The sequence below is a fragment of the Hydrogenivirga okinawensis genome (assembly GCF_055385515.1).
Genome location: NZ_AP042386.1, coordinates 818,266 through 1,035,682, shown reverse-complemented (window position 1 = coordinate 1,035,682; position 217,417 = coordinate 818,266). Strand labels below are relative to the sequence as shown.

The following is a 217,417-nucleotide window of genomic DNA, read 5'->3' as shown; positions in this document are numbered from 1 at the left end:
CGGGTAGTCGAGCCTCGGAGAAATCCTCACTATTACTGCTTGGACCTCTTCGCCTTCCTTAGCCTCGGGTAGTTCCTCTCTCGGAATGACACCCTCCACCTTGTAGCCTATGTCCACGTAAACGTACCTGTCGTCAACTTTAACGACCCTTCCCGTTACTATCTTTCCCTTTCGGAAACTCTCTTCTTCGGGGAGGGCTTCGCTCAGGAGTTTTTCAAATTCGTCCATCCGGTCCTCCACAGGAGAATACATTATATCAAAAATCCGCAGGTATCAATTTTCTGGATTATATTATTAGACTTAACAGGAGGCGCCATGGAGTTCTTCTTCTTCTTAGACGTTTACGCCGACAGACAGCTTATAGACTACTACATACTCTCCTTCAGGCTCGGTAATCTTAAGTCCGTAGAGCTAAAGGAGTGGTCGGGGAAGAGCTACATAGTGGGGATAAAGGACTGGGAGAAGTTCAGGAAAACAGCCTACGATATAGTCCTCTACGAGCTCGGAGACGAGATAGAGAGGTTCAAGGACATAGAGACAGCCTTCAGGGAGGGATACAAGATAGCTTACAGGGAGGCGGCGAGAAGGGGTGCGAAAAAGATCCTTCCGGCGATAGGGCACGGGAACCCGCCGGTGGAGATAGTTAAGAGGTTCTTCCCCGTTGAACCAGAATTCGAGAGATTCCCTGAGAATATAGACAACTTCCTTGAGGAAATAGTGAAGAACACACCGAGAGAGGTGAGTAAAAGAGGATCGGGCGATGATGAGATCCCTTTCTGACCTTTTAGAGGAGCTCACTCCAAAGAGGATAGTCCAGGAGCTCAACAAGTACGTGGTGGGGCAGGAGGAGGCTAAGAAGGCGGTCGCCATAGCCCTCAGGAACAGGTGGAGGAGGCAGAAGCTCCCCGAATACATAAGGGACGAGGTTGCTCCCAAGAACATCCTGATGATAGGACCTACCGGTGTCGGTAAGACGGAGATAGCCCGCAGGCTCGCCGGGCTTATAAAGGCGCCCTTCGTAAAGGTGGAGGCTACCAAATACACCGAGGTCGGCTACGTCGGCAGGGATGTGGAGTCCATGGTCAGGGAGCTTGCCGAGGTCTCCTATCAGATGGTAAAGAGGGAGAAGATGGAAGAGGTCAGGGAGAGGGCGAGGAAGTTAGCGGAAGAGAGGATCCTTGACTACCTCGTTCCCCAGCAGTTCACGAGCTTCGGAATAAGGGAGGCTCAGGATACGGGGAAGAGAGAGGAGATGAGGGAGAGACTCAGGAGGGGCGAGCTCGACGACAGAACCATAGAGATAGAGGTTCAGGAGAAGGCGGTTCCCATGGTGGGGATAGCGGGTCCACCCGGCTTCGAGGAGCTTGAGAACCAGCTCAGAGAGATGTTTTCAAACCTTATGCCCTCCAAGAAGAGGAGAAGGTTGAGGGTTAGAGAAGCTCTAAACATCTTAGAGCAGGAGGAAGCGGAGAAACTAATTGACATGGAGGAGGTAGCCCGTGAGGCTATCTTCAGGGCTGAGAACTTTGGGATAATTTTTGTAGACGAGATAGACAAGATAGCGGTCAAGACTCCCGGTGCAGGTCCGGGAGTGTCGAGGGAGGGAGTTCAGAGGGATCTCCTCCCCATCCTCGAGGGAACGACGGTAAACACCAAGTACGGTCCGGTAAAGACCGATCATATCCTTTTCATAGGTGCCGGAGCATTCCACATGGCCAAGCCCTCGGATTTAATACCGGAGCTTCAGGGAAGGTTCCCCATAAGAGTTGAGCTAAAGTCCCTTACCAAGGAGGACTTTGTCAGGATACTCACCGAGCCTGAGAACGCCCTTACAAAGCAGTACGTTGAGTTACTCAGGACGGAAGGTGTGGAGATAGAGTTCACCGAGGACGCTGTTGAGGAGATAGCGAGGATATCGGAGGAGATCAACAACAGGACGGAGAACATAGGGGCGAGAAGACTCCACACGGTTATGGAGAGGCTCCTGGAAGACATATCCTTCGACGCCCCGGAGCTGAGCGGTCAGAGGATAATAATAGACAGCAAGTTCGTAAGGGCTAAACTCGATGGTATAGTTCAGGACGAGGAGCTAAGCAGATACATCCTTTAGAAACTCCCTTATCCACCAGTGGACATCCCTCTCCCTAACTATGTCTCTGAGCGCCTTCATTCTCTCTCTCTTTTCCTTCTTTTTCATCTTCAAGGCCCTGTAAATAGCTTCCGCTATCTCGTCCTCGTCTATCGGGTTCACTATAAGGGCTCCCTCCCTAAGCTGAACGCTTGCCCCGGCGAACTCGCTCAATATAAGAGCCCCGTTTTCTCCCCTTTTACAAGCTACGTACTCCTTCGAGACTAAATTGAGACCGTCTATTAAGGGTGTGACGAGGGCGAAGTCTGCCATCAGATAGAAGGAGGCGAGCCTCTCATCGGGATAGTTCTTGTAGTAGTAATATATAGGAACCCAGCCCGGTTCTCCGAACCTCCCCTCTACTCTTCCCACGATCTCGTCAGTCTTCCTCTTTATATCCATGTACTCCTCGAGCTTTGTCCTCGTGGGAGCGGCGATCTGTATGAAAGAGACCTTACCTCTGAAGGAGGGATACTTCTCGAAGAACCTCTCTATGCCTCTGAACTTCTCCTCCAGTCCCTTGGTATAGTCAAGCCTGTCCACTCCAACGCCGACGTACTCCACACCCAACTTCCTCCTCAGGTTTTGGGCGTACCTGATTATCTTGGGTTCCGAGATGAGCCTCTCCCATCTCTCGAAGTCTATTCCAACGGGTGTAGCCCTCACCTCTATCTTTCTCCCGTTCCAGTAAACCACGTTCCCGTCGTAGAATGCTCCTAATATTTCCCTGACACACTCTAAGAAGTTGTTCACGTAGTGCTGTGTATGGAAACCTATTACATCAGCTCCGAGCATTCCCTCCAACAGCTCCCTCCTCTGGGGAAGAAATCTAAGAACGAAGTAGGGGGGGAAAGGTATATGCCAGAAGAAGTAGATCGGATCCTCAACACCCTGCTCTCTGAGGAGCTTAGGTACCAGGGCGAGGTGGTAATCGTTCACTAAAACCTTAGTTCCCTCTCTGAATACCTCTGCGACTGCCTTCGCGAACTTCCTGTTCACCCTCCTGTAGCCTACCCAGAAACGGTTGTCGAACCTTGTCCTGCTCAGGAACATGTGGCAGAGGGGCCAAAGAGTCTCATTGGAAAAACCGTAGTAATATTGAGACACGTCCTCCGAGGTGAGGGGAACCTGCTTCATCAAAAAGTTCTCTTTAATCTTCACCTCTAAGGGGGTTTTCTGATTCTTCCTCCCCCAGCATACCCATATCCCGCCCTTCTCCAGCAAGATAGGTTCCAAAGCGGAGACGAGTCCCCCGACCGTCTTCTCTAATTTCGCCCTCCCTCTGGAAGGTTCTACTCTGTAAGGCTCCCGGTTCGATACGACTATAAGATCCATGTAGCCTTAAATTATAACGGATGATAATACTCCTCGACTACGACGGGACGCTCACGCCCATAGTTTCCAAGCCTTGGGAGGCTAAGATAGATCCTGATAGGAAGAGCTTTATAGAGGCGCTATCCAAGGAACATACAGTAGCGATAGTTACTGGTAGGGACATGAAGAGCTTTATAGAGGTTTTCGGAGAGATACCTTCCTCCCTTTACGTCATAACCTCCCATGGGGCGAGGATATACAAAGGCAGTGAACTCGTTGCCGACTTCTTAGAGGCTAAGATGCCCGATCTTTCGGAGCTCAGGGAGAAGATAAAGGGTATGGAAGGCGTGTGTTTAGAGGAAAAGGAGGGCTGCTTTGCTCTCCACTACAGAGGATTTAAGGGAAAGGAGGAGGATATAAGGAAAGTGTTCAGGGAATTCATAGAGAGGTATCCGCCGGTGAAGGTAATAGAGGGGAAGAAGGTTTTGGAGGGCGTTTACGGGAGCTTCGATAAAGGAAAAGCTGTGGAGAACTTCCTCAGGCTCGTGGGCTGGGACGGAAGTGAACCTGTAGTGTATATCGGCGACGACACAACGGACTTCTACGCCTTCAGGAAGGTAAGGGAGCTTGGGGGTAAGGCTGTTTACGTCGGGGAGGGGACCCCCCCAGGTGTGGATCTAAACCTGAAAAACGTAGAAGAGGTCTACGAGTTCTTGAGAAGTCTGTCTATGACCAGAAGGTAGTCCTTGAGGTGCCTCACGATCAGGAAGCTGTGCCTTACCCTCTCGTGGGCGTTCCTGCCCATCTCCTCCCTGCGCTCTTCGTCGGCGAGGAGTTGTTTTATCCTGTAGGCGGTCCCCTCTATGCTGTTCACAAGGTAGCCTGTCACTCCGTTTATTATCTGCCTCCTTATTCCCCCTATGTTGCTGCCAACGACAGGTTTGTACTTCCACATAGCTTCTGAGACCACGAGACCGAAGCCTTCCCTTATGGACTTCTGAACCACGACCGTCGCCGACCTCTGGAGGGCGTTTATCTCCATGTGGCTGTTGGGAGGGAGGTTCAGGGCGAATATGTCCGGGTCGTCCCCCTTAGCTTCAAGCACCTCTCTGTAAACCTCCTCTCCCTCCGGATCGTCGCTGGCAAAGGATCCCGCAAGGACGAGCTGACAGTCGTACCTCCGCTTTACCAACCTGTAAGCCTCTATCACACCTATAGGATCCTTTAACCTGTCGAAACGGGAGACCTGAAGGACTATGGGTCTATTTGGATCTATCCCGAACTTTTCTAAGACGTACTTTATATAATCCTCCTCTAAGTCCCTGTTCTTGTCGTGGAGTGGATCTATCGAGGGAGGGATTACGTAAGCCGGTATCTTCACCCCCTCTCTCACGAACTCGGGAATGTGAAATATGCTCGCATCGTATCCATTCACGAATATCTCCAAGAACTTCCACGTCTCCTCGTCGGGCGTGGATATATCTATGTGACACCTCCATATCCACCTTTGCCCCTTTCTCCTTTTCACTATCAAACCGAGGGGCTGTGGATCGTGGATTATAACGACGTCATAAGGATCGGTGTCTATATGGGATACGTTCTCGTAGGTGTACTTCATGTAGGTTATGATGTCCTCGTGGGCCAGCTTTCCCGTGGATAGGTGAAGGAGGTTGTGGATCTTCTTCGTCACCTTGAAGAACTCCAAATCTCCCTTTATTACTTCCCATCTCGTTTCTATCCCGAGCTCGTTCATCAGGGGCACCATACGGTAGAGTATCTCCGCCACCCCACCCCCCAGCTTTGTAGAGTTCACATGTAGAACCTTAATACCCTCAAGATCCTTAGCTATCCTTTCAAGTTCTTTGATCGTTCCCTCGTCTATGTACTTCAGATACTCCTCTATCATTTCAGCTCTCCAGTATCTCCACTATTCTGTCCCTAACTTCGTAGAGGCTGTAAGCCATGAGGTCTATCCTGTCTATACGTTCAGCTTTCTCCTCCTCCCCCAATCCCTTCAGCCACTTGGAGAAGTCGTTTATAGGCTCCCCGTGCCTTAACTTTGAGGTAACGAGGTGATAAAAGAGTGAGTGGATACCCACCTTTTTTATGCCCTCCTTAAGTTCCTCGACGTTCCGAGCGGATATATCGAGATCCACCACCTTCCTCACAGCCCTTATAAAGTAGAAGGGCTTACATATCCTTTCAAAGCCCTCCATCTCCGTGTGTAGTATGTCGAGCATCTCCCTCCGTATATCGTCGAGACAGACGCACTCTATAAGATCCAAAGCCGAGAATTTCTCTGCTAAGACAGGAAAGCCGTTCTCTGCGAGCCAGTAAGCGAAGCTGTTTCCGTACTCCGTCGGTAGGAAGTGGTACTCGAAGAGGTTTCTGTAAAGATGATAGTAAATCGTGTCATCATCGACCTCCCTGAGAGCTCTCGTGAAAGAAGCTAAGGTGTTAGCCTTTATCCCAGTGTACTGTGCCGTCCACAGCTCGGACTTAAATCGAAACTCGGGCATATAATTAATGGTAAACTGAAAGGGAGGAGGACGCATGTTAAAGGAAGGTGATAAGGCTCCAGATTTTTGTTTGATGGGCATAGATGAGAAGGGTGAGGAGAGGGAGTTTTGCCTCAAAGACTTTAGGGGTGAAAAGCTGATCCTCTACTTCTATCCTAAGGACGACACTCCCGGGTGCACCGTGGAAGCCTGCGACTTCAGGGACAACCTCAACGTTCTCGTTCAGAAAGGCTACAGAGTGGTTGGAGTGAGCCCCGACAGCCTCAAGTCCCATAAGAAGTTCAGGGAGAAGTACAGCTTGAACTTTCCCCTCCTGAGCGATCCTGAGGAGAAGGTGGCTCAGGCCTACGGTGCCTACGGTGAAAAGAAGATGTACGGGAAGACAACCGTCGGTATGATAAGGTCCACCTTTCTCATAGATGAGGAGGGGAGGATAATAAAGGCATGGTACAACGTAAAGGCGAAGGGGCACGTGGAGAAGCTTCTGAAAGAGTTAGAGAGCTTAGAGGCAGGGCAAAAGAAGTAATAGATAGGCTGGAAAAGCTCTACCCGGACGCCCGCCTGGAGCTCGAGTACGAAAACGCCTTCCAACTTCTCATAGAGGCTATCCTCGCTGCCCAAGAGTCCGACAGGAAGGTGAATGAGATTAGGAAGGAGCTTTTTAAAAAGTACAGAAGTCCCGAGGATATAGTTAAGACCCCCTTAGAGGAGCTCGAGAGGGATATAAGCTCCATAAACTTTTATAGAAGGAAGGCCAAGCTTATAAAAAAGTGCTGTGAAGCTATAGTAAGAGACTTCGGAGGCGAGATACCAAAAAGTGTAGAGGAGCTTACTAAACTTCCCGGTGTGGGGAGGAAGACCGCCAACATGGTGATAGGTGGAGCCTTCGGTCTTCCTGCGATAATCGTAGATAGGCACGTCCTCAGGGTATCCCAGAGGATAGGTTTCACCCGGCAGAAGGATCCCGACAAGGTGGAGATGGAGCTTAGGGATATCGTTCCTGAGGAGAAGTGGACGAAGTTCTCCTTCCTCCTTTTGAACCACGGGAAGAATTTATGCAAGGCCAAGGATCCCAAATGCGAGGAGTGCCCCATATGCGACCTGTGCGATTCTTGTAAGGTAAAGCTCTGATCGGATAGTCCGATATAATCTTGGGGCAGAAGGGGAGATGATAAAGAAACATATATTTAAGGGACTTGACGTAAACGTTCTCAATCTGAAGAACGTTCTCGAGGAAGTAAGGAGGAAGGAACTCACGGGATTCCTGAGAATAACCTACTGGGCGAGAGATGACTTTCTTCTCTTTCTGAACGGAGAGCCTTTCAAGGTTGTCAGCCTCCACTCCGATGGGAGAAGAACCGCTCTCGATCCGGACAGCTTCAAAGTCGAGAACAGAGAGGGGACCGCTACGCTGGTAGAAACCACCTTAGACGATATAGTTGCCTTTCAGGAGTACAGGTATGATCCAGGGAAAGACGGTTCCCTCATATTCTTTCCCTATGGAGATCCCGTTCAGGAACCTGTGTCGGTCAGCTTCATAGACTTGAACAAGGAGTTCCTCCTCGCCCAGAGAAGCCACCTCGACGGCTACATGGCTATCTATACTGAGAATAGGATTCTTGGAATTGTTATTTTCCAGCAAGGTGTGTCGGTAGCGGTCTTTGGTGGTGATGCTTCCTACGGCTCTCAGGGTGTAGAGTTTATAAATTCGAACCTGATTCCAACGAAGAGCTACATGTCCATGTACACCTTGGAACAGGAGATACTGAGTTTCCTCTATTCCATGCATACGGACAACGTTCGCAAGTCTGAAACAACCTTCCTCAACTACAACGAGGCTAAGGCTCACGTGGAAAGGAATAGAAGGGACGCTTTGGTGCTCCTCGAAGGTGGGGGTATATACAGGTACGATCTTTTCTTTAGGGGGCAGAAACTCGGAACGGTCGTAAAAGAAAAGGGTTTCTTTGTTCAGGAAGAGGAAGAAAAAAATAAACTCTCCCTTAAAGTAGAGAACATGCCCGATACGCGGGTTGAGGTCTTCGATATATCCCTTATAGAGAAACCTCAGAAGATAGAGATCGTAATTGAAGGTGTATCTGAAGAAGAGGAGACGGTGGAGGGGGAGTTACCCCTCGATAAGATTGGTGAGGTGAAGTCCGCATTTATAAAGGAGCTCGGACCGGTTGGAAAACTGCTGTGGGAGAAAACGATAGATGAGTTTGGTTTCAAGGAGAGCGCCATGGGTATAAAACAGATGAAGGTACTTGTAAACAGGCTTGTTAAGGAGATACCAGAAGAGGAAGCGAAGAGAGCCTTTCTGGGTAAAGTAAGGGGGATCTTTCCCGATATAACTTGAAGGAGGTCTACTCATGCTGGGAAGGTACTTCAGGAACGCGTCCCTAATAGAGAAGTTCGTCGTTCCTAACATCGTAATCCTGATACTTCTAATAGGATCTGTGGGAGCGGTGAGTTACTTTCTGCTACAACAACAGCTAAGAAAGCAGGCTGAGGAGATACTCGAAAACGGTTACAAGATATTCTTGGAACAGATAAGGACGAGGGAGAGGGCTGGTCTCTCGGTCGCCTACCTCGTGAGCCTTGATCCCGATGTAAAGAGAGCCTTCGCTAAGAAGGATCGAAAACTTCTGTACAAGTATGTTAAGGTAAGGTCAGACCTCGAGATGCTTACAGACATATATGATCTCAGGCTCCACTTCTTGGCTCCGGTTGCCATCTCCTTTTTCAGAACTTGGAATCCTGAAAGATTCGGAATAGACGTTTCCAAGTTCAGGAGGATGATAGTCACGGTAGCCCAGAGGAGAGCTCCTCAGAAGGGGGTGGAGGTAGGACTTAAAAGAACGATAGTTTCGGGAGCTGTCCCTGTTATGGATGGAAACGAGTACCTCGGTGCAGTTGAGCTTATAACTCCCTTTAATCCTATCCTCGATGAGCTTAAGGAACTCACGGGTATGGACACGGTGGTTCTCATAGATAAGAGGGCTGCCGCTCACTCCGAATGGGCTGTTAAGGCGGAGAAGATAGGAAGGTACGTCCTTTACTACGAGACCAATCCGATACTTAGGAACATAATGCTCAAGGCTACCGAAAGACCTAACACCGTTTACATGGTGCAAAACTACGCTGTTGTAGCTAAACCCATAATAGATTTTTCTAAAAGGAATATAGGTCTTATCCTGATGGGATACGATCTTACTCCAGTTATAGATTCCTACAAACAGATAGGTGTATATATACTGATGTTTGTATTCATAGGAGTGATATTCAGCTTCTTCGTTTCTTACATGATATTCAAGAAGTATGTTGAGGAGCCGATAAACGCCTTGATAGAGCATACGGAAAGGATAAGTATGGGTGAGGTCGATCAGAAGATACCTATAACCTCCAAGGACGAGATAGGTAGGCTTGCCGAAGCTTTCGAGAGGATGAGGATAAGCATCAAGAAGGTTATGGATCTTCTGAAGTGAGAGTTGATGATGTATGTTTTTGGTTTATCATTTTTCCTTAGGAGGGAAAGATGGAACTGGATATTATCCAGTATGAGATAGATGACGAGCTTGAAAAACAGATAGTTAACACGCTTAAAAACTTTGTTGCAAAAACCGATGCTGATCTTGTCATACTTTCGGATGATGCGGGGAGGATAATTTCCTTCTATGGAAAGAATCTCGATGAAACTCAGGCGGAATTTCTTGCCAGCATAATAAGCGGGATATTCGGTGCAGCCTTTGAGATGGCAAAGATGGTCTCCGAAGAAGATCTTCTGGATACCATACAGTATGAGAGCAAAAAACAAAATGTTGTTGTGAAGGCCGTGGGTGAGAGATTCCTCGTAGGAATTCTCTGTCCTAAGTCCGTTGCCCTCGGAACCGTCAGGCTCTTCCTTAAGGAGCTTGCACAGGATTTAAATAGAATATTTTCCTCCGTGAAGCCGAAACCCTCAAAACTGCTGAAGCTCTCCCCCGAAGCGGTTGAGGAAAAACTTAATAAGATTCTGGGGGCAACATGAAGCTAAAGGTTGTCTACTTCGGGGCATCGCTTGCAGGTAAGAGCACCAACGTGAAAGTCCTTTATGAGAGGCTCCACCAAAAGGGGATAACCAAGGGCGATTACATATCTATGGAAACGGACGAGAATAGAACCCTCTTCGTCGAGATGTTCTTAAGCTCCATAAATATAGATGGTCAGAACATAGACATAAAAGTTCTTACCACTCCCGGTCAGTTCAGACTCCATCCCTTAAGGAAGGTGATAATGAAGGGTGTAGACGGTCTCGTCTTCGTAGTTGATAGCTCGAGAGAGAGGGAGAACATCAACTTCCTTGTTTTAAGGGAAACGGCAGCGGTTCTTAAAGAACAGGGCTTCGACCTTTACTCCCTTCCTGTAGTGGTTCAATACAACAAGAGGGATCTTCCCGACGCCCTTCCGGTCGAGGAGCTTGAGCCTGTCTGCAATCCGTGGGGAACTGAGTACATAGAGGCGGTTGCCACGGAGGGGAAGGGGGTTGTAGAAACCTTTCACTCGATACTGAAGAAGATCCTCCTTGAGAAGGCCCTCGCAAGAAGGTGAGCAAAGCTGATCATCTTGACACTATAATAAATGAGAATTATTTTCATTTAACCGGAGGATGGCGATGGATAAGAGAGTGTACATATTCGACACAACGCTGAGGGACGGAGAGCAGGCTCCAGGATTCTCTATGACCACCGAGGAGAAGCTCCAGATGGCGCACCAGCTTGCAAGGCTCGGTGTGGATATTATAGAGGCGGGTTTTGCTATCGCCTCCAAGGGAGACTTCGAGGCGGTAAACAGGATAGCAAAGGAGGTTGAGGGTCCTGTAATATGCTCCCTCGCGAGAGCTCTTGAGAAAGATATTGAGGTGGCGGCTAAGGCTTTAGAACCGGCGGAGAGGAAGAGAATACACACCTTCATAGCCACCTCCGAGATTCACATGAAGTACAAGCTTAAGATGGAACCCGATCAGGTTCTCGAAAGGGCGAAGAGGGCGGTAGCTTTTGCGAGAAACTTCACCGACGACGTGGAGTTCTCCTGCGAGGACGCTACGAGGAGTGAGAGGGAGTTCCTCTACAGGATAATAGAGGAGGCTATAAAGGCGGGCGCTACGGTCATAAACATACCCGATACGGTGGGTTATGCCATACCTGAAGAGTTCGGAGAGCTGATAAGCGATATAATCAACAACGTTCCCAACATAGACAAGGTAATCTTGAGTGTTCACTGTCACGACGACCTCGGTCTTGCGGTCGCCAACTCACTGACAGCTGTTAAGCATGGTGCGAGACAGGTAGAGTGTACCATAAACGGAATAGGTGAGAGGGCAGGAAACGCCGCCTTGGAAGAGATAGTTATGGCTCTGAAGGTCAGGAAGGACTACTTCGGAGATCTTTACACCAACATCAACACGAAGGAGCTCTACAAGAGCTCGAGATTGCTCTCAAGGATAACGGGTACCTTCGTTCCTCCCAACAAGGCTATCGTCGGTGATAACGCCTTTGCCCATGAGTCAGGGATACATCAGCACGGAGTTCTCAGCCACAGACTGACCTACGAGATCATGAATCCAGAGGACGTGGGTTTCCCCGCGAGCAGGAGGATAGTTTTAGGCAAACACTCAGGAAGGCATGCTTTGAAGCAGAAGCTCGAGGAGTATGGAGTTAGCTATACGAACGAGGACGTGGACAGGATATACGAGAAGCTGAAAGCTCTCGCGGATAAGAAGAAGGAGATATACGATGAGGATATAGAAGCTCTGATCTATCAAGAGTTTATGAAGGTAAGCGACGAGGAGCCGGTCAGGGTAGACCATTTCCAGGTTCAGAGCGGGGACAATCTGATGCCAACCGCCACGGTGAAGATCTATTTCAAAGGTGAGGAGAGGACCGCTACCGCAACAGGGAACGGACCGGTCGATGCAACCATAAAGGCTATCCAGAAAGCTCTTGACTTGAGCCCTAAGCTCCTCGATTACTCTATAAAGGCTCTAACACCCAACACCGATGCTCAGGCTGAGGCGAGGGTGGTTTTGGAGCTGGACGGAGTTAAGGCTTCCGGAAGGGGTGTGGACACCGACATAATAAAGGCGAGCGTGAACGCCTTCGTAGATGCCCTCAACAGGGCGATCATGAGAAAGGAGTACATACTCCAGAGGAGCGAGATAAGAGAAGAGGGGACAGTGTAGTTGTGGCGATTATTTCTGAGGCTTAGAGCTCTCCTCTGGATCTTCCGCTTCGTTCTCGTCCCTCTGCTTGCTTTTCTCCTCGCTCTTTTTGTCTTTCTGCTCATTGGCTGGAGTCTCTATATCTTGCTCGTAGTTAAAACGCTTCAGAACCTCGGGGAGAGCCCTTTGATCTTCGGGCTTATACTCCTGCTTGAGATTCTCATCGTCGGTGTTATACTTTACCTCTCTGTGATGTATATTAATAGGCTAAGGAAAAAACTGAGAGGTAAATCTGGAGGTAAGTTATGAAGAAAGCTTTTATCCTTCTTGCACTTGGTTCTGCCTTCCTTTACTCCTGTAAGGCTACCCAGGCGAGGATATGTCCGGACGAGGGGACTGTGAAAGGAAACCTATCCAAGCTCATAAACAGAGAGTTCGAAGTCGAGAGCGTCAAGCCTATGGAGGAGATGAAGAACCTCTGTGAGATCGTCGTAAAGGTCGGGCTGAGACCCGTTGTTCTGTATACCGATGGTGAGGGAAAGAACTACATAATCGGAAACGCCTTTAACGTGGAGACGAAGGAGAACCTCACCCAAAGGACCGTAAGCAAGTACATGACCGTTTCTAATGAGGTTCTTAAAAAGCTCGAAAGCCTCGTGAACATGACCTACGGAGAGGGTGATAAGTACGTTTACTACATAACCGATCCAGACTGCCCCTTCTGTAAGAGGTTCTCGCCTGTACTCAAAGACTGGGCTGAAAAGAATAAAGTCAAAGTTAAGGTCATCCTGTATCCCTTGCCCATACATCCTCAGGCTAAGCCCAAAGCTGTGGCCATGGTTTGCGACAAGAAGGGTTACGACGATATCCACAAGGATGTGAACACCAAGAATCAGTGTGAAGAAGGTAAAAAGGCTATAGAGGAGAATATCAGGTTCTTAGGTGAAATAGGAGTTAGCGGGACGCCGACGGTCATAGGTATGAACGGAAAATATATCGTCGGTATGCCCAGATCTCCTGAAGAGCTAAAAAGCCTCGTTCAGTGATCAATCCCTACCCTTCAAGAGGAGTTTTATAGGGGAGTGCTTCACGTTGAGGTACTCCCTGAGCTTCTTCATGAAGAATCTCTTGTAGCTTTCCCTCCAGCCTTCGGGATCGTTTGTGATTACAATGATCGTGGGGGGCTTTATCCCTTCCTGAAAGGCGTAGTAGACCTTTATCTCCTTGCCCTTGTGGTGGGGAGGCGGTTTCTCCCTGATTATCCTCTGGACAGCCCTGTTTACGAAAGAGGTCTTGTGCTGCCTCGTGTAGTCCTCGTAGACTAAAACAGCCTTATCCAATATATCCTCCACTCCCTTACCCCTCGTTGCTACGGTAAAGACCACCGGTGCGAAGTCGAGAAAGAAGAGGTCCTTCCTTATGAGCTCGAGAACCTCCCTCTCGCTGAGGGGATTAAGGTCCATCTTGTTCGCCACGATGATACAACCTTTGTACCTCCTCTCCACGAGACCTCCAAGTCTCTTGTCCTGTCTTGTCACCCCCTCCGAAGCGTCTATGACCAGGCAGACCACGTCCGAGTACTCTATCGCCTTCAGTGTCCTGCCTACGGAGAAGAACTCCACCCCGTACTCCACCTTCGAGGGTCTTCTAACCCCTGCCGTGTCTATAAGAACGAAACTTTTATCCTTCCAGGAGAAGGGGAGTTCTATAGCGTCCCTCGTGGTCCCCGCAACGGGAGATACGATGACCCTTTCCTCTCTCAGGAGAGCGTTTATTAAGGAGGACTTCCCAACGTTCGGTCTCCCGACGAAGGCTATCTTTATCCCCTCGTAACTGAGCTCCACCTTATCCTCTTTTAACCTCTTCACCACTTCATCAAGCAGGTCTCCCACACCCCTCCCGTGAACCGCCGATATAGGGAAGAGAAGTTCGTATCCGAGCCGGTAGAACTCTAAAGCCGCCTCCTCGTCCCTTTTCGTATCTGCCTTGTTCACAACGAGGATGACCTTGTCCCTGTACGGCTGGAGCAGCTTCCCTATCTCCTCATCCAGAGGTGTTATTCCATCCTTGGCACTCACCACAAAGAGTATTACGTCCGCCCTATCTACCTCCCTTTCTATGGTCTCTTTGACCTTCTGAAGTATTTCATCGTGGGTTTCGGGAACGAGACCTCCCGTGTCCACCACTATAAACTCTTTATCCTTCCACTCTGCCTTAGCCTCTATAGAATCCCTCGTTATGCCGGGGATATCCTCTACTATTGCCTTCCTCTTTCCAACCAATCTGTTGAAGAGTGAAGACTTCCCGACGTTGGGGCGACCTATTATGACAACCCTGTTGTTCATGGAGTATCTATGTTAGCACTTTACTCCGTCTCCCCGACCTTGTACATCTTTATAAGCTTTCTCTGCTCGTCGAGGATGAACCTATCTATTATCTTCTCCTCCTGTCTCGAGAGCTTCAAAAATCTCACTCCCATACACACCTGGGTTTGTAGCATCCTGACGTTTACAACCTGACCCACGAGGTTCTCGAAGTTATGTCCTCCTATGGAGAAGTTCATAAGTACGTAACTTCCCTCCTTGGGATGAATGAGCTCTTCAGTACAGATCCTCACACCTTTCGTGCTTATGTCCTCTATCCTACCGCTCATAAAGACCGCGTCCTTAGCGGCTTCCTCCGTTATGTCATCTATAAGGGCAAACTCTGCGGGTAAGTTCACCTTCCAACGGACGCTCTCCCTGAGCTGAACCCTGTGGATGTTGTCCGTGTGCTCGAGAACGAGGACGAGCCTGTCCCCTTCGGTGTACTTGTCTTTTACCGCGCTCTCGAAGCTGTATCTTCCCTCGTTCTCCCTTATGAAATGGAACTTAACCGTTTCTCCTACGCGTACCGGTCTGGGCAGGGCTTCCAAAACGACTATGTGAAGCTCGGTCTCCGTCTTGTCCCAAACAGCGGCATCTATGTAGACGCCGTCCACCACTAACTTTCCCGTCTGATAAAGGTCTATATCTCTTGTGCTCGTTATGGGTATGAACCAGGGTATAGTGTCGAACCTGAGCTTAGCCCTTATAGACGGAATCAGTCTAACCCCAGCAAGGTTTTCGTGAACTATCCTCGACACTATTCTTTCGAACAGTGGTTTGTTGTCGTATATCATCTGGGGATCGTAGGGGAACTTCCTCGCGTAGCTCCAGAGAAGTTCTATTTCCTCGTCGGTTAGACCGAGAGCTTTACCTCTCATAAAGAAAGCCCTCTCTACCTCCCTTATCCTGGATATCTTGCTCCAGAAGTAGGGTATCAGGATTACGAGAAGCGTCAACCCGAGAACTATAAAGAATAGGGCTATTTCCCTCCCCGAGGGTCCTCTGAACATATATCTTGAAGCTTCAATCAGAGTATCCCACGCAGATTGAATATCCATATATATTAATATCCCCCTCGCGGGGAAATTTTTTAGAATTTAGGACATATCAACCTTGAACATGGCTCATAACCATCTGCTTGAGAGCCTCTTTAGGCTGAACGCCTATCCTCGTATCCACAACCTCCCCGTTTTTGAACAGGATTACGGTGGGTATCGCCCTGATACCGTATTGCATGGCTATGTTAGGGTTCTCATCGGTGTTTAGCTTTCCCACCTTTATCTGTCCTTCGAACTCCTCCGCAAGCTCTTCAATTATAGGGGCTATTATCCTGCAAGGTCCACACCACGGCGCCCAGAAGTCTACGAGGACCGGCTTATCGGAATTTACGACCTCTTCGTTCCAGTTGTTTTCGGTAAGGGTTATTACCTTTCCCGCCATTCTCACTCCTCCTTAAAGAGCATTTCATAGAGCTTGAGTATCCTGTCATCCTTGATGTAGTAGCAGATTATGGAACCTTCCCTCTTCCAACCGACTATCCCCCTGCTCCTGAGTATGGAGAGATGCTGAGAGACGCTCGGCTGAGACATGTTCAGAAGCTCCCCCAGGTTCTTCACGCACTGCTTCCCCTCGATGAGGATCGATATTATCTTTAGCCTTACGGGGTGGGAAAGAGCTTTAAAAAACTCCGCCAACTCCTCCAGCTTCTCTTCATCGATAACAGTTGTGTTCATATCTCTCGCCCTCGAAGAAATTTTAACATAATAAGAATATAAGCAATCTTTAAATTTTTCTCAACACTCTGTAAGCTTCTTCAAGCTCTCTCTTATCTACCTTGTGGCGGGAGAACCTCTCCCTTCTATAAAGATCTATCACAAACTCTACCTCTCTGTAATATGGTCTGTCCTTTATCCTTTCGAGGATCTCTTCGGGAAGCAGATCACTCAACTTAACGTTTTCTCTCCTCTCAAGTTTTGATATTAGGAGTCTGTAGAGATTTTCTGGAGTTTTTCGTACTCTGGTCATGTAAACGTAAGCTGAAAGTACTCCTAACAAGAGAACTACCATCAGCTCAGAAAACCTCTTTAGTAGCGGAAGTGCCTCCGTCGGTTTCAGTCCCTGTGCCCTTTTATAGAGCTTCTTAAAGATGGAGCTCTGCTTTTCGGCGGAAAAGTCCACCACGTTCTCGTACCAGAAGGATATTAGGGCATCCCTTAGAAGATCTAACTTGGATATTCCTCCGAGAGCGGGCGATACGTAAGGAGGTGTTGTATCTATCCTAAGCCACCTGCCATCCACATAAGCTTCCACCCACACGTGAGCCATAGAGTTAGTGACTATATAGTAGTTCCCGTAATTGTTCTTTATTGCGCCCTTAAAACCACCCACCACCCTGCTCGGTACACCCATGAGCCTCAAAAGGAGTGCGGTCGCTGAAGCGAAGTATTCGCAGTTTCCCTTCCTTTTATCGAAAAGGAATACTTCCACGGGATCACCTTTTACTCTTTCAAGCTTTAGGGTGTATGAAAAGCCCTCTTTAAAGAAGTTAACCACGGCTGTTACCTTTTCCTCAGGCTTTCTTGCTAACTTAGATAATTCCTCGGCAAGGGATCTTACCTTCGGAGATAAATCGGACGGGACCTTGTAATGTAGAGAAAGAGGAAGATCGCGCGGAGGCTCTGAGGAGTATAGTGCTACGTACCTTACTGGTCTGTTCACGGGTTGAACCGTTTCGTAGTATCCACCCCTCAGTCTCTGTGGCCTCTCCTTTATACCCTCCAGCTTGAGGATCCTCAGGGGGTAGTCGAGTAGGGGTAGGAAGGTGTCGTAGGTGGGTTCCAGAACCACAGTGTAGCTTATACCTTCGTCCGAAGGTGGCTCTATCTCCTTGAGAGATAGGGTCTTGATCCACTGGTTTTTAAAGAAGGTATCAAAAACCGAGACCCTCCAGTAAGGATTTGGGGGAATGTCCCCGTAAACTCTCATAACGACCGAGTTGTCCTGCTGTATTTCCCCAACTCTGCCGAGCTCCACACGATCGGATATCCCACTGATAAGTCCCTTCTCTTTTTTCGCAAAGAGGTCGAATAAGGGTGCCTGCGTCCTTGGAAGCAGGAGGAAGAAAGGTACGCTTGCCACTGCAACGACGAGGGGAAACAGAAGGGAAAAGCGAATGTACTTACCCATAAACTCCCGATTCAGTGGTCTGTCCCCGATGTTAGCGTACACGTTGGTGAAGACGAAGGCTACGAGTCCGAGGAAGAGTTCGTAGAGGAAGAAGGCTAAGAAGCTGGGATCAAGCCTGAAGGTAGTGGTAATAGCCACTCCGAAGAGACTAAGGAGGAGCATCTGGTATATATCCCTTGGCTTCTTATCCTCCAGAGCCTTTATGACTATGAGAAGTAGGAGGATGTTGGCGAAGGGCTTTACGAGGTTCTCAAGGCTGAGCTCTAAAAGGAATAGTAGGGAGAGAAGGACTCCCGATAAGTTTAAGAACCACCTCGGAGGATGAACCTCGAACCGAAAGTCGTTCAAAAGGCCGAGGGCTAAGAAGAGACTCAAGGGTATCAGGAGAAAAGAGTCCGCTATACCGTAGAGGGATAGAAAACATCCGCCGCAAACGAGGTAGGTCAGTATCAGGGAGACCTTCTTAGCCGTGAGCATACTTCTTCCTTTAAGGATACATCAGCGTATATCCTGTATATCTCTATAGGCTTCAGTCCTCCCACCACATCGGAGATCTCCTCAACCTCTAAGATCCTGTCCCCAGAGACAAGCATTATTCTCTCATCGTAAGGCTTTTTGTAAACGGAGTCGAACCTGAGCTTATCCTCTGGAAAGAGACTTAAAAGTTCACTTTTTACATCTTCAAACTCCCTCCTGTCCTTAGTCGAGAACACCTCCTTGAAGTGCTTCCTTCCAAATATCCTTTCCACATCCTCCCTGAGATCGTCCCTCGAGAGGGCTAAGGCTATCACCGTGCTGTCGTTCGTCCGGAGGAACTTATCTAAATCGCTGAAGCTCTCCTCCGAAAGCAGTTTTCTCATCATCTCTATCAGGTGGATGTTCAGTATCCGAACGACTTTGTGAAAGTAAACCTGAAGATACATAAAGTACCTGCCTATGAGGAAGTTTTCCAAAGCTCTCAATCCGCTTACGTGGACAACGAGGTGTCTTCTTCCGTTCTCGTGGAAGACCTCCGCCGTTGCGAGGAGCCTCTCGTGATCGAAAAGTCCGTAGGAGACACCGCAGAAGAAGGCGTCCCTCCTGAGGTAGTCCATCCTGTCGGAGCCGAACTGCCCCGTAATTATCTGGGTGAGGAACTCCTCCTCTTTATCCTTGGGTTCTCCGAGGGTTATCCTGAGAAGGATATCTATGTCCTCGTGGGTGAAGCCGAAGATCTTCCTGAGCTTACCGTATATTTCGGTTTCTAAGATAATCCTCCTGGTTAGGTCCTCGTGGGTCCTTCTCTCTGGAAGTAGAACCTCGGTGGTGTGGGAAAAGGGGGGGTGTCCGAGATCGTGAAGGAGTCCCGCGAGCCTGAGTATCTGGTGAATTCTCTTATCCCTATCCCGAAAGAGCTTAGAGTAGAGCCTGTCCGTTAAGTGGAGGACACCGAGGGCGTGTTCAAACCTCGAGTGCTGGGCTGAGGGGAAAACTAAGTAAGCGAGACCGAGCTGTCTTATATGTCTGAGCCTCTGGAATATAAGGGAGTCTATGAGGGATAACTCCTTTACGTTAACTCTGACGAAGCCGTAAAGGGGGTCCGAGAACTCCTTATACATCTAATTGTGAGGGTTAGCTTGCTTCTCTAACTCTTTTATCTCCTTCATAGCCTGATCGAACTTGTAGAGCGAGGCGGCAACGTCCTTGAGGTGGGACGCCGCCCTCTTGTAGGCCTCCTTCAGGCGAGGGTCTGTTGTCCGCTCTGCCTTCTCCAGTAAGTTTCTGTGAAAGAGAAGTAAGCCGTTCCTGAGTTCATTAAAGTCCATCTTCTTCCTCCGATCTCCTTAATTTTCCTGGCGATCTTAGAGAAGAGTCTCCAGACCAATCCTCTCCCTTTTCCTTTTCCGAGGGTAAAGCTGATCTTAACTATGAAGTATCTTCTTCCCTTTTCCACCTCTTTTATTAGATTCTCCACATCCCTTTTCAGCTTGCTCATGTTTATGCCGTAGTATGTTCCCTTAAGCTTTTGGAACTTGGTGAGTGCTTTCTCCAACAGGTAGGTATCGAACTCCTTCCTTTCGTTTACCTTTATGTAGAACTCGGAGAGATCCATTAACGCAGAGAAGAATATATCTTCGTAGGGGAACCTGAGCCTTTGAAGGGAGGAGAAGTGGATGGTCTCGGCGTATAGTTCCTCGTTGAATATGAGTGAGGCTAAGTAAACAGCCTCAGCAGGGGTGTTCCTTTTGGAGTAGCTCGATACCTTGCTCAAAACGGTCCAGTACTTGAGGAACTTCGAATATACCTCGTAGAAAACCTCTCTGTACTCAGGCAGGAAGGATACCTTAATCCCGTCGGTAGAGCTAATCTTGAGGATATCCTTCCCCAGTAGAACGTCTCCCTTCGGAGTCAAGAACTGGAAGAGGTCGAGCTCTAACAGAACGTCCTGCCACCTGCCCCTGAAGGTGTGAAATGTTCTGTTGGCACATCCTATCAGCTTGCCGAGGTCTATCTCGAAGCTGTTTTCCTTTCTCACGAGCTGGCAGTAACAGATAGGGTAGAGGAGTATTTCCTTCTTAGTGGGATCGTCTATTATCTCTAAGAAGATGCTCTCCAGTCTCCCTATATCCTGCCATGTATCTTTGAGCATAGGAATAATTTAGAGTATGCCCCTTCCACTTGCAACAAAAGGGATTCTACGGGTATATATTTACATAGAAGGAGGTAAGAGAATGTACCCGATGGAGAAAGAGGTGAGTATCCAGGACGAGATGCTGAACAACTTGAAGGCTAAAGAGGCTACCGTAACGGTCTATCTGACAAGAGGGAACAGGATAACAGGAAGGATACTGGACCACGACAAGTACACGATCCTGTTGGACGTCGAGGGTCAGCCCAACCTGATCTATAAGCACGCTGTGAGCACAATAGTGGAGGGTAAATGAAGGCGGTCCTCGTAGGGGTCTGGAATAAAGATACATCGAGGGAAGAGGCGCGCGAATCCATAAGGGAGCTCAAAGGGCTGGTAGAAGCCTTAGAGGGTAGGAGTGTAGGTTACATACTCCAGAAGAGGGATAGGCCCGACCCCAGGTACTTCGTCGGTGAGGGAAAGGCGAAGGAAATAGGGGAGGTGAGCAGGGGTATTGGAGCCGACGTTATAGTTTTCGATGACTTTCTTACACCTTCACAGCTCAAGAACCTTGAAATGATCACTGGGAGAACGGTTCTCGATAGAACTGATCTCGTTATAGAGATATTCTCGAGGAGAGCAAAGAGCAAGGAGGCTAAGCTACAGGTTGAACTCGCGAGGCTCACCCACGAACTTCCCAGACTTTACGGAAAGGGAAAGGCTCTCTCGAGACTCGGGGGAGGTGTCGGAACGAGGGGACCCGGTGAACAGGAGGCGGAGCTACGCAGAAGGCTTATAAAGAAAAGGATACACCAGATTAAGAGGGAGCTCGAGGAGATAAGGAGGATGAGAAGACAGCAGAGGAAGAGGAGAGAGAGGGGTGAAACAGGAGAGAGGGTCGTAAAGGCTGCCCTCATAGGCTACACCAACGCTGGGAAATCTACGCTCCTCAAGGCTCTCACTGGAAGGGATACTCTGGTCGCAGACATGCTCTTTGCTACTCTTGACACGAAGACCTCCGCAAGGATGGTCTCTCCAGAACTAAAGATCCTCTTCTCCGATACGGTTGGGTTTATAAAGAAGTTGCCTCCCGAACTCATAGAGTCCTTCAAAGCTACGCTGGAGGAGGTAACTGAGGCGGACGTAATACTCCACGTAGTTGATATCTCCGATGATCGCTGGCTCGATTACATACACACCGTTAAGGAGATACTCAGGGAGCTGAAGGTCGAGGACAAGCCTGTGATCTACGTTTTGAATAAAGCGGATAGGATTGTGAACTCCGAAGATGAGATGAGGCATTTACCCCATGGAGCCTTCGTAGAGGGTATATCCGTGATGGTTTCAGCTCATAAAAGGTGGGGTTTGGAAAAGCTCTTGGAAAAGATAGCTATCGTGGGCGAGGAGATACTGGGCTCCGAGTTAGTAAAAGAGGTAGAGAGAGAGCATTAATACAGCTATAAACAGTATAGTCATCCCTGCTCCTGCTCTCAAATAATCTCCTACCCTGTACCCTCCGGGTCTCATTATTAGAGCGTTCACTTGGTGGGTAGGTATTATAAAGGTATTGGAGGCGGACACACCTACCACGAGGGCAGCGAGTCTCGGATCAGCTCCGGTATCGATGGCGAGATCGATAGACAGGGGAACGAGGAGAACAGTGGCACCCACGTTGGAGACCACGAGGGTGAAGAAGGAAGTAAGCAGCGCAACAAGAAGGTATAGGGTGAAGTGGGATATCTCTCCCACGCTCGAGACTATGGTGCTCGCTATGAACTCTGCAGTTCCCGTCTCTTGGAAGGCTATACCGAGGGGAAGCAGTCCGGCGAGTAAAAAGACGGTCATCCAGTCCACAGCCTGATAGGCTTCGTCCACGCTCATAACCTTAGTTAGAATCATTCCGAGGGCTCCTGTCAGGAGTGCTATGGAGAGCTTTACGTTGAGGAAAAGTATCATGAAGAGAGCAACTCCGAACCAGAAGAGGGCGAACTTTGCCTTTTCGGGTCTCAGGATCTCACCCTTTATCTCAGTCGAGAAGGCGAAGACGTTTCTATTCTTTAGCTCTAAAAGCTTGTTCCACGTTCCAAATAGGAGTAAAGTATCTCCCGGCATCAACTTCATCTCTGAGAAGCCAGCGTAGATCACTTCTCCACCCCTAACCAGGGCAACCGGGTTTACCTCGTACCTCCTCCTGAAGTAAACTTCGTTGAGGCTCTTACCAACGAGCTCCGACCTCGGTGTGATTATTCCTTCGACAAGTCCAGCGTTCACGTTGGATAGATCGTCGGCGAACTCCTCAAGCTCGGGTTTGAGTATTAGACCGAGCTCTTTGGCGAACCTCTCCACCGTATCGGGGCAGCCTATCACGGCGATGTCGTCAGAGGGTTCTATATACTCCTCCCTGTGGGGAGCAAAGTTCTTGTGCCTCGTCTTCCTGTGATATACGGCTACTATGGTAACCTGATACTTCCTCCGGGCGTCTATCTCCTCCACCTTCCTTCTTGTAAAGTTCACCGGAACGTGAAGCTCGTATAGACCACATATCTTGTCGTAAGTTTGGGCGAGGTCTGAAGGTAAAAACTTTCCCTCGTCCTCTGAAGCTTTTGTCTTGGGAAGTATAAATCTACCGAGGACTATGAAGTAGAGTATCCCCGCGGCGACGAGGGAGAGACCTATCGGTGTAACCGAGAAGAGACCGAAGGGAGAGAGGTCGTATAGAGCGAGGAGGTCGTTCAGTAATATTAGAGGGCTTGAACCTACCAACGTTATGGTCCCACCGAGGATGGCGCTGAAGCCCATGGGCATAAGTATCTGGGAGGTAGGTATCCTGAGCCTCTTCGAGATCCTCACGACCGCCGGGAGGAAGAGGGCTGCCGCTCCTATGTTCTGCATAAAGCTCGATATCAGGGCAACCGTTCCAGAGATAAGGGCTATTATCCTCGTTTTCGATTTGCCCGCCATCCTGATTATCTGGTTGGCGAGAACGTTCATAACACCAGTTTTATCGAGCCCGTAACCCATAATTATCACCGCTATTATCGACACGACGGCGTTACTGCTTAGACCCCCTATAGCCTTCTCCGGATCTACGAGTCCAAGCAGGGGTAGGAGAACCATCATGCTTATACCAACTACGTCCACCCTCACGAGTTCTGAAACGAAGAGATACATGGCGAGGACAAGAACCTCCAAGGTCAGGAACTTCCGCTTGTCTATGGAAAAGTTTTCCTGAATTACCCCTTCTTCTAAGAAGTATGTGACGGCAATCGTAAGTAATAGAAGGGCGAGGATGAGCTTCTTAATCATCCTATATAATCATACCTTATGAAAACCCTCCACCTCATCGATGCTTCCTCCTTCATATACAGGAGCTTCTTTGCCCTACCTCCACTGTCTACTAAGGATGGTTTCCCCACGGGAGCTATCTACGGGTTTCTGAGAGCCATTCTCTCCATAATGAAGTCCGAGAGACCCGAGTACCTAGTGGTGGTTTTCGATGCTCCGATGCCCTCTAAAAGGGAAAAGGTTTACAGGGAGTACAAGGCAGGCAGACCATCAATGCCCGATCCTCTCAAGGTCCAGATACCGGTGATAAAGGAGATCCTCAAGCTTATGGGGATCCCTACCCTTGAGGTACCCGGTTACGAGGCGGATGACCTCATAGCTGTTCTTGCAAAGAAGTTCTCCGATAGGGGTTTTAAAGTTAAGATCTACACGCCGGACAAGGACATGCTCCAGCTCGTGAGCGATAAAGTCCTCGTTATAAACCCTATGAACTGGGAGATCTTTGACACTAAGAAGGTGGAGGAGAAGTTCGGTGTACCGCCCGACAGAGTAGCGGACTACTTGGCTCTCGTGGGGGACAAGATAGATAACATCGAGGGAATTAAAGGCATAGGTCCCAAGACGGCGGTGAAGATAATAAAGGAGTTCGGAGGTATAAAGGGAATACTCGAGAGATGGGAGGAGTTTAAAAGAAGGTTCCCTAACGCAGAAAAGGAAAGCGTAGAACTCTCCTACTATCTGGTTAAGCCGATGCTCGATGCGGATGTGGATCTCGAAGAGGGGGACCTGAGAGTTGGAGTACCCGATATGGAAAAGCTCAAGAGGAGGCTGGAAGAGCTTGATATGAAGAGTATACTCAAAGACGTTGAGAAGGTGTGGAATAAAGGGGTTCAGAGAAGTCTCTTTTAACGGACTATGGTGTTTACTCTCCCCTGAACTTCATCGACCGCTTGAACGAGTCGCGCGTAAACTTCGTGCGCTCTTGAGGTTTCAATTAACCTGACCATTTCAACTATGGGATTCACGTTTGAAAGCTCTAAATATCCCTGTCTGACCTTAAAGGCGGTTGCTCTCTGAGGAGTGCCAGTAAAGAAGTCGAGACCAGCCTTCTCAGTATTCTGAAGGTTCCAGATACCCAACGTAGAACTCATCTCACCGTCCACGTACAGATTACCCTCTCCGTCCACGTAGATTTTATTTCCCTCTAACCTTATTTCCCTGTTCTGAACGTCTAAGACCCGGTATCCTTCCTCGGTCGTAAGATACCCTTCGCTGTCGAGCCTGAAACTACCCTTTCTCGTATAGAGTATTCCCTCGGGCGTTCTCACAGCGAAGAAACCTTCCCCTTCTATGGCAAGGTCAAGAGGGTTTCCCGTCTCTTTAAGGGGTCCCTGCGAGAGATCGGTAAAGGTTCCACTCACCATGGGATAGACGAAGTTCCTCGTCGGATTCTGGGGGGAGGTGTCTGGAACCTCTACCCCATCGTCGGTATACCACGTAGAGACAAGCAGAAGATCTCTTTTAAAAGAGGGCGTATCTGCGTTAGCAAGGTTGTTAGTCACCGTGGAGAGTTTCCTCTCCTGTAAGAGCATGCCGCCGGCAAGAATAAACAATGGCTGATAATCTAAAGCCATCCTTCCCTCCTTATATACTTATATCGACCCTATGTCCTATTTTCATTAGCTCTTCCATTTTGGCAACCGCATCGGTGAACTCCGCAACGTATCCACCAAAACCTTTGGCGAACTTCTCGGCTATTTCCCTATCAGCAAAGACAAAGGCGGAAGGTCGGCAGCAGGGGGAAACGGAACTTCCTACCACATAGACCGCTGTAAAGGCGCTGACTGGATTACAGCTTATGAAGTCCCTCGCGAGAGCCATCTCCACCTTTTCGGTATTCAGAGTTTTGTAAGCTATCAAACCGCAATGGGCACAGCAGGTGTGTACCTTCTTTCCACCTTTAAGTATATACGTGAAGGCGAACCTTAGATCCACCTCCTTACCGCAGACGGCACAGTGGCTCTCCTTGAGAGAATCCTCTTTCTTTAGCTCTATCATCCCGTGCCTACGGACTATCCTGCCCTCCTCCTCGAGTTCCTTGAGATCCCGGTATATCGTCATTAGCGATACGTTGAAATGTCTGGCAAGCTCCTTTGCCGTGGTGTAACCCTCCTCTATAAGCTTGAGGATCTCCTCTTTCCTCTCCATGTTAAAATAAACATACAACTCCGACGGCTCTCTGTAAACTATAAATCGGCATTATTTACCCATTAACAAAAAGTAATAGTCACCTTATAAAAATATGGTGATAATCTAATTAAGGTGTCCTTCAAACCTGAAAGGAGGTGTGTAGTATGGCAAGCGTGACAGCTGATAAGACCCTCGATACTTCGGGGCTAAACTGTCCTCTTCCGGTTCTTAAGACCAAAAAGGCTCTCGAGGAACTTCAGCCCGGTCAGGTTCTCGAGGTTATCTCTACTGATCCGGGTTCCAAAGCGGACATACCTGCCTTCTGTCAGAGGACAGGGCATGAGCTTGTAGAAACGGTAGAAGAAGGGGGTAAGTACATCTTCTACATTAAGAAAAAGGGATAAAGGAGGGTAGCCATGGCAAGTGAAAGACTCGCGATAATAGCATCAAAAGGAACGCTGGACTGGGCTTACCCTCCTCTCATACTCGCCTCTACGGCAGCCTCCCTTGGGATTGAGTCCGCTATATTCTTCACCTTTTACGGGCTCAATATAATCCACAAGGAGAAACAGAAACAGCTCAAGATAGCCCCTGTTGGAAATCCGGGGATGCCGATGGCCTTCCCACCTTCTGTCAAGAAGACTCCCGGTGTGGGTCAGCTCGCCGGTCTTATGGAGGCAATATTCCCTGGACCTCCCCAGCTGATGGGTGTTATCCCTGGAATGACCGACTTCATGACTGTGATGATGAAGAAAACCATGAAGGATCACGGTGTCGCCTCGATAGAAGAGCTGATAGAGCTTTGTAAGGAGGCTGACGTCAAGCTCATTCCATGCCAGATGACCATGGAACTCTTCGGTTACAAGTATGAGGACCTCATAGACGGGCTCGAGCCACCAGGGGGCGCTGCGACCTTTATAAACTACGTTCTTGAGGCGGACAAGCCAATGATACTGTTCGTTTAAAAACCTTTTAGGAGGAGGATTATGGCAGGACAGGAGTATGAAAAGCTTCTCTTCTACATTCTGACCGTTCCCTTCTTTGAGAGGGCGGAACCTACCACCGGAGAGCTCATAAACCCTCAGGCAGGTGCACCCTTCTTCTTGGCTACCGCTGCCACCACGATGGACTACGAGGTGGAGATGGTCATAACTTCTGAGGCTGGATTTCTCCTTATGAAGGACAACGCTAAGAAGGTAAAGGTAAGACCCGGTGTAGATCAGACGGTTTACGACTTTATCAAGATGGCTAAGGAAGCCGGTGTTAAGATCTACCTCTGTGTTCCCTCACTTGACCTCACCGACGTCTATAAGAAGGAAGACGTCAACGAGGAGCTCTGCGACGGAATAATAGGCGGTGCCGCCTTCTTGGACAAGTTAATGAGCGGAGAGTATGCTGTCATATCCCTGTAACTCAAAGGGAGGGAGCCTCCCCTCCCCCTACTTAAATATGATTATAAGCATATTTTTATATACCTATAACGAAATTTTTTTGTCCTCCCTGAAAAAAGATACTAAGTTAGTATCTGTGCATAATCTTTGAGGAGGTGCTTGAGATGGAAGGACACCCTTACGGATACAATATACCTATCTCCGAGAAGACCAAGGAGGTTCCCTGGGAAGAAAAGGTCAGGATATACGAGGAGGTCAAGTCGGACTTCAGGTTCAAGGAGTTCCTATTTGGATGTCTGAACTGCGGAGTGTGCACGGCATCCTGCCCTTCGAATAGATTTTTCGATTACTCTCCGAGGGAGATAGTCCAGAGGTTCTTAGAGGAGGACGTGGAAGTTATATACGACATGATGCACGAGTACATCTGGGCATGCTCCCAGTGCTTCACCTGCTGGATCAGGTGCCCCTTCGTCAACAATCCCGGAGGGCTCGTGATCATAATGAGGGAGGTTGCTGTCAGGAACGCCTTCGAGGCTACCAAGGATCTCCTCAAGCCCTACGGAAGGGTTCTCCTGAAGGTTATGACCACCGGAAACCAGCTCTCCGCAGACATGCTCCAGCCGGACTTCTTCCCCGACTGGGGACCCAAAATGCAGGACAACATGGAGAACCTCAGAGCGAAGAGGATGGCTATACCCTTTGATGTGGGTAAGTCCGTCAAAACTGCTTGGGAGGTATCTCTCGAAACTGCAGTAGAGATGTACACGATCTGGAGAGAGACGGGAATATTCGAGATGCTCGAGAAGCTCGATCCTAACCTTTACAACGTCATCATGGACATAGTCGAGGAGAACGAAGAAAGATGGGAAGAGCTCATGGAAGAGGAGGAGGAAGAGTAATATGTTCAAGAGTGGGGTTGGTGCCCCGAAGAAAATCATGAGGAGGTGTAGCTATGGGACATCACGGGAAGAGCCCATATCTGAGATATGCTGATCCTGAACCTTTTCCTATACTGAACAGGAACTCTCACTACGATCACCTCTTCGAGGAGATGTACGAGCTCGAAGAGAAGGGAGAGATCCTTGTTTACAGGATCACAGAGGAGAACAAGCCGGTCGAGGTTTATACAAGGACCGGAAGGATAAAGACCATACCCACCGCCAAGCTCTGGCACCACAAGTCCTGCGGTCAGTGCGGTAACATTCCCGGATACCCCGCATCGATCTTCTGGTTCATGAACAAGTTTGGTTATGACTATCTAAACGAGCCCCACCAGACCTCCTGTACCGCTTGGAACTACCACGGATCGGGAACATCAAACCCCGTAGCCCTTGCAGCGGTCTGGCTCAGGAACATGCATCAGGCCTGGAAGACGGGATATTACCCACTCATCCACTGCGGAACTTCCTTTGGATCCTACAAGGAGACGAGGGAGCAGCTCATATTCAACAAGGAACTCAGGGACGCCGTTAAGCCGATCCTGAAGAAGCTCGGAAGACTGACCGAGGACGGAAGGATAGTCATACCTCAGGAGATCGTTCACTACTCCGAGTGGGTTCATGCCAACAGGTACAAAATAGCTGAGCTCTATGAGAAGGAAGGTAAAGCTAAAGGTATAGACGTATCCAACGTCAGGGTCGCTATCCACAACGCCTGCCACACCTGGAAGATGATGGCGGATGACTACCCCTACGACCCTGAGGTCTACAACGGACAGAGACCTGCAGCTTCCACGGCGGTTGTCAAGGCTCTTGGGGCTCAGGTGGTTGACTACTCTACCTGGTACGACTGCTGTGGATTCGGTTTCAGGCACATCCTCACTGAGAGGGAGTTCACCAGATCTTTTGCAATACAGAGGAAGCTCAAGGTCATAGCCGAGGAGATCAAGGCGGATCTTATAGTTACCCACGACACCGGATGTACGACCACCTTCGAGAAGAACCAATGGATCGGTAAGGCTCATGGAATGTACCATCCTGTAGCGGTTATGTCCGACGTTATGTTCGCGGCGCTCGCCTGTGGAGCCCATCCCTTCAAGATCGTTCAGCTCTACTGGAACTGTTCCAACTACGAGCCTCTCCTTGAGAAGATGGGAATAACCAACTGGAAGGAGCTCAGGAAGGAGTGGGAAGATACCGTCAAGCACATAGCCGAGCTCGAGAAGCAGGGTAAGTACGATGAGCTCATGGAGTTCTTCAAGGAGTACGACCTCTACGAGCCTTACAGCAGAACCTCCGACGGGTTTAAGAGAAGGAGATCTGCTACTGCAGATATGCCCCTCTTCAAGTCCTAAGTTCGGTTGTTCGGGGGACGCCTGTCCCCCTTATTCAATAACTCTTCATTAAGGAGGTAGGAGATGGCAAAGAGTGTCCTGGTAATCGGTGGTGGTCCCGCAGGACTGGCGGCGGCGAGAACCCTCGGTAAGTTGGGAATCCCCACGATCCTGATCGAGAAAGAGCAGAAGCTCGGTGGAAGACCCATCTTGGAAGACTATCACACACTCATCCCCAGAAAGATGACACCTCAACAGGTCATAGGTCCTTTCGTCGAAGAGGTCCAGAACAACCCCAACGTTGAAGTCAAGCTCGGTGTCGAGCTCGAAGCCTGCGAGGGTGAGGCTCCCAACTTCAAGGTAAAGCTCTCCAACGGAGAGGAGCACGAGGTCGGAGCAATAGTCGTAGCTACCGGCTTCCAGCATTTCGACGCCAAAAGGAAGGGAGAGCTCGGATACGGAATATATCCCGACGTCATCACCAACCTCGAGCTCGAGCAGATGTTCTCCAGAGAGGGTAAGCTCTACAGACCATCCAACGGACAGCTCCCCAAGAGGGTCGCCTTTGTCTTCTGCGTTGGGTCGAGGGACAGACAGCTGGGAGTTACAAACGTTCACTGCTGTAGGTACGGATGTGCCCTCTCGGGACTTCAGGGCTCCGAGATCAGGGAGCACTACCCCGAGGTGGACGTCTTCTGCTACTACATGGACGTGAGAACCTACGGAACCTGGGAGTACCCCTTCTACTGGGCTCCTCAGGAGAAGTACGGCGTCAGGTACGTCAGGGGTAGGATAGCGGAGATAACCTACAACCCTCAGGACGGAAGGCTCAGGGTCAAGCACGAGGATACCATCGTTCAGAGACCTGCTGAGATACCCATGGATCTCGTCGTTCTCGTTCTCGGAATGGAGCCCTCTGAGGGAACCAAAAAGGTAGCTAAGATACTCGGGCTCGCCCAAGATCCCGATAGCCAGTTCCTCGTTCCGGCGGAGGACTCTGGTTCCAACATAGTCTCTAACAAGCCCGGTGTGTTCATAGCGGGTGCCTGTAAGGGACCGATAGACATAGAGTCCTCCCTTGCGGAAGGAGAGGCAGCCGGAGCTGAGGCAGCAACGTTCATAGGAGCGAAGGTGTCGGCTTGATATGGGTGAAGAAAAGAGGGAAGGCGGCTTCAAGGCTGTAACGTTAGACGACGCGCTTATCAGGGATTACCTGATCAAGATACTCGGTGAAGGTGAGGAGTTCGTTCAAGAGTTCTATCAGGAGCTCTTAGAGAAGTCCGCCCTGTTCCAGGAGACCCTCTCTAAAGAGAGGCTGCCTTCCCTCACCGAGGAGGAGTTGGAAAGGATCTTCGAGAGGATCTTCGCCGCAAGAAGGAAGAAGAGAAAGATCATAGAGGAGACCGGAATAGACAGGCTTAAGAAGGCTATAAGCGATCTTCTATACGGTGACGAGAAGGGAGGATTCTTCAAGAAGAAGGAAGAGAGGAGCTGGGAGGAAAAGGTTGAGGAGTTCGCAAAGCAGATCAGGGGCGTGGACAGGAAGTCCGCGAGGGATATAGCTGCAGAGCTCTTACACTTCACCTTTCCCGACAAGTATATTCTCTGGACGAGCTGGATATGGGATCCCGAGACAGAGACAGGCGCGATAGTCTTCCTCAAAGAGGAACCGCCTACCGGCGGTAGAGGAAGGAGGATGTACGGAGAGACCTACGAGCAGTTCAAACAGGTCTATGAGCAGATAGCGGAGAAACTCCAGGAGTTCGGAATAAAGGTAAAGGGATATCTCTTCGTGGACATCTTCCTCGCCATGATCTACGCAACCTACGTAGATTACATGACCCTTTCCACCATGCACAGCGCCAAGGGTTTCTTCCCACCTGCAGGTGTTATGGCGAAGAGGCTCTTGGGGGTAAATGCCCCCGTTGAATTCACTTAGGAGGTGTGAAGGATGGCTATCCACGAGAGGAGCCTTGTTGACCCGGAAAGGGTTCTAAGGAAGGAAAGGCTCGTAGTTGACGGAGTTGACGTTTCCGGAGATTGGAACCTTATCATACTTCCGAGGGTTATAAACGACTATGACTTAGACTTCCTCAACGAGGTTCTGGAGCAACCGGAGGGCAAGACTATACTCCAGTGCTACCAGTGCTCCTACTGCACCGCATCGTGCCCCGTTCACAACTACTGGGACGAGAGGTACAACCCCAGACACTTCATACACCTCGCGAGGCTCGGACTCATAGACGAGCTCCAGAAGCGTGCGGACGTGATGTGGAGGTGCGTCTCCTGCCACAAGTGCACCCACAGGTGTCCCAAGGGTGTTCTCGTTGAAGAGGTGCTTAAAGCCATACTCAGGGTAATGGCTAAGAGGGGTGTTATAGAGGAGTATCCATCCAAGAAGTTCGACAAGTTCTTCTTAGAGAGCGTTTACGAGTACGGAAGGATAGAGGACGGAGAGCTCCTATTTGGATGGATAGAGAAACAGGGCTATCAGGTGGTCAAGGATCCCATACTGAAGAAGCCCATACCCTTCATGGGCGGGGTTCCCGAGTGGCTCAAGCAGCTCGCAGTCAAGCCTATAAAGAGCATGAACATAGGCTTCCTCATCCTCAATGCCAAGCATATGCTCTTCCATCCGAGGACGAAGAACTGGAACAGGTTCAAGCAGGTTCTCAGGAAGGTGATGGAGGAAGAGGGAGTCTTTACCCACTAAGCTTAAGGAGGTGGAAAGATGGCGGTAGCTCAGGTTAGAAAACCGCCTATGGGCGGTATAGGAAAGAGGGTCGCTTACTACCCCGGATGCTCCCTCGAAGGAGCGGCGAGGGCTTATGACGTCTCCACGAAGATAGTTGCCAAGGAGCTCGGCTTGGAGCTCGACTATCTGGAGGACTACAACTGTTGCGGGGCTATGGAGACCAAGAACGTCACCTTCTGGGGAACGATGCTCCTCAACGCGAGGAACATGTCCCTCGCCAAAAGACAGGGCCATAACGTCATAGTCGCGCCCTGCAACGGATGTTCCTTCTCCCTCCAGAGGGCCGAGTACTTCCTTGAGACCGACAAGAACGTCTTCGAGAGGATAAACACCCTCCTCAAGGAAGGCGGTGTGGATCCCCTCACCGATGTACCGCACACCTACCATATATTAGAGTGGTTCTACCACGAGGCGGGTCCCGAAAAGGTCAAGGAGAGAACCAAGAAGCCCCTTAAGGGTCTTAAGGTGGCCAACTACTACGGATGCCTCTACACGAGACCCCACTTTTACTCAAGAACTTACTCCCACAGCGGAACTGAGGAGCAGGAAAGACCCAGGATGAGGGAGACCGCCGACGACGACGAGCACCCCTACTACATGGAGGCTCTCCTTGAAGCTGCAGGAGCGACCAACGTTGAGTTTGAACCGATGCACACCCAGTGCTGCGGAGGACCCCACTCCCTCTCCGACGAGCAGGTTTCCGAGAAGTTCGTAATGATGATACTCCAGACTGCAAAGAGGAACGGAGCCGACATAATAGCCACCGAGTGCCCCCTTTGTCACGCCTCCCTCGAGATGTACAGGCACAGGCTCATGATGAAAGGCGTTCCCGACGTTGACGTCCCTGCGGCCTACTTCACCCAGCTCTTAGGTCTCGCCTTCGGATACAGCGCCGGAGACGTCAAGCTCAAGGACAACCTCTCCGATCCTATCCCCGTTCTTAAGAGGCTCGGTCTCGTATAACGGGTGAAGCGATGGAAGAGGAGAAGAAGATAGTAATACTGATGACGAGCGGTCCGAGGACACCCTGGCGGTGTGCCTCGCCCTTTTACATAGCAGCCCTAATGGCGGCAAACGACGCTGACGTGGAGATATTCTTCAACATGGACGGAACGAACCTCATCAGGAAAGGGATAGCGGAGAAGATCTGCCCCGCCATAGACGGAAACTGCGCCCCCCAGAACGGACAGAAGCCCAAGAGTGTCTACGACTTTATGAGAGACGCCAAGCTCGCCGGCGTCAAGTTTTATTCCTGTAAGCAGGCTGTGGACTCCCTCGGTCTTACGGAGGATGAGCTTATTCCTGAGCTCGACGGAGTGGTCCCCGCAAGCGAGTTCGCCATAAGGGCTATGGAAGCGGACAAGCTGATAGTCTTCTGATATACAATAAATCCTAATTCCAATAAACGGGAGGTGTAAGATGGCAGAGGTAAACGGATGTCAGGTTCCCGAGGACCTGCTTTATCACGTTGACCCTGAGGCTAACGCCTTCACATGGGTTAAAGACAACGGAGACGGCACCTACACCGTAGGGCTGACCTCGATAGCCGCCGCCATGGCTGGAAGACTCGTCGCTTATACTCCGAAGAAGGTGGGGAAAACCGTTAAGAAGGGAAAGAGCGTTGCAACGATCGAGAGCGGAAAGTGGGTAGGACCGGTTCCCGCACCCTTCGAGGGAGAGATAGTTGAGGTGAACGAAGCTCTCAGAGGTAACCCCGCCCTTGTCAACGACGATCCTTACGGACAGGGGTGGATAGTGAAGCTCAAACCTACCAACCCCGATGACATCAACCAACTCCTCAAAGGATCTGAAGCCGTCGAGGCTCTGAAGAAGGTTGCCGAGGAGAAGGGGGTTAAGTGCGGATAATCCTCAGGGCGGGTTCCCCCCGCCTTCTTTAAAAGGGGAAAATCCATGGTAGAGATAGACTTCGAGATAGATGAAAAGCTAACCGAGAGGCTCAGGGAAGGTTTGGAGATAAAGCTCAAAAACCTCGGTAAGAAGGTCTTTTTTCACAGCCCCGGTTTTAAGCACTACGAGGTGGAGGACTTTTCTATTAGAACTCCCCCGAGGTTCGTGGACATATCCATAACGGGAAGGAACTGTGAGCTTATGTGCGACCACTGTGCCAGCAAGATCCTTTGGCACATGATACCCGCCACCACACCCGAAGAGCTCTGGAGGGTATGTGAGGACCTTAAAGCTCAGGGTGTCACAGGGATACTTGTATCCGGAGGATCTAACAAGGACGGGGTGGTGGAGCTTCAGCCCTTCTTTGAAATCATGAGGGCTGTGAAGAGGGACCTCGGTATGCTCGTAACCTGCCACGTGGGTCTCGTGGATGAGAAGTTTGCTCAAGGTTTGAAGGATGCCGAAGTTGATGCTGTTCTCTTGGACATAATAGGGGACGACGAGACCATAGCTCAGGTTTACAAACTTCCTCACAAGAGCGTGGAGGATTACGATCTCTCCCTTAAAAATTTGAAAGACGCCGGACTCAAGATAGTTCCCCATGTGATAATAGGTCTCCACTACGGAAAGATAAAGGGCGAGTACAGGGCCATAGAGATGATATCTAAGTATGAGCCGGATGCCCTCGTCCTCGTTGTAGTCATGCCCTACTACGGAAAGGCTAAGTTCCAACTTCTTCCTCCTCCTCCTGTTGAAGAGAGCGTCGACGTGGTTCTCTTCGCGAGGAAGAGCGTACCAAACTCCCCCCTTATGATAGGTTGTGCTCGCCCTGCAGGTTCGGAGAGGATCAGGTTTGACATATACTCTATCCTCGCCGGTGTGGATGGGATAGCCTTCCCCGCCGAGGGTGTGGTTACCTACTCCAAGTCCATAGGTCTCGATCCTGTTCTCTCACCCTCCTGTTGTTCTACCGTTTTCATGATGAGCTTTAACGGTTCGTAATATAATACTTCTATGGAACACCTGCTGAGAACCGATCCGGAAATATTTGAGGTAGTTGTAAAGGAGTACGAACGTCAGTTCTACCACCTTGAGATGATAGCCTCCGAAAACTTTACTTCCCTTGCTGTAATGGAGGCTACGGGAAGCGTTCTTACCAACAAGTACGCCGAAGGACTTCCTGGAAGGAGATACTACGGAGGCTGTGAGTTCGTCGATATAGCGGAAAACCTTGCCATAGAGAGGGTTAAAAAACTCTTCGGGGCGGAACACGCCAACGTCCAGCCCCACTCGGGTTCACAGGCAAACATGGCGGTTTACATGGCGGTCCTCCAGCCGGGCGATACTATTCTCGGTATGAACCTCGCCCACGGCGGACATCTTACCCACGGTGCAAAGGTGAACTTCTCCGGGAAGCTTTACAACGTGGTTCAATACGGACTCAACCCTGAAACCGAACTCATAGACTACGACCAGATGTACAAACTCGCCAAGGAGCACAGACCGAAGCTCATAGTCGGCGGCGCCTCCGCCTACCCGAGGATCTGTGACTGGGAGAAGATGAGGGAGATAGCTGACGAGGTGGGCGCCTACCTTATGGTGGACATGGCTCACTACGCTGGTCTTATCGCCGCCGGTGAGTATCCTAACCCCGTGACCGTTTCTCACTTCGTCACCTCCACCACCCACAAGACCCTGAGAGGTCCGAGGAGCGGTTTTATCCTGTGTAAGGAGGAGTTTGCCAAGATAATAGACAAGTCCGTTTTCCCCGGCATCCAGGGAGGACCCTTGATGCACGTTATAGCGGCCAAGGCGGTTGCCTTTAAAGAGGCTATGAGTGAAGACTTCAAGAGGTACGCGAGGCAAGTCATACTGAACGCGAAGGTTCTCGCTGAAGAGCTCCAGAGGGAAGGCTTCAAGATAGTCACGGGAGGAACGGACTCCCACATAGTACTCGTGGATCTCAGAAGCATGAACTTGACCGGCAAGGAGGTCGAGGACGCCTTGGGCAGAGCTAACATAACGGTGAACAAGAACGCGGTCCCCTTCGATCCTCTACCTCCTACCAAGACGAGCGGCATAAGGATAGGGACTCCAGCTCTGACCACGAGGGGGATGAAAGAGGAGGAGATGAGGAAGATAGCCCGTTTCATCGCTAAAGTTATCAAAAACATAAACGATGAAAAGGTTATAGAGCAGGTGAGGGAAGAGGTTAGGGAGCTCTGTGAACAGTACCCGCTCTATCCGGAGCTCAGGGAGAGGATGTATGAGCTTCGCAATAGCCAGACAGCCGGTCTTTGAGAAAAACGGGGAGGTGTACGGCTACGAAGTATACCTGAGAAGATCGGACGATCTTGAACACTATCCTAAGGACGTACCCTTTAACAAAGCCACATTTATAATTGCAGAGCTCGTTTCCGAACTGGGTGTGAGGAAGGTGTCCGATGGGAAGAAGATCTTTATAAACGTCACCTTAGATTCTCTGCTTAATAAGGTCCTTGACCTATTGCCCAAAGATTACGTGGTCTTCGAGCTTATACCATCTCAGATAGAAGTGGGAAGGACAGTATACTCGAGCATATTAAAGAGGTTGGACGAGCTCAAAGAAGAAGGAGCGATGATTTCCATTACCGAAGAGCTTTACTCAGGCAAGTATGTGGATTTACTTCAGAAGGCACACATGGTTGAGTTTACCGTAAAGAGAATAAACGAGGATAAGGCTTCCGCAGTGAGGAGAAATAACAAGAAACTCCTCATTAGCAGGATAGAGACCGAGAAGGATTACGAGAAAGCTCATGCTTTGGGAGATCTATTGGAGGGTAACTACTTAGGTAAGCCACAGCTGGTTAAGGAGTTTGAGATAGCTCCTTTCCTTAAAACTACCCTGATGAGAATGATAGCGGCTCTAAACACTGTGCAAAGCATAAGGGACTTTGCAAAGATAATAGCAAGCGACGTAGGCATGTCGGCTAAGCTTCTTAGGTTTGTAAACTCGGCATACTTTGCTAAGAGAAAGGAGATAAAAGATATAGTTCAGGCATGCGCCTACCTCGGTATGGAGAATCTCAAGAAGTTTACTCTACTGGTTGCTACCAACGACTACGTATCCGTAGAGAACCCTTACCTTTGGAAAAGATCCCTTATAAGAGCTATCCTTGCCGAAGAGATAGCGAGGAAAACAAAACCAGAGCTTACTAATGAGGCTTACCTTGCCGGTCTATTTTCGTTGATAGATAAGATCCTGGGTGTTGATAAGATCGAGTTTCTGAGAGATGTCAACATAGATCCGGCTATAGTGGACGCTTACACCGGAGCCAACGAGACGCTTAGCCAGATACTTCAGGACGCCTCTCTCCTCGAGGAGGCCTTGAATCAGGGTGATGACAAGTTGGACAAGGTAGTAGAAAAACTTGCCCCGTCGCTTAAAATGGAACCGTTCGAGTTAAAGAACAAGGTCCTCGAAGCCCAGATGAAGGCAGAGGAGATACTCAGGCTTTAGCCCCTGACTCCTTTTCGTAGGGCCATGTTATTATCCCGCCCTCCAAGTTGTAAGCTTCGTAGCCCATGTGTCTTAAAAAGTAGGTAGCGAAGGCGCTCCTCTCTCCGCTCCTGCAGTAAACGATGTACTTCTTATCCTTCGGAAGCTCTGTGTATTTGAACCTCAACTCGTCCAAAGGTATAAAGAGGGAGTTGGGAATTCTAAGCTGAAAGTGTTCGGGAGGAGTTCTTACGTCCAGAAGAACAACCTTGTCCCCTTCCTTTTCTAAGAGCTCCTTTGCCTCCTCAGGGGTTACCGCCGGCACATTGAACATTCTCTTCCTCCATAGATCTTCTCACCGCCTTGATCCTGTTGTTAGAGTCCACGTACACGAGCTTTGGACTGTAGGTCGCGAGCTCCTCTTCTTCGTACTCCGCGTAGGAGGCTATTATGATGAGATCTCCTTCGGAGCCGAGACGAGCCGCTGCACCGTTGAGTCTCACCGTTCCTGAGAACCTTGGGGCTGGGATGACGTAGGTTGAGAACCTCGCACCGTTGTTGATGTTGTATACTTCTATTTTCTCGAAGGGTAGCAGGTCCGCCGCTTCCATAAGCTCTTCGTCCAAAGATAGACTTCCCTCGTAGTGGAGTTCTGATCCCGTCACGGTAAGCCTGTGAATCTTGGACTTGAGCATTTGCCTCCTCAACTCTCCACCTCCTGCAAGACAAAATAATAATATAAGAAATCCCTTATGAATTTCTACTCCCAGAGTCTCCTTGCCATGAGCTGGTTCAGACCTTTGGGATACCTAACCTCCTCACCGAGGAGTTCCTTCATCTGAAGGGCGTTAAGGGCTCCCTTGCCCCTGTAGTGGTTGTTGAAGAACACGTAGGTCTCCTTTCCCTTCTGCATCCTAAGTATCTTTTCCTTCAAACTTCTCAGTTCCTCCTCGGAGTACAGGTAGTCGTATCTCTCGAAAGACTCTTCTCCCTTGTGCCACTTCTGAGCGTTCCTTCCGTGGAGTCTTACGTAGTTTATCTCTCCCACTGACTCCCAGGGTCCCAGGAAGAGCCCCTTAAGCTTCGGGGCATCGACGTTCACTAAGGAAAAGCCAAGGGATTCTACATATTCGTAAACCTCATGCCTTGCGAAACTCCGGTGCCTGAACTCGATTACCTTCTCCAAGCCGGCGAAGTCCTCGGAAAGTTTCTTCAAGTAGTCCATGCTCTCCGGGGAGTAGCGGAAGCTCTGTGGGAACTGGAAGAGGAAGGCGATGAAGCGTTCCTCAATAACAAGCTCGCAGGCTGAGAGGAACTTTCTTACGTCCTCACCCGTGTAGCTTCTCTCGTGGGTAAAGATTTTATTAGCCTTTATGGAGAACCTCAACCTCTTGGTCTTTTCAAGGAAACTTTCCATGGTATAGGGGTGGGGCATGGAGTAGAAGGTGTAGTTTATCTCCAAAATATCGAAGAACTTTTCGTAGTAGGTTATCCACTCGGACTGGGGAAGGTTGGAGGGGTAGAAGGTCCCCCTCCAGTCTCTATAGGAGAAACCGCTGCAACCTACGTAAACCCTCAAGGAACGAACTTGGACTTGAAGATGTCGAGAGCCTCCTTGATCTTGTTCTTCAATTCATCGTCGAGAGCTTTTTTCTCCCTTATCTCTTTCAAGAGATCGGGTCTCTCGCTGTCGAGGAAGGTGTAGAGCTCCTTCTCGAACTTCCTAACCGACTCGACGGGTATATCGTCCAAGTATCCGTTGGTTCCGGCAAAGATGGCGACTATCTGCTTCTCAACGGGAAGGGGGTTATACGGTTCCTGCTTTAGTAGCTCTACGAGCCTCATACCCCTGTTTATCGTCTGCTGGGTAGCCTTGTCGAGCTCCGAGGCGAACTGAACGAAGGCCTCCAGCTCTCTGAACTGAGCGAGGTCAAGCCTAAGGCTTCCTGCTACCTGCTTCATAGCCTTTATCTGGGCTGCTCCTCCGACCCTCGAAACGGAGAGACCTACGTTTATTGCGGGTCTCACACCCTTGTTGAAGAGATCGGGCTCAAGGTATATCTGACCGTCGGTTATGGATATAACGTTTGTAGGAATGTAAGCTGCAACGTCTCCCGCTTTTGTCTCGATTATGGGCAGTGCGGTCAGGGATCCCGCTCCAAGTTCATCGTTTAACTTTGCCGCTCTCTCCAAGAGCCTCGAGTGTAGATAAAAAACGTCTCCGGGGTAAGCTTCCCTTCCGGGAGGTCTCCTCATCAATAGAGAGAGCTGTCTGTAAGCCTCTGCGTGCTTCGAGAGGTCGTCGTAAACCACGAGGGCGTGCATCCCGTTGTCCCTGAAGTACTCCCCGATGGTACATCCCACGAAGGGTGCTAAATACTGGAGTGAGGCGGGATCGGTTGCGGAAGCGACTACCACGGTGGTGTACTCCATCGCTCCCTCTTTCTCTAAGAGCTCGATTATCCTCGCGGTGGTGGATCTCTTTTGACCTATGGCGACGTATATGCAGTAAACGTCCGTATCCCTCTGGTTGAGTATGGTATCTATACATATCGTGGTCTTACCAGTAGCCCTGTCGCCGATTATAAGCTCTCTCTGACCCCTTCCTATGGGAATCATGGAGTCTATGGCCTTTATACCCGTTTGGAGGGGTTCGTGAACAGGTTTCCTCGCCACAACGCCGGGGGCTATCTTCTCGACGGGGGACATGTACTCGTACTCTATCGGTCCTTTGCCGTCCAAGGGTTCCCCGAGGGGGTTTATAACCCTGCCTACGAGTCCCTTACCGACGGGAGCCGATAGGATCTGTCCCGTTCTCCTTACTATAGATCCCTCTCTTATCCCGGTTTCACTTCCAAGTATGATGATACCTACGTTGTCCTCTTCAAGGTTGAAGGCGAGACCCCTCTGTCCGCCTTCGAACTCCACAACCTCCATTGCCATAACGTTCTCTAATCCGTAAGCCCTCGCGACCCCGTCACCCACGTAGTAGACTACGCCCACCTCCTCCATCTTCGCTTCTGCTTCGAACTCCTTTACCTGCTGACGGAGGATTTCAAGGGCTTCCTCGTAGCTGAGCATTCCCATCTCGGAACCTCCTGCGATTTATCCTCAAGATTATATCACAAGAGCTTGAACTTCCTCAAAGCTTATACAAATTTTATATATTACGATTAATTGATAGCAGGAGGAACAAATGTCGAGGAAAGGTGCGGATATAGTGATAGAGGCTCTGAAGGAGGAGGGCGTTGAGGTAATCTTTGGGCTCCCCGGTGGAGCCATAATGGAGGTCTACGACGCCCTTTACAGGGACGGGACTATAAAGCACATACTTGCCCGCCACGAGCAGGGTGCCGGACACATGGCTGAGGGTTACGCAAAGGCTACCGGAAAGGTCGGTGTGGCGATGACCACCTCCGGACCGGGAGCCACCAACATAGTGACACCGATAGCCGACGCCTATATGGACTCCGTTCCGATAGTTGTGATAACAGGACAGGTACCCACCCACATGATAGGCAACGACGCCTTCCAGGAGGTGGATATAGTCGGTATAACAAGACCCATAACGAAGCACAACTTCCTCGTCAGGAACATAGAGGAACTTCCTCTGATCATCAGAGAAGCCTTCTACATAGCGAGGACGGGAAGACCGGGACCGGTTCTCGTAGATGTACCCAAGGACATAACCCAGCAGCTCTCCGATGTCAAGATCCCCTCCGTAGAAGAGGTAAAGAAGGCTCTCCCTGGCTACAAACCCCACGTGGAGGGTAATATCCAGCAGATTAAGAAGGCTGCAAAGCTGATAATGGAGGCTAAGAGGCCTGTCCTCTACGTCGGTGGTGGGGCGGTGAACTCCGAGGCTCAGGAGGAGCTTATAGAGCTTGCTGAGATGATGAAGATACCAGTTACAACCACAACCCAGGGTAAAGGAGCTTTCCCGGAAACTCATCCTTTGTCTCTGAGAATGCTCGGCATGCACGGAACCTATTACGCCAACATGGCTGTTTACAACGCCGATCTTCTGATAGCGGTTGGAGCGAGGTTCGACGACAGGGTTACCGGCAAGATAGACGAGTTTGCCCCCGATGCGAAGATAATCCACATAGACATAGATCCTGCCTCCATATCCAAGAACATAATCGTGGACGTTCCCATCGTTGGAGACGTAAAGATAGTTCTCAGGAAGCTGATAAACGAGCTCAAGAGAAAGGGAGGAAAGATCCTGTATCCCGAGGAGAGGGAGAGGTGGATAGAGCAGATAGAGAAGTGGAAGAAGCTCCATCCTCTCACCTATAAGAACTCAAAGAAGGTCATAAAGCCTCAGTACGTGATAGAGCAGATATACGAGGCGACGAAGGGCGATGCGATCATAGTTCCCGGCGTAGGTCAGCATCAGATGTGGGCTGCGATGTTTTACAGGTTCTCCTATCCGAGGCAGTTCCTTAACTCCGGTGGGCTGGGGACTATGGGCTTCGGTCTTCCAGCGGGTATAGGTGCCAAAATAGGACGCCCCGAGAAGGAGGTTTTCGTTATTGACGGAGACGGTTCCTTTGTGATGACCATGCAGGAGATCATTACGGCGGTTCAGTACAAAGTGCCGGTGAGGGTGGCGATAATAAACAACGCCTACTTAGGAATGGTGCGACAGTGGCAGGAGCTTTTCTACGACAAGAGGTACTCTGAGGTGGATCTGAGCCTTCAGCCGGACTTCGTGAAGCTCGCCAAGGCTATGGGAGCTGTTGGCTTCAGAGCTGAAAAGCCCAAAGAGGTTAGGGAAATCATAGAGGAATCTCTCAAGATAGAGGATAAACCTGTTATTCTGGACTTCGTTGTGGACAGAGAGGAGAACGTTCTCCCGATGGTTCCTCCTGGCAAGTCTTACAGGGACATGATCCTTGAGGACGGGAAGGGAACCGAGGCGGAGACTATGTATCTTGTTGGTTAAGGAGGCTTAGGTATGGCTGACACCGTAGGTGGGGCTGACATAACCGTTGCAAAAGCTCCCAAATTTAGGCAGACGAGGAAGGGGCAGGTAAGGAAGCACATAATAAACGTCAAGGTTAGAAACGAGATCGGTGTCCTCGCAAGAATAGCTACGCTCATAGCTGGGAAGGGCTACAACATAGAGAGCCTCTCTGTAGGTGAGACCCACGAACCGGGTATATCGAGGATGACCATAGAGGTTGTTGGGGACGACATAGTCATAGATCAGGTGGTAAAGCAACTCAGGAAGCTCATAGATACTCTGAAAGTCAGAGACATAACCGACGTTCCCCACGTTGAGAGGGAGCTGGTTCTCATAAAGGTTCACACACCTACCTCAAGGGCTCGGGACGAGGTTCTAAGGATTGTGGAGATCTTTAGGGGGAAGGTTGTTGACGTCTCGCAAGAGACCTACACTGTAGAGGTTACGGGAGACGAGGACAAGATCAACGCCATGCTTGAACTCTTAAAACCTTTCGGTATAAAAGAGATGGCAAGGACGGGGAAGGTAGCTATGAGGAGGGAGCTGTTTGTGGAAGAGAACTCTGACTGAAAAGGGGAATACAAGTAACGATAAGGATATAGAAGTAAAGATGAGGGCGAGCCTATGGTTGAAACTCCTAAGCTTTCCTCCCTTGCCGGAGAACTTCTGAAATTCTTCTTAGCCTCTGCCCTTCTCCTTGGACTTTTGATAGCTGGTGCCCTCACTTACTTTGGAGGAATCAGTCCCTATTATGCGGTCGCGGTAGGCTTCAGCATATCTGCCCTGTGGGTGCTTTTCAACATCCTGTGGACAAGAAACAAGATGGAGGAGCTCTTCGGCAGGCTTCTCTACGTTATAGAGATCCTTGAAGAGAGGCGCAAGGAAAAGGCTGTCGTTCCCATACCTCTACACGAGGAGGTTCTTACCATAGTGAACAGTATAAGGGAGCTCGTTCAGGGGTTCGAAGAGAGGTATGAAAAGGAGATAAAGGAGCTCGAAGAGGAACTCGAGTCCATATCCGAGAACGCAGCCAAGATCCACCAGGCTCTCGAACTTGCTCAGGGAGGATACGTGGGAGTGGAGTTCCCCACGGGCTTAGATCCAGTCGGTGCCCTTGGACAGTCGATACAGCACACCCTTGAGATATACACGGACAAACTTGTAAGAGTTAAAAAGAAATTGCATGAGTGCAGCGAGGAGATCGAAAGGATATCTTCACTCTTAAAAGAAAAAACCGATAAAATAGATCTGCAGAGGCTCGAGGAGGGGATAGAGAGAATTAAGAAGGTGCAGGAGGAGCTGACGGAAGAGCTTAAGTTTTTAAAGGACTACGAAGGAGGGACGTAAGCTATGGACAGGTATGAGAAGATACTCCAAGAACTGATCAAGAGCTCCGGTTTGGAGGGAGCGGTTCTGGTAAGTGCCGATGGGCTGCCCATATCTGCCGTCCTCAGGCCAGGGGTAGAGGAGGACAGGGTGGCGGCGATGAGTGCGGCTATACTCTCCTTGGGGGAAAAGGTTACAGAGGAGCTTCAGAAGGGTAACCTTGAGCAGATCACCATAAAAGGGGAGGAAGGCTATATAGTTCTTACCGGTATAGGTCAGGATGCGGTTTTGACCGTTCTTGCAAGCAATACCGCTAAGCTCGGACTTCTTCTGATGGAGATCAGAAAGGCACAAGAACAGCTTAAGGAGGTGATAGGTTAGTAAATGGCTCTGACGGGGGATCTTACCACTTTCAGCTTCGCTGACATTCTTCAGGTGTTAGCAAAGGACAAGAAGAGCGGTGTTCTCCTTGTAGAGTGGAAAGATATGATAGTAGCCTATTACGTTAAGGATGGAGAGATAGTCTTTGCCCGCCCGGTGGATAAGGTTTTCAGGGTGTATACCGACAGAAACTTCGATCAGCTCATAAATAAATTGAGAATAAAGAGGGAGGACATACCTAAGACCATAGAAAGGTTCTTTCTGCCCAGACTCGATCAGAAGGAGGGTATATTCTCCTTCACCCCTGGCTTCATAAAGTACGACAGCGACGTACCCGTCTACTATACCGTAGAAGAGCTCATAATGAGGGCTTCGAGGAGTTTAACCGAAGAGGAGGTTGAGAGAAAGATATCCGATGAACTGCTAATATTTGAGAAGGCTCCCGATGCGGATACCAAGCTGAGCAGAGTAAACCTTACCGAGGAGGAGAAGAAGGTCCTCTCTCTCGTAAACGGTAGTAGGACTGTTGCGGAGATCAGAAAGGAGTCGGGTCTCGACAGGCTCACGGTAGACAGAGCGCTCTACGGACTTTTAGCTGCGGGGATAATAAGGAGAAAGAGAAAGGAGAGAGTTCAAAAGCCCTCTATAACTCTCGATCTCCTTGCGAAGATAATAGAGAAGATAAAACAGCTGTAGGTGGGGGTATGAAGGAGCTTAAGAAGATCAAGATAGTGGTGGCGGGTCCCTTCGCCGCCGGAAAGACCCAGTTTATAAACACGGTTAGCGAGATAAAGACGGTTGCTACAGAGAGAAAGACCTCCACCGCCATAGAGAAGAACGTGAAAGACTACACCACCGTCGCCATGGACTTTGGAAAGATAAGGATAGACGACGAGCACGAGCTTTATCTTTTTGGTACGCCCGGTCAATCGAGGTTCGACTTCATGTGGGAGATTTTGGGAGAGGGTGCCCTTGGCATCATAGTTCTCGTAGATAGCACGGATCCCAAGACCTTCCACGAGGCGAGGAAGATAATAAACTTCTTCCAGTCGAGGTTTCCTGTCCCAATAGTAGTAGGTGCCAACAAGCAGGATCTACCTAACGCATGGCCCGCAGACGATGTTAAGTTTGCCCTTGATATATCGGACGAGGAAGGTATACCTGTGATACCTCTATCTGCAAAGAACAAGGAGGAGGTTAAAAAGACACTCCTCACACTGCTTGAGATCATAAGGGCGAGCTTAGAGGGTTGAGCTATAATACTTTCGATGTTCACCCCCGAAGAAAAGAAAACCCTCGCTGGAATAACCTTTGCCGTAGTGACCCGTATGTTGGGGCTCTTTCTTCTCCTACCCGTCCTCGCTCCTTACGTTAAAAACCTCGAGGGGAGCACGCCCATCCTCACAGGTATAGCGGTAGGTGTTTACGGTCTCACCCAGGCACTTTTACAGATACCCTTCGGCTACCTTTCGGATAAATACGGAAGGAAACCTGTTATAACCTTCGGTTTCTTAGCTTACGTTGTCGGGAGCGTATTGGGCGGACTCGCCTGGAATATATGGAGTATGATCCTCGCGAGGCTCGTTCAGGGGGCCGGAGCCATATCTTCAGCCGCCGTCTCCCTTGCGGCAGATCTTATAAGAGAGGAGGTCAGAACGAGAGCCTTCGCCCACATAGGAGCCTCCGTTGGAATGATCTTTGCCCTGAGTATAACCCTTGCACCTGTGATAGCGGGCAAGTTCGGAGTCCCGTTCATCTTTTACCTTACCGCTTTTCTCTCGACTGTGGCAATGCTTTACATCCTTCTCTTTATAGAAGAACCTCCGAAACATCATAAGGAGATAGAGCCCTCCCTTTCCCATATGGGTGATATATTGAGGGACAGAAACCAGCAGATGCTTGACCTCTCCGTCGGACTTCTGCACGCCTTACTCGTATCTATATTCACGGTGATACCGATAGAGCTGATATACAGGTATGGCATACCTAAGCCAGAACACTGGAAGATATACCTTCCCATAATTCTCATCTCCGTGGCCATAATGGTTCCTTCCACGATAGTAGCCGAGAAGAAGGGGAAGATTAGAGAGGTCTTTCTTATCGGTATAGCTCTGATAGGTCTTGGTTTTCTCACCCCCCTCCTGATAGGCAATTTTTACGGGGTCTTAGCCCTCCTTACCCTCTACTTTGTGGGTTTCCACCTCTTAGAGCCTATAATGCCCTCGCTCCTTACCAAGCTCTCTCACAGAGACACGAGAGGGCTCTCGGTAGGGATATACAACACCTCGCAGTTCGTGGGAGCCTTCATAGGGGGTGCTATGGGTGGTATATTCTTGAGAACGGGAACAACCTACATGCTCCTTACCGGTTTTGCTCTTACCTTGATCTGGTTTTTTCTGACCGCCAGCTGGATACTAAGGATAAATCTCAAGGGCTGAGGACAGCTTATTTCTGCAGGAAAGGCAGAAGAACCGCGTCTTTCGGTCCACGTCATAGATAGAGTTCGAAAAGCTCATAACACACATGGGATCGGAACAATGGGTTAGCCCAAAGGTGTGACCGAGCTCGTGGTTCACCTCCTTGAAGGTTCTCTCGAAGAGAATATTCTCGTTCGGATCCCTCAGTCTGTAGATACTCACTACGGCGTTCCTCCCTCCCAGCTGTGCCTCTCCAAAAACGAAGTTCAGACCTTCCTCGTATAGATCGAACTCCACGAGAGCTAAAAGTCTTACCATCTGCGGGAACTCTACGCTATCCAGATAGGAGATTATACTTCCGGCATGATATTGACTCCTTTCGGGATTAAAGCCTAACCTCGGAGGAAAGGGGACTGAGGAAACCCTGACTTCGAGCCCGAAGATCTCCTTTATATTAAATCCAGAGGCTAAAAGGAGCCTTCCCTCCACCCTTCCGAAGGAGGTTATGTAGACGTATCCCATGGGGATATTATATAGACAATGAGGCTCGATAGGTTCATCGCCAAAGCCCTCAACGTACCGAGATCGGCAGCGCGGCGCATCATAAGGGAAGGAAGGGTTGAGGTGGGAGGAAAGGTTGTAAGGGATATATCCTTTAAAGTTGAACATGGGGAGGTTAGGCTGGACGGTGAGGTGATTCTGCCCAAGGAAAAGGTTTACATTATACTCTATAAACCCAAGGGGTACCTTTCCACGACGGAGAGGAAAGCGGATTACCCCTCCTTTCTCGATCTCTTAGGGGAAGGATTCGGCTCCCGTAAGCTCTTCGCTGCAGGAAGACTCGATGTGGACACGGAGGGCCTTCTACTTATAACCGACGACGGTGAGCTTGCCCATAGACTAACCCATCCCAGGTGGAAGGTCGAAAAGGAGTACATGGTAGAGCTCGATAGGAGGTTCGGAGAGGATTTTGAAACGTTAAAAAGAGTTGTTGTAGATGGTAAGCCTGTCGATCTAATCTCGGTTAAGAGACTTTCGGACAGAGTCTTGAAGCTGATTATCAGGGAAGGTAGATACCGCATAATCAAGAGGCTCTTCGGTTCTCTTGGATACAGAGTTTTAAACCTGAAGCGTATAAGGATCGGGAGTCTCGTCCTTGAGAAGGAGCTTAAGCCTGGCGATTGGAGGGAGTTAAAGGAGGAAGAGGTGGTAAAGCTGAAGAGGGAGGTCAACCTCTCCTAAGGTAGTGGAGGACTATAAGGAGCACTGCTATCGTTATGGAGGCGTCCGCTACGTTGAAGGCAGGCCAGTAATAATTCCCTACGTGGAGGTGTATAAAGTCTCTAACCTTACCAAGAAATAGCCTGTCGTGCAGGTTTCCTAAGGCACCTCCAGCTATGAGTCCCATGGCTAAGGATACCTTGGCGTCTCCGTTCCTTTTAGAGTAAATGTAGGTAATCACAAAGGCTACGATGGGCGTAAGGACGAGCAGAGGTATCCTTATCCAGTCCGGATGGTCCGCGAATATACCGAAGGCCGCACCCCTGTTGTAAATTAGGAAGAGTTTAAGGAACGGAAGTACATCATAACTCCTGTCAGCGAGATACTCTTCCGCAAGCCTCTTCGTAAAGAGGTCGAGAAACAAAACGGTGATCAGAGTAACAACGTATATCAGAGTGCCAGTTCTAAGGATCTCTGCCACACCTCCTTAAGGGAATCCATATCCTCATCGAGAATTCTGTCTCCGTTAAAACTTATCCTCAAACACCTTTCTTGGACCACTCTACCTATGTAAAGCCAATCGAGTCCTCTCTCTTCAACCATATCCTTGACTCTGTCTGTCCTGTTACCGGATGTGCTGACTACAACCCTCGTGGGCATCTCCGAGAAAAGGAAGAAGTCGGGCCTCTCCTCAGAGTATATCTCCAGCTCCACCCCGAATTTTGAACCCACAGCACTCTCGAACACATTTATCAGAAGTCCTCCGGAGGATACGTCGTGAGCTGAGTCTATAAGACCCTCCCTAACCAGCTCCATCAGTAGATCTATGAGCTTCTTTTCTTTCTCTAAATCCACCTTGGGAACCCTACCTTTAACAAGCCTATGAACCACTTTGAGATACTCGCTTCCATCTACAACAGATTCCCTGTTTAAATCACCTATAAGGAGAAGATCACCGGTTGATGTATAGGTTATATCCACGTGTTTGTCCACGTCTTCCAACACTCCAACGCACACCACTACGGGTGTGGGATATATGTTTCTGATAACATCCTTCTCGATAGTCTCGTTATAGAGCGAAACGTTTCCACTTATAACGGGGACGTTAAGCCGTTCACAGGCTTCTGCCATTCCCTCCACAGCCTTTGTGAGTTGCCACATTATCTCCGGTCTCTCCGGATTTCCGAAATTGAGGCAGTCGGTTATAGCGAGTGGTTTCGCCCCTGTGCAGGCCACGTTCCTACACACTTCGGCCACTACGTACTTCCCTCCCTCGTATGGATCGAGGAAAACATACCTCCCGTTCCCCTCCGAAGAGATGGCAACTCCCTTCTCGGTTCTCAGCTCAGGTTTTACCACCCACTTTAACCTCAGCAGGGAAGCGTCCCCTCCGGGCTTTATCACCGTGTTCGTCCCAACCTGATAGTCGTACTGTGTGTAAACCCACTCCTTGGAAGCTATGTTGGGTGAGGAGAGGAGTTTCAGGAAAGCCTCCTTTATATCTACCAGGGGAAGAACATCCTGATCGAACTCCCTTACCTCTTTCAGATAGGCTGGCTCACGAACAGGTCTGTCGTAAGCCGGTGCTTCATCGACTATGAGGCTTACGGGGAGATCGGCTACAACTTCCCCTTCAGAGAAAGCCCTCAGCCTTCCGTCCTCTGTTGTCCTGCCTACCACAGCCCAGCTAAGGTGGTAAAACTCGGCTATCTTCGCAAGTTCCTCTATTTTCTCCTCATCGGTTACAAGGAGCATCCTCTCTTGACTCTCGGATAGGAGTATCTCGTAGGGAGTCATTCCCTCTTCCCTTAGGGGGACCTTTTCCAAGTAAAGCTCCACGCCCATCTTAGACTTGCTTGCAAGCTCCGAAGCCGAACCGGCCAAACCGGCGGCACCGAGATCCTGCATTCCTACTATTAGATCCCTCTCCACAGCTTCCAAAACGGCTTCCACCAGCTTTTTACCGAAGAAGGGGTCTCCCACCTGAACGTTGGGCCTCTTCTCCTCGGTGTCCTCCGCGAACTCCCCAGAAGCCATCACGGCTCCGTGTATTCCGTCCCTTCCTGTGGTGGAACCTATAAGAAAGAGGACCTGACCGACCTCCGTGGACCTTGCCCTGAACATCCTCCCCGCCGGCATCACTCCGAGACAGAAGGCGTTCACGAGAGGGTTTGTCCTGTAAGAGTCCTCAAAGAAGGTCTCCCCAGCGACGGTGGGAACACCTATGGAGTTTCCGTAGAAACTAATCCCCTTCACCACACCCTTCACGAGGAACTTCGTCCTCTGATCGGTGAGTTCCCCGAACCTGAGGGAGTCAGTTAAAGCTATAGGTCTTGCCCCCATGGAGAGGACGTCCCTGATTATCCCACCAACGCCCGTAGCCGCCCCGTTGAAAGGCTCTATAAAGGAGGGGTGATTGTGGCTCTCGATCTTGAAGGCGATCCAGACCTTATCGTCTATCTCTACAACCCCCGCGTTCTCACCGGGTCCCTGAACGACCCACTCCGCCCTCGTGGGGAACTTTCTTAAAACCTTTCTCGAAGACTTGTAGGAGCAGTGCTCGGACCAGAGCGCTCCGAGAATACCGAGCTCTACGTTGTTAGGTTCCCTTCCGAGGTAGGAGACTATCCTGTCGTACTCCTCCTCCGTTAGACCGTGAACCTCCCAGACCTTATCCATGGGAGGTCTATTTTATCATTGGGATATGTGATATACTATTGAACTCTACAGGAGGTCCAAAGGATGTACGCCATCATAAAGACAGGAGGAAAGCAGTACAGGGTCGAGCCAGGGATGAAGCTCCGCATAGAGAAGATAGAAGCTCAGGAGGGTTCAACGGTAGAGTTCGAGCCTATTGTAGTGAGGAAAGAGGACGGAAGCCTTGAGTTTTACAAAGGTAAGGTGGTCGCCGAGGTTTTAGCTCACGGAAGAGGTAAGAAGGTTACCGTCTTCAAGTACAGACCCAAGAAGAACTATAAGAGGTGGAAAGGGCATAGACAACCCTACACCGAGGTATTAATTAAAGAGATAAAGGAGGTTTGAGATGGCTTCCAAGGCGAGTGGTGGTTCTACGAGAAACGGAAGGGATAGCCATTCTAAGAGGCTTGGTGTAAAAAGGTACGGCGGTCAGTTTGTAAAGGCTGGAAACATAATAGTGAGGCAAAGGGGAACGAGGATATACCCCGGTAAGAACGTGGGTATGGGGTCGGATTTCACCCTTTTCGCCCTGACCGATGGATACGTCCGCTTCGAGAACAGGAGAAGGAAGAAGGTGGTTAGCGTCCTAACCCCGGAGGAGTGGGAATCCCTCAACGGGAACGGAAGGGCTAACTGACTCCATTAAGTATCTAAAAGCTCTGTTCAGGTTGAAGCTATAGCGAACATCTCCCACCACCATGTTATTCAGGAGGTATCCCTGTAAGATCCTCTACCTTGCCGGTAGGCTTCCTCGTGGTTCGTTATAAACCTTACTTTAAACCCCTCCGAGATTTCTGAAGGCTCTATCGCTCCCGGGATAGGACTCTCCCCTGCGTAGAGGACCCCGTCTATATCCAAGAGAAGTCCCTTCAAAGCTCTCTTTAATATTAAAAAAGCCCCGCAGAGGGGCAAAGGGCGTAACGGGTGCAGGGCTCAGAACGTAAAGCCTAACTCAACCGCCAAGGTGGTCTTGTTGTCCTCCGTTCCGTTCTTAAATACCTTGTTGTCCGTTGAGATGTAGGCGACCTCGGCTCTTACAAAGGAGTTCTCCGTGGGTTTGAAGGTGGGGGTTATGGTCACGGTGTAGCCGTTGTCGGCTCCGCCAAAATATATCCCGCTCGTTCCTTCGTCGAAGTACTCGAACCTGACAGGAATTGACAGAGCTCCGAAATTAGGTGTTGCGTATAGAGCCACGCCGTATGCGCTGTCGTCTTGACCGGGTGCCTTTGCCGAGTCATCGAGCCACTGGTAGTCAAAGTTCAATCCGAGCTCTACGTTGTTTATCGAATATTCGAGCACAACGTCCACCAAGTTCTTAAAGCCTGTATAGTCGTAGTAGCTCACCGCGTAATCTATACCAGCCAAGGACCCCAGAGATCCGAGGGCGAAGGCTTCCTTCTTCGGATTGAGAGCGTCGTTGTTGTATTCAGCGTAGACGCTCACGTTATCGTTTATATCAAAGGTAACCCTAACACCGGGATATATTACCGGCTGGGCGTACCAGATCGTACCAAGGATTATATTCTTGTTGGCGTAGGTGTTTATCACCTCTGCACCTACGTTGGTCGTCAGGTAACCTACATCTACCGAGAGGTTGCTTGTGGGTGATAGGGTGACGTATCCCCAGAGAATGCCGGCTTCATTCCTGACCACATCACCTGAGGTATAGGAGATAACGTCTTGTGTAGCTCCTCCATCCCAGATGTTGGCACCCAAAAAAGCACCTACGGCGAGGTCTAAGCTTACCTTATCGCTACCGCCAGTTATTCCTACAACCGCGTTAGTAAGTTTGAAGGCGTCCCTCGCATCTCTGTTTTCGGAGATGGGGTTGGTGCTGTAGAAGTAGCCACCGCTCACGCCTCCGTAAAGCTCGAAGGGTTGGGAAACCTTCAGCGTAAAGGTTTTCTCTTCTGCCAGAGAGCTTCCGGCGAGAGCCAGGACCGCCGTTAGCAGTAGCTTCCTTTTCATTTCTAACACCTCCTTTTAAGTTTTCAAAAAGAGAGAAACGGAGCGGAGGACTGAGCCTCCTTCCCCGCTCGTTTACAGGTTATATGCACTTTCTCCGTGCTGGGTCCCGTCGAGGCCCTCTATCTCTTCCTCGCCCCTAACTCTGAGACCAGTGAGAGCCTTAGCAATGAACATTATGATGGCGGTGAGCACGCCCGAGTAAGCGAGGGTCGCCACGACCCCCTCGATCTGTATAAGGACCTGCTTGGAGTTCCCGTAAAGCAGACCAGCTGCCTCGTTCACTGCTGGATCGGCAAAAATCCCTGTGAGGATTGCACCGACCATACCCGCAACACCGTGAATTCCAAAGACGTCGAGGGCATCGTCGTATCCGAGGGCAGCTTTAAGCTTAGCTACTGCAAAATAAGCTATGACTGCACCTATCGCGCCGACGAATATGGCTCCCACGGGATTAACGAAACCGGCCGCGGGCGTTATGGCTACAAGACCGGCGATTATTCCCGAGGATATTCCAACTACCGTGGGCTTACCAGCACTCGCCCACTCGACGAACATCCACGCCAACGCTGCTGCAGAAGTAGCGACGGTCGTGTTCACCATAGCGTAGACTGCTATCGTATCTGCCGCGAGAGCTGAACCCGCATTGAATCCGAACCAGCCGAACCACAGGATACCAGCACCGAGAGCCACAAAGGGAACGTTGTTGGGTATAAGCTGAGGCTCCTTCCTCTTTCCAAGTATCAAAGCACCAACGAGGCCGGCTATTCCCGCATTGATGTGAACCACGGTCCCCCCGGCGAAGTCTAAAGCTCCGTCGTTGCTCAGGAACCCACCGCCCCAGACCCAGTGGGCTATCGGAGCGTAAACGATTATGCTCCAGAGTATGCAGAAGATTATCCAAGCCGAGAACTTCATCCTTCCCACGAGGGATCCGCTCACGAGGGCGGTCGTTATCGTTGCGAAGGTGAGTTGGAACATCAGGTCTAAGAGAGCCGGATATCCTGTATCGGCGTTTATACCAGTTATCCCCTTACCGAAGAAGTACTGAAAAGGATTTCCTATGAACTGGGCTATGTCGTCCCCGTAGGCTATGGAGTAGCCGACCGCAAGCCAGGTTATCGTAACTATAGCGAAGGCTACGAAGGACATGGCGATCGTGTTGAGTATGCTCTTGCTCTTGTCCAGTCCTCCGTAGAAGAGGGCGAGCCCGGGAATGGTCATGAAAACTACGAGGGCAGAAGCCATGAGCATCCAGGCGGTGTTTCCTGTGTCAAGCTTCGGTTCTCCTGCAAAGGCGGGGATGGCTCCCAAAAGGATAGACAGACCCGTCCAAAGGGGTGCGCGCCTCATCTCTTTTCCCTCCTTTATTAAAATGACCCCGCCCAAAGGCGGGGTGTTTAAAGCTTAGATATCGAAGTAGAGCTCGAACTCCTTGGGGTGAGGAGTGAACCTGAGCTCGTCTATCTCCGCTCTCTTGGTCTCTATCCAGAGCTGGAGGAACTCCTCGGTGAAGACACCGCCCTTGAGGAGGAACTCGTAATCCTTCTCGAGCTCGTTCAGAGCTTCCTCAAGGGATCCGGGGAGCTGGGGTATTCCCTCAAGCTCTTCGGGAGGCAGGGAGTAGATGTCCTTATCGAAGGGCTCTCCGGGATCTATCTTGTTCTCTATCCCGTCTATAGCCGCCATGAGTATGGCGCTGAAGGCGAGGTAGGGGTTGGAGGTGGCATCGGGGAACCTGACCTCTATCCTTTTAGCCTTAGGAGACTGGGAGTACATGGGTATCCTTATGGCGGCGGATCTGTTCCTTGCAGAGTAGGCAAGCCTTACGGGAGCCTCAAAGCCGGGAACGAGCCTGTGGTAGGAGTTTATTGTCGGGTTGGTAAAGGCTACGATGGCTCTCGCGTGCTTGAGGATACCGCCTATGGCGTAGAGGGCGGTTTCGGAGAGTCCCGCGTATCCCGATCCCGCAAAGAGGGGTTCGTCTCCCTTCCAGATGGAGAAGTGGGTGTGCATTCCCGATCCGTTGTCGTTGGGGAGAACCTTAGCCATGAAGGTAGCGTACTTTCCGTGTTTGGCAGCGACGCTCCTTACGATGTACTTGTAAAGGAAGAGCTTGTCCGCCTGATTTACGAGGGAGTCGTACCTTATGTCTATTTCCGCCTGTCCGGCGGTGGCGACCTCGTGGTGGTGAAGCTCAACGGTTACACCCAGCTCCGAGAGTATAGAGACCATCTCGTTCCTGAGATCCATAGTCTTGTCCAAAGGGGGAACGGGGAAGTATCCCCTCTTGTGAGGTATCTTGTACCCAGTGGAGGTGAGCTCTCTGTTCCACCAGCCCTCCTCAGAGTCCACCCTCCAGAAGGCGTAGTTCGCGGCGGTTCCGAACTCCACGGAGTCAAGTATGAAGAACTCCGCCTCAGGTCCGAAGTAAGCTGTATCCCCTATTCCCGTCTGCTTAAGGTACTGCTCAGACTTCTGGGCTATGTATCTCGTGTCCCTTCCATATCTTTCTCCAGTGACGGGATCATAGATGTCACATATCATCACGAGGGTCTTGGGCTCTATGAAGGGGTCTATGAAGGCGGTGTTGGGATCGGGCTTTGCGAGCATGTCAGACTCGTTTATGCTCTGCCATCCTCTTATGGAGGAACCGTCGAATCCCCTTCCGTTTTCAAAGGTGTCTTCCGAAAGCTCGTAGGCGGGAATGGTTAGATGCTGCCACTGACCGAATGGATCGGAAAACCTCAGGTCCACATACTGGACCCCTTCCTGCTCGATCAGGCTTAAGACCTCCTGTGGTGAGTACTTAGGCATGCCTGCACCTCCTTTAATAGATTTTTAAACAGCTGCTTCTCCTCTTTCACCTGTTCTTATCCTAACGACGTCCTCAACAGGAATTATGAATATCTTTCCATCCCCCACTCTTCCCGTCTGAGCGGTCTTGACGATCGTGTCCACGACCTTCTCCACGTCCTCGTCCTTGACGATCACCTCGATCTTGACCTTAGGAAGGAAGTCTATGACGTACTCAGTTCCCCTGTAGATCTCCGTATGTCCCTTCTGCTGACCGAAACCTTTGACCTCGGTAACGGTCATACCCCCGATGCCCAGTTCTACGAGGGCATCTTTCACCTCGTCGAGTTTGAAAGGTTTGATGATCGCCTCCACCTTCTTCATCCTTCTTCCTCCTTTTGCAAGTTTTATTAGCAAGAACCGTGCCAAAACTGAAAAACGGTCCTCCATCTGAAATTTTAAGATTGTAAGGACTGACGTATAGGCTCAGGCTATGTTAAATTGTTTACAAAATTGTTAAATTGTTTACATCTTCCGCCTTTACTTTTTTGAGCTAACTTAGATATATGAATTGCAGTGGGGTAATAGTACTGTGTGAGGGGGCGGATCTCGACGCCCTTAGCGGAGCCCTTGCCCTTGAAAAGCTCTTCCCCGACGTCTGCCTTCTTACTCCCAAGTATCTCTCGAAGAGAGCAGGACTCGTTTTCAGGGATTTCAAGCACCTCTTTAGGATAACCGATAGTCTGCCCGATAGCTTCGATCTACTGCTGGTTGATACAAGATACTTCCCTGAAAACGTTCCGAAGGACAAGGTCAGAAAGATAATGGTGTTTGATCACCATCCCTCTGGAGACGTTAATGAGTTTGAGGGTAAGGTGGATAAGGTGGGAGCTGCCACAACCCTCGTTGTCGAGGAACTGATTAAAAAGAACGTGGAAATAACTCCCGAAGAGGCTACCGTCATAGCCCTCGGTATATACGAGGACACGGGGAATTTCTCCTATGAAGGGACCACAGAGAGAGATCTGAACGCTGCAGCTTGGCTCCTCTCCAAGGGAGCGGACCTTAGAACTATAAGGAAGTACATGCACGAGACCTTTACTAAGGAGCAGATAGAGATAGTCCGGAGGATACTCTCCTCCGTGGAGAAGATATATATGGACGGTCTCGAGGTGGCAATAGCTACAGCCGTTTTAGAGAAATACGAACCGGACGTGAACGCACTCCTTTACGAGGTTAAGGATCTGAAAGAGGCTGACGCCTTCTTTGTGATAATCGAGGCGGAGAACAAGACCTACGTCTTCGGACGCTCTCAGACTAAGGAGATAGATGTGGGTGAGATCCTATCCCACTTCAGTGGTGGAGGGCATCCCGAAGCCGGGGCTACGAAGTTGGAGAACGTTTCCGCGGCACGGGTTAAGAGCCTCCTCATAAACTTCCTCCGTGGATTTAAGCCCCCGAAGCTGAAGGTGAAGGACATAATGACCTCACCTCCCTTCCTCCTCTCGGAGCACCTCTCGGTTAAGGACGCCCTCGCGGAACTTTCTGAGAGAGGCTTTGCCAACGCTCCGGTCATCGACAAGGAGGGGAACCTCGTGGGCATAATCTCCAAGAAGGCGCTGCTCAAGCTCTCAAAGCTCTACCCAGAAGATCCTATCGGGGAGTTCGCCAGCAGGGACTTTACAACCTTGAATCCTGACTCTCCCGTCTGGGAGGCTGAGGAGATCCTTACCAAGTTTGGTCAGAAGTTGATCCCAGTGGTTGAGGACGGGACCGTTGTGGGTGTTGTAACGAGACTCGACATCCTACAGAGGATGAGGGAAGACTTAGGAGAGCTGAAGGCTTACCACAGGAAGGTGAAGGTGCCAGAAAACATCGAGGGTATAGCAAGGGAGATAGGGGAGGTGGCGAGGAGTATGAACTACAGAGCCTATATAGTTGGAGGTGTTGTCAGAGACATCCTCCTCGGTAAGGAGGTTTGGGATCTTGACTTCGTGGTGGAGGGTGATGCTATAGAGGTGGCTCGAAAGCTCGCCGAGAGCCACGGTATTGAAGTTCACCCCTTTCCCGAGTTCGGGACCGCTCACCTGAAGGTAGGAGCTGTCAAGATAGAGTTTGCGACGGCACGCAGGGAGACCTATCCCAGACCCGGAGCCTATCCCAAGGTAGAGAAGGCCTCCCTTAAGGAGGATTTGATAAGGAGAGACTTCACCATTAACGCTATGGCGATCTCCGTGAATCCCGAGGACTTCGGAACCCTGATAGACTACTTCGGGGGAGTAAGGGACCTCAAGGACAGGATAATCAGAGTTCTTCATCCAGTCAGCTTCATAGAGGATCCTGTAAGGATCCTTAGAGCTCTGAGGTTTGCCGGCAGGCTTGGGTTCAAGCTCTCCAAGAGCACCGAAAGGCTCCTTAAACAGGCAGTAAACTTAGGATTGCTTGAGGAGGCTCCGACAGGCAGGATAATGAACGAAATAAGGCTCGCCCTGAGAGAGGATCGCCTCCTCGACATCCTCGCCCTATACAGGAGGTACAGGATACTCGAGCACGTGATAAAAGGCTTTAGCTGGACTCAGGCTCTTGAGGACAAACTTCTCTCGCTAAAGAGAGTTGTGGACTGGCACTCCTTGGAGTTTCCCTCGGAGCGTGTGGACTACGGCTGGATCTTTCTTATGCTCGTACTCTCGACCGTCAAACCGGAGGTGAGCTCTAAGTTTCTGAAGGACGTTTCCGCTCCTGCCTGGGTCAGGGAGAACATGGGGAACCTCTACCGGCTGCTCGGCAGAGTTAAAAGGGAGCTCAGGAAGGCTGAAAGGAACTCCCAGATATACAGGGCACTGAAGGGGATTCATCTCTCTCTCCTCCTCCTCCTGATGACGGAGGAGGATATAAGGGAGAAGGTAAGAATCTACGTAGAGAAGCTCAGGTTCGTCAAGGTTCCCTCTGAGGTTATAGAGAAGCTGAGAGCCAAAGGGCTCGAGGGTAGGGATCTCGGAAGGGAGATAGAGAAAATAAAGGAGAGCATTATGGACTCTGAAATCTAATCGAAGACTACGGTCTTGTTGTCGTAAACGAGAACCTTCCTCTCGAGGTGCCACTTAACCGCTCTCGCCAAAACTATCCTCTCTATATCCTTCCCCTTCCTTATCAGGTCTTCCAAAGTGTCCCTGTGGCTCACCCTTATTATGTCCTGCTCTATTATGGGTCCTTCGTCTAAGATCTCGGTAACGTAGTGGCTCGTAGCCCCTATGATCTTCACACCCCTCTCGTAAGCTCTGTGGTAAGGCTTTGCACCAGGAAAGGCTGGGAGGAAGGAGTGGTGTATGTTTATTATCCTGTTCCTGTACCTGTCAACGAAGTCCTTCGAGAGGATCTGCATGTACCTCGCCAAGATTATCAGGTCTATCCCGTTCTCCTCAAGGAGCTTCAGCTCCACCTCTTCCGCTTCCCTCTTGTTCTTTCTGCTCTTAGGAACGTGGTAATAGGGGATCCCGAAGAAGTCCGCGATCGGTTTTAGATCGGGATGGTTGCTTATCACGAGCTTCACCTCTCCCCTCAGCTCTCCGCTTTTGAACCTTTGGAGGAGGTCGTAGAGACAGTGATCTTGCTTGGAGACGAATATGGCTACCCTCTGGACGTAGTCGCTGAAATGGAGAGAGAAGTTCATTGAGAACCTTTTGGCGATGGGCTTAAAGGCTTCCTCTATCTCATCCTTAGGTATTCGAAAATCTCCGATGTCCCACTCCACCCTCGCGAAGAAAACTCCCCTGTAAGGATCTATGTGCTGGTCGAAGTGAACGATGTTGCCGTTGTTATCTGCGATAAAGGAGGCTATTTCCCTTACTATCCCCTTCCGGTCGGGGCATGAGATCAGAAGTATGGCGGTTTCCATTACTCCTGTGCCTTCTCGAGCCTCTTGGCTTTAAGTTTCTGTTTTCTTAACCTCTCGTTCCTGAGCCTCTCCTTGAGGGTCTTGGGTCTCGGTCCCTTCTTGCCCCCATCTGTCCCCGCGTATACCGCCTGTCCCAAGAGCTCCTCGTGCTTCTTCTCCTCAAGCTCTTTCTCCTGCTCTATTTCCTCCTGAGACTTTATCTGAACCTGCAGGAGAGCGGAGACGGTGTGGGACTTTATGTTATGAAGGAGTTCCTCGAAGAGGTCGAAAGCCTCCCTCTTGTACTCTATAAGCGGATCTCTGGAGGCGTAGCCTCTCAGGTATATGCCTTCCCTGAGCCTGTCCAAGACGTGAAGGTGTTCCCTCCAGAGGGTATCGAGGATGTTCAGCAGTATCACCCTCTCGAGCTCTCTCATAGCCTCGGAGCTTCCTATCTCCTTCTCCTTCTCTTCGTAAATTTCTTTCAGCTTCTCGTGGAGGGCGTTTACGAGCTCCTCCTTGTCCCTTACCTGAGGTATCTCTATATCCCTTCCCGTCCACTCCCTGAGGAAGTTCCTGAGAGGTTCGAGCTCCCAGAGTTCGGGATCCTCTTCCGGAAGGAGTCTGTCTATTTCTTTCTCGAGGACGTCCCTCATGAACTCGTAGATCTCTTCTTTAAGGTTCTCCCCCTCTAAGATGTCCCTCCTCAGAGCGTAGATAACCTCTCTCTGGGTGTTCATCACGTTGTCGTATTCAAACAATCTCTTCCTTATCTGGAAGTTCTGTGCCTCCACCCTCTTCTGGGCGTTCTGTATAGCCTTGGTAACCATCCTGCTTTCAATAGGCTCTCCTTCGGGAATCTTGAGCATGTCCATGAGTTTGCTCACCCTCTCCCCACCGAAGAGCCTTAGGAGATCGTCCTCAAGGGAGAGAACGAACCTCGACTCTCCGGGATCCCCCTGCCTTCCGGATCTACCCCTCAGCTGGTTATCAATCCTCCTCGACTCGTGCCTTTCCGTTCCTATCACTAAGAGTCCGCCGAGCTTCCTTACCTCTTCCTTCTCCTTCTCTGTTATCCTGTAAGCCTCCTCAAAGGCTCTCTTCCACTCCTCCTCGCTCGCCTCCTCCGGGTTCTTACCCTGAGACATAAGTATCTCCTTCGCCATGTACTCGGGGTTCCCTCCGAGAAGTATGTCCGTTCCCCTTCCCGCCATGTTGGTCGCTATGGTTACCGCTCCCACTCTACCCGCCTGGGCGATGATGTAGGCTTCCTTCTCGTGGTGCTTGGCGTTCAGAACGTTGTGGGGTATTCCCCTCTTGAGAACCTCCTTGAGTCTCTTCTCAAACTCCTCCTCGCTCACGTTGTACTTCTTCTTAAGCTCCTCTATCCTCCCCTTCACTTCCTCCTTCTCAAGGATCCTCTTTATGAGCCTTTTGTTCTTCAGAAGTGAGGAGAGCTGTTCGTTGTCCTCTATCGAGACCGTTCCGACGAGGACGGGTCTCCCGAAGAGGTGGTTTATAAGAACCTCCTCTACAACCTTCTCCCACTTCTCCTTCTTGGTCTTGTAAACGAGGTCGGGCAGATCCCTCCTTATCATCGGTTTGTGGGTCGGAATCACCACAACGTCGAGTCCGTATATCTCCCTGAACTCGAGGGCTTCCGTCTCGGCGGTTCCCGTCATTCCCGCGAGCTTCCTGTAGAGCTTGAAGTAGTTCTGGAAGGTGATTGAAGCTAAGGTCTGGTTCTCCTCCTTTACCTTTACCCCCTCTTTAACCTCTATTGCCTGATGGAGTCCGTCGGACCACCTCCTTCCGGGAAGGACCCTTCCGGTGAACTCGTCAACTATAAGAACCTCTCCGTCCCTTACGATGTAGTGGACGTCCTTCTTGAAGAGGTGGTGGGCTCTGACCGATTGGACTATCGCGTGGAGGAGGTCTATGTGCTTGAGGTCGTAGAGGTTGTCTATGTTCAGCATCCTCTCTATCTTCGCTATCCCCTGCTCCGTGAGGTTTACCGTCCTGTTCTTCTCATCCACCTCGAAGTCCTTACCCTTCTCCAACTTCCTCACCACCCTGTCGGCGATCCTGTAGATTTCTATGTCCATCTGGGCGGGTCCGGAGATTATTAGGGGAGTCCTCGCCTCATCTATGAGTATCGAGTCCACCTCGTCCACTATGGCGTAGTTGTGTCCCTTTACCTGAACTATGTCCTCCTTAGAGAAGGCCATGTTGTCCCTCAGGTAATCGAAGCCGAACTCGTTGTTCGTTCCGTAGGTTATGTTAGCCTCGTAGGCTTCCCTCCTCTGGACTTCTTTAAGGATCGTGAAGAAAGCCCTCTTAGCTTCCACGTTCACCTTCTCGGAGGGAAGGATCTCCTCCAAGAAACCTTTGGGCCAGACCCTCAGATCCTTCTCTATAGCCTCTTTAAAAGCCTCCTCATCGGCCCACTCCACTTTGTAGGACATCCCGTCGGAGTTTATTACTCCAACCTCGAGACCGAGGAACTTGTATATGGGACCCATCCACTGGGCGTCCCTCCTCGCGAGGTAGTCGTTCACCGTAACCACATGGACGCCTTCGTCGGTCATCCCGTTCACCGCGGCGGAAAGCGTTGCAACGAGGGTCTTACCCTCTCCCGTCTTCATCTCCGCTATCTTTCCCTGATGTAGGACGAAACCGCCGATCAGCTGGACGTCGAAATGCCTGAGCCCCAAGGTTCTCTTAGCCGCCTCCCTCACAAGGGCAAACCCCTCTATGACCTCCTCCGTTATCTCACCGTCCCTTATCCCTTCCTTTATCTCTTCGTTCAGCCTTATCCTGTTATATAGATCCTGCGCCCTCTTCACGAGTTCGGAGTTGGGCAGTTCGTCAAGCTCCTTCTCAAGCTCGTTTACCTTCCTTACAAAGGGTCTTAACTTCTTAATCTCCCTCTCGTTCTTAGTGCCTAAGATCCTTTTTAAAAGCCACTCTAACATCTTTAACTCCCAAGTCTCTTAATTTAATTAGTTTAAAATAAATGTGCAAGGAAGGATCGTGAAGACAGAAGAGAGGGCTCGCCTGATAGAACTCCTCAGAAAGATGATCTACGATCTTACGGGTAACTTCTACCCCGACGAGAGGATGAAGATATTAGAGTATAAGTTGGAGAGGCTCTTGAAGAGTCTTAACCTAAACGGACTCTCTCCCGAGGAGGTCATCTCTTACTTTATGAACGATGGTGAGAGGAGGAAGATTCTGATAGACCTTATGACCGTTCCTGAAACGAGGTTCTTCAGGGAGAGGGAACAGCTTGAGACCCTCTTCGATAACGTGTTAAAAGGTAGGAAGAACCTCAACTTTGCGAGTGTAGGATGCTCAGCGGGACAGGAGCCTTACACCCTCGCAATGATGATGGTCAGGAGAGGAATAGTGGGTAGGGTCATCGGAATGGATATAAACGTGAAAATCTTGGAGAGGGCGAGGGAGGGAAGGTACAGGAAGGAAGAGCTCAGAGACATACCCGAAGAGTACAGGGATCTCGTTATCTTAGAGGGAGATTTTATAAGTATATCTCCGAAGGTTAAGAGGATGGTTGAGTTCGTGGAAGGGAACCTTATAGATCCCAAGAGCTTCGAACCCTTTAAGGGGAGTTTTGATGTTGTTCTCTGTAGGAACGTCCTAATATACTTCGACAGGAGGTCCAAGGAGGTAGCCCTCGAAAACCTGAAGAACTCCATGAGGAGAAGTGGTATCCTCGTTCTCTCTTCCACAGAGATACTCGGTAAAGAGTTCTACCACCTTTTCGAGCCTTTCAAGGAGGGAAGGTTCACCTTCTACAGGAGGAGGGAAGAATGAGGGTTCTCATCGTAGACGACTCACCCTTTATCAGACTGGCACTGAGGAAGATACTCTCCTCTGCGGCAGATATAGAGGTGATCGGGGAGGCTTCCAACGGAAAGGAAGCGGTGGCCCTCGTGGAGAAGCTTAGACCCGACGTCGTAACTCTCGACATAAACATGCCGATAATGGACGGGCTGACAGCCTTAGAGCACATAAGAAGAGTATGCCCTGAGTGCAAGGTCGTAATGATAAGCGCCCTTACGAAGGAGGGAGCTAAGGAGACTATAGAAGCTCTGAGCAGGGGGGCGGTGGACTTCATAACCAAACCTGCTAATTATGCCGAGCTGAACTCCTTCAGGGAGGAGATCATCTCGAAGATAAGGGCCGCTTTCCAGACCTCGAGGAAGCCCTCAGAGAGCTTTAGAAGACCTGTCTCCGAGGGAAGGATGGACTTCGATATACCGCCTGCGGTGGCTATAGGTGTATCAACTGGAGGACCCCAGACCTTGAGTGCTATACTCCCCAAACTTCCAGAGGACTTCCCCTCACCTATACTGATAGCGATCCACATGCCCGACACCTTCACCGCCGCCTTCGCTCGCCACCTCGACTCCCTCTGTCCTCTGCCTGTTAAGGAGGCACAGGAGGGGGAAGTCATTAAAGGTGGTGCGGTTTACATCTCCAGGGGTAGGATACACATGACCATAAAAGGAACACCTGAGAGGGCTTACGTTAGATACGTCCAGGACGGTAGGTTCATCTACAAACCCTCCGCGGACCTGTTACTCTCCTCCACCGCTGAAGTCTTTAAGAGGAACACCATCGGCGTTATCCTCACAGGCATGGGAGACGACGGATCTAAGGGGATAGTTGAAGTTAAAAAGGCGGGGGGTGTAACAGTGGCCGAGGATCCATCGACCGCCATCCTCTGGGCTATGCCTGAAAACGCCATAAAGACAGGATGCGTTGATTTCGTAGTCAGAAAGGAGGAACTGCCCAAGCTTCTGTTGAAACTCGTTAGTGGTGTGAGGACTCAGAGGTAACCTGCCTCTACACCTATGCAGGCGTTGTAAACGAACCTTATCTTATCTTTGTACTTCTCTATAACCTCAAAGTTCTCCGCTCCAGGTTGGAGCCAGACCACCTTGGCTCCTATCTCTATAGCCTCCTGAACTATGGGTTCAACGTGGGCGGGATTTCTGTAGACGTTTACGATGTCCACCGGCTCGGGGATATTCTTCAAAGAAGGAAGTACCTTTATCCCAAATATCTCCTGACCCGCATACCTCGGGTTTACAAGGTATAGTTTGTGTTTGCCCTTTTTAACCACCTTTTCAGTGGTGTAGTAAGATGGTCTCTCCGGCTTGGGAGATATACCGACAACTGCAACCACCTTCGCCTCTTTTAACGCCTCGAAAGCGTCGTCTCTGTGCTGAACCTCCATGACTCTAATTATAACTCACTCGCTAAGGAGCGCCTTGGGATAAGATCCAAGTATCTTGACCATCTGGGTTCTCTTCTTGAGCTCCTTGAGAACGTCCCTTATCCTCTCCTCATCTTTGTGTCCTTCCAAGTCTACGAAGAAGACGTAATCCCAGGCTCTCTTCCTCGAAGGTCTCGATTCAATCTTCGTAAGGTTCACTCCTTTCAGGTAGAAGGCTTCCAAGGCTCTGTAGAGAGCTCCCGGCTCGTCCCTGACGGCGAATATGAGGCTCGTCTTGTCCTTTCCCGTAGGTTTCATCTCCCTTCTTGAGATGACGAGGAAACGGGTAAAGTTGTCAGAACTCTCCTGTATGTTCTTCGCAACTATGTTCAGGTGGTAGGTGTAACTCGCCACCTCGCTCGCTATCGCCGCCGAGCCTTCTTCCTCGAGGGCTATCTCACAGGCCTTTGCGGTGCTCTCCGTCTCGATGAGCTGAGCGTCAGGGAGATACTTTTCGAGCCACTTCCTGCACTGACCGAGGGCTACCTTGTGGGAGTAAACCTTCCTTATCTCCGATACGTCCTCGGTGGTGGAGAGGAGATGAAGGTTTATAGGAATTACAACCTCTCCCGAGATCTTCAGGTCGCTCTCAAGGAACATATCGAGTGTATAATTCACAACTCCTTCTATCGTGTTCTCAACAGGAACCACGCCGTAGTCTGCCCTCTCGGACTCCACCTCTACGAAGACGTCCCTGATGGTGGCGCAGGGAACGTATTGGGCGGAGAAGCCAAAGAACTCCAGGGCCGCCTGATGGGTAAATGTCGCCTTCGGACCAAGGTAGGCTATTTTGAGAGGCTTCTCTAAAGAAAGGCAGGCGGAGATTATCTCTCTGTAGATGTGGACAAGGGCCTCGGAGGGAAACTCCTCCCCAAACTTCTCTCTATTTAGCTTAAGGATCTTTTCGAAGATAGCCCTTTCCCTTTCGGGGACATGGATCTCCATGTTCCTCTTCTTCTTTATCTCCCCTATCTCCCTTGCTATCCTCGCCCTCTCGTTCAGAAGGCGGAGTATCTCCTCGTCTATCCTGTCTATCTCTTCCCTGAGCTTCTTTAATTCCTCCACAAAGTTAATTTTATCAGGGCTGTCAGCCCTCCATCTCGTTCACGGTAGCTCCGTCGTAGAGCCCGTGCTCAACAGCGACCCTAACGAGGGCGAGCTCATCTTCGCTCAAACCTTTACCTTTCAAAACCTGTCTTATGAACTCCTGAACAACCTCCTCAACCGTCTCCTCAGTTATGTCCTCTATCTGTATCTCGTCCCTTTCGGCGACGAACTTTCCGAAGCTCACCGCAAGTTCCTGCAGGTCCGCCATACTCTACCTCCAAATTTGCTCTGTAAAGCATATGCTCGAAAAAACACGAGTTGATGACCTGTATCAAGGAAGTATCTTTTTACCGATGGATCACCAAAAGAAACTGAAACTCCTCTCCAAGCTCGCCAGCTTTGAGTGCGAGAGAGAACCCAACCTCGAAGGATGCATATACGACGCCTCAACCCCAAGAGGGAAGAAGCCCATCCTGAAGGTCATGCAATCAACCTACTGTGATAAGAACTGCGATTACTGCGTCTTCAGGAGAGATAGGGAAGCAACGCCGAGAATTTACATTTCACCGGAGGACCTCGCCAAGGGGTTTATAGAGCTGTACCAGAAGGGCAGGGTTCGTGGACTCTTTCTCTCTTCAGGGATATTCGTCCATCCGGAACTGACGATGGAGAAGATGATAGACACGGTGAGCATACTGAGGAAGAAATATGGCTACAGGGGATACGTACACCTCAAACTTATGCCGGGGGTGAGTCAGCAGACCCTCGAAGAGGCCGTCAAGCTCGCCGACAGGGTGTCCATAAACATAGAGGCTCCGAACGAGGATAGGCTAAAGAGCATAGCTAAGGGTAAGAGCCTCAGAAAGGATATAATCCCCAGGATAACCGAGGTGAGCAGGATACTGGAAAACTTTCCGAAGAAGGATCAGATAACCCAGGTAATGGTTGGGGTGACCGGCGAGAGTGATGAGGAGCTCCTGAGGAGTAGCGAGTACCTTTACAGGAAGCTGAGGCTGAAGCGAGTATACTACAGCGCCTTCTTTCCAGTTAGAGGAACGCCTCTCGAGGACAGACCGCCTGAGTCCAAGAGAAGGGAGTACAGACTCTACCAGGCCGATTTCCTGATAAGGGATTACGGCTTTAGCTGGAGAGAACTCCCCTTCGAGGGAGGGATGCTTCCCGATAGGGATCTCAAGGAGGTGTGGGCTGAGAAGAATATCCACCTCTTTCCCGTAGAGCTGAACACCGCCGACTACGGGCTCCTTATCAGGGTTCCCGGCATAGGGAAGAAGACGGCAAAGGAGATAATTAGAAGGAGAAAAGAGGGAACCCTCAGGTCCCCTGCCGACCTGAAGGGATTGAGAAATCTCAAGAAGATACTGAGGTACGTTACGCTCGGCGGCAGATACTACGGGAAGCTCACGTCATCGCCTTGAGCTTTTCCATAACTTCGTCGTAGTTGGGCTCCTCAGTTATTTCAGGAACGAGCTGTTTGTAGGCAACCTTGCCCTCGGCGTCCACTATGAAGACAGCCCTTGCCAGAATACCCTTCAAGGCTCCTTCGGCTATGAGGACGCCGTATTTTTCCATGTCCCTGTACCTGAAGTCGGAGGCTACGGTGACGTTCCCGATGTTGTAGCTCTCACAGAACCTCTTCTCCGCAAAGGGAAGATCCATCGATACAACTGTAACGTCCACCTTGTCTCCAAGCCCGGCTACCATCTCGTTGAACTTCTTCGTTTCGGTTTCACAGACGGGCGTGTCGAGGGAGGGAACAGTTATTATGAGCTGAACCTTTCCTTTAGCTCCCCCTATTCTCTTCTCCTGAAGATCTGTCGTTACGACGACCGCCTCAGGAGCTGGGTCTCCTACATTGATAGCAGGTCCTGCAAGGGTCACTGTATTTCCCTTAAGCGTTACCGTCTCTGCCATGATCCACCTCCTCCGTGGTTTTGCTCCAATTCTATCAGCTACGAGTATCGAAATTGATGTCTTCTGTCATAAAATTTAAGAGCCATGATAGAGCGCTACACGAGGAAGGAGATAGGAGAGGTCTGGTCGGAGAAAAACAAGTTCCAGAAGTGGCTCGATGTGGAGATAGCGGTTTGCAGAGCCTGGGCTAAGCTCGGCAAGATACCCTCCGAAGCCCTCAGGAAGATAGAGGAGAGGACGAGGATAGACGACGAAACCTTAGAGAAGATAAGGGAGTACGAGAGGGTTTACAAACACGACGTCCTCGCCTTCGTCTCCGCCGTATCCGAGCAGGTGGGCGAGGAGGGCAGGTTCATCCACTTAGGTCTCACCTCCTCCGATGTGATAGACACAGCCCTTGCCCTCCTCATGAGGGAAGCCTTAGAGATCCTTATAAAGGACGTGGATAAGTTTATGGAGGAGATAAAGAGGCTTGCCTTCGAACACAAAGACACCCTCATGATAGGGAGGACCCACGGAGTTCACGCCGAACCGACGACCTTTGGCTTAAAGATGGCGGTCTGGTACGACGAGATGAGGAGAAATAGGGAGAGGCTCCTTCAGGCTAAGGAGAGGGTATCCTACGGAAAGATTTCGGGTGCTGTGGGAACTTACTCCAACGTCCCCCCAGAGGTGGAAAGGATAGCCCTCGAGGAACTCGGTCTTAAGATAGAACCCGCCTCGACCCAGATAGTCCACAGGGACAGGCACGCGGAGTTCGTGAGCGCTATGGCTCTGACCGCCGCCTCCTTAGAGAAGTTCGCTACCGAGATAAGACACCTTCAGAGGACAGAGGTTTTGGAGGTTCAGGAGCCCTTCACTGAGGGTCAGAGGGGATCTTCTGCCATGCCCCACAAGAAGAATCCCATTCACTCAGAAAGGATCTGTGGTTTAGCGAGGGTGATAAGGGCTAATCTAAACGTTGCTTTAGAAAACGTGGTCCTGTGGCACGAAAGGGACATATCCCACTCCTCCGCGGAGAGGGTAATCCTTCCTGATTCATCCATAGCTTTGGACTACATTCTCAACCTCTTCCACGATATACTCAAAGGTCTCGTGGTAAACAAAGAGAGGATGCGTAAGAATATGGAACTGTCCAAAGGCCTCTACTTCTCGAGCAAGATTCTCGTAGCCCTTACTGAAAAGGGTCTGCTCAGGGACAGAGCCTACGACCTCGTTCAGAGATGCGCTATGGAGAGCTGGAACTCCGATAAGGATTTCAAAGAGGTTCTTCTCTCTGATCCAGAGGTGAGGAAGTATCTGAGTGAGGAGGATCTTGATAGGATCTTTAACCCCTGGGAGTTCGTGAAGTACAGGGACTACATCTTTGAGAAGGTGTTCGGTTAGGTTATGAGTTCCTCGAGCCTCTCCTTAAGAGCCTGATAGGTAGCCTCCTTTATAAGGCTCTTTACATCGATCTCCTCAAAGGCTTTTCCCAGTTCACTCCTTATAAGCTCACCTATAGTTTCCCTGAGTTCCCCGAGGCTTTCCTGAAGTGCCTTGGAGACCGCTTCCTTCACCCTTTCTTCGGAAAGGGCTTTAGCTACAGCCTCCTCTATAGCTTTGTCAATGTTGATCTCAGCGGGTGCAACGGCTGGAGCTTCCTCAAAATCCGGGATAGTAGCCGGTTCGCTCACCTCCTCCTGCTCCTGAACCTCTTTAGATATTTCCTCCGATTCCATGAACCTTTCTAACGCCTCAAGGGCTGGAACCTCTTCCTCTGTAGAGATATCCTGAGTAGGGTGTGACACTTCCTCCACTTCTATCTCGGGTATATCCTGAGGAAGCTCTTTCTCTATTTCGATCTCAGGAGGCGTTTCTTCGATCTCTATCTGTGGAGCCTCCTCCGTGGGCTCCTCAACGGTTGTCTCCTCTACCAACCCTGCTGTAGGGACCTCCTGAGTTTGTGCCGGCGCTGAGGTGATCTTCTCCTCCACCACCTCCTTTATCCGTGCCGTGTCAGTATCCCTCGAAAGGGCTATTTTATTTTCCAAAGGTATGTTGTCCACGTTTATCGGGAACAGATCGTCCACGAGTATTACGTATGGCTTGCTGGCGAGGACCGGATCGTTAGCCATGTCTATGAGACCCTTTTCAGCTATCACTCCTGAGATCGCGTCAAAAACTATCAGGTCCGCATCCTTTCCCTGTTCCATAGCCTGCCTTACCGTCTTTACGCTCACAACCTCGTACCTCTGTCCTAAGGCCGTTCTCAAGGAGTCTATAAGGGTTTGATCGAAGGACACTATAAGGATCTTACGGGTGCCGGTTGATGTGGAAGCTTCAACCTCAAAGGGCGTTTCGGCGGAAACTGGGGGAACCTCTTCCTCTACTTCCTGAACACTCTCGGCGGCGGGTGTCTCGGGCTCCCCGACCGTATCCATGCCCGCGGTCTCAAGATTGGTAGGTTCTATCTCGTACTCTGTTTCGGGGGGGGGTTCATAGCTTTCCTTCTCTGCCTCTTCCTCAGGGAACTCCGTCAGTTTTTTCACTATCTCGGAAGGTTCAGAGTCCCTTGGGACGAGCATCTTCTGAGAGACTATGATGTTATCCTCCTCCACAGGGAAGAGCTCATCGTAAAGTATGATGTACCTTGCGTTGCTGAACTTCTTGGTATACAGAGTGTTTATGTCCTCCTCCGATATCGCACCCGATATCGCATCGTAGATAACTCCTTCCACATCGGCAGGTATCATCTTTAGAGCTTCCTCGCTGTTCTTTGCAGTGTAAACCTCGTGACCTTCCAGCGCCTTCTTTAAATTCTCCGTCAGGGTTTTGTCAAAGGATACTATTAGCACCTTCATAATCCCACCTCACCTCTTTTTTAGAATACTATCAACGATCTTCTTCATCTCGTCAACGCTCTCTTCGGGGATCACTCTAAAGGTGGCTAAGGTTAGCCGAAACGCCTTGAGCCTGTTCAGCAGATCTTCGGTTACACTGCCCCTTTGGGATAGCTCGAACTCCCTTACGGTAAAGTAGAATATGCTAAGGTAAAGCAACAAACTCGCTACGAGGAGCCCTGTGTAGAGAGGAACCTGACCCACAAATCCAAGGTAATCAAGGAGATCTACCTTCCTTACGTAGAGGTACACTATGTCCTTTCCTTTCGGTACGCTCATGGAAAGGTACTTGCTCCTATCTATATCCGATAGCACGTTGGCGCTCATAAACTTCTTGTCCGGCTTCTTCATGTAAACTATCACCGAGTACTCCGGATAAGGTAGCTCGATTCTCTCTTTACCCCTCTCCACTTCCAGAAAGAACGTGCCCATGTTGGCAAGTATCTTCCTGTCCCTGTCCATCAGGTAGGCGTTAAAGGATACGTATAAAGACGCGAGTACGAATATAATAAGGAACAGCCAGAGGAAGAAAACGAAGGATCTTCTCATCTCAGCTTCCCCCTACCGTTATATCCCTCACCAGCAGGGAGGGAGACCCCACGTTACCGTAAAACTTTATATCGTCCCCCACCGCAACTATTTTATTCCAGAGATCAAGAACGTTGCCCGCCACCGTAACACCCCTTACAGGGTGAACCTTTTTTCCATCTTTGAAAAGGATACCAGATGCTCCGAGAGAGAACTCTCCCGAAACCGGATCGACCGTATGCAGACCCATCAGGTCGATCACGAGAAGAACCTCTTTCTCCATGTTTATAAGTTCCTCAAGCGTTTTATCCCCTTTCTCGATAAAGAGATTCGTTATCCCCGACGCGGGAAGGTTCTTGTAGCTTCCCCTTTCTGAGTTGCCAGTCGGTTCCTCCTGAGAGAGTTCCGCCGTATAAAGACTGTGGAGGAAGCCCCTAAAAACGCCCTCCTCTACGACAATGTTCCTTCTTCGGGGCACACCTTCAGCATCGTAGGGGACTGTCGAAAAACCCCCTCTCATTGATCCATCGTCGATTATTGTAAGAAGCTCATTCCCAACGCTCTCCCCGACCCTGTCCTTGAGGAGCGTCTTGTTCTTTACGTAGGAATCTCCTAAGAACATACTCGAAAAGGCTTCTAAGAGCATCGCGCTTGACTCTCTGAAGAAGATTACAGGCATAACCCTCGTGTTTAGAGGCTCCGGATTCAGGAGAGAGGTGCTCTTAAAGACCACGTCCCTGACTATATCCTCTACGTCAAGTTCCTTTAGCCTTCTCGTCCCCCTGAACTCCCAAGATATGGCGGAGTCACCCTTTTCCTGCGCGAGCGTCGCTATCATGGCGGTGTAATAGGTTCCAGAGTACCCGAAGTGAACTCCGTAAGAGTTTTTGCTTTCCACCTCAAATACACCTTGGGTGAAGCCGGCTTTCCTCACGCCCACTATTCTCTTGTCCATCTCCTTAGCCCTCTTTTCCAGCTCTATAGCTATGCCTATCTTATCTTCGAGGGGAACTTCTACACCCTCTTTATCGAAGACCGACTCCACCTCTGACTCCTTGAATTCCTTAATAAAGGTGTTTCCCCTATCGGGATTCTGGAGATCGCACATCTGGATAGCCTTTTCTACCGCATCCCGCAAACTTTCCTCATCGGGATGGGAGGTGTAGGAGAAGCCCATCTTACCTTCTCTTAAAACTCTTATCCCAACCCCCGATTCCTCTGAACTCGAAAGGTTTTCTACATCTCCCTCCGAGACCTCCACCTTAAGCTTCTTTATCCTCTGCCTAAATATCTCGTATTCGTAGCCGGGCTTTACGAACCTCTTTACGAGCCTCTCTATCTCTTCCATTCCCAAGATTTTACTATACCCTTTTCCTTCTGTCCCTTCCCTTTATGTAAATGACCTTGTTCATTTCAAATATTCTCGATACTGTGCTCTGACCGAGCCTCTCAGACATCAGAGCCTTAGGAAGCTCTATACCGTCCTTACCTATAATGCTCTTTATTTTTTTGTCTGTCTTTTCCTCTCCGTCTAAGGAGAAGTTGGTCGTTATCAGAGTACTCTTAAGATTGTTGTATCTGTAGGAGATTATGTAGGAGATCAGTTCCCTTTGCCACTCGGAAAGCCTCTCACTTCCAAGATCATCCAAGAGTATTAAGGGCAGGTTCAGTATCTTTCTTATCGCACCTGCCGTTCTTCCACCCTCCTCTATTAGAGCCTTCAGACGGTAGATCAGATCTTTCGTATCGAAGAAAATGCCCCTTATCCCCTTTTCTCTGTAAATCTTCTTGAGTATGCCCACGGCGAGGTGGGTCTTCCCCACACCTGGGGTTCCGACCAAGGTCAAGCCCCTACCCTCCGAAGGATCGAAGGAGGAGGCGTATATGGCGCACTCCTTGTAGGCGTCTGCCTCGGAAGGATTCTCATACTCGTAGTTATCGAGCTCGGCGTTCCAGAACCTCTTTGGGATCTTTAAAGCTCTGTTTACGTCTTCTCTTCTACATTCGCAAAGATCCACCCTACCTTCTTCCTTCGTTATAAAACCCGTTCCTCCACACTTCGGACATATATCGGCCATCAGGGATAATTTAGTTCGGAAAGGGCTCTCAGATAAGTCCTCAAATAGTCGTAGGCGGAGATGTAGGCAACTATTACCGAAGCCCAGAGGAGTACGGTTCCGTAAGGATAGTTGTAGAGTAAAAGTATTACGGTAAGGAACTCGAGGGACGTTTTCAGCTTACCCAACAGGGAGGCTTCTATTATAAGCCCCTGACCCACCGCAACGCTTCTCATGAAGGACACGCTCAGCTCTCTCAGAAGCAGGAGTATAACCGGCAGGGAGCTTATCCTGTTCACTTCGACAAGGGCTATCAGAGCCGAGAGGATGAAGATCTTGTCCGCCAGAGGATCGAGGATCTTGCCGAGGTTTGTCACCTCACCGTTCAGGCGAGCCACCTTCCCGTCTAACATATCGGACAGTGCGCCTATTATGGCTATAATCAGAGCGATCTCGAACTTTCCCTGAATGATAGCTACCACAAGAGGTAGTGTGAGCAGTATCCTCGTGAAGGTGAGGAAGTTCGCCATCCGTTTAAAATTATAGATGATGGAGATTCTCTTTTCACTTCTCCTCGGCTTCCTATCAGGATTACTTTACAACGAGCACATCTACAGGCAGGCGAGGACCTTCCCTAAAAGAAGGTTCCTTCTATCCTTCTGGATAAGGTTCCTTCCCCTCGGTATTCTCGCCCTCTTAGTTGCGAAGCTGTGGGGTAGTGAGGCTCTCTTGGGATTTATCCTGTCGAACCTTATCGCCCGTTTCCTTCACACCTTACTCAGGGGTTTTGTGGTTGTAAGATATTAGAGTGGAGGCTCTTAATAACCTTCTCCAGCTGATAAACGAACCTCTCGTTCAATTTTTCCTATGGGTGGCCGTCCTGTTCATAATAGCGAGCATATTCGTAGATAGGAGGATATCCTTCTGGATCTCTTCTGTAGCTGCAACATACTTCTGGCTTAGAACTCAGGATCCTAAGGTGGCTCTTGAGGCTTGGCTGATAGTTCTTTCGATTTTTGTAGGCGTTTTAGTTCTTAAATACATATTCAACCTTAACGTTGTCCTCCTTCTGAAAGGTAAAAAGAGATGTCCTATGTGCTGTGAGGAAGCTTACAGGAAGGCTAAGGTCTGCCCCCACTGCCACTATAGGTTTGCTTCAGAGACGGACGAGTGCAAAAGCTGAGCTTGATCATCTCACTTTATAGCTTAGATTATTCCTCGAAGGAGGCGTTCATGGGAGTCCGGGATCTTATCGAGGTTATGAGAGCGGAAGCTCTGAGCAGGCTCAAGGAGGAAAGGAAGAGGAGGAAGGAAAAGATCAAGGTCAGGCTCCTTATGCTCCAACCTAAGGGAAAAGAGGGCAGGCTTGAAAGGAGAGAGAAGCTGTTGTAAAATTATCCTCCTCTGGTAGGGGCCGTAGCTCAGCTGGGAGAGCGCCGATATGGCATGTCGGAGGTCACGGGTTCAAGTCCCGTCGGCTCCACCAGGGGCTGTAATTCTGAGAGCCGGTAGCTCAGTCGGTAGAGCAACGGCCTTTTAAGCCGTGGGTCCCGGGTTCGATCCCCGGCCGGCTCACTTTCCTTCCATGAAGAACGATAACGTATTCATAGCCTTACTCCACTATCCGGCTATGGACAGGGAAGGGAAGATCATAGTTACCTCTTTTACAACTATGGATCTCCACGACATCGCCCGTCCCGCAAGGGCATACGAGATAAACAGGTTCTATATCGTTCAGCCTATAGACGCCCAAAGGCTCGTTATCCAAAGACAGATAAACTACTGGCTCTCGGAAGAGGGAAGGAAGGCAAACCCGACGAGGTACGAGATCGTCCAGCTTGTGAGGTTAAAATACACCTTTGACGAGGTAATCGATGAGCTTGAGAAGGAAAGGGGGAGGAGACCTATGGTAGTGGGAACAGATGCGAGGGAGTATCCGAATACAATTGGTTACAGGAAGCTTGCCGAGGAGATCGAGAGGAAGGAGAGGGACTACCTGATAGTCTTCGGAACGGGATACGGGATACCTCCTGACATGATGAGAACCTTCGATTACATCTTAGAACCGATATACGGAGCGGGGGACTGGAACCACCTCTCTGTGAGAAATGCGGTCGCCATAATCTTAGACAGACTCCTCAGCAGGAACAGGTGTTGAGATGCTCTACCATCTCGCCCTCTTATTAAGGGACTACTTCTTCGCTTTCAACGTTTTCAAATACATAACCTTTCGATCCTTCACCGCTATTCTGATAGCCTTCTTTCTAACCCTGCTCCTTTCCCCAACCTTTATAGAAAGGTTCTCCAAACTCCAGAGGATCTTCGGAGGCTACGTTAGGAAGTACACACCGGACCATCACGAGAACAAGAAGTACACACCTACGATGGGAGGGATAGTTATAGTAACGGTTATAATCCTCTCATCCCTTCTCCTGATGAGACTTGACATCCGCTACACCTGGGTTCTCATATTCTCTACAGTCTCCTTCGCCCTCATAGGTCTATTGGACGACTGGATAAAGCTCCAGGACAAAAAGGGGCTCTCCATAAAGGTCAAGCTCCTCCTTCAGATATTCTTCGCTACCCTCACTGCGATCCTCATATTCCATTGGATAGGCTTGGAGACGAAGCTCTACTTCCCTTTCTTCAAAGAACTCACCTTAGATCTCGGATGGTTTTACATTCCTTTTGCGGTTTTCGTAATTGTCGGCGCTGCCAACGCGGTCAATCTCACCGACGGTCTCGATGGACTCGCTATAGGACCCTCGATGACCACCGCGACAGCCTTCGGAGTGATAGCCTACGCGGTGGGACACTCGAAGATTTCCGAGTACCTCGGAATACCCTACGTTCCCTACGCTGGAGAAATTACCGTATTCTGCTTCGCCATCATAGGTGCCGGGCTCGGCTTCCTGTGGTTTAACGCCTTTCCTGCACAGATGTTTATGGGGGACGTAGGAGCCTTAGGGCTGGGTGCAGCTCTCGCCACGGTGTCAATACTGACAAAGTCCGAGTTCCTCTTAGCTATCGCCGGTGGTGTTTTTGTCTTCGAGACGGTAACGGTGATACTCCAGATAATCTACTTTCGCCTTACAGGAGGTAAAAGGCTCTTCAAGAGAGCTCCCTTTCACCATCACCTTGAACTTTCGGGTCTTCCTGAACCTAAGATAGTGGTGAGGATGTGGATAGTATCCGTTCTCTTGGCTATAGTTTCGGTGGCGATGCTCAAGCTCAGGTGATCCTCTTTACGAAACTGGAAACTCCGTCCAAGATAATGTGAACTATGTCAGCGCAAATTATTCCTGCAACGAAGTATAGGCTCTCTTCCCTTTTAAAGATGGTGTTCAGGAACTCGAAGGGGTTGAAGCTCGAAAGTACAAGGCTGAGACCTTTGTCCACTACAGAGACAACACCTATAAGAAGGAAGTAGAGGAATAGAACGACGGCAACTATGTAGGCGAGTCTTAGGAGGCTACCTATGACCGGGAGGTGGGATATGCCTCTGTGTTTCGAAAAACTCTGGTAAGGAAACCATATACATCGCAGGATGCTCCACCTTTTAGTCGGTTTCGAATTGGGCAAGTCTACATCCGGGGATAGAAGGAAGGTTCCTACCAGGTAACCGAGCCCGAAGGGTACGTAGAACTCTTTGGGTAGGTAGTAGAAGAAAACAGGGAGGGCGAGGAGGTTCACTACGTCGTGGGTTCTACCGAGAGCCATCTCCGTCCTCTAAATCTATTAGGTTAAACTCACCATCTATAAAGGAATAGACCACTCTCGACCTTCTCCCGGGTTTTAAATGGCAGAATAGGGTTTTTTCCCAACAAACCATCTCTATATCTCCGAACCTGAGCTTAGCTCTGCTTCCCTTGATGTTTACGCTGTCTATCCTCATCTCCTCAGAGAGGAAGGTGGGAACTGGATTTCTCTCCCCATAGGGCTCTAACCTCTTCACCGCCTCGATCGCCTTTCCGTTGAACTCCTTTGGCGAGAACTCCATATCTATGTCTAAGGGAGGGATCTCCTTGCCTATCTTTGAGAAGACCTCTTCCGCCTCCTCCCTAAAGTCGTCTAAGAGATCGCTTCTAAGTGTGAGACCTGCTGCCTGAGTGTGCCCTCCCCACTTGATAAACATGTGTGAGAGTCGGCTGAGACCTTCGTAAACGTCTACTCCCTCGACGGAACGAACGGAGCCAACGGAGTGACTGCTACCCTTTGAAAAAACGGCAACTGGCTTACCCAAAAGCTTAGAGAGCCGCCCGGCGACTATACCAAGGACGCCTACGTGCCAGCCAGGATCCCAGAGGGAGATAAAGCTACTCTCCTTAAGTTCTAAAGCTCTTCTGTAAGCTTCTCTGAATACTATGTCGGTTATAACCCTCCTCCTATAGTTCAGAGCCTCTATCTTCTTAGCATACAGCCTCGCTCTCTCCTCATCTTTTTCCGTCAGAAGATATAAGGATAGCTTCGGGTTTCCTATCCTCCCCGGAGCGTTGATCCTCGGTGCTATAGAGTAGGCTATGTCCTTGGCGGACACCTTGCTCTTTATTCCGGATATTCCTAAGAGTGCCCTCACTCCAGGCTTATATATACTTCCAGACAACACGCTTTCTAAAACGGACACACCTTTGGTAACGAGTATCCTGTTGGTTCTGTTCATTGGCATAACGTCCCCGACAGTTCCGAGGGCTACGAGATCGAGAAACTCCCTCACATCCCTGTCTATACCAAGCCTTTTTGTCAGCACCGCGGCGATGTAAAAGCATATAGCCGAGGAGGAAAGCTCTTTCATGTCCTTTGGAAGATCCTCACCCATCTTTGGATTTATGAGAATAGCCCTTCTGGGCGTTTCCTCGGGAACGTTGTGATGGTCTATAACTATCACGTCTATCCCCGAAGCCTCTATCTCTCTGACTGCAGAGGTTCCGTTATCGACCGTTATCAGGAGCTCTCCGTACTTCGAGAACAGGGAAACGAGCTCCGTATTAAGTCCGTAACCTGTGCCTCTGTTGGGAAGAACGGGGACTACTTTGGCACCTGCACTCTTGAGTATCTCCAAGAGTATTGCAGTTCCAGTAATGCCGTCCACATCGTAATCACCGAACAGTATGATCCTCTCTCCCTTCTTTACTGCCTCTACTATTCTCTCGATACCCTCCTCCACGTTGGGTAGGAGGGAGTAAGGCAGAAGGTGTTTGAGTTTGAGATCAAAGAGGGTCTCGTGCTCCCCCTCAAGACCTCTGTTGGCTATCAGTTGAGCTAAGAAGTGTCCGTACCTGTTTACGAGTTCCGGGGAGGGCTTTATATGATAGCTGAGAACGTTCCACTCCTTGCCGGAAATGCCTTTCATCTCTTCTCCATTATAAGCCTTGCTCTAAGGAAGTTCACCCCTCTGAGACCGTAGTCAAACCAGGAGATAATTATGAAAGCACCCGCCAGATAGGATAGGACTGGTAGAAGTAGCTCAAACAGCTGTGCGTCAGATAGTTCTGTGAGGAAACCGTCTATTACTAAGAGGGACAGGTTTAGGGTAGTCAGCTTTCCCCAGAGAGAAGGTTCGGGGACGAAACCGTACCTGTGAAGAAAGAGAGTTCCCAATATGAGGAAAGCATCTCTACCTAATAGGAGAAGCATAACGGCGATGGGTATCTTGGAGGATAAGAAGCTCAGAGTGTAGAGACTAAAAAGGATAAGAACCTTGTCCGCCAGTGGATCGAGGAACTTGCCGAGCCTCGTATGGGCGTTCATAAGCCTTGCGAGAAAGCCATCGAGAGCATCGCTAAGGGCTAAAAGAAAAAAGATAACGGATGATATTTCGGCACTGCCCTTGGCGTAAGTTATGGGAACGCTGGGGGCAAGAACAAGCCTGAGAAAGGAAAGTAGATTGGGGAGAGCCCTCACTTTCTCTCAACCTTCTCCACGATCCGCATTACCTCTTCCATCACCTCCTCGACGCTCTTTCCTGTGGTGTCTATTATGAGAGCATCAGGGGCGGCTCGAAAGGGATACTTCTCCCTTTCTCTGTCCCTCCTGTCCCGCTCTTCTATCCTGCTGAGAATCTCCCCGTAGTCAGCCTCCACACCCATCGCCTTCAGCTGTACGTATCTCCTCTTGGCTCTCTCTTCTGGGGATGCGGTTATAAATATCTTTAGATCTGCCTCCGGTATTATGTTGGTGCCAGCGTCCCTTCCCTCAACGACAGCCTGTCCGTTACCTATTACCTTTCTGAAGAAACTGTTCACAAACTCCCTGAACTCCGGTATCGTTCCTACTATGGAGGCTGCTCTGCCCACCTCTTCGCTCCTCAGTTCCTCTTCGAGGACTCGACCTTCTATCCTAACCTCCGTCCTGCCTACGAGGGGACGTATCTCTATCTTGTTGAGGAGAGTCCTGAGCTGATCCCATTTCAGTCTATCTAAGTTTCCGAAGGCTTTCAGTGCAAGGAAGCCGGCAGCTCTGTAGGCGAGTCCCGTTTCCAAATAGGGGATGTTGAGCCTTCTGGAAAGCTCCTTGGCTACGGTGCTCTTACCACTGCCAGCCGGACCATCAACCGCTATCCTCATGGGGATAATATCTTAATAACCGGCTCCCCCTGAGGTTATGCCTTTTAGTTTAAGTTCGAGATCGGCAGGCTTGGAAGCATAGAGTAGAGCGGTGTGATAGTCTATCAAACCTTTCCTGTACAACTCTTCGAGATGTTGATCGAAGGTCTGAGTTCCGTAAACGGCTTTACCCTTGGCTATCAGGTCGGGGATCTCGTCCATTCTGTCAGGATCGAGGAGGGCTTCCTTTATGGCTCCCGTGTTTATCATTATCTCCACGGCGGGTATGGATCCCTTCTTGTCAGCCCTTGGAAGCAACCTCTGGGAGAAGACCGCGACGAGGGTTCCGGCGAGCATGTGCCTTATCTGATCCCTAACCTCCAACTTGAACATACCTATCAGCCTGTTCACCGTCTCCTTTGCGTCCAAGGTGTGTAGGGTAGATAGGACAAGGTGCCCCGTTTCTGCAGCTTGAAGAGCTATCTCCGCCGTCTCCGTATCCCTTATCTCACCGACCATTATGACGTCCGGATCTTCCCTCAGAGCTGCCCTCAGTCCCCTTGCAAAGCTCAGGGTGTCTAAACCTACCTCTCTCTGAACTATGAAACACTTCTTGTCGTTGAGAAGATACTCTATGGGATCTTCAATCGTAACTATGACTTTCCTGTAAGACTTGTTCATCTCCTCAATTATGGAGGCGAGGGTGGTGGATTTACCAGATCCGGTGGGTCCCGTGACGAGGACGAGTCCTTTACTGTTGGAGAGGACCGTCTTGAGCATGACCTCAGGTAGGTTCAGGCTCTCGAAGGGAGGTATCTCGAAGGGTATTACCCTGAAAGCCATACCCGAGGTTCCCCTCTGCTTATATATGTTCACCCTGAACCTCGACACTTTGGGGAGCGAGTAGGACAGGTCTATCTCTCCGTTCTCCTCGAACTCCCTTCTCTTCTTTTCGTTTTTTCCTATAACTTCACCGAGGAATAGCTCGAAGTGGTTGTCGTCTATTGTGGGAAACTCCTCATCGGTATGGAGCTTTTTATGGATCCTGTAAACCGGCTTGGAACCTACCTTCAGGTGAATGTCGGAGGCTTCTAAGTCAATCGCCTTCTTCAGTATCAGCTGTAACAAGACCCGACACCTCCCTTATCTTTCTCTCTATCTCTTCGGCGACTTCGGGATTTTCCTTAAGATACCTCTTCACCTGCTCCTTGCCCTGTCCGAGCCTCTGGTCTCCGTAACTATACCAAGAACCGCTCTTCGTAAGTATTCCCTTTCCTACCGCTACGTCTATCAAGTCACAGAGTTTGCATATCCCCTCTCCGTATATCATATCGAACTCCGCCTCTTGGAAGGGAGGGGCGAGCTTGTTCTTAACTACCTTAACCTTCACTCTGTATCCCTTCCTCTCGTTACCCTCCTTAATATCTCCCGTCCTTCTGACTTCCAGCCTCATATCCGAGAAGAACTTCAGAGCCCTTCCTCCCGGCGTGGTCTCTGGATTCCCGAATATGGTCCCTATCTTCTCCCGTATCTGATTTATGAATATCAGCGCCGTGTTGCTCTTGTGGACTATGCCCTTCAGCTTCCTGAGAGCCTGGGACATGAGTCTTGCCTGCTTACCCACCTGAGCCTCTCCCATCTCGCCCTCAAGCTCGTCCCTCGGAACGAGGGCTGCCACGGAGTCAACCACTATTACGTCCACCGCACCGCTGTTTATAAGGCTCTCCGCAATCTCGAGAGCCTGCTCTCCGTAATCGGGCTGGGAGATGTACAGGTTCTCAACGTCAACGCCGAGAGCCTTCGCGTACTTGGGATCGAGGGCATGTTCCGCGTCTATAAAGACAGCTACACCACCTCTCTTCTGAGCTTCCGCTATGACGTGAAGGGCTAAGGTGGTCTTTCCCGAAGACTCAACACCGAATATCTCGATTATTCTTCCCCTGGGTATTCCACCTATACCGGTTGCTATATCCAGAGCGAGAGAACCGGTGGGAATCACATCGACCTTTACCTTCTCCGCGGCGTGGAGAGGCATAATAGCTCCCTTCCCAAACCTCTTTTCTATGTTGGCTATCGAAGCCTCAAGAGCCTTCTTCTTCTGCTCAAGCACCTTCTCAAGGGTTTCCGCCATATATCAGACCTCCACTATTCTCGGCACTACAAAGAACCCGTTCTCCCTTTCGGGAGCGTTCATAAGGGCATCCTCCTGAGGAAGTGTTTCGCCCGGTTTATCTTCTCTCATGGGAGTTTCTTCAGACTCTTGAATATACGGCTCTACGCCCGAGGTGTCAAGCTCCTCCAGCTGTTGAACGAAACGGAGTATATCACCGAGTTGTCCGCTGAATACCTCGACCTCCTCGTCGGTGAGCTTTAATCTTGCCAGATTAGCTATCCTTAAAACCCAATCTCTGTCTACCATGGGTATAAATATAAAGCAAACCTACATATACAGGTTTGGTTTATATGACGTAAAACATTTCGTCTGAATAAACCTATTTTATTACTCAATTGCACAAGGGGATTAGGGGGTTCGGTGATGTTCTTCCGAGTAAAAAGGGCTGAGGAGCTCAGAACCCTGAGGGAGGGTGATAAAGTCTTTCTGCTTGCAGGGGAAAATTTCAGGGATCTGGAGACTGCCATCGACATCCTACGATCTAAGAAAGTGGAGTTCGCCGGAGCAGTTTTCCCGAAGGTTATGTACGGTAGAGAGATCAGCGATGATCTTATGATGGTTCTTAGATTAGAAAGGGAAAAGATATTTACCTTTCGGGACATAGATAAGCTTGGGACTGAGGACATAACTCCTCACCGTAACGATTTTAGATCCTGCATCCTGTTCGTGGACGGTCTATCTCCGGGAATAAGGAACTTTCTGGATACCTTTTACGAGGTTTACGGGGATAAGGTTACTCTGATAGGTGGTGGAGCCGGCTCCATAACCAAAGATATAAAGCCTATCATAACGCCCGGAGGCTTAGTAAAGGGAGGGTCCTGCGGATTTCTACTCGAAGGGAGGGTGCGCTTCAGCGTCGGTCACGGATGGAAAAGGTTATACGGACCCTTGATAGCTACCCGCACTGAGGGAAACAGGATCTTAGAGCTGAACTGGAAGCCCGCCTTCGAAGTTTATAGTGAGGTCCTTGAGGAGATAAAAGGTATAAAGGTATCTCCCGATAATTTCTTTGACGTTGCTAAGTACTATCCCTTCGGGATGATAAGGGAGGGTGAGGAGGATATAGTGAGAGATCCTATAAGGGTTCATAAAGATATGAGTGTGGAGTGTGTTGGGGATGTTCCGGAGAACTCAGTCCTCTTCATAATGAAAGGTGAAAAAGAGTCCCTCATAGAGGGCTCGAGGGCAACATGTCAGATCGTTAGAGGAGACTTAAGGTTAGTTTTCGACTGTGTCTCGAGAACCATGGTGCTTGGAGAACACTTTAAGGAGGAGTTGGATAACTTCGGCGATAATTTCGTTGGTGTCCTGACCGTGGGAGAGATAGCACCGCTTTCGAACGGATATCCGATGTTTTACAACAAGACCACCGTCTGCTTGGAAATAGTAAGATGAAGGACATAGTTCAGACTTTATCTTTGCTTTACGAGCTATCTCTGAACTCCATGACTTCCTTCGATCCATCGGAGAACTGTAGGAACTTTCTCAGGAGGGTGGTGGAGAGGACCCTCTTTATATCCGCCTTCGTTTTTGTGAGGGAGGAGAATGGGCTGAGGCTCCTGTGTAGTTTTCCCTCCAAGGAAGAACCTCCCAAGCTTGGAAGCCTGCCCAGCAAAGACTTTGCCTTACTCGATAAGAGGACAGTGGTCTTTTCGCTCGGAGATACGGGTGTACTGGTGGCGCGCGCTGCGGAGGAGATTCCTCCAGAATATCCGGTTAAGTTCCTAAAGGTTTTTAAGGAGTTCGGTTACGGTACCAAGGGGCTCCTTGCTATAAAGAACCTATCTAAGGCAGCTTACAAAGATCCGCTGACCGACCTGCCCAACAGGCGATTCTTCAACGAGAAGATGGAAAGGCTGATAAAGGATGAAATCCCCTTCTCCCTTTACTTGCTTGACCTTGATAACTTCAAGCACATAAACGACATATTCGGGCACAGCGTAGGCGATCAGGTTATAAAGGGCTTCGCCCGTTGGCTACGATCCCTCGATGATAGCTGGGACATAGCCCGGATAGGAGGAGATGAGTTCGGTCTAATCGTAGTAGATCAAAACATCGATGAGGTGATGAGAAAGCTTTTCGGAAATCCCTGCGTAAAACTCACAGCGGGTAGTTACGATTTCGATATACGCTTCAGTGTGGGTTTTTCCTCCTTCCCTGCGGAAGGACTCAGCAGTAGAGATCTGCTCGTGCTCGCCGATATCAGGCTGTACGTGGCTAAGGATAGGCTTAAAAGCAAATTAGAGGTTTATCCGGAAGAGGTCGTTAAAACTTTGACTCTGTCCACCGAGGCTATAAATATCGTTTTTCATGATAACGTCCAGATCTTCCCCGTATATCAACCCATATTCGATGTTGAGAAAAATGATGTTGTAGGATTGGAAGCGTTATTACGCTTCGGTGATATCGATGTTCCTGTGGAGAGCATAATACAGATAGCGGAGAAGTTTGGGAAGATCTTTTCCATAGAGAGGAGGCTCTTTCCCTACTTTGTAGAACACGGAAGGAAGCTTCCCAAGAGTATTAGGTTACACATAAACATATCTCCAGTAGATATATACAAGAGGGAGTTCTGGGAAACTTTAAAGAGGAGCACAAGGGAAGGTTTGAATCCCGAATCGGTCGTTATTGAGCTCACTGAGCGGGAGATATACGAGGATATAGTCTCAGCGAAGTTGGCGCTCTTTAAACTGAAATCCCTCGGCTTTCACATAGCCATGGACGACATAGGTAAAGGCTATTCTTCCCTTCAACACCTAAAGGATCTACCTATCGATATAGCCAAGGTGGACAAGGATTTCGTGCTGGATGTCCCGGAGAGTAAAAAGAACACAAGCATAGTGAAGGCTCTTAAGAGCATGTGTGATGAAATAGGTCTGATGTGTATAGCCGAGGGTGTAGAAAGGAAGAAAACCTTTAACTACCTGAGAGATCTAAACTTTAGGTACATGCAGGGCTTCTGGTTCTCAGAGCCTCTAAAATTTGAAGAGCTTATCGAGAGAGGAATTATTTAGATTAAAAGCTCCTTCCGAGCTTTGTGTATATCTCCTTCAGATGGACTTTATAGTATATGGGTCTCCCGTGGGGGCACACGTGGGGGTTCTCAAGGTTCCTCCACTCCTTTAAAAGATCCCTCATCTCCTTCTCCGTAAGGGGCTGACCCGCCTTGATGGAGATCCTGCAGGCTATCTCGTCTGCGTTCTTTCTTCCTTCAAGTTTCTCGTAGTTTATCCTCTCCGAAAGGAGGTGCTGGTCAAAGAAGTAGAGGTAATCCCCGCCCTTGACAAGGATTATGGTATCGCTCAGTTGACCTATGACCTCTAAGTCGCTTTCGTAACGTGGCACCTCCTGAGACAGGAAGTTGGAAAGCCCTTCCTCCCTATTTGAAAGGATCTCCCTGAGAGTTGAAAGGAACTTCCTCTCCTTTACAAACCTGACCTCCCTCTTTTTGGGATGAACGTTGAAATCAACAAGGAAGGGGGGAAGCTCTAAGAAGATCACTCCGAGGGTCTTGTATCCGAGAACCTTCCTGAGGAACTCCTTGAGACTCCTTGAGCTTATCGGTCTTGAGTTCACGAAGATGTAAAAACTCCCCTGATCCACGTTCCTCTTTACGTAAGCTCTCACCTTCAGGAAGTCCCTCTCGGAGTTTATAGGCTCAAACCTACCTCCGAGGATCTCCTCTATCCTTCCCCTCTCGTCCGAGGGCTTCAGGTTCAGAACCTCCCTCCCGTTGGAGAAGGAGATAAAGGCGGTCTGCGGGTTCACGATTGCGTACTCCTTTATCAGGTTCGCTATCCTGTTCCTCTCCGTGTCCTCCCTCCTCAGGAACTTCCTCCTCACCGGCAGGTTGTAGAAGAGATCCATCACCTCCACTTCTGTTCCCACGGGCATGCCCACCTTCCTCTTGGAGACTACTTCCCCACCTTCAACCTCTATCTCTACTCCTTCCCTGCTCTGGAAGTACCTTGACCTTATCTTCATCCTGCTCACGCTCGCTATGGAGTGGAGCGCCTCCCCCCTGAAGCCGTAGGAGCTCACGTTCAACAGATCCCTCTCGCTCTCTATCTTGCTCGTCGCTCCCTCCAAGATGACCTTCTCGATGTCCTCCGGATGTATTCCCGTTCCGTTGTCCCTCACCGCTATGAACCTCTTCCCTCCCTTGGAGATCTCCACCTCTATCTTTGTAGCCTGAGCGTCAAGGGAGTTCTCCACGAGCTCCTTCACCACGTCCGCTGGAGACTCTATTACCTCTCCGGCTGCTATCTTCCTCCTCACTTCGGGAGGGAGTATCTTTACGAACATGGGTAATTAATTTACTCCCAACAGAAGATCCGTAACGACTCCCGCAAGGATTGAAACTATGAACCATCCGGAGGTGTAGAGGAAGACGAGACCCCTCGGCAGGAAGCTCAGGAGCGCCATTATAGTGGGAACGCATATCCCTGAAGAGGCAAGCATGAAGGTGAGAGCCTGTCCCGGACTCATACCGAGATCCATGAGGGATTTGGCGATAGGGATCTCCTCGCCAGAGCATACGTATATAGGAACGGAAAGTAGGCTTATCATGGGGTAGGAGAGGGGAGATTGGGAGAAGGAGGCTATGATCTGAGGGGGGACGAGAACCTTCAGAAGCGCCGCTATGGCGAGACCCAAGAGGACATACTTACCCGTGGTCAGGAGTAGAGAGCGGAGGTTCACTAAGAAGAGCCGTCCTTTGTCCATCTCGGACTTTGAACCCTGAAAGACAGGAAGGCTCGGCGGTTTCTTGAAGGCTAAGGAGAAGAGGTATGCGCCTGTCAGAGCGTAGATTAAGGGGAATATGACCCTCATAAAGGTGATCTCGGATCCGAACATGCCGAAGGTGAGGATGAGAACCACGGGGGATAGAACGGGTGCTGTTATGAGGAAGGCGATCGCGGGGGCGTAGGTTCTCCCGGAGAGGCTCTCTATGGTCTTGGCTACGGGTATCATGGAGCAGGAGCAGACGGGAACGGTGGCTCCGAGTGTAGCAGTGAGGAGAGGCGCGTAGGGTTTGGAGAGGAGCTTTCTGCTCAGGAACTTCTCACCCACGAAGGTCTGAAGGAAGGCACCGAGGAAGGATGCTAAGACAAAGTAGGGCAGGACGTCTAAGGTGTAGTCCCAGAAGATCTTTGAAAACTCAAGTACTATCAAGCCTCTACCTTCTGGAGTATCTCTTCAGGTATCTCAAAGTTGGCTATCACCTGTTGAACGTCCTCAAGGTCGTCCAAGGCGTCTATGAGCTTCAGGACCTTCCTTGCGGTCTCGGGATCCTCCACCGCCACCGTTGAGACGGGTATCCAAGTTATCTGAGCCTTCTCCACCGGAACGCCGAGCTTCTCCAAGTTCTCCTTCACGTCGTAAAGATCCTCCGGGGTCGTGTAGATCTGGTGTATTTCAGGTCCAGTCTGTATGTCTTCCGCTCCCGCCTCAATAGCCTTCTCGAAGATCTCCTCCTCCGAGATCTGAGCGGGAACCTCTATGTATCCCTTCCTCTCAAAGAGATAGGAAACGCAACCGGAAGATCCCAAATTCCCGCCATACTTGGAGAAGGTGTGCCTGACTTCCGAGGAGGTTCTGTTCCTGTTGTCCGTCGTGGCGAGAACCATAACCGCAACGCCTCCGGGAGCGTACCCCTCGTAGATCACCTCCTCAAACTGCTCTCCCTCAATCTCTCCACTACCCTTCTTTATAGCCCTCTCTATGGTTTCTAAGGGCATGTTGGCTCTCTTTGCCTGCTCTATGGCTGTTCTGAGCCTCGGGTTGAACTCAGGGTTCGGTCCTCCGAGCCTCGTAGCAACGGTAATTTCCCTTATGAGCTTACTGAAGAGCTTTCCTCTCTGAGCGTCCACCTTCGCTTTCTTATGCTTTATCTGCGCCCAGTGACTGTGTCCTGCCATCTTCCGACCTCCAAATCTAATAATTTAACCTTTAGAACCTTGAAAGGGAAGGAAAAAAGGAATATACTTTTTATTCGGCAGTCCCCGTAGCTCAGGCGGATAGAGCGCGAGATTCCTAATCTCGAGGTCGGAGGTTCGAGTCCTCCCGGGGACGCCATTAAAACTCCAGTTCCTCCCCCTGCTCCGGAACGTAGCTCTCTATCCCGTACTTCTCCCTTATGTAATCTCCGAAAGCCTCCATCTTCTCCACCTCTCCGTGAATGAGGAAAGCCTTCTTAGGTTTTGCATGGGAAAGCCACTCTCCTAACTCTCTCTGATCCGCGTGGGAGGAGAAGCCGTTTATCGTGTATATCTCCGCCCTTACCGCTATCTCCTCTCCGAGGATCCTTACCTTATCTGCTCCCTCTATTATCTTCCTTCCGAGGGTTCCCTTAGGCTGGAAGCCGACGAATATTAAACTGCACTCCTCCCTCCAGAGGTTGTGCTTCAGGTGGTGGAGAATTCTACCTCCCGTGAGCATTCCGCTCCCCGCTATTATGATCGCTCCGCTCTTTATATCGTTGATCTTTTGGGACTCCTCCACCTCCCTCGTGAATTTGAGGTAGGGGAAGTTGAAGGGATCCCTCTCCTTGAATATCCTGTAGGTCTCCTCGTCAAAGAACTCAGGGTTCTGAAGGAATATCTTGGTAGCGTTTATCGCTAATGGACTGTCTAAGAATACCTGACACTCCGGAAGAATGTCCCTCTCGTACATCTCCCTGAGGACGAAGAGGATATCCTGCGCCCTCTCCAAAGCGTAGGATGGTATCAGGACGTTCCCTCCCCTGTAGAGGGTCTTGAGGACCGCGTCCTCAAACTCCTCCTTTGACTCCTTGAAGCTCCTGTGATTCCTGTCCCCGTATGTAGTCTCTATGAAGACGAAGTCAGCTCTGTCGGGAGGGTGGGGATCCCTTACTATCGGCTTGTCTCTGTTACCGAGGTCTCCGGAGAAGGTTATCTTCTTTCCGTCTATCTCAAGCTCCACGAAGGCGGATCCGAGTATGTGTCCCGCATCCCCGAGCCTGAACCTGAAGCCCGGAGCGAGGTCGTAGAACTTCCCGTACTCTAAGTAGGGGTGATGAAAGTAGTCAAAACTCTCCAGGACGTCCATCTCTTCATAAAGGGGAGGGTTTACCACCTCTCCGAGCCTCTCCGCCTTCTTGAGCCTGCTCCTGTAGGTCTCGTGCATGACCTTCGCGGCATCTAAGAGCATTATCCTCGCTATTTGGGCGGTTGGTTTCGTGCAGAGGATCTTACCTCTGAAGCCCTCTCTCACGAGAAGGGGTATCCTTCCGCAGTGGTCTATGTGGGCGTGGGTTAGGATCAGGAAGTCTATCTCCTTGGGATCAAAAGGGAAGGGTTCATAGTTCTTCTCCTCGTCCCCTCCCTGAAACATACCGCAGTCGATGAGAACCTTTATGCCCTTAGCCTCTATCAGATGGCAACTTCCCGTTACGGTTCTCGCCGCTCCGCAGGGGATTATCCTTATTGTCATGACCTAATTATAAGGCTATAATATTTAATTCCGAGGCCCGGTAGCTCAGTTGGTAGAGCACCCGGCTGAAAACCGGGGTGTCGGCGGTTCGATTCCGCCCTGGGCCATATATTAAACCCATGGGTTGGGAGCAGGTAATAACCGTAATCTTCGGGGTGGCAGGATTCATGGGTATCTTCATGTTCCTTATAAACAAGCGTATAGACGAGCTCAGTAAGAGGATAGACAGGGTGGAGGAAGATATAAGGGACATGAAAAAGGAAATTAACGAGAGACTTTCCCATATAGAGGAGCTGCTTTACAGGGTACTTGGTGTAGAGAAGAAAACCTGAGAAAAGAACTCCCTGACGACTAACTTCCAATCCCTCTTTCCTTCCTCTATCTCGTCCAAGGCTCTCTCCATCTTAGCTGTAAAATCGTAGTCCATGAGAACGGGGAAGTTCTCCACAAGAAAGTCAACAACCTCAAAGGCTATCTTGGTTGGTCTCAGAGCCTTCCTCTGAACCTTTACGTATCCTCTCTCCTTTAGGGTTTTCACTATCGTGGCGTAGGTGGAGGGTCGTCCTATGCCGAGCTTTTCTAAGGTCTTAACGAGAGTTCCCTCCGTGTATCTCGGAGGGGGTTGGGTCTTCTTTTCCTCTATGTAAACCCTCCTGAGTTTAAGTATGTCCCCTTCCTTTAGTTCCGGGAGCTTTTCCTCTTTGATTTCCGAGGGATAGACTCGCGACCATCCTTGAAAGGTTATCCTCAGACCCTTAGCCAACATCGTGATGGATCTTCTCAATTCGGGAGAAGAGACCTCTATGCTAACCTTTGACCTTTCAACATTCATATCCGCCATCAGACTTGCCAAGGTCCTTGAAAATATGAGATCGTAGAGCCTACGAAAGTCTCCGGAGACGTTCAGGCTTTCCCTGAGTTTTGTAGGTCTTATACACTCGTGGGCTCCCTGAGAGGTGGGCTTTTCCTTGAACTTCCTTATCCTGCCGACGTATTCCTTACCGAAGCTTTTTTCTATGTACTTTATGAACTCCTTGGCGATCTTAGCGTTCATCCTGTGGCTATCGGTCCTCGGATAGGTGATAAAGCCCTCTTCGTAAAGCTTCTGGGCTATAAACTGGGTTTTCTCCGTCGGGAAGCCTAACTTTGCGTTCGCCTCGCTCTGGAGGGAGGAGGTTATGAAGGGCTTGGGAGGGGCGACCTTTTCCTCCTTTCTCTCAACTTTCTGAACTACGAAGAGTCCGTCTTTAATCCTTTCCGCCACTATCTTGGCATCGGAGGGGTTTTCATACCTGTAGTCGTATATTGCCTCAAAGGTCTCTCCGTCCTTCTCCAGAACCGCCTTCACGTAGTAATACTTCTTTACCTTGAAGCTCTCTATCTCCCTCTCCCTCTCAACTATCAACCTGAGGGCAGGGGACTGAACCCTCCCCGCGGAGAGTTTCCTGTTCCTAAAGTTTCTCCAGAGGATGGGGGAGATCTTGTATCCTATCAGTCTGTCCAAGATCCTCCGGGCGAACTGGGAGTGAACCATGTTCATGTTTACATCGCCCGCCTCCTCTACGCTCCTCCTTATAGCGGACGGGGTTATCTCGTAGAAGACGGATCTCTTTACGTTCCTGTTGGCTTTTATAATCTCCCGCTTGAGGAAGTAGGCTATCGCCTCTCCCTCCCTGTCCGGATCAGTTCCTATGTAAACTACCTCCGACTTCTTTGCAAGCTTCTTGAGATTGTCCACGACCTTCTTCTTTCCCCTTATGAAGACGTACTTAGCCTTTAAGGTCTCCTCATCTACTCCGAGCTCCTTAGGAGGTAGATCCTTTATATGACCGAAGGTAGCCCTGACAACGAAGCCCTTTCCGAGGTATCTCTGTATGGTCTTAGCCTTGGTGGGCGATTCAACAACAAAGAGGTTCATTTGGATGATTTTAAATGTTTCCATATCTTAAGGTAGAGTATTAAAATCCATCAGTAAATAGACGAAATTAGAAGATAGATAGATATTATTCGCGGAGGGCATCGCCATGATAAAGAACATGCCTACATCCTGGAAAATAGGATTTACCATGGGTATAATTATTGCCGGGATAATTTTCCTTGGAATTTTTAGCCTGAAGAGCAGCAGTAGCATTAATAAAAGAGTTGTAAACCTTTATACGCAGGAGCTAAAACCATTAATAGCTCTGAATAGTGTGAAAGGGGCTATGTATAGATTCCGTGATAGAACCTTAAGGTATATCCTTGAAGCAGGCGATAAGGATGCATATAGACATCTTGAACATCTTGAAGAACAAGAAAAGAGAGTTATTGAGGAAATATCAAGATATAAATCTACAAGACTTAGTAAAGAAGAGGAAAACTATTTAAAAAATTTCGAGGAAAAATGGCAGATTTTTGCAAAAATTGTTAAAGATGAGGTCATTCCTGCAGTAAAAAAAGAGATAGGAGGGGGGGTTAAAGCTGATGAAATCTTCTTTAAAAAAGCATTACCCGTATTTAGGGAAGCAAGGGATAATCTAAATGCCTTGATAGAATACCAAGAAAAAAGAGCACACAAGAGATATAGAAACGCCAATAAGATATATTCTAATGTAATAAATACCACGTGGACCGTTATAATAACTATTGTACTGCTTTCCGCTATCCTCGCTTTCAATCTTTTGAAATCTATCAGAACTCCTCTTTCCGAAATACAATCCTCAATGAAAACCTTATCACAAGGGAGTTTAACAATCAAAACTAAATATAATTCAAAAGATGAATTTGGACAAACGTTATCTATGTTGAATGAAGCTCTTGAGAGTTTAAATTCAGCTATTAAGGAAGCAAAGCAGGTGGCAAATGAAAACTCAAACATCTCCGATGAACTTGCTACAACGGCGCATCATGTAAGTAACAACGTGGAAGAGATGGCAAAGTCAGTTCAAGTTATTAAAGGCGAAGGAGAAGCAACTATAAATAGGATTAACGAGATTACGGAAGGAATAGTAAATGCAAAGGAATTGATAGAGAACGCTAACAGAGAGCTTATAGAGACTAAAGATAAAATGGATGAAGTAGGAGAAAAGGTAAAACTCATTGCTAAGAATGAATTAGACCTTGCAAAAAGGATTGAAAGACTTGAAGATCATTCAAAAGAAGTTGGATCTATTGTAAAAATAATAGCTGATATAGCGGAGCAAACAAATATACTGGCCCTTAATGCTGCTATAGAAGCAGCAAGAGCGGGGGAAAGCGGAAGGGGATTTGCGGTTGTAGCTGAGGAGGTAAGAAAATTAGCCCAGAAGATACAGAATTCTCTTTCGAACATAGAAGAGATTCTTAATACTATGGTTGTTTCTGTTTCACAAATAGCTGACCAGATGAGAAAAAATTCTGAAGCTATAATGGAACTTTCTAAATTTTCTCAAGAGGTTGTCAATAAATTTGAAGTAATGAGTAGATCTATACACACGGCAAATGAATCTTACGAAGACATTGTTCATGGATTTATAGAAAATAAAGCTGCTATGGAAAAGGTTATAAATCAAATTAAAGAGATAGATCTGTTAGCTGAAGCAAACGCGAAAAGTGTAGAAGAAATTGCAGCGGCAACAGAACAACTCAGGAATATAACTGTGGATCTAAATAGGAAGTTGGATAAATTTACTACAACTAATTAGCGTTAGAAAGTTGCTTTATTTAGATAATTTTTCCAAGTGCCCTCTCCCCCACCTTTATATGGTACTCAAGGGTCTTCATTATGTCCTCTATGGTCTGGGCTATCTCATCGGTGGCGAGCTCTTCATAGTCCTGAAGGGAGTTCTCTATAAATTCGGAAACAGCCTCTATCCTCTCCAGTATAGGTTCCTCGTAAACGAACATACTCTCCAGAAAGAGGGGAGAGATCTGTTCTATAGCGGGTAGAAGAAGGGACGATAGGGAGAGGCTCTCGGAACTCAGGAGGAGAGCCTGCTCCTTCACGTATCTATCGGTTATAGATTCGAACTCATCGAGCAGTAAGGCTATGAGCCGGAAGCTCTGTATCATCCTCCTGAGTATGTCCACGCTCTTTAGAGTAAGCTCGGGGGTTATCTTCTCTTGGGCAAAGAGAAAGGTGTTTATCAGCTTCCTCTGAAAACCTATCTCCTCCTCCAACTTGGCTAAAAGCACGTAGTGGGGGGATACATCCATAACTGATTAAGGAATTTATACGTACTCCTCTTCGATTTCAACCTTGTACTCGTCCACGAGCTCCGTGTAATCGTCGAACCAGTGGGCCTCAGGGTTCCTTCTGTATATCATGAACTTTCCGGCGTTTTCTGGATCGGCAGCTCTGTGGTATCTGAAGAAGACGAGTTCCTCGGTCCTTCCGAGTATCTCTATCTTTCCGGTCTCATGGGACATCACATATCTGACCCTCGCTGCGAGACCAGACATCTTTGCCCTGACCGTTTCCACAAGGTCGATGGTCTCCTCTATCCTTGTGGAGTAGGTCTTGTTACCCGCCGTGGGTCTGCACTGGAAGACGTAGTAGGGGGGAACTCCTATGAAGGAGAGTTCCTCCAGGAGCTCTCTTAGTACCTCTGGACTGTCGTTTATCCCTCTAAGTATAGGCGTCTGGTTTGTGAGCGTTGTCCCCGTCTTCTGAACGAGCTCGACAGCCTTCCTCGCCTCCGGAGTCAGTTCCCTCGGATGGTTGAAGTGGTTCATAAGGTAAAGCTTCTTGCCGGTTTCCGTATTGAACCACTCGAAGAGCTCAAGTAGCTCGGGATCGTCGATAACTCTGAAGGGATTAACCGCTAACATCTTGGAGCCTATTCTCACTATCCTCACGTGGGGTATCTCGGCGAGAGCCTTAAGAATCTTCTCGAGCTTGAAAGTGGCTAAAACGAGAGGGTCTCCTCCCGTGAGTAGGACGTTATTAACCTCGGGGTGGTTCCTTATGTACTCAAGTCCCTCCGAGACGTCCCTCGCCACTTCGTCGTTGTCGTTCATGAAGAGCCTCTTCCTGAAGCAGAAACGGCAGTAGATACCGCAGACGTCCGTCACGAGCAGGAGGGCGGTGTCAGGATACTTGTGCTCGAGTCCGTGAACCTTCATGTACTTGCTCTCGTTAGAGGCGTCCAGCTTTCCCCAGACTTCGAGCTCTTCTGTAGTAGGGATTACTATTCTTCTTATAGGATCCTCGGGATCTTCCCAATTTATTAGCGAATTATAGTAATCGTTCGTCCTGAAAGCGAACTTTTCAGTCACTTCTTTTAGCTCTTGCTTTTCTTTTTCCTCAAGTTTATCTATAAATTCAAGCTTGGTAATGTATTTCACTTTCCTTTTCATACTACCCACCTCCATTTAAGAGATTTTGCCTCGAGTTGCGGTCATTTATTTTAGTTCAAAAACCTATATTGTCAAGTCAGGAGCACTGATTTTTAACAAGGAAGTATAATTTTATTTGAAAATGGTGGATAGATTTTTGAAATTTCCTTTTCTGCTTTTAAATCTCTGTTTGATTTACACCTGCGGAATAAAAAAGGATCCAAAACCTCTACCTTTACCTGAATTTGATCTACGGAGGATAGGAACTTACGTTTATCTGATACCTAAGGAAAAAGGTGTTCGTGCAGAGGGTTTTTACAGGCAAGGGAACTTCATGTACAGGGTAGAGGAGAAAAACTTCTGCTTTAGAGTCTGGAAAGAGAACGGTAGAGAAAGAAACGTCTGCGTGGAGGAAGCTTACACCTACAGGCCCAAGGCTGAGCTTCTTCTCGAAGAGGACAGGCTCATCCTTCGATTCAGAAGGTCGGGCAGGTATAGGATCTACCCCTACACAGACAGGTTAGTACCTAAGCCGATAAAGGAGTTCGAAGGATCGGAGGTTTTCCTGCCAAGAGAGTACTCTACGAGAAGGTACGCTATAACGGAAGTTAAAGGTCCTGTGGAGAGCGAGCCCCTCGTTGTAGAAGTCCCTCCAAAGATCCCTCCCAAATCTCAGAAGCCTAAAGAGGTAAGCTACGTGAAGAGAGGAGGAAAGATATACATCTACTGGTCTATGCAGGAGAACGTTGAGGGATACCTTGTTTACAGGAACGGAAAACTTCTGACTCCCAAGCCTATAATTCAGAACATCTTTGTGGACGAGGAGCCGAAGAAGTTGACGAGATATGAGATAATCTCGGTAAACAAGTTTGGAGTGAAGAGCGAGCCAGCAATTCTAATTTACAAGCCGTAGTGAGCGGCTATCGCGGCGGAAATGGCTAAGACTATATCCTCCTTATCCACCTCTCCCTCGACCTCGAAGTCGTACTCGCCCCTCGCTATCTTCTCCTCCAGATACCTCACGCCGAAGTCTCCGGCAAGGAAGTCAGGATCTCTGACCATCTCCCTATAGAGGGGAATGTTGGTGGGAACGCCCCTTACTATGAACTCGTCCAGTGCTCTCCTCGCTCTCGCCACAGCCTTTTCCCACGCCAGAGCCCACACGGTCATTTTGGCTATCATAGAGTCGTAGAAAGGCGGGATTATGTAGTCCTTATACACACCGGCGTCTATTCTCACTCCGGGACCGCCGGGAGAGTAGTAGGCGGTTATCTTCCCCGGTGCGGGTGCGAAGTTCTTCTTAGGATCTTCGGCGTTTATCCTGAACTCTATCGCGTATCCTCTGAAAGTTATGTCGCTCTGTAAAAAGGGCAGTGGCTCTCCCGCCGCTATCCTTATCATAACCTCGACTATATCTATCCCCGTTATCGTCTCCGTTATAGTGTGCTCCACCTGAAGTCTTGTGTTCATCTCTATGAAGTAGAACTCTCCTGTCTTGGTATCCACAAGGAATTCCAATGTTCCAGCGTTCTCGTATCCCACCTTCATCAGCGATTTGACAGCGTTACCCAGTATCTTCATCCTCAGATCCTTAGGGAGAGCGGGCGAGGGAGCTATCTCTATAAGCTTCTGGTGTCTCCTCTGTATGGAGCAGTCCCTTTCCCCCAGATGGATTATGTTCCCGTACTTATCACCTAAGACCTGAACTTCGATGTGTTTTGGATTTTCAAGATACTTTTCTATGAATAGGTCCCCTTTCCCAAAGAAGGTTTCAGCTTCCCTGTAGGCTGACTCGAAGGCGGGCTTTAGCTCCTCCTCAGTTCTAACGACCCTCATTCCCCTTCCGCCCCCTCCGAAGGCAGCTTTGAGTATCACGGGGAATCCTATATCCTTGGCTATTCCGAGAGCCTCATCTACATCCCTGATCGGTTCTGTCGTTCCGGGAACTACAGGGAGACCTGCTTCGGACATGACCTTTTTGGCTTTCACCTTGTCCCCGAACATCTCTATCTGCTCAGGCGTCGGTCCAATGAAGGTGATTCCCCTTCTCTGACAGTACCTTGCAAAGTCGGCGTTCTCCGCGAGGAACCCGTATCCTGGGTGGATAGCCTGTGCTCCCACCTGCCTCGCGAGATCGACGATCCTCACGTAGTCTAAGTACGCCCTTATGGGATCTCCTGGTATCATATAGGCTTCGTCAGCCTTCTTGACGTAGAGGGACCTTACGTCTGCTTCGGAGTAAATGGCTACTGTCCTTATCCCAAGCTCCTTACAAGCCCTTATTATTCTTAGGGCTACCTCACCTCTGTTAGCTATTAAAACCTTTCTGAACATTTGAGTAATTATAATGCCTACTGTGAGGCTTAAAAAGTCCTACGGTCAGCACCTCTTAGTTTCTGAAGGCGTTTTAGAAAAGATAGCTGGGAGCCTTGGCATAGAGGAAGGAGACAGCGTGATTGAAATAGGTGGCGGAACAGGAAACCTGACGAGGGTTCTCCTGAAGTTCCCTTTGAGGAAGCTTTACGTTCTCGAGCTCGATCCTGAAATGGTAGAAAGACTTAAAAAGATAGAGGATAGGAGGCTCGATATCCTTCAGGCGGACGCTGCGGACTTCGAGTTTTGCTCTCTCGGGAAGGAACTTAAGGTCGTAGGGAACCTCCCCTACAACGTAGCCTCTTTGATAATTGAGAACGTTGTCAGACACAAGGAGTGCATACCGATAGGTGTCTTCATGTTCCAGAAGGAGGTGGCTCTGAAGCTCGTAGGAAAGGGAGAGATAGGATGGCTCACCGTGTTCCTCAGAACCTTTTACGATACGGAGTATCTTATGAGTGTTCCTCCGAGGTTTTTTATCCCACCTCCCAAGGTAGAGTCCGGAGTAATAAGGATCCTTAGGAAGGGAGTTCAGCCAGATGTAGATATGGAGAGATACAAGGCCTTTCTCGTCAAGATATTCTCCCAGAGGAGGAAGATGCTCAAGAAGAAGCTCGGAGAGGATATCCTCAGAGAGGCGGGAATTGATCCTAAGCTCAGGGTAGAGCAACTTTCCCTTGAAGATTTCTTAAGACTGTATAATGTCTATGAGGGAAGAAGATGAGAGATGTCTTTTTTATCGAAAGGGACCCCTACGCTCCAATAAGGCACTGTTATGCTGTCAGCAAGGTGCTTTACGAGGGGAAGAGCGAGTATCAAGAGATCTTGGTCTTAGAGTCTCCAGAGTTCGGCAGGCTCCTCGTTCTCGACGGGGTAGTTCAGCTCGATGAGAAGTACGAGTTCATGTATCACGAGTACTTAGCCCACGTTCCCATGCACGCCCATCCCAATCCCGAGGACGTTCTCATCATAGGCGGAGGCGATGGAGGAACACTGAGGGAGGTTCTCAAGCATGAGAACGTAAAGAGAGCGGTTCTTGTGGATATAGACAGGGAGGTCATAGAGGTATCAAAGAAGTTCTTCCCTACCCTCTCCTGCTCCTTCGACGATCCGAGAGCCATAGTCGTGAACGAGGACGGATACAAGTACATACAGGACTACGAGAACGAGTTCGACGTGATAATAGTCGACTCCACCGATCCCGTCGGCTTCGCCCACGTTCTGACGACGGAAGAGTTCTTCCGCTTTGTCCACAGAGCACTGAAGGAGGACGGGATCTTTGCCGCCCAAACGGAATCTATCCACTACCACCTCGACATGGTGGTCAGGATCCAGAAGAACTTACAAAAGGTTTTCCCTATAGTCGATCTCTACACCTCCGTTGTCCCAATATACGCCGGATACTGGTGGACCTACTCCATAGCCTCTAAGAAACATCCAGTCAGGGAGCCTTCGAGGGAGGTGAAGGTTCAGACCAAGATATACTCTGAGGAGATGCACCGATACGCTTTCCTTCCTGAAAGTTTTTACGGAAAGATCCTCAGTGGAAACTTTAAATACTGAAGCTAAATTATCAAACTTGGCTGACGTAAAAGAAGAAAAGGAGATCTGGCAGGAGATAAGGGAACTGAGGGACAAACTCCATAACGCGGAGGTAAATCTAAGAGAGGAAATACACTGTCTGGATCTGAAGATCTCCTACCTTGATAAGAAGCTTACCATTCTGTTCTTGGTCGTTATCTTTCTAATAATCTTTCTGAACCAGAACACTTTAGAGTTCCTGTTCAAGGTATTAGGTCTTCTGAAATAAAGTTATGGTATCATAATATCCGCCTCGTTCCCTCCGGACAGGAGGGGACCATAAAGTCCAGGAGGTAAGGAGATGCCAAGACACAGACATTACAAGACCACGAGGTTTTACGAGACTGTCTTCGTTCTCAAGCCCACCTTCACGGAAGAAGAGGTGAAGCAAAAGGCGGAGGAGGTAAAGAAATTCATCGAGTCCAAAGGCGGAGAGATACTCCACTTTCAGGACTGGGGGACGAAGACCCTTGCCTACAGGATAGAGAACTTCAACCACGGCAGGTACTTTCTGATCCAGTACAAGACCGATAATCCCCAGCTACCCAACGAACTCGACTTCCAGCTCAAGATAAACGAGGACGTTATCAGGTGGCTCAACTTCCAGATCAAGGAGAGCGAGGTGATAAAGGGTGCTAAATAAGGTTCTCCTCATAGGAAGGCTTACCGGTGATCCCGTGATAAGGTACCTTCCCTCTGGGAGTCCGGTTACCGAGTTCAACATAGCCTGGAACAGGAGATACAGAGTAGGGGAAGAGTGGAAGGACGAGAGCCACTTCTTCGACATAAAGGCTTACGGGAAGCTCGCCGAAGATCTTTCCACAAGGCTCTCCAAGGGATACATGGTGGTAGTGGAAGGGAGGCTCGCTCAGGAGAGGTGGACGGATCAGGAAGGGAGGAGCAGGAGCAGGATAAGGGTTGTCGCCGAGTCCGTTCGTATAATCAGAAAGCCCAAGATAGAGGAGGAGATAGAGGAGGACGTCCTTCCCTCTCAGGAGAAGGAGATAGAGAAGATCGAAGAGGAGTTAAAGTCCTCCCTCGGAGAGGAGAAGCCCTTCGATGATGAGGACGAAATACCATTTTGAAGGAGGTAAGCGATGGCGATAAAGAGACCTACGAGGAAGAAGGTCTGTTACTTCTGTGAAAACAAGAAGGAGCCTGACTACAAGAATTATGAGGAGCTCAGGCAGTTCATGACCGAGAGGGCGAGGATAAAGTCGAGGAGGCAGACGAACCTCTGCAGCAAGCACCAGCGCAGACTCGCCCTTCAGATAAAGAGAGCGCGTCAGCTCGCTCTTCTTCCCTACGTCGTAGTCTGATAAGGAGGAAAGAAAGATGAAGGTAATCCTTACGAGGGATTTGGAAGGGTACGGTTTCTTCGGGGACATAATAGAGGTCAAGAGAGGCTTTGCCAACAACTACCTCATACCGAGGGGTTACGCCCTGCCCGCCACCGAGGGTAACGTAAAGCACGTTCAGGAGATCCTCAAACAGAAGCAGAGGAAGTTAGAGAGGGAAAAGAAGAAAGCTCGGGAGCTTGCCAAGAAGCTTGAAGGTGTCATCGTTGAGATTAAAAAGCCCGTGGGAGAGGCGGGCAAGCTCTTCGGCTCGGTAACCGCCACCGACGTGGTAAGCGCCTTGAGGGATAAAGGTATAGAGATAGAGAGGAAGAACGTTGTCTTCCCTCATCCTATAAGGGAGATAGGCGTTTATCCAATTACCATCAGGCTTCACAGGGAGGTGTCCGTGGAGATAAAGGTGGATGTCAAACCCGAGGAGAAAGATTAAATTATTTAAGCCATGAAAGAGATCGCGGTAGAAAAGAAAAAGGTAGGGTTTTCTATAGACGTTGTTTTCGTGCTCGTTGGTGTTGCTATAGCGGTAGGTCTCTCTCTTCTCCCTTACGAGAACACCTTCTGGTACAGATCCGCGATGCTGACCTACGGACTCGCCTCCTTGATCTATCTCGCTTATCTCGTGATAAGGGATAGCATCTTAGGGAGGATAGGAACGGGAGTTCTCTTTTTGGGGCTACTCCTCAACCTCACTGGAATGATAAGGAGGGGGATTGAGAGCTATCAGATGGGTGTGTTCCATCCTCCGTGGAGCAACCTCTTCGAGGCTCTTACCTTCTGGAGTTTTATAGCGGGTGCAGTTTATCTTATCATAGAGAGAAAATACGGCTTCAAACTCATAGGTGCCTTCGTCATTCCTGTTATATTTTTCACCTCTGCCTACGCCATCTTTAAGGCTTCCCATGAGATTCAGCCCCTCATGCCAGCCCTCAGGAGCTACTGGCTCTACCTACACGTTGTAACTGCCTTTACAGGGTACGCCGGCTTCACCGTAGCTTTCGGGGGAGCGGTCGCCTACCTGATAAAGGAGCACTTTGCAAACAACTCTTTTGTAAAAAAGTACTTCCCCTCGAAGGAGGTTCTTGACGAGATAACCTACAAATCCATAGCTATAGTCTTCCCGATATGGACAGCCTCGATAATCCTGGGTGCCGCTTGGGCTAACGAGGCTTGGGGCGGATACTGGAGTTGGGATCCCAAGGAGGTCTGGTCTCTGATAGTATGGCTCTTCTTCGGCGCTTACCTCCACGCGAGACAGCTTATGGGCTGGAGAGGAAAGAGGGTCGCCTGGATGGTTATCTTCGGTTTCATCACGGTGCTCATCTGCTTCTTTGCAATAAATCTATACTTCCCAGGGCTCCACAGCTACGCTACCGAGTAGTCTTCTTCGATCTTCTCTTTCTCCTCGACCTTGTGGCAGTTATCTCTTCCGTTATCTTTTTAGCATTTTTGATTGCTCTCTTCACTTTATCTTTGGAAGTCTTTAGCATCTTAGCCACCTTTTCGACTATTTCCTCGTTATCCATATCCTCCTCGAGGAGTTCTACGAGCGATAAGATCAGTCCAAGTTCGTTGTATCTTGTCTCGTACGCCTCAACTATGTCTTCATCAAGTTCAAGTTCCTTAGCTATCTCCTGGGGGTGCTCTCCCATGAGCTCATCGGTCAGGGAGAAAAGTCCGGTTATGTAAGCCTTCTCCTCGAGACCTGGGGCGTAGATCTTAGCGAGCTCCTCGGCGAGGCTCGCCCTGAGTAGAGATCTCTTTATAAGCTCCTCCTCCTCGTGAGCAGCGAAGAGCTCTGTGATAGCCAACGCTAAGGTGAAGTTGGCGACGTTGTTCAAACTTAGGAGGGATATGGCATCTTCTACCGAGTTTATGTCCTGTGCTCTCTCCCTATAGAGGGATTTGACAAAGCGCAGGAGCCTGTAAGTTGCACCAACATCGTGCTCTATAACTTCGGCTACCTTCTTTAGATCTCTCTTTTTAAGGGACTCGTAAAGCTTTATGACAGTGCTCTTCATAAAGTAAAGGCTCCTTACATCTCTTAAGGGTATAGGTTTGGACAGATAGAACCCCTGGAAGTAATCGACTCCGGCCCTCTTTGCCCTGTCGTAATCTTTCTCATTCTCTATATGCTTTGCTATTATTCCCTTGTTAAGTTCTTTGAGAATTCCAATCACCTCCCTCAGTTCCTCTTCTCCGTAGATCATCTCCCTCCAGTTGATCTTTACCATATGGCACTTGTTCAGTAAGGGGAGGTAGTTTACCTTTTCAAAACCGAAGTCGTCGATGCAGAATATAAAGCCTCTGTCCACGAGTTCGTTTACCGCCTTAAGAAGTTCATCACTTATGCTCTTGTTTTCAACAAGTTCTATGCCCACGAACTCAGAGGGGAGAAGTTCAAACATAGTTGCCTCTAAAAATAGGGAAGGAACGTTTATAAATACGGGTTTTCCATTCCCTATCTTCTCAGGACCTATGTCGGCGACGATGTTTATAGTTATGGATGTGGCTTTAAGGGGATCGAGATCCTTTGGAAACTCTTTTGTTCTTATATCTTTGAGCATAACTTCATAGAAGGCTACGTTCCCTTCCCTGTCGAATATGGGTTGTTTGAAAACCGCATACATATCTAAAGTCCTATTTTATATAACGGTTTTTTCCAAAGCTCCTTTAATTTCTCCTACGAGATATAAAGATCCGAGGGCTATCACTCTGTTTTCTAAAGAAAAAACCCTCGTAGGATTCTCAAGCACGTCTATCTTCTTGAAACCGAACACCTTAGCACCTTCGTAAAGCTCCTTGATCGGTTCTCCCCTGGGATGGGATATCTCCGTAAGTATTATTTTGTCGGTAAACCTTCTGAGTATCTTAAGAGATAGCTTCCATTCCTTCTCTTTAAGTCCTGTAAAGACGAAGTCCACATCACCGAACAGTCTGATAGCCTCCTTAGCGATCTTACCTACGGAGTAGGGATTGTGGGACCCATCCACAACCAGAAGGGGATCCTCTCTTAGAATCTCCATCCTGCCCTCCCATCTTGTTTTTTCGAGCGCTTTTACTACAACCTTGACATCCAGATCTGTAAAGAGCCTTGCTAAAGTTATAGCCATGGCTGCGTTATCCGCCTGCCACTTACCTAAGAGTCCGAGCCTGACCTTTTCTATATGAAGATCCTTGAACCTGTAACTGGTTAGATAGGTTCTCCCGTCGATGAGTTCGCTCCCGTACGTAAAATCTTCCCCGGCACAGATAAGTCCGTTCAAACCCATTTCCAAAGCCTTTGTATATAAGGGATACCTGGAACTTCCCAGAACCAGAGGAATGCCCCTTCTGTAAAGGTGTAGCTTTTCCCACGCTATCTCCTCAACGCTCTTCCCAAGCCACCTTGTGTGATCCCTTTCCGCGTTTGTTATCCCTATGACTACCGCCTCACTTACCTTCGTGGCGTCCCACCTTCCCCCCATCCCCACCTCCATGACCGCAACGTCCACCCCTTGATCTTTGAAGTAGAGGAGAGCTATAAGTGTAGCCGCCTCGAAGTAGGTGAGATCGAACCTCTCGAATACCTTCTTAAGATCCTTGACGTAATCCTCGAGGGTTTCTTCTGGCATCAGTGAGCCGTTTATCCTCCACCTCTCTCTCTCCTCTACAAGATGGGGAGATACGAACCATCCTGTTTTAAAGCCGTGTTCCCTTAAGATCCTTTCCAAGAAGGCGCAGGTAGATCCTTTTCCGTTAGTCCCTCCGACTAGTACAGAGGGAAAGCTCTTTTGGGGGTTTCCGACGTAGTCCGCGGCCTCTTTTATCCTGTTGAGGGTAGGCTCTATGTGATAGTCCTTCCCTTTGTAAAGATCCCAGAGTTTCATGGGAGAGAAATTAAAACATACCCGAACCTTTTCAAGTTAAAATTCCCTTTAGAAAACTTCAGGAGGAGCGAGCGTGAGGAAGTATGTACTGCCCGAAGGAGAGATACCTAAGAGGTGGCTAAACATAATCCCTCTACTGCCCGAGCCTTTGGAACCACCCCTTGATCCGGAAACTAAAGAACCTGTGTCTCCTGAAAAGCTCGCCGTCATCTTCCCCGAACCCCTTATAGAGCAGGAGGTGTCCGATAAGGAGTGGATAGACATGCCGGAGGAGGTTCTCGACATATACTCCCTCTGGAGACCGACGCCCCTTCACAGAGCCAAAAACCTTGAGGAGTACCTCGGAACGCCCGCCAAAATCTTCTACAAGAACGAGAGCGTATCACCTCCGGGATCTCACAAACCCAACACGGCGGTAGCTCAGGCTTACTACAACAAGATTTCGGGGGTAAAGAGATTAACTACCGAGACAGGGGCTGGTCAGTGGGGAAGTGCCCTTTCCTTCGCGACCCAGTTCTTCGATATAGAGTGCAGGGTTTACATGGTCAGGGTCAGCTACAACCAGAAGCCCTACAGAAGGATACTTATGGAGACCTGGAAGGGAGAGGTAATACCCTCTCCAAGTCCGTACACAAACGCGGGCAAGCAGTTCTACGAGAAGGATCCGGAGCACCCCGGAAGCCTTGGAATCGCAATAAGTGAAGCCATAGAGGAGGCGGCAACGAGGGAAGATACCAAGTACTCTCTTGGAAGCGTTCTCAACCACGTCCTCCTTCACCAGACGGTTATAGGTTTGGAAGCTAAAAAACAGATGGAGGAGGCGGGTTTCTACCCAGATGTGGTTATCGGTGCGGTCGGAGGAGGCTCTAACTTTGCAGGTCTCTCTTTCCCTTTCCTCGCAGACAAGCTCAGGGGGGATAAACCTGACCTTAAGGTTCTTGCAGTTGAACCCGAAGCCTGCCCCACCCTCACGAAGGGAGAGTACAGGTACGACTTCGGCGACACCGTCGGACTCACACCCCTCATAAAGATGTACACCCTCGGGCACGACTTCGTCCCACCACCCATCCACGCGGGAGGTCTCAGATACCACGGAGATGCTCCACTTGTGTGCAAGCTCTACGACCTCGGATACATAGACGCGGTAGCCTACAGGCAGACGGAGGTCTTCGACGCTGCAGTTACCTTTGCAAGAACTGAGGGTATAGTTCCCGCCCCCGAATCCTCCCACGCTATAAAGGCAGCAATAGACGAGGCTCTCAGGTGCAAGGAGACGGGAGAGGAGAAGGTAATTCTATTTAACCTCTCAGGACACGGATACTTCGACCTCTCCGCCTACGACAAGTACCTGAGGGGAGAGCTGGAGGATACCTGATCGGGAACCTAAATTATACTCACTGTGATAGGAAAGGTCTTCCAGATATTCCGTGAAAAGGGCGGACTTCTCAAAGCCCTCGACCTCTGGGATTGGTTCGAAAGCCTCGACGCGAGGGATCAGAAGAGGGTAAAGAAGTACTACTCCATAAAGGTCATAAAGAACCTGAGCTTTCCTTACAAGGCAAAGCACTTTGACAGCGGAGAGATAGAAAAAACCCTCTACACTAAGAGGACATTCTTAGCCACCATAGCCCAAACCGCCCTTCTCGAGGGAGACTACGAAACCGCCGAGTGGCTTTACAACGAGGCGCTCAAGATGGAAGGAACACCTTTGGAAGCTCACCTGATTCTCAACGACCTTATACTCTTGGCTCAGAAGCTAAAGGACTTTGAGAAGATAAAGAGATACTGTGAAGAGGACATAAAGCTCTATCCGGATTATAAGGATGTTTTGAGGGAACGCTCCGGCGGAGAGCTTCCCCAGATAAACGCCTTCGAGGTTTACGTCTATCTTCTGGAGAGAGAGGGAAAGGTAAGGGAAGCCCTTGATCTGGTGGAGTTCATAAAGAGAGAGGGAATAGCCTACCCCTACTACGAGGAGGTTAAGAGGAGGCTTGAGGAGAAGTTAAATAAAATCTAAAGTTGTGAAGGAAATAAGCAAACTTTTAAGAAAGATCGTTAGGCTCCAGAGGGAAGAGGAGATAATACCCCCCCACTCCTCGGTTCTCATAGCTCTCTCGGGAGGAGTGGACTCCGTAGTCCTTACATACGCCCTTTTGGAACTCAAGGATTTCTTTAAATTCGGCAGGCTCGCCCTCGCCCACTTCAACCACATGCTGAGGGAAGAGGCTAAGAGTGAGGAAGAGTTCTGTAAGGAGTTTGCCCGGAGTGTTGGGCTCGAGATATTCGTCGGCAGGGAAGAGGTAGGAAGGATAGCCGAGGAGGAGGGGAGGAACTTAGAGGAGATAGCGAGGGAGAGGAGGTACTCCTTCCTTAGGGAGGTCAAAGATAGAGAAGGATTCGACCTAATAGCGACCGCCCATCATCTCAACGATCTTGTGGAGACCGCTCTGATATGGCTCGTTAGAGGAGCGGGTCTCGAGGGACTGCTCGGCTTTGAACCCAGAGAGAGGGACGTGGTAAGACCCCTATACAGGGCTACGAGGGAAGAGATACTTTCCTACGCAAAAGCTAAAGATCTCCGATGGATAGAGGACACGAGTAACAGAGATCCCCGCTTTTTCAGAAACAGAGTAAGGCTCTCCGTTATACCGATCCTGAAGGAGGTAAACCCCAACTTGGAGGAAACCTTCCTGAGAACGAGGGAGATATTGAAAGAGGAGGACAGGCTCCTAAGGGAACTGACCAGGAAGGTAATAGAAAAGGTAAGAAGGGACGGCTGCCTCGACGCAAAAGAGCTTAAAAAGGAGAGTGTAGCTATCCAGAGGAGGGTTATAAGGGAGTTCTTCGGTCTTGTGAACTTCTCTAAGGTGGAGCAAGTCAGGAGATTGCTTGGCAAGGGCGGAGAGGTAAACGTCGGTGAAGGTAAAAGGATCGTGAGGAAGGCAGGTCTTATCTGCTTGAAAAAGCTCGTTTAAAATCTATCTTCTAATTCTACGGACGCACCTGAGGAGGAAAGGACGTGCAGATGTTTAAGAGCTTTTTTGTGTGGGTTCTTATAATCGGAGCTACTATCGTCGCCTTCAACATATTCGAGCAGAGACATGAACTCGCTACAAAGGTTCCCCTCAATAGCTTCGTTCAGCTCGTAGATGAGGGTAAGGTGGAGTCCGTCCAGGTAAAGGGCAGGACTATGGTTGCCGTTACCAAAGACGGGCAGAGGATAGAGACGGCCATACCTCCCGGATCCAACGTGGTGGACGACCTCGTCAAGAAGGGAGTCAGGGTAGAGGTGGACGCGGGAGATGCGGGAACCGGATGGCTCATAAATCTCTTCATCTCTTGGCTACCTATACTCCTCTTCATAGGTATATGGATCGCTCTGATGAGGCAGATGAGCGGAGGTGGTCCGGCTAACGGACCGGGCAGAGCCTTCTCATTTGGAAAGAGCAGGGCTAAGGTTTACATAGAGGAAAAACCCAAGGTAACCTTCGAGGACGTTGCGGGAATTGAGGAGGTGAAGGAGGAGGTAAAGGAGATAATCGAGTATCTCAAAGATCCTATAAAGTTTCAGAAGCTTGGAGGAAGACCTCCCAAAGGAGTACTCCTCTACGGAGAACCCGGCGTCGGTAAAACCCTGTTGGCGAGAGCTATAGCCGGTGAGGCTCACGTCCCCTTCATATCCATATCGGGCTCTGATTTCGTCGAGATGTTTGTGGGCGTTGGAGCTGCGAGGGTGAGGGATCTCTTTGAGACCGCAAAGAAGCACGCACCCTGCATAGTCTTCATAGACGAGATAGACGCGGTGGGAAGGACGAGGGGAGCTCTGAACCTTGGAGGAGGACACGACGAGAGGGAGCAGACCCTGAACCAGCTCCTCGTGGAGATGGACGGCTTTGATACCTCCGAAGGTATCATCGTGATCGCCGCTACCAACAGACCGGACATCCTCGACCCAGCGCTCCTCAGACCCGGAAGGTTCGACAGACAGATCTTCATTCCCAGACCGGACGTAAAGGGAAGGTATGAGATCCTGAAGGTTCACGCCAAGAACAAAAAGCTTGCCGAAGATGTTGATCTTGAACTCGTAGCACGCGCTACCCCCGGATTTACCGGTGCCGATCTTGAGAACCTACTGAACGAGGCGGCACTCTTAGCCGCGAGGAAGGGAAAGGATATCATCTCCATGGAGGAGGTTGAGGAGGCTATCGACAGGATAACGATGGGACTCGAGAGGAAGGGAATGGCTATATCTCCTAAGGAGAAGGAGAAGATAGCCTACCACGAGGCGGGACATGCCCTGATGGGATTTATGACTGAGGACGCCGATCCGGTTCACAAGGTTTCCATAATTCCGAGGGGTATGGCTCTTGGAGTTACCCAACAGCTCCCGATAGACGACAGGCACATTTACGACAAGAAGGATCTCTACGGAAGGATACTGATAATGATGGGAGGTAGAGCGGCGGAAGAGGTGTTCTACGGGAAGGAAGGGATAACCACCGGAGCGGAGAACGACCTCCAGAGGGCTACGGAGCTCGCCTACAGGATGGTGTCCATGTGGGGAATGAGCGACAGAGTGGGTCCCTTAGCCATAAGGAAGGTTTCCAACCCCTTCCTCGGAGGGATGAGCAACAGCATAGAGACAAGTCAGGAACTCCTGAGGGAGATAGACGAAGAGGTTAAGAAGATCCTCACCGAAGCCTACGAGACCGCCAAAGCTACTATAGAGATGTACAAAGAACCGCTCAAGGCGGTGGTTAAGAAGCTCCTTGAGAAGGAGACCATAACCTGCGAGGAGTTCGTTGAGACCTTGAAGTTATACGGCGTTGAGGTAAAGAACCAGTGCAGAAAGGAAGAGAAGACCTTTGAAGATACCAAGAAAGAGATTGAGAAACAGCAGGAGGAGGTAGTCTGATGGGAATGACCATTACAGAGAAGATCCTTGCGGATCATGCCGGGAGGAAGGAGGTAAGGCCCGGCGACCTGATAACAGCCAAGATTGACCTCGCGATGGCGAACGACGTTACCGCACCCCTCGCCATCAAGATCCTCGAGAAATACGGGATTGAAGAGGTCTTTGATCCTAACAGGATAGCCCTCGTTCTCTCCCACTTCGTTCCCGCAAAGGATATAAAGTCCGCGGAGCAGGCTAAGATAGTTAGGGACTTCGCGAAGAAGCACGGTATCAAGTGGTTCTTTGAAGAGGGAGAAGGCATAGAGCACACAATCCTTCCCGAAAAGGGAATAGTGGTTCCCGGAGATCTGGTGGTCGGTGCGGACTCCCACACCTGCACCTACGGAGGCATAGGAGCCTTCGCAACCGGAGTTGGATCTACGGACATAGCCTACGCTATGGCAACGGGTGAGATATGGCTCAGGGTCCCAGAATCCATGAAGTTCATCTTCTATGGAAAGCCCAAGCCCTGGGTGATGGGGAAGGATCTTATACTCCACACCATAGGTCAGATAGGGGTTGACGGTGCCCTCTACAGGGCTATGGAGTTTGAAGGTGAGGCCATAAGGGCTCTTTCCATAGAGCAGAGGCTCACCATAACCAACATGGCTATAGAGGCGGGAGGTAAGAGTGGGATAATAGCTCCCGACGAGAAGACGATAGAGTACGTTAAAGAAAGAGCTCAGAAGGAGTGGAAGGTCTATCAGAGCGATCCCGATGCGGAGTATCACTCCGTTTATGAGTGGGACGCGGGCAAGATAGAACCTCTCGTCGCGTGGCCCTATCTGCCTTCCAACGTTCACACCGTAACGGAGTCCACTCACATAAATATAGATCAGGCTTTCATAGGATCCTGCACAAACGGAAGGCTTGAGGATCTGAGGATAGCCGCGAAGGTCTTTGAGGCGGCGATGAAGCAGGGTAAGAAGGTTCACCCTTACGTCAGGTGTATAGTCATTCCTGCCTCTAAGAACGTTTACCATCAGGCTCTCCACGAGGGATTGATAGATATCTTCATAGAGGCAGGTTGCGTGGTCTCCACCTCCACCTGCGGTCCCTGTCTCGGCGGTCATATGGGAGTCCTCGCCGAGGGTGAGAGATGTATATCCACCTCTAACAGGAACTTTCCCGGAAGGATGGGACATCCCAAGTCCGAATCCTACTTAGCTAATCCGGCGGTAGTAGCCGCGAGCGCGGTGCTCGGAAGGATAGCCCATCCCGAAGAGGTGGTGAAGGCGGAGGAGCTGGCAGAGGTCTCCTGAAGCCTGTATAATTCTTCCATGCTCGGAATAATAGGGGGGAGCGGATTATACGAACTGGAGGGCCTTAAGGTTTTAGAGGAAAGGGAGATAGAGACGCCCTTCGGTAAACCCTCCTCCTCCATAGTCATAGGCGAACTCGAAGGTAAAAGGGTCGCATTTCTTGCGAGACACGGCAGGGATCATTCCTTCCCACCCCACTTAGTACCTTACAGAGCTAACCTGTGGGCTTTCAGAGAGATAGGTGTTGACAGAGTTCTCGCCATATCCGCTGTGGGAAGCATAAACAAACTTTTCAGACCGGGAGACTTCGTTGTAATCGACAACTTTATGGATTTCACTAAGAGTAGGAAGAGCACATACTACGAAGGTAGGTTTTCAAAGAGGGTAAAAGGAAGTGATAGTGTAGCCAAGTTACTGAATGAGGGCAAGGTGGTTCATATAGACGTAACAGAACCCTACTGCCCGGAGATGAGATCTTCACTTATCGGTATTCTCGAGAAACTGAGACTTAGGCACCATGGGGCAGGAGTCTACGCATGTACCGAGGGACCGAGATTTGAGAGCAGAGCAGAGATAGAGATGTTGGCGAAGTTGGGAGCAGACGTCGTAGGCATGACCGGATACCCCGAGGTTGTGCTGGCGAGGGAGCTTGCCATGTGCTACACTTCCCTCTGTGTAGTAGCCAATCCAGCTGCCGGTATATCCAAGCACAGACTCACAAGCGACGAGGTTATAGAGCTCATGAAACAGAAAGAGGAAGAGATAAAACATGTGCTTAGGCTATTTATAGCAAAGATCGAAAAAAGAAGTTGCCGTTGTGAAGAGGTGCTCGAGGGTGCGGAGGTGTAGGTTTGGAAAATCTCTTGGCTAATGAGGCTCTCAAGGAGCTTGGTTTCGGTGGGGCTATAGGCTTTCTGGTCGGCTTCACGCTGAAGAGGGTATTCAAGCTGTTAGCTTTCGTGTTGGGACTCTATCTCTTAAGCCTTATCTGGCTTGCCGACAACGGTGTAATAACGGTAAACTGGACTGCTCTGGAGAACTTCGCGCGAGGGTTCTTCTCTTCTTTTCAAAGCTTTGCTCAGAATATAGTGAGGACCGCTTCCTTCGGTGGCGGTTTTGCCGTTGGCTTCGCCATAAGCATGAAAGTATAATATTGCCCGATGTATGAGTTTCAGGGAAGGGAAAGGTGGGCGACCCGCATAGGTCTTATCCTCGCCATGGCGGGGAACGCCGTTGGGCTTGGGAACTTCCTCCGCTTCCCCGTTCAGGCTGCCGAAAACGGCGGTGGTGCCTTCATGATCCCCTACATAATCTCCTTTCTTCTCATAGGCATACCTCTAATGTGGATAGAGTGGGCAATAGGCAGATACGGGGGGGCTCGAGGACACGGAACCACACCCGCTATATTTTACTTACTGTGGGAAAATAAGTTTTCGAAGGTAATAGGTGTTTTTGGTCTCTGGATTCCTCTCGTGGTAATCATATACTACGTCTATATTGAATCCTGGACCCTTGGCTTTGCAATAAAGTTCCTCATGGGTCTCGTCCCCTCGGTCCCGGCGAACGGTTCGGATCCAAATACCTATCTCGAGCCCTTCAAGAACTTCCTTCAAAGTTATGTGGGAACTGGTGAGGACATAATCCATCCCTCGGTTTACGCCTACGTGATGTTCGTGATAACTATGCTCATCAACGTATGGATACTTAGCAGGGGGGTTTCGAAAGGTATCGAAGCTTTCGCAAAGATCGCCATGCCCACTCTCTTTATATTGGCTGTTATCCTTGTTGTTAGGGTATTTCTTTTGGAAACCTCTTACGGGAATGCCCTTCAAGGTCTCAATTTCCTTTGGAAACCGGATCTCTCCAAGCTGACGGATCCTCAGGTGTGGATAGCTGCTTCGGGACAGATATTCTTCACTTTAAGCCTCGGCTTCGGGGCGATAATAACCTACGCCTCTTACATAAGAAAAAATCAGGACATAACCCTGAGCGGACTGACTGCAGCCTCCCTGAACGAGACCGCTGAGGTGATTCTCGGAGGATCCCTCGCCATACCCGCGGCGGTCGCTTTCTTCGGTGTTGCCAACGCCGTCGCGATAGCCCAGTCCGGGGCTTTTAACCTTGGCTTCATAAGCCTCCCTGCTATCTTCGCCAACATGCCCGCGGGGACGTTCCTCGGATTTCTGTGGTTCTTCCTTCTTTTCTTCGCCGGTCTTACCTCCTCCTTAGCTCTGATGCAGCCCCTGATAGCCTTCTTCGAGGACGAGTTCGGGCTATCAAGGCTTAGTTCCGTTCTGATGACGGCAGGGATAGTCTTCTTCAGCGCCCATCTCGTTATATTCCTCAGCGGATCCCTCGACGAGATGGATTTTTGGGCAGGCACGATCGGTGTCGTCTTTTTCGGTCTCTTGGAGGTAATTCTCTTCCTCTGGATATTCGGAGGTAATAAAGCTTGGGATGAGATAAACAGGGGTGGGATAATAAAGGTTCCAAGGATTTACTACTACGTGATGAGGTATATAACACCCCTGTTCTTGATTATCCTTCTTGGAACCTGGGCTACTCAATACATCCCCAAAGTGTTGGCTGAAACCCACTGGACTGTGTGGGTTACAAGGTTCTACCTTATAGGTCTCTTCCTCTTCTTAACATTGCTTGTATTCATAGCCGAAAGGAGAAGACCAAAGGAGGTGTCCTGTGAATAGGATAATGATATTTCTTTTATCTTTATACTTCGGTCTCGGAGGTTTTTTCAGTTTTTATATGGCTCCCCTCCTATTTAAGACTCTTGAGAGGTCCATCGCTGGAAGTGTTGTGGAAAAGGTTTTTCCCGTTTACTTCGGTATAGGTATAGCGGCGGTGGGGGTATCCCTATTATTAGCCCTTAGTTCAAGGATGCCGAGGTTTCTCGATACTCTTCTAATAGTCAACTTGATCATCCTGTTAGCCCTTGAGTTTTACGTCCTGCCAAAGGCACACTCTCTTAAGGTTGCAGGCTCGCCCGAGTTTATGAAGATACACCTTATATCGGTGATAATGAGTACTGTCTCCCTCTTCTTTACCTTTGGGGCTATCGTCTATCTTATAGTCAAGAGGGATGTTGGTTCTTAGGCTCTCTCAGGTTCCGGTCCCGAAAACAAACAGGTATATACGCAGGAAAGGAGGAAAGGTTTTCAAGCCCCCGCGGGTGAAGAACTGGGAGGTAAGGGCTCTCTGGGAGATAAGACAGCAGTATTCTGGAGACCCCATAGACCGGGAGGTGTCGGTAGACATAACCCTCATACTTCCCAACAGAAGGAAGAGGGACATAGACAACATGCTTAAAAGCCTTTGGGACGTTCTTGAAAAAGCAGGGGTATTGAAGAACGATAACCTAATCTACGAAGTAAGAACTGTTAAAAAGATAGAGAAAGGAAACCAAGGTGTAATCATAAAGATAAAGGAGCTAAGCCAGCAGACTTAAGAATTCTGGTACAGGCCTCTTCCTCTGAAAGCCTATCGAGGTTTATCTCCTCCCATCCCTGCTTCCTGAACCACCTTATCTGTCTCTTGGCGTACTCTTTGGTATTTTTTACTATCTGCTGCACGGCATCCTCTAAGGAGATCTCTCCCTTTAAGTAAGGGATCAGTTCCTTGTATCCAATAGCCTGAGACGATGTAAGGAAGCTCTCAAAGCCTCTTTTCATCAACTTTTCCACCTCTTTAACGAGGCCTCTCTCTACCATTTTGTTCACTCTCTTCTCTATCCTTTCTGATAGGCTCTCCCAATCCCGCGTTATGTAAAAACCTTTAAACTTAAGTCTCGGCTCTCCCCACCTGTGATAGCTTGAGAAAGGCTTCCCTGTTTCTATAAAGACTTCCAAAGCCCTAACTACCCGTCTGATATCCCTCGGGTGTATCTTCCGAGCGTAAACGGGATCTACAGCCTTTAGCTTCCCGTAGAGCCATGTCCCTTCCTTCTTTTCAGCCAGCTCGTAAAGTCTCTTTCTCAGACTCCAGTTAGGCTCTGGTGTGTCCTCTATACCGTAGAGAAGGGCTTGAAGGTAGAGGTAAGTCCCCCCTACCACGATCGGTACTTTACCCTGACTCTTAACGCCCTCTATAGCCCTGAGTGCGAGTTTCTCAAAGAGCTTTGCATCGAAGTACTCTCCCGGATCGGCTACATCGATAAGGTGATGCCTTACCACACTCATGCATTCCTTAGGCTTGGCGGTTCCTATGTCCATACCTCTGTAAACAGCCATCGAGTCTGCACTTATGATCTCCCCATCTATCTCCTTAGCTATACGACAGGCTATCTCCGACTTTCCGCTCGCCGTTGGACCTCCAATAACTAAAAGCTCTTTCATCTTGAAAAGCCTTAGCTACCGATAGATAATAATATATTGCCCTACGGGGTGTAGCTCAGGTGGCAGAGCGTCGGCTTTGGGAGCCGAAGGTCGCAGGTTCAAGTCCTGCCACCCCGATGAGCGCAGGGCCCGTAGCTCAGCAGGACAGAGCAGGGGATTTCTAATCCCCAGGTCGGAGGTTCGAGTCCTCCCGGGCCCGCTTTATCCCCACTTGAGTTTCTTCCTAAGGATCTCAAAGAAGTTCTTATCTGGATGTAGGTATATATCACAGGACCTTTTAGATCTACCTATTTCTATTAAATCCCCCTCTTTCAAAAACATCCCCTCCTGACCGTCCATAGTAAGGAAACTGACCTTATCCTTGGAAAGGATCTTAAGTTTTATTGCGAAGTTCGAGGGAAGAACTACCGGTCTATTTGAGAGTGTATGAGGACATATAGGAACGAAGAGAATATTTTCTGAATCGGGATATATAATCGGACCTCCGGCAGAAAGGGCGTAAGCGGTAGAACCGGTAGGTGTGGAAACTATTACCCCATCACCGTATATGCGAACCATGAACTCCTCGTTGGCGTAAACCTCTATTTCCATTATCCTCGCAATAGCACTTTTGGAAACAACAACGTCGTTTAGGAAGTTACCGAGGAACTTTCTTAACCTTCCCCTCCTGAGATAGGTAGAGAGCATCATCCTCTTCTGTTTCTTCACTCTTCCCGATAGTATGTCCTTAAGGACATCGATTGCCTCGTGCCTCTCTATCTCCGTAAGAAATCCAAATCTCCCTTCGTTTACGCCCACCACTGGGACACCAAACCTTGAAGCGAGGCGGGCACCTGCTAAGAAGGTCCCGTCCCCTCCGACGACCACCATAAGGTCATATCCCTTGAGAGAGGTCTTCCTCTCCACACCAGGACTGTTTACTACCCTGCCTACTTTACAGCCCCTGCTTTTTAAAAACTTGCTTATCTCACGAGCGGTGGATTTAGCCTCCGACGAATCCTTTATGAAGAGGATTATCTTTCTCATGCCAGCTCGTCTATTATCTCGCAGATAACGTGCCCGAGGGTTATGTGGCACTCCTGGATCCTGGGTGTTTCGTAGGAGGGTACCACGAAAGAGTAGTGAGCTATCTCAACCACCTTGCCTCCGTTTCTGCCTGTGAAGGCTACGGTTGTGGCTCCAAGGTCGTGGGCTTTCCTGAGAGCCCTTATCACGTTCTCCGAGTTCCCCGAGGTGGTGATGCCTATCGCCACGTCTCCGGGCATGCAGAGAGCTTCTATCTGTCTTTCGAAAATCGTTTCGAAGCCGTAATCGTTACCTACGGCTGTGAGTATGGAGGTATCGGTGGTCAGTGCTATAGCAGGCAGTCCTTTTCTTTCCTTCTTAAACCTACCCACTATCTCCGCCGCTATGTGCTGGGCGTCCGCAGCGCTTCCCCCGTTTCCGAAGAGCAGAACCTTGTTGCCGTCCTTGAGGGCGGTTACTATTATACTCCCCACCTCGTAGATCTGATCTTTGTAAAGCTCCACGAAGGCGAGCTTAACCTCGGCGCTCTCTTTGAAAGATGAAACTATTCTCTCTACCATAGTCTTCATTTTAAAAGAGGAAGCCCTCTCTCCTCTCCGATCTCTTTATCTCCTCGAGATCAACGTAGTCTTTTATCATGTTCAAGAACTCCTCTTCGTTTATCGTCTTTGTTCCGAGCTGTTTTGCTCTATTCAGCTTCGTCCTGCCCGGATCCTCACCCACCACGAGGTAGGTCGTTTTAGAGGTTACTGTGTTGGAGAACACCCCTCCGAGACTCTCCACTATCTCTCCAGCCTTCTCCCTCGAACAGCACCTTAGAGTACCCGTAAAGACGAAGACCATACCCTTAAGGGGTCCTTCTTTCTCCAACTTAGTTCTCCTCAGTTTGACACCGGCTTTATCGAGCTTCTCTATTACTTTCAGGTTCTCTTCCCTCGAAAAGAACTCCTTTATGCTCCTCCCCACTATCTCCCCTATACCCTCTATCTTTATAAGCTTTTCTAAGGGTATATCCTTAAGGTCCCATATGCTGTCTATCACCTGAGCGAGCTTCTTAGCCGTCGTCAGACCCACGTACCTTATTCCCAGTCCGTAAAGAACCCTGTCAAGCCCCCTGTTCTTGGACTCCTGTATGGCGTTGTAGAGGTTCATCGCAGCCTTCTCAGCAAAGCCCGGAAGTTTCATAAGATCGGTCGGCTTCAGGTAGTAAAGGTCTCCCACGTCTTTGACGAGACCCTTCTCATAGAGAGCCTTAGCGGTAGCCTCCCCGAGTCCTCTAATGTCCATAGCCTCCCTGCTTCCCCAGTGCTTTAACCTCAAAACCACCTGAGCAGGACAGGCTATGTTTATACATCTCCAGGCTACCTCACCCGGCAACTTCACGAGCTTGGAACCGCAGGAGGGACAGTATTCGGGGAACTTTATGGGTACCTCGTCCCCGTCCCTCGCCTCCTTTATCACCTCCACCACGTAGGGTATGACATCTCCTGCTCGCTCCACGAGAACGAGATCTCCTATCCTTATGTCCTTTTCCTTAATAAAATCCTCATTAAAGAGAGAAACGGAGGATACCGTAACTCCCCCGATCTGAACCGGCTCGAGCTTGCCGACCGGCGTTACAGTCCCGACCCTTCCGACCTGAAAGACTACGTTTATGAGCTTTGTAGTAGCCTGCTTGGGTTTGAACTTAAAGGCTATAGCCCACCTCGGATGGTGAGAGGTGAAGCCGAGAACCTCGTAGAACTCCTTTCTGTTTACCTTTATCACCATCCCGTCCAGTTCGTAGAGATACTCCTCTCTCTTCTCCTCCCACTCCCTGCAGTACTCGATTACCTCGTCTATCCCTCTGCACACCTTCATGTCGGGAAAGGGGGTCTTGAAGCCGAGTCTGTGGAGCATCTCTATAGCCTCGTAGTGAGTGGGGGGGTGCTTGGATTCGGGCTCCACGTAGGAGACCTGATAAACTACGGCATCCAGCTTCCTCTTGGCGACCTCCGTCGGGCTCTGAAGCCTTATCGAGCCTGCTGCAGCGTTCCTTGGATTGGCGAAGGGAGGGAGTCCCTCCTCGAGCCTCTCCTCGTTCATCTTCCTGAACTCTTCTTTGTTTATCAGAACCTCACCCCTTATTTCTATCAACTTGATACCGAAGGCGGAGAAGTCCGCCCTCAGGAGTATAGTTCTTACGGTTCTGAGATTGTTGGTTATATCCTCCCCCGTCTCTCCGTCTCCCCTTGTGGCTCCTCTCACAAATATGTCATTCCTGTAAACAAGGGCTATCCCCGCTCCGTCGTACTTAGGTTCCACGCTGTACTCAACCACCTCCAAGCCTGTTAACTCCCTTACCCTCCTGTCGAAGTCCCTCAGCTCCTCTTCGGTGTAAGCGTTGTCCAGAGAGAGCATTGGGGTGTAGTGTCTTACCGTCGGGAAGGCTCCCGTGATCTCGCTCGCCACCCTCTGGGTTGGTGAATCGGGGGTGATTAGCTGGGGATACTTCTTTTCTAAATCCCTTAATGCCCTGAAAAGTTGGTCGTACTCGTAGTCCGATATAACGGGGGAGGCCTGGACGTAGTACTTGTAGTCGTGGTACCTTATAACCTCCCTCAACTTCTCCACGTAGCCCTTGGCCTCTTCAAGGGAAGCTTTCTTTACCTTGGAAAGCTCTTTAAGGAGGTCTCTCGTGAGTTCTATCAGCTCCCTCTCTCTTTCTGGTGTGTACATAGGAATAATTTAATCACTCTATCCTGATGTTTATCTCTTTTCTCTGCCCATTCCTGAGGATTACCACCTTGAGGCTTGGCTCGTTCCTAAGAACCTGAAGGAGTCTGAAGGCATCCTCACCGCTCTTTATGGTCATGTTGTTTATCGAAACGAGGACGTCTCCCCTCCTCAGACCCGCCCTGTAAAACAGACTCCCCGGTTTTATCCACTCGAAGATAAATCCCTCTGTTCGCCCGTTCTTCACGTAGGGAACGAGCCTTATCTCCCTGAACATTATTCCCGGATCCTTGGTTATCCTCTCTATCTCCCTACGGGAGATCTTAACCTCTCCTAACGCGGTCGGCGCTCTGACAGGTGCTGTCTCCGCTCTTCTTTTTTCGAGTAAAAGCTCGATCCTACGACCGCTAAACCTAACCAACGCTCTGTTCCTGTAAACTTTTTCCAGAAGCACTCCCTTCTTCTCCTTACCCTCTTCAAGCACGATCGGTTTCCCTCCCACCTCGAGCAGAGCTAAGTTTTTAAATCCAAGGGAGATACCTAAAAGTTTTATGTCGATCCTTTCCTCGGTGGAGGTTTTTGGGAGAGCCGCATCCTTAACCTCAGCCTTGGGAAAGATCTTAGAAAAGGCTTCAATGACCTTATCTGTGGAAGGCTCTTCTTTCTTAACTTGAGGGACCTTTATCCCATCAAATATCTTCTGAGATACAACGAGTATAAGGACACTTCCGGCGAGCAGGGACAGGGAGGCGATCAGAGGCAGGGATGGGATAAGCCAGTTCATTATATTATTATCTTATGCCTGTTAAGAGATACGATGCAGTTGTTATTGGAGGCGGTGGAGCTGGTCTAAGGGCGGCAATAGAGATAGCGAGAGATCCCCATCTCAAGGTAGCCCTCGTTTCTAAGGTTTACCCAACACGTTCCCACACGGGAGCGGCTCAAGGAGGTATGAACGCAGCCTTGGGGAACGTTGTTCCGGATGATAACCCGGAAGCCCACGCCTACGATACGATAAAGGGATCGGACTTCCTCGCAGATCAGGATGCGGTCTTCTTCATGACTGAGAATGCTCCTGAAATAATCCACGAGCTCGACCGCTGGGGTGTTCCCTTTTCGAGGCTCGAGGACGGGAGGATCGCCCAGAGACCCTTCGGAGGAGCCTCCTTCCCGAGAACGGTTTACGCAGCGGACAAGACGGGACATGTTCTCCTCCACACCCTCTTCGAGCAGGCTTTGGCAAGGGACAACATAGACTTCTACAACGAGTTCTTCCTGCTCGACCTCATCCACGACGGGGAGAGAGTTAAGGGAGTATCCATATACGACATAAAGAACGGGGAGGTGATCACCCTCCAGACGAAGGCGGTGATCTTAGCCACCGGAGGTTTTGCAAGGATATACTGGTTTAGGAGTACTAACGCCATAGGTAACACGGGGGACGGGCAGGCGGTAGCTCTCAGGAACGGAGTTCCTTTAAAGGATATAGAGTTCATCCAGTTCCACCCTACGGGGCTTGCGAAGACCGGGATACTTCTCTCGGAAGCCTGCAGGGGAGAGGGCGGATACCTGATAAACAGACTCGGCGAGAGGTTCATGAAGAGGTATGCCCCTGAGAAGATGGAGCTCGCTCCGAGGGACATGGTCTCAAGGGCTATAGAGTACGAGATAATGGAGGGAAGGGGAATAGGTGAGGGTGCGAGGGCTTACATATACTTAGATTTGAGACACCTCGGCGAGGAGAAGATAAACGAGAGACTCCCTCAGGTCAGACAGCTCGCCATCGACTTCGAGGGCGTGGATCCCGTCAAGGATCCCGTTCCCATAAGACCCACAGCTCACTACTGCATGGGAGGTATTCACGTAACCGATTACAGAACCTCCGAGACACCGCTCAAAGGACTCTACGCCATAGGGGAGTGTGCCTGCGTCTCGGTCCACGGTGCCAACAGGCTCGGGGGGAACTCCCTCATAGAACTCCTCGTTTTCGGCAAGTTCGGGGGAATAGCCGTCAGGGAGTTTGTGAAGGAGACGGACTTTATTCCAATCTCCGAAGGGGAGATGAGAAAGGGAGAGGAGTTTATCGAGAGCCTGATGAAGAGGGAAGGCAAGGAGAGCCTTGCGGAGATCAGATCCCAGATGGGGGAGATAACCTGGGCTAAGATGGGCATATTCAGGGACGAGCGTTCTCTGAAGAGCGCTTACGAGGAGCTTTCCGAACTCTTGGAGCGTTGGGAAAACATACCGGTGGTCGATAAGTCCAAGGTCTTTAACACAAACCTTATAGAACTCCTGGAGCTCAGGAACATGCTTGAGCTTGCAAGGGCGGTTGCCTTCGGTGCCCTTCACAGAAGAGAGTCCCGAGGAGGACACACGAGGGAGGACTACCCCGAAAGGGACGACGAGAACTTTTTAAAGCACTCCCTCATCTACTACGAGAACGGAGAGCTGAAAATAGACTACATACCCGTGAGGATAACCAAGTATCAACCGGCGGAGAGGAAGTATTAAAGTGAAATTAGACCTTACTTACAGAACGCTTATCGATCTATCTAAAGGAGCTTCGATTGGTATGTTCATCGCAGGTTTGGTGGCACTTGTTGTATATCGCAAGGTGAAAGGCTGGTTCCTTCTTATAGCTTTATTCTTTGGATCTTTCTTAGCACTTGCCCTATCTTATGACAGGAGGATTGGAAATACCAACTGATATAATCTTAGCCATAATACTTACTTTCTCATTTCTCTTAGGCGCTTGGTTCGTAATCTACAAACTCGAAAACAGGGCAGAGCCGAGCAAAAGATAGATATCAAACTTTTATATACTTCAGATAATCCCTTATCCCCTCCTCAAGGCTGTATTCCGGTTCGTATCCCAGTTCTTCCTTCGCCCTGCTTATGTCCGCCTCGGTGTACTCCTGATAGAAGTCGTAGGGGCAGTCGAAGTACTCGGTCTCTAAGTTCGTTCCCAGTTCCCGATTGAGTATCTCTATTATCTCGTTGAAGCTCCTCGCCCTCCCCGTGCCGATGTTGAAGATACCGGAGACGTCCTTCTCTAAAGCCAAGAGGTTAGCCTTCACAACGTCCTTTATGTAAACGAAGTCCCTCTTCTGCTCTCCCCACTTGAATATCCTCGGTCTCTGTCCGTGCATCATCTTCACCGCAAGCTGGTATATCATGCTCGCGGACTTTCCCTTGTAAGACTCCCTCGGTCCGTAGACGTTGAAGTACCTGAAACCCACTATCCTCATCTCTGGGTAACGCTCCATGTAGTCCATCGCTATATGATCCATCATCAGTTTGGAGAAGCCGTAAACGTTTTCAGGCTCCAGACCCCTGTCTTCTTTCATAGGAGCGGGCGTATTCCCGTAAACTCCTGCAGAGGAGGCGTAGATCACCTTGGCGTTCCACTCCAAAGCGGAGTCGAGGAGATACCTGAAGCTGTCGGCGTTGGTCTCCATCATGAGCTTCTGATCCGTGATCGTCGTATCCGTTATAGCCGCCTCGTGGAATATCACATCGAAGGCAAACCTGCTCCTCAGATAGTCCCATAACTCCCTGTCCCTTATGTCCCCGGTTATTACCTCTCCCTTAAAGCCTATGAGGTTCTTAAAGTGTCCGGAGGAGAAGTTGTCCAAGACGTATATCTTGGCTTCGGGATACCTCTCCTGCAGGGCGAAGGCTATGTTTGATCCTATAAAACCGGCTCCGCCGGTGATGAGGACACGCATGGGATTATTATAAAGGCTATAATTCGTAGTTATGGAGGTCAAATCAACAACCATCCTCGCTGTCAGGAAGAACGGAGAGACGGTTATAGGCGGGGACGGACAGGTAACGGTGGGAAGCTCCGTGATAAAGCACAGAGCCAAGAAGATAAGGAGGCTCTACAAGGATCAAGTAGTTGTAGGTTTTGCGGGGAGTGCGGCGGACGGGATGGCTCTTATGGAGAGGCTCGAACGGAAGTTGGAGGAGTTCAGGGGGAACCTTCTCAGAGCGTCGGTAGAGCTTGCGAAGGACTGGAGGATGGACAAGTACTTAAGGAGACTTGAGGCTCTCCTCTTGGCGGTGGACAGGGAACACATGCTTTTAATTTCGGGGAACGGGGACATCATAGAACCGGATGAGCCCGTTTTAGGGATAGGTTCGGGGGGAGACTACGCCCGTTCGGCGGCTTTGGCTCTCTACAGGAACACCGATCTGAGCGCCGAAGAGATAGTGAGGAAGTCCTTGGAGATAGCGTCCCAGATATGCGTATATACCAACTCCGAGTTCGTTATCGAGAAGCTTTAGGGACGTAAAGAACTCCCAAAACACCGCCCCAGAGAAGATGAAGCAGGAAGAGGGAGATGTGGTCTTTCAGGGGCATATTCAGGAACTCCCTCATGAACTTGGCACCGCCGAAGGCGGTTATTAATAGGACTAACAAGACGAGAAAATGCCAGAGAAGTCCGAAGGTCAGACCTTTAAGAAAACCCGAACTGAAGGGAATTCTCCTATATACCGCCGGGTGGACGAAGGGAACGGCGAGAACCACGGAGTTAATAGTGTGTCCGATAGCCATGATCCAGTCCTCTAAACCTTCAAAGATACCCCACATCTTTATAAGCTCTATGTAGTGTCTGTAAGTTCCAAAGAGCCCGAGGAAGCCCTCAAGCATGAGGTCGGCACCCATCATGACGTAGCCCGCTACAGAGCTTGCAAAGAGATAGCTGGGGAAGTTAACGCCTCTCAGGATCTCACTCAAGGTATCTCTTTACCTCCTGCTGGAGGGAGGTCGGGAGCCCGAGCTTTCTGAGCCTCTCCTCGTCCGCCCTTATGAACTCGTATAGGTTCTCAAAGTTCCTGTATATGATCCTCTTCCTCACCTCACCCACTCCCCTGACCTTAGACAGAACGTCCTCAAGAGCCTTCTTCGTTCTTAGCTTCCTGTTGTAGGAGAGAGCGAACCTGTGGGCTTCGTCCCTTATTAGACCGAAGACCCTGTAGAGGATAGGTTCCTCCTTCAGTCTTATCTCCCTGCCTTTCTCTGTAAAGAGGATCTCCTCCTCCTTCGCGAGGGAGAAAACCTTTAAGGGAAGGTTGAACCTTCTCTTTACGGATATGCCCACGTTGAGCTGTCCCTTACCCCCGTCTATGAGCCATATATCCGGCATGGGTTCGTTCTTCTCCTTCAATCTCTTTGCCCTCCTCTCCAGGACCTCCCTCAAGGCTCCGTAGTCGTCTATTCCGTTTAACGTCTTTATCCTGTATCTCCTGTACCTCCTCTTGTTCATCCTCCCCTCCTCCCAGACCACGCAACTACCCACCACGTCCTCCCCGTAGAAGTGGGAGATGTCAAAGCCCTCTATTATCTTGGGCATAGGGATGTTCAACTTCTCCTCAAACTCTCTTCTGAGAAGATTGAAGTCAAGACCCTCCTTAACGTTCTCCTCCGCGAGGGATAGTAGCTCCGGCGGAACATCGGTGGAGAACTCCGTTGAGCCCTTGGATCTTTCTCTGACCCACCTCTTCACCTCTTCGGGGATAACGAAGTTGGAAAGGATCGTTTCAGGAACGAAGTTGGAGTAGTAGTATCCCAAGATGAACTCCTCAAGATCCTCCTCCCTCTCGAGATCGTAGATCTCCTTGCTGACCAGTTTCCCTCCCCTTATGAGGAAGAGACCTATCCTCCTTCCTACCTTGTAGAAGAGATCCGCCGAAGAGAAGGGAAGTCCCGATACGCTCTGACCCCTCGTTATGTTCTCAAGAGCCTTTATCTGATCCCTTATCTGGGCGCACTTCTCAAAGAGAAGCTCCTTAGAAAGCTCCTCTATCCTCTCGTAGAGCTTCGGGAGAACTTCCGCAACCTCTCCAGACAGGAGCGCCTTAGTTCCTTCCACGCTGAGCCTGTAGTCCTCTTTACTCACCAGTCCCGCACAGGGAGCGGAGCAGAGACCCAAGTGGTAATCCATGCATGGCTCTCTCCTCTGGGGTAAGGGATCGCAGGTTCTGAGCTTGAAGAGCCTGTGGATCAACTTCTTGACCTTGTAAGCCTTGCTCGCCTGAAGGAAGGGACCGAAGAGGAGACCCTTGTGCTCCGTCCCCCTGACGACCTTCACCGTGGGGTAAGGATCCTCCGTAAGGAGTATCATCGGATAGCCTCCTCCGTACTTGTGGAGGACGTTGTATTTGGGCTTGTGGGACTGGATGAGATCCACCTCTAAAACGAGAGCCTCGAATTCGTTCCTCGTTACTATCCACTCTATACTTATCGAGTCTCTGAAGATGGCGAACTCCTTTGGATCGCTTTCAGAGAGCTTCAGATGTTGCTGGAGCCTCTTCTTTATGTTCTTAGCCTTGCCTATATATACGGGCTTCCTCTTTCCTCTGAATATGTAAACTCCGCACTTTTCCGGAGCCCTCTCTATCAGAGCGGACCAATCCATAGGAGAGAATATAAACTAAATTATTAGTAATTCATGAAGTATAAAGAAGCCTGGATCGTCTTAGCGTTCCTGATAATTCTTACCGCGATAATAATCCCCATACCAGCCTTTCTCTTGGACGTTCTCCTCGCCACGAGCCTGACCTTCTCCCTCGCCGTTTTAGTCCTGACCTTCTTCGTGAAGACCCCCTTGGAGCTCTCCTCCTTTCCCACTATCCTCCTTATAGGAACTCTCCTGAGACTTTCCCTCAACGTTGCCGCCGCGAGGAGGATACTCCTTTACGGACACGAGGGAACGGACGCTGCAGGACACATAATAGAGGGTTTCGGTAAGTTCGTTGTCGGGGGGGACGTTGTGGTCGGTCTGATAGTTTTCCTGATATTCATAGTAATAAACTTCATAGTCATAACGAGGGGAGCGGAGAGGATCTCCGAGGTCGCGGCGAGGTTTACCCTCGATGCCATGCCCGGTAAACAGATGAGCATAGACGCAGATCTCAACGCCGGCCTGGTAACTGAGGAAGAAGCAAAGAGGAGGAGACAGGAGCTCGAGAGGGAAGCCTCCTTCTACGGAGCTATGGACGGAGCGAGTAAGTTCATAAGGGGAGACGCCATAGCGGCCCTTTTGATACTCTTCCTCAGTCTGATAGGCGGCCTCATAGTCGGTCTCGTGTTCAAGGGGATGGACTTCATGGACGCTCTGAATACCTACACACTCCTGACTGTCGGTGAAGGACTTGCCTCCCAGATACCCGCCCTCCTTCTTTCCACTGCGGCGGGACTGGTAACTACAAAGAGTTCCTCTACCGAGGAGGTGGGGACGGTCATAGCCGAGGAATTCTCCAAGGAACCTAAGGCGCTTCTCTTCTCATCAGCCCTGCTCCTGTTCGTAGGTCTGATCCCTGGACTTCCCAAGATACCCTTCTTCTTTATGGCTGGAGTGTTGGGAGGCCTTTACTACCTCGTGAACAAGAGCCTCAAGGAGAGGCAGATAAAGGAGCTCGAGAAGATGGTAGAGGAGCAGAAGAGGGAAGAGGCGAAGAGAAAGGAAGAGAAGGAGGAGGAACTCCTTCCTCAGCCCGATCCTATAACCATGGAGGTTGGTTATGGACTGATACCCTACGTGGACGAGTCTCAGGGAGGGGACATACCTCAGAGGATAAAGACGATGAGGAAGCAGATCGCTCAGGAGTTCGGTGTGATTGTACCACTCGTCCACATAAGGGACAACCTGAAGCTCCAGCCTAACCAGTACAGGATACTCATAAAGGGAATAGAGGTGGACTCCTACGAGGTAATGCCGGGATACTACCTTGCTGTCGATCTTGGGACGGCGAGGGGGAAGATAGAGGGGATAGAGACTAAGGAGCCTGCCTTCGGTATGAAGGCTTACTGGATAACGGAGGACAGGAGGGACGAAGCTCAGAGAAAGGGATACATGGTTGTCGATATAAGCACGGCGATAATCACACACCTCTCCGAGGTTATAAAGAGGAACCTTCACGAGCTCCTCGGAAGGAACGAGGTCATAGAACTCATAGACAGGCTTGCCAAAAGATATCCGAAGGTTGTTCAGGACATAGTTCCGGAGCAGGTTCCCATTTCGGTAATCCACAGAGTCCTCCAGAACCTCTTAAGGGAAGGAATACCTGTAAACGATTTACTGACCATATTGGAGACCCTGGCGGATTACATAGATCAGACGAGGGATCCTGACGTCTTAACCGAGTACGTCCGTCAGAACCTCTCCAAGAGAATAACGAGGATGTACATGACCGACGGAACTCTGTACGCTATAGCCCTTTCTCCCAAAGTGGAAGCTAAGCTCATGCACCTCCTTAACGAGGGAAGGGAGGACGAGTTCATAGATCTTGTCCTAAACAAACTCTACAGGAAAATATCCAAGGAGATAGAGAAGTTCGTCCAGTTTCAGGCTCAGCCCGTGCTTCTAACCTCTGGGAATTTGAGAAGATATATCAGGAAAGCTATAGAGCCCTATCTTCCCCAGCTCGCCGTACTGTCTTATAATGAACTTGAAAAGCAGGTGAACATGAAGATATTAGGATTGATAGATGAGGACTGAAAAGATAATAGTCAGTTCCCTGCAGGAGGCGGTGGAGGAGTTAAAAAGAACTTACGGGGACAACGCGGTAGTCCTCTCATCGAGGATAGTTAAGAGGAAGAGGTGGAGCTTCCTTCCCTTCTTCAAAACAACTCTGCTCGAGGTCACCGTAGGCATACCGGAGGACGAAGGAGAGTTCCAGAAGGAGTTCGAGGAGAGGATAAAGGTCTACGAGGAGCTCGAGAGGCTCAAGAGCACCCTGAACGAGGTAATGAGGAGCGTAAAGACCCACGAGGAAGATAGGGAGAGAGCGGAAGGAGAGGAGGGCTTCTCCCTCAGAGCTCAGAGGATTATATCCAGGATGGTTTACAGGGGAGTCAGGAAGGAGATAGCCAAGAAGCTCGTTGAGGAAGCCTGCGGATACGATATAGAGCTTGGGAAGTTAGACTTCAAGGAAGAGATATACCCCTCCTTAAAGGAGAGCTTTGAGAGGAACATAGCCATAGAGGGAGAGAGGATATTCGAGGAGACTCCCAAGGTCATGGTTCTGATAGGACCCACCGGTGTGGGAAAAACGACTACTATAGCGAAGCTCTCTTACCTCTTCAAGAGACAGGGGAAGAGTCCGGGAGTCATAACCCTCGACAGCTACCGTGTGGGAGCCGTAGAACAACTGAAGGCTTTCATAAATATCATGGAGATACCTTTTAAGGTGGCGGACACCCCTCAGGAGTTCGTGAAGAGTCTCGGTGAGCTCGACAGTAGGGACGTTATCCTCGTCGATACTGCCGGGAGGAGCCAGCACGATAAGCTGAGGCTCAACGAACTGAGGCTCTTCTTGGAGAGCTTTGATACGAACATTTACCTCACCCTAAGCGCTAACCTCTCGGAGTTCGTTATGTATGAGGTGATAATGCAGTTCAGCATATTTCCCATAAAGGGACTCATATTCTCGAAGTTAGACGAGACCTCCTATCCGGGGAACGTGATCAACGTAGCTTACAGGACGAAGCTTCCTATCCTCTGCTTCACCACCGGACAGACTGTGCCCGACGATATCGTGATGGCGAACTACGAGTACCTGACGAAATTGATTTTAGAGGAGAGGCATGAGCTTGAATCAGCAGGCAACCCACCTGAGGCATAGGGAAGGTGCCCAGACCGGCACCAGATACATAGCTATAGCGAGCGGTAAGGGAGGTGTGGGGAAAACCATACTCTCCCTGAGTATAGGTAAGTGTCTCTCCGACACCGGCAAGAAGGTTCTCATAATAGACGCGGACTTTGGACTCAGTAATGTTCACCTCATGCTCGGTATAACTCCCCAGAAGAACCTCGCCCACTTCTTTTACGGGGACGCCTCCTTCGAAGAGACCGTGGTGAAGGTCAGCGATGGCTTTTACTTCATCTCGAGCGGGAACGGGATATACGAGCTCGCCAAACTGCCCAAGGATCAGGTGGTAAACCTCGTAAGAAGACTTCAGGAGCTTGCGGAGGATAACTACGATTACGTTATCTTTGACACTCCGCCGGGGATTCATGACGATACGATAGCGGTAGTTTCCTCTGCAGATTTTCCCCTGATAATAACTACCCCGGAGCCCACCGCCGTTGCTGACGCCTACGCCCTCATAAAGATAGTGAGCAGGGAAGGACAGGCGGAGGACTTCTTCCTTGTCGTAAACAAGGTGGAAAATGACAGGGAAGGGAACAAGGTTTACGAGAGCATCAGACTCCTTACCGAGAAGTACACGAAGGCTAAACTAAACCACGTTGGTAACATAAGGTTCAGGAAGACACTCATCAGGAAGATAATAGAGCAGAAGCCCTTCGAGGGAGGATTTATGGACGACGTGTATAATATTCTCTCCAACATGGATCTCGAGGTAAGCCCGAGAAGGAGAGGCTTCTGGGAGAACGTCCTTTCAAGGTTGTTCGGAAGATGAGGAATCCCTACGACATCGGTGAGAGGGAAAGGGAAGAGCTAATATTAAAGTACCTTCCCCTCGTGAAGAGTATAGCCTTCACGGTGAAGAGGCATCTCCCTCCCACCATAGACGTTAGGGATCTCATAGGACACGGGATAATAGGTCTGATAAAGGCTCTCGAGAAGCTCGACACACAGAGGAACCCCGAGAGCTACCTCAGGATAAGGATAAAGGGAGCGATCTACGATTACCTGAGGAGCCTCGACTTCGGCAGTAGGAGGATAAGGGAAAAGGAGAGGAAGATAAGGGAGGCTCTGAAGGAACTCACCGAGGAGCTCGGAAGGGAGCCAACGGACGAGGAGGTGGCCCAGAAACTCGGGGAAGATGTCGAGACCCTCCAGCACGATCTCAGCAAGATATCCTTCTCCTACGTCCTCAACTTGGAGGACATATTCACCGAGGAGAGGAGGAGCTACGAGGAAGTTCTGAGCACCAAGAAGGTAGAGATCGAGGAGGAGATACTAAGGAAGGATCTGATAGAGAAGCTCAGAAAGGCGATAGACAAGCTCGAAGAGCGGGAAAAGCTCGTCATCCAGCTCATATTCTACGAGGAACTCCCATTAAAGGAGATAGCCCAGATCCTCGGATGCTCCATATCGAGAGTGTCCCAGATAAAAGGCGAGGCTATCCAGAAGCTCAGGAACCTCATGAAAGATTTTTAGATCTCAACCACTCCTCGAAGCTCATCCCTCTCTTTACAGCTTCTATTATCTCCCTCTCCCCTTCAGTCAGATCCCTCGGCACGAGATCAGGTCTCTTCCTGAGAGTGTTCTCTATCCTGTGCCAGAGCTTCCAGAGTTCTATCAGCCTGTGATTTCCGGAAAGGAGTACCTCCGGAACCCTCATCCCTCTGAACTCCCTCGGCCTCGTGTAGACAGGATACCCCAGCCACCTACCCTGATAGGAGTCCTCCCTTATGCTCTCCGGCTCGCTCAGGACGCCGGGAATTAACCTCGAAACGGCATCCACCACGGTCAGAGCCGCCAGTTCCCCACCGCTTAAAATTAGGTCTCCGAGGGAAACCTCCTCGTCCACTATGGACTTGACCCTCTCGTCCACTCCCTCGTACCTACCGCAGATTATAGCTATCCTTTTCCTATTTAGCAGTTCCCTTACAAAGTTCTGATCGATCCTCCTTCCCCAAGGTTCGGTTATCAGAACAAGAGGCTTTCCAAAATGCTCTACGATATGGTCGTAGGCTCTGAAGATAGGCTCCGGCTTGAGAACCATGCCGGGAACGCCTCCGTAGGCAACGTCGTCCACCTGACCTTTGGGAGCGAAAGCTCTCAGATCTACAGCCTCGACCCTCACCTTCCCCTTCTTTATCGCCTGCCTCACTATACCGTAGTCGCAGTAGCACTCCACTATACGGGGGAATATGGTGAGGATGAAGAACTCTATCATTACCTTTTCAGGAAGTCCTTGACGAGATCCTCCGCCCTCTTCTGGGAGAAGCGGTAGTAAGTTTCTATCGTCGTTCTTATATTGGAGTGCCCGGCGAACTCCCTCACCACCTCCACCGGAAAACCGCTGTTCACGAGGTTGGTTATGTAAGTGTGTCTGAAGCTGTGAACGCTGAAGGGAATTCCGAGTCTCTTGGAGAGCCTGTCTGTGTAAACCTGGAGGACACCTCTCTTTACGGAGAAGTTCTCCTCGAAGTTCTCTATCCACCTGAGCATCCTCTCGGTTATCTCGTAGGTCTTCTCCCTGTCCGGGGCGAGAACTGGGGCGAGCCTTCCCTTCCTTCTCTTGGTCATCTGGGGCTCGAGCCTTATCCAGAGTATTCCGCTCTTATCGAGGTAGAAGTTGTTTCTCTTTAAGCTCTCGAATTCGCCGAGCCTTATACCGCTGTATAGGAACAGAGAGTATATCTTCTCGTACCTCTTTCCCTTAACTGCGCCAAATATCCTCTCTACCTCCTCCTTGGTGAGGGCTTTCGGGTAGGAGGGGTTCTTCTTTGTGTTAAGCTCCTCCCTAAGCTCCTCTATGGCCTGCTCTATGTCCGTGTACCTGTCCCTGTCTATATACTCTCTCCTCAGGAGAAACCTGAAGAAGTGCTTGAGCGCCGAGAGGTTTGCGAGAAGGGAACTCGGTCCGAGGTTCGTGCTGTCGACGTACTTGAATATCTGGGCTGAGGAGATCTTAAGGAGACTTTCCTCGTCCTCTATCGATACCGCATCGAGGAAGTTGATCACGTGTCTGAGATAGGTTTCCGTGGTTCTCGGGCTCTTGGTTCTCGTCAGGTTCCTCTTCCAGAGCTCAAGAACCTCCATAGGATCATAATAATAGAAGAATGAAGGTCATTGCAATCGTTGGCTACCACAACAGCGGAAAGACAACGCTGATACGGAAGCTGATCCCAGAACTTAAGAAGAGAGGGCACAGGGTCGGCTACGTAAAGCACGATCCCAAGGGTCATGGGATGACGGATAGGGAAGGATCCGACACGAGTAAGATCTTTGAAGTTGCCGATAGAGTTGCCTTAGCCTCCCCGGGAAGGCTCACCTTGTGGGATAGAAGAGGGGACGATCCCTTCGGGATAATCGAAGAGTTCTTCAGGGACTTCGATATCGTTATCTTGGAAGGGTACAAAGGTTTAAAGGATATACCCAAGGTGGCTGTGGGTGAGGTTGAGTCGGAGAACGTGGTTCTGAGGGTTGATGATCCAGAGGAGACCGGTCATATTATAGAATTACTCGAGAGCATGGAGGAGAACTATGAGGTACAGATGCCTTGAGCACAGGGAACTCTGCCCCTTCTGTCACAGGATAGCCCTCAAGGTATGCGAGTACACAGAACCTTATCCGAGGGTTGAAGCCACCTGCGAGTGTTGCGGTTACAGATCCTACGACATACCCATGAAGCTCAACAGGGAGACCTTCTTCAAGATCCTCGACAAGCTTTCAAGGAAGGAGATAGGTGAGATATGCATAGATGACAGGTGCGGATCGAGGGACATAATAAAGCTTCTCCATGAGGGAAGGTACACGGAGTACAGGTGCTTGGAGTGCGGTGCCGAGTGGAACAGCGACGAGGTTCTTAAAGCTATCAGGAGGGTAAAGTCCGTCCAGAACTATATAACCAACGGAACGAGCCTCATAGACGTCTTAAAGGCTGAGGAGGGAGAGTGTCCCCTCTGCGGTTGGGACATAGGGCACCTCCACGAGGGATACGTAGTTGAGATCATGTGTCCTATCTGTGGATATCACAACGAGTTCAAAGAGGAATTTCCCGAAAAGGAGCCCCCGCCGGAGGTCTGCGCCCAGTTCGAGAAACCAGAGGAGACGGGATGAAGCTTCCCTTCCACGAACTCCACCGCTTCCTCTCTTGGAAGGAGAGGTTTCTAAAGGACTACGAGAGGATAGAAAAGTCAGACCTCGAGGTTATAAAGGAGGAAATAAAGGATCTTTGGGACGAGAAGCCCGACGAGAGGCTCTTGAAAGCCATAAGGTCCATGTACGTGGGAGGGATGGAGCACAGAGTTGAGGATCCCGAGATAAGGAGGTGGACCAACTGGGCGGCTATCAAAACTTACAAGACCTTCAACAGGTTTCCTATACTCTCCGATATAGAGCTTGCCTTTGTCTTCTATGCCATAGGTAAGCTCTTCGTACCCCTGCTTTTGCACGAGAGGGGGGTGAAGTCGGAAGCCTTCAAGAAGCTCTCTAAGGAAGAACAGGAGGAGGCTGTCTTCGAGGAACTTGATACTATATGGGAAACCCAGCTGACCTTAATACTTCAAGCCCTCGAGTTCCTCGATCTAAAGTCGATGACGAAATGAGCACCTCTCTTCGAGGACAGAGCCCTTATCTCCCATCCATGATCCTCAGCTATCTTTTTGACAACAGCCATCCCTATACCCATACCCTTAGGATTGTTCGTGTAGTAGGGGATAAATATCGTTTCGAGATCCTCCTCCCTTATCCCCTCACCGTTGTCCCTGTAATCTAACCTCGAGTCATCAATCTCTATCCTCACCTCCTTAGCTCCGTTCTCGAGGCTGTTGTTTATCAAGTTGTAGAAGAGGTCTCTAAGGAGGGTAGGATCCCCCTTAACCGTTCTGTCTCCCTCCACGCTCACCTTTATTCCCGCAGAGGAGTAGAACTTGGCTATCTCACCTATAATCTCTGACATCCTAACATCTCTGAGATTTATCCTCCTGTCCGCCGAAAGGTGCTTGAACTGGTTTATGAGGTCGCTTATCCTGTCGATCTCCCTCAAAACCATGGATATAAGATCCCTAAGTCTGTCCCTATCTATCTCTCCCTTCTCTGAATACCTCCTTATTCTCTCTAAGTTTAATCTTATGGGAGTAAGTGGGTTCTTTATCTCGTGGGCAATCCTCTTTACTGCCTCCTGCCATGTCCTGAACCTCTCCGCAAGTACTATCGAGCCCACGTCCTCGAATAGATAAATATCTCCTTCCTCCGCCTCTATCCTCTCCACCCTGAGGTTAGGATCACCTTCCACTTTCTCGAGTATCTCCTCGACCCTTTCGGCCTCACCGAACATCTCCCTTGCAGCCCTATTCTCCCTCACCACCTTTCCCGAACGCGAGTAAACCACACCTACAGGTAAGGAATCCAAGAGCTTTCCGAGCAGATCTCTCTCTCTTCTAAGCTCTTCATAAATCTCCCTGAGGTTATCCTTCATCTTCCTGAACGCTCTCGAGAGCTCCTCTATCTCGTCCCCTGTCTTAGTCTCTTCTATCTCAACGTCCAGGTTTCCCTTTGCTATCCTCATAGCCCTGTCGGAAAGTCTCTCTATCGGCTCGCTTATGTGCCTCGCCACTAACATAGCCAGCCACACGGTAGCCAAGAGTGTAACGAGGGAGATAAAGACTATGAAGAATATGAAGACACCCGTTATTATGTCCCTCGTCTTCACGAAGGCTCTGAGATCTAAGGCGAGCTCTCCGAACTCCGAAACGTCCCTTATGAGCTTGAGGTCCTTAGGTAATACTACCCTGTAATGATCCCCGCCCACATCGATACAGAGAACGTAGCTCATCTCCCCCTCTGATACCTCGAAATTGCACTCCGGAACCCTCACCACGCTCTCCACCTCTTCCATCCTACTCAGTTCCTCGAAGAGGCCGGCCTTTATGAGAGCTGAGACAACGTCTCTGTACCTCTTTATCCTCTGGAGTTCATAAGAGTAAAGATTTCTATAAACGCTTTCGGCGGAGCTCGATAGAGCCCTCGTCTTTGAGCTCAGATAGGTCTTCGTTGACTGGAGGACGACCACGATGGAGGCGACGTTGAGTATAAGGAGAGGAATGAAGAGATAGAGGAATAGGATGTTGGCGAGCTTTCTCCTGAGGAGGTTCCTCCTCTTCCCAAGGTATACCTTTATCAGCTTTCTCAGGATTACCGCACTTATTAAAATCAGGGCTATGAGATCTATGTTTATCGCAAGCAGGAGGACGTAGTAGTTGGCGTAGGGAAGGTTCCTGAGGTTGTTTATGAAGGCGACGTTAATCAGGACTAAGACTAAGAAGATTACCGAAAAAACTAAAAGCTTACGCTTCACCTTCCTCTTTTATCTTGTGATGTTTTACCATCTCACCTTCAGCCCAGTATATAGCCATCTCCGCTATGTTCTCCGAGTGGTCCGCTATCCTCTCGAAGTGCCTCGCCACGAAGGACAGATGAATGACCCGCTTTATGTTCCTCGGATCCTCCATAACGTAGGTTATCAGTTCCCTCTCTAACTGATGGTAGAGCTCGTCCACCATGTCGTCCTGCTCTATTATCTTCTTGGCGAGCATCGTGTCCCTCTGGAGAAAGCAGATGACGCTGTCATTCACCATCTCCTTTACCGTTTGAGCCATGAGCGTAAGATTAACGTAAGGTTTTAGGGGAGGCTCCTGGGCTAAGAATATAGATCTCTCCGCTATGTTCTCCGCCTCGTCCCCCATCCTCTCTAAATCGGAGACTATCTTGTATATTCCCATAACGAGTCTCAGATCGGAAGCCTCCGGCTGATATAGGGCTAACATCCTTATACATCTCCTCTCTATCTCCACCTCGAGGGCGTCTATCTCGTCGTCCCCCTTAATTATCTCCTCTGCAAGTTCCACATTCTGCTCGTTGAGGGACCTAATAGCTTTATCTATCGCGTTCTGGACGAGCTTCGCCATCTTAACCACGAGCTCTTTAGTTTCCTCAAGCTCCTCAAAGAACTTCATACTCTTAGATTACCTCCGATCCGTCAAGTTTTCTTTAAATTTAGGCTCTCTCTCCAGATATCAAAGCCCGAACTCGTTCCTATCCTGTCCGCCCCCGCTTCTATCATCTCCAAAGCGGTTTTAAGATCCCTTATTCCTCCCGCCGCCTTGACCCTTATCCTTCCCTCTCCGACCTCCTTCAGGAGTTTAACGTCCTCTAAGGTAGCTCCGCCGCTTCCGAAACCTGTAGAGGTCTTCACGAAGTGGGCTCCCGCATTCACGCAGAGCTTTACCGCCTCCCTCTTCTCTTCCTCGTTCAGATAGCAGGTCTCAATAATCACCTTGACCACCGCACCGGTCTCCCTGACGATGGACTTTATCTCCTCCTCCACATAATTGAATTTTCCCGACTTGAAGGCGGAGATGTTCATAACCATATCTATCTCATCAGCTCCCTCCTCTACAGCTCTCGCCGCCTCGTGGATCTTCACCTCTTTGGTACTAAGTCCCAAGGGAAAGCCTACAACGGAGCAGATCTTTATCTCTTCATCGCCTGCCTCCCTTGCAAGCCTGACGTGGTAGGGGTTCACGCACACCGCGTAAAAGCCGATCCTGGCGGACTCCCTCACGAACTCCTCAACCTCCTTCTCCGAGACAAAGGGCTTCAGGATAGAGTTGTCTATGTATCTCCTTATATCCATCCCCTCAACCTCCCTAAAGCTCTCAACGCCACCTCAACCGCTTCCCTTACCTTCTCCTGATAGTTGAAGAGGAACCTCTCCTCCGGTCTCTTATCGATGACTGGGCAGATAACACCGGCTCTGTGTCCGAGGGGATAGAGGAAGTGGAGGAGAAAGCTCGCCTCCATCTCCATGTTTTCGAATCTGAGACCTTCCACACCGCTGTCCGTTTTAGAGATAAGGACGTCTATATCGGGAACTGACAGGGGAATTCTTGAAACCGACCTCCCCTGGTTGGCGAAGAAGCCCGAATTGGAAACCGTTATTCCCCTCCTGAACATGACTCCGAGCTCCTTAGCCGACTCCTCCAGAGATTTCACCACTTCAGGATGGGCTTTGGAGGCGTAGGGCTGGATCTTCCCCTTGAACCTCGAACCCTCCAGGACAGCTCCGTTCACCGCTTTCCTAACTCTGTCCTCTAAGATCCGGCAATTATCGTCGGGATGGGGAGCGTTGTAGAAGAGTCCCGTGTTGTCCAGTCCCACCGCGTACTCGGTAATTATCAGAGTTCCCAGTTCGGTGTCCGGCTGGAGACCTCCGGAGGTTCCGACCCTGATGATGTTGAGCCAAGGTATCTCCTCCTTCCTCTCCCTCCTTTCAAAGTCTATCTCGTGGAGCGCTACGACTTCGTTTATCACTATCTCGAGGGAGGGAGTCCCCATCCCGGAGGTGGTTACGGAGACCCTTTGACCCCAGTCGGTGTATCCCGTGATAGTCTTCAGACCTCTGTGCTCCCTTCTCAATTCTATCTTTTTTAGAAAGTTCTGAGCTATGAAGTCCACCCTCCCCGGATCTCCGACTATGAGGATGTCCTCGGCGAGCTCACCCGGTGCAAGTTCGAGGTGATACACCCTTCCGTCAACGATGGGTAGATCCGGAGGATGAAAGGGCTGTTCCCTCATACTACGCATTATAATCCTAAGGGCTAAATTATTTTCAGAGGTGTGAGATGGTAAGGGATATAGTTACCTATCCGGCGGAGGTTCTGACCAAGCCGACCCAGAGGGTCGATGTTATAGACGAAGAGATAAGGGATCTCATCAGGGACATGTTTGACACCATGTATCACGCCGAGGGCGTTGGTCTTGCCGCCAATCAGATAGGGGTTCCCCTGAGTATTATGGTGATAGATACGACGCCAAAGGAGGACGCTCCCAATCTCAAGCTCGTCCTAATAAACCCTGAGGTCATCTCCTCGGAGGGGAGGATAAAGTACAAGGAAGGCTGTCTTTCCTTTCCGGGCTTGAGCGTTGAGGTAGAGAGGGCTAAGAGGGTTAAGGTGAAAGCCTTGAACGAAAAGGGCGAAGAGGTCGAGATAGAACTCGAGGACTTCCCCGCCATAGTCTTCCAGCACGAGTTCGACCATCTTCAGGGAATAACCTTTATAGACAGACTGAAGGGTTGGCGGAGGAGGATGGCTTTGGAAAAGTACAGGAAGCTACAGAGGGAAGCTCAGAGGGTATGAAAGAAGAAGTATTAAAGGAGTTTTGAGGGGGTTTGGCATAGCTTTTTTATGGGCGAAACCCTTTCGCTGATAATAGCGAGCATTATATTTATAGTTGTAACCTTTGGAATGTTGCTGGTTGCATACGGGCTCTGGAGGATTAAGGAATGAATGAGTTCCTGAGTTTACTGGGAATAACGCTTTTTGCTCTGGGAGTGTTCATATTTAGCCTCGGCACGTTATATTTAACTTACAATATCTGGAAAGCACCTGTTAGGAAAGCTCATCCATGATTACCGGAACGAAGCCCTACTACTCCTTAAAGGACTACTTCTTAGAGAAGTTCGGCAGAAGGGTTCAGAAGATAACGGTCGCTCTACCCTTCACCTGCCCCAACAGGGACGGGAGCAAGGCGAGGGGAGGTTGCACCTATTGCTACGACGGTTCAAAACCCTCTATGCTGACTCCCTCAGTTCCCTTGAGGGATCAGATAAGGGAAGGAATGGAGAGGGCTAAGAGAAAGTACGGAGAGGACATATACTTCTTCGTCTATTACCAGTCCTACACCAACACCTACGCCGATATGGAAACCCTTAAAAAAGTTTACGACACAGCCTTAGAGTTCGAAGGCGTGGTAGGTATAGACGTAGGAACGAGACCAGACTGCGCTCCAGAGGAGGTTCTCGACCTGCTCAGTGAGTATGCCGATAGAGGTCTCGAGGTATGGGTCGAGTACGGACTTCAGTCGGCGAACTTCGAGACTCTGAAGAGGATCAACAGGGCTCACGGGGTTTCGGACTTCGTGGACGCCGTTCTGAGGACCAAGAGGAGACCCCTGAAGGTGTGTGCCCACATGATAATAGGTCTTCCGGGAGAGGACAGGGAGGATGTTATAGAGACGGCCAAGCTCCTCGCCTCCCTTCCCATAGACGGGGTAAAGATACACCCGCTCCACGTTATTAAAGGAACTGTGATGGCTAAGCAGTATGAGAACGGTGAATTTAGAACGCTTTCCTTGGAGGAATACGCTGAGCTCTGCGCCGAGGTGATAGAGATCCTGCCGGAGAACGTTGTGATACATAGAGTTACGGGAGAGGTGGACGAAAGCCTCCTGATAGCCCCCGATTACTGCTCGCCAAAGATGAAGAATAAGGTTCTTCAGAAGGTAGAGGAGACCCTAAGGAGTAGGAACGGCTTTCAGGGAAAGAATAAAAAGGCTCTCAACCGATAATTCTCCTTAAAATCATAGGGATGGAAAAACACCACTGGGCTTTAATCTCCCTTACGCTAAATCTCGTTCAGTCGGGGTTCAAGTTCGTCGCCAGTCTTCTCACGGGCAGTCTATCACTGCTCGGTGAGGCTCTCCACTCCCTCTCCGACGCCGCCGCATCCGTTATAGCTTACCTTTCCATAAAGTTCTCCGAAAAGAAGCACAAAAAGTTCCCTTACGGACTCTACAAGCTTGAGAACATAGGGGCGATAGTGATCGCTTTCTTCCTTATAGTTGCCGCCTACGAGATAGGACACAGGGCTCTGAGCGGTCAGGTGATGATAGAGAGGGAGTTCCTCCCCGTAGGTATAGGCGTGGTCGTTTTCTCGCTTGTAAGCTCCCTCACCTTGTCCTTTCTCGAAAGGAGAGCCGGGAAAAGGTTAAACTCCCCTACCCTTATAGCAGACTCCTACCACACCCTCACCGACGCCTTCGGTTCATCTCTTGTTCTTATAAGCCTGAGCGCTGCCTATATCGGATACAATTACGACAGGTATTTTGCCCTCGCGGTGGTAGCACTCATCCTTTACACCGCTTTCGGTCTCCTTAAGGAACAGGTTGGAGCTGTCCTCGACATATCCGCCGACGAGGAGACCATTGAGAGGATAAGGGAGATAATCTTCTCCTTCCCAGAGGTGGAGAGTATAAAGAGGCTCTTGGTGAGGAGCGCGGGAGGAAAACTCTTCATAGATGCGGAAATCCTCCTGAGACCCGGAAGCTTCATGAGAAGCCACGCTATAGCGGACGAGATAGAGAGGAAGATAGCGAAGGAGATAGACAGCGTTGAGATGGTCTTCATACACTACGAACCGGCGAAGGAGGAGAAGCTGAGAATAGCGGTCTTCTCTGCAAACGGAGGAACGCTCTGTAGAGACTTCAGCAATGTAAGAAAGATGTATATATTCGAGGAGAAGAAAGGTGAGCCGGAGGTTATGGAGATAAACCCTAAGAACGAGGAGGACGTTGCCAAGATGCTTGTAAGAAAGGGGATAGATATAGTAATATGCGGACATCATCCCGAAAGCTCGAGAGCGAAGTGGATACTACATAAGAACGGTGTCTTTGTCTGGGAGACAGATAAGGAGAACATATACGAAGCCCTCTCGGAAGTCTCCAAACTGAAGCTGGACGGATCACACAAAGAGGGCAGCGAGGAGGGGAACGAGAAGGTTTAGACTCTTTACCTCCTTGAGCAGGCCCCAGAGCTTGAGAGCGATAACCACCATTATCCCTCCGCCGATAAATAGGCTGTTCGCCATCGACTGTCTGTCCAAGAAATCCCCGAAGAAGTAAGCCAAGAGCGTTATGCTTCCCTGAAAGAGGAGAACGAAGAAGGCGGAGAAGAGGACCCCCTTCCCTAAGGAGGAGGATAAGATTATCGATGAAAAACCGTCCATTGTGGCTTTGGAAAGTATCAAAGAGCTGTCTCCTTTTGTTCCCTCGAGGATACAACCGAGCAGGGTCATGGGACCTACGGTAAAGAGAACGGAGGAGGTAACGAAGGCGTTTGTGAAGTCCGATCCCCCTTTAGAGAGCCTTTCTACCATTCCTTCTATATCGAGCAGGTACCCGACGGCGGTTCCTACGAGGATTATGAAGAAGACCTTAAGCGTCTCCGGTTTGTTATCGATCAGCAACTTAATTCCGAGGAGGAAGGTGAAGAGTCCTATTCCATGAATAACCCCTTCCCTGAGTTTTGGATTTATAAACCTCGTTCCCCTGAGTCCTATAAAACTTCCCAGAATGACGAGAAAAAAGTTCACGAGGGTCCCGAAACCGGGGAACATATCACTCCTGTTTCTCCTTAGCCTCAGTCTTGGCTTGAGCTTGAGCTTGAGCGACTATATCCCTCATCAGACCGAGGATGAACTCTCCCCTGTCGTCCACCCTGAACCTGTCCACCACGGCGTTCCTCGCCCTTTCCCCTATCTCCCTTGCCTCCTGAGGGTTCTCGAGGTAGTAGAGAACCTTCTCCTCTATGTCCGCCCTGTCGAGGGGCATGTAGGTGATAACCTCCTCTCCTGGTGCCAGAAAGCCGGGCAGTGTCCCCCTGAAGTCTATCATGGGGGCGCTCCCCATCGCCGAGACCTCCAGGGGAGTGAAGCCTATACCGGAGGGGACGGTGTGGGGAAAGCTCATGACGGTAATGTTCGATCTCCCGTATATATCTAAGAGCTCCTCGTAGGAGTTTATCTTTACGTGTTCGTGATCTTCCCTAAGCTCTCCCTGATACTCTCCAACGATCTTCAGGTTTATTCCGTCGAGGAAGTTTATAAGATACCAGCGCTTCCTCATAGTGGCGTAGATAGAGATGTCGTTGAGCATTCTTAGGTAAGCCTCTTCGTTCTTTTCCTTCCAATCGAAGAACTCCTGCTGAACCTGCGGATTGAACAGTCCGACTATGTAGTTTATGGCGGTGAGAACGTTCACTTCTGGATTGCGGAACATATACTCTCCCGTCTCGATGAAGAGGGGAAAGATGTTTTCGGGAAGGTTCTTCTGAACAGAGTTGATAATTATCTGGGGGTCTATAACGGGTCCTAAAAAGGCTATCTCTATATCCCTCTCCTCAGGACTCTGCGGGAAGACGGAAAAGTCAAGAAAGGGTGTAACGTAGCTTATGTTCTCCACACCCATCATCTTCAGGCTGTCTACGTACTTTATATCGGTGACTATCGCTATCAGGTTCCTGTGCTGTTCTATCCCGTAAAGGTTGGGAAAGTGGAGGAGAGGCTCCTCTGTGAATATGGAGAAGTGAACGAAACCGAAAAGGTCGTAGAGTGGTATCTTCTTGCCGTCCTGCTCTCCAATGATGATCCCTGTAGCGTTCACGTCCATTGTAAAGGCAGGCCTGAACTCCTGAAGCTCATCGACAGCCTTCTGAACGTTCTGGGGATCGAGCTCTATCTCTTTGAATTCGACTCCCCTGCCCTGAAGATACTCGAAAAGGGCATTAAGGTGCTTTAGGTTTCCCTGCAGTTCCCCTACCTTGAAAAACGCAACTCTCATGCTCTCAATTATACTCTACGGGCGCTCGTGTTATCTTTTCTAAAAGTTCAATTCCTCGAAGTTCGACTCTCCTATAATCTCCAAATCCTTGACGTGTCTTTTCATGCCCTCAACTATCTCTTTTAGCTCTTCGAACCTGTCGGGGGAAGCTATTATATCCACTATCCCCTCTCCCTTCTTCCTCGTTCTCGTCAGGGCGATCCTGTCGAGCCCGTCTATCAGAGAGTTAAAGAACCCCACCTCGCTCACGGGCATGCGGACCGTCAGGATGCGAGCCTTTACCTCACCTCTTTTTCCGCTCATACCTGACAACCTTGGCGTTGAAGAGTTCCATGACCTTCAGAACAGACTCGTCGTACTCTTTCTCTGGTCTTTTTTTTTAAAGAGCTCGAAGTCTACCTGTGGTACTTTCTTCTTCAACTTTTCGAACTCCTCCCTAAAGGTGGAGTAGGTATCTTCGTCCATCTTGAAGATCAATCTCCCATCTTCCTCCCTCTTCTCGGCGCTCTGAAGTGCTTTGTAGGCAAGAGCGGATAGGCTGTCCTTCAACTCTCTCTCTATATCCTTCTCCCCCTCGGCCTTGGAGGAAGCCATGCTGAGAGCCTGAGCGATCGGGAGGATTTCCTTTATTATCGAGCTCTTTATAACGGCGAGCTCGTAAGCCTTGAGTGCCGGCCTCGTTCGAGCCTCCGTCTTCCCCCTGTTAACGATATTCTCTAAATAGAGAAGTGCCTCCAAGGGAGTTTCCTTAAACTCCTCGTAGGCTTCCGGGTTCTCCACCACCCCGGAGGGGTCCTTCAGACTCTTGACAAGAATAGCGTTCCTTATCTCTTCCTCTAAGAGTTCCCAAAACTTGGAAAGGTTGTACCCCCTGTGGTACAGCTCGTTCAGAAAGGCTAAGGCGCTATCAACATCGGAGCTTAGGAGCATTCTCATGAACTCCCTTACCTTGTCGGCGCTGAGGATTCCAAGGAAGTTCTCTATGATCTCGGGGGTAACTTTCCCTTCTCCGAAAACGCTCGCTTGGTCAAGTAGGGAAGCTGCATCCCTCATGCACCCTTCGGAGGCAAGGGCTATCATGTCGAGGGCACTCTCTTCACACTCCAACCCTTCCTCTTCACATATCTTCTTTAAATACTCCTTTATCTTCTCCTCCCTTATCCTCCCGAAGATTATCCTCTGGCATCTCGAGAGTATGGTCGGTATTATCTTCTCGTACTCGGTGGTGCAGAGTATAAACACCGTCCTCGGCGGAGGTTCTTCGAGGGTTTTAAGGAGCGCGTTGAAGGCTTCCTTGGTGAGCATGTGAGCCTCATCTATTATATAGACCTTGTACTTTCCCTTTATGGGTGTGTAAGAGACAGCCTCCCTTATAGCTCTTATATCGTCTATGCCCCTGTTGGAAGCGGCGTCCATCTCCACAAGGTCCGGGAAGTTTCCCCTATCTATCTCCCTGCAGTTCTCACACTCACCGCAGGGTTCTCCCTCTTGAGGGCTCAGGCAGTTAAGAGCCTTGGCTAAGATCCTCGCTATAGTTGTTTTACCAACACCCCTCGGGCCTGCAAACAGGTAGGCGTGGGATACCCTTTCGCTCTTTACAGCGTTCTTTAAAACCCTTACGGGAACCTCCTGACCTATTACCTCCCTGAAGAACCTCGGTCTGTATTTCCTCGCAAAGGGGATATACATGGCAATATTTTACCCCGCACCCGGGACGGCAGGCTTACCCTTGCTCCCTTTCGGGCCTGGGGGAGTTCACCCTGTCCCGTTGCGGGGCTTCTTATAAATATAGATCAGCAGGGACACTCTTTCACGCCGAACTTCCTGTAAAGGGATACTATTGGACACCAGTTGGTAAAGGCGGACTGTATCTGGTTGAGAGCCATGAAAACTACGAAAGCCTTCCAGAAGATACCCACGTTCGTACCCAGCAATCCGAAGAAGAAGACTACAAGGAGCATAACTCCTGAAGTTAATCTCAAGAGCCTATCCATCGTCATCGGAACACCTCCTTAAGTTTATTAGAATATTCTAATATTCTTAACTTACTTTTCAAGTCCCTCGGAAAGGCTATATTAAATAGAAAACTCAGAAGGGAAGTGAGCCATGACCGTCCTCGATCTAAAAGACATCTTTGAAAGGTTTGACGCATTCGAGCAGAGCTATACAATCGAGCCTGAGGCTATAGGATTACCCTCCGACGTGGGGGAACTCAAAGAACCCGTGAAGGTATACGTCAAAATAACTAAGGACAACAGGGGATACAGGGTACATCTGACTCTCGAAGGAGGAGTGGATCTAGAATGCGGTAGATGCCTCACTACTTTCAGGAAGGAGATAGTACAGGATACGGAAAAGCACATAGAACGGTATCCTAAGGAGGAGCATCTTTCCCTTTCGCCGGAGGATCTCAACGTCTCCTTCATGGAAGAACCAGACACACTCGTTCTTGAGGATCTCGTTAGAGAGGAGCTTATACTGAGTGTACCTATGAAACCCCTCTGCAGACCCGACTGCCCCGGTACGGGACACCACGCCTTTATCTTCGAAGAGGAGAAGCACACCGACCCGAGATTTGCTATACTAAAAGATCTGCTCACGAAATAGGAGGTTCAGAATGGCGGTTCCGAAGGCGAAGACTTCCAAATGGAGAAGAGATCAGAGGAGGGCTCAGAATTTCTTCAATAAGTTCAAGAGAGGCATTCCCTCGCTGAGTGAGTGTCCCAACTGTGGGGAGAAGATCATCCCCCACAGGGTCTGCCCCTACTGCGGGCACTATAAGGGAAGGGAAGTCATAAGCGTAGAGTAATGGAAAACCTGAGTTTCGCCTTAGACTGCATGGGGGGAGACTACGCCCCCCTGGAAATAGTCCGTGGAGGAATACTTGCAGCGAAGGATCTCGGTTACAAAATATACCTTGTAGGCGACGGAGAGGAGATAGAAAGGATTCTGAATAAGTCGGGGGAGCTCGGGAATCCTCTGCTCGAGATAGTCCATGCACCCGACAAGGTTGATATGCACGAGCCTCCTTCGACCGTTTTGAAGAGACGGAGCTCATCCCTCTTCGTTGCGGGAAAGCTGGTGAGGGAGGGAAAGGCGCAGGGGCTCGTATCCGCCGGAAATACCGGTGCCGTCTTAGCGGTAGGCAAGTTCGTTGTGGGTGCGGAGGAGGAGGTCGAAAGACCGGCGATAGCGGTTGCTCTCCCCAATCCGAAGGGGAAGACCGTTCTGATAGACGTGGGAGCCAACGTGGACTCAAAGCCGAGACACCTCGTCCAGTTCGCCGTCATAGGACACACCTACGCCCAGGAAATCTTAGGTATAGAAAATCCAAGGGTGGGACTCCTGAGTATAGGAGAGGAAGAAGGAAAGGGTAACGAGCTTGTAAAAGAAACATACCCCCTTATGAAGCAAACGAAACTCAACTTCTTCGGGAACGCAGAGGGAAGGGATATATACGCGGGAACATTTGACGTTATAGTCTGCGATGGCTTTGTGGGAAATATTATCCTGAAGGCGAGCGAGAGCCTCGGTTTTGCGGTCGTCCAGATGATAAAGGAGGAGATAAAGAAGAGCATCCTCGCGAAGCTCGGAGCTTTCCTGCTTCTGCCCGCGCTAAACAGATTTAAGAAGAAAGCCGATTTTACCGAGTACGGAGGCATCCCCCTCTTGGGTGCGAGGAAGCCTGTGATAATAACCCACGGGAAGGCTAACGCCAAGGCTATAAGGAACGCCGTAAAGGTCGCCGCCGAGTTCCTGACCCACGACTTCAACAGGAAACTGGTGGAGAATATCAGGGAGCTTATTCCGCAAGAGGCGAGGGTATAGATGGGAACGCGCATATCGGGGACCGGAGTTTACCTTCCCAAGGAGATTCTGACTAACTTCGACCTTGAAAAGATAGTGGATACCTCCGACGAGTGGATAACGACGAGAACGGGAATAAAGGAGAGGAGAATAGCCAAAGAGGAGAGTGTTTTAGAAATGGCGAGGGAAGCGTCCCTCAAGGCTCTGGAAACTGCCGGAGTGAAACCGCAGGATATCGATGTCATAATAGTTGCGACACTCACACCGGAGAAGAAGTTTCCATCGACCGCCTGTCTCCTTCAGGCTGAGCTCGGGAGCGGAGGCTACGCCTTAGACATTTCTGCGGCCTGCAGCGGCTTTATTTACGCCCTCGAGGTAGCTGACGGTCTTATAAGCTCCGGGAAGGCCGATAAAACTCTCATCGTTGGGGTTGAGAAGCTCTCGGAGATAGTGGACTGGACCGACAGGAGCACCTGCGTCCTGTTTGGAGACGGGGCGGGAGCGGTGGTGTTGGAAAGTTCGGAGGAGGGCGGGATACTGGCTTCGAGGATGTACTCTGACGGCAGCCTCTGGGATATCCTTTACGCCGATAGGTGCGGATACATAAAGATGAAGGGAAGGGAACTCTTCAAGGTCGCGGTCAGGAACATGGAGGAAGCCTGCAGGGAGGTTCTAAAGGAGGCCGGAGTTTCCGCCGAGGAAGTCTCCCTCGTCATACCCCATCAGGCGAACGTAAGGATAATAAACTCCCTCGCCGAGAAGCTCGGCATCCCTAAGGATAGGTTCTACGTGAACATAGACAGGTACGGGAATACCTCCGCCGCTTCCATACCGATAGCTCTCCACGAGGCTATTCAAGAGGGTAAACTCAAGAGAGGAGATCTCATTTTGATGACCGCCATGGGCGGTGGACTCACCTGGGGAGCTACCCTCTTAAGGTTCTGATCACCTCCTCTATGTCCGTCGTAGGTTTCTCACAGGAGAAGTTCCTGCAAAGGTAGTAGGCTGTTTTACCTTCTATCGGGCTAAGATCTCTGATAAACTCCGAGAGCTCTTCTGTTTCCTTTTCCTTTATAAGGAAGAGTCCCTCTGGAAAGAACTCTTTCTGAACTTTTCTGAGTTCATATATCGCTTCTTCCCGCTCTCCCGGAATCGCCACGAGTTCAAAGCTTCCGTTTATAAGGAGATCTAAAGCTATTAAGGAGAAGGTGTGGGCTGAGGGGTAAACGGAGATAACCTGTGAGAAGGCTCTCAGGGTTTGGTCCGCTCTTCTCTCGAGTTCGCTCCTTCCAGTCATTCTTCCGAGACGAAGGAGATTGTAAGCCATCACGGAGTTCCCCGAAGGCGTAGCTCCGTCGTAGATCTCCTTCTTACGGACTAAAACCCTCTCACCGAAGTCGGGAGTCTGGAAGAAGCCGAGGTTCTCCTCGTCCCAGAAGTACTTCAGGGTAATGTCGGTAAGCCTGAGAGCTTCCTCAAGGTATTTAGGTTCAAAGGTCGCAAAGTAGAGCTCTGTCAGACCCCACACGAGGTAGGCGTAGTCCTCAAGGAAGGCGGGTATCTCCGCCTCTCCGTCTTTGAACCTGTGGAGAAGCCTTCCCTCCTCATCGATCATATTCTCAAGGATAAAGTCGGCGGCTCTCTTAGCCTTCTCGACAAAGTCCTCTCTTCCTAAGGCTATCCCCGCCTTGGCGAAGCTGGCTACAGCGAGTCCGTTCCAGTCTGTGAGGATCTTGTCGTCCTTGAGAGGTCTGACTCTCTCCTCCCTTTTCTTGAAGAGTTTGCTCCTTATCTCCTCAAGCTTCTGCTTAAGGATATCGGGCTCGTAGCCGAGCTCTTCGGCATACTCCTCTAAGGATTTCTTCATATGAAGTATGTTCCTGCCGATTTTTCTTCTCGTAGCCTCTTCAAGGAAGTTCCCCTCCTCCTCTATTCCGTAAACCTTCAGAGTTATCCTTAGCTCCTCTTCGTTCAAAACCTCTTCGAGCTCCTTAAGGCTCCAGAGGTAGAACTTTCCCTCTTCACCTTCGCTGTCGGCATCTTCCGCCGAGTAGAATACTCCTTCGGGAGAGAGCATGTCCCTCGTGAGATACTCCGCTATCTCCTCTGCAGTCTGGACGAAGAAGTCCTCCTTAGTCAGCTGATAGGTTTCTGCGTAAGTGTAGAGCAGGAGGGTGTTGTCGTAGAGCATCTTCTCGAAGTGGGGCAGAAGCCACTCTCTGTCTGTAGAATACCTGTGGAAGCCGAAGCCGACGTGATCCCATATCCCTCCGAGCCTCATCCTCTTTAGGGTGTGGGTTACCATCTCGAGAGCCTTCTCGTTCTTATATCTGCGGTAGTAACGCATAAGGAACATAAGGTTGTGGGGTATGGGGAACTTGGGAGCCGATCCAAAGCCTCCGTAAACCTCGTCAAAGGTATTGTAGAGTTCCGCAAAACCTTTGTGGAGTGCCTCTTCTCCAAGACTCTCACCTATGTAACTCTCCCCTTCCGTCTGAGAAAGAACGCTCACGACCTTCCTCGCACTTTCGAGAACCTTTTCCCTGTCTTCCCTCCATAACTGGGCTATCCTCAAGAGTATGTCCTTGAGTCCCGGTCTTCCGTAGATGGATTCTTTCGGAAAGTAGGTTCCCGCAAAGAAGGGTTCCTTCTCGGGTGTCATAATTACAGTGAGTGGCCATCCTCCGGATCCAGTCATCATCTGACAGACGGTCATGTAAACACCGTCTATGTCTGGTCTCTCTTCCCTGTCCACCTTTATGGATACGTAGTTCTCGTTGAGTATCTTTGCGATCTCCTCGTCCTCAAAGCTCTCCCTCTCCATCACGTGACACCAGTGGCACGTAGAGTAGCCTATAGAGAGGAATATCGGCTTGTCTTCCCTCTTAGCCTTTTCAAAGGCTTCCTCACTCCACGGATACCAGTTAACTGGATTGTAGGCGTGCTGTCTAAGATAGGGACTCTTCTCCTTTATAAGTCTGTTGGCTCTTTTTGTTTTCATCCCTATAAAGATGGTGGTATGAAGTTACCATGTGATGAGCTCTGTCAGTCTTTATAGATTTCTTGTTTGACTACTTTATGAGGATTTACAAGATGGTTAAAGAAAATCCAGAACTGGAAAGCCTGCTGGATAGGTCGGTTAGTGAAAGGAAGGCACAGCTTCAAAAAGCCAGATAGCCTTCATATATCAAGTCTTGAAATCTTCGACAGGAAATACTCAAGTTGCTAACCACGAAGGTGAATTTTTTAGAAAAAACCGAATGCTATACTAAAGTTTTGCACAAGGTGAGTCTTTTATTATCATGTGTTCAAAATTCTACTATTATCAATAACTTATACTACGGAGATATAAATGAGAATTAATTTCAGGCGGGAAATATTGCCCACAACTTCTATAGCTCTTTAGTGCTGAAATAGTAAATCTTCCTTCGCCTTAACTACATTTCTAAGGTGATAAAGCCTCCAACCCTTGAGCACCAAATACTAACATGCCGCAAAACTTTAGTGCTATACTTGCATTGAAAGGCGCTTGTCCTTTGACTTGCAAGGGTTTGGTCATATTTCAAACAGATAGTAATAATAGACAAGCTGAAAATCGCCATTTTTGTATTTGCTCTTGTAAATTAATTCCTGGTTCTGTATAGTTAGTTTGTGTTTTCCTGTAAATTCGCTAAGCCGGCTATCCATTTGAGTATAAGCCGACTTTGAAAGATATAGATTTATTGATAATAAAAATTTATTTTTCATATTTTTGAAACCTCGGAGCTTAGATACATCTTCATTCAACCAAGAAAAATTATTGTCAGTTATAGTTTTTACTTCCATAACTTCCTTCACAGTTCCGTCGTCTTTTACCAGAGAAAAGTCCGCTTGCTTTTTGGAGCTCGAAGCTGTTCCTGTCAGGGCTTCGCCTACGCCGAGCTCAAAATTGTCAGGTAAATTTTGAATAAATCTCTCTGCTAGATAAGTTACCAGTACTTGCTCAAAGCCGTAATCGTTATTACGAAAGTATTTCCGTTTTTTGCTCATCTTGTATAAATTTATTCGTGCAACTGTATCTAATATATCCTTGATATAACAAGGCAAATCAGTAAGGGCATTAACGGTCCAGTTATTAAGATGCTTCATTAGTAATTATTTTATCTTTAAATTTTATCTTTAAATCATGAGGTTCTTCTTTCTCTCCCTCCTGCATAGCTCCCTGTGGTCCTTGATCTTTCTGGTGCTTATCCCATCCCTGTTTGTAGACTTTAAGCTTTCCACTTTTCCTCTTCTGCATATCGGGGTGGTGTTCGTGCTCTTCGGAATACTAATCTTTTTAAAAGCCGCCTACGATCTTTCCAAAAGAGGAGGTACGACAACCCTCCTCGCACGCTCGAGGGGTCTCGTCAGGGAAGGTATATACTCCTGTACGAGGAATCCCATATACCTTTCGGTCTTCTTCATTTCCCTCGGAGAGTCCGCAGTCTTTGGGTCTGTTCCTGTGTTCCTTTACACCTTTCTCCTGATGATGGGACTACACCTGTGGGTGGTTCTTGTAGAAGAGCCGGTTCTCAAGAAGAACTTTGGTCGGGAGTTTGATCTTTACTCTGCCGAAGTTCCAAGGTGGGTAAGCTTTCGACGTATATCGACCTGCTTGGGAAGGCGAAGGAGGAGCCGTTCTTCTCCACGATCTCCATAATTCTTAGGTTTATATCCTCTACGATCTTAAGGTACTCACCGTAGTTCGCTGTGTCGGTGTAATACTGGAGGAGTATGTTGAGGGAGCTGTCGCCGAAGGTTTCGAAGTGAACGTAGAAGTTCTCATCCTTGGAGACCCTTGGATGGTTAGCGAGCATCTCTCTTATGTCCTCGAGTATCTTTACCATCTGATCCTTTGTGGTTGAATAAACGAGCCCTATGTAAGTCCTCACCCTTCTCTTGTCCCTCCTCGACCAGTTGTTTATGTTCTGGTTTATAACCTCCTTGTTGGGTATGGTGACGAGGGTTTTGTCAAAGGTCCTAATTTTAGTCGATCTCAGTCCTATCTCCTCTACTGTTCCCTGAACGCCGGCTATTTCCCCTGTCTCACCGCTGAGGATCGGCTTGTCGAGGAGAATAACGAACCCGCTGATTATGTTCTCGAGGGTATCCTTTGCGGCGAGGGAGACCGCGAGACCCATGAGACCGAGGGAGGCGAGGAGTGCGCTTACGTTTATCCCCCACTCCTGAAGGATCGCTATGACGACTACAACTATAACGAAAGCCTTGAGAAGCTTTATAAGGAACCCGCCTATCTCTCTCGATAGCTCCCTTCCAAACTTCTCTGCAAAGCGGTAAAAGCTTTCCTGAAAGGTATTTATCAAATTGAAGGAGGACCAGCCTATTACAAATATCAATAAGGTTTTAAAGATCCTTATGATAACTGTCTTTTCTATTCCGAGTATAACAAGTGAAAGCCCTATCCCAGCAACTACAATCAGAAAACTGACAGGTTTTGCAAGGGCTTTAACGATCAGGTCGTCTATCTCAGTTTTTGTTCTCTTCGTTGCTTTGATCAAGGACTTCAGGACGAGTAGAATTATGAGCTTTCTAAAGAAGATGAATAGGAAAAAGACTAAAAGGGCTAAAAGTATTCTGTAAAGAGGAACTCCGAGGAAGACCTGATTTAAAAATTCCTGAAGTCTGCCCAGAGCCTCCATAGAGAAGATTTTATGTTAAAACAGGGTTCTTGAGAAAAGTAAAGGTAGCTTTCCCCCTCTTTCCTTAGGGCGTTGCAAGTACATCTATCCTGCTGCAACACTATCAGGCGAAGAAGGTCGCAATCTCTTATTTTCCTTAGGGCATTGCAAGCCTATGGAAAGACAAAGATAGTGGAGACACAGCAGAGACGAAAGCGTCGCAATCCCTCTTTTTCCTTAGGGCATTGCAAGGGTCGGATTGAAATCCTTAATTTTCAAGGGGGACAGAGTGAGAATTGTTCTCAATTAGACTCGACGTCGGGATTTTGCAGAAATATCAATGAGTTTTTGATTTAGACTGTCCCCCAAGGGTTTGAGCCGATTTTTGCCTATTCCCTTGCTAAGGAGCCATGAGGGCTATCTCAACCCTCCCTTACTCACACAAGAATTTAAGCAGATATACCGAAAATTCAAATATGATCTTCGTCAGTCTGAAAAATTTTGAAGAAATATCAGAGACTTACAAAATATTTGAAAAAAGAGCTTAGCTTGATTTTTGTTATAACATAATCATAACGATGGAGGGGTATTTAGTAGTTCTGATAACCACACCTGTGGATAAGGGAGAGGAGATAGCCAACTTTATAGTGGAGAACAAGCTCGGAGCCTGCGTGAACGTTGTTCCGGAGGTAAGCTCCGTCTACTGGTGGAAGGGAAACATAGAGAGGGACAAAGAGGCTCTCCTCGTCGTTAAGACATCCATCGGGAAGTTCAGAGAGCTTCTAAGGAAAGTTAAGGAGATCCATCCCTACACCGTTCCTGAGATAATAGCCCTTCCGATAGTTGCGGGTAACGAGGACTACCTGAAGTGGATAGAGGACTCCCTTAGATGAGACCGCTCAGGCTCGAACTCGAAGGCTTTACGGTCTATAAGAAACCGCAGGTGATAGATTTCGAAAAGCTTGACTTCTTCGTAATTCAGGGGAAGACGGGAGCGGGTAAGACGAGCATAGTGGACGCCATAACTTTCGCTCTCTACGGGAAAGTTCCCAGATACGGAGGTTCGACTGCCACCAAGTACGTGATCTCGAAGGGTAGCAACAGACTCAGAGTCGCCCTCGACTTCTTTGTAGGCGGAAAGAGGTACAGGATAGAGAGATTTTACAGGGAAAAGCCGAGGGAAGATACAGTCCGGGTAATGGAGGAGGGAAGGAGGCTGAATCTTAAAAAGAAAGAGATAGAGGAAAAGTGGGTCCCGAAGGTAACGGGTCTCGACTACAGGACCTTCACTAAGGTCATACTCCTCCCTCAGGGGGAGTTCGACAGGTTCTTGAAACCGAGTCAGCCGAGGGAGAGGAGGGAAATACTCATAAACCTATTAAATCTCGAGGTTTTTGAAAAAGTAAGACAGCTCGCCTCTGAGGTGTATAAAGAGCTCGAAGGAGAGCTAACCACGCTTAGAAGTGAGTATGAAAGCCTTAAGGAGGTGAGCGAAGGGGATATAAGGAGGCTCGAGGACGAGAAGAGGGAGAAAGCTGGGAGGGTTGAGGCTCTCAGGAAGAGGGAGAGGGAGCTCGAAGAACTTCTCAACAAGGCGAGGGAGAGGGAGTCCCTCGAAAGGGAGCTTGAGGACATTCTCCGTAAACTAAGAGAGCTCGAAGGTAGAAGTGAGGAGATCGAGAAGGAGAGGAAGAGATTAGAAGTTGCCAGGAAGATCCTTCCCTTTCTGCCTTACCTTGAGAGGTTAGAGGCTCTCGAAGAGGAGATGAGAGGACTGAGGAAGGAGAGGGAGAAGCTGCTGAAGGACAGGATCAGCCTCGAGGAAGAGATTAAGAACGCCGAGGAGGAGAGGGATAGGATCGAGAAGGAGTTCAGGTCGCTCCCGGAGATGAGAAGAAGGCTTCAGGAAACGTTAAGAGAGCTGGACAACCTCGAGAGGACGGAGCAGGAACTCTTAGAGATAAAGGATAAAGAAGAAGAGATAAAGAGGCTCGAGGAGATGCTCAGGGAGAAGGAGGAGATTTTAAGAGACAGGGAGGAGAGGTTAAAGAAAGGGGAAACTTACATAGAGGAGACGGAGAGGGAATTGGAGGGGCTCGACTTTGACGAGGAGGAGTACGAAAGGCTCCTGCAGGAGGTTGAGAGGAGGAGGCTTCTCTTGGAGGAGAGGGAGAGGCTCCAAAGCTTAGAGAGAGAGCTGGAGGAAATTGAGAGGGAGAAAGGAGGCTTGGAAAAGGAACTCGCCTCCCTAAGGAGTGATCTCGAAGAGAAAGATAGGAAGCTAAAAGAGGAGAGTATCAGGTTCTATGCCCAAAAGATACGTTCCCACCTCCACGAGGGAGACACCTGCCCCGTCTGCGGTGGGGTCTTCGAAGGAGGTAAAGAGGAGGAGATAGGGGATCTTACCTCCTTGGAGGAAGAGATAGGAGCTCTCAGGGAGAGGGTTTTGGAGAAGGAGAAGGAGCTTTCTTCTTTGAGGTCCAAGGAAGAGAGTCTGAAGAAGGAGATCCGAGGTCTGAGGAGCAAGCTCAAGGGGTGGGAGGCTCTCTTAGAGATGGACCTGGAGGTAAGGCTCAGGGAACTTGAGGGGAAGAAGAGAAAGAAGAGGGAGCTGGAGGAGAAGCTGAAGAAGTACAGGGAGAGGTTTAACCTTCGCTTCAAGGAGAGGGAGGAGGCTTTGAGAGACGTCCAGACGATAAGGAGCCGGATCGAGGATCTCAGGAGGATAGTTGGTGAGAGGAGGGAAAAACTGGGAAATTTCGGAGATCTCGAGGGGATAAGGGAGAGGAGGGAGAGGCTTTTGGAGGAGGCTAAGGAGCTTGAGGAGAGGATAGAGGGCGTGGAGAAGGAGAGGGAGAGGGTTAAGGGTTATATGGAGGAGCTTGCGAGGAGCATGGTAGCCTTAGAGACCAAGCTCAGAGAGGTGGAGGAGTCTTTAAAGAAGAAGGAAGCGGAGAAGAAAGAGGTGGGGAGAAAGCTCGTACCTCTCTTTAAAGAGTTGGGCGATCTCGAAAGGGTCAGGGAGCTCCAGCTCAGCGAGGAGGAAATAAAGGAGATAGAAGAGAGGATATCGGAGTTCGAGAAGGAGAGAGAGGTTCTTACGGAGAGTGCTAAGAAGCTGAAGGAGAGGATAGAGGATCTTAAAGGCACTCCGGGATCGCATGAAGTGGAGGAGGAACTTTCGAAGGTCAGATCGGAGGTAGACTCGCTTCTGAGGAGGCTCGGCGAGATAGAGAGAAGCATAGAGCACATAAAAGAGATTATCGAGAAGAAGAAGAGGATGGAGGGAAAAATAGGAGAGCTTGAGAAGGAGCTCCTCCTCTACTCGAGGCTGAAGGAGGACCTCAAGAGTGACAGGCTTCAGGATTTCGTATCAAGCCTCATGCTCAGCAGGGTTGTGGACAGGGCGAGCGAGTATCTCTTCAACTTCACCAACACTTACGAACTGGTCATCGACTCTAAGGGGGATCTCGCAGTTCTCGACAGGGTTCAGGGGGTAGAGAGGGACGTCAAGAGCCTGAGCGGTGGAGAAACCTTCCTGGCGAGCCTATCCTTAGCCCTCGGGGTCAGCGATGTCCTCTCCGCGAACGCCCACCTGGAGAGCCTTTTTATAGACGAGGGGTTTGGATCGCTCGACGAGGAGACGAGGGAGAGGGTAAGCGATATCTTGGAGCTACTCAGACAGAGGATAAACAGAATGGTCGGTATAATCTCCCACATTCCCGATCTTGCGGAGCGATTCCACCAAAGGATAATTGTGAAAAAGCACGGAGACTTTTCAACGGTCGAGGTTCACTATTAAACTTTCCAAAAGATGTTTTAAAAATTTTCAAACGATATTTTAACGTGACAAAATAAGTTATTGATATATCTTAAAAATCAGAACAAGTCGGAGGTGAGAACTATGAAAAAGACCGTCCTTAACGCAAAGGATTATACCGACATAATCTCCAAGTACGCTCCCGTTTGCTGGGAAGAGGCTGATCTCGCCGATGAATGTGCTCCGAGGGAGTTAAAGAGAACCTTTAAGAGGAGCGTTAAGAGGAGGGAAGATTACTACGTTGATTTCTCAGACATCATAAGAGCGAGCTAACAACGTCATTCAGAGCCTCTAAGAAGAGGTCGTTCTCGTCGGGCTTTCCGATGCTGACTCTTAAACATCTTTCTAAGCCCGGAAGGTAGGACATATTTCGTATCAAGACGCCCCTTTTGACGAGTTCCGAGTGGAGTTTGTCCGCATCAAAGGGAGTTCTGAATAGGATAAAGTTTGCCCTGCTCGGGAACGTTTCTATACCTTCGATCTTCTTCATTTCAGATAAGAGCCTCTCCCTTTCCTCCACAACCTTCTTTACAGCCCACTCTATGAATTCTCTGCCTTCTGTCAGAACAATCTTCGCTATAACCTGGGAAGGATAGGTTACGTTGAAGGGGAGTCTGACCTTGTTTATCTCCGAAAGCACATCTTCCCTCCCGATAAGTATACCTACCCTAAGTCCCGCAAGACCTATCTTCGATAGAGTTCTCAGAACCACCGTATCCTCCCTCTCCACAGCGTCTCTTAAAAAGGTCTCACCGCTGTAGTGGTAGTAAGCTTCGTCCACGACCGTGAAAACCCCTCCCTCTCTGATCCTTTTGATCTTTTCCCTCGAAAAGAGGTTGCCCGTAGGGTTGTTTGGGTAGGAGTAGTACGCGAGGACTGTTTCTCTTTCGGAGATGCTCTTTAAACTTTCCTCTAAGTCTATATCGAAGGTCTCATCGAGGCGGACGGTTACCTTCGGTCTTCCGAACACGTCTGAGGAGATCTCGTACATGGGGAAGGTGGGAACAGGTATGTAGACCGCTTGATCGAACTCCCCAATGGATATGGAGAGATAGTATATGAGCTCGTCCGAGCCGTTCCCAAGTATTAGGTTCTCTGGATCAACACCGAAGAACTCCGAGATCACCTCCTTCAGCTCGGTAGAATTCGGATCGGGATACCTATTGAGGGAAACCTTTTTCAGCTCTTCGGCTACCCTTTTTTTTAGCTCATCGGGGAGGTCGTAGGGTAGCTCGTTAGAGGAGAGCCTTACTCGAGCCTCCGTTGTTTCCGTCCTGTACGCCTTTAGGGACTTAAGCCTTTTAGAAAGGAACATCTATCAGCCTTGGGACTGCTCGACGGTCTCCTCCTTTTCCTCTTCTTCCGTCTTCCTGAGGTACATCTCGAGTTCGGCTACGGTCGATTCTTGGAGCTTGTCCTCGAGAATTCCCCTTATTAATCTGTTAAGTTTCTTATCATCTCCCATAGCTATTCCGCTAAGAACGAGATAGAGCCTCTTAGGTAATGAAAGCGAAACCTTCTTATACCTCGGTCCTCCTCTTCTTTTCGCTCTTCTTGCCATCTTAAAGCCTCCTTTAAAATTTGCTGTTTTATTATTTTAAGCTTTTTAATTTCACTTTTCAAACTTTTTATTGAACTCAATTGCGTGGTTCAGGAGTTCGCAATAGACTCTAAAGGGCGTAAGTATTATCTCAATTCTCTCATTTGGTTCTACGAGACAGCATGCTTCACTAAGAATATCTTTTAACAGTTCGAGCTTCGTATTAATAGTATCTATAAGCTCGAGCCTCTCTATCTCCCTTCCCACCTCCTCGGGTATGCTCGAGAGAAAGGTTATATCGAAATTGAAGACCTCGTACTCGTCGTATATGCTGTCGAGCACTTCGTCGAGCTTAAGAAGGAAGGTTTCCTCGACTTTCAGCAGGAAGTCTTTTACATAGCGAAGCTCCTTATCCTCTAAGAAGGCGTCCGCTAAGATTTTGGTCTCTTCGATATCAGCCTTTATCTCGGATCTTATCCCCGTGAGGAGGTCTATGTTGAACCTGAGTATCCTGTCGTAAACGAGAACCTTTCTAAGTATTGCTATCCTTTCCTTCATCCCCTATTAAACCCTCAATATGAATTATACCCGCCCCTTTAAGATACTCCCTGAAGTCTTCTATAACAAGGAAACCCTGTGATCGGAGGAGCTTCCTTATCTTCTCGTTTATCCTCTCCCCGTGGGGATCGAGGTCAAAGAGGAGTATGGCGCCCTCCGAGGTTCCCTCGAGGATATCGGGTATGTCAGAAAACCTCTTCCCAGAAAGGGTTATGACGTTCTTTATACCGTACCTCCTGAGAGCTCTCTGGTCGTTCTTCCCCTCAACGAGGACTGGATACCTATCGGAGAAGTCCCTTAGCTTCCTGAGCCAATCGGAGAAGTCCTTAAAGTCCATGCCTTATGTGTTTCATCACGTGCCACATGTCCTTGTCCCCCCTCCCAGAGAGGTTTATCACGACTATCCCTTTCTTCCCTATCTCCTTGGCTATCTCCACAGCCTTTATCACTGCGTGGGCTGACTCTAAAGCGGGAATTATCCCTTCTGTCCTCGAAAGGAGCTTGAAGCCCTCTAAGGCTTCCTCATCGCTCGCCGATATGTAAACAGCTCTACCGCTCTCCTTGAGCCACGAGTGCTCTGGACCCACGCCGGGGTAGTCGAGCCCTGCAGATATAGAGTGGGTGGGGAGGATCTGACCCTCCTCGTCCTGAAGGAAATAGCTCTTCATACCGTGGAGGACTCCTATTTCTCCACCGGTCAGTGATGCGGCGTGCTTACCCGTCTCTATACCGTATCCTGCAGCCTCTACACCTATGAGCCTAACACCTTCGTCCTCTATAAAAGGGTAGAAGATACCCATTGCGTTGGATCCACCCCCGACGCAGGCGACTACGGCGTCGGGAAGCCTCCTTTCCTTCTCAAGTATCTGTCTCTTCGTCTCCTCACCTATGACACTCTGGAAGTCTCTCACTATCATGGGGAAAGGGTGGGGTCCTACCACGGAACCGATAACGTAATGGGTGGTCTCAACGTTGGTAACCCAGTCCCTCAGAGCCTCGTTTATGGCGTCCTTCAGCGTTCTGCTTCCGCTCCTGACTATCCTCACCTCAGCTCCGAGCAACTCCATTCTGAAGACATTCAGCTCCTGCCTCTCTGCGTCCTCCTCTCCCATGTAAACGGTGCACTCAACTCCCAGGAGAGCACAGGCTGTCGCGGTAGCTACCCCGTGCTGACCAGCTCCCGTCTCCGCTATCACCCTCCTCTTTCCCATCCTCCTCGTCAGTAGAACCTGGCCGAGGGTGTTGTTTATCTTGTGGGCTCCCGTGTGGAGGAGATCCTCCCTCTTGAGGTAGATCTTTGCACCCCCTACGTGCTCGGTGAGATTCTTGGCAAAGTAAAGGGGTGTAGGTCTTCCTGCGTATTCTTTTAAAAGGTATTCGAGCTCCCTTTGAAAGTCGGGGTCTCCCTTTAGTTTAAGGTACTTTTCCTCTAACTCTTCGAGAGCGTACATGAGAGTCTCAGGGACGAACTTACCCCCGAACCCTCCGAAGTACCCTCTGTCGTCAGGAAGCATGACTTTATTATAAGCCCGGAGGCAGGCGTAACTTCCAGAGAAATCTGTATTGAGATCGAATCTCAACTGTGTTAGAATCCCCGATTGAAAGGTGAAAATAAGGAGCCGACATTTATACAGGATATACGGGAGTCCGTTATGAAAGAGGGGAGCCAAAGGCTCTTCTTAGAGCTTATAAACGACATAGTCTATATGGTGAGTCTGAAGGAGGAAGAGGATCCGGCGAGGGCGCGGGTCAGCTACGTAAACCACAGGGTTAAGGATATAACGGGCTACGATCCGGAGGAGTTCTTAAAGGATTCTTCCCTGTGGGTTTCCCTTGTCCATCCGGACGATGTTGGTGGAGCTCTCAAGACGTCCCTTGAACTTTTAAAGGAGAAGACCTCTAAGGTCAGAGAGTACCGAGTAAAGACGAAGGACGGGAACTACGTCTGGGTCGAGGACAGGATAATTCCGGTGATAGAAAAGGGAAAGGTGATAGGCTTCATAGGTGTTGCGAGGGACGTTACCAAAAGAAAGGTTATAGAAGAACTTTCGCTCTTAGCCCTTGAGAAGGATCTTCAAGGACTTCTCTTCAGAACTGTCGAGGCGGTCGGAGAGGCTCTCAGGGCTGATCTCGTGGTCATATACGAGGTTCCGGAGGGTAACGATGAAGGAGTTCTGAGGGCTGGCTACGGTGTAGACCAAAAGCTTATAGGAAAGTACAGATTACCTCTCCGGGAAGGCACGGAATTTTACTACACCTTCCAGTCAGCCAAGCCCGTTGTCGTTGAAGACGTTGATAAGGAAAAGAGGTTTACCTTCACGCCCGATACCCACATACTCGGTTTAAAGAGCGGTATTTGTTCTCCCCTCAGAGGACACGAGAGGGTTTACGGGACACTCTGTGTTTATTTGAAGAAAAAGAGAATCTTCTCTGATGAGGAGCTCAGGTTCATAGACTCTATATCTAACCTTCTCGGTCTCGCCTTCGAAAGGAAAAGGTTCGAGAACAACTTGGAGAAGACCGAGAGAAGACTCCAGAAGCTAAACAGACTCTACATGACCCTCTCGATAGTGAGTGAGATAGTTTTGAGAGAGCGAAACAGGGAAGAGCTTTTTAGGAAGATATGCACTACGGTAATGCTCCACGGTGGTTTTAGGGGTGTGTGGATCGGTATTGTGGACGATGAACTTAAGATCGTTAGCACCTGTGGCGATGTAGAGGACCTGCTGAATTCCGTAAAGAAAAGCGTTCTCTCGAAGATAACGGAAGGTGTAGGACCTTGTGGCAAAGCCTACACCACGGGAGAGATATTTATAAACAACGATACGGAAGTAGAGATAGAACCGGCGGAGCTCAAAGAAGCTATGCTCAGGAAAGGCTTTCTGTCTTCTGTAGCGGTTCCCCTCTGGCAGGGAGGGAAGGTGGTGGGTATTATGAACCTATATGCGGGAGACAGGAACTTCTTCGATGAAGAGGTGGCGGAGCTTGTAAAAAAGATAGTGGATCAGCTCAGCTTCGCCCTCGACTTCATAGAGAAGGAAGAAGAACTTAACCGCTTCTCCTTAGCTATAGAGCAGACTTCCGATTGGGTTCTCATTACCGATGAGAATGGAATTGTTCAGTACGCCAATCCAGCTGTTGAAGAGATAACCGGTTATAAGAGGACAGAGATAATAGGCAAGAGACCCAACCTATTTAAATCAGGAAAGCACAGCGAGAGGTTTTATAAAACTCTATGGGAGACGATCCTCTCTGGAAAGACCTTCAGGAGCGTGTTTATAAACCGGAGAAAGGACGGAAGGCTCTTCTACATAGACCAGACTATAACACCTATAAAGGATGTGGAGGGGAACATAGTAGGCTTCGTTGCCACCGGGAAGGACATAACTCAGGAGAGAGAGCTTGAGGAGAGACTCAACTACTTCGCTTACTACGATCCCGTCACCGAACTCCCTAACCGCTCCAACTTCATGGAGAGACTCGCCTTTTACGCGGCAAGAACCAAGATGTCTGGAAAGGGCTTTGCAGTGCTTATAGTGGACGTAAACAGGTTTAAGTATATAAACGATACCTACGGTTACCACGTCGGTGACAACATACTCAAGGAGATCGGCAGAAGGATAAGGGAGTCCCTACGACCGGGAGATGTTGTTGCGAGGATGGGAAGCGACGAGTTTGGAATTACCCTCATCGATCTTGCGAGAAAGGAGGACATACCGAGAGTTATATCGAAAGTGCTTTCCTCGATGGAGGAGCCCTTCTCGATAAACGGTGAGGAACTCCGGATAACGGTTAGCATCGGGGTTGCCGTGTTCCCTGACGACGGAGAAGATCCAGAGGAGCTCGTCAGGAAGGCGGAGCTCGCCCTCGCCCATGCTAAGGAGAGGTTCACGAGTAGCTACCAGTTCTTCACCGAGGAGATGAACACGAGGATAACGGAGTTCATGCTTCTTGAAAAGCACCTCGCCGGAGCGCTGGAAAAGGGAGAGTACGTCCTGTACTATCAACCCTGCTACAACTTGGAAAGCATGGAGGTTCATGCAGCCGAGGCTCTTATAAGGTGGAAGAGCGAGGATCTGGGTCTCGTTCCTCCTTCGAGGTTTATAAACGTCCTCGAACAGACGGGTCTGATAGTGGAGGTGGGAGATTGGGTTCTAAGGGAAGTCTGCCGTAAGATCAAAGAGCTGAATCTTCCGATATCGGTAAATGTCTCTCCGGTTCAGTTCAAGAGAGAAGATTTTTCCGAAAGGGTTATAGAGATAGTTGAGGAGAGCGGTATAGACGGCGGTATGCTTATATTGGAAATAACTGAGTCCACGATAATGGAAGATGTCGAGTTCACCAAGAGATCTCTGGAGATACTCAAGGAGAAGGGCATAGGAGTGGCCATAGATGACTTCGGAACGGGGTACTCGTCTTTAGCTTATCTTAAGCTGCTCCCGGTCGATGCCCTTAAGATAGACACCTCCTTCATAGTGGATATAGATAGGGATCCCAGCGACAAGGCTATAGTGAACGCTATAATCCAGCTCGCAAAGAGTCTCGATCTGAGAACTACCGCCGAGGGCATAGAGAACGAGACCCATCTTCAGATACTTAAAGAGATGGGCTGTGATTTCGGTCAGGGATACTATCCCTCGCGACCCTTGGAGGAATCAGAACTCAAAGGGCTGTTGGGCTATAATTAAAATCATGAGCTCTTACAATCCCAAGGAGATAGAGAAAAAGTGGCAGTCCGTTTGGGAGAAGGAGGGTGTCTTCAGGGCGGGGGATTTTAAGGGGGAAAAGTTCTACGTCTTAGAGATGTTCCCCTACCCCTCCGGAAGGATACACATGGGGCACGTGAGAAACTACACCATAGGAGATGCGATAGCGAGATTCTTGAGGATGAAGGGAAAGAACATACTCCACCCGATGGGATGGGACGCCTTTGGCCTTCCCGCCGAGAACGCGGCTATAAAGCACGGCATCCATCCTGCCAAGTGGACCTACGAGAACATCGATTATATGAGGAAACAGCTCAAGCTCCTCGGTTTCTCTTACGACTGGGAGAGGGAGATAGCCACCTGCGATCCCGAATACTACCGCTGGAACCAGTGGATATTCCTGAAGATGTTCGAGAGAGGCATAGCCTACAGGAAGACGGCTGTGGTCAACTGGTGCCCCCACGACGAGACAGTCCTTGCCAACGAGCAGGTGATAGAGGGAAAGTGTTGGAGGTGTGGGACTCCCATAGTTCAGAGGGAAATCCCCTCGTGGTTTCTGAAAATAACCGCCTACGCAGAACGCCTATTGGAGGATCTCGAGAAGCTCGAAGGGAAGTGGCCCGAGAGGGTTTTGGTCCAGCAGAGGAACTGGATAGGGAGATCTGAGGGAGCTATCCTGAGGTTTTACGTGGACGATACCCCGATAGAGGTCTTCACCACGAGACCAGATACCGTCTTCGGTGCCACCTTCATGGTTCTCGCCCCGGAACATCCCTTAACCTTAGAGCTCGCTAAGAAAGGAGGAAAGCTGAAGGAAGCGGAGGAGTTTTTAAGCAGGGTGAGGCAGAGTTCCACAAGGGAGAGGGCAACCGCCGAGGAGAAGGAGGGTGTCTTCTTGGGAGTTTACGCAAAGAATCCTGCCAACGGAAGGAAGATACCTGTATGGACTGCCAACTACGTACTTTACGAGTACGGAACAGGTGCCATTATGGCCGTTCCCGCCCACGACCAGAGGGACTGGGAGTTCGCGAAGAAGTATGGAATAGAGATAGTTCCCGTCGTCCTCCCGGATGAGAAGTGGAATTTCGAAGAGGGAGCCTACGAAGGGAGGGGAAGGCTTGTGAACTCGGATGACTTCGACGGGATGGACTCGGAGGAAGCGAAGAGAAAGATAACGGAGTGGCTCAGCAAGAAGGGACTCGGAGAGTCGAGGGTAACTTACAGGCTAAGGGACTGGAACATCTCCCGCCAGAGATACTGGGGTACCCCTATTCCCATAGTTTACTGCAAAAAGTGTGGGACCGTTCCCGTGCCGGAGGATCAACTGCCCGTGATGCTACCCTTGGATGTGAAGTTTACCGGAAGGGGCAATCCCTTGGAGACCTCGGAGGAGTTCGTGAATGCGGAATGTCCCAAGTGCGGAGGACCTGCGAGGAGGGAAACTGATACCATGGACACCTTCTTTGACTCCTCCTGGTACTTCCTCCGATACTGCGATCCAAATAATGAAAGGTTGCCCTTCGACAGGAAGAAGGCGGACTACTGGATGCCGGTGGATATCTACATAGGAGGGATAGAGCACGCCGTCCTCCACCTGCTCTACGCGAGGTTCTTCCAGAAGTTTCTTAAAGACATAGGTTTAGTGAGGGACGAAGAACCCTTCGAGAGATTGATAACCCAGGGAATGGTTCTTAGGAGATGGGTCAGCGTGAGTAAACTCTTGGAACATTTCGGTCTGAGCGAGGAGGACGATGTCGAGAAGCTCAGGGAGAAACTTTTAAATCTCGCGGAGGTGGGCTGAGATGGCGATGAGTCAGGAGTTTCAGCTGGGGCTTAACCTGATTAAGAGGTTTGGGGAACAGCTCAGGAGCGTAGCTGAGGCTAAGAGTGAGGAGGAAGCCAAGCCTTTTATAGAGAGCATAAAACATCCTATCTTTGGAGCTATGGCTCAGATAAAAGCGGGGGAAGGACCCCTGAAGGAGGAGATCCTCGAACCCCTCGCCGTCATCGTTTCTCAGTTCAGAGAAACAACGGACTTCGGCGCTCTTAAGGAAGCTATAAGGGAGGTTCTCAACCTCGTAGAGCAGGCAGAGAAGTTAGAAGCGGAAGGTGCCAACAAGGAGACATGATAAAGCACCTTATAAAGGGAGGGAGCATCATAGACCCCTCCCAAGGCTTGGTAGGAGTTTACGATATTCTGATCGAGGGAGAGAGGATAAAGAAGATTGAGGAGGAGATATTCGAACCCGAAGCCCAGATAATAGACGCCAAGGGTCTTATAGTCTGCCCGGGTTTTGTGGACCTTCACGTTCACCTGAGGGATCCCGGACAGACCTACAAGGAGGATATAGAGAGCGGGAGCAGGGCGGCGGTGGCGGGGGGGTTCACGACGATCCTCTGTATGCCCAACACCGATCCTCCGATCGACTCTCCTGAGGTGGCAAGATACGTTGTATCTAAGGCTGAGGAGGTGGGTCTTTGCAGGATTCTGCCTGCTGGAACGATAACGAAGGGAAGGAAGGGAAAGGAGCTTTCCGACTTCTGGGCTCTTAAAGAATCTGGGTGCGTTGCCTTCACCGACGACGGGAGTCCCGTCATGGATTCGGGGATAATGAGGAGAGCCCTTGAACTCTCCTCTCAGCTCGGTGTTCCAGTGCTTAATCACTGTGAGGACGATGGGCTCGCTAAGGGAGCAATAAACGAGGGTGAGATCTCCGCCCTCTTAGGGATATCCTCGAGACCTCCAGAGGCGGAGGACGTTTTGAACGCGAGAGACTGTATCCTCTCCTACTACACGGGAGGGCATGTCCACATACAGCACCTTACCACAGCCCTTGGGGTGGATATAGTCAGATACTTCAAAGATAGGGGAGCTAAGGTGACCTGCGAGGTAAACCCCTATCACCTTTTCTTCACGGAGGAAGAACTTTTAAGGAGCGGGGCGAACGCAAAGGTGAATCCTCCCCTCAGAAAGGAGGAGGATATCGAAGCTCTGAGGAGCGCCCTCACAGACGGAACGATCGACTGCGTAGCCACCGACCATGCCCCCCACGCTCCCTTCGAGAAGGGAAGGCTCGACTCGTCTATGCCGGGAATGATAGGACTCCAGACTGTTCTACCGATGATGTTGGAGCTCGTATCGAGGGAAGTTCTCTCTATGGTGAGAGTGGTAGAGCTCATGTCCACAAACCCAGCGAGAATAATAGGCTTAGAGTCTGGGACGCTCCGGGAGGGCTCACCCGCCGACATAGTTATCCTTGATCCCAAGAAAGAGTGGGTTTTAAGCGGGGAAACCAGTTTTTCGAAGAGCAGGAACACACCACTCTGGGGAAAGGTCTTAAGGGGCAAAGTTATATACACGATAAAGGGAGGGAAGGTTGTCTACAAAGATAATTAACGGTGTAGATACTTCTTCTGAAGCTCCTCGTAGGTTATTGGGGGTGAGAAGAGGTATCCTTGGCAGTAGTCTATTCCAAGCTCGAGAACCTTCCTGTACACGAGGGTGTTCGACACAAACTCAGCTACGCTCTCTAAACCCACCTCTTTGCAGAAGGAGACTATAGCCTTCGCCTCCGCAAGGGCAACCTTATCGTCGACGATCCTGCTTATTATGGACCCGTCTATCTTTATGTACATAGGCTTGAGTTCCAGTATCCTACCGAAGTTAGAGTAACCAGTGCCGAAGTCATCTATGGCTATATTTACACCGAAGGATCTCAACCTCTGGTAGAAGTCCTTTACTATATCCATCTCAATGTGGCTTTCTGTTTCAAGGATTTCAAATATTATCTTTCTCGCCGTCGCCGGATCCGACTCTATCTTATACATGATAAAGTCCACGATTATTTTGCTCTTTATGTCGTTGAGGTCAAGGTTAAAGGATACGCTGTAGGGTATATTCTTGGCTACGAAAAATACCTTATCGAAAAGATCTACTATGCACTCCTCCATAAGGGAACTACCCTTTAAAATGTCCATATACATGGTGATGGATCTTATCTCGCCGTCGGGCATCCTGATCCTTCCTAAGGCTTCAAACTTCTCTACAGATCTCGTTCTGGAGTTGAATATGGGCTGGAATACGGGGACGACATTGCCCGATCTCAAAGCTTCTCTAAGTTCATCGTATTTCTTCCTCATGTTGGCAATCTTCAAGTTTCTGTCTATGTCCAGCGCAAGCTCTTTGAAATCGATCAGCGGCTTGCTCTCTCTGCTTGCCACCTCCGCGGCAGCCACAGCTTCATCGTACGAATCCTCACCTATTCCCAAGCCTACCACCGTTTTCACAGCGAGCTTCATCTCGAAGAAATCTACCTCTATCTCCTCGAGCTCCGAAGCCACCCTGTAAGCTATGTACTTCGAGTCTGCAGTGTTCCCGAAAACCTCTCCAAAAACGATCCCTCCTCCCGCGTACTCGACTCTGCTCTTAACACCCAAGTCGTAAAGTATAGCTCTGAGCTTGGAAATCAATACTCTGCTTATCTCACTTAGAACGCCAGATCCGTACAGACTCATCATCTCTGCGAAATCGACCATCTTGACGGCTATGACTAAGGAGGGCTTTTCTTTTTTTGAGTGCTTGGACTTTTCATCACCCCGGTAAGCTTTCTCTCTAAAAAGGAGGGTCAATACGAAGGCTGTGAGGAGTAGAGCTACCACTATAACTACATCGCCCCAGTTGGAGATTAGGTATTCAACGACGCTTTCTATGGTGCGGCTTATCATAACCTGTTCTGCGGAGGTTTATTATAGTATACGGGAACATGGGGATATTTAAGGAGGATCTTATAAACTTCGGTAATCTCATAGATACGGAAGTTGAGGTAAAGCTCACTCCGGAAGACTTCAAGAGGGCTTTCCCCGATTTAGATTTCGAATTCTCCGACGGGCTTGTAAAGATAAGGGGGAAGAAGAAGGTCCTACTATTCAATAAGGGCTTCGAGTTCAGGGGAAGAGAGGACGAGAGGAGGGTTTACAACTTCAGGCAGTACGAGACTGAAGATATGGGTGTATACCTTGAGATAGTCTCCTCTGACGGCATGGAAGAGCTGTTAAAGAGGGATGCTTTTTTTAAGGAAAACGAACACCTTAAGATGAGCGTCTTTGAGGTTCTGAAGAGGTCTGAGATCTATCCAAAGATACCGGACGCCTTCAGAGATAAGCTCGTAATCACGAGGTATAAAGTAAGAGACGGACATCTCGCCGTATTCATAACCGTTACGAAGTGATATCATTAATCCTATGGAGAAGAGGATAGCTACGCCCCTCACGGACGATGTAGTGGAAAGCCTGAGGGCTGGGGATAAGGTTCTTATCACAGGTTACATATACACGGCGAGGGACGCTGCCCACAAGAGGATGGTTGAGGCTATAGAGAGGGGAGAGAAGCCCCCGATAGACCTCAAGGGGCAAATAATCTACTACGTTGGACCCACGCCTCCAAAGGAGGGACAGGTCATAGGTTCTGCGGGACCAACGACAGCCATAAGAATGGACAAGTATGTCGAACCTCTCCTCAAGCTCGGTCTAAAAGGGATGATAGGTAAAGGGTACAGGTCTCCACAGGTAAAGGAACTATTGAAGAAGTACAAGGCAGTTTACTTCGCCGCTGTAGGTGGTGTTGCCACACTGCTCCAGAAACATATAAAGTCTTCGGAGCTCGTCGCCTACGAAGATCTTGGAACGGAAGCCATAAGGAAGCTATACGTCGAGGACTTCCCCGTGATAGTTGCCAACGACATATACGGTGGAGACATCTTTGAAGAGGGAAGGAAGAAGTACGCCAAGATAGAGATTTAAGCTACTTCCACTCTGTTCTTCCCTTTTCGCTTAGCTTGATAGAGAGCTTTATCGGCTCTGCTAAGGAAGGTTTCCACGGTGTCGTCTTGCCTGAATTGGGTCACTCCCATACTAACCGTTATCCTTCCCGGTTTCCCAAAATTTTCCTCCTCTATGGCCGTCCGGATTCTCTCTGCGAGCCTCCTCGCGCCCTCGAGACCAGTTTCCGGTAAGAGAGCTACAAACTCCTCACCTCCCCATCTTGCCAGAAAGTCCGTCTTCCTGAGCTTCTCATTTACCACATCCACAAACCTCTTTAAGACAAGGTCTCCGACGGCATGTCCGTAAGTGTCGTTTACCTTCTTAAAATTGTCTAAATCCATATATATGAGTGACAACGGTCTGCCGTACCTTCTTGCCCTCTCCACCTCGGAGGAGAGGACGCTCCCCATTGCTCTTCTGTTAAGTACACCAGTGAGGGGATCCTTTTGAGAAAGTTCCTCCAGCTTCCTCTGATAATCTATGAGTTCAGTAACATCGTTTAGGGTTATTATCAGAAGGTTCTTGTAACTACCTATGAAGGGAAGAAAGAACCTTTTTTTACCCGACACAACCAGCTCTATAGGTTCTGTTTCCCCCTTTCGTCCGTAATCTTCTATCACGGAGACAAGTTGAGGCAACACTTGGGAAATCGGTTTATTTAAAGGAGCCTTACAGGAAGTACCGAGCAGTCTACAGAAGGAGAGATTAGCGTCTACGATGATCCCTTTATCGTCCACTACAACGAGGGCTTCGACAAGGGAGTTTACAACGCTCGTATAGTAATCCCTCGTTATCATACTCTCTTTGAGTCTCTGGGCGGTATCTCTTATACGTAAGTATAGCTCTTCAAACTCGTCACCGGTCTTGGGAGGTGGGGGAAGATCCAGGTTGCCCTCACCTATCTCCCTGAGCATTCTTAGGGCAAAGTTAGTGCGCTTAGCAAAGATCAGACTCATGTAGTTGACGAAGAAGAATATGAACATGAAGGATAGCACCAGAGTTCCTAAGGAGAGATAGATCTCCTGTTTGAGGAGATTATGGTAACGCTTGGTATCTATACTTAGCACTATATAACCTAAAAGTTCGTCTCCTAAACCAATAGGTTGAACCAATAGAGTTTCAGAGTTTTTTGCAATAATCTTAGAATTCTCCACCCCCTTCAAGTCTTCCATGTAGGGGAACCTCTCAAATAGAACTATCCCCCTTTCCTTCGAGGCTATTATGTATCCGGTTTTGTCCAGCACAAGAATATCCTTTATCTGGCTGGCGGGGTTGGTTTCCAAGAGTTCTTCTATCTTATCGTAATCACCGTAATACAGGCTGTCGGCGAGGTAGATCGCCTGGGTCCTCGCATAGTCCTTCATTTCCTCGATCATAACCTTCTCCACAGCAACTTCAAATCTGTATACGTCCCAGGCTGTGAGCAGGGCTATAAGTATGAACGCTGTGGTGGAGGTCAGTAGTAAGATCTTGGCTCTGAAACTTTTTATCATAGCCCAAAGGTCAACATCTTCTTTTTGAGGATATCTATAAGCTTCCTGTCCTTTTCTGAAAGTCTCTCGAACTTAAGGGTCTTTTTGAACTCGTGCAAAACCCTCCTACCCTCCGTGTCCCTATGCATTGAGGTAAGGATGTCAATGAGTTTATCTACCTTTGCCTTACTCAGCTTACTCGAGAAATTAACCAAATGGCGCGGTATGTCAGGAGATACAAATAGAATCTTGAAGAAATGCTTTTTGTCCTTTACTATCGATTCAAATTTTATATCGTAAAGGGCTCCGGCATCTGTTTTTTTTAAAAATACCCATCCAACAACGTTTTCTTCCTCTCCGGCGAAAACGTAGCCTATACTATCTTCAGGCACTGGATCCGACGGGCTTTTTAACTCTACAAGTTTGAACCCCCTTTCGAGCAGAAGAGCGACGGGGACGAAGTAACCCGATGTGGAAAAAGGTTCGTCGAGGGCGAGCTTTTTGCCAACCAGATCCCTGAGAGAGTTCAATTCGGAATCTTTCCTCGTGAATATCAGTGTGTGGTAGTACTTGACGCCGTTCTTCCACCTTAAAAGCAGCGGCTCACACCCTGCCTTTATACAAACCTTTAGCGACGGATAGACGCTGTCTATGAAGATGTCTACCTTTCCCTCTTCTATAAGCATCTGCATGTGGGGTATGTCCTTGGCAAACTTTATCTTTACATCCTCTCCTAACCTCTTCTCTATATAGGAGGCCAAGAGCTCGTACCTCTTGACCTTTTTGGAAGGCTTCGCTGTTATCGTTCCTATGGTTAAAGCCCAGGAGAATATGGGTGTAAGCAGTAAGATCACGAGGTATTTAGAAGTAAAGCTGGGCTTGAAGTTGGTGTACTGTTTGATCATCGCCACCGCTCCAACGGTTATTTATAAAGAGAACGTTATAAGACCATTTTAATCTGTGCTTATCGAGGTAATGGTTAAAGCCAAGGGTTAAGACTTCCCTCTTCCTACCTTCGTACTTTATATTCTGGAACTCGTACCTGAAGGCGGGTTCAACCTCACCCATCAAAGCATCCACAAGGTAACCAGTCTGCGCGTACCACCCCGACTCCTCCCTATCTACCTTTCTGTACCTCATCAAGGCGTACTCAAGCTGGAACGTCAATACACCTACGCCCAAGCCAAACCTGCCGAAGAGGTCCATCCCAAAGATCTCACCGCTTTCATTTTTCACCTCGTATCCGTTATCTACATCGTCGTCGGTATCCACGTCGAAGTTCCCGTTCTTGGCGTAGGAAAGACCCAGGCTGACCACATTCCCCTCGCTCTTCTCACCCACGCCCGTATCGTCCTTCTTCTTCTCTACAAAACCCGGCGGGGAAAACTCTATCCTTAACGCATAGAAGTTGCCAAAGCTCACCTCTGATCTCACGTTCTCTCCCGCCTCCTGCTTCTCCTCTATGGAGGACCCATCGGACACGGCGAACATGTATCTAACAATCCCCTTGACAAAGCTCCCCTCCACCATGAGCTGAAGACCGTCGTAATCACCGAGCCAGTCCTTGGCGTCTTCTATGAAGAAGGGTCTCTCTATCAGCAGTTGCCTCGAAGAAGAGGTTAAGGCTATCCTCGAGTAGGGCTTCTTCTTCTTTCCGAAGAGGACAGATATCTCGTCCCTGAACTTCCACTTCAGGTAAGCGTACTTTAGTCTTACGTCGGTATCTCTGCGTTTTTTCTTTCCGCTACGGAAATTGTAATCCCTATCTATTTTATCGGCACTAAGAACTATCTTTGCCTTCAGGCTTTTTCCTACAGGAACTCTGCTCAATTTTTTGGAAACCTCCAGCCTTGCTCTTCTCATATAAAGATCGCTCCTATTTTCGAACTTACCGCTGTCCTTGTAAATATCGCCTACGTCCAGCCTGGGCTGGAGCCTTAACTTTAGATCAAGATCTATCGGGAAGCTAATAGATGCTGTGGAAAGCAGAAGGATAAAGGATCTTAGGAGTTTCATAGATTAAATTATAAAAGCCTCTCGGCGAGGTAGTCCGCTAAGTGCTTTGCCTCCTGTTCGTTTCCGAACTTCTTAACTCCGTCTCTCAGCTGAAGGACACAACCGGGGCATGTCGTCAGTATGTAGTCAGCCTTCGTCTCTTTGAAATCTTCCATCTTCTCCCTCTGAACCTTCGCTGATAGCTTCGGGTTTTTTATGCTCCATAGTCCGGCAAAGCCGCAACAGGACTGAGCTTTTTCCGCTCTGACTACCTCCGCTCCCTCGACCTTATTCATAACGCTGTAGAAGATCTCGGAATTTACTTTCATGGCGGTGTAGGAGTGACAAGGAACGTGAAAGGTGAGCCTCTCGTTCGCCGCTTTGAACCTGGAGTTCTCTCCCTCCTTGAAGATTATCTCTGCAAAGTCGTAAACCTCCCAGTCCCTTCCATAATCCTCTATAAGGGCTCCGCCGCAGGTAGGGCAGGCGACCACTATGGCGTCGAAATCGTGGCTATCTATCTCTTTCAAGTTGTGATCCCTCAACCTCTCAAAAGCTTCCACGTTACCGTGATAAAGGTGGGGCGCACCACAGCACTTGATGTCTTTTGGAACCACCACGGTGTATCCGAGCCTATTCATCAACTTCACAACGCTCTTGCCCGTTTTTCCATAGAAGACGTCTATCATGCATCCCGTAAAGAAGAGGAGCCTTCCCTTCTCATTCTCGGCTTTGAAAGTCTTTCCCCTTATGCCGAAAGGCTTCCCGTCGGGTTTTGGCATAAACTTAACCGTTCCCGTCGGTAGAGGGATCTTTATCTCAGGAGGGAGGAGTTTGGAAAGCTTTCCGGCAGCTCTTATGACCTTCCTTCCAAGATCGGACTGCATAAGTTCGAGACTTTTGAGTCCCGCCTTAGATATGAAATCCCTCCCGAGTTCCTTCTCCTGTAGCTCCCTCGCCTGAACCATTATCTCCTTGTAGTGAACATCGTTGGGACATACCCATTCACACCTTCTGCACATAGCACATTCGTTCCACTGGGAAGCCACCTCTTCGTTTAAAGGGAGCTCTCCCCTGACCACCATCTCTGCCAGAGCGAGCCTTCCCCTCGCGTAGCTGCCTTCTTCTCCGTGGTAGGAAGGACAGACTGACTTACAGAGCCCGCACTTCACGCACTTCTGGGCGAGATCGAGGGGTATAACGATTCCCTTCTCCATTGGGAGATAATAATCTAACTTACCTGCGTGCGGAAAAGCTGATGGAACTCACAGGTATAATTAAATTCCATGGAGCTGTTCTCCCTTAAAGAGCCTCTCAAAGGCTACGAGATAAAGTTCGGGAGGGTGCCGGTAGATAGAATAAGGGTCCCTTCCATACAGAGGGAGCTCTCTGACAGCCTCGTGAGAAGGCTTATGCTCTCGATAGAGAAGGTCGGCTTCGTGGATCCCGTTTTGTTGATCGAAACGGAGAACGGCTTAGAAGTTATAAACGGACAGCACAGGGTCGAGGCGGCCAAGCTCGTAGGACTCAAAGAAGTTCTCGGGATAATACTTCCGCCTGATATGAAGGATTACGTAATCAGCCTGAACGTGGAAAAGGCTCCCAACCTCAGGGACAAGTCCCATCAGGCTTACGAAATATTCATGGAGTATCTTAAGAAAAGTCCCGACATGGAGGAGGCGGAGCTTGAGCTTATGGTGGAGGAGCCCTACTACCTGACGGTAGGGTTTGTGATAGACAGGTTTCAGGACAGGAGGTTTCCCGGTTACGCTTTCGAGAAGGTTCTTAAAAAGGCGGATAGCTTTCTCAATATGAGCCTCGAGGAGGCAGAGAGGGAGAGGGAAAGTAGAGCGAGGTTGTTATTAGAACTCAAAGAGGTTCTGAGCGAGAAGTACGAGGAGCTCGGTCTCCAGAACGCTCTGCAGAAGGAATCCATAGTAACCAAAGCTTTCCAGAACATCTACGGAAAGAGGGTGAGGAGCGTGGAGGACGACTTCTACACCGTTTTTAATAAACTAAAAGAAGAGATACCGAAGGTCTCCTTTGCGGAGGAGGAGTTATCTGAGCTTTAAGCCCTCAACATCTCTTCGGCAGTGGCAACTACACTCTCACCAAGAGCTTTGAGGTTATACCCTCCCTCGAGGGCAAAGAGTGAAGGAACGCCGAGATCCTTTGAGACTCTCAGAATACTTCTCACGATCCTCCTTATCCCTTCCGTTGAAACGTTCAAGTAGGTTAGTGGATCGTCCGAGTGGAGATCGTACCCTGCCGAAACGAGAACGAAGTCCGGAGCAAACTCCTTCATAACCTTCGGAAGAAGGTTCTCGTAGACGTTCAGATACTCTTCGTCGCCGGCTCCAGCAGGCATGGGAACGTTTAGAGTGTATCCCTCTCCCTTTCCGGCACCCCTCTCCTGGGCGCTACCCGTTCCAGGGTAGAAGGGATACTCGTGGGTCGAGAAGTAGAAAACGGTATTGTCCTGATAAAAACTCCTCTGGGTTCCGTTTCCGTGGTGGGCGTCGAAGTCTATGATGAAGACTTTTCCCACGCCCTTAACCTTCCTCAGATAGTGGGCACCTACGGCTACGTTGTTGAAGATACAGAAACCCATAGCCTTCGCATACTCAGCGTGATGTCCCGGAGGTCTCACAGCACAGAAGACCGTCTCTACCTCCCCCTTTAGCGTTCTGTCTATACCCTCTAAGATAGCACCAACCGCCAGGAGGGCAACGTCGTAAGTATGTTCGTTGGCGTAGGTGTCGGGATCTAAGAACCCTCCTCCCGCCTGACAGAAGTCGTGTATCTCCTGTATGTAGTTAGGATCGTGGTTCAGCACCACCTCCTCCACCTTAGCCCTTCTGGTAGGTATGTTTACCATCTCCTTAAGCAAACCTGCCTTTTCCAAGTGGTTCATTATGGAGATAAGCCTCTCCTTCCTCTCGGGATGATCAGGGTAGTCGTGTTTTAAATAGGCTTCGTCGTATATCAGTCCTGCTTTCATAATAGCGTTATTATATTAGAGAGGAGGGAGAAGTGAGGGTCCTTGCCTTCGATATAGAGACCGCTCCCGACACAGGAAACCTCAGCTATAGGGATTACCTCTACTTACAGAGAAGAGGAAGGAGGGAGAGGAGCGAGGAAGAAATGGAGAGGGAGATAACCCTTAATCCCTTTACACTGTTCATCATCTCCTTTTCTGTGGTGGTGGTTGACGATGGAAATTTGGGTGAGGGTGTGGTAGTTTACCTTTCCGATCTGAGCAACGAACCGAGAACCGAGGAGGTCTTTTACGAAGAAGGAAGATCCGTAGAGGTCTCCTTTATACCTCTTAGAACGGACTTCATCTACGGGAGGCTCTATGAAAAGGAGGAGGAGCTTTTAAAGACCTTCTGGGAGTATGTCAGCAAAGCTGACAGAATTGTTAGCTTCAACGGATACAGCTTCGACGGCTACGTTCTTAAGATAAGATCTATGATCCACGGAATAGACATCCCTCCCAAGTTTCTCGCTAACAGAAGCTTCCACGTAGACCTGATGCAGGTCCTCTCCAACGGCGAGAGGGAGAGGAGGTACACCTTCGACTTCGTGTGCAGGAGGTTCGGAATACATACTCCCAAGGACATAATCGACGGGAGCAAGGTCCCGGAAGAGTTCTACAGGGGAAACTTCTTTACCGTAGCCCAGTATAACCTCAAAGACAGCCTCGCTTTAGCTCAGCTATACCTGAAGTTGAAGAAGTACCTTAGGGAGGAGGTAACGATAGAAGAGCCTCCCACCGAGAGCCAGATGAGGTTCCTTGTAGATCTGATATCAGAGCTCACGAGCCTGAGCCCTGAAGGTGTTCAGGAAGTTCTCGTGGACTTCGTAGGAACTGAAGGAATAACGAAGAGGAACATCTCCGTCTTTATAGAGATCTTCAAGAGACTGAAGAGGACACCTTACTGATCACCTGTAGAGTTTCCTAATTTCTATATACTCCCTTACACTGTCAGGAACCATGCAGTAGATACTCTTCCCTTCCCTCAACCTCTCCCTTATCTCCGTCGCCGATACGTCCACTCTCCTTATCTTAAGGAGAAGAAAATTTTTGCCCTCTTTCAGGTTGGGGAACCTCTCCCTAAGGTAATCCCTCACCCTGTCAGCCTCACCCATCCTGTCCACGATCACGAGATCCGCAAGCTCTAAAATCCTCTCCGGCTCTCTCCAGAGGTGGAACTTGAGAACGCTGTCCGCCCCAAGGAGAAGGTAGGGTCTCTCCCCAAGCTTAGGAACGAGGTGAATAAGAGTCTCAACGGTGTAAGAAATCCCTCCCTTCTTAACCTCGTAATCCTCTATCTCAAAACCCTCCTCCCCCTTAAGGGCGAGCCTTAACATCTCCAACCTATCCTCTGGAGAGGCTCTGTGCCCCTCCTTCAGCGGTGCATGGTAGGCGGGTACAAAGATCACCTTCTTCGCTCCGAGCCTTTCTTTTACGTCTCTCGCTACGAGGATGTGACCGATGTGGACGGGATCAAAGCTCCCCCCGAAGAGAACGAGCATGCTTCAATATTATAGTGAGAGATGTCTCTGAGAAGTAAGTTAATTCTATCCACTGCCGTTGTCGGATTTATCCTATCGATGATCAGCACAGTTCTGTTTCTTGTGGTTGCCAACCTCCACCTCAAGGATAGTGTAGAGGGCGAATACGGGAGAATATTCAAAACCTACACTTTTATTTTAAAAACTGTTGCCAGAAACTCAAACGATGTTATCGTCAGGCTCAGAGATTGTAAAGATAAAAGGGCGGAAACTTATTTACTCCTTAGGGACAGGCTTCTTATCGGTAGGGTCGAGGAGTGCATATTTTACGGCACAGACTTTAAAAGGGTCATAGAGCTTACCGCAGGTTTAAACGACCTCCGGTGGTTTATAGTTTACGACCGCTCCGTCGTGGAGAGTCTTTTGAGCAAGGATGGAGAGATCTTAGACAGGTTCCTGGGGAGCAGAACGTCTATGGGAGACTACCTCATAGAAGGTTATATAGATCCCGAGCTACTACATTACCTCAACGATCTATCGGGCTACACGCTGGTAAAGAACTACTCCCTGCTAATGGTGGATTTCCCTCTGCTCACCGAAGGTTCCGTTCCGGTAGGAAGGATAATCTTCGTAAAGGACTTCTCGCCGGTTCTGAAAAATATACTCTTCGCTCCGGTAGTGTTCCTTATCTACACTATACTCCTCGTTATAGCTCTCTCTGTTGTTCTCCTCGTTATATTTAACAGAATAATCAGGGACGTTGCCCTACTCAGGGACATGGCGTACAGGTTCAAGGAGCTTAATTTTTCTGACATACAGAGGCTCAGCAACATGCTGAGGAGAGAAAAGAGAAGGGACGAACTCTTTTACCTTAAGAGATCGATACTTACCATGGCTCAAGAGCTCGAGGCTCTGATAAACCAGCTTAAGGAGGAAAAGGACAAGCTCGAGAATATGGCTTACACCGATCCACTGACTGGTCTCAGCAACAGAAGGCTGTTCATGGAAGAAACCAAGAGACTTGTAGAGTTAGCCAGGAGGCACGGAGAACCTCTTTCCATAATTATGCTCGATGTGGACAACTTTAAGAGGATAAACGACGAGTACGGGCACGATGTGGGCGATATAGTTCTCCAGAAACTCGCCGAAGTTATAAAAAAGAACATAAGATCGTCAGACGTCGCGGCAAGATACGGTGGGGAGGAATTTATAGTAGCCCTGCCTAAAACGGATGAACGTGGAGCCCTCCTCGTAGCCGAGAGGATTCGCCAGGACTTCAAGAGGACTAAGGTAAAGCTAAACTCGGAGGAGGTTGGGACTACCGTAAGTATAGGTGTGGCGAGCTATGGGAATGGGGACGATTTGGACACGCTGATAAAGAAGGCGGATGAAGCTCTATACGAAGCGAAGAGGAGCGGTAAGGACAGGGTTGTCATATATAAAGAGGAAGATCGGAAGACGGGTTCGCCAGCGCCCTGATGAGCATATTTTCTATAGCCCTTTTAGCTGGAGGCTCTAACCCTCTGTTCAGTTTCAGGAAGAAGTGAAAAAGGACGCCCGAGGCTTCCAGACCAAGACCCCTGTCGGCGAGAACCTTCTCCTCCCAGTTCCTTATCTTCCCGTTCAGGGCTCTGAGAATTCGATTGTTCGTGTTTAGTTTCGGATACCTCGGAATCCCCACGAACTGGTATCCCCTCACCTTACCCTCGAGAAGGAACACCTTTACCAAGTAGTTTCCGCTTTCGACAGAGAGTTCCTCATCGGCATCCTCGAAGAGCCCTCCCGACCCGGCGGTTACCGACCTCGTCTTCACCGCATTGTAGTCCACGAGACCTGGATTTTTAACCCTCTTCCCAGCAAGGTTAAAGCCTGCCACGTAACCCGCTTGTTGAGCAGGAGGGAAGAGAGCTATCCACCTGTGATTTCCCCATACGTCCACCCCCGAGGCTATGTCTCCCGCAGCGAAGACGTCGGGATCCGACGTTTGTTGATACTCGTTCACGAGGATTCCTCCTATCGGACGCCCTAAGTTCTTGTCCATGTGCACTTCTATGTCAGTCCCCTCAACCAGGTAGGTCCTCGGTCTCACCCCCGTGGAGACTATTACCATGTCCGCCTCTATGAAGAAGCTCCTATCGGAACCCCTCGGCTTTATCTCCACAGCCTCTACCCAGTCCTTCCCGTGGAAGGCTACCACCTGATGCTCGAGGTATATGTCGATACCCGTCTCCTTCCTAAGCGTTTCCCCGTATATCCTCCCCATCTCGTGGTCTAACATTCTCGGAAGAACTCTGTCGAATATCTCAACGACCGATACTTTAACTCCCAAATGATGTAGCGTCTCAGCGTCCTCTATACCTATTGGTCCTGCCCCCACTATCACAGCCCTCTTCACCCTCCCAGAGGTTATCCACTCCCTGATCTTTCTCGCATCGTCCAAAGTCTTTGCGGTACTCACACCCTTTAACTCGACACCTTCTATGGGAGGGACGAAGGCGTAAGCTCCAGCCGCGAGCAGACATCTGTCGTAGGATATCTCCTCACCGTCCTTGGTTATAACTACCTTCCTTCTGTTGTCTATCCTCTGAACCTCCTTCTTTGGTCTGAAGTCGACCCTGTACTTTTCGTAGAAGGCTTCCCCACCCTTGTAGAAGAGAGCCTCCGGCAGTATGTCGTCCCTTATGACATTTTCCATACAGTTGGGAGCGTAGGTAGGATGCTCCTCGTCGGAAAGGACTATAAGCTCGCTCTCCCTATCGACCTGCCTGAAAGCCTCTACCGCGCTCGCCGACGCCGGTCCGTTCCCTACGATAACTACCCTCATTTCACTCCGCTGTGCCCACGATCAACATGGTTAAAGCTTCAGGACTCATTCTTATTACCTCCTTTGTTAATATCGTAATTGAGTTTACCCTCCGAGAAGGGCTTGATGAAAGTAAACACTATAAAAGCAACCGCAAGCGCTAAAGCAGTTTTTCCCAGCTCCTCGTAAGCCTTAGGTCTCAACTACCTTCTCCCGTCCAGCTTAAGTATATACTCGGTGCAGGTTCTCACTCCGAAACCCGTTCCTCCCTGAACGTAGTATCCGTAATCCTCCCTCGACCAGGCAGGACCCGCTATATCGAGGTGAACCCATTCTATACCTTCACCCACGAACTCCTCGAGAAACATGGCGGCGGTTATCGCCCCTCCGTATCTGCCTCCTGTGTTCACAACGTCCGCTGGACCCTTCTTTATCTTCTTCCTGAGTCTCTCGTCGTCCATCGGTAGTTCCCAGACTCTCTCTCCGGTCTCCTTGGCTATCCTCTTTATCTCCTCGCCAAATCTCTGGGAGTTGGTAAAGAGACCTGCCGTGTACTCTCCGAGGGCAACCATGCAGGCACCGGTGAGCGTTGCCATGTCTATTATCTTCGAAGGCTTGAGCTCTGAAGCGTAGGAGAGAGCATCCGCAAGGGTTACCCTACCCTCCGCGTCGGTGTTGTCTATCTCTATGTACTTCCCGTTCTTAGCCCTTATTATGTCGTCGGGTCTGTAAGCTGTTCCCGAGGGCATGTTTTCGGCGGCTCCTATTATGCCGTGAACTTCGATCTGGGGTTTTAACTGAGCTATAGCCCTCATTATTCCGAGAACCGCACAGGCTCCCGACTTGTCCATCTTCATCGTTCTCATGTAGTCCCCTGGCTTTATGTTTAATCCACCGCTGTCGAAGGTGAGCCCCTTGCCCACTACCACGATCCTGTCCTTAGCCTTCCCTCTCGGCTTGTAGGTTAGGTGTATGAACCTCGGAGGGGTGGCAGAGCCTTTACCTACGCTCCAGAGGGCGAGCATGCCCATCTCCTGTATCTCCTTCTCGTCGTAAACCTTGCACTTGAGCTTGAACTCTTTTGCAAGCTTCTTAGCCTCCTCGGCGAGGGTTATGGGGTTGATGATGTTCCCCGGCTCGTTCACTAAGCTTCTCGCGTAGTTCTGAGCTTCGGCAAGTACCCTCCCAACCTCTATAGCCTCATCTTCTCCTTGATGTATGAGAACCTCCTTTACCCTCTTCCTGTCCTCCCTCTTAGACTTGTACTTATCGAAGCTGTAGTCTCCCAAAATAACGCCCTCCGTGAGCGCCTGAGATACCTTTCCGTCCATCCTGGGAGCTATAAATACACTTTCCTCCACTCCGTCCTTCTTCAACCTCTTTAAGGCGAGGGCTGCTATCCTCCTGTGGGTGTCGAGATCGGCTTTCTCCTTCTTACCTAAGCCTGCAACGTAAACGAACTCAATCCTCTGTCCGGGAAGGGGAATCTTTTCTATCTGTCCTTCCTTCCCTTTAAACTCCTCGAGCTGAAGAACCTTCTTTACCCTTGTGGATATTCCCCTGCCAAGCTTTGAGAGGGGTCTTAAATCCTCTTCGAAAATCATAACAACTGCGGCTTTGACGCTCAAATTCTTCAGATCTCCTTTAAAGGACTTTATCTCCATCTTCGGACCTCCGAACCTGGGTAGATTAATGATATAGTTTATCTTGAAGGAGGGAATTGGGATGGACAAAGATCCTAAAACCTACCGAAGAGAGGAAGAGCACGAAAAGCCCAAGGTTGTAGAAGAAGGTATATGGGTAGCGGGTGAGGCTCTGAAGAAGGCTCCCAAGCTCAGAGGCATCCCAACGGGGATAGAGGGTTTGGACGACCTCTTCTTTCATACCGAGCTCGAGAACGGGAAGGTGGTTAAGAAACCCTTGGGGGGGATACCAGAGTACGCTGTGGTGAACCTAACCGGCGTGTCGGATACGGGAAAATCCCTTATGGTAGAGCAGTACACTGTAAAGCAGGCGGAAAGAGGTGACGTAGTAGCCTTCATAACGGTCGAGAGCCCTGCGCCCTTCGTCACGATGGGCTTGAGGGAAAGGGCAACTGCTATGGGGATCGACTTTGACAAGATACAGGACAGAATTGTTCTTATAGATGCGGCGAGCCACACTAGCCTGAGGGACAACATCCCTAACCTTTTAGCCACCCTTGCCTTCGCGATAAAGAACTACAAGGTTAGACATACGGTGATTGACTCCGTTACCGGTCTATACGAAGCTAAGGAAATGCTCGCAAGAACTGTGGTCCGCCAACTCTTTAACTTCATGAAAAAGTGGTATCAGACTGCCGTTTTTGTCTCTCAGAAGAGAAGCGGTCATGAGGAGCTGTCCGCCGAAGCAGCAGGGGGGTATGCGGTCAGCCATATAGTTGACTGCACCATGGTTCTCGCCAAGGAGCTCATAATGACCAGGAGCCAGTCGAACTTATACAAAAGACCGATAGGTGATATAGTCAGACTTTTCAGGATAGATGGATGCAGACTGTGCGGTCACGACACGAAGACCCATTACTTGGAGATAACGGAGACGGGGCTCGTGAGGATTGGGGAACCTCTTGTGGCAGGTTAAAATATATAAATAAATAATGTCAGGAGGGTTCGAGGATGGTGGGAGAAAGGATAAAGAGCCTCAGAGAGGAGAAGGGACTTACAAGAGAGGAGTTTGCTAAAAGGATAGGTATTCCTGCCGGTAGGCTTGAGGAGATAGAGGAGGGTAAGTTAGAGCCTTGCGACGCGACGCTGGTTTACATTTCAAAGCTCTTTGACGTGGACTTCTGGTGGCTCAAGGAGGGTAGACAGCCGGCGTTAGCCTGACCGCTTCATTCTTTTTATAAGCTCTTCCATCACCTCTTTTACATCGACCTTGTTGATGGTCAGCGCTAAGGTAAGCGTGTACAGCATGTCTGCAGTTTCGTAAAGAATGTCCTCTTTCTTTCCGTTCTTTAGGGCTATAAGGGTTTCTACGGCCTCCTCCCCGAACTTTTGTATAACTCTATCTATCCCTTCCTCTGCAAGCTTTACGGTGTAGGAGTCATCTGGCTTTTCCGCAAGCCTCTGTAAAATTATCTCCTGAAGCCTTGGTAAAGCTTCGAAGGGAAGGGGCTTATTAACCTTTTCTCCTTCCAGGGTTCTGAAGAAGCAGTTCCTCTCACCCGTGTGACAAGCTCTGTTTTTTTCCTGCTCTATAACGTATATGAGAGCATCCTCATCACAGTCTACTCTTATTTCAACAACTCTTTGAAGCTCCCCAGAGGTTTCACCCTTCTTCCAGATCTCCCCCCTACTTCTGGAATAGTAGTGGGCGTATCCTGTTTCGAGGGTCTTTTTGATAGCCTCCTCGTTAGCCCACGCGAGCATCCTTACCTCGCCCGTCCTGTAATCCTGTGCTATCACGGGAATGAGACCTTCGGAGTTAAACCTGAGCTTTACCATCTAATTAATTCTAAAGCCTTTTACCGTATCAACAAGGAGCTTCACCTTCCTAAAGTCCATATCGGGAGCTAGTCCGTGACCGAGGTTGAATATGTAGCCTGTCTTTCTGGGAACACTTCTGAGGAGTTCGAGAGCCTTGAATTTTACAGTCTCTTCCCTTCCGTACAGTACATTTGGTTCCAAATTTCCCTGAAGGACCTTATCGCTCCTGAGAGCTTCTATAGAAAGGTCTACACTCCAATCCACGGAAAGAACGTCCGCCTTAGTTTTCTCCGCAAGATCCATGAAAGAGGAGGAACCTCTAAAGAAGTAAATAACAGGCGTATCATACTTCTCCTTCAGACGCTGGATGAGCTCCGAGACATAGGAGAATACGTACTCCTCGTAGTCCACCCTGCTAAGATACAGAGCCCAGCTGTCGAATATCTGAACCACATCCGCCCCAGCCTCTATCTGCGCGGAAAGATATTTGAATACGACATCCGTCAAGACCTCCATAAGCCTTCGAAAATCGTACTCTTTTTCCCACATATAAAGCTTGGTCTTTCTAAACTCTCTACTTGATTCGCCCTCTATCATATAGCTTGCAAGTGTGAAAGGAGCACCGGCAAAACCTATAACTGGGACCTCGCTTTGGGCTTTCTTCACTCTGCGGATTACCTCATAAACAAAGGCGTTTGCCTCCAGATCATACCCTTTTAGATCCGAGATCTTACCGCTCCAGCTGAGCTTAGGACCTTCGTTTTCAACGAATTCAACTTTAACGCCCAAAGGCTCGAGAGGAACAAGTATATCGGAGAATATGATTATGGCATCCACACCCAGAAGCTCGAGAGGGAGTAGAGAGACCTTGGTAGCGAGATCGACATTTTTACAGAAGTTCATGAAGTTCTCCTCCCTCGCTCTAAGATCCCTGTACTCCCTCATATACCTACCAGCCTGGCGCATTAGCCATACGGGAAATCTCTCTATAGGTTCCTTCCTTATAGCCTTTAGGAGAAGATCGTTTTTAAGCATGGGATTAAGATTATAAGGCTTTTAAAATGGTAGGCGGGACAGGACTCGAACCTGCGACCTCCGCCTTGTAAGGGCGAGGACTTGTTTTCTAAACTTGTTGTCTTTCAACAATTATACGAGATAGTTAGCCTCAAGGTTGAAAATAGGTTGAAAATTGGTTCCAAAATCAGACCTCACCCCTCCCTATTCTTGGCATAAACTCACCAAAATCTTTAATCTTTGGCGGGCTGTTTTCAGAAAACCTCTGAGTTACAAGCGTTAGAGTTTGCTCACATGGGCTTGAGCTGATGCTTGAGCTGAAACGAGCTGAACAATCGACTCACTGTCTCAACCGGCTTGGATACGGGTGAGTCAATTCAAGCTATTAGGGCAAAGAGGATAGGAAGAAAGTATAAATTTCATCATGTCCTGCCGATGTTGTAAGATATATGATTAACTGTAGAAGGAGGGACCTAGTTATGAGGAGTGAACAAGGTGGTAGCCTGAGAGAGTTAAGGGAGCAACTGGACAAAATTTACAAGGAAGAGTTGAGCAAGAGTAAATACATGAAAGAAACGGTAGAGGAGATGTCCGTGTTGGATGAAATACTAAAACAGTCAAGCTTTTATCCTAAAAGCGAGGAGCGTTACACCATACTTGCGAGCGAGATAAATGCCTACTTGGGATGAAATACTAAAAGAAGCCCAAAGTTTCACCGATCAGCTACTTGATAAATATCTCACCCGTATGCACGAGCACACCGGCAGGACTGTTATAGTTTATTTCTCGGCTTTTACTCTATCCAAACCACTTCAAGTTAGCCCACTTATGCCTATTGTAGATCAAGATATGCAGGGGTTTATGACATGCTCGAAAGGGGTAAACAAAAGCGGGCTCGACTTGATTCTCCACACTCCAGGTGGTGATTATGAAGCTACTAAAAGAATAATAGACTACCTTCATTCTACTTATGCGCATATAAGGGTGTTTGTGCCTCATTTAGCTATGAGCGGGGGCACGCTCATAGCTTGTGCAGCTGATGAGATATTCATGGGCCCTTACTCGAGCATAGGGCCAACCGACCCTCAAGTGCCTATTAGTGGCAGGCTTGTTCCGGCTGAGGCTATCATTGCAGAGTTCAAGAGAGCGTTTAAAGAAAGCGCCGAGGACCCGAGAAAAGTTTTGCTGTGGAGAGAAAGATTGTCTGTCATCCCGCCAGGGCATATAGACGCTCTTGAGACTATGGTTAAGAATGCTCGTAAATACCTCAAGGAGCTCTTAAAGCGGAGGAATCTTAAAAACAAAAGATTAACCCGGTATAAATTAGATAAACTGGTGAAAGTTTTAAGCAGCTATACACATCATTCATCTCATGGTAGAGGAATAAACCTCAAAACTGCTCAAGAGCTCGGGCTTAATGTAATTGACCTAAGGCAGGATAAAGAACTTGAAGATGCCGTCCTTTCAGTTTACCATGCTGCCGTTATTGTGGCATCATCTGCGCCACAGGTTGCCAAGATTATTGCTAACCATGAAGGGCGCAAGTTTGTAGTCAGCGCTCCCCTTCCTTCCCCAGATACCTCGAGAATGTCGTCAGTCCATGAAGCTTCTGATAAGTAATAGTTGTGGAAGTTGTTAAGAACATTTTTGTAATGGATCCCTCACAGCTCCGATCCGTCTATTTCTTTTGATTTTGCACCTAATTTCCCCAAAACGAGGCAAAAGAATTAAAAACCCACATCCACCTTCCCCAGCTCCTTTCTTATGTGCTCAGGAGAGAGATGAGCATATCTTTTAGTCATCCTCGGGCTGTGGTGCCTCATGAGCTCCTGAACGGTGGGGAAGTCTACACCTGACATGACAAGGTAAGAGGCAAAGGTATGCCTAAGGTCGTGGAACCTGAAATCTTCTATTCCTGCCCTCTTGCATGCGTTCTTAAAGATCCTCTTGTAGCCCTGCCCTTCCACACTGTAAGGCTCTCCCTTCGAGTTGGTGAAGACATATCCGTAGTCTATTCCTTTCGCCTCCTGATAGGCTTTGACTTCTCTGAGGACTTCAAGAGCTTTGGGATGGAGCGGAAGGCTTTTTGTCTCTTTGTTTTTGCTGTATTTAGCTTCAACGGTCATGTATCCACGGTAGAGGTTTACCTTATCCCATGTCAGGGAGAATATCTCGGAAGCTCTTAGTCCCGTAAGTATGGCGAACTTTATAACAGGTCTAAACCACTCCGGAGAGGCTTCAAGCAAAGCCTTTATCTCTTCGGGAGTTAAATATCTGACCCTCTCATCGTTTACCTTGTAGGTCTTTATCTTCGGGAGCTCCCCCGAATACATACCCCACTCTTTGGCTTTATGGAGTATGGCTCTGAGAACGTTCAGCTCCCTGTTCACGGTGGAAGGTTTTACTCCTTCCTTCAGCCTGTCCTGTTTAAAGCTCTCTATGAGTAAGTCTGAGAAGTAATCAAGGGTTTTGTCTCCAAAGATCTCTATGAGTTTGTTTATCCTCCTCTCGGTTTCTCTTATGGTCCTTCTGGAGGCGTTTACCCTGTCAGTCTTGTACCATTCGAGGTACTGACGGGCTACGTCTTTAAAGAAGGGAGCCTGTTCCCTCTCAAGATATGTCCCTTCTACTATTTGACTTTTTAGCTTGCTCGCTATATATCGGGCTGTCGTTAGAGGTATCTCATCTACCCTTCCTATCCTTTCGGTGTAGGTCTTTCCTTTATATGTGAAGCGGAACCAGTAAGAGCCCTTCAGGATGTAGAGGTTGTCTCCTACCGCTGTTTTGCCTTTAGCTTTAGGTTTGCGGGGCATATTAGAAATCCACTTCTATTATTCTAAGGATGGCATCGTCATATTCTCCGGATTTAAGAGCATCAACAGGAATATCGTAATCCACTTCCTCACCCTCATAGTGTAGCTGTATAGCCTCCTTCAGGTTCTCTATAGCCTCTTCGGGCGTAGAGCCCACGCTGAAGATGGGAGCTCCCACAACCTCAGCTCCCCAATCACTTTTTTCATCCTTCCGGAGGGCTACAAGAAACCTTACCTTAGTCCTCAACATCTTCTATCCCCGCCTGTTTTAATATTGATTTTATAGTCCCTATCGGCAAGGTTTTACCTTTGTGAAATGGAACCGTCACTTTCCCTTTCTTTTCGGGATGTTTAAGCTGGACATGAGAGCCTTTTTGCTTCACCACATACCACCCCTCTTTTTTGAGTATGTCTAAAACCTCTTTGGCTGTGAGGTTTTGTAGCTTTTTCTTCCTGCCCATATACGCTTACTTCCCTTTACTCTCCTCTATCAGGCGGTCAAGGTCGGCTTTGTCTATGAGAGTCCTCTTCCCTATCTTGACAGGCTTGATTTTGCCCTCTTTGATGAGCTTGTAGAGGGTGGTTCTTCCTATCTTCAGATACTTCATAGCCTCTTTGATAGTTAAAAGCCTCTCCTCTCCCATAGTGCTTTTATTCTAAGCCGTTCTTAATTGTTTGTCAAAGTTCGTTTTTATCTTGACAAACGAATAAAGACGGATTATTATGAACAATAACGAATACATCACTAAGGAGGTATCAGCCATGAGACAGGCTCAAGAAGTCAGGGAGCTCCAGCTCCGGATAGGCTCTGAGATTATCACCCTCCCCGTCCTTGAAGTGTCCCTGTGGGAGGACACGGACGAGGAGGGCTTTGTAGTGGATGAAGGCTACACCTATTATACCCCCTACGGAAAGGTCATCACCCGCATGACCGACCGAGGGGAAGATGTTCTTCACGCTCAGCTCGACTGGGAAGCTCTGGGGCTTCCCGGTCTTTTGAAAACTGCTTAAGGAGGAGTGAGATGGCGTTCAGGAAGCATGGGCTTTGCGGTCAAGATACCTCGCAAGGAAAACGAGAGCCCACATTCCTACCGAAGCTATCAGAGCCAACAGAACTATATCACTCATCAGGAAAGATTATAAGCCCGAGGGCAACGCTCACAAGCCCTATACCAAGGTTGCTTACTTTGTCAGCTGTGAACTTCTGTCGCGCAAAAACATTTTAAAGGAGGTGCGCCATGCTAACGTTCAAGAAGGCTGACTTTGGGAAGGTTGTCAAGAACCTGATGAGGGACGGAAAGACATTCCGTATAACAGCACCTGAGGAGTTCACAGACAGCCTTACCGAAGAGTTCGGAAAGCCCGAAGAGGTCAAAGCCAAGGTCTGGGAGCTGGAAGGCGGAAAACTCATAGCTGTGGATGATGAAGTGTTCTATGTCCCCTATGTGTGGGGAGTTGAAGATGAAAACCTTTGAGGAGGTGAGGGACATGATTAAGCCCGATTACGATGTGGTTGAGGTTTTTGCCTGCAAGCTCGAAGAGTACGCCTTTACCTTGAGAGCTTTAACCTCATACGCCCATCAGAAGGAGAAGGATGCTAAAGACGAGAAAGCTCTTGAGGAAGCTTTGATTGACTACGCCAACACGGTAGCGGACTGGATGGACTTCCTGAAGAATGAAGCGGAAGGCGTTAGAGAAGAGATGTTTAGGTTTTTGGATAGGAGGGGTGTTTAAGGGGGGCGGAGTTCCCAATGGGGCTCTCCCCCTTCCTGATACAAAAGTGTATGCTTATCAACCACTTGCACATAAAACATATAAGTTATTGATATACTTAGTAAATTCTGCCTTGATATCATATTGCAAGCGCATAGGTCTTGACTCATCTTTATATTGCGGTGTAGAACATACCGAAAACCTCAATATCTTTATTCCCTTCCCCTCTTTTAATCCTGTCGTAAAGTTCTTGGTTCGCTTTCTCCCCAAAAACTTTTAAAGGAGGTGGAGTAGTATGTCTTCAGAAAAGCTTGTACTCACGGCTAAGGATGTTGCCGAACTGTTCGGCACATCCGAGGAAAACATCAGATTGAAGGTCTATCGTAAACAGCTTCCCGCCCGAAGGCTTGGAAGGAGGCTGATATTCCTTCGAGATGAACTGGAGGAATACTTAAAGAAACTTCCTCCGGCGGTTCCTGAGAAGTGAAAAAGGAGGTAAGAGATGGAAAAGGCAAGCGTCCTTAATGATAGCTCATTAATTAACTTTCTGCAAGAGCTGTTAGACGGTTTTAAGATCTATCCCAAGGGCTATGCTGTCGCCCGATGTCCTTTCCATGATGACCATAATCCCTCTCTCTTTGTGGATCCAAAAACTGGTCGCTTCCATTGTAAAGCTTGCGGAGAGGTCGGTGGTTTAGTGAAACTCACGGCTCAAGCTAAAGGGCTGGCTCTTAAAGAGGCTAAAGGTCTCCTCGAGAGGATGAGACTTCTAAACAGAGGCGGGGAGCGTAAAGTCGAGGCTGAATATTTCTACTGGAAGGAAGACGGGAGTCTTGCATTCAAGAAGGTAAGGTACAGGCTTCCTGACGGAGGAAAAACTTTTACAGTCCACACCTACGACTACGAAAATGAAAAATGGGTATCAGGGAAGGGGGGTGCGGAAGATGTCATTTACAACCTCGGCGACGTCCTTTCCGCTGATACCGTCCTCGTAGCTGAGGGAGAGAAGTGTGCTGATGCTCTTATAAAGTACGGCTACGTTGCCACTACCTCCCCTCACGGAGCTGGAAGCTGGAAGCCGGAATTCTCTAAATGGCTTGAGGGGAAAACAGTTTATCTCTTCCCTGATAATGACACCACAGGCATCGAGCACATGAAAGAAGTTGCTACCTCTCTTAATGGAAAAGCCGAAGCTCTGTATTGGGTCGATCTCTCTACTCATGTGGGCGAGAAGGGGGATATCGCAGACCTCATAGAAGAATGGGAAGAGGCAGGACTCTCCGAAGAGGAAATAAAGACCAAGATCAACGAACTCCTTAAAGAAGCTGAGCCTTACGATCCTGATAGGTTTTCTATTCTAAGAGAGCTTTCCTTGACCCCTGACAGACTGGAAGGCTACGAACCTGAATTTTTAATTGAAGGCTTCATCCCGAAGGGAAGTCTCACCTTAATAACGGCAAAATACGGCGGAGGTAAGAGCCTTTCCGCTCTTGCTATTGCTAAGTTGTTGATAAGCAGAGGCGAGAGAGTTCTCTACCTCGACCTGGATAACTCCCTTCATGTGATAAAGGAGCGTCTGAGACAGGCTCAGCTTTTCCCTTATCTCGGGAGAGAACTAACCTATGTTAGCCGATCCGTTCACCCCGTCCATAGTAAATCAGAGGTATGGAAAGCACTTAAGAAGGAGTTAAGAAATCGAGATCACATGGTTATCGTAGTCGATACGCTCAAGAACTTCTCTAAGGGTATGGAACTCAACTCAGATAAAGAAATGACAGAAGTTATGAGCGAACTTATGGATTTAAGAGAAACCGGGCACACCGTTTTAATCTTGCATCACTTACCGAAGAAAGTTGACGAAGATGAACCTTACAAGAACAACACTACAGTCGTGGACGCCGTAGATGTAGCGTATAGACTTCACAAGAACGAGAACAGGTTTACCTTCGAGAATTTTAAAGACCGCATACCGGTTAAGAGGAACGTAGCTTTTAAAATTGACGAGAACTTGAACCTTCACGAGGTTCTTCCACCTAAGAAAGAAGAGGAGAAAATAATTGCTGAGGTCATTTACAAACTGATCCCGCCTGAGGGAAGAAAGCAAGGTGATCTTATAGCGGTGGCGAATGACTACTTAAAGACACACGTCGATGACGTGCCCCACGGCAAAAATCGAATAAAGGAAGTGCTCGAAAAGTATGAGGGAAAGTGCTGGGAAGCTGTAAGACTTGAGAAGAACGCAAAGGTCTACAAGAGACTCTCCGATCCTTCCACCCTGTTTTCCTGTTTGCCCCCTTATATATATAAGGAGGAAAACAGGCAAACTCAAGAGCCCCAACGGTTAGATGGTAATTCGGCGGAGAGCACAGTAGGCAAACTCAACGGAGACAAGGAGAAGAGCGAAATCGACCTTTCTGAGTTATTGAAAGAAGCTGAAGAGACCTCACGAGGCAATGGCGGAGGGAGTGTCAGCACTGAAGACCTGGATTTTTGAGGAGGTGTCGCTGTGCAGGTTAAAGATCTGAAAGAGAGGCTTAAGAAGATAGCCGAGATAACTCAAAAGCTCCCCCTCCCTCTCGACCTCCGCCCCGCCTTCGGGATCATAAACACCAAAGAGGAAATGCTCAATCTGATACAGGATCTCGACGATTACGAGTTTAGAAAGTTCCTCTGGTTCCTCAAATACCTTATACTCGACGAAAAAGACTGGAACCTCTGGAGGTTCGACTACGAGAGAGAAGTCTTCAAGGGAGAGGCTGATCCCCTCAAGAGGCTTGAGCTACTTCTTAACTTCTTCGGGGGAGTCAGGAGCTTCGAACTTGACCTTGAAGACCTTGAGATGACACTCAGGCTGAAAGGCAGGAAAGAGGTAGAGCGGTATCTTATAGCCCACAGAGACCTTATCCTCTCCAAAGGCTGGCACGTAGATAAAGGGGAGGATGGGATTTATGTCTTCTGGAGGAGAACATGAAAAGCGACATCTTTTCAGACACCTATTGCCCCTTATGCGGGAGGCAGAATCTCAGCAGAGTGGAAAACATCTACGGGGAATACCAGACCGCCCTGCTCGTTTACTGTCAGGAATGCAGAAGGGAGTTCATTATCATCACCCACCAGAGCGGAGAGGTGGAAGATGGGGGATAAGTTTAAATCTCAAAAGGAGGGAGGTCATGAAAGAACAACCTGAGAAGCAGGAGACCGAGCTCATAGCGAAGGAGCTGAGAGCCATAGCCAAAGAGCTCCACGACCTCAACGCAAACATGAGGATCCTCATCCACTACCTCAAGATGATGCCTTTAGCCATCCACGTGGAGGAGGTGAGCACAGCCCTCGCAGAAGGAAAGCTGTAAAAGGAGGTTGTAGATGGATGAGACGCGGTTCACAACCAGAATACTGGAGAAGGGCTACGTATGGGAAGTGGCACAGTTCCACGAGGATCCTTCGGGAGATAAAGACATGGTGGAAGTCCCCGCCTTCGTAGTCGTAGAGATGGCTATTGAAGGGGAACTCTCCCGGTTCATAGACAGGATACTCATAGAAGCGGGGGAGATAGAGGTAGAGACAAAGAGGCGTGAGTTCGTAAGGGAAGCTCTGAACGAGCTCTTTGGGGGAGAGGTAGGGAAGGAGATATTCAGATCGAGTCCCTTCTTAGCCCTCTACACTCTGAACATGTATACCTTCTCCGTAGTCGGGCTAAAGAAAGACGGCGAAGGGAGGTGGGTCATAACCCTTGCCCTTATAACGAGGCTTGTTTTCGAGGAGGATGAGTTTAGGTTCAAAAAACCCAGAAGGGGGAACATATACCTCAAGGGCAAGCTGGCAAAGCCGAGGACATTACAGGGGATAGCGAAGCATCTCGACAAGGCAGACATCCTAATAATGCCCCTTCCAGAGAACGACCTCTGTGCGGTCATGAAGCTCGATCTCCTCGAGGAGCTTGCGAGCTCCAAGAAGAACAGAAAGAAGGTCTTTTGCAAATTCGAAGGGAAGCTTTAAAAACAAAGGGAGGTTAGAGAATGAGTCGGCTCTCAAACCAGGAGCTTATGTGGTAGCGTTGCGAGGAAGATAAGGAAAGCTCACAGGAAGTATGAGATAGCCGAAAGCAGGCTCTCCCGTAGCAGTAGCCTCATATTCATCAGCGGTGGATACAGAGTAAACAATCCCGTAGAAGACGCTCACGTGACAGTTGAGACATGGAAGGAGTTTGAGGAGTCTCTCTCTTCTGAGGAGAAGGAGCTTTTAGAGGAGATCCTTTACGGAGTTGGATATTACTTCACTAAGAGGGAGGCTGTTCTTCTGAAGGGAATGAACAAGAGAGGGAAGGAGATGGGGTTGTGGAGGTGAGATGTTGGCGTGAAGATGTCTTTTTGAAAGAGGAGGTGCTGTACAAGAACGCCCGAGCGTTCAGGAGCGCGGGTGGCCACCCTTCAGCACCTCCCAGGAATAATTTAAATCCTTTACAAAGGATTATATACCCACGTGGCCTATCCCCGGGTAGGACCACGTCTGCTGCCGGCTCAGACGCTCCCGGGGAGCTAACCGACAGCATCAAGAATAATTTAAATCCCTCGATATACCAAGCAACTAAGTTAGTCCTGCCTAACCTCTTGATAACTCCGGAAACTTTTTCTTGCATTCTCCCAATAACTTGACAGATTATTACTATCCCGGAGTTCTTTCAAATTAAGGGAGGAGAGGGAAATGGATATAACTCTCAGCTTCCCGACTCAGGCTTACAACGTTCGGGGATTGCTCAGCCGTGGTATGTGGTCATGGGTTCCCTTCTATCAGAGCTTCCTTGAGGATTACTTTTCTAAACACGATCCGAGCAATCCAGTTTATTCGGATCCTCAGGTAATAGACAGCTCTCTGGTCTGGGAACTCTGGAAGAGGCTCTCTAAACAGAAGACACGCATAAGAGAGAACAGAGAAGAGCAGATGAGAAAATTGTGGGAAGGAAGGCGGAGAGTTCCCCTTTACTACTCGCCCGATCTTTTCATGCCGTATCTTTTCAGAGAGCCCTTTTACTTCATCCCCTCGGTTCCCGGAATGCAACCTTTAGACAACATTCCCAAAGTGGCGGGGCTTTTGTCTCCGCTCGTGTATGGATAAAAGGAGGTCAGGTGATGATAAGCCCTTTAGAGAGACACTCAGTCCATGCCTTTATACCTTGGCTCTTAGGCATGCTCAACCTCGAAAGAGCCATGATGGAAGGAGATTCGGACATAGATCCTCAGTATTACAACGGCTTCGTAGACTGTATTGAAACACTCAAGAGCTACACCGCAAGGTATTTGAGGAAAAAAGGATGGGCTGAGGTTGAGATGGACGTTAGCAGGTTCCTCAAGAGCCTGAACGGAAGGAAGAGGATGGAAACGGAGCAAAGAGAACTGATGGGGGTGCTCCTTTAATGGAAGTTCTTTATTCCCAACCTTCAGAGTCATTCCTTAAACTCACCTTCAACATGGCTAAGGAGCACTTCGGGAGGGACTAACATGGCCGACAAGCTCAGGATCCCTAAACTCAAAACAGCCGAAGAGATAAACAGAGTAGTGAGAAGAGTGGTAAGGGAGCTCATGAAGGGAGAGATGGATCCCAAGAGAGCTAATGCGATAGTCTACGCCCTCAAGCTTGCCAAGGAGCTCATAGAGGTTGGAGAGCTTGAAGAGAGAGTTAGAAGGCTTGAGGAGCTCGTGAACACAAACGGGAGGTTGAGCTGTGAAGTTAAGAACTAAGCTCGAGAAACTTGAGAAGGAGCTAAGAGCCAGAGAGGGAGAAAAGAAGATAATCATCAGGCAGGAGATAATAAACGAGAAGGGAGAGGTGGAAGAGATGAGGACAAAGGAGATAGTTCTGAAGGGAGGTATAAAGAGATGGGGATAAGGAGCAAGCTCGAGAGGATCGAGAGGGCTTTGAGCTCAGAGAGGGTTTACACTCCTGACGACTTCAAGGAGATAGAAGAGCTACCAGACAGCGCCGAGATCTCTTTTGACTGGGGAGAGGTCTTAGGGAAGATACAGGAGCTAAGAGCTAAAGCTCAGGGGAAGGAAAGGGGAATCTCTAAAGGGACGGATCACGTCAGATCCACGAAGGTAGGAGAGGTTAAAGCTTTCTTCGGGTTTCTGGAGAGGGTTCACGAAAAACGACATGAGTTAGACTAAGAGCATGGCAAAGATGAACTTGTCGCGGTTAATTACAGAGCTGGAGAAATTACCACCGTCGGATCTGGAAGCGGCAAGGAAGTTCGTCCCTCTCATGATTTACCAGATGCAGGACGAGGACTTGACGCAGCTGGGGAAGGACTTCAAGGGAGTGGAAAGGTTATACGTCCTCATGGCGATGCTCCTGTTTCCGAAGGAAAGGTGGAAGGAGCTGGGGATACCCGACTACCTGATGAAATACGAGATAGCGGACGACGAGGACGAGGAGGATTAAAGGGTTAAATTGTGCCCTTCCCCAGCACAAGCTCCTTGCTTGCCTTCTCAAACTTAGACCAATCCATTATCTCGTATCCCACAATTTCATTCTTATCGCTGTAATCTATCACTGTGCCCTTACCTTCCACATACTCGCTTTCGGCTACCGGATCGTCCTTAAGCCTTATCAGGAGCGTGTCCGTTTCAAGAATGTATTTTATCCGCATAGTCCTTCCCTCTTTAGCGTCCCGTCGAAGTAAGCCGTAATGACTATTACTTTATCTCCCGAAGGTTCTACGACAATCTTTAAACATCAGAAGCTTTTATCAGAGGCTATATTTATGCTTTGTTAGTATATCCTAACCTATCTTCTCTATCCCTTCTCTCCCAACGCCTTCAGAGACCGGTTAATAGGCGCTAACTTTTCAGGTCTAAGCTTTGTCTCCCAAAGGTTAGAAGGGTTGAAAATAGGTTGAAAAATGGGAGTAATTTTCTGTGATTTTTTGTTATTTTCTGTTATGTTTCTGTCTTCTGGATAGGTTGATATACAAGAGCTTGGGGAGATGGGACTCTTTAAACTGTGCTCTCTCAAAGCCTTGAAAATCGAGAGTTTCGAGAGTGTTTGAGCTTCAGGGATTAGGTGGTAGGCGGGACAGGACTCGAACCTGCGACCTCCGCCTTGTAAGGGCGGCGCTCTCCCAACTGAGCTACCCGCCTTCCTTGTAGGGCTTTTATTATAGTTCATTTTTATTGAGGACACAACACTTTAAAACTAAAGTTTTGCAGTTCTTGACAAGAAACCACTTAAGTTGATAAAAAAGAACCTCCCCGAGGAAGTCCCCGAGGAGGTGAAACTCACGGTAGAAGCCAAATACCACGCTCTACTTAATATTCTCTCACAATCTCCCTATACTTTGTCATCCTCTCCCACCTACTCCGCCTCTGCCCTCTCAAGATTCCTTAGCCCTACCAACTCCAATCCAATGCCCTTGATTCAGGATCTTGCCTCCTCACTCCTTGACAAACTCAGATCCTTAAAGACCACCGCCTTCCTTATAGCCGATACAACTCTCTTGAGAAAGACAGGCTAAAAGATAGAAGGTGTCAGAAAACTCTACGATCCTTCCCTCAAAAGATCTATCCTTGCTCACAGAGCCCTGGTTATCAGCTTCTCAGTTCAAAACTTCAGAATCCCTATTCACTTGGAACTTCTGGTTGACAAAAAGCCCATAGATGCTCTGATATCTGTTCTCGGAGATCTCATTCCTCCACTGAAAAAGCTTTTCCCCAATCTCCTCTTTCTTTGCGATGCAGGGTTTACCTGCAACAGACTTATTAACTTCCTTCTCTCTCAAGAGATAGACTTTGTCTGTGCCATAAGCCAGAGGAGAGTGGATGAAGAGACAGGACACAAATTAAGGGATCTGTGGTTTCCCAAGTCTGAGAGGTTTGAGAGCTACTACAAGGTGAGATGGGATATAGAGCATGAGATAAGGACTATGAAGGGGATGGGACTTGAGGACTATATGGTAAGGAGACTCAGAGTTATAAGGCTCTGGATACTGGCTGTATGGCATGTGAGGCTTATAAGGCTCAAGGCGGAGCTGAGCGGCAAGGACTTCAGGAGGTTTCTTCTTTCTCTTGTTATGCCAGATGTTTATCTGCGGATTCTGGATCTGCTTGAGTTTTTTGAGTTACCGATACGACGAAGTTTGAGGTTTTCTTCTTTCCCTGATGATAGACTGTTTCTATTTCTGCTCAAAGACTTGATAGGAAGTTACTCATATTCCGCAAAAGTTTAGATCTTTTGTACAGGCTCAAATATACAAGCCATTTTTCCGTCAAAGATTTTTACAGAAAAAAAAGGGAGAGAATTTTCAAAAGGTCATTTTTTCTACGGTGAGAGCACTGATTGTAAATTTTTTACAGAGTGTTAAGAACTTTTACAGGTAAATTAGATAAAAATGGCACCCCCAGCGGGATTTGAACCCGCGTTTCCGGCGTGAAAGGCCGGCGTCCTAGGCCAGGCTAGACGATGGGGGCTGCCCTTAGGACAAAAAGGTATTATAAAACCGAACCCTACACCTGTCAAGTAGATCAACCCTACCGGAGGAAAGGGGTATTACCGATTTGATTTAAGGTTGAGTATCCACCTGACTATGATGCGTGCCTCTTCTTCAGTCACCTTCTGAGGAGGCATGGCGTTATCTCCCCACTTTCCCCTGCTACCCTTCAGTATGCTTTCCACCAGTTTGTCCTCGTCCTTCTTGCTGTATCTCTCGCTTATAGCGTAAAAAGATGGACCGAGAAGTTGTCTTCTCATATCGTGACAGTAGGGACAACCTTTTATACCCACGAGCTCTTTGACGTTTATCTTTGCCTGAGCCTTCTCTCCCTGTCTCTCACAGCCTGCTGTGAGAATAAGCGCCAGTAGGATAGCCCATATCATTTCAGTTCTCCTAAAAGTCTTTCCTTTTAAAAAGCATTAAGCTGATTATAAAGGGTATAAAAAACCATAGAAGCAGTGAGAGCCCGGAGACAGCGGATCCCAACATAGATCCGAGAAACTCTTTAAAAATTACTCCCGTAACTCCCATCAACGCCGCCACGTCGAGGTTCAAAACTATGAGTAGCCTTGCCGTATCCACCGGATTGATAAGGGATAGGAAAAGAACAAGCTTCTCGAGAGGGTAGTCCCTGAGGACATAAATTATGAAAAGAATAAGTCCGTCGTGGAGTACAGATAGATAGAGCCAGACCGCCAGCAGGAGGCTCACGCCCTTTACCCTGTCGTCGAAGAGAGTTCCTATAAGGAAAGACAGTGATGTAAAGACAAGAGAGAGAAGGCTACCTGAGAGGGCGAGAAGAAGTATAAGGTGAGAGTTAGGTCCCAAAAGCTCCCGAAAGAGAGGAATACAGATTCCGAGAACGTAAAAACCTCCCACCAGAACTCCCACCGACAGGAACTTTCCGAGAAATATCTGACTCCTGCCGACCGGCTGGGAGAGGAGAAGTTCTATAAAGTTCCTCGAATCGTATAGATAGGATAACCCGAAGACCAAGCTGAAGAGGGGCACCAAGAGAAGAGTGAGATTTAGAAGGCTGAGAACGACCTTGGAAACGTCCTGACTTATGTAAAGGAAGGCAAACGTACCTCCAACTATAAAACACAGGTAGAGCCACATCCACTTAACTTTGAGGAGGTTCTTTGTATCGGTCAGATAGAGCCTGTATAGCTTACGCACCCTTCTCCTCCAGTATCCTCGCGAGAGCCCTTTCAAGAGTCCTCTCCCCTGTTTCCTCCTTTAGCTCTTCGACACCTGCATCTACCTTCATCGATCCATCTATGAGGAATAAGATTCGGTCGGCGAGTTCCTCCACCTCACCCATTATGTGGGTTGTTAAAATAACACCCGTTCCTCCTCTCCTCCGATTCAGTATCTCCTCCTTCAATCTCGTGCTTGAAAGGGGATCGAGCCCCGCCGTCGGCTCGTCGAGTATGAGGAACTCAGGATTGAAGGCTAAAGCTAATACGGCGTTTATCTTCTGCTTGGTGCCTCCGGATAAGGCTCTCATAGGCTTACTCAGATGATCCTTCAGGGAAAACACCTCTAAGAGCCTCTCTATCTCCTCCTTGGGAAAGGAATTTCTTAAATCCGATATTAGCGATATAAGTTCTGCGGGAGTTATGTTCGCTGGGAAGCTTGGCTCCTGGGGCATATATCCGATTACTTCCTTGTAGAGAGGGCTTTCCGTCACGTCCCTGCCATTCACCCGAACCGTACCACCATCGGGGATAACGAGCCCAAGGATACACTTGAGCAGGGTGGTCTTTCCCGAAGCGTTCGGTCCAAGAATTGCCACCACCTCACCCTTTTCCACGCTCAGGGTAATCCCTTTGAGGACCTCTATCCTTCCGAACCTCTTTCTGAGATCCTTTATCTCTATCTTTCCCATCGAATCCGCCTCATCCTTGGTTTGGGGTCCTGTATTGAAACGGATACCACCGCGGGAAGCGTTTCCTCCACTACGTTTAATAGCTCTACAAAGAAGCTCCGCAGAAGAACGGTCGCGGCGGGATTATTTTCGACTATGTAGGAGAACAGCTTCACAGGTCTGTAGGGTATGTCTCCGTATCCGTCCCTGTTCAGATCGTAGCCTCTGTAAGAGCTCCAGTAATTGCCTTCTATCCTATTGGGGTTCATTGCACTGTTGGTGGCGAGGTCGAAGGTGTTTCCCAAGAAGTTGTTCCCCGTGATCAGGTTGTTCGAGGAGTTTGCCCATATTCTCATAGCCCAGCCGTTCTCTACGAAGTTATTTTCTCTTACGGTTGTCCTCTGACACTCGTCCATCAGGATTCCTGCTGTGTTCCTATAAAAGGTGTTATGCTCTATGAGGCTGTCGTTTATGGCTTTGAGGAGCAGTCCGTAAGAAGCTCCTCCCCAGTTGTTCTCGAACCGGTTTTCCTTCATGAGAACCTTCTTAGTGTACATAACCGCCACGCCCACGCCGTTCTTCCTGAAGACGTTTCTTACGTACTTATCCCTATGAGAGAACATAAAATGGAGTCCGTACCTCCAGTTACCCTCCACCAGATTTTCTTCTATCGTGCTGTCCTCGACGAACTCGAAGTAGATTCCGTCCCTGTGTCCCGTGATGTAGTTTCCCTTTACCAAAACCCCTTTTGAATGCCATATATGTATTCCGTTGCCCGAGAAAGCTTCCCCAACCTTCCCGGGACCCTTTATTCTGTTTCCGAGCACTTGGCAGCTCTCAACGTTAGCCAGATAGATAGCCCAGAAGTTGTTTTCAAGGACGTTGTTTCTGATTATGCACCCTTTGGCGTTTTCTACCTTCAATCCGGCTATATCTTCTATCTCGCTCCTGCCCGAGTTAACTATCCTGAAACCTTCGACGACCACGTTATCGGCAACTATCCTTATAACTTCGTACTTCCCCTCACCGTCCAAGGTGGGATAACCTTCACCAAGTAGCTTTACGCTCTTATCTATTCTCAGCTCCCCCTCCCTGTATACCCCTCCCTTAACAAGAACAGTGTCCCCGCTTTTGACTTTACTCAGGGCTTCTTTAACCGATTTAAACTCACAGCTCGGGCAGACCTCTACAACTTCGGCAAATGCTAACAGCGGAAATAATAGCGTTAGAATAGCTACCCCTTTCCAATTCTTTCCTTCCATTTCTCCGCCACATAGGATAACACCTCTTCCCACGTAAGGATCCTTCCTCCAAAGTTCCTGTGAGCGGTTTGAAGATCTTCTTCATTGGAGTAAGCGGATATGTTTAATCCCATAGGACTCCTTAAGCGGTCGCTGACTAAAAACTTTGCCTCCTCGACCCTAAGGAAATTATCTTTGTTGGCAAAGTCAGCTACCCACATGGCGAGTATCTCATCCCTTTTCACATATCCTGAGAGGACGAAGGCAGCTAAGCATTCGATAGAGTCGAACTTGTAAACTTTGCCCTTCTTCGTTTTAAGCTCTGCGGCAAAACCCGCGTCGGCTATTATCATCCTGCAGAAGGCACAGGAGTCCCTCCCGTACTCTATGGGTTCTGGAAGAGGCTTGGTTTCACAGGATATAAAAAGCAAAAGGAGGGGCAGAAGGAGCAGAAGGGACCTGCTCATGCCTCAACCGCCCTAACTGAAGTTGTCTGAGATAGTAACCTGTCTGCAAGGAAGGCTATAACACCCAGCACAAGGGACGCCAGCGCTATGTAAGTTCCAACAGTGGGCCAGGAGCAGGCTTTCATGTTGAGGAGCGTTTTACAACCTATAAGAGGCGGTTGATAGGCGAGCCCCGGTATCTTGAGAGGTGCGTTCGGATCGAGGTTGTGCCCGTACTTGTACTCCCACCACCAGAAGTCAGCTATTCCAAGAATTCCGAATATCACGAAAAGAACCACCCAAGCCGTCAGTATCCATCTCTTTCCGGTAACGGCTCCTATCAGACCGAACAGTATGAAGAACCCGAACACGATAGGCATTATCTTGAGCTCTATAACCTTCTCCGGCTCTATAGGAGCCATACCTATGTAGTGGTTCAGTAGGTTAATGTTGTATAAATCGTGAGGGTTTTCCCCCGTTATGTTGTTCACCCATATGAGCATTCCCAGGCCTTCGGGATACTGGGGAGCTGTAAGTGTGATCTTCCAGAGTGGGACGAAGAAGACCCCTATAAGTAAGAGGGAGGCGAGGGCGAGAAGCCCCCGAGAAATCACATTCATAACACTACCTCCTCAGTCTGCACACTTCCTTTTGTCGCCGGTACCCCAGCAGAGCTTTACATTAGCGTTCTTAGGGGAGACCCTGACGTATCCTTGCATCTCCTGGTGGAGGGCTGAGCAGAAATCTGTGCAGTAGAAGGGATAAACGCCGGGCTTTTCGGGCTTCCACTTGAGGGTCAGCGTCTCACCGGGCATTATGAGGATGTTGGCGTTTTTAGCCCCAAACATGGCAAAGCCGTGGGGAATGTCCCAGTCCTGCTCGAGGTTTGTTACGTGGAAGTAGACCGTGTCTCCTACTTTTATACCCTCTATGTTGTCGGGAGTAAAGTGGGATCTTATAGCGGTCATGTAGATGTGAACTTCGTTGCCCTTTCTAACAACTCCCTTCTGGATGGCTTCGTCTTCAGACTTAACAGCGTAAGGATGCTCGTTCTTTTCAAGTTCGTAGATCTTTTTCTGGTGCTTCGTAACGAGCTCGGCAGGTATCATCTGAGCGTAGTGGGGTTCTCCGTGGGTGGGGAAATCGAGGAGCATCTTCATCTTTTTACCGGTTATATCTATTAGTTGGGCGGCGTGGGGTAGCTCTGGACCGGTGGGCAGATACCTGTCCTTTGTGATCTTGTTCATAGCTATCAGGTACTTACCCCAGGGTTTTGCCGAATCACCTCCCGGTATCACTAAGTGTCCTATGGAGTAGTAGACAGGAATCCTGTCCAGAACCTTACAGGCTTTGGGATCGTATTTCACTACCTCGGAGGAGATAAAGCAGGAAACGTAGGCGTAGCCCTTGTCGTCGAACTCGGTGTGAAGCGGTCCAAGACAGATGTTCTTGACCTCACAGTGATTTACGGCTTCATACTTGAGCACGGGGATACCCTCTATCTCTCCAGCAAACTCCTTGTTCTTAATGGCGTTGATCATCTTAGAGAAGGAGTGTATCGGCTGGTTCACCGAGAGCTTACCACCTCCGATTATGTACTCACCGTCGGGTGAGACGTCAACTCCGTGAGGAGACTTGGGAGTCGGCAGGTAGTAGGCCACTCCAGGACAGTCCTTAGGGAGAAGCACGGTAACGCTCGTCTTCTTCTCGGATTTAGCTATTCCGGTTTTAGGATCTACGTAGTTGTGGTAGTAAAGGGTTTTCATCTTCTTACCCTTGCCCTCGGCGAGACACTGTTCCGCCCTCTTCCAGTTTACAGCGAGGATAAAGTCCTTATCCTTCTTGGAGGCGTTTATTTCAAGCAGTGTGTGTGCCTGTTCCGTATTGTAGCTGGTGAAGAAACACCATCCATGGGACTTCTTCTTTCCGCAGTGGGCGAGGTCGTAATCGAATCCCGGCACCAAGAGCTGGAAGGCGATGTCCATCCTGTCGTTCTTCTCGCCCTTAGAGTTGTCCACCTTTATGAAAGTGATGGTGCCCTTTGCCCACTTCTTATACTGGGCTATAGGATAATCCTTCTGGGGTATCGGCACGCTGAACCTCGTTCCCGCAACGACGTACTCTGTGTTTTGAGTTATAAATGAGGATGGATGGTTGCCCGCCGAGTTGGGTATTTCTATTATCTCAACGGTCCTGAACTCGGAAAGGTCTATCCTTGCAACCCTCGGCGTGTTGTTGGCGTTTATAAACAACCACCTTCCGTCCGGAACGCCGTTTGTCTGGGATAGCTCCGGGTGGTGAGAGTCGTCCCAGGGTATAAAACCATGGGATGTCATCAAGAGGGCTTTCGTTTCTTCAGAGTATCCGTAACCGTTTTCAGGGTTTACCGAGAACACGGGTATCATCCTCAGGTTCCTGCCCGAAGGCACACCGTGAACTCCCACCTGTCCGTTGAATCCTCCCGAGAAGAAAACGTAAAACTCATCGTGCTGTCCCGGCGGGACGTAAGTTCTCTTCGCCGCTTCTTCCCATTCCTTGCTCATGTGCTTGGTTTGGGAAAAGACCGCTCCGATACCGGCCAGCGCCATAACCGCCAGAGCTACCTTTTTCAAACTTCCTCCCTTCATATCTATCACCTCCTCTCGAGATTACTTCTCAAGGCTCAAAATCCATTTGGCTATCTTTTCAGCCTCCTCCTTGGAAACGGGTTGCCTCGGCATGTAGAAGGCTGTGATCTTTATCCCGTACTTACTCGCCAGCCCCTGCCACTTACCCACGCTACCTCCAGTTATGCTCTGGACGAGGACCTTGATCGCATCGGGTTTTCCCTTATACTCTTTGGCGATCACCCTGTACGGAGGTCCCACCTTGCTCTTCTCCACGTCGTGGCAGGAATAGCACCCCTTACTCTTAAGAAGTGAAGGGGCATCCTGAGCGAAGGCTGTTGCGGTGAGGATGATAAGAATTTTAGAAATTAGCGATATTTGCATGTCTTATACCTCCATAAGAATTCCTTAGTGTTTATTTTATGATGATAATCAGATATTGTCAATACTTGATTAGTTAGTCATAAATAACAGGAATGAGAGGGATAAACTTCTTCCGGTTTTATGCCAAGGAGAGGTTCGGCAGGAGAGTTCAGAAGATACCTGTAGCTCTGCCCTTCACATGTCCCAACATAGACGGAGCTAAGGGACGTGGAGGGTGCTCTTACTGCTATAAAGGATCGAGACCGGATCACTTGGAGCCCTGGACTCCTCTCAGGAAGCAGATAGAGGAAGGTATAAGGAGGGCTAAGGATAGGTACGGCAGGAAGACAGGCTTTTTAATATACTTCCAGTCCTACACGAACACTTACGGAGAGGTGAAGGATCTTAAAAGGATATACGACACCGCCTTGGAGTTCGAAGATGTGGTCGGAATAGACGTGGGCACGAGACCTGACTGCGCACCAAACGAAATTTTAGAACTCCTATCCTCTTATAGGAATAAAGGTCTTGAGGTCTGGATCGAGTTCGGTTTACAGTCGGCCAACTTCGAGACCTTGAAGGGAATAAACAGGGGACACGGAGTATCCGATCTCATCGATGCGGTCCTCAGAGCTAAAAGGTACGGACTCAAGGTCTGCGTTCACACGATCGTCGGCCTGCCGGGAGAAGGTAAAGAAGACTTCTTGGAGACCGCAAAGCTGATAGCCTCCCTTCCCGTCGATGGAATAAAGATCCATCCCATATATGTCATGAGGAATACAGCTCTGGCTAAGATTTACAGGAGAGGAGAATTCAGACCTTTAGAGCTTGAAGAGTACGTTAGATACGCTGCTGACATGTTGGAGTTAATACCTGAAAACGTTGTAGTTCACAGACTAACTGCAGAGGCAAAAAAACCCGCCCTCTTGGCACCGGATTACTGCACCTACGAGAGGAAGCTCGAAGTCATAAGAAGGATTGAGGAGGAGTTAAAAAGGAGAGAAAGCGGGCAGGGGGCGAAGGAGCCTTTCGTAAGGAGCATTTCAGCGATTGAAGGGGCATTCGGGAACTTCAAAGAACTCGTTGAGAAACCAAGGTGAGCTTAGCTTATCAGTAAATTTCCTTATCTCATCTATCTCTTCCTTAGTTAGCCACGGGTACCACGGTGTCCTGTAGATGGTCAGGGGCATACCATCTGCTATCTCTACACTTTCCAAAATCCTTATAGTGTCTACGTTCGATCCAGTGGTGTATTGATAAAGATCTTTTCTTTGGAGAGGAGACTTTATGTCAACGGCGAAGCCGTCCACCACTTCCCTGAGATCCCTTATCACCTCTGGATTTGAACCGTTGGTGTCGATCCTCACCTTCAAGGAAGGTGTTTCTTTCTTAACCTTAAGGACAAAGTTTTTGATAGCCTTCACCTCGTGAACTGTGGGCTCCCCTCCGGATATGACGAGGGTGTCGATGAAAGGGTTTTTGGAGATCTCGTAAAGGATTTTATCCTCGGAGAGCGTACAGGGCTCCTTTCCAAGGACTAGCTTCCAGTTGTGGCAGTGCCTACACCTAAGGTTACAGAAGGGGAGGAAGATAACGAGGCTCCACCTGCCAGGAACGTCCTTCGAGGAGTAGGTAAAGGAGGCGAAACTCAGTCCCACCTCGACACCTCCATCAGTTCCACGGAATCCACCTTCTTCCGCGTGACCCAGTCCGCCCTCCTTCCTCCCTGCCAGTAATTCTCCTCCCCTTCGTAGATGAATCTCTCTCTGTCTACTTTTTTGACTTTCCTCGCCACAGGTCTGTAATAGCCTATAACCCTCGAATAAACGATCGTATCCTCCGAACCGCAGGAGGGGCAGGTGAACCACTCACCCACGATCTTCTCCTCACAGGAGTTGCAGACGCTCAGGGTAGGTGTCAGGGTTATGTAAATTATCGGCATCCTCTCGAAGATTCTTCTCACAAAGTCTCTCAAGGCTTCTGCTGAGGGTTTCTCGTTTAGGAATATATGCTGTATACTGCCTCCTGTAGCGAACCTCTGGGTGTGGGAGGAAACCTCGAGCTGTTTTGTTAGGGAAGATCCGTCGTAGGGTGGCTGGAAGCCGGCGGTTAGGAATACTCCAGAACCCTCCGTGCTCCCCTTGACGAAAGGAGAAACACCGTTGATTTTCCCCTCCCAATATTTCCTGTAAAGTTTGTAGCTTTCTGTTCTCCCTTCGGATACCGCTTTGAAGAACTCCAAGTCCTTCTGGGCGAGCTTTGGTCCCGCAGTTTCCCCCGGAGCGTACTCGAAGTTCCAGGGAACTCCGTCCTCCCTCATGAAGTCTTCGAGGGTTCTGAGGATAAAGTCCGCCACCTCCCGTGCGAAGGCGAGTCCCTCTGGATGGAAGAGCCCCGACTCTTCCTCAACGAGGTTGCCCTTCCCATCGTAGGTTACAAAACCGAAGTTTATCAAACCCTCGTGACCACCCTGGAGTGAGATGGTGTTGAAAAGTGTAGAAAGATCTTTCATGTAGTAGAAAAAGGTGGGGTAGAGCTCCCTGTGGGAGTCTATGAACTCTCTCTTCTTGTTTAGCACGCTCCTCGCCTTCTGAAGGATGTCGTAGAGGTGTTCGAAGAGTCTCTCCCTGTTGCCCCTGTGTATCCAACCAAGCCTGTTGAAGTTGATGGAGATAACTCCGATCGAGCCGACTCCCGAGGCGTTACCGAAGACCGAACCCGTGTTGGATACCCTGAGAACCTCCCCTATATCTACCTGAAAGCGGCAGCAGAAACTCCTTTGAAGGTAAGGGTTACGTGGCTCCAAACCTCTCTCGACGAAGGGTTTACTTAGAAAGTTCTCAAAGTAAGCGCCCCCGTGCTTGTCCAAGTTCTCGAGGAACTTCATGAATACGGGATCTTCGAAGTTGAAGTTGTCGGTTATCTGAACGGTTATGAGTGGGAAGGTCCAGGGTCTCCCGTCAGCATCCCCCTCCCACATCGCCTGGAGGAAGCCGAGAGCTACCTTATCGTATATCTCCTGTGGTATCTCGTTGTACTTGTGCTCTAAAACCTTTCCGCCGACTACTATGAACTCCTCTTCTAAGGAAGGAGCCGGTTTACCGAACTCTAAGGTTACGTTGGTGAAGGGACTGTTTCCACTCCTGAAGGGCAGGTTTATATTGTAGAGAAAGCTCTGGAAGGCGTGGGCTATCTCGTCCTGAGAGTAAACCCTCCCTTTAAATCTTTCTTCGTACCAGACGTAGGAACTCGCTATCGTTATCAGATCGTTGAGAGCCACAGCACCGGCGACCTCCTGGGATATGAGGCAGATGAAGTTGGCGCACTGATCCAGAAGGTTCCTGAGCCTCTTGGGTGGTCTCGAGCGGGGCATGACCCTCGTGTTCGCCGTAAGACCGTTCAAGGCGATGTCCCTCGCCGAGAAGCCTATGCAGTAAGGTCCTAAAAGAGAGAGCTGATGCTGATACCACCATCCCTCCTCGTGCATCAACCTCTCCTCTTCGCTCAGTATCCTCCTGAGCATGTACTCCTTCATTACCTCTCCTGAAAGTATGTTGGCGAGAGCCGGTAGGGAGTAGACTAAGTTTGCATTGTGTTTGGCTATGTCTGCAGATAGAAGATACTGATCGATTATGTTGAGAACTTCCTCTTTGACCATACCTTTCCCTCCTTCGCTTTCGGTCTATTTTAGAATATTCGGTCATTTTTTCAATATTTGAATTGATAGACCTTTCAGGAACTTAAGTGATTCTGCCTAAGTCCTTGAATAGGCTTGTGCTTACAATCATGAGCCACATCATTGTTTTAAGAGCTGAATAAACAAACGTTTACTCAGGAGGTGATTATGGAGAGTATGGATTTCCCCGGAAAAAACCTTAAGGTTGAAATTCTTAACTTAAAAGAGGACAATTACCTTCCTTCAGCTCTGCCTTACGACAGGTTCATCATCCTTCTCTCAGGCAAGGGAAGGTTTATAAAAGGTCAGAGCACAGGGAATGTGGAGGCCCCCGCTTCAGGATTTGTGAAGAGGGGAGAGCTCTTCGGTTTCTTCCCTGAGGAAGAAAGTACCATTGTGGTGGTAGGTAAGGAAATGCCCGGTAGGGGAAAGCTTGAAACGATAGATCTGCGTCAACTCGAACCCTACAAAAGGCACGCTCTGGTGATCGAGAAGTTCAGGGAACTGAAGGAAGGGAGATCCTTCAACATAATAAACGATCACGATCCGTTACCTCTTTACTTTCAGATGAACATGTTCTTTCCGGGAAAGGTTTCATGGTTCTACGTAAAGGGAGAGGGGGATTACTGGGAGGTGAACGTAGGGAGGATAGGATGACGGGAGGTAAGAGATGAGAAAGCTTGTCGGAACAGGGCTCTTGATTTTTGTCCTATCAACGTTCGCTTCGGATGGACTTACCCTACGAGATGTTATGCAGCTTGTTAAAGTTTCCACCCTCAAGATCCTTGAAGGCTTCCTGCTGAACAACGAAGAGATGATAATCCAGGGAGCGAAGGAGATAGCGAATCACCCAAAACCGAAAGGGGGACCCTTACTTTACATAGACCCTTCGAAGAGGGAAGAATTCAAAAGGTTAATGGCTTCCTTCGAAAAAACAGTACACGGAGGCTCACGGGATATAATTAGACTGGTAAGGGAAGGAAAGAAGGAGGAAGCCTTTCAGAAATACACGGAAGTGGTGAGGGGTTGTATGGCGTGTCATAAGCTTTTTAGGGATTGGAGATGAGAAACAGGGCTCTTGAAGTCTTAAAGGAGGTCATAGATCCCCACACGGGAATGAACCTCGTGGACATGGGAGTCGTTCAGCATGTTGAGGCGGATGAGGAGGAGGTTTACGTTTCCCTGAAGCCCACGAGTCCCTTCTGCCCTATAACCGACTACCTTGTAAACGCGGTGAGGGAGAAACTAAAGGACGCCGGCTTTAAGAAAATAGAGGTGGAGCTTGAGGATGCCCTTTCTTGATGTGAGGGATTTGGAACCTCCCCAGCCGATGATAAGGATAGCGAAGGCTCTTGAAGAGCTCGGAGAGGGAGAAACCTTAGAGGTCCTCGGATCGAGGCCCTTCACCCACTTCCTTCCAAGGCTGGAAGAACTCGGCTACTCTTACGAGCTCAAGGAGACTCCCGAAGGATACCTCCTGAGGATATGGAGGGGAGATAAGGGAAAGGTAGAATCTAAAGAGGAGGAGGCTTTCAAAATAGACGAAAACACCAACGTCGGAAAGTTGATAGACAGATATCCCCAGACCCTCGACATTCTTATAAAGTACGGTTTTACGCCTCTTAAGAACCCCTTACTCAGAAGGATACTTCCCTACACCGTCACCCTCGGTCAGGCTAAGAGGATAAGGAGGATGTCCGACGAGAGGTTCAAGGAGATGCTCGAAGAGATAAGGAGGGCGATCGGTGGAAACGATTGAAGAGCTCAAGGTTCACTACGGATGGTCAGAGAGAGATGAGGCGAACCTTAGAAAGGTATCATGGCTCGGAGATAGGTATGCGGAGAGTTTCATAGAGAGCTTTTACAGTTATCTCGAGAACTTCAAGGACACGAGCGAGTTCTTGCCCGACGAAGAGACGAGGAAGAGGCACAAGGAGAAGGTAAAGAACTGGTTCAGGGAGCTCTTCACTTCCCACTACGACGCCCAGTATTTGAGGAAGCTCTACAGGATAGGAGAGGTTCACTACAGGATCGGACTTCCTCCCCACTACGTTCAGGCTTCCATGAACTTCGTAAGAAACTACATATACGATAGACTTACGGAGGAGCTCGGTTGTACGCCCGAAAGGGACAAGATAATGACCTCTATAAACAAGGCTCTCGACCTCAACCTCGACGTCATGGTCAACTCCTTCAGGGAAGAGGAGCTGAAGAGATACCTCGCCGCAGGAAGGTATCAGAAGATACTGATAGAGAGTATTAGGAAGGTTTCGTGGTTCTTCGACATCTTCCTGATAATGACCCTCACCATCGTGGGGATATTCCTAATAGTATGGATAGGCTATGAGCTGTGGCTTGTACTTATAGGAGAACTTCCCTTAGAGAGAGGTGGTCTCAGCGTTCTCGGTTCAGCTCTCATACTCTACGCGGTCTCCGAGCTCTTGGGAGAGGAGATAAAGCACGTCAGGGGAGCAGCGATCAGCCTCAAGGTCTTTGTAGGTGTAGCCCTCGCCGCCGTGATAAGAAAGGTCCTGATCGTCTCCCTCTCACCCGAGAAAGTCCAGGAGCTCATAACGCTCTCCCTGATAACCCTATCCCTCGGTGTGGTCTTTTGGCTCATCTACAAGGTAGAGGCTAAGAGCTGAGATGATAGAGATCTCTGAAAGGACAACCTTTTTGAGGATAACACCGATCTATATCCACCTCGGTCTCCTTATACTGCTCCTGTCGCTGCTTCAAAAACTCCTTTCCCTGGGAGACTACAGCACCTCCATTCTTTACTTCTCGATCCCCTCCGTGGTTATAGGAACCCTGTTCCAGATGTATCCGACGCTCCAGAGTATCCCTGTAAAGTTCTCCTTCCTCGTTTACCTTCACTTCATTCTTCTCTCGGCTTCCCTTTTCCTCTACCTCTTCGGCTTCAGGTTCGGGGAGGTTTATTTCCTTTCCGCTCTGACCTTTGCTCTCTTCCTTCTCCTAAACACGAGGAGATACAGCGGACAGGTTCAGCTCTTCTTTCTGGTCGGATCTACCTTTTACCTCTTCGCCTCCTTCCTTATCCTGACCGAGTATCCCAACCCCTTCCTGATAAAGCACACCTTAGCTGTCGGCTTCTTCCTCACGATCGCCTTCGGTAGCCTCTACATGCTCCTCCCGATGCTCCAGTTGGAGAGCCTCGCCTTCTCAGATTACCTCTGGATACACTTGGCTTTTCATACAGTGTTCACGATCGACTTTCTGATCAGCTGGTCGAGGATGAGCTTCAGCCACATATACGTCTCCGGAATGTTAGTTCTCACCTCCGTCCTTATCCTCTCCTTTACCCTCTACAGAACCCTCTCTCAGAAAAAGAGCCCCCTGAAAGGTCTTGACCCCTCCGTAAAGGCTTTTCTCCTTAGCCTATTTATTCTCGCCTTTTCTCTAAGCGTCGGTATACTCTCAGCCGGATCTCGGGATTTCGGACTCCTCAACCTCCACACCGACGGACTCCTCTTCGGTTTCTTTCCTATCCTCACCCTCGGAGCTGCCTACCACATAATCCCCTTCATGCTCTGGTGGAAGGTGTACGCTCCAAAGATGGGAAAGGGAAAAGTACCGACCCTTAAGGAGCTCCTGCCGGAAAGAGTTCTTGAAATATCCCTCCTTGTACTTATCCCTTCCCTCCTCGGTCTCCTTCTATCCTCTTACTTAAAGCCATTCGTCCAGTGGTTCTTCGCCATCACTTACACAGCAGGAATAGGTTACTTCCTGCTTCGATCCTTTCCTTTAACCCTTAAGCAGGTATTTGGCAAAGGCTAAGATTCCGAGGATAAGGAAGAGGATAACGAGAACCCACAAAAGCCCCGCTCCCCACCCGTGCATTCCCCAGTCCATCATATCCGACCTCCTTCAGTGCATGTGCTTCATTCCTTTGTGATCCATCTTCATCCCTCCGTGCCCCATGTCCAAGTGCTTGAGAAACTCGGCGTCTATGTCCCTGAATTTGAAGACCTTCTTACCCTTTGCGAACTTCTTAGCCTTCACAAGGCTCCTGAAAGCCACCACGTCCGGACCCATAGGACCTTCATCGACGGGAACATAGTAAGCACGTCTGCCGTCTATCCACTTCCCATTAGAGAAGTCCCTCACCCAAAGCTCTGAAACCCTGTCCTTGTTCTTAAGGTAGTACTGGATCGCATGCTTGGGAGACTCGGTATATACGTACTTTCCATCTTTGAGCTTCAGCTGAGAGGTGAACTTCGGCATCATGTTCACGTCCATACCGCAGACCACACACCTTGTTCCTTTGGGAGGATCCTTAGGTTGAGCGAAGGAAAAAACGAAAAAAGCGGTAAGCAGTCCTAAAAAGAACGCGAGCTTTCTCATCCTGACACCCCCAGTCCGAAATCGTAAACGAGCTTTCCTCCGAGGTTTCCCTGATACAAAAGACCGGCTACGCCGGTGAGCAAGAGTAGAACATAAATATGGTGAATTACAGGAACAGGCTTAAAGGCGTAAACAAGTCTAAGCAACAGGATCAGAGAGAATAGCCCTGCGAGGGCTATACCTAAGGTCTCGTGAGTGTGAAGAAGCTCGAGAGCCTGAGGACTTATAGGGAGATTCTCCATACTCTCGTGAGCTACATATCCTGTTACCGCTGCACCCACCACGGCACCAGAAGCTAACAGAAGCGTGAGGAATTCGATGTCGTCAGGTTTCCTGCCCCTCAGATGATAAAAGCCCTCCAGGAGGAGGGCGAAAAGAGGAAGAGCTATGGCGAAGTGAACTACAGGAGGGTGCAGCTTCACAACCTCTGGGTAAACCACCTTCTCCTGAACAGCTGAAGGTTCCGGTGCTTCGCGAACAGCCTCCCTCTCGTGGGAAAAAGAAAAAAGGAAAAAGAGAAGAGGCGCGCAGGAGATTATTATAAACCCTCTCATCTCAGAAGCTCCTGTAGTTTCTTTTTGAGTTCAAAGATCCGTTTGAACTCATCTGGATGCGCAGTAAGCATTTTTAGCATCCGCTCAGCCATCATCTTCCTCATTTCAGGATCGCTTGTCATCATACCGAACATCTGATCCATCATTTCTTTTGAAGGACCTTGCCCCATCATAATTAATCCTCCAATTCACTTAAGAAGTTCTTTCAGCTTATTCTTCAGCTCAGGGTTCTTTTTTAGAGCTTCCCTGAAGGCTTCCGGGTGCATCGTCATCATGCGGAGCATCCTCTCCGCCGTAGAGGGTCTCTTGGCAAGTTTCTGCATGAGCTCCTTCCTGCACTTCATCATGTGCTCACGGACTATCTTCATGGTCTCGGGATCCTGCATCATACCCATTCCCATCATGGGCATCATTCCCATTCCACCCATACCCATCATTCCGTGCATCATTGGCATCATAGGCATCATCATGTAAGGATAGAAGGGCTGACCCATCATCCCTCCTTGTCCGCCCATCATCATGCCTCCCATCATCTGGGGGAACCCAGCTCCCGAGAGCGTGAGTACCGCTGCAGTTGCTAAGAGTAGCTTCTTCATAATGCACCTCCTTTATCTGATAATTTCGTAAACCTTCTCCTCCGCACCCCAACCGCTGAGTGTACCGTGAGGAGAGTAAACGCCCTTGGCGTTCTTTTCCTTAAGTAGCGCCTCTATACCTTCCACCGGAACGTGTCCTTCTATGAACCTATCTCCGATCACCATCGTGTGACAGGAGCGTTTGTTTACGGGAACGCCGAGTTCATCCTTCTTCTTGAAGAGTTCGTCGGGCTTGACCTCAACCCGGTTTATCACGTATCCCTTTTCCTCAAGACTTTTAAAGTATTTATGACAACAGCCACAGTTGGGATTGTAGAAGGCAGTTATCTCCCTTCCGAAGGAGAATCCAAGTATCGCCAAAGTTAAGAGAGCCAAAATCCCCTTCATGATCGCACCTCCTTCAGTGGTGATGATGTCCTCCTCCGCCTTGCTGACCGTAGAGACCCCTTATCTGCGCCTCCGAATCAAGGAGGAACGTTCCCTTAACCACTACCTTCTGCCCCTCCTTAAGACCATGCTTTACCTCATAAAAACCCTCCGCCTTCTTCCCGAGTTTCACGTTTACCGGCATGTACATACCCGGCTCCATCTCCACGAAGACGAGTGTTCTTTTTCCTGTATCCACAACAGCGGTTTCGGGAACAGCGAGAACTTCACCGATGGGAACTTCAAAGAGTACATCCACCAAGGCGTTTGGTTTCAGAGCTATCCCCCTGTTCTTAGCCCTTATCCTCACCTTCACGGTCTTAGCCATGTGATCCGCTTCCGGGAAGATGTAGTCCACCTCCCCCTCTATCATGTTCTCGGGATCGTCCTCGGGAGTTATCAGTGCGGGAGTTCCCTTCTTTACGTATCTCGCCTGCCTGAAGGGAATCTCGGCGATTATCCAGACGGTGGAGATGTCCGCTATCCTGTAGGCGGTCTGTCCCTCCTTGACGTAACCTCCTTCGAATACCCTCTGCTCTATGATCACACCGTCAACGGGGGACCTGACTATCTCCTTTATTTTCAAGTACTCTAACTTCTCCTTGGCTTTCCTTATCAGTTCCGGGTCTCCCTTCTCCTGAGCGAGCTTGAGTTCATCGAGGGCTATCTGTATGTCGGGACTGAGAACCTTCATCAGAGGCGTTCCCTTTCTCACGTACTCCCCTTCGAACCTTTTGTAGGTGTCCACCACCCATGCGTCAGCCCTGACAGTTATGTCGTATATCTTCGATAGGTCGTAGCTTATGTACCCTACGGTCGAGAAGATCTTTATGAGATCTTTCCTCTGAACCGGTTCGGTGACTACACCGAGGAGCTGGAGCTTGTCAGGCTTGACCATTATATGACCGCCGTGGGCGGTGCTCGCCGGTCCTCCATCCGCCATGGTCGTCTTCGAAAGGGGAACGAAAACGTCCTTGGTGAGCATGGTATCCTCAAATACGATCCTTATCTGCCAAGGTCCGTCCATGCTGATCTTGAGGGATCCCCTGTAAACTCCAGCTTCCACCTCTTGGAGGGATGCGGCGTCCCTCATCTCGTCCATTCCCGGCATGGGAGGCATGTAGAAGTAGAGCTCCTTCAGGGGCTTGGGAGGCTCAACCCTCACCTCTATCTTGTTGTTCCCCGTCTTGATCTTTCCGTCGCTTGAAAGGATTGTAACCTTGATACCCTTCTGTTCGATCGTTACGACTTCCTTGTAGCTTCCTCCGCCGCACGCGGAGAGCAAAAGTCCAAAAACAGCGAGCAGTATCGTTCCGAAAGCAAACCTCTTCATTGCAACGCCTCCGCCTTAGCTACTATCTGATTGAGCTCCTTGATTATCCTCGCCCTGTCAAGCTCAAGGGACCAGAGTATCCTGTAAGCCCTCAGGATCTCCCTCACGTCCGTCTTTTCATACTCGTAAGCTATCAGGAGAGCTTCTATCTCCTTCTTCTTCTCCTCTATCTCCCTCTCTATCGTAGAGAGAATTTCCGAGCCGATCCTGTAGGAGTCCATCAGAGCTTCAAACTCTCCCTTCACCCTGAGCTTTACGTCTTCAAGTTCAAAGAGCTTGGATCTGTAAACCTCTTCCTTCTCGAGGACGAGGAGATCTTCCCTCTTCTTCTTCCAGACCGGCAAACTCACCCCAACCCTGAAGGTTATAAGGTTGGGAATGTCGGGTCTGATCCCGTAGCCTGCCGAGAGGAAAAGGTCGGGGTAGTGTTCCACCTTCGCCCTTTCTATCTCTCTCTTGGCAGTCTTTAAGTTTTCCCTCATCAATTTCACTTCTACGTTCTTCTCGGGATCGAATCTCTCGGGAAATTCAAGAGCCTCTATAGGAGAACCCTTTAGCTCCAAACTTCCACCGGCGAGGGCGTATATCCTCCTGAGCGTAGTTTCTCTAAGGCGCCGGGCTTCGGCGAGCCTCTCCTCAACCTTAAGAAGCTCAACCTTTAGAAGAAGCAGATCGGACAGGAGTGTCTTCCCGTACCTGTACTTCTCCTCCGTTATGTCGAGGAGGGATCTTATCTCCCTGTCTATGTCCCTGAGTATCCTCTCCATCTCAAAGGAGTAGGAGAAGTCCCAGTAGAGCGTCTTCAAGTTCTTTATGAGCTCCTTCTCAAATCTCTCCCGCTTTACATCCACCTCCTCCGCCTTCTGGAGAAATATCTGGGAGCTCTTAGATCTCTTTACGGGGAGAGTGTACTTCTGAGAGAGAAAAATTCCGAAACTGCTCATGGGATTTTTCTTTGTCGGAAAGTAGTTCTCCGTATCTATATTGTTCAGAGCGAAAGAGAGTTGAGGATTGGGAAGGCTTAAAGAGAACTTTGCTCTGTAATCAAAGGATCTTTTTAAGTTGGAAAAGGACTTAAGCTTCGGATTGTTTTTTAGAGCGAAATCAATCAATTTACTGAGTTCATCGGCACGAACTATCCCCACAAAGATAAAGACTATTAGCAGGAAGGCGGATAACTTCATCGGAACTTAATGTTAGACTTGCCTCCGTGTTAATTCAAGATTTACATTTCCCGTTAATTTCACATCAATTGAACAGAGAAAAGAGACTACTATATTTATTCCCCATGATAGATACCCACTGCCATTTAGACCTTTTGAAGAAGGAGGACCTTGAGGAGAGTGTTAAGGACAGGAGCTTAGAGTATCTTCTCACGGTAGGCTACGACAGAAAGACGATAAAGAACGCCTTAAAAATAGCACAGGAGCATGAACACGTTTACTGCGCCGTAGGCTTCCATCCCCACGAGGCGGATAAGGTAACCGACGAGGATATAGAGTGGCTAAGGGAGGTCGCCAAGAATAACCCGAAGGTGAAAGCCCTCGGAGAGATGGGACTTGACTTTTACAAGAACTATTCGGACAGAAAGAAGCAGGAGGAGGTCTTCAGAAAGCAACTCGCCCTCGCGAGGGAACTTGGACTCCCCGTGGTTATCCACATGAGGGACGCCGAAGAGGAGACCATAAGGATACTGAGAGAGGAGAGAGCCTACGAAGTGGGAGGTATAATGCACTGCTTCACGGGAAGCTACGAAACGATGAAGAGGGCGGTAGATTTAGGCTTTTACATATCCTACTCTGGAATTCTCACCTACAAGAACGCCGAAGGCGTCCGTGAGGTAGCTAAGAAAACACCTACGTCAAGAATTCTCTTAGAGACCGACGCTCCCTTCTTAGCTCCCCAACCCGTCCGAGGGAAACCCAACAAGCCTTCCTACATCTGGCACACCGCTAAGGTTCTCGCCGAGCTACTTCCCAACACCTCCTTGGAGGACGTGGACAGGATGACCTCCGAGAATGCCAAGCTTATCCTGAACATAGGGAACAACGGCAGGAGGGAGACGATAACCTACGTTATAAATGGAAAGCTCTACATAAACCTCACCAACAAGTGCAACCTCCACTGCGTCTTCTGCCAGAGGGAGAGGGAGAGAAACTTCATGGTAAAGGGATACTGGGTCTGGACGAGCAGGGATCCCTCGGTGGAGGAGGTGATAAAAGAAATAGGAGACCCCACCTACTACGAGGAGGTGGTCTTCTGCGGATACGGAGAACCTACGCTGAGATTTTCCGCTCTGAAAGAAATTGCCAAATACGTAAAGTCTAAAGGCGGGAAGGTCAGAGTGGATACAAACGGACTTATGTTCACCTTCCTTCCCAAGGAGAAGCTAAGGGAGCTCAAGGGTCTCGTAGACGTATGGTCGGTGTCCCTCAATGCTCCCGATAAGGAAACCTACGAAGAGGTCTGCAAACCCGCCCAGCCCGACGCTTACGAGAAGGTTATAGAGTTCATAAAAGAAGCTCTGAAGGAAGGCTTTGAAGTCGTTGTTTCCGCCGTTGACTACCCCGGCGTGGATATGGAAAGGACTAAAAAACTCGTGGAGGAGTTAGGGGCTAAGTGGAAGTGGAGACATTACGAGGTGGTGGGGTGACCCTGAACCCCTCCGGCATCTTCCTCCCCTCCAACCTCTTCAACTTCCTCTCAATAATTTGAGGCGAGTATTTTTTAACGTAGTAGTCTATCGTCTCGACCCTTATCTTTATGCTTCCCGAGGGTCTCGTCTCGTCAAGATCTCCGAACTTGAAGTATAGGGTTCCGGAACGCTCAACGATCCTCTGAACCGGCGTGTAGGTGGGCTGATCCATCCCGCACTCGTAGCTCGAAAGCCTCACAACCGCCGTAATCCAAGGGAACCTCGCCGCGAACTTTGCGCCCCAGATTATCTCGTTGGTATTGGAGCTATAAGAGGAGGTCCACACATCCGATATATCGAAGGGGCTCTTTATAATTCCCGCCTCCACCTCCGTCCCAAAGAGCCAGTCCATTAGATCTTCATCAATTGGAAGATATTGACCCCACACGACAGGATATCCAAGGCTCTGGAACTCTGCGTCTATCTCATGTCCTATTCCAGGATCCATGTGGTAAGGTCTCGCAAGTATCAGAATACATGGATGATCGTTCCTCGCACACCACTCCAAGATCTCTCTTGTTTTCTTTCTCATTTTGCTATCGAATTTCTTGAGTTCCTCAAGTCCCTTCTGAACCGCCCTCTCAACCTCCTCATAACTTACGTCCAGAGCCTCCTTAAGGGACTCATAGAGCTGCTTTGGGAGTAGGTGCGGTTCGGCGAAGCTAACGAAGGGTGATACGTATTTGATCCCGAGCTCCGAGAACTCGTCTTTCTCCTTTATGAATCCCGCCTTTATGTTTTCAGGACCCATCATGACCCGCGTGCAGGAAAGTGTATCCATAACGTGTCCTTTCAGGAAAGAAGGAAGGGAGTAGATCATAGGGACGAGGAGAATATCTATCTTCTTCGTTATCAGAAGCTCGCCTATGTGCCCTGCGAGAGCCTTGACAGGATAGCAGGAGTCCATCCCTATCCTTCCCTTTCCGTACTCCCTGTACTGCTCTTCTGAGGTATCGGAGCTAAAAATTATATTTTTGGCGGGAATTCCGAGAGCTTTTAAAAACCCTATCCAGAAGCGGTGGGTCGACCAGACGTTAAGGAACTTCGGTATCCCGACTCTTATATGGCTTCTATCCCTTATTAAATCACCGTCTTGGGCGGTTTTTCTTTTAAAGAGGCTAAGGAGAGGCATGTCTTAGACCTCCTAATGTAATCGGGAAGGTGCTGAGGAGGAAAAAGTTAGGGGAGTTCTTCTTTGACGTGGCAAAGTTTGCCGTTATCGTAGGAATAATAGGCAGGTTTATATCCGACGACATTGATATAAAGGCATTCGGTTTAATACTTTGGTTTATATTACCAAAGAGCGGGGGTGATGAATGATGATAGAACCGATGTGGCTTTTTGTGGTGTTTATAGTGCTCATGGGTCTCTTTGGTCTGACTATGATAAAGCTCGAAGAAAAGAAGGAAAAGCCTTCCCATTAGACCTCCACCCTCGCGTTGAAAGCCTCCTTTTGAACGAACTGGGCGACGTTGGGAAACTTTCTTTTCACCTCTTCCATCTCCTCCTTTATAGCCTTCAGTTCGTTTTTGTCCTCAACGAGTCCCTTTGGACAGGAGTTGTTCACGATTATCCTCACCCAACCTTCCGGGAGGGGAACCTTGGACCAGGGTCTTCCCTTTCCTCCGGGGAGCTTCACGTCTATAAAGGTTCTCCTGCACTCTATCGGACACCACCTGCAGACCGTATCCTCGGAAGTGGTGCTCTTATACTCCAGAGTCTCTATAGTCTCAAACCCTCTAAACCTCGTCCTTCCCGTCTTCTCCCAGTTCTCAAGGGCTATGAGAGCGGCACCTATCGCTCCCGCCTCACCCGAATAGGGATGGACGACCACCTCCGCATTGGGAATCTTTGACTTCAGGAAGTCCACCTGAGCCTTTACCACCGCGAGGTTCCTGTGGGTCCCTCCCTGAAGGATGAACTTCCTTCCTATCTCCTTGAAGTTGGTTATGTTCCCCGCGTAGATCCAGACGTTCTGGGGAAGAACCCAGCAGAGGGCTGCAAGAATTTCATCCG

The 217,417-nt window shown here is 49.3% G+C and carries 247 protein-coding genes, 8 tRNA genes, 1 other RNA gene and 1 pseudogene (2 of these 257 running past the window's edge); 138 read left to right on the top strand and 119 right to left on the bottom strand.

Going from position 1 to position 217,417, the window contains the following annotated elements; translation table 11 throughout:
• Positions 1-228, bottom strand: the 5' end (the start) of a protein-coding gene (locus ACZ483_RS05995; RefSeq protein WP_464323281.1) for a S1 RNA-binding domain-containing protein. 1,365 nt of this gene lie to the left of the window's left edge; only the first 228 of its 1,593 coding nucleotides appear in the window; it begins with the start codon at positions 226-228; its stop codon lies beyond the left edge, outside the window.
• An 87-nt stretch (positions 229-315) separates the two neighbouring features.
• Here ACZ483_RS05995 and ACZ483_RS05990 point away from each other — a divergent pair, with 87 nt between their 5' ends.
• Together ACZ483_RS05990 and hslU are read left to right on the top strand one after the other, a co-directional pair.
• Positions 316-780 (top strand): hypothetical protein, encoded by a 465-nt coding sequence (locus ACZ483_RS05990; protein ID WP_464323280.1) that lies wholly within the window; start codon positions 316-318, stop codon positions 778-780.
• The gene (gene hslU, locus ACZ483_RS05985) at positions 764-2,110 is read left to right on the top strand and encodes an ATP-dependent protease ATPase subunit HslU (protein ID WP_464325136.1); all 1,347 of its coding nucleotides are present in this window, start codon (positions 764-766) and stop codon (positions 2,108-2,110) included. The genes ACZ483_RS05990 and hslU overlap by 17 nt, the downstream gene beginning before the upstream one ends.
• Here the strand turns inward: hslU and ACZ483_RS05980 are convergent.
• Positions 2,090-3,463 carry an alpha,alpha-trehalose-phosphate synthase (UDP-forming) gene (locus tag ACZ483_RS05980; RefSeq protein WP_464323279.1) on the bottom strand — a complete coding sequence of 458 codons (1,374 nt, stop codon included), beginning with the start codon at positions 3,461-3,463 and terminating at the stop codon, positions 2,090-2,092. The genes hslU and ACZ483_RS05980 overlap by 21 nt on opposite strands.
• A gap of 20 nt (positions 3,464-3,483) precedes the next feature.
• Between ACZ483_RS05980 and otsB the strand changes: the two genes are divergently transcribed.
• Positions 3,484-4,185 carry a trehalose-phosphatase gene (otsB, locus tag ACZ483_RS05975; RefSeq protein ID WP_464323278.1) on the top strand — a complete coding sequence of 234 codons (702 nt, stop codon included), beginning with the start codon at positions 3,484-3,486 and terminating at the stop codon, positions 4,183-4,185.
• Here the strand turns inward: otsB and ACZ483_RS05970 are convergent.
• Both ACZ483_RS05970 and ACZ483_RS05965 read right to left on the bottom strand, forming a co-directional pair.
• Entirely contained in the window at positions 4,146-5,348 is a 1,203-nt protein-coding gene (locus ACZ483_RS05970) for a glycosyltransferase (RefSeq protein WP_464323277.1), read from the bottom strand. The genes otsB and ACZ483_RS05970 overlap by 40 nt on opposite strands.
• Before the next feature lies 1 nt (position 5,349).
• Positions 5,350-5,961 (bottom strand): DUF5752 family protein, encoded by a 612-nt coding sequence (locus tag ACZ483_RS05965; protein ID WP_464323276.1) that lies wholly within the window; start codon positions 5,959-5,961, stop codon positions 5,350-5,352.
• 34 nt (positions 5,962-5,995) lie between these two features.
• Here ACZ483_RS05965 and bcp point away from each other — a divergent pair, with 34 nt between their 5' ends.
• From bcp to ACZ483_RS05920, 9 genes are all read left to right on the top strand, one after another.
• Positions 5,996-6,487, top strand: coding sequence for a thioredoxin-dependent thiol peroxidase (gene bcp, locus ACZ483_RS05960; protein WP_464323275.1), 492 nt, complete (start codon positions 5,996-5,998; stop codon positions 6,485-6,487).
• Entirely contained in the window at positions 6,406-7,092 is a 687-nt protein-coding gene (gene nth / locus ACZ483_RS05955; RefSeq protein ID WP_464323274.1) for an endonuclease III, read from the top strand. The genes bcp and nth overlap by 82 nt, the downstream gene beginning before the upstream one ends.
• A 37-nt stretch (positions 7,093-7,129) precedes the next feature.
• Positions 7,130-8,317 carry a DUF8082 domain-containing protein gene (locus ACZ483_RS05950; protein WP_464323273.1) on the top strand — a complete coding sequence of 396 codons (1,188 nt, stop codon included), beginning with the start codon at positions 7,130-7,132 and terminating at the stop codon, positions 8,315-8,317.
• A gap of 13 nt (positions 8,318-8,330) precedes the next feature.
• A complete protein-coding gene (locus ACZ483_RS05945) occupies positions 8,331-9,446 on the top strand; it encodes a cache domain-containing protein (protein ID WP_464323272.1) in 1,116 nt (371 codons plus the stop codon).
• 50 nt (positions 9,447-9,496) lie between these two features.
• Positions 9,497-9,988 (top strand): roadblock/LC7 domain-containing protein, encoded by a 492-nt coding sequence (locus tag ACZ483_RS05940; protein ID WP_464323271.1) that lies wholly within the window; start codon positions 9,497-9,499, stop codon positions 9,986-9,988.
• The gene (locus tag ACZ483_RS05935) at positions 9,985-10,548 is read left to right on the top strand and encodes a GTP-binding protein (protein WP_464323270.1); all 564 of its coding nucleotides are present in this window, start codon (positions 9,985-9,987) and stop codon (positions 10,546-10,548) included. The genes ACZ483_RS05940 and ACZ483_RS05935 overlap by 4 nt, the downstream gene beginning before the upstream one ends.
• A 64-nt stretch (positions 10,549-10,612) precedes the next feature.
• Positions 10,613-12,178 (top strand): 2-isopropylmalate synthase, encoded by a 1,566-nt coding sequence (leuA, locus tag ACZ483_RS05930; RefSeq protein ID WP_464323269.1) that lies wholly within the window; start codon positions 10,613-10,615, stop codon positions 12,176-12,178.
• Positions 12,179-12,466: a hypothetical protein gene (locus ACZ483_RS05925; RefSeq protein WP_464323268.1), complete on the top strand. Its 288-nt coding sequence runs from the start codon at positions 12,179-12,181 to the stop codon at positions 12,464-12,466.
• Positions 12,463-13,203 (top strand): DsbC family protein, encoded by a 741-nt coding sequence (locus ACZ483_RS05920; RefSeq protein ID WP_464323267.1) that lies wholly within the window; start codon positions 12,463-12,465, stop codon positions 13,201-13,203. The genes ACZ483_RS05925 and ACZ483_RS05920 overlap by 4 nt, the downstream gene beginning before the upstream one ends.
• On the opposite strand, the gene der is transcribed toward ACZ483_RS05920, so the two are convergent.
• From der to ACZ483_RS05885, 7 genes are all read right to left on the bottom strand, one after another.
• Positions 13,204-14,502, bottom strand: a complete 1,299-nt coding sequence (gene der / locus ACZ483_RS05915; protein ID WP_464323266.1) for a ribosome biogenesis GTPase Der — start codon at positions 14,500-14,502, stop codon at positions 13,204-13,206.
• 20 nt (positions 14,503-14,522) lie between these two features.
• Positions 14,523-15,533 (bottom strand): flagellar brake protein, encoded by a 1,011-nt coding sequence (locus ACZ483_RS05910; RefSeq protein ID WP_464323265.1) that lies wholly within the window; start codon positions 15,531-15,533, stop codon positions 14,523-14,525.
• A gap of 97 nt (positions 15,534-15,630) precedes the next feature.
• The gene (gene trxA / locus ACZ483_RS05905) at positions 15,631-15,963 is read right to left on the bottom strand and encodes a thioredoxin (RefSeq protein ID WP_464323264.1); all 333 of its coding nucleotides are present in this window, start codon (positions 15,961-15,963) and stop codon (positions 15,631-15,633) included.
• Positions 15,964-15,965: 2 nt separating this feature from the next.
• Positions 15,966-16,256 (bottom strand): ArsR/SmtB family transcription factor, encoded by a 291-nt coding sequence (locus ACZ483_RS05900; protein ID WP_464323263.1) that lies wholly within the window; start codon positions 16,254-16,256, stop codon positions 15,966-15,968.
• 49 nt (positions 16,257-16,305) lie between these two features.
• Positions 16,306-18,186 carry a transglutaminase TgpA family protein gene (locus ACZ483_RS05895; RefSeq protein ID WP_464323262.1) on the bottom strand — a complete coding sequence of 627 codons (1,881 nt, stop codon included), beginning with the start codon at positions 18,184-18,186 and terminating at the stop codon, positions 16,306-16,308.
• The gene (locus ACZ483_RS05890) at positions 18,159-19,307 is read right to left on the bottom strand and encodes an HD domain-containing protein (protein ID WP_464323261.1); all 1,149 of its coding nucleotides are present in this window, start codon (positions 19,305-19,307) and stop codon (positions 18,159-18,161) included. Before ACZ483_RS05890 ends, ACZ483_RS05895 begins: the two co-directional genes overlap by 28 nt.
• 119 nt (positions 19,308-19,426) lie before the next feature.
• The gene (locus ACZ483_RS05885; RefSeq protein WP_464323260.1) at positions 19,427-20,338 is read right to left on the bottom strand and encodes a hypothetical protein; all 912 of its coding nucleotides are present in this window, start codon (positions 20,336-20,338) and stop codon (positions 19,427-19,429) included.
• 91 nt (positions 20,339-20,429) lie between these two features.
• Between ACZ483_RS05885 and hfq the strand changes: the two genes are divergently transcribed.
• Both hfq and hflX read left to right on the top strand, forming a co-directional pair.
• Positions 20,430-20,633 carry an RNA chaperone Hfq gene (gene hfq / locus ACZ483_RS05880; RefSeq protein WP_464325135.1) on the top strand — a complete coding sequence of 68 codons (204 nt, stop codon included), beginning with the start codon at positions 20,430-20,432 and terminating at the stop codon, positions 20,631-20,633.
• Positions 20,630-21,769 carry a GTPase HflX gene (hflX, locus tag ACZ483_RS05875; RefSeq protein ID WP_464323259.1) on the top strand — a complete coding sequence of 380 codons (1,140 nt, stop codon included), beginning with the start codon at positions 20,630-20,632 and terminating at the stop codon, positions 21,767-21,769. The genes hfq and hflX overlap by 4 nt, the downstream gene beginning before the upstream one ends.
• Here hflX and ACZ483_RS05870 read toward each other — a convergent pair.
• Entirely contained in the window at positions 21,740-23,623 is a 1,884-nt protein-coding gene (locus tag ACZ483_RS05870; RefSeq protein WP_464323258.1) for an SLC13 family permease, read from the bottom strand. The two genes, hflX and ACZ483_RS05870, sit on opposite strands and share 30 nt — an antisense overlap.
• Before the next feature lie 18 nt (positions 23,624-23,641).
• Here ACZ483_RS05870 and ACZ483_RS05865 point away from each other — a divergent pair, with 18 nt between their 5' ends.
• Positions 23,642-24,511: a 5'-3' exonuclease gene (locus ACZ483_RS05865; protein WP_464323257.1), complete on the top strand. Its 870-nt coding sequence runs from the start codon at positions 23,642-23,644 to the stop codon at positions 24,509-24,511.
• On the opposite strand, the gene ACZ483_RS05860 is transcribed toward ACZ483_RS05865, so the two are convergent.
• Entirely contained in the window at positions 24,508-25,236 is a 729-nt protein-coding gene (locus ACZ483_RS05860) for a flagellar hook-basal body protein (protein ID WP_464323256.1), read from the bottom strand. The genes ACZ483_RS05865 and ACZ483_RS05860 overlap by 4 nt on opposite strands.
• 10 nt (positions 25,237-25,246) lie before the next feature.
• The gene (locus tag ACZ483_RS05855) at positions 25,247-25,810 is read right to left on the bottom strand and encodes a DeoR family transcriptional regulator (protein ID WP_464323255.1); all 564 of its coding nucleotides are present in this window, start codon (positions 25,808-25,810) and stop codon (positions 25,247-25,249) included.
• Between the two features lie 146 nt (positions 25,811-25,956).
• On the opposite strand from ACZ483_RS05855, the gene ACZ483_RS05850 reads away from it, so the two are divergent.
• The 14 genes from ACZ483_RS05850 (at position 25,957) to ACZ483_RS05785 (ending at position 37,617) form a co-directional block, all read left to right on the top strand.
• Positions 25,957-26,196 carry a sulfurtransferase TusA family protein gene (locus ACZ483_RS05850; RefSeq protein ID WP_464323254.1) on the top strand — a complete coding sequence of 80 codons (240 nt, stop codon included), beginning with the start codon at positions 25,957-25,959 and terminating at the stop codon, positions 26,194-26,196.
• 12 nt (positions 26,197-26,208) lie between these two features.
• On the top strand, positions 26,209-26,757 hold the full coding sequence (locus ACZ483_RS05845) for a DsrE/DsrF/DrsH-like family protein (RefSeq protein WP_464323253.1): 549 nt from the start codon (positions 26,209-26,211) through the stop codon (positions 26,755-26,757).
• 21 nt (positions 26,758-26,778) lie between these two features.
• Complete coding sequence (locus ACZ483_RS05840) at positions 26,779-27,204, top strand: DsrE family protein (RefSeq protein ID WP_464323252.1); 426 nt, start codon at positions 26,779-26,781, stop codon at positions 27,202-27,204.
• 143 nt (positions 27,205-27,347) lie between these two features.
• Positions 27,348-28,082: a 4Fe-4S dicluster domain-containing protein gene (locus tag ACZ483_RS05835; protein ID WP_464323251.1), complete on the top strand. Its 735-nt coding sequence runs from the start codon at positions 27,348-27,350 to the stop codon at positions 28,080-28,082.
• Positions 28,083-28,135: 53 nt separating this feature from the next.
• Entirely contained in the window at positions 28,136-29,476 is a 1,341-nt protein-coding gene (locus ACZ483_RS05830; RefSeq protein WP_464323250.1) for a heterodisulfide reductase-related iron-sulfur binding cluster, read from the top strand.
• Positions 29,477-29,539: 63 nt separating this feature from the next.
• The gene (locus tag ACZ483_RS05825; RefSeq protein ID WP_464323249.1) at positions 29,540-30,598 is read left to right on the top strand and encodes an FAD-dependent oxidoreductase; all 1,059 of its coding nucleotides are present in this window, start codon (positions 29,540-29,542) and stop codon (positions 30,596-30,598) included.
• 1 nt (position 30,599) lies between these two features.
• Positions 30,600-31,394: a hypothetical protein gene (locus ACZ483_RS05820; RefSeq protein WP_464323248.1), complete on the top strand. Its 795-nt coding sequence runs from the start codon at positions 30,600-30,602 to the stop codon at positions 31,392-31,394.
• 12 nt (positions 31,395-31,406) lie between these two features.
• Complete coding sequence (locus tag ACZ483_RS05815; RefSeq protein WP_464323247.1) at positions 31,407-32,168, top strand: 4Fe-4S dicluster domain-containing protein; 762 nt, start codon at positions 31,407-31,409, stop codon at positions 32,166-32,168.
• A 48-nt stretch (positions 32,169-32,216) separates the two neighbouring features.
• Positions 32,217-33,173: a CoB--CoM heterodisulfide reductase iron-sulfur subunit B family protein gene (locus ACZ483_RS05810; protein WP_464325134.1), complete on the top strand. Its 957-nt coding sequence runs from the start codon at positions 32,217-32,219 to the stop codon at positions 33,171-33,173.
• A gap of 11 nt (positions 33,174-33,184) precedes the next feature.
• On the top strand, positions 33,185-33,589 hold the full coding sequence (locus ACZ483_RS05805; protein WP_464323246.1) for a DsrE family protein: 405 nt from the start codon (positions 33,185-33,187) through the stop codon (positions 33,587-33,589).
• Between the two features lie 40 nt (positions 33,590-33,629).
• The gene (gene gcvH, locus ACZ483_RS05800; RefSeq protein ID WP_464323245.1) at positions 33,630-34,076 is read left to right on the top strand and encodes a glycine cleavage system protein GcvH; all 447 of its coding nucleotides are present in this window, start codon (positions 33,630-33,632) and stop codon (positions 34,074-34,076) included.
• 45 nt (positions 34,077-34,121) lie between these two features.
• On the top strand, positions 34,122-35,120 hold the full coding sequence (locus ACZ483_RS05795) for a radical SAM protein (protein WP_464323244.1): 999 nt from the start codon (positions 34,122-34,124) through the stop codon (positions 35,118-35,120).
• 12 nt (positions 35,121-35,132) lie between these two features.
• Entirely contained in the window at positions 35,133-36,419 is a 1,287-nt protein-coding gene (glyA, locus tag ACZ483_RS05790; RefSeq protein ID WP_464323243.1) for a serine hydroxymethyltransferase, read from the top strand.
• Entirely contained in the window at positions 36,385-37,617 is a 1,233-nt protein-coding gene (locus tag ACZ483_RS05785) for an EAL and HDOD domain-containing protein (RefSeq protein ID WP_464323242.1), read from the top strand. Before glyA ends, ACZ483_RS05785 begins: the two co-directional genes overlap by 35 nt.
• Here the strand turns inward: ACZ483_RS05785 and ACZ483_RS05780 are convergent.
• Genes ACZ483_RS05780 through atpA form a run of 4 tightly spaced genes read right to left on the bottom strand, consistent with a single transcriptional unit; the run spans position 37,607 to position 40,683 of the window.
• Complete coding sequence (locus ACZ483_RS05780) at positions 37,607-37,930, bottom strand: rhodanese-like domain-containing protein (protein WP_464323241.1); 324 nt, start codon at positions 37,928-37,930, stop codon at positions 37,607-37,609. The two genes, ACZ483_RS05785 and ACZ483_RS05780, sit on opposite strands and share 11 nt — an antisense overlap.
• Entirely contained in the window at positions 37,902-38,303 is a 402-nt protein-coding gene (gene panD, locus ACZ483_RS05775; RefSeq protein ID WP_464323240.1) for an aspartate 1-decarboxylase, read from the bottom strand. The genes ACZ483_RS05780 and panD overlap by 29 nt, the downstream gene beginning before the upstream one ends.
• Before the next feature lie 53 nt (positions 38,304-38,356).
• The gene (locus tag ACZ483_RS05770) at positions 38,357-39,175 is read right to left on the bottom strand and encodes a DUF72 domain-containing protein (RefSeq protein WP_464323239.1); all 819 of its coding nucleotides are present in this window, start codon (positions 39,173-39,175) and stop codon (positions 38,357-38,359) included.
• Complete coding sequence (atpA, locus tag ACZ483_RS05765) at positions 39,172-40,683, bottom strand: F0F1 ATP synthase subunit alpha (RefSeq protein WP_464323238.1); 1,512 nt, start codon at positions 40,681-40,683, stop codon at positions 39,172-39,174. Before atpA ends, ACZ483_RS05770 begins: the two co-directional genes overlap by 4 nt.
• A 109-nt stretch (positions 40,684-40,792) precedes the next feature.
• Here atpA and ilvB point away from each other — a divergent pair, with 109 nt between their 5' ends.
• From ilvB to ACZ483_RS05730, 7 genes are read left to right on the top strand one after another with little or no spacing between them, the layout of a single operon-like run.
• Positions 40,793-42,544 carry a biosynthetic-type acetolactate synthase large subunit gene (gene ilvB / locus ACZ483_RS05760; protein WP_464323237.1) on the top strand — a complete coding sequence of 584 codons (1,752 nt, stop codon included), beginning with the start codon at positions 40,793-40,795 and terminating at the stop codon, positions 42,542-42,544.
• A gap of 12 nt (positions 42,545-42,556) precedes the next feature.
• Complete coding sequence (gene ilvN / locus ACZ483_RS05755; RefSeq protein WP_464323236.1) at positions 42,557-43,135, top strand: acetolactate synthase small subunit; 579 nt, start codon at positions 42,557-42,559, stop codon at positions 43,133-43,135.
• Between the two features lie 54 nt (positions 43,136-43,189).
• The gene (locus ACZ483_RS05750; RefSeq protein ID WP_464323235.1) at positions 43,190-43,912 is read left to right on the top strand and encodes a hypothetical protein; all 723 of its coding nucleotides are present in this window, start codon (positions 43,190-43,192) and stop codon (positions 43,910-43,912) included.
• 3 nt (positions 43,913-43,915) lie between these two features.
• Entirely contained in the window at positions 43,916-44,272 is a 357-nt protein-coding gene (locus ACZ483_RS05745; protein WP_464323234.1) for a roadblock/LC7 domain-containing protein, read from the top strand.
• Between the two features lie 3 nt (positions 44,273-44,275).
• Positions 44,276-44,968 (top strand): DUF4388 domain-containing protein, encoded by a 693-nt coding sequence (locus ACZ483_RS05740; protein WP_464323233.1) that lies wholly within the window; start codon positions 44,276-44,278, stop codon positions 44,966-44,968.
• Positions 44,969-44,976: 8 nt separating this feature from the next.
• Positions 44,977-45,525 carry a GTP-binding protein gene (locus ACZ483_RS05735; protein WP_464323232.1) on the top strand — a complete coding sequence of 183 codons (549 nt, stop codon included), beginning with the start codon at positions 44,977-44,979 and terminating at the stop codon, positions 45,523-45,525.
• A gap of 15 nt (positions 45,526-45,540) precedes the next feature.
• On the top strand, positions 45,541-46,710 hold the full coding sequence (locus ACZ483_RS05730) for an MFS transporter (protein ID WP_464323231.1): 1,170 nt from the start codon (positions 45,541-45,543) through the stop codon (positions 46,708-46,710).
• On the opposite strand, the gene ACZ483_RS05725 is transcribed toward ACZ483_RS05730, so the two are convergent.
• A complete protein-coding gene (locus tag ACZ483_RS05725; RefSeq protein WP_464323230.1) occupies positions 46,687-47,211 on the bottom strand; it encodes an archaemetzincin family Zn-dependent metalloprotease in 525 nt (174 codons plus the stop codon). The genes ACZ483_RS05730 and ACZ483_RS05725 overlap by 24 nt on opposite strands.
• Positions 47,212-47,229: 18 nt before the next feature.
• On the opposite strand from ACZ483_RS05725, the gene ACZ483_RS05720 reads away from it, so the two are divergent.
• Positions 47,230-47,931 (top strand): pseudouridine synthase, encoded by a 702-nt coding sequence (locus ACZ483_RS05720; protein ID WP_464323229.1) that lies wholly within the window; start codon positions 47,230-47,232, stop codon positions 47,929-47,931.
• Here ACZ483_RS05720 and lspA read toward each other — a convergent pair.
• Together lspA and purL are read right to left on the bottom strand one after the other, a co-directional pair.
• A complete protein-coding gene (gene lspA / locus ACZ483_RS05715; protein WP_464323228.1) occupies positions 47,918-48,391 on the bottom strand; it encodes a signal peptidase II in 474 nt (157 codons plus the stop codon). The two genes, ACZ483_RS05720 and lspA, sit on opposite strands and share 14 nt — an antisense overlap.
• Entirely contained in the window at positions 48,361-50,589 is a 2,229-nt protein-coding gene (gene purL, locus ACZ483_RS05710) for a phosphoribosylformylglycinamidine synthase subunit PurL (RefSeq protein ID WP_464323227.1), read from the bottom strand. The genes lspA and purL overlap by 31 nt, the downstream gene beginning before the upstream one ends.
• A gap of 63 nt (positions 50,590-50,652) precedes the next feature.
• Between purL and rplU the strand changes: the two genes are divergently transcribed.
• The gene (gene rplU, locus ACZ483_RS05705; protein WP_464323226.1) at positions 50,653-50,952 is read left to right on the top strand and encodes a 50S ribosomal protein L21; all 300 of its coding nucleotides are present in this window, start codon (positions 50,653-50,655) and stop codon (positions 50,950-50,952) included.
• A 1-nt stretch (position 50,953) separates the two neighbouring features.
• The gene (gene rpmA, locus ACZ483_RS05700) at positions 50,954-51,244 is read left to right on the top strand and encodes a 50S ribosomal protein L27 (protein ID WP_464323225.1); all 291 of its coding nucleotides are present in this window, start codon (positions 50,954-50,956) and stop codon (positions 51,242-51,244) included.
• Positions 51,245-51,312: 68 nt separating this feature from the next.
• On the opposite strand, the gene ACZ483_RS05695 is transcribed toward rpmA, so the two are convergent.
• The 5 genes from ACZ483_RS05695 to ACZ483_RS05675 form a co-directional block, all read right to left on the bottom strand.
• Positions 51,313-51,480, bottom strand: a complete 168-nt coding sequence (locus tag ACZ483_RS05695; RefSeq protein WP_464323224.1) for a hypothetical protein — start codon at positions 51,478-51,480, stop codon at positions 51,313-51,315.
• Positions 51,481-51,540: 60 nt separating this feature from the next.
• A complete protein-coding gene (locus tag ACZ483_RS05690) occupies positions 51,541-52,575 on the bottom strand; it encodes an outer membrane beta-barrel protein (protein WP_464323223.1) in 1,035 nt (344 codons plus the stop codon).
• 72 nt (positions 52,576-52,647) lie between these two features.
• Positions 52,648-53,925 (bottom strand): ammonium transporter, encoded by a 1,278-nt coding sequence (locus ACZ483_RS05685; RefSeq protein WP_464323222.1) that lies wholly within the window; start codon positions 53,923-53,925, stop codon positions 52,648-52,650.
• Positions 53,926-53,979: 54 nt separating this feature from the next.
• Positions 53,980-55,389 carry a type I glutamate--ammonia ligase gene (glnA, locus tag ACZ483_RS05680; protein WP_464323221.1) on the bottom strand — a complete coding sequence of 470 codons (1,410 nt, stop codon included), beginning with the start codon at positions 55,387-55,389 and terminating at the stop codon, positions 53,980-53,982.
• Between the two features lie 24 nt (positions 55,390-55,413).
• Positions 55,414-55,752 carry a P-II family nitrogen regulator gene (locus ACZ483_RS05675; protein WP_464323220.1) on the bottom strand — a complete coding sequence of 113 codons (339 nt, stop codon included), beginning with the start codon at positions 55,750-55,752 and terminating at the stop codon, positions 55,414-55,416.
• A gap of 182 nt (positions 55,753-55,934) precedes the next feature.
• On the opposite strand from ACZ483_RS05675, the gene ACZ483_RS05670 reads away from it, so the two are divergent.
• A complete protein-coding gene (locus tag ACZ483_RS05670) occupies positions 55,935-58,415 on the top strand; it encodes a CBS domain-containing protein (protein WP_464323219.1) in 2,481 nt (826 codons plus the stop codon).
• Here the strand turns inward: ACZ483_RS05670 and purU are convergent.
• Both purU and secA read right to left on the bottom strand, forming a co-directional pair.
• Positions 58,412-59,263 carry a formyltetrahydrofolate deformylase gene (purU, locus tag ACZ483_RS05665; RefSeq protein ID WP_464323218.1) on the bottom strand — a complete coding sequence of 284 codons (852 nt, stop codon included), beginning with the start codon at positions 59,261-59,263 and terminating at the stop codon, positions 58,412-58,414. The two genes, ACZ483_RS05670 and purU, sit on opposite strands and share 4 nt — an antisense overlap.
• Positions 59,263-62,217: a preprotein translocase subunit SecA gene (gene secA / locus ACZ483_RS05660; RefSeq protein ID WP_464323217.1), complete on the bottom strand. Its 2,955-nt coding sequence runs from the start codon at positions 62,215-62,217 to the stop codon at positions 59,263-59,265. Before secA ends, purU begins: the two co-directional genes overlap by 1 nt.
• A 58-nt stretch (positions 62,218-62,275) precedes the next feature.
• Here secA and ACZ483_RS05655 point away from each other — a divergent pair, with 58 nt between their 5' ends.
• Both ACZ483_RS05655 and ACZ483_RS05650 read left to right on the top strand, forming a co-directional pair.
• A complete protein-coding gene (locus ACZ483_RS05655; protein WP_464323216.1) occupies positions 62,276-63,076 on the top strand; it encodes a CheR family methyltransferase in 801 nt (266 codons plus the stop codon).
• Entirely contained in the window at positions 63,073-64,104 is a 1,032-nt protein-coding gene (locus ACZ483_RS05650) for a protein-glutamate methylesterase/protein-glutamine glutaminase (protein ID WP_464323215.1), read from the top strand. Before ACZ483_RS05655 ends, ACZ483_RS05650 begins: the two co-directional genes overlap by 4 nt.
• On the opposite strand, the gene ACZ483_RS05645 is transcribed toward ACZ483_RS05650, so the two are convergent.
• The 3 genes from ACZ483_RS05645 to ACZ483_RS05635 are packed head-to-tail and all read right to left on the bottom strand — an operon-like array spanning position 64,095 to position 65,859.
• Positions 64,095-64,505 carry a CoA-binding protein gene (locus tag ACZ483_RS05645; protein ID WP_464323214.1) on the bottom strand — a complete coding sequence of 137 codons (411 nt, stop codon included), beginning with the start codon at positions 64,503-64,505 and terminating at the stop codon, positions 64,095-64,097. The two genes, ACZ483_RS05650 and ACZ483_RS05645, sit on opposite strands and share 10 nt — an antisense overlap.
• A gap of 15 nt (positions 64,506-64,520) precedes the next feature.
• Positions 64,521-65,609 carry a prephenate dehydratase gene (gene pheA / locus ACZ483_RS05640; RefSeq protein WP_464323213.1) on the bottom strand — a complete coding sequence of 363 codons (1,089 nt, stop codon included), beginning with the start codon at positions 65,607-65,609 and terminating at the stop codon, positions 64,521-64,523.
• A 22-nt stretch (positions 65,610-65,631) separates the two neighbouring features.
• Positions 65,632-65,859, bottom strand: coding sequence for a hypothetical protein (locus ACZ483_RS05635; RefSeq protein ID WP_464323212.1), 228 nt, complete (start codon positions 65,857-65,859; stop codon positions 65,632-65,634).
• Positions 65,860-65,944: 85 nt separating this feature from the next.
• Here ACZ483_RS05635 and ACZ483_RS05630 point away from each other — a divergent pair, with 85 nt between their 5' ends.
• On the top strand, positions 65,945-67,027 hold the full coding sequence (locus ACZ483_RS05630) for a radical SAM protein (protein ID WP_464323211.1): 1,083 nt from the start codon (positions 65,945-65,947) through the stop codon (positions 67,025-67,027).
• Here ACZ483_RS05630 and tpx read toward each other — a convergent pair.
• On the bottom strand, positions 67,011-67,523 hold the full coding sequence (tpx, locus tag ACZ483_RS05625; RefSeq protein WP_464323210.1) for a thiol peroxidase: 513 nt from the start codon (positions 67,521-67,523) through the stop codon (positions 67,011-67,013). The two genes, ACZ483_RS05630 and tpx, sit on opposite strands and share 17 nt — an antisense overlap.
• 84 nt (positions 67,524-67,607) lie before the next feature.
• Here tpx and purB point away from each other — a divergent pair, with 84 nt between their 5' ends.
• The gene (purB, locus tag ACZ483_RS05620) at positions 67,608-68,909 is read left to right on the top strand and encodes an adenylosuccinate lyase (protein WP_464323209.1); all 1,302 of its coding nucleotides are present in this window, start codon (positions 67,608-67,610) and stop codon (positions 68,907-68,909) included.
• On the opposite strand, the gene ACZ483_RS05615 is transcribed toward purB, so the two are convergent.
• From ACZ483_RS05615 to pgsA, 5 genes are read right to left on the bottom strand one after another with little or no spacing between them, the layout of a single operon-like run.
• A complete protein-coding gene (locus ACZ483_RS05615) occupies positions 68,906-70,366 on the bottom strand; it encodes a hypothetical protein (RefSeq protein WP_464323208.1) in 1,461 nt (486 codons plus the stop codon). The two genes, purB and ACZ483_RS05615, sit on opposite strands and share 4 nt — an antisense overlap.
• 9 nt (positions 70,367-70,375) lie before the next feature.
• Positions 70,376-70,954: a hypothetical protein gene (locus ACZ483_RS05610; RefSeq protein ID WP_464323207.1), complete on the bottom strand. Its 579-nt coding sequence runs from the start codon at positions 70,952-70,954 to the stop codon at positions 70,376-70,378.
• Position 70,955: 1 nt separating this feature from the next.
• Complete coding sequence (locus ACZ483_RS05605) at positions 70,956-72,281, bottom strand: TldD/PmbA family protein (protein ID WP_464323206.1); 1,326 nt, start codon at positions 72,279-72,281, stop codon at positions 70,956-70,958.
• 13 nt (positions 72,282-72,294) lie between these two features.
• A complete protein-coding gene (locus ACZ483_RS05600) occupies positions 72,295-73,011 on the bottom strand; it encodes an ATP-binding protein (RefSeq protein WP_464323205.1) in 717 nt (238 codons plus the stop codon).
• Positions 73,011-73,520, bottom strand: a complete 510-nt coding sequence (gene pgsA, locus ACZ483_RS05595) for a CDP-diacylglycerol--glycerol-3-phosphate 3-phosphatidyltransferase (protein ID WP_464323204.1) — start codon at positions 73,518-73,520, stop codon at positions 73,011-73,013. Before pgsA ends, ACZ483_RS05600 begins: the two co-directional genes overlap by 1 nt.
• Positions 73,521-73,536: 16 nt before the next feature.
• On the opposite strand from pgsA, the gene ACZ483_RS05590 reads away from it, so the two are divergent.
• The 7 genes from ACZ483_RS05590 (at position 73,537) to mraY (ending at position 76,229) form a co-directional block, all read left to right on the top strand.
• Positions 73,537-73,797 carry a hypothetical protein gene (locus tag ACZ483_RS05590; RefSeq protein ID WP_464323203.1) on the top strand — a complete coding sequence of 87 codons (261 nt, stop codon included), beginning with the start codon at positions 73,537-73,539 and terminating at the stop codon, positions 73,795-73,797.
• 1 nt (position 73,798) lies between these two features.
• The gene (locus ACZ483_RS05585) at positions 73,799-74,173 is read left to right on the top strand and encodes a hypothetical protein (protein ID WP_464323202.1); all 375 of its coding nucleotides are present in this window, start codon (positions 73,799-73,801) and stop codon (positions 74,171-74,173) included.
• A 50-nt stretch (positions 74,174-74,223) separates the two neighbouring features.
• Positions 74,224-74,382 carry a hypothetical protein gene (locus tag ACZ483_RS05580; protein WP_464323201.1) on the top strand — a complete coding sequence of 53 codons (159 nt, stop codon included), beginning with the start codon at positions 74,224-74,226 and terminating at the stop codon, positions 74,380-74,382.
• A gap of 18 nt (positions 74,383-74,400) precedes the next feature.
• Positions 74,401-74,476, top strand: a tRNA-Ala gene (locus tag ACZ483_RS05575).
• 16 nt (positions 74,477-74,492) lie between these two features.
• Positions 74,493-74,565 (top strand) — tRNA-Lys (locus ACZ483_RS05570).
• 10 nt (positions 74,566-74,575) lie between these two features.
• Entirely contained in the window at positions 74,576-75,148 is a 573-nt protein-coding gene (locus ACZ483_RS05565) for an RNA methyltransferase (protein WP_464323200.1), read from the top strand.
• A gap of 1 nt (position 75,149) precedes the next feature.
• Positions 75,150-76,229 (top strand): phospho-N-acetylmuramoyl-pentapeptide-transferase, encoded by a 1,080-nt coding sequence (gene mraY / locus ACZ483_RS05560; RefSeq protein ID WP_464323199.1) that lies wholly within the window; start codon positions 75,150-75,152, stop codon positions 76,227-76,229.
• Here mraY and ACZ483_RS05555 read toward each other — a convergent pair.
• Genes ACZ483_RS05555 through gatC form a run of 7 tightly spaced genes read right to left on the bottom strand, consistent with a single transcriptional unit; the run spans position 76,222 to position 81,951 of the window.
• Positions 76,222-76,710, bottom strand: coding sequence for a metal-binding protein (locus ACZ483_RS05555; protein ID WP_464323198.1), 489 nt, complete (start codon positions 76,708-76,710; stop codon positions 76,222-76,224). The two genes, mraY and ACZ483_RS05555, sit on opposite strands and share 8 nt — an antisense overlap.
• On the bottom strand, positions 76,697-78,340 hold the full coding sequence (gene recJ / locus ACZ483_RS05550) for a single-stranded-DNA-specific exonuclease RecJ (protein ID WP_464323197.1): 1,644 nt from the start codon (positions 78,338-78,340) through the stop codon (positions 76,697-76,699). The genes ACZ483_RS05555 and recJ overlap by 14 nt, the downstream gene beginning before the upstream one ends.
• A complete protein-coding gene (locus tag ACZ483_RS05545; protein WP_464323196.1) occupies positions 78,337-78,891 on the bottom strand; it encodes a CDP-alcohol phosphatidyltransferase family protein in 555 nt (184 codons plus the stop codon). The genes recJ and ACZ483_RS05545 overlap by 4 nt, the downstream gene beginning before the upstream one ends.
• Positions 78,888-79,553 carry a (d)CMP kinase gene (gene cmk, locus ACZ483_RS05540; protein WP_464323195.1) on the bottom strand — a complete coding sequence of 222 codons (666 nt, stop codon included), beginning with the start codon at positions 79,551-79,553 and terminating at the stop codon, positions 78,888-78,890. Before cmk ends, ACZ483_RS05545 begins: the two co-directional genes overlap by 4 nt.
• Before the next feature lie 12 nt (positions 79,554-79,565).
• Complete coding sequence (locus ACZ483_RS05535; protein ID WP_464323194.1) at positions 79,566-80,660, bottom strand: type IV pilus twitching motility protein PilT; 1,095 nt, start codon at positions 80,658-80,660, stop codon at positions 79,566-79,568.
• On the bottom strand, positions 80,629-81,663 hold the full coding sequence (gene recA / locus ACZ483_RS05530) for a recombinase RecA (protein ID WP_464323193.1): 1,035 nt from the start codon (positions 81,661-81,663) through the stop codon (positions 80,629-80,631). The genes ACZ483_RS05535 and recA overlap by 32 nt, the downstream gene beginning before the upstream one ends.
• Positions 81,664-81,666: 3 nt before the next feature.
• On the bottom strand, positions 81,667-81,951 hold the full coding sequence (gene gatC, locus ACZ483_RS05525; protein WP_464323192.1) for an Asp-tRNA(Asn)/Glu-tRNA(Gln) amidotransferase subunit GatC: 285 nt from the start codon (positions 81,949-81,951) through the stop codon (positions 81,667-81,669).
• A gap of 117 nt (positions 81,952-82,068) precedes the next feature.
• Between gatC and ACZ483_RS05520 the strand changes: the two genes are divergently transcribed.
• Both ACZ483_RS05520 and ACZ483_RS05515 read left to right on the top strand, forming a co-directional pair.
• Positions 82,069-83,100, top strand: a complete 1,032-nt coding sequence (locus ACZ483_RS05520) for an FIST signal transduction protein (RefSeq protein ID WP_464323191.1) — start codon at positions 82,069-82,071, stop codon at positions 83,098-83,100.
• Complete coding sequence (locus ACZ483_RS05515; protein WP_464323190.1) at positions 83,097-84,719, top strand: putative bifunctional diguanylate cyclase/phosphodiesterase; 1,623 nt, start codon at positions 83,097-83,099, stop codon at positions 84,717-84,719. The genes ACZ483_RS05520 and ACZ483_RS05515 overlap by 4 nt, the downstream gene beginning before the upstream one ends.
• A gap of 1 nt (position 84,720) precedes the next feature.
• On the opposite strand, the gene mutL is transcribed toward ACZ483_RS05515, so the two are convergent.
• Genes mutL through ACZ483_RS05500 form a run of 3 tightly spaced genes read right to left on the bottom strand, consistent with a single transcriptional unit; the run spans position 84,721 to position 87,626 of the window.
• A complete protein-coding gene (mutL, locus tag ACZ483_RS05510) occupies positions 84,721-86,010 on the bottom strand; it encodes a DNA mismatch repair endonuclease MutL (protein ID WP_464323189.1) in 1,290 nt (429 codons plus the stop codon).
• A 6-nt stretch (positions 86,011-86,016) separates the two neighbouring features.
• Positions 86,017-86,880, bottom strand: a complete 864-nt coding sequence (locus ACZ483_RS05505; RefSeq protein WP_464323188.1) for a permease — start codon at positions 86,878-86,880, stop codon at positions 86,017-86,019.
• Entirely contained in the window at positions 86,877-87,626 is a 750-nt protein-coding gene (locus ACZ483_RS05500) for a YebC/PmpR family DNA-binding transcriptional regulator (RefSeq protein ID WP_464323187.1), read from the bottom strand. The genes ACZ483_RS05505 and ACZ483_RS05500 overlap by 4 nt, the downstream gene beginning before the upstream one ends.
• Positions 87,627-87,706: 80 nt before the next feature.
• On the opposite strand from ACZ483_RS05500, the gene ACZ483_RS05495 reads away from it, so the two are divergent.
• Positions 87,707-87,783 (top strand) — tRNA-Arg (locus tag ACZ483_RS05495).
• On the opposite strand, the gene ACZ483_RS05490 is transcribed toward ACZ483_RS05495, so the two are convergent.
• Complete coding sequence (locus tag ACZ483_RS05490) at positions 87,784-89,160, bottom strand: MBL fold metallo-hydrolase RNA specificity domain-containing protein (RefSeq protein ID WP_464323186.1); 1,377 nt, start codon at positions 89,158-89,160, stop codon at positions 87,784-87,786. It abuts the tRNA gene before it with no gap.
• A 34-nt stretch (positions 89,161-89,194) separates the two neighbouring features.
• Between ACZ483_RS05490 and ACZ483_RS05485 the strand changes: the two genes are divergently transcribed.
• Positions 89,195-89,267, top strand: a tRNA-Phe gene (locus ACZ483_RS05485).
• Between the two features lie 12 nt (positions 89,268-89,279).
• On the top strand, positions 89,280-89,492 hold the full coding sequence (locus ACZ483_RS05480) for a hypothetical protein (RefSeq protein WP_464323185.1): 213 nt from the start codon (positions 89,280-89,282) through the stop codon (positions 89,490-89,492).
• Here ACZ483_RS05480 and topA read toward each other — a convergent pair.
• The gene (topA, locus tag ACZ483_RS05475; protein WP_464323184.1) at positions 89,459-91,078 is read right to left on the bottom strand and encodes a type I DNA topoisomerase; all 1,620 of its coding nucleotides are present in this window, start codon (positions 91,076-91,078) and stop codon (positions 89,459-89,461) included. The two genes, ACZ483_RS05480 and topA, sit on opposite strands and share 34 nt — an antisense overlap.
• A gap of 106 nt (positions 91,079-91,184) precedes the next feature.
• On the opposite strand from topA, the gene ACZ483_RS05470 reads away from it, so the two are divergent.
• Entirely contained in the window at positions 91,185-92,822 is a 1,638-nt protein-coding gene (locus tag ACZ483_RS05470; RefSeq protein WP_464323183.1) for a methyl-accepting chemotaxis protein, read from the top strand.
• A 19-nt stretch (positions 92,823-92,841) separates the two neighbouring features.
• Here the strand turns inward: ACZ483_RS05470 and ACZ483_RS05465 are convergent, their stop codons facing one another.
• A complete protein-coding gene (locus tag ACZ483_RS05465; RefSeq protein WP_464323182.1) occupies positions 92,842-93,333 on the bottom strand; it encodes a hypothetical protein in 492 nt (163 codons plus the stop codon).
• Positions 93,334-93,348: 15 nt separating this feature from the next.
• Positions 93,349-94,476, bottom strand: coding sequence for a KamA family radical SAM protein (locus ACZ483_RS05460; RefSeq protein WP_464323181.1), 1,128 nt, complete (start codon positions 94,474-94,476; stop codon positions 93,349-93,351).
• 115 nt (positions 94,477-94,591) lie between these two features.
• Between ACZ483_RS05460 and ACZ483_RS05455 the strand changes: the two genes are divergently transcribed.
• Complete coding sequence (locus ACZ483_RS05455) at positions 94,592-95,368, top strand: hypothetical protein (protein WP_464323180.1); 777 nt, start codon at positions 94,592-94,594, stop codon at positions 95,366-95,368.
• Here ACZ483_RS05455 and ACZ483_RS05450 read toward each other — a convergent pair.
• Positions 95,356-96,789 carry an acetyl-CoA carboxylase biotin carboxylase subunit gene (locus ACZ483_RS05450; protein WP_464323179.1) on the bottom strand — a complete coding sequence of 478 codons (1,434 nt, stop codon included), beginning with the start codon at positions 96,787-96,789 and terminating at the stop codon, positions 95,356-95,358. The two genes, ACZ483_RS05455 and ACZ483_RS05450, sit on opposite strands and share 13 nt — an antisense overlap.
• Positions 96,790-96,811: 22 nt before the next feature.
• On the opposite strand from ACZ483_RS05450, the gene rsmA reads away from it, so the two are divergent.
• The 8 genes from rsmA (at position 96,812) to ccsB (ending at position 101,145) form a co-directional block, all read left to right on the top strand.
• Positions 96,812-97,552, top strand: coding sequence for a 16S rRNA (adenine(1518)-N(6)/adenine(1519)-N(6))-dimethyltransferase RsmA (gene rsmA, locus ACZ483_RS05445; protein ID WP_464323178.1), 741 nt, complete (start codon positions 96,812-96,814; stop codon positions 97,550-97,552).
• Positions 97,549-98,391 carry a polyamine aminopropyltransferase gene (gene speE, locus ACZ483_RS05440; protein ID WP_464323177.1) on the top strand — a complete coding sequence of 281 codons (843 nt, stop codon included), beginning with the start codon at positions 97,549-97,551 and terminating at the stop codon, positions 98,389-98,391. Before rsmA ends, speE begins: the two co-directional genes overlap by 4 nt.
• A gap of 16 nt (positions 98,392-98,407) precedes the next feature.
• The gene (locus ACZ483_RS05435; protein WP_464323176.1) at positions 98,408-98,638 is read left to right on the top strand and encodes a hypothetical protein; all 231 of its coding nucleotides are present in this window, start codon (positions 98,408-98,410) and stop codon (positions 98,636-98,638) included.
• A gap of 72 nt (positions 98,639-98,710) precedes the next feature.
• Positions 98,711-99,052, top strand: coding sequence for a 30S ribosomal protein S6 (gene rpsF / locus ACZ483_RS05430; RefSeq protein ID WP_464323175.1), 342 nt, complete (start codon positions 98,711-98,713; stop codon positions 99,050-99,052).
• A complete protein-coding gene (ssb, locus tag ACZ483_RS05425) occupies positions 99,042-99,494 on the top strand; it encodes a single-stranded DNA-binding protein (RefSeq protein ID WP_464323174.1) in 453 nt (150 codons plus the stop codon). The genes rpsF and ssb overlap by 11 nt, the downstream gene beginning before the upstream one ends.
• 12 nt (positions 99,495-99,506) lie before the next feature.
• Positions 99,507-99,728, top strand: a complete 222-nt coding sequence (gene rpsR / locus ACZ483_RS05420) for a 30S ribosomal protein S18 (RefSeq protein ID WP_464323173.1) — start codon at positions 99,507-99,509, stop codon at positions 99,726-99,728.
• 16 nt (positions 99,729-99,744) lie between these two features.
• A complete protein-coding gene (gene rplI, locus ACZ483_RS05415) occupies positions 99,745-100,197 on the top strand; it encodes a 50S ribosomal protein L9 (protein ID WP_464323172.1) in 453 nt (150 codons plus the stop codon).
• A gap of 12 nt (positions 100,198-100,209) precedes the next feature.
• Positions 100,210-101,145, top strand: a complete 936-nt coding sequence (gene ccsB / locus ACZ483_RS05410) for a c-type cytochrome biogenesis protein CcsB (RefSeq protein WP_464323171.1) — start codon at positions 100,210-100,212, stop codon at positions 101,143-101,145.
• On the opposite strand, the gene ACZ483_RS05405 is transcribed toward ccsB, so the two are convergent.
• Together ACZ483_RS05405 and ACZ483_RS05400 are read right to left on the bottom strand one after the other, a co-directional pair.
• A complete protein-coding gene (locus tag ACZ483_RS05405) occupies positions 101,135-102,394 on the bottom strand; it encodes an EAL and HDOD domain-containing protein (protein ID WP_464323170.1) in 1,260 nt (419 codons plus the stop codon). The two genes, ccsB and ACZ483_RS05405, sit on opposite strands and share 11 nt — an antisense overlap.
• 15 nt (positions 102,395-102,409) lie before the next feature.
• Entirely contained in the window at positions 102,410-103,633 is a 1,224-nt protein-coding gene (locus ACZ483_RS05400; protein ID WP_464323169.1) for a bifunctional folylpolyglutamate synthase/dihydrofolate synthase, read from the bottom strand.
• A 73-nt stretch (positions 103,634-103,706) separates the two neighbouring features.
• Here ACZ483_RS05400 and ACZ483_RS05395 point away from each other — a divergent pair, with 73 nt between their 5' ends.
• Genes ACZ483_RS05395 through ACZ483_RS05350 form a run of 10 tightly spaced genes read left to right on the top strand, consistent with a single transcriptional unit; the run spans position 103,707 to position 113,312 of the window.
• The gene (locus ACZ483_RS05395) at positions 103,707-105,008 is read left to right on the top strand and encodes a TrpB-like pyridoxal phosphate-dependent enzyme (protein WP_464323168.1); all 1,302 of its coding nucleotides are present in this window, start codon (positions 103,707-103,709) and stop codon (positions 105,006-105,008) included.
• A gap of 24 nt (positions 105,009-105,032) precedes the next feature.
• Positions 105,033-105,650, top strand: coding sequence for a hypothetical protein (locus ACZ483_RS05390; protein WP_464323167.1), 618 nt, complete (start codon positions 105,033-105,035; stop codon positions 105,648-105,650).
• A gap of 4 nt (positions 105,651-105,654) precedes the next feature.
• Positions 105,655-106,608: a tRNA lysidine(34) synthetase TilS gene (gene tilS / locus ACZ483_RS05385; RefSeq protein ID WP_464323166.1), complete on the top strand. Its 954-nt coding sequence runs from the start codon at positions 105,655-105,657 to the stop codon at positions 106,606-106,608.
• Between the two features lie 44 nt (positions 106,609-106,652).
• Complete coding sequence (gene ftsH / locus ACZ483_RS05380; protein WP_464323165.1) at positions 106,653-108,548, top strand: ATP-dependent zinc metalloprotease FtsH; 1,896 nt, start codon at positions 106,653-106,655, stop codon at positions 108,546-108,548.
• Positions 108,548-109,849, top strand: a complete 1,302-nt coding sequence (leuC, locus tag ACZ483_RS05375) for a 3-isopropylmalate dehydratase large subunit (protein WP_464323164.1) — start codon at positions 108,548-108,550, stop codon at positions 109,847-109,849. Before ftsH ends, leuC begins: the two co-directional genes overlap by 1 nt.
• Positions 109,850-109,867: 18 nt before the next feature.
• The gene (mtnP, locus tag ACZ483_RS05370; protein ID WP_464323163.1) at positions 109,868-110,698 is read left to right on the top strand and encodes an S-methyl-5'-thioadenosine phosphorylase; all 831 of its coding nucleotides are present in this window, start codon (positions 109,868-109,870) and stop codon (positions 110,696-110,698) included.
• 2 nt (positions 110,699-110,700) lie between these two features.
• Complete coding sequence (locus ACZ483_RS05365) at positions 110,701-111,000, top strand: FUN14 domain-containing protein (protein WP_464323162.1); 300 nt, start codon at positions 110,701-110,703, stop codon at positions 110,998-111,000.
• A 9-nt stretch (positions 111,001-111,009) separates the two neighbouring features.
• Positions 111,010-112,554, top strand: a complete 1,545-nt coding sequence (locus ACZ483_RS05360) for a sodium-dependent transporter (RefSeq protein ID WP_464323161.1) — start codon at positions 111,010-111,012, stop codon at positions 112,552-112,554.
• Complete coding sequence (locus ACZ483_RS05355; protein WP_464323160.1) at positions 112,547-112,960, top strand: DUF4149 domain-containing protein; 414 nt, start codon at positions 112,547-112,549, stop codon at positions 112,958-112,960. The genes ACZ483_RS05360 and ACZ483_RS05355 overlap by 8 nt, the downstream gene beginning before the upstream one ends.
• Positions 112,947-113,312, top strand: coding sequence for a RusA family crossover junction endodeoxyribonuclease (locus ACZ483_RS05350; protein ID WP_464323159.1), 366 nt, complete (start codon positions 112,947-112,949; stop codon positions 113,310-113,312). Before ACZ483_RS05355 ends, ACZ483_RS05350 begins: the two co-directional genes overlap by 14 nt.
• Here ACZ483_RS05350 and miaA read toward each other — a convergent pair.
• A complete protein-coding gene (miaA, locus tag ACZ483_RS05345; RefSeq protein WP_464323158.1) occupies positions 113,278-114,198 on the bottom strand; it encodes a tRNA (adenosine(37)-N6)-dimethylallyltransferase MiaA in 921 nt (306 codons plus the stop codon). The genes ACZ483_RS05350 and miaA overlap by 35 nt on opposite strands.
• Before the next feature lie 44 nt (positions 114,199-114,242).
• Between miaA and ACZ483_RS05340 the strand changes: the two genes are divergently transcribed.
• Positions 114,243-114,315 (top strand) — tRNA-Pro (locus tag ACZ483_RS05340).
• An 8-nt stretch (positions 114,316-114,323) separates the two neighbouring features.
• A tRNA-Arg gene (locus ACZ483_RS05335) sits at positions 114,324-114,397 on the top strand.
• A 2-nt stretch (positions 114,398-114,399) separates the two neighbouring features.
• On the opposite strand, the gene ACZ483_RS05330 is transcribed toward ACZ483_RS05335, so the two are convergent.
• From ACZ483_RS05330 to gspC, 4 genes are read right to left on the bottom strand one after another with little or no spacing between them, the layout of a single operon-like run.
• Positions 114,400-115,224: an NAD(+)/NADH kinase gene (locus tag ACZ483_RS05330; RefSeq protein WP_464323157.1), complete on the bottom strand. Its 825-nt coding sequence runs from the start codon at positions 115,222-115,224 to the stop codon at positions 114,400-114,402.
• Complete coding sequence (locus ACZ483_RS05325) at positions 115,221-115,784, bottom strand: D-sedoheptulose 7-phosphate isomerase (protein WP_464323156.1); 564 nt, start codon at positions 115,782-115,784, stop codon at positions 115,221-115,223. The genes ACZ483_RS05330 and ACZ483_RS05325 overlap by 4 nt, the downstream gene beginning before the upstream one ends.
• Before the next feature lie 10 nt (positions 115,785-115,794).
• Positions 115,795-117,942 carry an NAD-dependent DNA ligase LigA gene (ligA, locus tag ACZ483_RS05320; protein WP_464323155.1) on the bottom strand — a complete coding sequence of 716 codons (2,148 nt, stop codon included), beginning with the start codon at positions 117,940-117,942 and terminating at the stop codon, positions 115,795-115,797.
• Between the two features lie 13 nt (positions 117,943-117,955).
• Positions 117,956-118,723: a type II secretion system protein GspC gene (gene gspC, locus ACZ483_RS05315; protein ID WP_464323154.1), complete on the bottom strand. Its 768-nt coding sequence runs from the start codon at positions 118,721-118,723 to the stop codon at positions 117,956-117,958.
• Between the two features lie 14 nt (positions 118,724-118,737).
• Between gspC and ACZ483_RS05310 the strand changes: the two genes are divergently transcribed.
• The gene (locus ACZ483_RS05310) at positions 118,738-120,450 is read left to right on the top strand and encodes an FAD-dependent oxidoreductase (protein ID WP_464323153.1); all 1,713 of its coding nucleotides are present in this window, start codon (positions 118,738-118,740) and stop codon (positions 120,448-120,450) included.
• Between the two features lie 296 nt (positions 120,451-120,746).
• Here the strand turns inward: ACZ483_RS05310 and rfaD are convergent, their stop codons facing one another.
• On the bottom strand, positions 120,747-121,667 hold the full coding sequence (rfaD, locus tag ACZ483_RS05305; protein ID WP_464325132.1) for an ADP-glyceromanno-heptose 6-epimerase: 921 nt from the start codon (positions 121,665-121,667) through the stop codon (positions 120,747-120,749).
• Positions 121,668-121,698: 31 nt separating this feature from the next.
• Here rfaD and hslV point away from each other — a divergent pair, with 31 nt between their 5' ends.
• Entirely contained in the window at positions 121,699-122,229 is a 531-nt protein-coding gene (gene hslV / locus ACZ483_RS05300; RefSeq protein WP_464325131.1) for an ATP-dependent protease subunit HslV, read from the top strand.
• Here hslV and ACZ483_RS05295 read toward each other — a convergent pair.
• Positions 122,213-122,683: a hypothetical protein gene (locus tag ACZ483_RS05295; RefSeq protein ID WP_464325130.1), complete on the bottom strand. Its 471-nt coding sequence runs from the start codon at positions 122,681-122,683 to the stop codon at positions 122,213-122,215. The two genes, hslV and ACZ483_RS05295, sit on opposite strands and share 17 nt — an antisense overlap.
• Positions 122,676-124,364, bottom strand: a complete 1,689-nt coding sequence (gene uvrC / locus ACZ483_RS05290) for an excinuclease ABC subunit UvrC (RefSeq protein WP_464325129.1) — start codon at positions 124,362-124,364, stop codon at positions 122,676-122,678. The genes ACZ483_RS05295 and uvrC overlap by 8 nt, the downstream gene beginning before the upstream one ends.
• Before the next feature lie 33 nt (positions 124,365-124,397).
• Here uvrC and flhA point away from each other — a divergent pair, with 33 nt between their 5' ends.
• The 4 genes from flhA to ACZ483_RS05270 are packed head-to-tail and all read left to right on the top strand — an operon-like array spanning position 124,398 to position 129,075.
• Positions 124,398-126,446 carry a flagellar biosynthesis protein FlhA gene (gene flhA, locus ACZ483_RS05285; protein ID WP_464325128.1) on the top strand — a complete coding sequence of 683 codons (2,049 nt, stop codon included), beginning with the start codon at positions 124,398-124,400 and terminating at the stop codon, positions 126,444-126,446.
• Positions 126,436-127,572 carry a flagellar biosynthesis protein FlhF gene (locus ACZ483_RS05280; RefSeq protein WP_464325127.1) on the top strand — a complete coding sequence of 379 codons (1,137 nt, stop codon included), beginning with the start codon at positions 126,436-126,438 and terminating at the stop codon, positions 127,570-127,572. The genes flhA and ACZ483_RS05280 overlap by 11 nt, the downstream gene beginning before the upstream one ends.
• Positions 127,535-128,371 (top strand): MinD/ParA family protein, encoded by an 837-nt coding sequence (locus ACZ483_RS05275; RefSeq protein WP_464325126.1) that lies wholly within the window; start codon positions 127,535-127,537, stop codon positions 128,369-128,371. The genes ACZ483_RS05280 and ACZ483_RS05275 overlap by 38 nt, the downstream gene beginning before the upstream one ends.
• Positions 128,368-129,075 (top strand): sigma-70 family RNA polymerase sigma factor, encoded by a 708-nt coding sequence (locus ACZ483_RS05270; protein WP_464325125.1) that lies wholly within the window; start codon positions 128,368-128,370, stop codon positions 129,073-129,075. Before ACZ483_RS05275 ends, ACZ483_RS05270 begins: the two co-directional genes overlap by 4 nt.
• Here the strand turns inward: ACZ483_RS05270 and trmD are convergent.
• Together trmD and ACZ483_RS05260 are read right to left on the bottom strand one after the other, a co-directional pair.
• Entirely contained in the window at positions 129,059-129,814 is a 756-nt protein-coding gene (gene trmD, locus ACZ483_RS05265; RefSeq protein WP_464325133.1) for a tRNA (guanosine(37)-N1)-methyltransferase TrmD, read from the bottom strand. The genes ACZ483_RS05270 and trmD overlap by 17 nt on opposite strands.
• Positions 129,815-129,816: 2 nt before the next feature.
• The gene (locus ACZ483_RS05260; RefSeq protein WP_464325124.1) at positions 129,817-130,686 is read right to left on the bottom strand and encodes a tyrosine-type recombinase/integrase; all 870 of its coding nucleotides are present in this window, start codon (positions 130,684-130,686) and stop codon (positions 129,817-129,819) included.
• A 20-nt stretch (positions 130,687-130,706) separates the two neighbouring features.
• Between ACZ483_RS05260 and mobB the strand changes: the two genes are divergently transcribed.
• Genes mobB through ACZ483_RS05245 form a run of 3 tightly spaced genes read left to right on the top strand, consistent with a single transcriptional unit; the run spans position 130,707 to position 132,194 of the window.
• Positions 130,707-131,150 carry a molybdopterin-guanine dinucleotide biosynthesis protein B gene (gene mobB / locus ACZ483_RS05255; protein ID WP_464325123.1) on the top strand — a complete coding sequence of 148 codons (444 nt, stop codon included), beginning with the start codon at positions 130,707-130,709 and terminating at the stop codon, positions 131,148-131,150.
• Positions 131,131-131,706 carry a hypothetical protein gene (locus ACZ483_RS05250; RefSeq protein ID WP_464325122.1) on the top strand — a complete coding sequence of 192 codons (576 nt, stop codon included), beginning with the start codon at positions 131,131-131,133 and terminating at the stop codon, positions 131,704-131,706. The genes mobB and ACZ483_RS05250 overlap by 20 nt, the downstream gene beginning before the upstream one ends.
• A complete protein-coding gene (locus ACZ483_RS05245; protein ID WP_464325121.1) occupies positions 131,703-132,194 on the top strand; it encodes a DUF3467 domain-containing protein in 492 nt (163 codons plus the stop codon). Before ACZ483_RS05250 ends, ACZ483_RS05245 begins: the two co-directional genes overlap by 4 nt.
• On the opposite strand, the gene ACZ483_RS05240 is transcribed toward ACZ483_RS05245, so the two are convergent.
• The 4 genes from ACZ483_RS05240 to ACZ483_RS05225 are packed head-to-tail and all read right to left on the bottom strand — an operon-like array spanning position 132,152 to position 136,224.
• Positions 132,152-133,945, bottom strand: a complete 1,794-nt coding sequence (locus ACZ483_RS05240) for a sensor histidine kinase (RefSeq protein WP_464325120.1) — start codon at positions 133,943-133,945, stop codon at positions 132,152-132,154. The genes ACZ483_RS05245 and ACZ483_RS05240 overlap by 43 nt on opposite strands.
• A complete protein-coding gene (gene phoU, locus ACZ483_RS05235) occupies positions 133,935-134,603 on the bottom strand; it encodes a phosphate signaling complex protein PhoU (RefSeq protein ID WP_464325119.1) in 669 nt (222 codons plus the stop codon). Before phoU ends, ACZ483_RS05240 begins: the two co-directional genes overlap by 11 nt.
• A 23-nt stretch (positions 134,604-134,626) precedes the next feature.
• The gene (gene deoC, locus ACZ483_RS05230) at positions 134,627-135,283 is read right to left on the bottom strand and encodes a deoxyribose-phosphate aldolase (protein ID WP_464325118.1); all 657 of its coding nucleotides are present in this window, start codon (positions 135,281-135,283) and stop codon (positions 134,627-134,629) included.
• Positions 135,274-136,224, bottom strand: a complete 951-nt coding sequence (locus ACZ483_RS05225; protein ID WP_464325117.1) for a nucleoside phosphorylase — start codon at positions 136,222-136,224, stop codon at positions 135,274-135,276. The genes deoC and ACZ483_RS05225 overlap by 10 nt, the downstream gene beginning before the upstream one ends.
• 47 nt (positions 136,225-136,271) lie before the next feature.
• Between ACZ483_RS05225 and def the strand changes: the two genes are divergently transcribed.
• The 3 genes from def (at position 136,272) to ACZ483_RS05210 (ending at position 139,211) form a co-directional block, all read left to right on the top strand.
• The gene (def, locus tag ACZ483_RS05220; RefSeq protein ID WP_464325116.1) at positions 136,272-136,787 is read left to right on the top strand and encodes a peptide deformylase; all 516 of its coding nucleotides are present in this window, start codon (positions 136,272-136,274) and stop codon (positions 136,785-136,787) included.
• A 268-nt stretch (positions 136,788-137,055) separates the two neighbouring features.
• Positions 137,056-137,997 carry a tRNA modification radical SAM protein MnmL/YtqA gene (gene mnmL / locus ACZ483_RS05215; RefSeq protein ID WP_464325115.1) on the top strand — a complete coding sequence of 314 codons (942 nt, stop codon included), beginning with the start codon at positions 137,056-137,058 and terminating at the stop codon, positions 137,995-137,997.
• Positions 137,998-138,017: 20 nt separating this feature from the next.
• Positions 138,018-139,211 carry a cation diffusion facilitator family transporter gene (locus ACZ483_RS05210; protein WP_464325114.1) on the top strand — a complete coding sequence of 398 codons (1,194 nt, stop codon included), beginning with the start codon at positions 138,018-138,020 and terminating at the stop codon, positions 139,209-139,211.
• Here ACZ483_RS05210 and ACZ483_RS05205 read toward each other — a convergent pair.
• The 6 genes from ACZ483_RS05205 to ACZ483_RS05180 all read right to left on the bottom strand — a co-directional run bounded on the left by ACZ483_RS05205 (position 139,170) and on the right by ACZ483_RS05180 (position 143,045).
• The gene (locus ACZ483_RS05205; protein WP_464325113.1) at positions 139,170-139,823 is read right to left on the bottom strand and encodes a DUF554 family protein; all 654 of its coding nucleotides are present in this window, start codon (positions 139,821-139,823) and stop codon (positions 139,170-139,172) included. The two genes, ACZ483_RS05210 and ACZ483_RS05205, sit on opposite strands and share 42 nt — an antisense overlap.
• 1 nt (position 139,824) lies before the next feature.
• The gene (locus ACZ483_RS05200; protein WP_464325112.1) at positions 139,825-141,045 is read right to left on the bottom strand and encodes a glycosyltransferase; all 1,221 of its coding nucleotides are present in this window, start codon (positions 141,043-141,045) and stop codon (positions 139,825-139,827) included.
• A 39-nt stretch (positions 141,046-141,084) separates the two neighbouring features.
• Positions 141,085-141,348, bottom strand: coding sequence for a DUF4911 domain-containing protein (locus tag ACZ483_RS05195; RefSeq protein WP_464325111.1), 264 nt, complete (start codon positions 141,346-141,348; stop codon positions 141,085-141,087).
• Positions 141,349-141,384: 36 nt separating this feature from the next.
• Positions 141,385-142,734, bottom strand: coding sequence for a DNA polymerase III subunit gamma/tau (gene dnaX / locus ACZ483_RS05190; RefSeq protein WP_464325110.1), 1,350 nt, complete (start codon positions 142,732-142,734; stop codon positions 141,385-141,387).
• Positions 142,735-142,739: 5 nt separating this feature from the next.
• An RNA gene (ffs, locus tag ACZ483_RS05185) (signal recognition particle sRNA small type) lies at positions 142,740-142,825 on the bottom strand.
• 13 nt (positions 142,826-142,838) lie between these two features.
• Positions 142,839-143,045, bottom strand: a complete 207-nt coding sequence (locus ACZ483_RS05180) for a YgaP family membrane protein (RefSeq protein ID WP_464325109.1) — start codon at positions 143,043-143,045, stop codon at positions 142,839-142,841.
• A gap of 106 nt (positions 143,046-143,151) precedes the next feature.
• Between ACZ483_RS05180 and ACZ483_RS05175 the strand changes: the two genes are divergently transcribed.
• The 4 genes from ACZ483_RS05175 to ACZ483_RS05160 are packed head-to-tail and all read left to right on the top strand — an operon-like array spanning position 143,152 to position 145,797.
• Complete coding sequence (locus ACZ483_RS05175) at positions 143,152-143,652, top strand: YceD family protein (protein WP_464325108.1); 501 nt, start codon at positions 143,152-143,154, stop codon at positions 143,650-143,652.
• Between the two features lie 10 nt (positions 143,653-143,662).
• A complete protein-coding gene (gene rpmF, locus ACZ483_RS05170; protein WP_464325107.1) occupies positions 143,663-143,854 on the top strand; it encodes a 50S ribosomal protein L32 in 192 nt (63 codons plus the stop codon).
• Positions 143,854-144,873 carry a phosphate acyltransferase PlsX gene (gene plsX / locus ACZ483_RS05165; protein ID WP_464325106.1) on the top strand — a complete coding sequence of 340 codons (1,020 nt, stop codon included), beginning with the start codon at positions 143,854-143,856 and terminating at the stop codon, positions 144,871-144,873. Before rpmF ends, plsX begins: the two co-directional genes overlap by 1 nt.
• Positions 144,874-145,797, top strand: coding sequence for a beta-ketoacyl-ACP synthase III (locus ACZ483_RS05160; RefSeq protein WP_464325105.1), 924 nt, complete (start codon positions 144,874-144,876; stop codon positions 145,795-145,797).
• Here ACZ483_RS05160 and ACZ483_RS05155 read toward each other — a convergent pair.
• Both ACZ483_RS05155 and ACZ483_RS05150 read right to left on the bottom strand, forming a co-directional pair.
• Positions 145,778-147,853, bottom strand: a complete 2,076-nt coding sequence (locus tag ACZ483_RS05155) for a thioredoxin domain-containing protein (protein WP_464325104.1) — start codon at positions 147,851-147,853, stop codon at positions 145,778-145,780. The two genes, ACZ483_RS05160 and ACZ483_RS05155, sit on opposite strands and share 20 nt — an antisense overlap.
• Before the next feature lie 554 nt (positions 147,854-148,407).
• Complete coding sequence (locus tag ACZ483_RS05150) at positions 148,408-148,980, bottom strand: hypothetical protein (protein ID WP_464325103.1); 573 nt, start codon at positions 148,978-148,980, stop codon at positions 148,408-148,410.
• A gap of 94 nt (positions 148,981-149,074) precedes the next feature.
• Between ACZ483_RS05150 and ACZ483_RS05145 the strand changes: the two are divergent.
• Positions 149,075-149,365 (top strand): annotated as a pseudogene (locus tag ACZ483_RS05145) (methyltransferase family protein); the annotation flags it as partial.
• A gap of 40 nt (positions 149,366-149,405) precedes the next feature.
• On the opposite strand, the gene ACZ483_RS05140 reads toward ACZ483_RS05145, so the two are convergent.
• The gene (locus tag ACZ483_RS05140; RefSeq protein WP_464325102.1) at positions 149,406-150,533 is read right to left on the bottom strand and encodes a mechanosensitive ion channel family protein; all 1,128 of its coding nucleotides are present in this window, start codon (positions 150,531-150,533) and stop codon (positions 149,406-149,408) included.
• Between the two features lie 557 nt (positions 150,534-151,090).
• Between ACZ483_RS05140 and cutA the strand changes: the two genes are divergently transcribed.
• From cutA to ACZ483_RS05125, 3 genes are all read left to right on the top strand, one after another.
• Positions 151,091-151,405 carry a divalent-cation tolerance protein CutA gene (gene cutA, locus ACZ483_RS05135; protein WP_464325101.1) on the top strand — a complete coding sequence of 105 codons (315 nt, stop codon included), beginning with the start codon at positions 151,091-151,093 and terminating at the stop codon, positions 151,403-151,405.
• Positions 151,402-154,314, top strand: coding sequence for an SbcC/MukB-like Walker B domain-containing protein (locus tag ACZ483_RS05130; RefSeq protein WP_464325100.1), 2,913 nt, complete (start codon positions 151,402-151,404; stop codon positions 154,312-154,314). The genes cutA and ACZ483_RS05130 overlap by 4 nt, the downstream gene beginning before the upstream one ends.
• 102 nt (positions 154,315-154,416) lie before the next feature.
• Complete coding sequence (locus ACZ483_RS05125; RefSeq protein ID WP_464325099.1) at positions 154,417-154,605, top strand: hypothetical protein; 189 nt, start codon at positions 154,417-154,419, stop codon at positions 154,603-154,605.
• Here the strand turns inward: ACZ483_RS05125 and hisC are convergent.
• Genes hisC through trpB form a run of 5 tightly spaced genes read right to left on the bottom strand, consistent with a single transcriptional unit; the run spans position 154,589 to position 157,944 of the window.
• The gene (hisC, locus tag ACZ483_RS05120) at positions 154,589-155,647 is read right to left on the bottom strand and encodes a histidinol-phosphate transaminase (RefSeq protein WP_464325098.1); all 1,059 of its coding nucleotides are present in this window, start codon (positions 155,645-155,647) and stop codon (positions 154,589-154,591) included. The two genes, ACZ483_RS05125 and hisC, sit on opposite strands and share 17 nt — an antisense overlap.
• 3 nt (positions 155,648-155,650) lie before the next feature.
• Positions 155,651-155,893 (bottom strand): hypothetical protein, encoded by a 243-nt coding sequence (locus tag ACZ483_RS05115; RefSeq protein ID WP_464325097.1) that lies wholly within the window; start codon positions 155,891-155,893, stop codon positions 155,651-155,653.
• Between the two features lie 51 nt (positions 155,894-155,944).
• Positions 155,945-156,430, bottom strand: a complete 486-nt coding sequence (locus ACZ483_RS05110) for a hypothetical protein (RefSeq protein ID WP_464325096.1) — start codon at positions 156,428-156,430, stop codon at positions 155,945-155,947.
• Entirely contained in the window at positions 156,405-156,767 is a 363-nt protein-coding gene (locus tag ACZ483_RS05105) for a toprim domain-containing protein (RefSeq protein ID WP_464325095.1), read from the bottom strand. The genes ACZ483_RS05110 and ACZ483_RS05105 overlap by 26 nt, the downstream gene beginning before the upstream one ends.
• Positions 156,757-157,944, bottom strand: coding sequence for a tryptophan synthase subunit beta (gene trpB / locus ACZ483_RS05100; protein WP_464325094.1), 1,188 nt, complete (start codon positions 157,942-157,944; stop codon positions 156,757-156,759). The genes ACZ483_RS05105 and trpB overlap by 11 nt, the downstream gene beginning before the upstream one ends.
• 138 nt (positions 157,945-158,082) lie before the next feature.
• Between trpB and ACZ483_RS05095 the strand changes: the two genes are divergently transcribed.
• The 4 genes from ACZ483_RS05095 to ACZ483_RS05080 are packed head-to-tail and all read left to right on the top strand — an operon-like array spanning position 158,083 to position 164,533.
• Complete coding sequence (locus tag ACZ483_RS05095) at positions 158,083-161,118, top strand: EAL domain-containing protein (protein ID WP_464325093.1); 3,036 nt, start codon at positions 158,083-158,085, stop codon at positions 161,116-161,118.
• Positions 161,119-161,122: 4 nt separating this feature from the next.
• Positions 161,123-162,937 (top strand): leucine--tRNA ligase, encoded by a 1,815-nt coding sequence (leuS, locus tag ACZ483_RS05090; RefSeq protein WP_464325092.1) that lies wholly within the window; start codon positions 161,123-161,125, stop codon positions 162,935-162,937.
• A gap of 1 nt (position 162,938) precedes the next feature.
• Positions 162,939-163,265, top strand: a complete 327-nt coding sequence (locus ACZ483_RS05085; protein WP_464325091.1) for a hypothetical protein — start codon at positions 162,939-162,941, stop codon at positions 163,263-163,265.
• The gene (locus ACZ483_RS05080; RefSeq protein WP_464325090.1) at positions 163,262-164,533 is read left to right on the top strand and encodes a dihydroorotase; all 1,272 of its coding nucleotides are present in this window, start codon (positions 163,262-163,264) and stop codon (positions 164,531-164,533) included. The genes ACZ483_RS05085 and ACZ483_RS05080 overlap by 4 nt, the downstream gene beginning before the upstream one ends.
• Here ACZ483_RS05080 and ACZ483_RS05075 read toward each other — a convergent pair.
• A complete protein-coding gene (locus ACZ483_RS05075; protein WP_464325089.1) occupies positions 164,530-165,861 on the bottom strand; it encodes an EAL domain-containing protein in 1,332 nt (443 codons plus the stop codon). The genes ACZ483_RS05080 and ACZ483_RS05075 overlap by 4 nt on opposite strands.
• Positions 165,862-165,899: 38 nt before the next feature.
• On the opposite strand from ACZ483_RS05075, the gene ACZ483_RS05070 reads away from it, so the two are divergent.
• Positions 165,900-166,364 carry a hypothetical protein gene (locus ACZ483_RS05070; RefSeq protein ID WP_464325088.1) on the top strand — a complete coding sequence of 155 codons (465 nt, stop codon included), beginning with the start codon at positions 165,900-165,902 and terminating at the stop codon, positions 166,362-166,364.
• 13 nt (positions 166,365-166,377) lie between these two features.
• Positions 166,378-166,935 carry a Fe-S-containing hydro-lyase gene (locus ACZ483_RS05065; RefSeq protein ID WP_464325087.1) on the top strand — a complete coding sequence of 186 codons (558 nt, stop codon included), beginning with the start codon at positions 166,378-166,380 and terminating at the stop codon, positions 166,933-166,935.
• Here the strand turns inward: ACZ483_RS05065 and ACZ483_RS05060 are convergent.
• From ACZ483_RS05060 to ACZ483_RS05045, 4 genes are read right to left on the bottom strand one after another with little or no spacing between them, the layout of a single operon-like run.
• On the bottom strand, positions 166,932-168,449 hold the full coding sequence (locus ACZ483_RS05060; protein ID WP_464325086.1) for a diguanylate cyclase: 1,518 nt from the start codon (positions 168,447-168,449) through the stop codon (positions 166,932-166,934). The genes ACZ483_RS05065 and ACZ483_RS05060 overlap by 4 nt on opposite strands.
• On the bottom strand, positions 168,446-169,333 hold the full coding sequence (locus tag ACZ483_RS05055) for a phosphate/phosphite/phosphonate ABC transporter substrate-binding protein (RefSeq protein WP_464325085.1): 888 nt from the start codon (positions 169,331-169,333) through the stop codon (positions 168,446-168,448). Before ACZ483_RS05055 ends, ACZ483_RS05060 begins: the two co-directional genes overlap by 4 nt.
• Positions 169,290-170,444: a porin gene (locus tag ACZ483_RS05050; protein WP_464325084.1), complete on the bottom strand. Its 1,155-nt coding sequence runs from the start codon at positions 170,442-170,444 to the stop codon at positions 169,290-169,292. The genes ACZ483_RS05055 and ACZ483_RS05050 overlap by 44 nt, the downstream gene beginning before the upstream one ends.
• An 8-nt stretch (positions 170,445-170,452) precedes the next feature.
• Entirely contained in the window at positions 170,453-171,640 is a 1,188-nt protein-coding gene (locus ACZ483_RS05045) for a (Fe-S)-binding protein (RefSeq protein ID WP_464325083.1), read from the bottom strand.
• A gap of 69 nt (positions 171,641-171,709) precedes the next feature.
• On the opposite strand from ACZ483_RS05045, the gene ACZ483_RS05040 reads away from it, so the two are divergent.
• Positions 171,710-172,495: a ParB/RepB/Spo0J family partition protein gene (locus ACZ483_RS05040; protein WP_464325082.1), complete on the top strand. Its 786-nt coding sequence runs from the start codon at positions 171,710-171,712 to the stop codon at positions 172,493-172,495.
• Here ACZ483_RS05040 and ACZ483_RS05035 read toward each other — a convergent pair.
• Complete coding sequence (locus ACZ483_RS05035) at positions 172,492-173,424, bottom strand: histone deacetylase family protein (RefSeq protein ID WP_464325081.1); 933 nt, start codon at positions 173,422-173,424, stop codon at positions 172,492-172,494. The two genes, ACZ483_RS05040 and ACZ483_RS05035, sit on opposite strands and share 4 nt — an antisense overlap.
• A gap of 32 nt (positions 173,425-173,456) precedes the next feature.
• On the opposite strand from ACZ483_RS05035, the gene ACZ483_RS05030 reads away from it, so the two are divergent.
• Positions 173,457-174,368, top strand: coding sequence for a ribonuclease H-like domain-containing protein (locus ACZ483_RS05030; protein WP_464325080.1), 912 nt, complete (start codon positions 173,457-173,459; stop codon positions 174,366-174,368).
• Here the strand turns inward: ACZ483_RS05030 and nadD are convergent, their stop codons facing one another.
• Positions 174,369-174,962: a nicotinate (nicotinamide) nucleotide adenylyltransferase gene (nadD, locus tag ACZ483_RS05025; RefSeq protein WP_464325079.1), complete on the bottom strand. Its 594-nt coding sequence runs from the start codon at positions 174,960-174,962 to the stop codon at positions 174,369-174,371.
• 21 nt (positions 174,963-174,983) lie between these two features.
• Here nadD and ACZ483_RS05020 point away from each other — a divergent pair, with 21 nt between their 5' ends.
• The gene (locus ACZ483_RS05020) at positions 174,984-176,420 is read left to right on the top strand and encodes a diguanylate cyclase (RefSeq protein ID WP_464325078.1); all 1,437 of its coding nucleotides are present in this window, start codon (positions 174,984-174,986) and stop codon (positions 176,418-176,420) included.
• On the opposite strand, the gene ACZ483_RS05015 is transcribed toward ACZ483_RS05020, so the two are convergent.
• Both ACZ483_RS05015 and ACZ483_RS05010 read right to left on the bottom strand, forming a co-directional pair.
• Positions 176,374-177,765: an NAD(P)/FAD-dependent oxidoreductase gene (locus tag ACZ483_RS05015; protein WP_464325077.1), complete on the bottom strand. Its 1,392-nt coding sequence runs from the start codon at positions 177,763-177,765 to the stop codon at positions 176,374-176,376. The two genes, ACZ483_RS05020 and ACZ483_RS05015, sit on opposite strands and share 47 nt — an antisense overlap.
• Positions 177,766-177,947: 182 nt before the next feature.
• Complete coding sequence (locus ACZ483_RS05010) at positions 177,948-179,408, bottom strand: leucyl aminopeptidase (RefSeq protein WP_464325076.1); 1,461 nt, start codon at positions 179,406-179,408, stop codon at positions 177,948-177,950.
• A gap of 61 nt (positions 179,409-179,469) precedes the next feature.
• On the opposite strand from ACZ483_RS05010, the gene ACZ483_RS05005 reads away from it, so the two are divergent.
• A complete protein-coding gene (locus tag ACZ483_RS05005) occupies positions 179,470-180,363 on the top strand; it encodes a KaiC domain-containing protein (protein ID WP_464325075.1) in 894 nt (297 codons plus the stop codon).
• A 35-nt stretch (positions 180,364-180,398) separates the two neighbouring features.
• On the top strand, positions 180,399-180,608 hold the full coding sequence (locus tag ACZ483_RS05000; RefSeq protein ID WP_464325074.1) for a helix-turn-helix domain-containing protein: 210 nt from the start codon (positions 180,399-180,401) through the stop codon (positions 180,606-180,608).
• On the opposite strand, the gene hisIE is transcribed toward ACZ483_RS05000, so the two are convergent.
• On the bottom strand, positions 180,600-181,226 hold the full coding sequence (hisIE, locus tag ACZ483_RS04995) for a bifunctional phosphoribosyl-AMP cyclohydrolase/phosphoribosyl-ATP diphosphatase HisIE (RefSeq protein ID WP_464325073.1): 627 nt from the start codon (positions 181,224-181,226) through the stop codon (positions 180,600-180,602). The genes ACZ483_RS05000 and hisIE overlap by 9 nt on opposite strands.
• Positions 181,227-182,243: a uroporphyrinogen decarboxylase gene (hemE, locus tag ACZ483_RS04990; protein WP_464325072.1), complete on the bottom strand. Its 1,017-nt coding sequence runs from the start codon at positions 182,241-182,243 to the stop codon at positions 181,227-181,229.
• 458 nt (positions 182,244-182,701) lie between these two features.
• On the opposite strand from hemE, the gene ACZ483_RS04985 reads away from it, so the two are divergent.
• Both ACZ483_RS04985 and ACZ483_RS04980 read left to right on the top strand, forming a co-directional pair.
• Complete coding sequence (locus tag ACZ483_RS04985) at positions 182,702-182,911, top strand: hypothetical protein (protein ID WP_464325071.1); 210 nt, start codon at positions 182,702-182,704, stop codon at positions 182,909-182,911.
• Positions 182,895-183,842 (top strand): SDH family Clp fold serine proteinase, encoded by a 948-nt coding sequence (locus ACZ483_RS04980; RefSeq protein ID WP_464325070.1) that lies wholly within the window; start codon positions 182,895-182,897, stop codon positions 183,840-183,842. Before ACZ483_RS04985 ends, ACZ483_RS04980 begins: the two co-directional genes overlap by 17 nt.
• A 107-nt stretch (positions 183,843-183,949) precedes the next feature.
• Here the strand turns inward: ACZ483_RS04980 and ACZ483_RS04975 are convergent, their stop codons facing one another.
• Genes ACZ483_RS04975 through ACZ483_RS04960 form a run of 4 tightly spaced genes read right to left on the bottom strand, consistent with a single transcriptional unit; the run spans position 183,950 to position 185,679 of the window.
• A complete protein-coding gene (locus ACZ483_RS04975; RefSeq protein ID WP_464325069.1) occupies positions 183,950-185,035 on the bottom strand; it encodes a phage integrase in 1,086 nt (361 codons plus the stop codon).
• Between the two features lies 1 nt (position 185,036).
• Positions 185,037-185,285: a type II toxin-antitoxin system HicB family antitoxin gene (locus ACZ483_RS04970; RefSeq protein WP_464325068.1), complete on the bottom strand. Its 249-nt coding sequence runs from the start codon at positions 185,283-185,285 to the stop codon at positions 185,037-185,039.
• Positions 185,272-185,496, bottom strand: coding sequence for a type II toxin-antitoxin system HicA family toxin (locus tag ACZ483_RS04965; protein WP_464325067.1), 225 nt, complete (start codon positions 185,494-185,496; stop codon positions 185,272-185,274). The genes ACZ483_RS04970 and ACZ483_RS04965 overlap by 14 nt, the downstream gene beginning before the upstream one ends.
• A 6-nt stretch (positions 185,497-185,502) precedes the next feature.
• A complete protein-coding gene (locus ACZ483_RS04960; protein WP_464325066.1) occupies positions 185,503-185,679 on the bottom strand; it encodes a helix-turn-helix domain-containing protein in 177 nt (58 codons plus the stop codon).
• A 79-nt stretch (positions 185,680-185,758) separates the two neighbouring features.
• Between ACZ483_RS04960 and ACZ483_RS04955 the strand changes: the two genes are divergently transcribed.
• From ACZ483_RS04955 to ACZ483_RS04880, 16 genes are all read left to right on the top strand, one after another.
• On the top strand, positions 185,759-186,046 hold the full coding sequence (locus ACZ483_RS04955; protein ID WP_464325065.1) for a hypothetical protein: 288 nt from the start codon (positions 185,759-185,761) through the stop codon (positions 186,044-186,046).
• A gap of 227 nt (positions 186,047-186,273) precedes the next feature.
• On the top strand, positions 186,274-186,510 hold the full coding sequence (locus ACZ483_RS04950; protein ID WP_464325064.1) for a hypothetical protein: 237 nt from the start codon (positions 186,274-186,276) through the stop codon (positions 186,508-186,510).
• Positions 186,497-186,769, top strand: coding sequence for a hypothetical protein (locus tag ACZ483_RS04945; RefSeq protein WP_464325063.1), 273 nt, complete (start codon positions 186,497-186,499; stop codon positions 186,767-186,769). Before ACZ483_RS04950 ends, ACZ483_RS04945 begins: the two co-directional genes overlap by 14 nt.
• 274 nt (positions 186,770-187,043) lie before the next feature.
• Entirely contained in the window at positions 187,044-187,235 is a 192-nt protein-coding gene (locus tag ACZ483_RS04940; RefSeq protein WP_464325062.1) for a helix-turn-helix domain-containing protein, read from the top strand.
• A gap of 15 nt (positions 187,236-187,250) precedes the next feature.
• Positions 187,251-189,242 carry an AAA family ATPase gene (locus ACZ483_RS04935; protein WP_464325061.1) on the top strand — a complete coding sequence of 664 codons (1,992 nt, stop codon included), beginning with the start codon at positions 187,251-187,253 and terminating at the stop codon, positions 189,240-189,242.
• A gap of 12 nt (positions 189,243-189,254) precedes the next feature.
• Positions 189,255-189,719 (top strand): hypothetical protein, encoded by a 465-nt coding sequence (locus tag ACZ483_RS04930; RefSeq protein WP_464325060.1) that lies wholly within the window; start codon positions 189,255-189,257, stop codon positions 189,717-189,719.
• The gene (locus ACZ483_RS04925) at positions 189,716-189,892 is read left to right on the top strand and encodes a hypothetical protein (RefSeq protein ID WP_464325059.1); all 177 of its coding nucleotides are present in this window, start codon (positions 189,716-189,718) and stop codon (positions 189,890-189,892) included. Before ACZ483_RS04930 ends, ACZ483_RS04925 begins: the two co-directional genes overlap by 4 nt.
• Before the next feature lie 26 nt (positions 189,893-189,918).
• Positions 189,919-190,098, top strand: a complete 180-nt coding sequence (locus tag ACZ483_RS04920; protein ID WP_464325058.1) for a hypothetical protein — start codon at positions 189,919-189,921, stop codon at positions 190,096-190,098.
• 13 nt (positions 190,099-190,111) lie between these two features.
• A complete protein-coding gene (locus ACZ483_RS04915) occupies positions 190,112-190,744 on the top strand; it encodes a hypothetical protein (protein WP_464325057.1) in 633 nt (210 codons plus the stop codon).
• Between the two features lie 183 nt (positions 190,745-190,927).
• Positions 190,928-191,092 carry a hypothetical protein gene (locus ACZ483_RS04910; protein WP_464325056.1) on the top strand — a complete coding sequence of 55 codons (165 nt, stop codon included), beginning with the start codon at positions 190,928-190,930 and terminating at the stop codon, positions 191,090-191,092.
• Positions 191,093-191,449: 357 nt separating this feature from the next.
• The gene (locus tag ACZ483_RS04905) at positions 191,450-191,860 is read left to right on the top strand and encodes a hypothetical protein (protein WP_464325055.1); all 411 of its coding nucleotides are present in this window, start codon (positions 191,450-191,452) and stop codon (positions 191,858-191,860) included.
• Between the two features lie 14 nt (positions 191,861-191,874).
• Positions 191,875-192,159 carry a hypothetical protein gene (locus ACZ483_RS04900; protein ID WP_464325054.1) on the top strand — a complete coding sequence of 95 codons (285 nt, stop codon included), beginning with the start codon at positions 191,875-191,877 and terminating at the stop codon, positions 192,157-192,159.
• An 84-nt stretch (positions 192,160-192,243) separates the two neighbouring features.
• Entirely contained in the window at positions 192,244-192,483 is a 240-nt protein-coding gene (locus ACZ483_RS04895) for a hypothetical protein (RefSeq protein ID WP_464325053.1), read from the top strand.
• Positions 192,467-192,631 carry a hypothetical protein gene (locus ACZ483_RS04890; protein ID WP_464325052.1) on the top strand — a complete coding sequence of 55 codons (165 nt, stop codon included), beginning with the start codon at positions 192,467-192,469 and terminating at the stop codon, positions 192,629-192,631. Before ACZ483_RS04895 ends, ACZ483_RS04890 begins: the two co-directional genes overlap by 17 nt.
• Positions 192,622-192,909 (top strand): hypothetical protein, encoded by a 288-nt coding sequence (locus ACZ483_RS04885; protein ID WP_464325051.1) that lies wholly within the window; start codon positions 192,622-192,624, stop codon positions 192,907-192,909. The genes ACZ483_RS04890 and ACZ483_RS04885 overlap by 10 nt, the downstream gene beginning before the upstream one ends.
• A gap of 4 nt (positions 192,910-192,913) precedes the next feature.
• Positions 192,914-193,183, top strand: a complete 270-nt coding sequence (locus ACZ483_RS04880) for a hypothetical protein (protein ID WP_464325050.1) — start codon at positions 192,914-192,916, stop codon at positions 193,181-193,183.
• 4 nt (positions 193,184-193,187) lie between these two features.
• Here the strand turns inward: ACZ483_RS04880 and ACZ483_RS04875 are convergent, their stop codons facing one another.
• Together ACZ483_RS04875 and ACZ483_RS04870 are read right to left on the bottom strand one after the other, a co-directional pair.
• Positions 193,188-193,391, bottom strand: a complete 204-nt coding sequence (locus ACZ483_RS04875; RefSeq protein ID WP_464325049.1) for a DUF2283 domain-containing protein — start codon at positions 193,389-193,391, stop codon at positions 193,188-193,190.
• Between the two features lie 414 nt (positions 193,392-193,805).
• Positions 193,806-193,881 (bottom strand) — tRNA-Val (locus ACZ483_RS04870).
• Positions 193,882-193,973: 92 nt separating this feature from the next.
• On the opposite strand from ACZ483_RS04870, the gene ACZ483_RS04865 reads away from it, so the two are divergent.
• Both ACZ483_RS04865 and ACZ483_RS04860 read left to right on the top strand, forming a co-directional pair.
• Positions 193,974-194,255 (top strand): hypothetical protein, encoded by a 282-nt coding sequence (locus tag ACZ483_RS04865; RefSeq protein WP_464324482.1) that lies wholly within the window; start codon positions 193,974-193,976, stop codon positions 194,253-194,255.
• Between the two features lie 111 nt (positions 194,256-194,366).
• Entirely contained in the window at positions 194,367-194,966 is a 600-nt protein-coding gene (locus tag ACZ483_RS04860; protein ID WP_464325048.1) for a transposase, read from the top strand.
• A gap of 163 nt (positions 194,967-195,129) precedes the next feature.
• Here ACZ483_RS04860 and ACZ483_RS04855 read toward each other — a convergent pair.
• The 9 genes from ACZ483_RS04855 to ACZ483_RS04815 all read right to left on the bottom strand — a co-directional run bounded on the left by ACZ483_RS04855 (position 195,130) and on the right by ACZ483_RS04815 (position 201,777).
• Positions 195,130-195,207 (bottom strand) — tRNA-Glu (locus ACZ483_RS04855).
• Between the two features lie 79 nt (positions 195,208-195,286).
• Positions 195,287-195,613, bottom strand: a complete 327-nt coding sequence (locus ACZ483_RS04850) for a c-type cytochrome (protein ID WP_464325047.1) — start codon at positions 195,611-195,613, stop codon at positions 195,287-195,289.
• A 10-nt stretch (positions 195,614-195,623) separates the two neighbouring features.
• A complete protein-coding gene (locus ACZ483_RS04845) occupies positions 195,624-196,409 on the bottom strand; it encodes an ABC transporter permease subunit (RefSeq protein ID WP_464325046.1) in 786 nt (261 codons plus the stop codon).
• On the bottom strand, positions 196,402-197,121 hold the full coding sequence (locus ACZ483_RS04840; RefSeq protein ID WP_464325045.1) for an ABC transporter ATP-binding protein: 720 nt from the start codon (positions 197,119-197,121) through the stop codon (positions 196,402-196,404). Before ACZ483_RS04840 ends, ACZ483_RS04845 begins: the two co-directional genes overlap by 8 nt.
• Entirely contained in the window at positions 197,109-198,362 is a 1,254-nt protein-coding gene (locus ACZ483_RS04835) for a nitrous oxide reductase family maturation protein NosD (protein ID WP_464325044.1), read from the bottom strand. Before ACZ483_RS04835 ends, ACZ483_RS04840 begins: the two co-directional genes overlap by 13 nt.
• A complete protein-coding gene (locus tag ACZ483_RS04830; protein WP_464325043.1) occupies positions 198,335-198,808 on the bottom strand; it encodes a nitrous oxide reductase accessory protein NosL in 474 nt (157 codons plus the stop codon). Before ACZ483_RS04830 ends, ACZ483_RS04835 begins: the two co-directional genes overlap by 28 nt.
• Positions 198,805-199,407, bottom strand: a complete 603-nt coding sequence (locus ACZ483_RS04825) for a hypothetical protein (RefSeq protein ID WP_464325042.1) — start codon at positions 199,405-199,407, stop codon at positions 198,805-198,807. The genes ACZ483_RS04830 and ACZ483_RS04825 overlap by 4 nt, the downstream gene beginning before the upstream one ends.
• Before the next feature lie 12 nt (positions 199,408-199,419).
• Positions 199,420-201,414, bottom strand: a complete 1,995-nt coding sequence (nosZ, locus tag ACZ483_RS04820; protein WP_464325041.1) for a Sec-dependent nitrous-oxide reductase — start codon at positions 201,412-201,414, stop codon at positions 199,420-199,422.
• A 21-nt stretch (positions 201,415-201,435) separates the two neighbouring features.
• Positions 201,436-201,777, bottom strand: coding sequence for a c-type cytochrome (locus ACZ483_RS04815; RefSeq protein ID WP_464325040.1), 342 nt, complete (start codon positions 201,775-201,777; stop codon positions 201,436-201,438).
• A 92-nt stretch (positions 201,778-201,869) separates the two neighbouring features.
• On the opposite strand from ACZ483_RS04815, the gene mnmL (ACZ483_RS04810) reads away from it, so the two are divergent.
• Positions 201,870-202,856, top strand: a complete 987-nt coding sequence (gene mnmL / locus ACZ483_RS04810) for a tRNA modification radical SAM protein MnmL/YtqA (RefSeq protein ID WP_464325039.1) — start codon at positions 201,870-201,872, stop codon at positions 202,854-202,856.
• Here mnmL (ACZ483_RS04810) and ACZ483_RS04805 read toward each other — a convergent pair.
• Positions 202,800-203,414: a radical SAM protein gene (locus ACZ483_RS04805; RefSeq protein WP_464325038.1), complete on the bottom strand. Its 615-nt coding sequence runs from the start codon at positions 203,412-203,414 to the stop codon at positions 202,800-202,802. The genes mnmL (ACZ483_RS04810) and ACZ483_RS04805 overlap by 57 nt on opposite strands.
• Positions 203,405-205,414, bottom strand: coding sequence for an anaerobic ribonucleoside-triphosphate reductase (nrdD, locus tag ACZ483_RS04800; RefSeq protein WP_464325037.1), 2,010 nt, complete (start codon positions 205,412-205,414; stop codon positions 203,405-203,407). Before nrdD ends, ACZ483_RS04805 begins: the two co-directional genes overlap by 10 nt.
• Before the next feature lie 186 nt (positions 205,415-205,600).
• Here nrdD and ACZ483_RS04795 point away from each other — a divergent pair, with 186 nt between their 5' ends.
• From ACZ483_RS04795 to ACZ483_RS04770, 6 genes are read left to right on the top strand one after another with little or no spacing between them, the layout of a single operon-like run.
• Positions 205,601-206,089: a DUF2249 domain-containing protein gene (locus ACZ483_RS04795; protein WP_464325036.1), complete on the top strand. Its 489-nt coding sequence runs from the start codon at positions 205,601-205,603 to the stop codon at positions 206,087-206,089.
• Positions 206,090-206,102: 13 nt separating this feature from the next.
• Entirely contained in the window at positions 206,103-206,498 is a 396-nt protein-coding gene (locus tag ACZ483_RS04790; RefSeq protein WP_464325035.1) for a hypothetical protein, read from the top strand.
• Complete coding sequence (locus ACZ483_RS04785) at positions 206,495-206,734, top strand: metal-sulfur cluster assembly factor (protein WP_464325034.1); 240 nt, start codon at positions 206,495-206,497, stop codon at positions 206,732-206,734. The genes ACZ483_RS04790 and ACZ483_RS04785 overlap by 4 nt, the downstream gene beginning before the upstream one ends.
• Complete coding sequence (locus tag ACZ483_RS04780) at positions 206,721-207,191, top strand: DUF1858 domain-containing protein (protein ID WP_464325033.1); 471 nt, start codon at positions 206,721-206,723, stop codon at positions 207,189-207,191. Before ACZ483_RS04785 ends, ACZ483_RS04780 begins: the two co-directional genes overlap by 14 nt.
• Positions 207,178-208,077, top strand: a complete 900-nt coding sequence (locus ACZ483_RS04775; RefSeq protein WP_464325032.1) for a protoglobin domain-containing protein — start codon at positions 207,178-207,180, stop codon at positions 208,075-208,077. Before ACZ483_RS04780 ends, ACZ483_RS04775 begins: the two co-directional genes overlap by 14 nt.
• A 1-nt stretch (position 208,078) precedes the next feature.
• Positions 208,079-209,230, top strand: coding sequence for a hypothetical protein (locus ACZ483_RS04770; protein WP_464325031.1), 1,152 nt, complete (start codon positions 208,079-208,081; stop codon positions 209,228-209,230).
• Between the two features lie 90 nt (positions 209,231-209,320).
• Here ACZ483_RS04770 and ACZ483_RS04765 read toward each other — a convergent pair whose 3' ends face one another.
• From ACZ483_RS04765 to ACZ483_RS04735, 7 genes are read right to left on the bottom strand one after another with little or no spacing between them, the layout of a single operon-like run.
• Positions 209,321-209,797 (bottom strand): nitrous oxide reductase accessory protein NosL, encoded by a 477-nt coding sequence (locus tag ACZ483_RS04765; RefSeq protein WP_464325030.1) that lies wholly within the window; start codon positions 209,795-209,797, stop codon positions 209,321-209,323.
• Positions 209,794-210,351, bottom strand: coding sequence for a DUF2231 domain-containing protein (locus tag ACZ483_RS04760; RefSeq protein ID WP_464325029.1), 558 nt, complete (start codon positions 210,349-210,351; stop codon positions 209,794-209,796). The genes ACZ483_RS04765 and ACZ483_RS04760 overlap by 4 nt, the downstream gene beginning before the upstream one ends.
• Positions 210,348-210,524 carry a hypothetical protein gene (locus tag ACZ483_RS04755; RefSeq protein ID WP_464325028.1) on the bottom strand — a complete coding sequence of 59 codons (177 nt, stop codon included), beginning with the start codon at positions 210,522-210,524 and terminating at the stop codon, positions 210,348-210,350. Before ACZ483_RS04755 ends, ACZ483_RS04760 begins: the two co-directional genes overlap by 4 nt.
• A 15-nt stretch (positions 210,525-210,539) precedes the next feature.
• Complete coding sequence (locus tag ACZ483_RS04750) at positions 210,540-210,947, bottom strand: hypothetical protein (RefSeq protein WP_464325027.1); 408 nt, start codon at positions 210,945-210,947, stop codon at positions 210,540-210,542.
• 12 nt (positions 210,948-210,959) lie between these two features.
• On the bottom strand, positions 210,960-211,334 hold the full coding sequence (locus ACZ483_RS04745) for a DUF411 domain-containing protein (protein ID WP_464325026.1): 375 nt from the start codon (positions 211,332-211,334) through the stop codon (positions 210,960-210,962).
• 13 nt (positions 211,335-211,347) lie between these two features.
• Complete coding sequence (locus ACZ483_RS04740; RefSeq protein WP_464325025.1) at positions 211,348-212,706, bottom strand: efflux RND transporter periplasmic adaptor subunit; 1,359 nt, start codon at positions 212,704-212,706, stop codon at positions 211,348-211,350.
• Complete coding sequence (locus ACZ483_RS04735; RefSeq protein WP_464325024.1) at positions 212,703-213,890, bottom strand: TolC family protein; 1,188 nt, start codon at positions 213,888-213,890, stop codon at positions 212,703-212,705. Before ACZ483_RS04735 ends, ACZ483_RS04740 begins: the two co-directional genes overlap by 4 nt.
• Before the next feature lie 104 nt (positions 213,891-213,994).
• On the opposite strand from ACZ483_RS04735, the gene ACZ483_RS04730 reads away from it, so the two are divergent.
• A complete protein-coding gene (locus ACZ483_RS04730; RefSeq protein ID WP_464325023.1) occupies positions 213,995-215,359 on the top strand; it encodes a YchF/TatD family DNA exonuclease in 1,365 nt (454 codons plus the stop codon).
• Here ACZ483_RS04730 and ACZ483_RS04725 read toward each other — a convergent pair.
• Positions 215,322-216,533, bottom strand: a complete 1,212-nt coding sequence (locus ACZ483_RS04725) for an acyl-CoA dehydratase activase-related protein (RefSeq protein WP_464325022.1) — start codon at positions 216,531-216,533, stop codon at positions 215,322-215,324. The genes ACZ483_RS04730 and ACZ483_RS04725 overlap by 38 nt on opposite strands.
• Positions 216,534-216,562: 29 nt before the next feature.
• Between ACZ483_RS04725 and ACZ483_RS04720 the strand changes: the two genes are divergently transcribed.
• Entirely contained in the window at positions 216,563-216,721 is a 159-nt protein-coding gene (locus ACZ483_RS04720) for a hypothetical protein (protein ID WP_464325021.1), read from the top strand.
• 100 nt (positions 216,722-216,821) lie between these two features.
• Here ACZ483_RS04720 and ACZ483_RS04715 read toward each other — a convergent pair whose 3' ends face one another.
• On the bottom strand, positions 216,822-217,417 hold the end of the coding sequence (locus tag ACZ483_RS04715; RefSeq protein WP_464325020.1) for a BadF/BadG/BcrA/BcrD ATPase family protein. It continues 1,573 nt past the right edge of the window; 596 of the gene's 2,169 nt are visible here — the last part of the coding sequence; the start codon falls outside the window, past its right edge — the gene reads right to left on this strand; it ends in the stop codon at positions 216,822-216,824.

What these genes read in the sequence shown, in the direction of transcription:
- ACZ483_RS05990 (WP_464323280.1), top strand. Translation starts at nt 316, where the DNA reads ATGGAGTTCTTCTTCTTCTTAGACGTTTACGCCGACAGACAGCTTATA.
- hslU (WP_464325136.1), top strand. Translation starts at nt 764, where the DNA reads ATGAGATCCCTTTCTGACCTTTTAGAGGAGCTCACTCCAAAGAGGATA.
- ACZ483_RS05980 (WP_464323279.1), bottom strand. Translation starts at nt 3,463, where the DNA reads ATGGATCTTATAGTCGTATCGAACCGGGAGCCTTACAGAGTAGAACCT.
- otsB (WP_464323278.1), top strand. Translation starts at nt 3,484, where the DNA reads ATGATAATACTCCTCGACTACGACGGGACGCTCACGCCCATAGTTTCC.
- ACZ483_RS05970 (WP_464323277.1), bottom strand. Translation starts at nt 5,348, where the DNA reads ATGATAGAGGAGTATCTGAAGTACATAGACGAGGGAACGATCAAAGAA.
- ACZ483_RS05965 (WP_464323276.1), bottom strand. Translation starts at nt 5,961, where the DNA reads ATGCCCGAGTTTCGATTTAAGTCCGAGCTGTGGACGGCACAGTACACT.
- bcp (WP_464323275.1), top strand. Translation starts at nt 5,996, where the DNA reads ATGTTAAAGGAAGGTGATAAGGCTCCAGATTTTTGTTTGATGGGCATA.
- nth (WP_464323274.1), top strand. Translation starts at nt 6,406, where the DNA reads ATGGTACAACGTAAAGGCGAAGGGGCACGTGGAGAAGCTTCTGAAAGA.
- ACZ483_RS05950 (WP_464323273.1), top strand. Translation starts at nt 7,130, where the DNA reads ATGATAAAGAAACATATATTTAAGGGACTTGACGTAAACGTTCTCAAT.
- ACZ483_RS05945 (WP_464323272.1), top strand. Translation starts at nt 8,331, where the DNA reads ATGCTGGGAAGGTACTTCAGGAACGCGTCCCTAATAGAGAAGTTCGTC.
- ACZ483_RS05940 (WP_464323271.1), top strand. Translation starts at nt 9,497, where the DNA reads ATGGAACTGGATATTATCCAGTATGAGATAGATGACGAGCTTGAAAAA.
- ACZ483_RS05935 (WP_464323270.1), top strand. Translation starts at nt 9,985, where the DNA reads ATGAAGCTAAAGGTTGTCTACTTCGGGGCATCGCTTGCAGGTAAGAGC.
- leuA (WP_464323269.1), top strand. Translation starts at nt 10,613, where the DNA reads ATGGATAAGAGAGTGTACATATTCGACACAACGCTGAGGGACGGAGAG.
- ACZ483_RS05920 (WP_464323267.1), top strand. Translation starts at nt 12,463, where the DNA reads ATGAAGAAAGCTTTTATCCTTCTTGCACTTGGTTCTGCCTTCCTTTAC.
- der (WP_464323266.1), bottom strand. Translation starts at nt 14,502, where the DNA reads ATGAACAACAGGGTTGTCATAATAGGTCGCCCCAACGTCGGGAAGTCT.
- ACZ483_RS05910 (WP_464323265.1), bottom strand. Translation starts at nt 15,533, where the DNA reads ATGTTCAGAGGACCCTCGGGGAGGGAAATAGCCCTATTCTTTATAGTT.
- trxA (WP_464323264.1), bottom strand. Translation starts at nt 15,963, where the DNA reads ATGGCGGGAAAGGTAATAACCCTTACCGAAAACAACTGGAACGAAGAG.
- ACZ483_RS05900 (WP_464323263.1), bottom strand. Translation starts at nt 16,256, where the DNA reads ATGAACACAACTGTTATCGATGAAGAGAAGCTGGAGGAGTTGGCGGAG.
- ACZ483_RS05895 (WP_464323262.1), bottom strand. Translation starts at nt 18,186, where the DNA reads ATGCTCACGGCTAAGAAGGTCTCCCTGATACTGACCTACCTCGTTTGC.
- ACZ483_RS05890 (WP_464323261.1), bottom strand. Translation starts at nt 19,307, where the DNA reads ATGTATAAGGAGTTCTCGGACCCCCTTTACGGCTTCGTCAGAGTTAAC.
- ACZ483_RS05885 (WP_464323260.1), bottom strand. Translation starts at nt 20,338, where the DNA reads ATGCTCAAAGATACATGGCAGGATATAGGGAGACTGGAGAGCATCTTC.
- hfq (WP_464325135.1), top strand. Translation starts at nt 20,430, where the DNA reads ATGGAGAAAGAGGTGAGTATCCAGGACGAGATGCTGAACAACTTGAAG.
- hflX (WP_464323259.1), top strand. Translation starts at nt 20,630, where the DNA reads ATGAAGGCGGTCCTCGTAGGGGTCTGGAATAAAGATACATCGAGGGAA.
- ACZ483_RS05870 (WP_464323258.1), bottom strand. Translation starts at nt 23,623, where the DNA reads ATGATTAAGAAGCTCATCCTCGCCCTTCTATTACTTACGATTGCCGTC.
- ACZ483_RS05865 (WP_464323257.1), top strand. Translation starts at nt 23,642, where the DNA reads ATGAAAACCCTCCACCTCATCGATGCTTCCTCCTTCATATACAGGAGC.
- ACZ483_RS05860 (WP_464323256.1), bottom strand. Translation starts at nt 25,236, where the DNA reads ATGGCTTTAGATTATCAGCCATTGTTTATTCTTGCCGGCGGCATGCTC.
- ACZ483_RS05855 (WP_464323255.1), bottom strand. Translation starts at nt 25,810, where the DNA reads ATGGAGAGGAAAGAGGAGATCCTCAAGCTTATAGAGGAGGGTTACACC.
- ACZ483_RS05850 (WP_464323254.1), top strand. Translation starts at nt 25,957, where the DNA reads ATGGCAAGCGTGACAGCTGATAAGACCCTCGATACTTCGGGGCTAAAC.
- ACZ483_RS05845 (WP_464323253.1), top strand. Translation starts at nt 26,209, where the DNA reads ATGGCAAGTGAAAGACTCGCGATAATAGCATCAAAAGGAACGCTGGAC.
- ACZ483_RS05840 (WP_464323252.1), top strand. Translation starts at nt 26,779, where the DNA reads ATGGCAGGACAGGAGTATGAAAAGCTTCTCTTCTACATTCTGACCGTT.
- ACZ483_RS05835 (WP_464323251.1), top strand. Translation starts at nt 27,348, where the DNA reads ATGGAAGGACACCCTTACGGATACAATATACCTATCTCCGAGAAGACC.
- ACZ483_RS05830 (WP_464323250.1), top strand. Translation starts at nt 28,136, where the DNA reads ATGGGACATCACGGGAAGAGCCCATATCTGAGATATGCTGATCCTGAA.
- ACZ483_RS05825 (WP_464323249.1), top strand. Translation starts at nt 29,540, where the DNA reads ATGGCAAAGAGTGTCCTGGTAATCGGTGGTGGTCCCGCAGGACTGGCG.
- ACZ483_RS05820 (WP_464323248.1), top strand. Translation starts at nt 30,600, where the DNA reads ATGGGTGAAGAAAAGAGGGAAGGCGGCTTCAAGGCTGTAACGTTAGAC.
- ACZ483_RS05815 (WP_464323247.1), top strand. Translation starts at nt 31,407, where the DNA reads ATGGCTATCCACGAGAGGAGCCTTGTTGACCCGGAAAGGGTTCTAAGG.
- ACZ483_RS05810 (WP_464325134.1), top strand. Translation starts at nt 32,217, where the DNA reads ATGGGCGGTATAGGAAAGAGGGTCGCTTACTACCCCGGATGCTCCCTC.
- ACZ483_RS05805 (WP_464323246.1), top strand. Translation starts at nt 33,185, where the DNA reads ATGGAAGAGGAGAAGAAGATAGTAATACTGATGACGAGCGGTCCGAGG.
- gcvH (WP_464323245.1), top strand. Translation starts at nt 33,630, where the DNA reads ATGGCAGAGGTAAACGGATGTCAGGTTCCCGAGGACCTGCTTTATCAC.
- ACZ483_RS05795 (WP_464323244.1), top strand. Translation starts at nt 34,122, where the DNA reads ATGGTAGAGATAGACTTCGAGATAGATGAAAAGCTAACCGAGAGGCTC.
- glyA (WP_464323243.1), top strand. Translation starts at nt 35,133, where the DNA reads ATGGAACACCTGCTGAGAACCGATCCGGAAATATTTGAGGTAGTTGTA.
- ACZ483_RS05785 (WP_464323242.1), top strand. Translation starts at nt 36,385, where the DNA reads ATGAGCTTCGCAATAGCCAGACAGCCGGTCTTTGAGAAAAACGGGGAG.
- ACZ483_RS05780 (WP_464323241.1), bottom strand. Translation starts at nt 37,930, where the DNA reads ATGTTCAATGTGCCGGCGGTAACCCCTGAGGAGGCAAAGGAGCTCTTA.
- atpA (WP_464323238.1), bottom strand. Translation starts at nt 40,683, where the DNA reads ATGGGAATGCTCAGCTACGAGGAAGCCCTTGAAATCCTCCGTCAGCAG.
- ilvB (WP_464323237.1), top strand. Translation starts at nt 40,793, where the DNA reads ATGTCGAGGAAAGGTGCGGATATAGTGATAGAGGCTCTGAAGGAGGAG.
- ilvN (WP_464323236.1), top strand. Translation starts at nt 42,557, where the DNA reads ATGGCTGACACCGTAGGTGGGGCTGACATAACCGTTGCAAAAGCTCCC.
- ACZ483_RS05750 (WP_464323235.1), top strand. Translation starts at nt 43,190, where the DNA reads ATGGTTGAAACTCCTAAGCTTTCCTCCCTTGCCGGAGAACTTCTGAAA.
- ACZ483_RS05745 (WP_464323234.1), top strand. Translation starts at nt 43,916, where the DNA reads ATGGACAGGTATGAGAAGATACTCCAAGAACTGATCAAGAGCTCCGGT.
- ACZ483_RS05740 (WP_464323233.1), top strand. Translation starts at nt 44,276, where the DNA reads ATGGCTCTGACGGGGGATCTTACCACTTTCAGCTTCGCTGACATTCTT.
- ACZ483_RS05735 (WP_464323232.1), top strand. Translation starts at nt 44,977, where the DNA reads ATGAAGGAGCTTAAGAAGATCAAGATAGTGGTGGCGGGTCCCTTCGCC.
- ACZ483_RS05730 (WP_464323231.1), top strand. Translation starts at nt 45,541, where the DNA reads ATGTTCACCCCCGAAGAAAAGAAAACCCTCGCTGGAATAACCTTTGCC.
- ACZ483_RS05725 (WP_464323230.1), bottom strand. Translation starts at nt 47,211, where the DNA reads ATGGGATACGTCTACATAACCTCCTTCGGAAGGGTGGAGGGAAGGCTC.
- ACZ483_RS05720 (WP_464323229.1), top strand. Translation starts at nt 47,230, where the DNA reads ATGAGGCTCGATAGGTTCATCGCCAAAGCCCTCAACGTACCGAGATCG.
- purL (WP_464323227.1), bottom strand. Translation starts at nt 50,589, where the DNA reads ATGGATAAGGTCTGGGAGGTTCACGGTCTAACGGAGGAGGAGTACGAC.
- rplU (WP_464323226.1), top strand. Translation starts at nt 50,653, where the DNA reads ATGTACGCCATCATAAAGACAGGAGGAAAGCAGTACAGGGTCGAGCCA.
- rpmA (WP_464323225.1), top strand. Translation starts at nt 50,954, where the DNA reads ATGGCTTCCAAGGCGAGTGGTGGTTCTACGAGAAACGGAAGGGATAGC.
- ACZ483_RS05690 (WP_464323223.1), bottom strand. Translation starts at nt 52,575, where the DNA reads ATGAAAAGGAAGCTACTGCTAACGGCGGTCCTGGCTCTCGCCGGAAGC.
- ACZ483_RS05685 (WP_464323222.1), bottom strand. Translation starts at nt 53,925, where the DNA reads ATGAGGCGCGCACCCCTTTGGACGGGTCTGTCTATCCTTTTGGGAGCC.
- glnA (WP_464323221.1), bottom strand. Translation starts at nt 55,389, where the DNA reads ATGCCTAAGTACTCACCACAGGAGGTCTTAAGCCTGATCGAGCAGGAA.
- ACZ483_RS05675 (WP_464323220.1), bottom strand. Translation starts at nt 55,752, where the DNA reads ATGAAGAAGGTGGAGGCGATCATCAAACCTTTCAAACTCGACGAGGTG.
- ACZ483_RS05670 (WP_464323219.1), top strand. Translation starts at nt 55,935, where the DNA reads ATGAATTGCAGTGGGGTAATAGTACTGTGTGAGGGGGCGGATCTCGAC.
- purU (WP_464323218.1), bottom strand. Translation starts at nt 59,263, where the DNA reads ATGGAAACCGCCATACTTCTGATCTCATGCCCCGACCGGAAGGGGATA.
- secA (WP_464323217.1), bottom strand. Translation starts at nt 62,217, where the DNA reads ATGTTAGAGTGGCTTTTAAAAAGGATCTTAGGCACTAAGAACGAGAGG.
- ACZ483_RS05650 (WP_464323215.1), top strand. Translation starts at nt 63,073, where the DNA reads ATGAGGGTTCTCATCGTAGACGACTCACCCTTTATCAGACTGGCACTG.
- ACZ483_RS05645 (WP_464323214.1), bottom strand. Translation starts at nt 64,505, where the DNA reads ATGGAGGTTCAGCACAGAGACGACGCTTTCGAGGCGTTAAAAGAGGCG.
- ACZ483_RS05635 (WP_464323212.1), bottom strand. Translation starts at nt 65,859, where the DNA reads ATGGCGGACCTGCAGGAACTTGCGGTGAGCTTCGGAAAGTTCGTCGCC.
- ACZ483_RS05630 (WP_464323211.1), top strand. Translation starts at nt 65,945, where the DNA reads ATGGATCACCAAAAGAAACTGAAACTCCTCTCCAAGCTCGCCAGCTTT.
- tpx (WP_464323210.1), bottom strand. Translation starts at nt 67,523, where the DNA reads ATGGCAGAGACGGTAACGCTTAAGGGAAATACAGTGACCCTTGCAGGA.
- purB (WP_464323209.1), top strand. Translation starts at nt 67,608, where the DNA reads ATGATAGAGCGCTACACGAGGAAGGAGATAGGAGAGGTCTGGTCGGAG.
- ACZ483_RS05615 (WP_464323208.1), bottom strand. Translation starts at nt 70,366, where the DNA reads ATGAAGGTGCTAATAGTATCCTTTGACAAAACCCTGACGGAGAATTTA.
- ACZ483_RS05610 (WP_464323207.1), bottom strand. Translation starts at nt 70,954, where the DNA reads ATGAGAAGATCCTTCGTTTTCTTCCTCTGGCTGTTCCTTATTATATTC.
- ACZ483_RS05605 (WP_464323206.1), bottom strand. Translation starts at nt 72,281, where the DNA reads ATGGAAGAGATAGAGAGGCTCGTAAAGAGGTTCGTAAAGCCCGGCTAC.
- ACZ483_RS05600 (WP_464323205.1), bottom strand. Translation starts at nt 73,011, where the DNA reads ATGGCCGATATATGTCCGAAGTGTGGAGGAACGGGTTTTATAACGAAG.
- pgsA (WP_464323204.1), bottom strand. Translation starts at nt 73,520, where the DNA reads ATGGCGAACTTCCTCACCTTCACGAGGATACTGCTCACACTACCTCTT.
- ACZ483_RS05590 (WP_464323203.1), top strand. Translation starts at nt 73,537, where the DNA reads ATGATGGAGATTCTCTTTTCACTTCTCCTCGGCTTCCTATCAGGATTA.
- ACZ483_RS05580 (WP_464323201.1), top strand. Translation starts at nt 74,224, where the DNA reads ATGGGAGTCCGGGATCTTATCGAGGTTATGAGAGCGGAAGCTCTGAGC.
- ACZ483_RS05565 (WP_464323200.1), top strand. Translation starts at nt 74,576, where the DNA reads ATGAAGAACGATAACGTATTCATAGCCTTACTCCACTATCCGGCTATG.
- mraY (WP_464323199.1), top strand. Translation starts at nt 75,150, where the DNA reads ATGCTCTACCATCTCGCCCTCTTATTAAGGGACTACTTCTTCGCTTTC.
- ACZ483_RS05555 (WP_464323198.1), bottom strand. Translation starts at nt 76,710, where the DNA reads ATGGCTCTCGGTAGAACCCACGACGTAGTGAACCTCCTCGCCCTCCCT.
- recJ (WP_464323197.1), bottom strand. Translation starts at nt 78,340, where the DNA reads ATGAAAGGCATTTCCGGCAAGGAGTGGAACGTTCTCAGCTATCATATA.
- cmk (WP_464323195.1), bottom strand. Translation starts at nt 79,553, where the DNA reads ATGAGGATAGCGGTTGATGGTCCGGCTGGCAGTGGTAAGAGCACCGTA.
- recA (WP_464323193.1), bottom strand. Translation starts at nt 81,663, where the DNA reads ATGGCGGAAACCCTTGAGAAGGTGCTTGAGCAGAAGAAGAAGGCTCTT.
- gatC (WP_464323192.1), bottom strand. Translation starts at nt 81,951, where the DNA reads ATGGTAGACAGAGATTGGGTTTTAAGGATAGCTAATCTGGCAAGATTA.
- ACZ483_RS05520 (WP_464323191.1), top strand. Translation starts at nt 82,069, where the DNA reads ATGTTCTTCCGAGTAAAAAGGGCTGAGGAGCTCAGAACCCTGAGGGAG.
- ACZ483_RS05515 (WP_464323190.1), top strand. Translation starts at nt 83,097, where the DNA reads ATGAAGGACATAGTTCAGACTTTATCTTTGCTTTACGAGCTATCTCTG.
- mutL (WP_464323189.1), bottom strand. Translation starts at nt 86,010, where the DNA reads ATGTTCGTAAAGATACTCCCTCCCGAAGTGAGGAGGAAGATAGCAGCC.
- ACZ483_RS05500 (WP_464323187.1), bottom strand. Translation starts at nt 87,626, where the DNA reads ATGGCAGGACACAGTCACTGGGCGCAGATAAAGCATAAGAAAGCGAAG.
- ACZ483_RS05490 (WP_464323186.1), bottom strand. Translation starts at nt 89,160, where the DNA reads ATGACAATAAGGATAATCCCCTGCGGAGCGGCGAGAACCGTAACGGGA.
- ACZ483_RS05480 (WP_464323185.1), top strand. Translation starts at nt 89,280, where the DNA reads ATGGGTTGGGAGCAGGTAATAACCGTAATCTTCGGGGTGGCAGGATTC.
- topA (WP_464323184.1), bottom strand. Translation starts at nt 91,078, where the DNA reads ATGAACCTCTTTGTTGTTGAATCGCCCACCAAGGCTAAGACCATACAG.
- ACZ483_RS05470 (WP_464323183.1), top strand. Translation starts at nt 91,185, where the DNA reads ATGATAAAGAACATGCCTACATCCTGGAAAATAGGATTTACCATGGGT.
- ACZ483_RS05465 (WP_464323182.1), bottom strand. Translation starts at nt 93,333, where the DNA reads ATGGATGTATCCCCCCACTACGTGCTTTTAGCCAAGTTGGAGGAGGAG.
- ACZ483_RS05460 (WP_464323181.1), bottom strand. Translation starts at nt 94,476, where the DNA reads ATGAAAAGGAAAGTGAAATACATTACCAAGCTTGAATTTATAGATAAA.
- ACZ483_RS05450 (WP_464323179.1), bottom strand. Translation starts at nt 96,789, where the DNA reads ATGTTCAGAAAGGTTTTAATAGCTAACAGAGGTGAGGTAGCCCTAAGA.
- speE (WP_464323177.1), top strand. Translation starts at nt 97,549, where the DNA reads ATGAGAGATGTCTTTTTTATCGAAAGGGACCCCTACGCTCCAATAAGG.
- rpsF (WP_464323175.1), top strand. Translation starts at nt 98,711, where the DNA reads ATGCCAAGACACAGACATTACAAGACCACGAGGTTTTACGAGACTGTC.
- rpsR (WP_464323173.1), top strand. Translation starts at nt 99,507, where the DNA reads ATGGCGATAAAGAGACCTACGAGGAAGAAGGTCTGTTACTTCTGTGAA.
- rplI (WP_464323172.1), top strand. Translation starts at nt 99,745, where the DNA reads ATGAAGGTAATCCTTACGAGGGATTTGGAAGGGTACGGTTTCTTCGGG.
- ccsB (WP_464323171.1), top strand. Translation starts at nt 100,210, where the DNA reads ATGAAAGAGATCGCGGTAGAAAAGAAAAAGGTAGGGTTTTCTATAGAC.
- ACZ483_RS05405 (WP_464323170.1), bottom strand. Translation starts at nt 102,394, where the DNA reads ATGTATGCGGTTTTCAAACAACCCATATTCGACAGGGAAGGGAACGTA.
- ACZ483_RS05400 (WP_464323169.1), bottom strand. Translation starts at nt 103,633, where the DNA reads ATGAAACTCTGGGATCTTTACAAAGGGAAGGACTATCACATAGAGCCT.
- leuC (WP_464323164.1), top strand. Translation starts at nt 108,548, where the DNA reads ATGGGAATGACCATTACAGAGAAGATCCTTGCGGATCATGCCGGGAGG.
- mtnP (WP_464323163.1), top strand. Translation starts at nt 109,868, where the DNA reads ATGCTCGGAATAATAGGGGGGAGCGGATTATACGAACTGGAGGGCCTT.
- ACZ483_RS05360 (WP_464323161.1), top strand. Translation starts at nt 111,010, where the DNA reads ATGTATGAGTTTCAGGGAAGGGAAAGGTGGGCGACCCGCATAGGTCTT.
- ACZ483_RS05350 (WP_464323159.1), top strand. Translation starts at nt 112,947, where the DNA reads ATGTTGGTTCTTAGGCTCTCTCAGGTTCCGGTCCCGAAAACAAACAGG.
- miaA (WP_464323158.1), bottom strand. Translation starts at nt 114,198, where the DNA reads ATGAAAGAGCTTTTAGTTATTGGAGGTCCAACGGCGAGCGGAAAGTCG.
- ACZ483_RS05330 (WP_464323157.1), bottom strand. Translation starts at nt 115,224, where the DNA reads ATGAGAAAGATAATCCTCTTCATAAAGGATTCGTCGGAGGCTAAATCC.
- ACZ483_RS05325 (WP_464323156.1), bottom strand. Translation starts at nt 115,784, where the DNA reads ATGGTAGAGAGAATAGTTTCATCTTTCAAAGAGAGCGCCGAGGTTAAG.
- ligA (WP_464323155.1), bottom strand. Translation starts at nt 117,942, where the DNA reads ATGTACACACCAGAAAGAGAGAGGGAGCTGATAGAACTCACGAGAGAC.
- gspC (WP_464323154.1), bottom strand. Translation starts at nt 118,723, where the DNA reads ATGAACTGGCTTATCCCATCCCTGCCTCTGATCGCCTCCCTGTCCCTG.
- ACZ483_RS05310 (WP_464323153.1), top strand. Translation starts at nt 118,738, where the DNA reads ATGCCTGTTAAGAGATACGATGCAGTTGTTATTGGAGGCGGTGGAGCT.
- rfaD (WP_464325132.1), bottom strand. Translation starts at nt 121,667, where the DNA reads ATGCGTGTCCTCATCACCGGCGGAGCCGGTTTTATAGGATCAAACATA.
- hslV (WP_464325131.1), top strand. Translation starts at nt 121,699, where the DNA reads ATGGAGGTCAAATCAACAACCATCCTCGCTGTCAGGAAGAACGGAGAG.
- uvrC (WP_464325129.1), bottom strand. Translation starts at nt 124,364, where the DNA reads ATGGATTGGTCCGCTCTGATAGAGAGGGCTCCGGAAAAGTGCGGAGTT.
- flhA (WP_464325128.1), top strand. Translation starts at nt 124,398, where the DNA reads ATGAAGTATAAAGAAGCCTGGATCGTCTTAGCGTTCCTGATAATTCTT.
- ACZ483_RS05280 (WP_464325127.1), top strand. Translation starts at nt 126,436, where the DNA reads ATGAGGACTGAAAAGATAATAGTCAGTTCCCTGCAGGAGGCGGTGGAG.
- ACZ483_RS05275 (WP_464325126.1), top strand. Translation starts at nt 127,535, where the DNA reads ATGAGCTTGAATCAGCAGGCAACCCACCTGAGGCATAGGGAAGGTGCC.
- ACZ483_RS05270 (WP_464325125.1), top strand. Translation starts at nt 128,368, where the DNA reads ATGAGGAATCCCTACGACATCGGTGAGAGGGAAAGGGAAGAGCTAATA.
- ACZ483_RS05260 (WP_464325124.1), bottom strand. Translation starts at nt 130,686, where the DNA reads ATGGAGGTTCTTGAGCTCTGGAAGAGGAACCTGACGAGAACCAAGAGC.
- mobB (WP_464325123.1), top strand. Translation starts at nt 130,707, where the DNA reads ATGAAGGTCATTGCAATCGTTGGCTACCACAACAGCGGAAAGACAACG.
- ACZ483_RS05250 (WP_464325122.1), top strand. Translation starts at nt 131,131, where the DNA reads ATGAGGTACAGATGCCTTGAGCACAGGGAACTCTGCCCCTTCTGTCAC.
- ACZ483_RS05245 (WP_464325121.1), top strand. Translation starts at nt 131,703, where the DNA reads ATGAAGCTTCCCTTCCACGAACTCCACCGCTTCCTCTCTTGGAAGGAG.
- phoU (WP_464325119.1), bottom strand. Translation starts at nt 134,603, where the DNA reads ATGAAGTTCTTTGAGGAGCTTGAGGAAACTAAAGAGCTCGTGGTTAAG.
- deoC (WP_464325118.1), bottom strand. Translation starts at nt 135,283, where the DNA reads ATGGATATAAGGAGATACATAGACAACTCTATCCTGAAGCCCTTTGTC.
- ACZ483_RS05225 (WP_464325117.1), bottom strand. Translation starts at nt 136,224, where the DNA reads ATGAGGGAACAGCCCTTTCATCCTCCGGATCTACCCATCGTTGACGGA.
- def (WP_464325116.1), top strand. Translation starts at nt 136,272, where the DNA reads ATGGTAAGGGATATAGTTACCTATCCGGCGGAGGTTCTGACCAAGCCG.
- mnmL (WP_464325115.1), top strand. Translation starts at nt 137,056, where the DNA reads ATGATTACCGGAACGAAGCCCTACTACTCCTTAAAGGACTACTTCTTA.
- ACZ483_RS05210 (WP_464325114.1), top strand. Translation starts at nt 138,018, where the DNA reads ATGGAAAAACACCACTGGGCTTTAATCTCCCTTACGCTAAATCTCGTT.
- ACZ483_RS05205 (WP_464325113.1), bottom strand. Translation starts at nt 139,823, where the DNA reads ATGTTCCCCGGTTTCGGGACCCTCGTGAACTTTTTTCTCGTCATTCTG.
- ACZ483_RS05200 (WP_464325112.1), bottom strand. Translation starts at nt 141,045, where the DNA reads ATGAGAGTTGCGTTTTTCAAGGTAGGGGAACTGCAGGGAAACCTAAAG.
- ACZ483_RS05195 (WP_464325111.1), bottom strand. Translation starts at nt 141,348, where the DNA reads ATGAGCGGAAAAAGAGGTGAGGTAAAGGCTCGCATCCTGACGGTCCGC.
- dnaX (WP_464325110.1), bottom strand. Translation starts at nt 142,734, where the DNA reads ATGTATATCCCCTTTGCGAGGAAATACAGACCGAGGTTCTTCAGGGAG.
- ACZ483_RS05180 (WP_464325109.1), bottom strand. Translation starts at nt 143,045, where the DNA reads ATGACGATGGATAGGCTCTTGAGATTAACTTCAGGAGTTATGCTCCTT.
- ACZ483_RS05175 (WP_464325108.1), top strand. Translation starts at nt 143,152, where the DNA reads ATGACCGTCCTCGATCTAAAAGACATCTTTGAAAGGTTTGACGCATTC.
- rpmF (WP_464325107.1), top strand. Translation starts at nt 143,663, where the DNA reads ATGGCGGTTCCGAAGGCGAAGACTTCCAAATGGAGAAGAGATCAGAGG.
- plsX (WP_464325106.1), top strand. Translation starts at nt 143,854, where the DNA reads ATGGAAAACCTGAGTTTCGCCTTAGACTGCATGGGGGGAGACTACGCC.
- ACZ483_RS05160 (WP_464325105.1), top strand. Translation starts at nt 144,874, where the DNA reads ATGGGAACGCGCATATCGGGGACCGGAGTTTACCTTCCCAAGGAGATT.
- ACZ483_RS05155 (WP_464325104.1), bottom strand. Translation starts at nt 147,853, where the DNA reads ATGAAAACAAAAAGAGCCAACAGACTTATAAAGGAGAAGAGTCCCTAT.
- ACZ483_RS05150 (WP_464325103.1), bottom strand. Translation starts at nt 148,980, where the DNA reads ATGAAGCATCTTAATAACTGGACCGTTAATGCCCTTACTGATTTGCCT.
- ACZ483_RS05140 (WP_464325102.1), bottom strand. Translation starts at nt 150,533, where the DNA reads ATGGAGGCTCTGGGCAGACTTCAGGAATTTTTAAATCAGGTCTTCCTC.
- cutA (WP_464325101.1), top strand. Translation starts at nt 151,091, where the DNA reads ATGGAGGGGTATTTAGTAGTTCTGATAACCACACCTGTGGATAAGGGA.
- ACZ483_RS05130 (WP_464325100.1), top strand. Translation starts at nt 151,402, where the DNA reads ATGAGACCGCTCAGGCTCGAACTCGAAGGCTTTACGGTCTATAAGAAA.
- ACZ483_RS05125 (WP_464325099.1), top strand. Translation starts at nt 154,417, where the DNA reads ATGAAAAAGACCGTCCTTAACGCAAAGGATTATACCGACATAATCTCC.
- hisC (WP_464325098.1), bottom strand. Translation starts at nt 155,647, where the DNA reads ATGTTCCTTTCTAAAAGGCTTAAGTCCCTAAAGGCGTACAGGACGGAA.
- ACZ483_RS05115 (WP_464325097.1), bottom strand. Translation starts at nt 155,893, where the DNA reads ATGGCAAGAAGAGCGAAAAGAAGAGGAGGACCGAGGTATAAGAAGGTT.
- ACZ483_RS05110 (WP_464325096.1), bottom strand. Translation starts at nt 156,430, where the DNA reads ATGAAGGAAAGGATAGCAATACTTAGAAAGGTTCTCGTTTACGACAGG.
- ACZ483_RS05105 (WP_464325095.1), bottom strand. Translation starts at nt 156,767, where the DNA reads ATGGACTTTAAGGACTTCTCCGATTGGCTCAGGAAGCTAAGGGACTTC.
- trpB (WP_464325094.1), bottom strand. Translation starts at nt 157,944, where the DNA reads ATGCTTCCTGACGACAGAGGGTACTTCGGAGGGTTCGGGGGTAAGTTC.
- ACZ483_RS05095 (WP_464325093.1), top strand. Translation starts at nt 158,083, where the DNA reads ATGAAAGAGGGGAGCCAAAGGCTCTTCTTAGAGCTTATAAACGACATA.
- leuS (WP_464325092.1), top strand. Translation starts at nt 161,123, where the DNA reads ATGAGCTCTTACAATCCCAAGGAGATAGAGAAAAAGTGGCAGTCCGTT.
- ACZ483_RS05085 (WP_464325091.1), top strand. Translation starts at nt 162,939, where the DNA reads ATGGCGATGAGTCAGGAGTTTCAGCTGGGGCTTAACCTGATTAAGAGG.
- ACZ483_RS05080 (WP_464325090.1), top strand. Translation starts at nt 163,262, where the DNA reads ATGATAAAGCACCTTATAAAGGGAGGGAGCATCATAGACCCCTCCCAA.
- ACZ483_RS05075 (WP_464325089.1), bottom strand. Translation starts at nt 165,861, where the DNA reads ATGATAAGCCGCACCATAGAAAGCGTCGTTGAATACCTAATCTCCAAC.
- ACZ483_RS05070 (WP_464325088.1), top strand. Translation starts at nt 165,900, where the DNA reads ATGGGGATATTTAAGGAGGATCTTATAAACTTCGGTAATCTCATAGAT.
- ACZ483_RS05065 (WP_464325087.1), top strand. Translation starts at nt 166,378, where the DNA reads ATGGAGAAGAGGATAGCTACGCCCCTCACGGACGATGTAGTGGAAAGC.
- ACZ483_RS05060 (WP_464325086.1), bottom strand. Translation starts at nt 168,449, where the DNA reads ATGATAAAAAGTTTCAGAGCCAAGATCTTACTACTGACCTCCACCACA.
- ACZ483_RS05055 (WP_464325085.1), bottom strand. Translation starts at nt 169,333, where the DNA reads ATGATCAAACAGTACACCAACTTCAAGCCCAGCTTTACTTCTAAATAC.
- ACZ483_RS05050 (WP_464325084.1), bottom strand. Translation starts at nt 170,444, where the DNA reads ATGAAACTCCTAAGATCCTTTATCCTTCTGCTTTCCACAGCATCTATT.
- ACZ483_RS05045 (WP_464325083.1), bottom strand. Translation starts at nt 171,640, where the DNA reads ATGGAGAAGGGAATCGTTATACCCCTCGATCTCGCCCAGAAGTGCGTG.
- ACZ483_RS05040 (WP_464325082.1), top strand. Translation starts at nt 171,710, where the DNA reads ATGGAGCTGTTCTCCCTTAAAGAGCCTCTCAAAGGCTACGAGATAAAG.
- ACZ483_RS05035 (WP_464325081.1), bottom strand. Translation starts at nt 173,424, where the DNA reads ATGAAAGCAGGACTGATATACGACGAAGCCTATTTAAAACACGACTAC.
- nadD (WP_464325079.1), bottom strand. Translation starts at nt 174,962, where the DNA reads ATGCTCGTTCTCTTCGGGGGGAGCTTTGATCCCGTCCACATCGGTCAC.
- ACZ483_RS05020 (WP_464325078.1), top strand. Translation starts at nt 174,984, where the DNA reads ATGTCTCTGAGAAGTAAGTTAATTCTATCCACTGCCGTTGTCGGATTT.
- ACZ483_RS05015 (WP_464325077.1), bottom strand. Translation starts at nt 177,765, where the DNA reads ATGAGGGTAGTTATCGTAGGGAACGGACCGGCGTCGGCGAGCGCGGTA.
- ACZ483_RS05010 (WP_464325076.1), bottom strand. Translation starts at nt 179,408, where the DNA reads ATGGAGATAAAGTCCTTTAAAGGAGATCTGAAGAATTTGAGCGTCAAA.
- ACZ483_RS05005 (WP_464325075.1), top strand. Translation starts at nt 179,470, where the DNA reads ATGGACAAAGATCCTAAAACCTACCGAAGAGAGGAAGAGCACGAAAAG.
- ACZ483_RS05000 (WP_464325074.1), top strand. Translation starts at nt 180,399, where the DNA reads ATGGTGGGAGAAAGGATAAAGAGCCTCAGAGAGGAGAAGGGACTTACA.
- hisIE (WP_464325073.1), bottom strand. Translation starts at nt 181,226, where the DNA reads ATGGTAAAGCTCAGGTTTAACTCCGAAGGTCTCATTCCCGTGATAGCA.
- hemE (WP_464325072.1), bottom strand. Translation starts at nt 182,243, where the DNA reads ATGCTTAAAAACGATCTTCTCCTAAAGGCTATAAGGAAGGAACCTATA.
- ACZ483_RS04985 (WP_464325071.1), top strand. Translation starts at nt 182,702, where the DNA reads ATGAGGAGTGAACAAGGTGGTAGCCTGAGAGAGTTAAGGGAGCAACTG.
- ACZ483_RS04980 (WP_464325070.1), top strand. Translation starts at nt 182,895, where the DNA reads ATGCCTACTTGGGATGAAATACTAAAAGAAGCCCAAAGTTTCACCGAT.
- ACZ483_RS04975 (WP_464325069.1), bottom strand. Translation starts at nt 185,035, where the DNA reads ATGCCCCGCAAACCTAAAGCTAAAGGCAAAACAGCGGTAGGAGACAAC.
- ACZ483_RS04970 (WP_464325068.1), bottom strand. Translation starts at nt 185,285, where the DNA reads ATGTTGAGGACTAAGGTAAGGTTTCTTGTAGCCCTCCGGAAGGATGAA.
- ACZ483_RS04965 (WP_464325067.1), bottom strand. Translation starts at nt 185,496, where the DNA reads ATGGGCAGGAAGAAAAAGCTACAAAACCTCACAGCCAAAGAGGTTTTA.
- ACZ483_RS04960 (WP_464325066.1), bottom strand. Translation starts at nt 185,679, where the DNA reads ATGGGAGAGGAGAGGCTTTTAACTATCAAAGAGGCTATGAAGTATCTG.
- ACZ483_RS04955 (WP_464325065.1), top strand. Translation starts at nt 185,759, where the DNA reads ATGAACAATAACGAATACATCACTAAGGAGGTATCAGCCATGAGACAG.
- ACZ483_RS04950 (WP_464325064.1), top strand. Translation starts at nt 186,274, where the DNA reads ATGCTAACGTTCAAGAAGGCTGACTTTGGGAAGGTTGTCAAGAACCTG.
- ACZ483_RS04945 (WP_464325063.1), top strand. Translation starts at nt 186,497, where the DNA reads ATGAAAACCTTTGAGGAGGTGAGGGACATGATTAAGCCCGATTACGAT.
- ACZ483_RS04940 (WP_464325062.1), top strand. Translation starts at nt 187,044, where the DNA reads ATGTCTTCAGAAAAGCTTGTACTCACGGCTAAGGATGTTGCCGAACTG.
- ACZ483_RS04935 (WP_464325061.1), top strand. Translation starts at nt 187,251, where the DNA reads ATGGAAAAGGCAAGCGTCCTTAATGATAGCTCATTAATTAACTTTCTG.
- ACZ483_RS04925 (WP_464325059.1), top strand. Translation starts at nt 189,716, where the DNA reads ATGAAAAGCGACATCTTTTCAGACACCTATTGCCCCTTATGCGGGAGG.
- ACZ483_RS04920 (WP_464325058.1), top strand. Translation starts at nt 189,919, where the DNA reads ATGAAAGAACAACCTGAGAAGCAGGAGACCGAGCTCATAGCGAAGGAG.
- ACZ483_RS04915 (WP_464325057.1), top strand. Translation starts at nt 190,112, where the DNA reads ATGGATGAGACGCGGTTCACAACCAGAATACTGGAGAAGGGCTACGTA.
- ACZ483_RS04905 (WP_464325055.1), top strand. Translation starts at nt 191,450, where the DNA reads ATGGATATAACTCTCAGCTTCCCGACTCAGGCTTACAACGTTCGGGGA.
- ACZ483_RS04900 (WP_464325054.1), top strand. Translation starts at nt 191,875, where the DNA reads ATGATAAGCCCTTTAGAGAGACACTCAGTCCATGCCTTTATACCTTGG.
- ACZ483_RS04895 (WP_464325053.1), top strand. Translation starts at nt 192,244, where the DNA reads ATGGCCGACAAGCTCAGGATCCCTAAACTCAAAACAGCCGAAGAGATA.
- ACZ483_RS04885 (WP_464325051.1), top strand. Translation starts at nt 192,622, where the DNA reads ATGGGGATAAGGAGCAAGCTCGAGAGGATCGAGAGGGCTTTGAGCTCA.
- ACZ483_RS04880 (WP_464325050.1), top strand. Translation starts at nt 192,914, where the DNA reads ATGGCAAAGATGAACTTGTCGCGGTTAATTACAGAGCTGGAGAAATTA.
- ACZ483_RS04875 (WP_464325049.1), bottom strand. Translation starts at nt 193,391, where the DNA reads ATGCGGATAAAATACATTCTTGAAACGGACACGCTCCTGATAAGGCTT.
- ACZ483_RS04850 (WP_464325047.1), bottom strand. Translation starts at nt 195,613, where the DNA reads ATGATATGGGCTATCCTACTGGCGCTTATTCTCACAGCAGGCTGTGAG.
- ACZ483_RS04840 (WP_464325045.1), bottom strand. Translation starts at nt 197,121, where the DNA reads ATGGGAAAGATAGAGATAAAGGATCTCAGAAAGAGGTTCGGAAGGATA.
- ACZ483_RS04835 (WP_464325044.1), bottom strand. Translation starts at nt 198,362, where the DNA reads ATGGAAGGAAAGAATTGGAAAGGGGTAGCTATTCTAACGCTATTATTT.
- ACZ483_RS04830 (WP_464325043.1), bottom strand. Translation starts at nt 198,808, where the DNA reads ATGAGCAGGTCCCTTCTGCTCCTTCTGCCCCTCCTTTTGCTTTTTATA.
- ACZ483_RS04825 (WP_464325042.1), bottom strand. Translation starts at nt 199,407, where the DNA reads ATGAATGTGATTTCTCGGGGGCTTCTCGCCCTCGCCTCCCTCTTACTT.
- nosZ (WP_464325041.1), bottom strand. Translation starts at nt 201,414, where the DNA reads ATGAAGGGAGGAAGTTTGAAAAAGGTAGCTCTGGCGGTTATGGCGCTG.
- ACZ483_RS04815 (WP_464325040.1), bottom strand. Translation starts at nt 201,777, where the DNA reads ATGCAAATATCGCTAATTTCTAAAATTCTTATCATCCTCACCGCAACA.
- mnmL (WP_464325039.1), top strand. Translation starts at nt 201,870, where the DNA reads ATGAGAGGGATAAACTTCTTCCGGTTTTATGCCAAGGAGAGGTTCGGC.
- nrdD (WP_464325037.1), bottom strand. Translation starts at nt 205,414, where the DNA reads ATGGTCAAAGAGGAAGTTCTCAACATAATCGATCAGTATCTTCTATCT.
- ACZ483_RS04795 (WP_464325036.1), top strand. Translation starts at nt 205,601, where the DNA reads ATGGAGAGTATGGATTTCCCCGGAAAAAACCTTAAGGTTGAAATTCTT.
- ACZ483_RS04790 (WP_464325035.1), top strand. Translation starts at nt 206,103, where the DNA reads ATGAGAAAGCTTGTCGGAACAGGGCTCTTGATTTTTGTCCTATCAACG.
- ACZ483_RS04785 (WP_464325034.1), top strand. Translation starts at nt 206,495, where the DNA reads ATGAGAAACAGGGCTCTTGAAGTCTTAAAGGAGGTCATAGATCCCCAC.
- ACZ483_RS04780 (WP_464325033.1), top strand. Translation starts at nt 206,721, where the DNA reads ATGCCCTTTCTTGATGTGAGGGATTTGGAACCTCCCCAGCCGATGATA.
- ACZ483_RS04770 (WP_464325031.1), top strand. Translation starts at nt 208,079, where the DNA reads ATGATAGAGATCTCTGAAAGGACAACCTTTTTGAGGATAACACCGATC.
- ACZ483_RS04765 (WP_464325030.1), bottom strand. Translation starts at nt 209,797, where the DNA reads ATGAGAAAGCTCGCGTTCTTTTTAGGACTGCTTACCGCTTTTTTCGTT.
- ACZ483_RS04760 (WP_464325029.1), bottom strand. Translation starts at nt 210,351, where the DNA reads ATGAGAGGGTTTATAATAATCTCCTGCGCGCCTCTTCTCTTTTTCCTT.
- ACZ483_RS04755 (WP_464325028.1), bottom strand. Translation starts at nt 210,524, where the DNA reads ATGATGGGGCAAGGTCCTTCAAAAGAAATGATGGATCAGATGTTCGGT.
- ACZ483_RS04750 (WP_464325027.1), bottom strand. Translation starts at nt 210,947, where the DNA reads ATGAAGAAGCTACTCTTAGCAACTGCAGCGGTACTCACGCTCTCGGGA.
- ACZ483_RS04745 (WP_464325026.1), bottom strand. Translation starts at nt 211,334, where the DNA reads ATGAAGGGGATTTTGGCTCTCTTAACTTTGGCGATACTTGGATTCTCC.
- ACZ483_RS04740 (WP_464325025.1), bottom strand. Translation starts at nt 212,706, where the DNA reads ATGAAGAGGTTTGCTTTCGGAACGATACTGCTCGCTGTTTTTGGACTT.
- ACZ483_RS04735 (WP_464325024.1), bottom strand. Translation starts at nt 213,890, where the DNA reads ATGAAGTTATCCGCCTTCCTGCTAATAGTCTTTATCTTTGTGGGGATA.
- ACZ483_RS04730 (WP_464325023.1), top strand. Translation starts at nt 213,995, where the DNA reads ATGATAGATACCCACTGCCATTTAGACCTTTTGAAGAAGGAGGACCTT.
- ACZ483_RS04725 (WP_464325022.1), bottom strand. Translation starts at nt 216,533, where the DNA reads ATGCCTCTCCTTAGCCTCTTTAAAAGAAAAACCGCCCAAGACGGTGAT.